Here is a 230,686-nt window from a genome sequence, read left to right as displayed (position 1 = left end):
AAGGACGTTTACCTTAGGCATAAATTCCGGTATGGATATCGAAGAGTGACCGCTACTCTTCGAAAAATGGGACTGTGTGTCAATCATAAAAAAGTATTACGAATCATGAGACAAAATCACATTCTTTCAAAAGTACGTCGAAAGAAAAAGAAATATATCAATGGTGCGGAGCCAATGGTAGCCCCTCATCGATTGGAGCGCCAATTCGATGCATCCAGACCAAATGAAAAGTGGTTTACGGATGTGACGTATCTCTTATTTGGAGAGCGTACCTTGTATTTATCAACGATTATGGATGCCTTTAATCGTGAAATTATTAGTTGTGTCATCAGCGAATCACAAACACTGACATTAGCGATGAAGACATTAAAACAAGCAATGAGAGGGCGAAAAGTAAAAGATGTCCTTCTTCACTCAGATCAAGGAAGTATTTATACAGCAAAAGAATTTCAAGCGTATGCCAAAGAAAACGGCATGATCACCAGCATGTCCCGGAGAGCAAATTGCCATGATAATGCCGTCATGGAAAGCTTCTTTGGTCATTTAAAAAGTGAAGCTTTCTATTCACAAAAGATAACAAAAGTATCCAACACAACTGTGCGAAAGATTGTGCTAGAATACATTCATTACTACAATTGTGTGCGAATTCAAGAAAAATTAAACCACCTATCCCCTAAAGAATTTAGGGAACAAGTGGTTTAGGTGTTTTGATTGGTGTCCCCATTTCGGGGGGGCACTTCAATTTTGTCGGCTTTTCATATTTTAGTAATAACCATACTGCTCTTTTTCGTCTCTTTTATCGTTTAAAACGACTCCAAGTATTTTTCCTGATGCTTTATCTAATATTTGTTTCGCTTTTACGATTTTATCTTTTTCCGTCTTTTCACTTCGTACAACGAGTACGATTCCATCACATTTATTCGCAAGTATTTGTGCATCCGTAACCGCAAGGACAGGTGGTGTGTCAATTAATATAATATCAAACATGTTATATGCTTTTAGCAACACTTCGTCCATTATCCGGCTCCCTAATAGTTCTGCTGGGTTTGGCGGGATTGGACCTGCTGCCATTAAGTATACGTTCTCTATATCTGTTTTTTGAATGCATTGCACGAGTTTCGCTTGTCCTGATAATAGGTTCGTTAACCCATTTGAACTATGAATAGCAAATAAGCTTTGTATCGTCGGCTTACGCAAGTCAGCTCCAATTAATAAAACTTTCTTTCCTTGTTGTCCGAAAACAACTGCTAAATTTGCGATTGTTGTTGTTTTCCCATCACCTGGATCTGCTGAAGTAACAATAATAGAACGAACATGATTATCTACAGATGTAAACTCAATGTTTGTACGAATGTTACGGTATTGTTCTGTAATACGCGATTTAGGCTCTTTATGTGTAATTAATTGTCGTAATGGTTTTCTTTTCTTTCTCCCGAACATATTCATAATCTCCTTTTGTGAAATGCGACATTTCCCTTTTCTCTCTTATGCTCGATTTCATACGTCTAATTAATATTCTTGCTGAGTTCCCCACATTTCATCATAATCAATAACCTTCTACTTTGTCTTATTTAAGTACCTTAACAATATGACAATGCCCTTATTTCTTTATTACCTTTATCACTTATCCTATTCTCTAGATAAATAATAAAGTAAGTATATGGTAATTACCATCTATTTACAAGATATTTTCTGATTAGTTTGTAAATTATCGTTTCATCGTTATATAGCAGAAATCAAAAAATCTCCTTGTCTTTTCACAAGGAGATTTTTTAATTTCTATTCTTTTTTATCACCAATCGCAAATGTAATTTCTGCCTCACATGCAACTTCACCATCTACTGTTGCGATTGCTTTTCCTTTTCCAATTGGGCCGCGTACGCGTGTCATTTCTACTTCTAGACGAAGCTGATCACCTGGGCGTACTTGTTTTTTGAAACGGCAATTGTCGATACCTGCAAAGAAAGCAAGTCTTCCGCGGTTTTCTTCTTTCTTTAATACTGCAACTGCTCCGACTTGTGCTAATGCTTCTACAATAAGTACACCAGGCATAACTGCATAGTCAGGGAAGTGTCCGTTAAAGAATTCTTCGTTTGCGGATACATTTTTAATCCCAACCGCTCTTTTGCCTTCATCTACTTCTAATATTTTATCAACAAGTAAAAATGGATAGCGGTGAGGAATGATTTCTTTAATTTGTTCTATATTTAGCATGTAACAATCGCCCCTTTTGTAATATTGGTCTTACCACTTGGACATATTGCTATTATCCCATTTTGTTTATTGTTTGTCATTACAAAGTAACATTTTATATTTAGCACAACTTCCTAAAAAAAAATGCACACACTCTATTCCATTAAAATAGTTGCACATTTTTGCAACTGACACGGAGGTAGAAAAGAGTGTATGCCCAAATTAGGGAAAGGCAATATGTATTGAAACATTATTTGCCTTAATGTCGTATTCGACTCATTATATTATAAACGTTTTCAAATAAGGAAATATTAAATTTAACCATATATATGAATATTTTACCTGTTTCCTTCATATTTCTCTATTTTCCTTCCATTTTCGCAAAAAAACAAAATATAAAAATATAAAAACGAAAAAAGAACTAAGGCATTAGCCTTAGTTCTTTCAAATTATCTCAAAGCACGCTTTGGTAATCTGTCGATATTCTCTAACATAATACCTGTACCAACCGCAACGCAGTGCATTGGGTTTTCAGCAATTAATACCGGTACTTTTAGTTCTTCTGCTAGAAGCATGTCAATACCGTGTAGTAAAGCTCCACCGCCTGTTAGAATAACACCGCGGTCGATGATATCTGCAGATAATTCTGGTGGTGTGCGCTCTAATACGCCTTTTGCAGCTTGTACAATAACAGCTGCATTTTCTTTTAATGCTTCTGTAATTTCTTCAGAGCATACTGTAATTGTACGTGGTAAGCCTGTTACCATGTCACGTCCGCGAATTTCAAGCTCTTCGCTACGTGCACCTGGGAATACTGTACCAACTTTAATTTTAATATCTTCTGAAGTACGTTCTCCAATTAATAGCTTATACTTACGTTTAATATAGTTTAAGATCTCCATATCAAACTTATCGCCAGCCATTTTGATAGAGGAAGAGGTAACAATATCACCCATAGATAGTACAGCGATATCTGTTGTACCTCCACCAATATCAACAACCATGTTACCGCTTGGTTGGAAGATTTCCATACCAGCACCAACTGCGGCTACTTTTGGTTCTTCTTCTAAAAATACTGTTTTACCACCTGAGCGTTCAGCAGCTTCACGAATTGCTTTTTGTTCTACTGATGTAATATTTGTTGGACAACAAATTAAAATACGAGGTTTTGAAAAGAAGCTCTTTACGTCCAATTTGTTAATGAAATACTTTAACATTGCTTCTGTAATTTCGAAATCTGCGATTACACCATCTTTAAGCGGACGAATTGCTACAATATTACCAGGCGTACGTCCCACCATACTTCTCGCTTCTTCACCGACTGCTAATACTTTACCACTATTACGATCAATTGCCACAACAGATGGCTCATTTAATACAATACCCTTACCTTTAACATGAATTAATACGTTAGCCGTACCTAGGTCAATTCCGATATCTCGCGCAAACATTCCCGTTTTTTCCTCCTCGATATTCAAAATCAGGTTACACCCGAATTCTTTTCACCTAATTTCTGATTTTATCATAAATTTAACAGAAACGTAATATTCGCAAAAAGAATTCTTCTGAAAAATATTACCGAATGTGAACGGAATGTTTGCTACTGTAACATTATTGACGTACAGGCTTCTCTACATCTTCTTTTCTATACTTTTGTTTTGTTGCTTCTCCCCCTCTTAAATGACGAATAGACTTATGATAATCAAGAATTTCTTTCACTTCATTTGCGAGCTCTGGATTAATTTCTGGTAGACGTTCTGTTAAATCTTTATGGACTGTACTCTTTGATACCCCAAATTCCTTTGCAATGACACGCACTGTCTTTCTTGTCTCCACGATATACTTACCAATCTTGATAGTTCTCTCTTTGATGTAATCGTGCACACCACTCGCCTCCCTAATTTGGATGTGAGAAGGGTGAAATGAGCCTCGCTGCATACGACTAAGAAGTAAGTGTGAGTGCTGTTTGTAAGCGTTAAACATTCTTGGATTTATAATGAAATGATTCACGATTTCTCACCTCAAACACTCTCTTTGCTTTGGTTTATACCATTGTATTGCCCGCACTACTGATATATGCTACATGTTCACTATTTTTGCGGACTAAGTTAAGAAAAATTACATTTTTTTGTGAGAAATACGTTAACAGTGACTATTTTGGCGAAAAAAAATGACACCTTATATATAAGGCATCATTCTTCTCTTTCAAACTCTTCTTCTAATAATTGATGGTGGGGAACCTCTTTCTTACCGGCAATATAATAATATAAAGTGAATAAAACAAACAATAAAATAATAGCAGTCGACAGAACAAATAAAAATGACACAGTATCCCCTCCCTTTTGTAATATATATTCGAGAATCTCGTCATTTTTCCTTGTTATTGCAACTTTTTTCTCGAAATTGAGTATTTTTATATGGAAATAAAAAAATCAGCTCCCCTAGTGGAAACTGATTTTTTCACTTTCTTATTCTTGTGAAGAAGAATCGTTAGATGATTCTGTAGAACCATTTGTTGATTTTTCTTCTTTCTTCGGTTCTTCTTTTTTGTCACTAGTTGAACCGCTTGTTGATTTCTCTTCTTTTTGAGATTTGTCTTCTGTTTTACTTTCTGGTTTCGTGCTCGTTGACTTTTCTTCTTTTTGAGATTTGTCATCAGCTTTTTTACCAGAAGCGTTCGTTGCCTTTGCAGCACCTGCATCAGCTTTAATTTCTGTTACTGATTTATTTAAGTAACGTTCAGGGTTCACAGCCACATTGTCTTTACGTACTTCAAAGTGAACGTGAGAACCTGCCTCTTTATTCATTGCACTTAGACCGGATGTTCCTAATACTTCACCTTGTGCAACTCTTGCACCTTTTTCTACTTTCACACTGCCTAAGCTTTGATAAGATACCGCTACACCATTTCCACTATCAACTGTTACAACATAACCAAGAAGTGAATCTTTTTCAGCTTTCGTTACTGTACCACTTAAAGCAGCAGCAACATTGAATTCTTTTCCATTCTTCGCAGCAATGTCAATTCCTTTGTTTGGGGAATATGTGTTGTTATAAAAGACAAGTGCTTTTTCTTGTTCCGCCTCAGTTGCTGCATCTTCATAGAATTTCTTCTGTACGACTACTTCCGCATTCGCGGCAGCTGGCATTTTCACTACTTCTGAAGATTTCGTTACTGGTACTGCTGGATCTTCCGATTGTGTATACGGTGTTGCTTGATCGTGGTTTGGAGTCTTCTTCGGATTAGCTCCTTGGAACCATAGCGCAACCATTAAGATTACCGCTGCACAAGCAATGTATAGTGCCGGAAACACCCATCTTTTTTGAAATAAATGTACTACCTTTTGCGACTTTTTATTATTTCTTCCTCGCATTCCATCATCACCTCAGCAATCATTTTGAACAATATTCACGTATCCTATACAACGTATAACTAATTACTTTTCGACAAAATCTGTAAAAATATGTATAAGAATTGCAAAATTTCCGAGGAAATGATAGAAAAAAGAAAAAACTAAGCACTTTTGGCTCAGTTTTTAATCTAATTGTTTCTTTTTATATACGATTAAACATACAAAGAGCGATATAATAAGCCAAACTGCAACATTTAATACATGCCCACTAATACTACTAAATCCCGCCCCACCTACTAAACTGTTAAGTGCTTTCACAATATGAGATGTTGGAAGATATCCAATCATCGTCTTAATTACTTTATTTTCAACCATCGGCTCAAACTGTACAGCCAAATACATCGTCATTAATATCGGCATTCCAATTATTGATGTTTGTGGTACAGATGCAGCTAACAATCCAATCATTGTTCCAATCACAATAAATAGAATTGTTCCACATAAGAAAATAAATCCTAGCAATAATAGATTTCCACTGAATTGATCCAAAATAAATAAGTTCACAATACAAATGCCCAATGTCAAACATACTGTTAATATACTTTTTCCAATTAGAACTTCAACCGAAGATGCCGGTGATAGCATTAATACACGTAATGTATGTTTTTCTTTTTCTTCTGCAATTATCATAGATTGAACAAAGCCTGCGACAAATAGGAAGGCCGTTATAGTAGTAATGCCTAACATTTCCTTTCCCACTCCAAATCTGCTAAACAAAAATGAAAGTATAATTGGTAAAAATGCCATTAACAACACTTGTGAATTTGTCTTAAAATCTTGTACTTCTTTTCTAAAAATAGCTGATACACGTCTCATTGAAAATGTCATTATAATCCCCTCCCAGTAACTTCAATAAAGATATCGCCTAAAGTTGGTTCGTGTGAATGAATGGATAGTAATTCTCCTTTGTTCATCCATTCTGAAATACGTTTTGCACCTAATTCATCTTTTTGTACTGTTTCTTTCTTCTTATCCTTTAACACGACTTGTATTTGATCTTTCGCGTATTGTAAGCGAAGGTTCTCCGGTGTATCAAGTGCTACAATCTCTCCGCCACACAGGAAGGCAATGCGGTGACAAAGCGTTTCTGCTTCGTCCATGTTGTGAGTCGTTAAGAAAATCGTCGTTCCTTCTTTATTTAAGTCGTTTAAGATTTTATGAATGTTTTGTACGTTTACTGGATCAAGTGCAGATGTTGGTTCGTCTAAGAAGAGGATATCTGGTTTATGAAGGATTGCTCTCGCTAGTTTGACGCGTTGCTTCATTCCCTTTGATAATTTTTTTACTGGTGTTTTTTTATCATCTAATAGATTCACTTGCGCTAGTACTTCATCGATTCGTTCTTTTTTGCAATCATATAAGTCACAAAATAATAATAAGTTATCATAAATGCTAAGTCTCTCATATAAACCGCTGTTATCTGTTAAAATACCAATTCGTTTGTAATCGATGCTACTTGGTCCTGTAATATCTTTCCCTAATACTCTTACCGTTCCAATGCTATGAAGCAATTGAGAAGTTAAAATTTTTACTGTTGTCGTCTTACCAGATCCACTCGGTCCGAGGAATCCGAATATCTCTCCTCGCTTCACCTCAATATTTACATTTCGAAGTGCCGTTTTTCCATCGAAACTTTTCATTACATCTTTCATTTCAATTGCCAATGTCATTTCTTCATCCCCTTTGTTTTTCTTCTTTATAGATGAAAGTCGCTTTAGCGCTTTTCGTTCGTTTGTTTCGCTTTTCTTGACTCAATCATATGAAAAACAAAGGGTTTACGCAGTAAAATACCGGTAAAAGGAGTATTTTTACCGGTGAATGAATCGCATGTTAAGCTTATTGAAGCACTTTTTATAGCCCAATCACGCCTTTTAATTCATCCATGCGTCCTTTCGAAAGCGGGATTGAACTTTTTCTTTCGTCATCCAAAATTAAACTAAAACTATTACGAGTCCACGTAATCACTTCTCGTACTCTTTGTAAATTCACAAGATAAGAGCGGTGACATCTAAAGAAACCAAAACCTGTTAATCTTGCTTCTAGTTCACTTAATGTTAAGGCACATACGAAATCACCTTCACGAACGTGAATATGCGTTACTCCGTTTTGCGTTTCAATGAAATGGATTTCCATCGGATCAAGTAAAATGATTTTATCGTTCACTTTCGCAGGTATTCTTTCTAATTTCATTTGCGGAATCATTTGAATGACTTTTTCTTCACCGACTTCTTCCACTTCCTCTTGCTCAATTTCTATCTTTTTCACACCATCGTTGTTTAATATGTATACATCCTCTGTTAACGAAAGGGCATCCGATAGAAATGATGACGTAATAAAGATTGCCTTTCCTTGCTCTTTCATTTTCATAATTGCTTTTCGAATAATAACCGTACTCTCTATATCTACATTTTGCTCCGGTTCTTCCAAAATGATTAAATCCGGGTTATGAATCATCATTCGTCCAATATGAAGACGACGCTTCTCTGAAAATGATAGTTTTTCTATTTTAACGTTTAGCTTATCTAGGAGACCAACAGACTGCACAACTTCTTCTATACTTATCTTTGATTCATAAAGCCCTATTAAAAACTTAAAGTATTCTTTCACCTTCAAACGATCATATGCCTCATCTTTCAAAAAACAAAAACCGATGCGGGAATAATTTTTCTTTCCAATCACTTCTCCTTCAAACAGTACATTGCCAGTCGAAGCTTCTTCTTCACCAATAATAATGCGGTGTAACACTTTAGCTGTATGATTATTGCATTGCAAAACAATACATTGTCCTTTCTCAACCTTTAGCTCAATTGCCGGTAACTGGTTCGTCTTCCCTAATTGTTTCAACTCTAGTAACGCCATTTCATTTCCCCCAAATGCCTTTTTATCCTATTATATCAAACAGTTAATGGAAAATTATGATATTTTAAACAGAAAAAATAGATGCCAGAGTTCTGACACCTATTTCTTCACCATCAATTTTCCTTCATAATCATTCATCGTCTTTATTTCAACGCCTTTATAGTAATGAGCGACGATATCTGTATATTTCTTTCCTTCCGCTGCCATGCCGTTCGCCCCGTATTGACTCATACCAACGCCGTGACCGAAGCCTTTCGTCGTAACGATGATTTTATCTCCCTGTTGTTTCCACGTGAAATCAGACGAACGTAAATCTAACTTTTCACGAACTTCTTTTCCTGTTAATGTTTTCCCTTGAAAAGCTACATCCTTTACGCGCTTTCCTTCCGTAAGGTCTTTAATATTTCCAATCTTCCCGTCTGCTAGCACTTTCACACCGAGACGTTTTTGAAAATCAGCTACTGTAAATGTTTGCTCGCTCGTAAACTTTGGAGAGGCTTGATCCCACGGACTATCTACACTTTTCAAGTACGGATAATCATTTCCCCAATAGTCAGCTGCATTTTCTGTTCGACCATTACTCGTTGAAAAGAAGGATGCTGAAATTGGTTTTCCATCATACGTTAAAACTTGTCCTGCTGTTTTCGAAACGGCTTCTTCGATTTTCTTCAAATTATTTTCGTAGTTATTGCCCCATTGCTTCTTCAATTCATCTTTGCTTTTGTACACTTGATCTTTCACCGTATCTGTCACGTCCGCATTATTTTTCTTCCCTCCGCTTAGCATACGTTGTACTACAAATGTTCTTGCTGCTAATGCCTGTGCCTTTAGTGCCTCTATTTCAAAACTGGCATTCATCTCAGAAGCTACTACACCTGTCACATACTCCTCCATAGGTAATGATTCTACCTTCTTTTGTTTCTCACGATATACAGCAACTTGAACAGCTGTATCTACTTTTCCTGGAGCTGGTATACTTTCTATCGCTGGAGGAGTTTTAGAGGCCGTTTCTTCCCCTACTTTTGCTTTCGCAAATGGAATAACAAGGGCTGCAGGTACAATAATAACGAGCGCTATTAAGAGCGCTACTGTAATAAAAAGTGGCTTTGAAAATTTCATCCTATTTTCCCCCAATATAAAAGCTTTACTCCATTCATTCTTATGGAACAACTCTTTCTTTTAGAACATACTTAAGGGGAAGAGTATAAAACAGAAATTTTCTAAATATTTTTACTGGTACTTGCATAAGTACAGAATTTATTGACTATAACAGTAATAACCCAAAAAAATAGCCCCTATGTCAAAAGACATAGAGACTATTTCAATTAAGCGTGAAGATCAGAAACTTCTTGTTCTTTCACTTCTTCTACTTTTTCGTTTACACGTTCAATAGTTGCACCTAATGCAGCTAATTTCTTATGGAAGTTTACATAGCCACGGTCAAGATGTTTTAACTCAGTTACACGAGTATAACCTTCTGATACTAAACCAGCTAAGATTAATGCAGCTGCAGCACGTAAATCAGTTGCTGCTACTTCAGCACCTTGTAAGCTGTTTGGACCGTTCATAATAACAGAACGACCTTCAATTTTAATATCAGCATTCATACGACGGAATTCTTCAACGTGCATAAAGCGGTTTTCGAATACCGTTTCTGTAATCATGCTTGTTCCATCAGCTTGTAGTAATAATGCCATCATTTGTGATTGCATGTCTGTTGGGAAACCTGGGTGAGGCATAGTTTTAATATCAACCGCTTTTAACTTATCTGGGCCGATAACACGTACACCTTCGTTTTCCTCAATAATTTTAACACCCATTTCTTCCATTTTCGCTGTAATTGAGCGTAAATGTTCAGGTACAGCATTTTCAATTAAGATGTCTCCACCAGTAATTGCTGCTGCAACCATGAATGTTCCCGCTTCAATACGGTCAGGAATAATAGAGTGGTTTGCACCATATAATTTATCAACGCCTTCGATACGAATCGTTCCAGTTCCAGCTCCGCGTACTTTCGCTCCCATCGCATTTAAGAAGTTAGCTAAGTCAACGATTTCTGGTTCTTTCGCTGCGTTTTCAAGAATTGTTGTCCCTTTTGCTAATGTAGCTGCAGACATAATGTTTTCTGTCGCGCCTACGCTTGGGAAGTCTAAGTAGATTTTAGCTCCTTTTAGTTCTCCCTCAACATATGCCTCAACAAAACCGTTACCAACCTGTACTTTTGCTCCCATTGCTTCGAAGCCTTTTAAATGTTGGTCAATTGGACGTGAACCAATTGCACATCCACCAGGAAGTGCAATACGAGCACGACCGTTACGTGCTAATAATGGTCCCATTACTTGAACAGATGCACGCATTTTACGTACATATTCAAATGGTGCTTCAATGTTTAGTTCTTTAGAAGAATCGATTGTTACTTGATTATTTTCAAATACGACTTCAGCATTTAAATGACGTAATACCTCATTAATTGTGTATACATCAGACAAAACTGGTACTTCAGATAGTACATTCTTTCCATCACTCGCTAATAGGGCTGCAGCGATTATAGGTAATACAGCATTTTTTGCGCCCTCAACACGCACTGTGCCGTTTAACCGCTTTCCGCCACGGACGATGATCTTTTCCAAATTATTCCCCTCCGTGTCCTTTTTTCAGTATCTATTCACTCAATACTCAGAAGTTATGATCGGTGTGCCAACCACAATTGTATCTTTGTTGTCTGTAGAACGTATTGCTATTTGCACATTTATTTTCTCTCTATTTGTTGAAAGAGCGTCATCCCACTTTTTATTGTATGCGGAGACTGACACAAATGCTCTTTCTTCTACTTGTTCGATCGCTCTTGCTGAAAGATCTTTCAAAACCTGATTGGTTTTATTTTGCAAAACACCTTCAATCTTATCATTCAGTACACCTTGAACACAAGTGTAAATTATAGGTTTTTCACTAAAAATTTTATTCATGTTTTGAACATACTTCGGGTCCCATTTCGCCCCACTCACTTCAAAGATAATGAAAGTGTTTTCTTTAGTATTTTCTTTACTCCAAGTTACTACTACTCGTTCTTCATGAGAAGCAAACTTTTTATAGGATGTAGCTTTATATCCATCTGGAGATTGCTCTAACTCCCACTTTTGAATATTTGCCTTTTCCTTCACATCGTTTAACAACTTTTGAAACGTATGTATGTTAGAAATTGTTTTTGTTTCTCTCGCTAACCATGACCATTTTTCTACTTTAGCATCATTTTTCTCTAAAGCGTTGATCATGCTCTCCATTTTCTGTTCATCACTTATCGGTTTCATCTCTCTATATCCAACCAAAAATAAAACAACACTAAGTGCAACAATAAGAATGGCTTTAAGCTTCAATTTCATCCCCTCCTATCCCCATTGTTAACGGAGATTTGAGGTTCTATACACTTACTTTACTAAATACGTTAAACTCTTCGAATAGCCTAAATAATCAAGGAAAAAGTTACTTACAGATGTCCCAATTGCAATTGTAATTAAGATGAGTAATACTCGCGTCTGCAGCACTTTTCCGGACTTCATTAAACGCTCAATGTGAATGCCTTGTAAGGCCCACCACGTAATGGTAATAAACAATAAATGCGAAACAATGGCAATCAGTGCTTGTTGCCCTAAAAGTTGTGCCAAAAAATCGACCCCTCTTTACTCAGCTACTACTTATGAAAGAATATAAAAACGATACCATAATAAGTAGGAGCTACACTTTTTCAAATGCACATAGACATCTTACATTTTACATCGTGATTTTCTTTCCAAAAACGTATATCTACATTACAAGTTAACACAAAATAAAAAGCGCAGAGTACTGACTCCACACCTTTTATTTTCACTATTGTACCACGTTCCCTAAGAAGAAGAAATCTTTCATTAATGGAAAATATTCATAAAAGAAATTGTACCCAATCATCGGCATAATCCCTAGTATTACAATCGAAATTGCACAAAGACTCATAACAACCTTTATATTTAACGGTAACCGTATCCTCTCTTCTGTCTCTCCTGTGCGGAAAAACATTTGTTGTAAAATACGGAAATAATATACGAATGAAACAACTGTCGTACCCATCATAATCGAAGCTAGTACGTAATGTGCTGGCTCTACATGAAGTGCACCTAAAAAGATGTTAATCTTTCCAATGAATCCAGCCGTTCCTGGTATCCCAGCCAGCGATAAAATAAAGATTGTCATCATTATCGCTGTAAATGGCGACCTTTTATATAAACCTGTGAAAATCGTTATATTTTCCTCATCATTTTGTAAGATTAAGCCGTGGATGATAGCAAATGCCCCTATATTCATAAGCATGTATGCCAGCATATAAAACCACATGCTATCCATCGTAAATGGTGATAATGCCACAAGTGGAACGAGTAAATATCCTGCATGAGCAATGCCCGAATAAGCAAATAAACGCTTTATATTGTATTGTTTTAACGCGACTACATTCCCAACAATCATCGTAATACTTGCTAGCACCGCAATATATATACTCATATGTCCATATAAAGATTGCATATCTCCTTGTATTAATACACTTGCAAACACCATAAGGAACAAACGAATAATGAGTAGGAACCCGGCAATTTTAGAAATCGTTCCAAGAAAAGCAGTAACAGGTGTAGCCGCTCCTTCATACACATCAGGTGCCCACATATGAAACGGCACTGTGGCAATTTTAAATGAGAGACCAACTAGCAATAAAAGAAATGCGAGAACTAGCAATAACTGAATACCACTAGCAAGCTCCCCAGTGAGTACCTTTTGCATATCTACAATGTTAGTTGAACCTGTAATACCGTATAAATAACTCATTCCGAAGAGCGTGATCGCTGTTCCAATCCCTCCGCTAATGACATATTTCATTGCCGCTTCATTTGATGCACGGCTTTTTTTTCGTATTCCTACTAAAATATAGGAAGAAAGTGAAAGTAACTCCAAACCAACGAAAAGGGTAATAAAATCAACACTAGAAGCCATGAACATCGCGCCAAGAAGTGCCATTAAAAATAAGTAATAATATTCACCCTTATCTTCAATTGGATTCTTCTTATCATCGCTCATTGCGGTGCATAAAATGAGAGCTGAGGCACCTAATAGCAACGTTTTAAACCCTTTTGAAAATCCATCTAACACAAACGATCCATTTAAAATATCTCCCGCTGGTTCGCTATATAGAGTAATTAATGACACGATTGCTAATACGATGGCAGCAATCGCACCAAGAGCTACATATCTATGGTTCAGCTTAAAAAACAAATCACATATGGAAAGAAGGATGGCGGCGCCGAGAATAATAAATTCTGGCACCATTAGATGCCACGATAAGCTAAGTAACGTATTCATATCCATCCTACTTCACCCCCAATGTTTTCAATGTATTTTGAAGCGGATCCCCTAGTATTTCTGGCATAACTCCAATTGCAATAATACAAAAGATAAGTAGTAAAACAGGGACGTACTCCCATCCGTGTATATCAGATTTTGCTTCCCACTCTTTGTTTCCAAATGTCACTTGAAGTGTCGCCCTTAATACATATACAGCGGTTAAAATGATGCCAATCACACCGACTGCAGCAATGACGGGCTCTCCTTGAAATAAACCAAGAAAGGCAAGAAATTCACTAACAAACCCAGACATCCCTGGTAATCCAAGCGAGGCCATTCCTCCTGCTAAAAAGAATCCGCTAAGTATCGGTACACTTTTCGCAAGTCCGCCTAGCACCGTAATATCCGAAGTTCCAAACCGTTGTTCTATAACACCGAGTAGGAAGAAAAGCAAGGCTGCAATTAAACCATGTGATACAACTTGGAATAGTGCTCCTTGTGTACCAGGTGCATTAAGTGAAGCAAGTCCCATTAACACAATTCCCATATGCGAAATACTAGAGTAAGCCAGTACTTTCCTAAAGTCCGTTTGGATGAGCGCTAAAAAGGCACCGTATAATAAATTGATTACGCCTAATATAGCAATTAGCGTTGCAATATCGTGAAAATATTCCGGGAATAGCCCTTTCCCGAAGCGAATAATACCGTACGCTCCAATCTTCAGCAAAACACCCGCATGAAGCATAACTACAGCTGGATGCGCTTCTATGTGTACATTGACCATCCAGCGGTGCAACGGAAAAACAGGTAGTTTAATTGCAAAGGCAATCATTATGGCAATAAATACACTAAGCTGCAAACTACTTGGGATGACGAGTGCTCCCTCTGCGTTTACGCTTCTTAATATCTCTTTCAGCTCCACAATATTTGTTGTACCTGTTTTCGCGAACAAAATTGAGAAAACAATGAGCAAAATAGCTGAGCCAATACCGTTATATATTAAATAACTATACGCAGCCTTTTCACTCGACAATTTTCCCCACTTTCCAATTAATAAGAACATTGGTGGCAACGTAATTTCAAAAAAGATAAAAAACAACATTAAATTTTGAGCAGCAAAGACACCGAGCATTCCTATTTCTAGCATGAGTAACAACATATAAAATGCTTTTAAATTTCTTTTAATAGAAAAGGCTGCAATTGCTGCAAGCATCGCTAGAAGAGCCGTCAGTACCATCATGACAAGTGACAAACCATCAATACCGAGCTCGTAATAAATAGAAAACCACCTTTTATCCACCGCTGTTAAATCTCCGAACTTAATCCATTTCACCTTTTCATCAAATAGTGACAAATTCTTTCCAGAAGCATATGTACAAGCGAGGACTATAGCGATTCCAAATGGAAGTGCCGTCCCAAATAAGCCAAGCGCTCGCACTGTACGCAATTCCTTTTTCGGTGTTAATACAAGCAATAAAATTCCTAAAAGCGGGGAAAAAATGAAGAACGTTAACAACAAATCATTCATCGTAAATCCCCTCCCGTATAGAGCAAAATAATGACGAGTACAGCGAGCGAAACCGCCGTTACAGTACCGTACACTTGTACATTCCCGTTTTGAAGTTTCGAGCCAAGATTACTTGTGCCTTTAACTACACTTCCAATTAAAACTGCAATTCCTTCGACTACATACACTTCAAATAAGCGAAGCACATGAGTGATTCCTTTCGTAATAGAGATCACCGTCATGTTGTATAGTTCATCGACATAATATTTTTCTTTCAAAAGATTATAAAGCGATGTTTCCGTACCCCCAGCCCAATCTCTAGAAATTGATTTCTTGCCATATATGAAATATGCAAGAGCGATTCCCGCAAATGAAACGAGTGTCGCAACAATCATAATCCAAACTGGTCCATGCGCTTCTTCAACCTTAAACCCTACATCTTTCGTCAACCAATCTCCGAGAAACGTCCCAAACCAAGGTGTATTCATATATCCTGCCACTACCGCAAGAACGCCGAGAACAAGCATTGGATACGTCATAACGCGAGGCGATTCATGCACTTCTTCCTTCGTCTTCGCTTCTCCGGTAAAGACAAGAAAGTATAGACGGAACATATAAAACGCTGTTAAAAACGCTGCAATTACTGCTAAAGTAAATAAAACGTAATTGCCATTCATCCAAGTCGCCGCTAAAATTTCATCTTTGCTGAAAAAACCGGAAAGCAGCGGAACACCGCTAATGGCGAGGGTACCTATTAAAAATAGCATACCAGTTACTTTCATCTTCTTCTGTAAACCGCCCATTTTATTAATGTTTTGCGTATGCACAGCATGAATTACACTTCCTGCTGCCAAAAATAGTAGTGCTTTAAAAAAAGCGTGTGTCGTTAAATGGAATATACCAGCTACATAGCCGGCAGAACCTAACGCAAGCATCATATAACCGAGCTGGCTAACTGTCGAATAAGCAAGCACCCTCTTTATATCTGTTTGCACAAGACCGATAGAGGCCGCAAAGATTGCAGTGAAAGCTCCAACGATTGCCACGGTCTGCATCGCCACTGTACTTGCTGAAAATAAAGGGAACATCGTTGCTACTAAATATACGCCAGCTGCGACCATCGTCGCTGCGTGAATAAGTGCCGAAACGGGCGTTGGCCCTTCCATTGCATCTGGCAACCATGTATGAAGCGGGAATTGACCTGATTTCCCCATCGCCCCGATAAAAATTAATATCGCTGTTATTGTAATCATGTAAGGAGGTAGATCACCTGTATAAATCGCCCTAAATATTGCGTCATATTCAAAACTACCTGCGTACCAAAAAATTAAAATCATCCCGATAAATAAACCAACATCACCAATACGTGTCATAATAAAAGCCTTTTTTGCAGCAGCCTTCGCTTCTTCTTTAAAGAAATAAAAACCAATAAGTAAAAATGAACCAAGGCCAACTAATTCCCAAAATATATAAAGCTGTAATAAATTCGTTGATATAACAAGCCCTAACATCGCAAATGTAAAGAGTCCTAAATATGCGTAAAAGGTTGGTAATCGTTCATCACCTTTCATATAACCTTTCGAATACACATGTACAAGCAGACTCACAAGCGTAACGATAAATAACATTAAAGCTCCTAATGCAGTCACTTCAAAGCCGAATGATATATCCACATCTCCAGCTCTAAGCCACACCCACCTATGCTTCACGCTTGCTTCTGAAAACCTTTCTATTAACACAAGTACCGCAAGTATGAAGGAGAGAAAGACGAAAAAAATACTAAGTACGCTGCTTCCTTCTCTAATTTTCTTCCCGAATATAATAAGTAACAAAAACGAAACGAGTGGGAAAAGCGGTATGAGCCATGCATAATCGATCATTGTTTCCTTCCCCCTTTTTCGGTCACAATGCTATCCTTTGAGCGTATCCATTTCATCCACCTGAACTGTCGTACGATTACGATATAAAGCAATTAAAATAGCGAGCCCTACCGCCGCTTCCGCTGCCGCTACAGCCATCGTAAACAGTGAGAAAATTTGACCTGTTAAATTCGGAAATAAGCCTAATTTACTAAACGCCACTAAGTTTAAATTGGCAGCATTCAGCATTAATTCGATACAAACTAATACGATTACTGTATTCCGCTTTGTTAAAGCTCCAAATAGACCGATGCAAAACAAAATAATCGCAAGTGTTAAATATGCAGAAGCTGGAACGCTACTCATTGGATTCCTCCTCTTTCTCGTCCTTTTTCGCAAGTATAATCGCGCCAACGAGTGCTACAAGTAAAATAACTGAAGTTAGTTCAAATGGGATAATATATTTTGAATAGAGAAGCGTACCGATTTGAAGTGTGTTGTTTTCATGGAGAGGTAAACTTCCTTGTGTGCTTTCATTTGCAAAATCAACATTATTAACAGCGAAATACATAACTGCTCCAAATGCTACAACTGCAAAGAAGATAATCCATTTTCGAAGAGTAAGACGCGATTCATTTTCCGCGTTATGTTTCGTTAACATAATGCCGAAAATCATAATAATTGTGATTGCACCAGAGTAAAGTAAAATTTGTGCAACGCCTATAAATTCGGCTGATAAAAGAAAATACAAACCTGCAATGCTGAGGAATGTTAGAACGAGAGCTAGCATCATGTGCATAACTTTCGTTAAGTTCAACATAAGAACACCGCCGATAATTGCAGACAAGGATAGTATAAAGAATGCTACAAACTCGCCATTCATGCCTTATTCTCCTTCCTGACGTTTTCGTCGTTTTCGTCAAGCCACTGCAAATTTTTAAATAAATCATCACGTGAATATTCCGCGAGTTCAAAGTTATTTGTCATGACAATTGCCTCTGTCGGACAAACTTCTGTACATAAGTCACAAAGAATACAAATTTCAAAATTAATATCGTACGTGTCGATAATTTTCCCTTTTTTCGTAGGATCCGGGTGTTTCTTTCCTGTTAACTGAATACAGTCTGTCGGACAAATGTTAGAGCATTGATTACAAACAATACATTTCTCCGGATAAAATTTTTGAATCCCCCGAAAACGGTCTGGCAACGGCAACGGTTGATTTGGATAATCATACGTTACCTTCTTCTTACTCAAATTACTTAATGTATATTTTAACCCTTTAAATAGTCCTTTCATCTCTTACTGGCACCCCCCTCATAGATTAGAAGAATAACTCCTTAATCAATGCCGTTAAGAAAATATTTGCAAGTGCAATCGGCAATAATACTTTCCATCCAAATTCCATTAACTGGTCACCTCTTATACGCGGAAACGTAACGCGGAACCAAATTAATAGAAAGACTACACTGCTAAATTTCAAAGCAAACCATACGGCACCTGGGATAAATCCAAGAAACATGACTGGATTCCATCCTCCTAAAAAGAGCACTGTAATTAACGATGCCATCCCGAAGAAATATACGTACTCTGAAAGCATGAAAAACGCCCAGCGAAACCCTGAGTATTCCGTATGATATCCAGAAACAAGTTCTGACTCCGCTTCTGGCAAATCGAACGGCGTCCTATTTAACTCTGCAACTGCTGCGATTAAGAAAACGACGAAGCCAATTGGCTGTACGAAAATGTACCAAACCTTCTCCTGCGCCGCTACAATCTCATTTAAATTCAGGCTACCAGCTAACAAAACGATACCAATTACACTCATTACGAGCGGAATCTCATAAGAAATCATTTGCGCCGCCGCACGCATCCCTCCTAAAAGGGAATATTTATTATTCGATGCCCATCCCCCAGTTACAACACCTATCGTCGTAATACCGGAAACAGCAATATAATAAAGTAACCCGACTCCAATATCTGCAAATTGAAATTTATCAGTGAACGGGATAACTGCAAGCACCATAAATGCTGGTGCAAATGCAATGACAGGCGCTAATATAAACAGCGGTTTATCTGCTGCTTTCGGAATACTATCTTCTTTCAATAATAGTTTTAAAACATCAGCTACCGTTTGCAGTAAACCGAATCGGCCTCCAACCTGGTTTGGTCCAATCCGCCCTTGCATAAACCCCATCACTTTCCGTTCTGCCAAAATTCCATATGTAACGAAGCCAAGGACTGCAAATAGTAGAAGTACCGCTAATCCGAAAAAAATGAAGAAATTCGTCCAGCTTGAAGGTGATTGTAAGAGCGTCTCAATCATTAGCCATCAACCTCCCCAAGTACAATATCAACTCCACCTAAAATCGTAATTAAATTAGCGATGTTTTCACCTTTTAATAACTTCGGTAAAATTTGCAAGTTATAAAAAGATGGCCTACGAAACTTCAAACGGTACGGCTCTTTCTTTCCGTCACTAGCGATATAACAACCAATCTCTCCGCGCGGTGATTCGATACGTACAAACGCTTCTCCCTTAGGTGCCTTAATAATTTTCGGTACTTTTGCCAGCACAGCTCCATCTTTCGGGAACTGCTGAACCGCTTGCTCAACAATCTTTAAAGACTCCTCGATTTCTTGCATTCGGCAAACGTAGCGATCCCAAGCATCTCCCACGCTTCCAACAGGAATATCAAAATCAAAACGATCATAAATCGAATACGGCTCATCTTTGCGGAGATCCCAGTTTACTCCAGTGCACCGCAAATTTGCTCCGCTTAAAGAATACGAAATCGCTTCTTCCGCGCTATATATACCAACGCCTTTCACACGATTTAAGAAAATCTCATTACCGCTAACAAGATCATGATAACCTGCCAGTTGCTCTCTCATATACGGAACAAACTCTTCCACCTTTTCAATCCAACCATCTGGCGCATCCCACTTCACACCACCAACTCTCATATAGTTAAAAGTAAGCCGTGCCCCGCATAATTCATTTAATAAATTTATAATCATCTCTCGTTCACGAAACGCGTACAGAAACGGGCTGACCGCTCCTATATCAAGAAGATTCGTCCCCCACCAAACGAGATGGCTCGCAATTCTTCCTAGCTCCATCGCAAGTACTCGCAAGTATTCGGCACGCTCCGGAATTTCAAGCCCCATCATCGTCTCTACAGCATGGCAAATGACGTAATTATTCGTCATGGCTGATAAATAGTCCATTCGATCTGTATAAGGGATAATTTGCGTATACTGTAAGCTCTCAGCAATCTTTTCCGTCCCGCGATGCAAATACCCAATAACCGGTGTAGCTTCTTTAATAATTTCCCCGTCAATCTTAATTACGAGCCTGAACACACCATGTGTACTCGGATGCTGAGGTCCTACATTCAAAAGCATCTCTTCCGTGCGGATCATAGCTACACCTCCACATCATACGGTTCATAGTCTTTTCTAAGCGGATATCCTACCCAATCATCTGGCATTAAAATACGCGTTAAATTCGGATGCCCTTTAAATACAATACCGAGCAAATCGTACGCTTCTCTCTCCGGCCAGTCAGCCCCTTTCCAAAGCGCTGTCACAGATTCGACTTGCGGCGCTTCCCGGTCTAGCTTTACCTTCACCGCTACCGATTGTTTCTTACCATATGAAAACAAATGAACATACACTTCCATATGTGTCACAAAATCCGTCGCATGTAGCTCTGACATATAATCAAAAGCAAGTCCCTCATGGAATCGCAGTAACTCCATCACTTCATAATATTTTTCGGGATCCACCACAAGAGTTGGCACATCCTTTGACAGTTTATTAATATAGGAATCTACTAATGCACCCTCTCCTAACTTCTCCCTAATAGCCTCAACATACTGATTTAAATACGGCTGATTTACGGACAGTTCTTCCTGCTTCGGCTCATCCTCTTTCTTACCTTCAGCCCCCTTTGTCTTCGCTCTTGCAGCCGCTGCTGCTTTCGCTTTTGCCGCTGCAATTGCCTTTGCCTTTTCATCTCCCGAATCCCCATCACCTTGCGAGGCTTTCTGCTTCGCCAATGCTGCCGCTTTTGCCTTGGCCGCTGCCGCTGCCTTCGCCTTCGCTTTTTCTTCTTCCGTTACTTCCTCGGTTCCTTCTCTTTTCTGCTTCGCTAACACCGCCGCTTTTGCCTTGGCCGCTGCCGCTGCCTTCGCCTTCGCTTTTTCTTCTTCCGTTACTTCTTCTGTTCCTTCTCTTTTCTGCTTCGCTAACGCTGCCGCTTTTGCTTTGGCAGCTGCTGCACGTCGTTTTGTTTCTTCTATAGTAATATCATTATTTTTTGGTAGCGCTTTCTCTTTTTCTTGACCTTCTTCCTCAAGCTTACTTATTTCCGCCTCGTGTTTCGCTACAAGGCGTTTTCTCGCCTCTTCTTTTGCACGCCTAGCTGCTTCTTTTTTCAACTCCTCTAAATCTTTATTTGGATTACTCATTTATTCGTCACCTGCTTCCCGGTCTTTGCTTCGTAACGAATTTTTTCTTTTAATTTATTAATTCCATAAATTAAAGCAGCTGGATTTGGGGGACAACCAGGAATATACACATCAACTGGTACAATTTGGTCTACACCTTTTACAACAGCATATGAATTTACATACGGACCACCTGCTGTCGCACAAGATCCCATCGCAATAACCCATTTCGGTTCGGGCATTTGATCATATAAGCGCCGAACAATAGGAGCCATCTTCTTCGTTACCGTTCCCGATACAATCATGACGTCCGATTGCCTTGGTGAAGTCCGAAAAAATGACCCAAATCGATCTAAATCATAATGTGATGAGCCTACTCCCATCATTTCAATTGCACAGCACGCCAGTCCGAATGTCATCGGCCATAAAGAATTGCTCCTCGCCCATCCTTTCAACTGTTCCAATGTAGAAAAAAAGATATTTCGTTCTAATTCTGCTCGTTCATTTGGATGTAATTCCTCAAAATTTATAACCATTGTAACACCTTCTTTTTCCAAGCATACGCTAATCCAACTAGCAACATTACAACAAAGATGAGCATTTCAATTAATGCAAATAAACCTAGCTTGTCATACGCAACAGCCCAAGGATATAAAAATAAAGTTTCTACATCAAAGATCACAAACAATAAAGCGAAAATATAATAACGAGCATGAAACCGAATGTTTGCATCATGAAAAGGCTCAATTCCACTCTCATACGTCGTCGCCTTTGCTGCACTTGGTTTATTTGGGCGCAGCATCCTGCCTAATGTAAGAGCCACTACCGGCAGCAATATACCTAATAGCAAGAAAATCAAAACGATCATATAACTATTTTCATATACACTTGCCATTGTGAAACCCTCCCCCCTAAATTAAGAACAAGTTCACATAGTAAACAATATGTCCTAGTTGCAGTAATTATTATTTTTAAATTTTTCTAAATAATGCAACTATTCTAATCATTATAGCAAACTTCAAATTCCTATGTCGATATGTTGGGAGACAGAAACAAGAATTATTAAAATCTATCTTTACAACTTGCTATAATTGTGCAAAATAAATATAAAACTTATATATGCTTTTCAAGAAACCGTAGGTGATATAAATGAAAAAACAAACACATGTAAGTATTCTTATAAGCATTGTATTGCTGTCTATAACGCTTCACTATGTAGCGATGCCTTTTCTGTATGAATACTCATTTCCTTTTCAGCTATTAATCGGAACGAGTACCCTATTAATTGATATTATCGCTTGTAGTTATATACTTTATTTTTCAAACATGAAAGAAGGGCTATCTCGTTTATTTTGGATCATATTATCTGTTGGAGCTCTCTCTTATTTTATCGGTGATATAGTCGTTGCCTATCAGCGTTTAATTGTAAAAGACTTCTATACGTTCGTTGATCCATCTGACTTTTTTTACTTACTTTTTTTAGTTAGCTTTACGTTTGCCTTTCTATACGAAATCATTTACAACCGAGATTTATTAGAAAAACTTTTTATGCTATGTGATATTTGTATTATCGTTACAGCCCAATTTACTTTAAGTTACTACTTACTTATTGAACGAACTATTCACATCTTTACAACATCCTATATCGACATATTTGTTCAACTTACCTATCCAATGGCTGATTTACTCTTTCTCTTAATAGGAATCAACCTTTTATTTAAACCACTATCCTTATTACCTAAAAAGGTCGGTGCACTTCTTGGCAGTGCTTTAATTTTATATGCTACTACAGATGCGATTTATGCTTATATAAAATACTTCATACCAGAGTATTCTATGTTTACAGTTACTCCTTTCTATCAAGTAACCTTAGCACTAGTAGCAATCGCCTGTATTCTCCATACAAAAGAGCCTGAAAAACAAGAACAAGTACTACTAACACCTAAAATTGGTGAATCAATCCGATTATCATTACCGTATATTTCGGTAGTAATGCTTATTGTTTTTATATTAGTTGAATACGTTTTTGCGCCTATTATAGTAATCGGACTTATAATAACTTTCTCTTTCGTTCTCATACGTCATAGTTTAGTTCGAAAACAAAATAAAATATTATTGCTAGCTCAAATGCAATTCAATTCAGAACTCGAGAAACAAATTAAACTACGTACAGAAGATTTAGTAGAACAGAAAAATGAACTTTATCATAATCAACAAATGTTTAAATCTTTATACGAGCATCATCCAGATCCAATCTTCACATTAGATTTGTACGGTAATTTTCTCAAAGTAAATAACGCTGGTACTACTTTACTCGGTTATCAAACGAATGAATTATTAAACCAGCCTTACTACTCACTCATATACGAAGAAGATTTAGAAGAAATGATTAACGCCTTTCATCGTGTGAAAAAGGGATATTCTATCTCTTTAGAAATACGGGCATACCATAAAAACAGAGATATTTACTACTTGCACGTTACCGCCGTACCGATCTTTTTAAAGGAGAAAATTTCTGGGGTTTATTTAATGATTAAAGATATTACGGAAAGCAAACAACAACAAGAACAAATCAACTTCCTAGCATACCATGATACTTTAACAGAGCTTGCAAATCGTCGTGCATTTCATCAACATTTAGAACAAGCAATTGCACGAGCAAAAATATCGAAAAAGCCTTTTGCTGTTATGTTTCTCGACCTAGACCGTTTTAAAGTTATTAATGATACCCTCGGTCATCGAGTAGGAGACCTATTACTCATCGCAGTAGCAAAAAGGCTCGAAAAAATAGCAACATCAAATATGAAACTCGCACGGCTAGCTGGGGATGAGTTCACAATCCTTATCGAGAATTACAAAAAAAAGCCAGATGTCCAAAAAATAGCTGATAGGATTGTGGCGGCCATGAATGAGCCATTTGAAATCGAAAATCAACATTTACAAATCTCACCGAGCATCGGAATTGCAATATATCCTGAAGCAGGTGAAGATCCGCTATCCATTTTGCAGCATGCTGATATGGCCATGTACGAAGCAAAGAATAAAGGAAAAAACGGTAGCTCTCTTTACACGAAAGAACTATATAAAAAAATGGAACGAAAAGCTCGAATCGAAAAAGATTTGCCAATCGCTTTAGTAAACAAAGAATTTTATCTCGTTTATCAACCACAAATTGATACGACAACAAATAAAATTATCGGTGCTGAAGCTTTAATACGTTGGAAACACCCACTATTAGGTGACATTTCACCATGTGAGTTTATTCCAATTGTAGAAGAGACGCCACAAGTAGTCCCACTTGGACATTGGGTATTACAAGAAGCTTGTCTCCAATTAAAAATATGGCATACCTTTGGCTACCAAAATTTAAAAATAAGTGTTAATCTATCCGCAAAAGAGTTCCGGCAAGATCAATTAATCGAAAGCATTTCACAAATATTAAACGACGTGCAAGTCGATCCAAAATATGTAACCCTTGAGTTAACAGAAAGAATTGCAATGATTGACGAGAAAGAAACGTTATTAAGACTGAAGCAATTAAAAGAGTACGGTATCCAAACTTCCATTGATGACTTCGGTACTGGGTATTCTTCTCTTGCTTATTTATCAATTTTTCCAATCGATACATTAAAAGTACCGAGAGAATTTACACAATTAGCTGATCATCGTCCTGAAGAACGAGCCATCGTTTCTACAATACTTTCCCTCGCAAATACTTTAAATCTTTCAGTCGTTGCCGAAGGAATTGAAACCGAAAAACAACTTAAGTTTCTGCAAAAACATAACTGTAAATATATGCAAGGTTACTATTTCAGTAAACCACTTACTAGTAATGAGTTTATAAAGTTTCTACAAAAAACCCCCAGTATGAACAAATAATTCATACCGGGGGTTTTTTAGTGCTAAATATTTTTCTCATAATATTCTTCTGCGATCTCTTCGTAAAAAGCTGCAGATGTTGTATAGAAATATGGAATTAACCATAAGAATCCAATCCCTAATGTAATACAACTTAATATAAACCAGCCAATAAAACTTAAACATAAAATGAAATACTCCATCTTATGTCCATCCATCATACGACGACTTTCTGTAATAGCCTGGTTCAGTGAATACTCAGGATGATCGTTTATAATAAAGTATGTCATCGCATAAGAAAATGATTTAATAATACCTGGAATAATGAACAATAACATCCATAAGAAAAGATAAAGATTTACTAATAAATATAATAAAAATGATTTTAGAAATCTCTTTCCCTCTGAAAACCAAACGAATACATTACCAATACTAGCTTGCTGTTCACGAAGGATATTTAAACCAAGGTAATATCCACCTAAAGTTAACGGTCCAGTAACAAAAAATGTAAGAATATTCGTTGAAAGTGAACCATTTGTTTTTTGCCAACCGAAAATTAAAGAAAATCCCCAATCAACACTAAAACTAAAAGCCGTGATAAGAATTGAAATGAGTAGTGTAGCTCCAACAGCTAATCCCCATTTTCCCTCTAATGAATCTAGTGCTTCTCCTTTTAAATCACTAATCATGCGTAGCCTCGCCTCCTATACACAATAATTCTATTAGTATAGCATGTTCCTATTGAAATTCACCTTTTGAAATATAGCGATAAAAGTGTGCTGTCGTCGTACTCATATACGGACTAAGCCAAAGAAATCCTATTCCAAAAGTAAAAAGCGCTAAAATAGCCCATCCTATGAAGCTCAGCCATAAAAGAAACAAATCTAACTTATGACCCTTCATAAGATTCTTACTTTCCTTCATCGCCTGCGAAACACTATATTCTGGATTTTCAATCATCACATAATACGTCAGTGCATAAGAAAAATACATCACAATCATACCAACAATTGAAATTGCTAATAGTACGAAGAAAGCTATTGCAAATGACGTATTCCCTTCTTCACCTAACAATGCAAATAAGCCTATTAACAGCATCGGAATCCATGTACCTGTATATAACAAAATAGCAAGCATTGCCCACATTGTTTTCATCATTCTTTTAAAGCCACGAAATCCTTCAAATAAGTAATCTACTTTAGCATCTTCTCGTTTACTAATCTGTAAAAATACATTTGTATAACCATATGACGTAATCCCATACGATGCGTTACTCAAAATTATCATAATGAAATAAAAAATCCCAAAGGTAATACCTGCTCCAATTGACATCGTTTCCTCTTCAAATGATCCAGTTAAGCTTGCAACTGAGAGAAATATAATAATTCCTGGAATTAATAGTATAAGCATTGCAGCCATCGAAACGACATAACTTAAAATAAAATATAAAATTGTTGATCCAACACCTAGTCCCCATTTTCCCTTTAAAGAGTACAATGCTTCTCGCTTCATTTCACCAATCATTGATTCATCCCCTTTATGAAATATAAATTGTTGTACACTTCTACTTATACAAGCATCAATATAATTATACCATTTTTGTAAAATTATCCATAAAACAAACAAAAAAAAAATCCGTAAAGGCAAAGCCCTTACGGATTTTTTTACTTCATATCGGAAACGTTTAAACGGTTCACGGCACGTTGTAATGCCATTTCTGCACGTTTAAAGTCAACATGTGCTTGTTTATCTTGCAGACGTTGCTCAGCGCGACGCTTCGCTTCATTTGCGCGATGGATATCGATATGGTTTGCTTCTTCAGCAGATGATGATAATACAGTCACTTTATCTGGACGAACTTCGATAAAGCCACCGCTTACTGCTACATAATCAGTGTGTCCACCATTTTTCAGACGAACTGCACTAATTTTTAATGGTGCAACAGTTGGAATGTGACCTGGTAAGATCCCCATTTCCCCACTCTCTGCTTTTACACTTACCATTTCTACTTCTTTTTCGTAAACCGGTCCATCAGGAGTTACAATACTGACTGGAAATGTCTTCATACTTCGTCCCTCCTAAGGCCTTACGCCATCATTTTCTTCGCGTTTTCAATAACTTCTTCAATGCCACCTACTAAGCGGAATGCATCTTCTGGAAGGTCATCATATTTTCCTTCTAGAATTTCTTTGAAACCACTAACTGTATTTTTTACAGGTACGTAAGAACCTTTTTGACCTGTAAACTGCTCAGCTACGTGGAAGTTTTGAGATAAGAAGAATTGAATACGACGAGCACGATGTACAACTAACTTATCTTCTTCAGATAACTCATCCATACCTAAGATAGCGATGATATCTTGAAGCTCTTTATAACGTTGTAAAGTTTGCTGTACTTGACGAGCTACTTCATAATGTTCTTCTCCTACAATTTCTGGAGAAAGTGCACGAGATGTAGATGCTAATGGATCTACGGCTGGGTAAATACCCATTTGTGTTAAACGACGCTCTAAGTTTGTTGTTGCATCTAAGTGAGCAAACGTTGTAGCTGGTGCTGGGTCAGTATAGTCATCGGCTGGTACATATACCGCTTGGATAGACGTGATAGACCCTTTATTTGTAGATGTAATACGCTCTTGTAATTGACCCATTTCTGTTGCAAGTGTTGGTTGGTAACCTACCGCAGATGGCATACGACCAAGAAGGGCAGATACTTCAGAACCCGCTTGCGTGAAACGGAAGATGTTATCGATGAACAGAAGTACGTCTTGTCCTTGCTCATCACGGAAATGCTCAGCCATTGTTAAACCTGTTAATGCAACACGTTGACGTGCTCCAGGTGGCTCGTTCATTTGTCCGAATACCATCGCAGTTTTCTTGATTACGCCAGAATCGCTCATTTCGTGGTATAAGTCATTACCCTCACGAGTACGCTCACCTACACCAGCGAATACAGAGATACCACCGTGCTCTTGTGCGATGTTGTTAATTAATTCCTGAATTAATACTGTTTTACCTACGCCGGCACCACCGAATAGGCCGATCTTACCACCCTTAATGTAAGGAGCAAGTAAGTCTACTACTTTAATACCAGTTTCAAGAATTTCTACTTTAGTAGATAATTCTTCGAATGCAGGTGCTTGACGGTGAATTGGATCACGATGTACATCTGCAGGAACCTCACCATCTAAGTCAATTGCATCACCTAATACGTTAAATACGCGACCAAGTGTTACATCACCAACTGGTACAGAGATTGGTTTACCAGTATCTTCTACTTCTGTGCCACGAACAAGTCCATCTGTGGAAGACATTGCAACTGTACGAACTGTATCATCACCTAAATGAAGTGCAACTTCAAATGTTAAGTTAATACTTCCGTTTTCGTTGCTTTGTTTTACCGTAAGGGCGTTGTAGATTTCTGGTAGCTTTCCGCCATCAAACTTAACGTCTACAACCGGACCCATGATTTGCGTAACGCGCCCTTTATTCATCGGGTTCCCTCCTAGCTTTCTTTTAATTAGCCAACTTTCTACGAGCAGCTAGCTTTTAATTTTTTATTGGTTTATAGCTTACGCGACTCTTTTGACAGAGCCGCTTCCACTTTTTATTGAATCTAGTTCCAGCGGCTAGAACAGTCGGTCATTTCGCGCCTTCCTGTGAGGCAAACTACGCCTCTTCGTCAGGAGCTCCAATGCCCTCCTGTTCTGGACGAGCCGCTTCCACTTTTTATTACTATTCTAACGCTGCTGCTCCACCAACGATTTCCGTAATTTCTTGCGTAATCGCTGCCTGACGCGCACGGTTGAATGAAAGTGTAAGTGAATCGATAACTTCCATTGCGTTGTCTGTAGCACTCTTCATTGCTGTCATACGCGCTGCGTGTTCACTTGCTTTACCATCTAGTAATGCACCGTACACTAAGCTTTCTGCGTATTGTGGCAATAGTACTTTTAAAATTTCTTCTTCAGAAGGTTCGAATTCATAAGCTGTCGTTGGTTTGTCAGACGCCACATCAGTAAGCGGTAAAATTTTATTTTCCGTTACCTCTTGTGAAATTTTACTTACGTAATGGTTGTAGTAAATGTACAGCTCATCATAAGCACCATCTGCGAACATCGCAATTGCTCGAGAAGCAAGGTCTTTAATATCAGTAAATGATGGATGGTCAGATAATCCAACTACTTCATCAATAATGTTAAAGCCGCGACGTTTTAAATAATCACGTCCTAGTCGTCCAAGCACAATAATAGAATATTGGTTTGAATCCATATTATGACGTTCACGAATTACGTTACTTACTGTACGTAATACGTTACTGTTATAACCACCTGCTAGTCCGCGATCAGACGTAATAACGATGTATCCTGTACGCTTTACAGGACGCGCATTTAGCATTGGATGATTAATCCCTTTGCTTCCTTGCGCAATGCTCGCTACTACTTCTTGAATCTTTTCCATATACGGAACGAAAGATTTAGCATTTTGCTCTGCACGGTTTAACTTAGATGCAGATACCATCTCCATCGCTTTCGTAATTTGACTCGTTTTCTTTGTCGAGTTAATCTTCGCTTTTATATCGCGTAAAGATGCCACAGGTTTTCACCACCTTTTTTCCGGAAGTTGGCACGATTAGTAAGAATCCTCTTCCTAATCTACGTTGCAAGATATTCTTGCTCATGATTGAAGGAAAAGAATAGGTGCACCTACTCTTTTCCTTTACATGACCTTTAGCAATCTCAGAGCCCGAGATGCCTTTTATATATACTATCTAGCTCCAGCGGCTTGAATGCTCGGTGGCTTCACTTCTTCCTACGAGGCAAACACCGCCTCTTCGTCAGAAGCTCCATCCCCCTCACATTCAGAACGAGCCGCTTCCGCTTTTATTAATCTAGTTCCGCCTCCTAGCCCCTTTCGTCTAAGAACCTTCCCCACAAGAAGGTAAAAAGCACCTTCTGTGAGAAAGAACCTTAGCCGATGGGGCTGAACAGTCGGCTTCACTTTTTATTATTATTCAGAAGCTACAAATACTTTTTTAAATCCATTGATTGCTGCTGCAAATTTGTCGTCATCCGCAAGTTTCTTAGTTGTGCGGATTTCTTCTAATAAGTCAGTCGCATTAGAATCTAACCAAGCATGGAATTCTTCTTCAAAACGAGTGATATCTACTACTGGGATATCATCTAGGAATCCACGTGTTAAAGCGTAAAGAATGATAACTTGTTTCTCTACACGTAATGGTTTGTGTAATCCTTGTTTTAATACCTCAACAGTACGAGCACCACGGTTTAATTTCGCTTGAGTTGCTTTATCAAGGTCAGAACCGAACTGAGCGAACGCTTCTAACTCACGGTAAGATGCAAGGTCAAGACGAAGTGTACCTGATACTTTACTCATCGCTTTAATCTGAGCAGATCCACCTACACGAGATACAGAAGTACCCGCATCGATCGCTGGACGTACGCCAGAGAAGAATAGATCAGATTGTAAGAAGATTTGTCCATCCGTAATAGAAATTACGTTTGTTGGGATGTATGCAGATACGTCCCCTGCTTGTGTTTCGATGAAAGGTAGTGCAGTTAAAGAACCGCCGCCTCTTGCATCACTTAATTTTGCTGCACGCTCTAATAAGCGAGAATGTAAGTAGAATACATCCCCTGGGTAAGCTTCACGACCTGGAGGACGACGTAATAGTAATGACAGCTCACGGTAAGCCGCTGCTTGTTTTGATAAGTCATCATATACTACTAATACGTGTTTACCATTGTACATGAACTCTTCACCCATTGTTACACCAGCGTAAGGAGCTAGGTATAATAATGGAGCTGGTTGAGAAGCAGATGCAGTTACAACGATTGTGTACTCTAATGCACCGTGCTTACGTAGTGTTTCTACTACGTTACGTACAGTTGATTCTTTTTGTCCAATTGCTACGTAGATACAAATCATGTCTTCATCTTTTTGGTTAATGATTGTATCAAGTGCAACTGCTGTTTTACCAGTTTGACGGTCACCGATGATTAACTCACGTTGACCACGACCAATTGGTACAAGGGCATCGATCGCTTTAATACCTGTTTGAAGTGGCTCATGAACAGATTTACGATCCATTACACCTGGTGCTGGACTTTCGATTGGACGAGTGTTTGTTGTATTGATTGGGCCTAAACCATCAACTGGTTGACCTAATGGGTTTACAACACGACCAATTAGTTCTTTTCCTACTGGTACTTGCATGATGCGACCAGTACGACGAACTTCGTCACCTTCACGGATTTCTGTGTAAGGTCCTAAAATGATAATACCTACGTTGTTTTCCTCTAAGTTTTGTGCTAGTCCCATAACGCCGTTAGAGAACTCTACAAGTTCACCAGCCATAACGTTATCAAGACCATGAGCACGCGCGATACCGTCACCAACTTGGATAACTGTACCAACATCACTAACTTCGATTTCAGACTGATAGTTCTCGATTTGTTGCTTTATCAGTGCGCTAATTTCTTCAGCTCTGATGCTCATGTGCTTCACCCCTATCTATTCTTCATTAATTCACGCTGAATACGTGCTAATTTTCCTTGTAAACTTCCGTCATAAATGCGATTTCCAATACGTACTTTAATGCCGCCTAGTAAATCTTCATCTACAACATTTTTCACGCGAATTGCATCTTTGCCCGTTCTCTTTGCAAATGCTTCAGCAATGTTAAGCTTCTCTTCTTCTGATAGAAGACGAGTAGAATATACAGTTGCATCCGCTACGTTACGTTCTTCATTAGCAAGAACAACATATTCATCTGCAATTTCAGGTAAGATATCAATGCGTTTGTTATCAATTAAAATATATAACGTATTTAAAATAGATTCAGAAACAGATCCGAATACGTTTGCAAGAAACGTTTTCTTCTGCTCTTTTGAAATGTTCGGTTGCGTTAAAAAGCTATGTAGTTCTCCGTTCTTTACATAAACGTTTTGTACAAGGCGTAATTCCTCTTCAAACATTTCTAATACGTGTTTTTCTTTAGCAATTTTAAAAAGAGCGACAGCATAACGTTTTGCTACAATCCCATTGCTCATCGCGCTTCTCCTACTTCTTTAATATAATCGCGAATTAACTTCACTTGATCTTCTTCTTTTAATTCTTTTTCAATTACTTTAGAAGCAATTTGAACAGATAAAGAAGCGACTTGTTCTTGTAAAGCAGCAATTGCTTGCTCTTTTTCGCGTTGAATTTCTTGTACAGCAGATGCTTTAATTGATTCTGCTTCTTCTTTCGCAGCAGCAACAATAACATCTTTCTGATCTACAGCTTGTTTTTTCGCTCTTTCAATTAACTCTTGTGCTTCAACACGTGATTGTTTTAACATTTCACGTTGTTCTTCTACTAACTTCTTCGCTTCAGCGTTACTTCTTTCTGCAGCGTCGATTTCATTAGTAACATGCTCTTCACGTTCTTTCATAATCCCCATTAAAGGACCCCACGCAAATTTGCGTAGCATCACTAACAGAAGTAAGAAAATGAACAATGTATAAGCAATCGTTCCAAATGGAATGGCAGCCCCTAATAATAAAGTTGGCACAAGGATTCACTCCCTTCAAAATATCTAGATTGATCATATGAAAAAAAAAGACATACGTTTCGTTCATAAAGCAATGGCGAAGAAAGTTCGGAAAAACACTCTTCGCCATCTATGTAAGGGGAGTCTCCCTTATTTGTTCATTACGATGAATGCAATAACTACACCGATGATTGGAAGTGCCTCAACTAAAGCAACCCCGATGAACATAATTGTTTGAAGTGCGCCTTTTAATTCTGGTTGACGAGCAACACCTTCGATTGTACGTGATACGATAAGACCGTTACCAATACCTGCACCTAATGCTGATAAACCAATTGCAATTGCAGCTGCGATTACACCTAAACTCATTTAATTTGTCCTCCTTTGTATTATAAAAAAATAAATTTTTTCTTACTTAAATTATATTAATGGTCATGGCTTACTTTATGAGCCATATAAACCATCGTTAACATAACGAAAATAAATGCTTGGATTGATCCAACGAATACACTGAATCCCATCCATGCTAACATTGGTACAAGCGCACCTACTGCCCCAAGGACTGATGCTCCGCCCAACTTAGCAAGTAATCCTAATAAGATCTCACCTGCATAAATGTTACCAAATAAACGAAGACCTAACGTTAATGTGTTAGCAAACTCCTCAATAACCTTTAATGGGAATAAGAATTTCATAGGTTGGAAATAACCTTTTACGTACTCTTTCGTACCCTTCATCTTAATTCCATAATAATGGGTGAGGGTAACTACCATCACGGCTAATGTTAATGTAACTGCTGGATCAGACGTTGGTGATCTCCACCATGCAATATGTTCGCCAGCTTCAGTTGCTGAATACATGAATGGTAAACCAAGGAAGTTCGATACGATGATAAACATGATAAGCGTAACGCCAAGCGTTAAGAAACGTCCACCTGTTTTCCAGTCCATCGTACTATTGATAATCCCTTTCACGAAGTCAAACACCCATTCCATGAAGTTTTGCATCCCGGTTGGGCGAAGAGCTAAGCTGCGAGTTCCGATAACAGCGATTAAGAAAACAATAACTGCTGCTACAGTAACCATCATAACTGATGACAAATCGAACGTTAAACCTAGAAATTCAACTAATTTACCGTGTTCCACTAGTAATTCACCTCTCTTCCCTGCTCTTATACTCTAAATAAAGAAAATCTATGATCATGACAAGGTATCCTGTCAGCAATCCTACACCTAGGCCCCACATCGCGATTAACTCTTGATATTTGGCTGCAAATAAAATTAATAACCCAATCGTGGCGAATCTTGAATATGTACTTACCGCTGTTGCCTTGAACTTCACGTTTTCTCCATTTGTTACGCGATCTAGCAGCTTGTCTGTTCTACGTGCAATGATGCGCAAACTAAGAAAACTGAAAATCGTACCGATAATCAGTCCAAGAAATACATCCTTGTAAGAGGTAAATCCCCATCCTAGCACTAGAAGCGCAAGCAAGTAGTACATATATTTCTTTTGTCTTTGGACAAGTCCATGTACGTCTATCATCATTGCTCTCCCGAATAGTAATGTCGAATGAGTCGAATCATTGCGTATACCCCTGTTCCTAGTCCGAGTAATAACCCTATAATAAGAAACAACGGAAACGTTCCAACCTTATTATCAATCCACTGCCCACCAAAGATTCCAACAAGAATAGAACCGACTAACTGAGCGAGAATACCTGACATTAAAGCATAAGCTTTTATATGGCTGCGATCGTTTTTTTGCAAGGATTCATCCCTCCAATATGTAACCCTCATTCACGATGTGTTAATAATAACTCATTTTTTTGCATAAATCCTATACAAAACAAAAAGTTTACATTTTCGTCACGGAATAGATGTAATTTTGTCACTGAAAGCCCTACCATCTATCCCCGTTGTTAGCATACAATAGGGTATTAACAGTGTCAACGAGAAATCGTAAAAAATCTAAAAATTTGAGTATTAGGCATTTCCTCCCAAAAATGAAAACGTTCCCCTTCTAAATACTGGTTACATATATGCAATTTCTAACAGTTTTCTCTTTATAATAGAAGAAAATGTTCACAAGTTTGTCACTATTATATTTTCGAGATATAACGCTTTTCTTCCATAATATAGTGTTCCTCAGACGTAAGACTTCTATATTATATGTGAGGTGTATGCAACTTATGTTGTATATACGATGTATATTTATCCTCTCCCCCTCCCCTACTTGCTTACAGCAAAAAAAGACGAGCTGGGGAATCTCCCCTGCTCGTCAGTTGTCTTACTTCGTTCCGAATAAACGGTCACCAGCATCACCAAGACCTGGTACTACATATCCGTGGTCATTTAATTTCTCATCTAATGCTGCTACATAAATATCAACATCAGGATGTTCTTCTTGTACTACTTTTACCCCTTCTGGAGCTGCAACGATACACATTAATTTAATTTGTTTCGCACCGCGCTTTTTCAGAGAGTTAATTGCTTCAGCCGCAGAACCACCTGTTGCTAGCATCGGATCTAGTACGATAAAGTCACGCTCTTCTACATCCGTTGGAAGTTTCACATAGTATTCTACCGGTTGCAATGTTTTAGGGTCACGGTATAAACCAACGTGTCCTACTTTTGCTGCTGGAATTAATTTCAGAATTCCATCAACCATTCCTAAACCTGCACGTAAAATCGGAATTAAACCAAGTTTTTTACCAGCGATCACTTTTGTTGTCGCTTTGCTTACAGGTGTTTCAATTTCAATGTCCTTAAGTGGAAGGTCGCGAGTAATTTCGAAAGCCATTAAGCTTGCTACTTCGTCCACTAATTCACGAAAATCTTTCGTACCTGTATTCTTATCGCGAATATATGTAATCTTATGTTGAATTAACGGGTGATCAAATACATACAGTTTTCCCATGTGAATCTCTCCTTTAGATGATATTCATGCGTTTGCACGCTTTTTTACACTATTTACGATTGTAAAGAAAACGCTACTAATATTCAAGGGCAAATTTGGCAAAATCATGATTTTACGATGAATCTATCTAGTATCTTTACCAATTATGGGAGCCGTATCCTTCATTATATCGCCAAAATTTATTCATCATTTGTATACATACTTTAAAAATAATATATGTCCACAAAAAAGACCGCCAAAACAATTAAGTCTCGGCGGTCTTCTTCAATCTATTATAGATTTGGATACATTGGGAATTTGCTAGTTAACGCTTCTACACGCTTACGTACTTCTTCTAATGCAGCTTCATTTTCATGATTTTTTAATGTATAGGCAATAAGTGACGCAATTTCATCCATTTCTTCTAAACCGAAACCACGAGATGTTACAGCTGCTGTACCGATACGTACACCACTTGTTACAAATGGGCTTGCTGTTTCAAATGGAATTGTATTTTTGTTCACTGTAATACCAACTTCATCTAATACGTGCTCTGCTACTTTACCTGTGATTTCTAAGTTACGAACATCAATCAAGATTAAGTGATTGTCTGTTCCGCCAGAAACAAGTGTAAGTCCTTCTTTTTGGAGACCTTCAGCTAAGCGGTTCGCATTGTTAATGATATTTTGTGCATATGTTTTGAAATCATCTTGAAGTGCCTCACCAAATGCAACAGCTTTCGCAGCGATTACGTGCATAAGTGGACCACCTTGAATACCAGGGAAGATTGATTTATCAATTTGTTTTGCAAATTGCTCTTCACATAAAATCATACCACCACGCGGGCCACGTAACGTTTTATGTGTTGTCGTTGTAACGAAATGTGCATGTGGTACTGGATTTGGATGTAAACCAGCAGCTACTAAACCAGCGATATGTGCCATATCAACCATTAAATAAGCGCCCACTTCATCTGCAATCTCACGGAATCGCTTGAAATCGATAACACGAGGGTATGCACTTGCACCTGCAACGATTAATTTTGGTTTATGTTCTTTCGCTTTTGCTAATACATCATCGTAATTAATACGGTGAGAGTCAGCATCCACGCCATATTCTACGAAATTATATTGTACTCCACTGAAGTTAACAGGGCTTCCGTGTGTTAAGTGACCACCATGAGATAAATTCATACCAAGTACTGTATCGCCTTGCTCTAAAATCGTGAAGTATACTGCCATGTTCGCTTGTGCACCAGAGTGTGGTTGAACATTGACGTGCTCTGCGCCGAAAATTTCTTTCACACGATCACGTGCGATATCTTCTACTACGTCTACGTGTTCACAGCCACCATAGTAACGTTTTCCAGGATATCCTTCAGCATACTTATTCGTTAAAACAGAACCTTGTGCCTCCATTACTGCTTCACTTACGAAGTTTTCCGAAGCAATTAACTCAATCTTTGAACGCTGTCTTCCTAGTTCTGCCTCAATTGCAGCAAATACCTTTTCATCTTGACGTTTTAAATGATCCACCAAAATCCCCCTTTTCTGAACGAATTACATCGATTCCCAATAGTTTTTTCTCATTTATTCAGAAAAAACGAAAATTCAGGTTGTAATTCTTTCGAACCTTCATGTTTTCAACTACATTCTAACATGACTTTCTATATCATAAAAGAAAAAAAAGACCGAAAATCGGTCTTTTCTTTCTTCTATTATAAAGTCAGACAACATACCTTTTATCTTATGATAAACAGTTACTATATGACTTCCTAATTTCTCATATTTAACGGCAAGTGGTAGTCTCTTCCGCTGCCGCATAGACAGCACGTGCCCCACCAATTAGTTTTCCACGTGTTTTGGCCATCGTTACATGCGCACTTCCAATTTCCTTCACACTTGTACGAACCGGAACAGCTACATGCTTTAAATGCATACCGATAAATGTATCACCAATATCCATTCCTGCATCAGCTTTAATAAACTCAACTACTACCGGATCTTTCAAATTGTGATACGCGTATGTCCCCAATGCACCACCTGCTGATCTAACAGGCGTAACTGTTACAATTTCAAATTGATATTTTATCGCTACTTCTCTCTCAACTACTAAAGCACGGTTTAAATGCTCACAACATTGAAACGCTAATTCAATACCTGTTTGCTCTTGAAATTGTTTTAACTCAGAGAAAATCGCCTCTGCTACTTCCATCGTTCCTGATGTTCCAATTCTTTCGCCTAGCACTTCGCTCGTGCTACAACCCACTACAAAAATTTGACCGCTTTGTAATGAAGCTTGTTCTTGGAAATCAGAAAGCAACATTTGTAGCTGTTCTCTTACCTTTACGATTTCTGTCATTACGCCTCTTCCTTTCACAGGTTGGTTCACCAAATTATATTGCACACTACTGATAGTTAGAATCTATTACTTTGTTTCGTATGTTTTAATTTTTCCTACGCGGTTTTCGTGACGACCACCTTCATAGTCAGTTGTTAACCAGATTTTCGCAATATCACGCGCTAGACCAGCACCAATTACACGCTCGCCCATTGCTAGCATGTTAGTGTCATTATGCTCTCTCGTTGCTTTCGCGCTGAAAGTATCATGAACTAACGCACAACGGATACCATTCACTTTGTTTGCTGCGATTGACATACCAATGCCTGTCCCACAAACTAAAATACCACGATCTACTTGACCATTCGCTACCATTTCAGCTGCTGGAAACGCAAAGTCAGGGTAATCAACAGAACCAGCTTCACATTCGCAACCTAAATCAATATATTCAATATTTAACTCTTCTAATAAACTTACAAGTTCTTTGCGGATATTCATACCGCCGTGATCAGATGCTATTACTACTTTCATTTTTACCCCTCCAAAGTTTCAATCCATTATCTTCATTTCTCACTCGATCCTTTAATGGGACGAAGTGATCTCCAATATCGTATTATACACGAAACATCAACCTTCTGAATGGTTTTTCAGTAAAGTTTGTACAAGTTTTTCCATCTCTTCTAACGTTTCTTTATAAATAGAAAGTGATCCGCCAAATGGATCTGAAATATCCTTACTTATTCCCTCAGCTACTCCATATAATGTATCTACTTTCTCTTCGACACTCGGATAATGCCCAAGGACAATTTGCTTATGGTTTTCCGTCATTGTTACTACAATATCTGCCCAACCAATCAAAGTTTCGTTTACCTGCTGCGCGGCATGATCGATTGCAATTCCCTTTTCAGCTAAAGCTTCCTTCGCATGTACCGATGCATCGCTCCCAGGATAGGCGAAAACACCAGCAGATTGCACTTCAAACTTATCTCCTCCGTGATGACGAAGCAACGCCTCAGCCATTGGACTACGACATGTATTGCCAGTACAAACAAATAACACTCGTTTCATTCAAACCCACCCCTATATTCCATTTCTTATCACTCATCATAACTTACATTAGAATAGAACAAAAGAAATGTGAATATACAAAAGGCGCATTTCTCTTATATTTTTTCTAAGAAAAATGCGCCTTATCCACATATATGTGAAGCCCTATTTCCAAGTGCCTAGAGTATTTTAACATACCTGCTGAACATACAACAAAAATAAGGAATCCATTTCATACGAAACGGATTCCTCTTATATAGCAATTATTTCATTGTAACTTTCATTACTTCTGTTGAACCTTTTGTAGCTGCTACGCCTACAGTTGTCTTAATAGACTCAGCTGCATCTGTGTTTGTAATAACAATTGGAGTAATTGTGCTTTTCGCTTTTTCACGGATTAATTCTAGGTCGAATGAGATTAATTTATCTCCAGCTTTTACAGCTTGGCCTTCAGAAACGTGAGCTTCGAAACCTTCGCCTTCCATTTTTACAGTTTCTAATCCAACGTGGATTAAAATTTCTGTACCGTTTTTCGCTTTAATTCCGATAGCATGTTTTGTGTGGAATAATTGTACGATTTCACCATCAACTGGAGATACAACTACACCTTCAGTAGGATCGATTGCAACGCCGTCACCCATCATACGACCAGCAAATACTGGATCTGGTACTTCTTCAATATTTTTCACTGCTCCAGTTAATGGAGCTACGATTGTTTCTTCATTTGTTTTTGAACCAAGACCGAATAATTTTTTAAACATAGGATAGTCCTCCTTATAATTTACCTAAAAGTTTATAGGGCAATCCCTAGTAAAGCTCGGGATACATGTAAGACTTCATACTTCGAATATTATACTGTAAAAACGCTTTCGAAATAAATTACGTCATTACTAATAGACTCTTATTGTAGCGCTTCACAAAATTCCAGTCAATTCTGATTGTCTGAATAACAATTAGAAGTTAACTTCTATTTATATTTTCTCTTTTTTTGCCCAACTTGTCTAGAGGTCTTTACTACATTTTATTTTTTGTTGTTAATTTGTAAAATTTAATTCAAACTTTTTTCAAAATCCACTTGACTAAAGTAAGTAACTATTTTATCATTACTTACGTAAGGTAAGTTGATAACTTTTAGGAGGTTTTGAAAAATGATGGATTTCGGTCTACTTATTATTCGTCTTATTATAGGAATTACATTCATGGGTCATGGTGCTCAAAAATTATTTGGTTGGTTCGGCGGTTACGGTTTAAAAGGAACAGGTGGCTGGATGGAGTCAATCGGTTTACGCCCTGGTGTATTTATGGCATTTATGGCTGGCGCAACTGAATTACTAGGTGGTTTCTTATTCGCATCAGGTATTTTCATTGTAGTTGGTTCATTATTTATCGTTGGAACAATGTTAATGGCTATCTTCACTGTTCACGGAAAAAATGGTTACTGGGTAACACAAAACGGATATGAATATAACTTAATGTTAATCGCTGTCGCTGTTGGTGTAGCTTTAATCGGACCTGGGGCATACGTTTTACTTTAATTTTTATCTCAAATTTGAGATTCTTGAAAAAAGAACTTACTTCATTACAATTGAAGTAAGTTCTTTTTATGAAACAAAATATTATTTCCAGCAGGATTTTCTCATCGTTATCTTGTAAACAAACAATAAGTATTCATATTTAGAAAGGGGATTACAAGCATGTTATCCATTAATCCAGATGAACAAACTGAAAAAGATAATTACAAATTACTTACTGGAAGTATCATCCCTCGTCCTGTAGCATTCGTTACTTCTGTAACAAAAGACGGTGTATTAAACGGAGCGCCATATAGTTATTTCAATATTGTCGCTGCTAATCCACCACTTATCTCAGTATCTGTACAACGAAAAGCTGGAGAAAGAAAGGACACTTCCCGAAACGCAATTGAAAAAGGAGAATTTGTTGTACATATTTCTGACGAATCATATGTAGCAGCAATTAATGAAACAGCAGCTAACCTCCCGCCAAATGAAAGTGAAATTGAACTAGCAAAACTAACACCAATCAAAAGTGAAGTCATCTCTGTTCCAGGTGTAAAAGAAGCAAATATTCGAATGGAATGCGTATTAGAACGTGCAATTCCACTTGGCGGAACGGAAGACTCACCAGCTTGTGATCTACTAATTGGACGCGTCGTTCGTTTCCACATTGCCGAACATCTATATGAAAAAGGGCGCATTCACGCCGAAGGACTCAAACCAATAAGCCGCTTAGCAGGACACAACTATGCAAAATTAGGAGAACAATTTGAATTGGTTAGGCCAGTTTAAAAGTGGAAGTGGCCCGTTTAGCTCTGACCAGCTAAGGTTCTCTCGCACAAAAGGTGCTTTTTACCTTGAGTAGCGGAGGTTCTTAGATGCGAAGAGCTGGCCACTGGAACTGGATAATATCTAAAAGCGGCAGCGGCTCGCTCAGAATGGGAGGAGGATGGAGCTTCTGACGTAGAGGCGCTTTTTGCCTCGCAGGAAGACGCGAAGCTACCGACCATTCTAGCCGCTGAAGCTGGATAATATCTAAAAGCGGCAGCGGCTCGCTCAGAATGGGAGGGGAATGGAGCTTCTGACGTAGAGGCGCTTTTTGCCTCGCAGGAAGACGCGAAGCCACCGACCATTCTAGCCGCTGAAGCTGGATATATTTAAAAGCAAGGCGGCTAGATTCCTCCCATCACTCAAATATAAAATCCCCTGCTTTTTAGCAGGGGGTTTTATCATTGTAATTCTTCCTTCTTTTCCTCTAAAGTAGGCATTTTCTCTTTTTTCGGCTTCCCTAGCTTAATTACGAAGAAGTATAGGGAAAGCAATGTAATAAGAAAAACAATTAAAAACGGGTACGGAGAGTAAAAGGCACGCGCCGCCTCAGTCTTTCCCGCAACAAATTTCAATGACTCAATATCTAAAAACTCAGCAAACATTTGTACACCGAGCATACTAAACCAAAAAACAAAAAAACTAATAATAATACCAAAAACTTGCTTCAATCTCGTCATTCATCTCATCCTTTCTATATCTGTAATTTTTAGCGCAATAAATATAGTACAAACAAAATATTCACAGAAAGGAACTATCTCACCATTCACGAATTAACTTAATCCAACCTAACATCGAAATTTGCAAAATAATACCCCAAATTATAAGTCTTCTTAGCCATCGAGGATAGAAGGTTAAAAATTTAACATACCATTCCAATAGCTTGTTCATAATTCCCTCCTACATAAAATTATATAGGAAAAAGGATATATAATCCAAACCCAACCAAAATGATACCACCTACTACCTCACCATATGTACCGAGCATATCTTTCGCATGTCTCCCAATTAATAAACCCATCCACGCTAATAACATGCTAACAAATCCAAAAAGTAAAATCGTAATAATTGTTTGTGCCCCATAAATACCAAGACTAAGTCCTACTGAGAAACTATCTATACTGACGCCAAATGCAAATACGAATAAACTAATTCCAATAGGGGCTGTTCTAGTCTCTTCATTTTGTAAAATGCTCGAATATACGATATAAAACCCTAGTCCGATTAATAAAATAGCACCCGCAAAATGTGCGATATCTCCATACTTCTCTGATAAAAAACGACCTAGTACCATTCCTATAAACGGCATAATAATATGAAATATCCCTATCGTCATACCAATATACAGGATTTGTCTTAACTTTAGGGGTATCATCCCCATACCAAGACTCACCGAGAACGCATCCATCCCTAAGGCGAATGCCATAATTATTAAAGGTATTAGCTGTTCAAACGTCATTCATGCCCCTCCTTGGACGTGCTACTTCACAATATGCTTATCCAAGGAGAAATATTCTGTTTGCTAATCTTACCTTATCATTCAATAATAATATGATGTCCTGCCGCTTTTGTTAAACGATTCATAATTGCATTCCCTATTCCTTCATTAGGGAATGACTCACTAAAAATAACATCCACTTCACTTGCATCAAATGTTCTAAGTACATCATATAATTTAGTCGCAACACTAGCTAAGTCACTTCTAACACCACAAGATAATATAACATCTGCACTATATACATGCTGATACTCTTCTGTCGTTAATACGCCTACTTTAAATCCTTCTTCCTTTTTCTCATCTACAAGATGCTGAATAAACTCACGTGAACCCTCAACAATACTAAGTGGTGCTTTCGGCGCATAATGTGTGTATTTCATTCCAGGCGATTTCGGTTTTTCCTTCTCATCCTTTAAAGCTGGATCTAAAGAAACAGTACCTATCACCGCTTCTAATTGTTCTTTCGTAATCCCACCTGGACGTAATATTGTTGGAACCGCGCTTGTACAATCAATTACAGTTGATTCAACGCCTACTCCAGTTGCACCACCATCAACAATACCTGCAATCTTCCCATTCAAATCTTCATATACGTGAGAAGCTAATGTTGGACTTGGACGCCCTGAACGATTCGCACTTGGTGCTGCAACAGGTACATTCGCCTCTTCAATAAGAGCAAGTGCAATTGGATGATCAGGCATTCTTACTCCAACCGTATTAAGTCCTGCCGTCACCTTCTCTGAAATCCCTTCTTTTCTCGGCAAAATAATTGTTAATGGTCCTGGCCAAAAATGCGCCATTAACTTCTCTGCAACTGGTGGAATTTCTTTCACAATCCCATCTAACTGAGATTTTGTACCTATATGGACAATGAGTGGATTATCACTCGGTCTTCCTTTCGCTTCGAAAATTTTCGCGATTGCTTCATCATCCATCGCATTTGCACCTAACCCATATACTGTTTCCGTAGGGAAAGCCACCGCCTCATTTTCTCTTAATAATTTTGCTGCTTCTTGTAACTGTGGATAATATTTTTTTCTTTCCACAACATTATCCACAACCCACATGTTTGTATGCATTTTTTTCCACGTCCTTTTCTACCCTTAAATACTTGTATATTTTTAGTTTACTATGAGATTTATCCAAAAGACAAACAAGGTTTATCCACAAAATGTGGATAAACCTTGTTAATCCGTGGATAACTTTGTGAATAGCTGACAATTTAGTATTATTGCATTCTGCTCTTTTATATTTTTACAAAAATGTTCTAGTTGTTGAATTCCCTCTGGAACCTCATCCTTTTCTATAGTAAAAAAGTCAAAAAACTGAAAGATCGGTACAGATTGTGGATGATTTGTTAGTAAGTACAATTGTTGAACACTTTTTTCTTTCATATACTGCAAAAACATTTCAAAAAAATATAAGAAAGTCTGTTTATCCACATGAGGTGTGAATAAACAAGAACGAATAAGCACATCTTCCCCACTTTGTTCATAACCAATTACAGCTCGTATTTCTTCCGCCTCTTCCAAAATCATAAATTGTGCGTACAACTCATTTATTTTATCATCTTTTTTATTAGCTTGTCCGAAAAAAGAATGTAATCTTTCCACATCTGCTTTCGTAGCAAAATACACTTTCTTCATAATAAATCCCTCCTCATTTTTATATATGAAGAGGGATTTATTAATAGTACTATTTAGAGAATAAAGATGTAAAAGCTTCTACAATAAACAATTTAACTTCTGGCTTTTCTTCTTCCTCTTCTACTTTTACATACTCATTTTGCTTTTCTTGTTTTTTCTCCACAGGTTTCTCCACTTTTTCCACAGTTTTCATTTCTTCTTTACTTACAGGCTGCTCTTCGACTTTTGTTTCATTTTTTACTACTTTCTTTTCAGAAGCTGTTACTTTTTTTACTACTTCCTGCTTTACAGCTTTCGTTTCTTTTACCTTATCTACTTTCTTCTCTTCTTTATCTATTACTTCCTCATCTAGTTGTTTCACCTGCTCCTCTTCAGGAGATTCCGCCTTCACAACGTGCTCTTCTTTTCTTACAGCTGTCCCGCTCGAAAAATCTAAGAAACACATTGGTGGAAATAATACACACCACCAGTTCGCCCCTTCACCTTCTCCAATTGTGATTAATACTGCTTCATATTCTCCTGCTGGATAAATAAAATTCCCGTATACCTTTGTAGGAAACTTTACATTCTTACTAAATTTCACTTGAAATGAATCTTTACTTCCTTCTCTTTTTAACGTATTTTCCACCGTTTTCTCGATTTCTGGAATATGACTTTGAATTACTTTGCGTGCCTCTTCAAATGAAGTTAAATCCGCTACCCACCCATCAATTTGTGCTTTTACTTCATCACGCACTTTACGTTTCAATGCCTGGTCTTTATCTGAATCACTATTTGCTAAAATTCGTAATCGAACGGCCTCTTTCGGAATAACTGAAGGCCCTTTCGCATCAGCTTTCATATATCCAAACTGCACAAGTAACTGTGCACCAATTAATAGTATAAGAAGATAAGCAATAACTTGTTTTTTCATTTCCTCCACCGTCCCTTCTACAAACAGTGTGGACAGACTTTCATCTTTCTAAACTATTAAATTCAAAATCTATATGAATTTTTCCACAAAAAAATAGAGTAAGGTGTGAACCTTACTCCATCTCTGCAAATACCATACGATCTTTTCCGTTAATATCGAAAACAACCTCAACATGAGCATGTGGAAAAGCTTGTTGTAACAATCTTTTTACATCCTCACCTTGTCCTACTCCAATTTCAAACGCCACAATCGCTTTCTTCTGCAACACATTCGGCAATTCTTCCATAAAACGGCGATAGAAATCTAATCCGTCTTCACCACCAACAAGTGCTCTCTTCGGCTCATGCTCTTTCACAACAGGAGAAAGACCACGCCAATCCTCTTCCGGTATATATGGAGGATTTGAAACAACAACATCTAGCTTTTGATCCGTTTTATGAAATGGTGACAATAAATCACCGTGATAGAACGTTACTTCTGCACCTAAAGCTTTTGCATTTTCTTTTGCAACTTCAATCGACTCTTGTGCAATATCTACTGTATAAACATGAAGATTTTCATTTTCTAAAGCAAGCGTAATAGAAATCGCTCCACTACCTGTACCTATATCTGCTACATGTAGTTTCTCATCACCAAAATGGCGCTCGATTCTTTCTAATACTCCCACTATAAGCTCTTCTGTTTCCGGCCTTGGTATTAATACTTCTTCATTCACAAAGAAAGACCGTCCATAAAACATTTCATAACCAATCATATATTGAATAGGAATACCTTCTACATGCTTGTGGATAAACTCCGTAAAGCTTTTCTCTTGATCCTCAGTTATTTCTTCACGCATATTCATAAGTAATCCTGTTCTGTTCACCTTTAATACATGACAAAGGACAATTTCTCCCGCATTTTCATCTCGTCCATTTTCCTGTAAAAAAGAAGAAGCCCATTTCAGGGCTTCATAGACACGCATTACTCAGCTGCCTCCATCTTTTGAGCCTGATCTTCCATCACTAAGGCATTGATGAAATCATCTAACTTACCTTGTAAGATTTGATCTAGCTTTTGAATCGTTAAACCGATTCGATGGTCTGTAACACGGTTTTGCGGGAAGTTATACGTACGAATACGCTCTGAACGATCTCCCGTACCAACAGCTTGTTTACGGTTTTGATCATACTCAGCTTGCGCTTCTTGTCTAAACTTATCATAAACACGTGCGCGTAATACTTTCATCGCTTTTTCTTTATTCTTGATCTGTGATTTCTCATCCTGACAAGATACAACTACACCAGTCGGTAAATGTGTTAAACGCACCGCTGACATCGTTGTATTAACGCTCTGTCCACCAGGTCCACTAGAAGCGAATGTATCAACACGAACATCTTTCTCATGAATATCAATTTCTACTTCTTCTGCCTCTGGTAATACAGCTACAGTTGCTGTAGATGTATGAATACGTCCACCAGATTCCGTTTCAGGAACACGTTGTACACGGTGAGCACCATTCTCGAATTTCAGCTTCGCGAAAGCACCTTTACCATTAATCATAAAGATAATCTCTTTATATCCACCTAACTCTGTATAGCTAGCCTCAATAATCTCCGTTTTCCAGCCCTGTACCTCAGCGTAACGGCTATACATACGGTATAAGTCACCAGCAAATAAAGCTGCCTCGTCTCCACCAGCAGCTCCACGAACCTCAACGATAACGTTCTTATCATCATTAGGGTCTTTTGGAACAAGTAAAATTTTCAGACGCTCTGATAATGTTTTATCTTGTGATTCTAACTCAGAAACTTCTTCTTTTACCATTTCACGCATTTCTGCGTCTAACTTATCTTCTAACATTGCTTTCGCATCTTTTAATTGCTCACGAACATCCTTATACTCACGATACACCTCTACCGTTTCCTGTATATCAGACTGTTCCTTTGAATATTCACGAAGCTTATTTGAATCACTAATAATCGCTGGATCACTTAACAATTCATTTAACTTCTCATAACGATTTTCTACAGCTTGCAAACGATCTAACACATCATTCACCTCTACATCCTAGTATCTAATACAAATAGTATATGGTACTTACTCAAAAAAACGCAAATTATATTTAAAAGCGCAAGCGGCTCGCTCAGAATCGCAGGCCACTTTCAACTCTCGACCTTGAAGCGCTTTTTGCTTCGAGCGAGAGAGCGAAATGGCCGGAGATTCTAGCCGCTGGAGCTAGATAATATATTTAAAAGTGGCGGTGGCTCTTTCAGCTCTGACCAGCTAAGGTTCTTTCGACCTAAAGGTGCTTTTTACCTTTTGGGCGGAAGGTTCTTAGATGCGAAGAGCTAGCCACCAGAACTAGATATATTTAAAAGCGTAAGCGGCTCACACCGCTCATTCTTTCTATTTTGAAAAAAACCCGCCTTGCGCAGCGAGTTTTACTTATCTTTGTTTGCAGGTACTGCATGACAATGACGACAACGCGGTTCATACGATTCTGAAGCTCCAACTAAAATAATTGGATCATCAAATGCCGCTGGTTCTCCATCAATTAATCGTTGTGTACGACTTGCTGGAGATCCACATACAGAACATACTGCTTGTAGTTTTGTTACATGTTCAGCAATCGCCATCAGCTGAGGAACTTGTCCAAATGGTAGACCACGGAAATCTTGGTCTAAACCAGCTACAATGACACGATAGCCACGATTTGCCAATACTTGCACCACTTCCACAATGTCCCCATCAAAAAATTGCACCTCATCGATTGCAATAACATCCAGCTCTTCTGTAATATGTTCAAATATATCCTTTGAAGCTGAAACAGGAACTGCTTTTACCTTTAATCCGTTATGTGATACTACATCTTCTTCACTATATCGATTATCAATACATGGTTTAAATACAATTGCATGTTGTTTTGCAAATTGCGTACGGCGCACACGGCGGATTAGCTCTTCTGACTTGCCAGAAAACATACTACCGCAAATCACTTCAATCCAGCCATTTTGATTTATTAAGTACATGAAGCTCTCCTTTCATCTACTTTTCAGTTAAAAGTAGGGTAAAGGTATAATATTTTCGCAAAAAAAACAGACAAGCGAATACATACACTTGCCTGTTTTATGTTTTTATTACTTAAGACCGTATTTCTTATTGAAGCGGTCAACGCGTCCGTCTGCAGTAGCAAACTTCTGACGTCCAGTGTAGAATGGGTGAGAATCAGAACTGATCTCAACTTTTAGTAATGGATAAGTGTTACCATCTTCCCACTCAACAGTTTCGTTAGATCCTTTAGTAGATCCGCTTAAGAATTTGAAGCCTGTGTTTGTGTCCATGAATACAACTTTCTTGTAATCTGGGTGAATTCCTGCTTTCATTCTTTTCATCTCCTTCCGCCCTGAATCATTTTCGAAACAGAGTTTTTCATCTTCAGCTGCATACACAACTATATTGATGAAACACATATGATGAAATTATAACAAGGCTAACTTCATTTTGCAACTACCTGTTTTTGTCTTTTTAATTTTAAAAGCGCAAGCGGCTCGTTCAGAATGGGAGGGGGATGGAGCTTCTGACGTAGAGGCGCTTTTTGCCTCGTAGGAAGACGCGAAGCCACCGACCATTCTAGCCGCTGGAGCTGGATATTAAATTGAAAGTGGAGGTGGCTCGCTCAGCTCTGACCAGCTAAGGTTCTTTCGCCCTAAAGGTGCTTTTTACCTTTCGAGCGGAAGGTTCTTAGATGCGAAAAGCTAGCCACCGGAACTGGATATTATCTTAAAGTGGAGACGGCTCGTTCAGAATCGCAGGGCACTTTAAACTCTCTTGCATGAAGCGCTTTTTGCTTCATGCAAGAGAGCGAAATGACTAAAAATTTTAACTGCTGAAGCGGCTCATCCAGCTCTGACCAACTCAAGTTCTTCCACTTATTTCCCTCTTTAATATCACCTAAACAGCATAAAAAACTCGCTTACTATAAAATAAGCGAGTCCTGATTTTTTCCCTTTACTTAGTTGTTACATACCTTTTCGAGTCTGCAACAATGTTTTGTAAAAACTCTTCATTTGTCTTCGTTTGACGAAGCTTACGTAAGAAACTTTCAACGAAGTCTGGTGTATCACGCATTGTTTTACGAATGCCCCATAACTTGTCTAAATGTTCTTTTGGAATTAATAGATCTTCTTTACGTGTACCAGAACGACGAATATCGATCGCCGGGAAGATACGACGTTCAGCTAATGAACGATCTAAGTGAAGTTCCATATTTCCAGTTCCTTTAAATTCCTCATAAATAACATCGTCCATACGGGATCCTGTATCAACAAGGGCTGTTGCTAAAATTGTTAAGCTACCGCCTTCTTCAATATTACGCGCAGCTCCAAAGAAACGCTTCGGTCTATGGAAGGCAGCTGGATCGATACCGCCTGATAATGTTCTACCACTTGGTGGAATAACGAGGTTGTAAGCTCGAGCTAAACGGGTAATACTATCCATTAAAATGATAACATCTTTCTTGTGCTCTACAAGACGCATCGCACGTTCTAACACAAGCTCAGCTACTTTAATATGATTTTCTGGTACTTCATCAAAAGTAGAACTTACAACATCCCCTTTAACAGAACGTTCAATGTCTGTTACTTCCTCTGGACGCTCATCAATTAAAAGTACAATTAATTCTGCTTCCGGATGATTTGTTGTAACACTGTGCGCGATTTCTTTTAATAGACTTGTTTTACCAGCCTTTGGAGGCGCAACAATTAAACCACGTTGTCCAAATCCAACTGGTGCGATTAAATCCATGATGCGTGTCGGTAACTTTTTCGGTTCCGTTTCCAATTTCATTTGGCGATCTGGGTATAATGGTGTTAATGCAGGGAAATGCACACGCTCTTTTGCTGAATCTGGATCATCTCCATTTACAGCTTCAACTTGTAATAACCCAAAATAGCGTTCATTTTCTTTCGGAGGTCGTACTTTACCAGAAACCTTGTCTCCATTACGTAAATCGAAACGACGAATTTGCGAAGCTGAGATATAAATATCTTCTGAGCTTGGAGAATAGTTGATAGGACGTAGGAATCCAAATCCTTCTGATTGAATAATTTCTAATACACCTTCCATGAAAAAGAAACCTTCTTTTTCTGCTCGAGCTTTCAAAATAGAAAAAATTAACTCTTTTTTCGTTAACTTGCTATAATACGAAATCTTAAATTCTTTCGCAAGCTCGTATAACTCTTTTAATTTCATGTTTTCTAATGCTGCAATTGACAAATTCATTCAGACACCACACTTTAACGTTATTCTCTTTTTTCATGGGTAAAGGGAAAAAATACGGAAGGCAAATAATTAATAATGAAAGGCAATAAGTTCAAGTAGGGTAATATTCACTATTGTAACCCTTTTATCTAGTTTTAATCAATACGTTGGAACACAAATACAAGAAGCGAAGACAAGAAAATTTGTCTTCGCTTCTTATTTAATTTAGTTCCAGCTTCAGCAGCTAGAATGGTCGGTGGCTTCACTCCTTCCTGCGAGGCAAAAAGCGCCTCTACGTCAGAAGCTCCATCCCCCTCCCATTCTGAACAAACTGCTTACGCTTTTTACTTAACCCAGCTCCGGTCATTTCACTCTCTCACTGGAAGCAAAGAGCGCTTCAAGGTCGAGAGTTCCAAATAGCCTGCGATTCTGAACGAACCGCTTGCACTTTTTATTTAATCCAGCTCCGGTGGCTAGAAGGGTCAGTCATTTCACCCCTTCCTGCGAGGCACAAAACGCCTCTTCGTCAGGAGTTCCAATGCCTTCCCCTTCTGAGCAAGCCACCTCCGCTTTTTACTTAATCCAGCTTCAGCAGCTAGAATGGTCGGTGGCTTCACTTCTTCCTGCGAGGCAAAAAGCGCCTCTACGTCAGAAGCTCCATCCCCCTCCCATTCTGAACGAGCTGCTTACGCTTTTTATTTAATAACCAAGTTTGGTTTTTTATTCAAGCTATGACGTCCATCCACGAAGCGTACTGTGCCTGATTTTGCGCGCATAACAAGGGATTGCGTTGTTCCTACGCTACCTTTAAATTGAACACCGCGTAATAGTTCTCCATCTGTTACGCCTGTTGCTGCAAAGATTGCATCGTCACCTTTTACTAAGTCCTCCATACGAAGGATACGATTAATGTCTTCTATGCCCATTTTTTTACAACGTGCTAATTCAGCTTCGTTTTGTGGCAATAGTTTTCCGTGAATTTCTCCACCTAAACATTTTAAAGCAACTGCTGCTAATACACCTTCAGGTGCTCCACCAGATCCAAATAAAATATCTACACCTGTACGATCAAATGCTGTATTAATTGCTCCAGCTACATCTCCATCATTAATTAATTTAATGCGAGCACCAGCTTTACGAATTTCTTCGATAATTTCTTGATGACGTGGACGATTTAAAACTGTCGCTACAACATCTTCAATATCTTTATTTTTTGCTTTCGCAACTGCACGTAAGTTATCAATAATAGGCGCATCAATGTCGACCGCCCCGACTGCTTCTGGGCCAACCGCGATTTTATCCATGTACATGTCAGGGGCATGTAACAAATTACCGTGGTCTGCAATTGCAATAACAGCAAGAGCATTCCAGCCACCAGCTGCTACGATGTTTGTCCCTTCTAAAGGATCAACCGCAACGTCTACACGTGGTCCATATCCTGTACCTAATTTCTCTCCGATATATAGCATTGGTGCTTCATCCATCTCACCTTCACCAATTACAACTGTACCTTTCATCGGAATTGTATCAAATACATCACGCATAGCTGATGTTGCTGCACCATCTGCTTCATCCTTTTTCCCGCGCCCCATCCAACGCGCTGATGATAAAGCTGCAGCCTCTGTTACACGTACTAACTCCATAGATAAACTTCTTTCCACGATAATCCCTCTCCTTTAAGCCTTTATATTTCTGCCGTATTTTGTGAACCGTGTTTTTCTATAAAGTGTACTTCCGCAAGTAGTGATGCTTCGCTTCCCCCTTGCGGAAGTATCACTTATGCGTTCTTCATCTCTTCAATTTCTTGCTTTGTCATTTGTTCTCGCCAAATGTTTGCTCCAAGCCCTTTAAGCTTGTCCACTATATTCTCATAACCTCGATCAATATGCTCAAGTCCTGTTACTTCTGTAATTCCATCTGCCATTAACCCTGCAATAACAAGTGCCGCTCCCGCTCGTAAATCACTCGCCTTCACTTTTGCACCTTGCAGTAACACAGGACCAGTTACAATTGCCGAACGACCCTCTACTTTAATTTGAGCATTCATACGACGTAATTCATCAATGTGCTTGAAACGGGCACCGTAAATTGTATCTGTTACAACTCCCGTCCCGTGCGCCTTTGTTAAAAGCGTCGTAAACGGCTGTTGTAAATCCGTTGGAAAACCTGGATATACAAGCGTTTTGATATCAACTACTTTTAGCTTTCTATTACCGTTCACCGTAATTTGATCATCGTTCGTTTCAACTTGAACACCAGCTTCTCTTAGCTTTGCAGTAACTGATTCTAAATGCTGAGGAATAACATTATCAACCGTTACTTCTCCTCCTGATGCAGCTCCTAGAATCATATACGTACCAGCTTCAATACGATCTGGGATGATAGTATGGTGACAACCATGTAAAGAGTCCACACCATCTATTCGGATTACATCTGTACCAGCACCTTTAATACGTGCTCCCATGCTTGTTAACAATGTAGCTACATCAATGATCTCGGGCTCTTTCGCTGCATTTTCAATAACAGTTCTACCTTTCGCTCGTACAGCTGCTAGCATAATATTAATCGTAGCTCCTACACTAACAACATCTAAATAAATACGTGCCCCACGTAGCTCATCTGCTCTTAAATAGATGGCACCTTGTTCATTCGTAACATGTGCACCTAGCGCTTCAAACCCTTTAATATGCTGATCAATCGGCCTCGGTCCTAAATGACATCCACCCGGAAGCCCAATAACAGCTTTTTTAAAACGGCCAAGCATCGCACCCATTAAATAATAAGAAGCGCGCAATTTTTTCACTTTTCCATTTGGCAAAGGCATTGCAACCATGTTAGAAGGATCGACTACCATCTCCTCCTCCTGTCCATAAGTTACTTTCCCTCCAATTTCCTCTAGTAAGTCTCCTAACATTTTCACGTCCGAAATATTAGGGACACCACCAATAGTTACTGGAGTATCTGCTAAAATTGTCGCTGGAATTAATGCAACGGCACTGTTCTTTGCACCACTTACTCGAATTGTTCCATTTAAAGCTCTTCCGCCTTCAATTAGCAATTTTTCCATATTGAGCTCCCTTCTTGTGAATGTATTTACTTTCTATCTTTTTATAGAAAGCTCCCCTTAAGAATCTCAATTACTCTTTCCATCCCAAAACTCAATAAATAGGAAACCATTATCTTCATTTCTCCTATAGCACGAATAGATAAAGATCAACTATTCATCGAATTCACTTTATCAATTTAGATACGTTATCACATTTATTAATAGGACTATGCACATTATTTTCTATTTAAAAACCAAAAATGATAAAATCTTTAGACTTGTTCACGCTTTCATTATACAACGAAAGGAAACCGTCTAAAAGACTAGACGGTTTCCAAAACGGAATTTTATTCTTACGCTTTACCGTTAGAACCGAATTCGCGAATTTTACCAATAACAGTTGCTTTGATAGCGTCGCGGCCAGGTCCGATAAATTTACGAGGATCGTAAACTTCTTGGTCTTTGTTTAATACTTCACGAACAGCTTTTGTAAACTCGATTTGATTCTCAGTGTTTACGTTGATTTTTGAAGTACCTAAAGAGATAGCTTTTTCGATATCAGCAGTTGGGATACCAGTACCACCATGTAATACTAAAGGTACGCCAGTGAAGTCACGAACTTGTTCCATTTCAGCGAATCCTAAGTTAGGCTCACCTTTGTAAGGACCGTGTACAGAACCTAAAGCTGGAGCTAGGCAATCGATACCTGTTGCTTCAACAAGGTGCTTACACTCTGCTGGGTCAGCGTAAATTACGCCTTCAGCGATTACGTCGTCTTCTTGTCCGCCAACTGTTCCAAGCTCAGCTTCAACAGATACGTTACGAGCGTGTGCGTATTCTACTACTTGTTTAGTAGTTTCAACGTTTTCTTCGAATGGGTGGTGAGAAGCGTCAATCATTACAGATGTGAAACCTGCATCGATTGCTTCTTTACATTTTTCGAAGCTTGAACCATGGTCAAGGTGAATCGCTACAGGAACAGTGATGTTCATTTCTTCGATTAAAGCTTTAACCATAGCTACAACTGTTTTGAAACCAGTCATATGACGAGCTGCACCCTCAGATACACCTAGGATTACAGGAGATTTTTCTTCTTCCGCAGCAACTAAGATAGCTTGAGTCCACTCTAAGTTGTTCATGTTGAATTGACCAACTGCGTATTTTCCTTCTAGTGCTTTGTTTAGCATTTCTTTCATAGAAACTAAAGGCATGGTGAATCCTCCTAAAAAACGTTTTTTGTATCCGATAAGTTCTTATCGCTGGTAGTATGACCAGAATAAGGTAAAATATGTATATCTACATACCGGACTTTTTTCTACACTCAATAGGATAACAACTTGTACTCAAAAACTCAACCGTATTCACCTGCACAATAGTCCATGTAAACGCTTTTTTCCATATTTTTTATAAAAAATTCATTTTTATGCCTCTACAGCGAGCTCATTTCTCACAGCTTGACGAATTTCATCAATATCAAATGGTTTAGCAAAATGCATTAAAGCTCCTAAATCTTTTGCTTCTTGGATCATATCAAGTTCTCCATAAGCAGTCATTAAAATTACTTTAATACTCTCATCAATTTCTTTTACATGCTTTAAAATCTCTATACCATCCATGCCTGGAATTTTCATATCTAACACTACTAAATCTGGATTATCTTTTTTCACGATATCTAAAGCTTGAAATCCATTTGCTGCTTGGAATGTCTGATAACCTTCTTTTTGGAACACTTCATGTAATAACACACGAATCCCATATTGATCATCAACGATTAAAATTTTACCTTCCATAATTCCCAACCTTTCTGTGTAAGTACAAGATTTAAAGCTTCTTATATCTTAACGATTTATTTTCGCTATTCTTTGGCAAATTCCTTCCTATTCTTTCTTATTTTACCGTTTCCTATTTTGTTATGCTACCCTACGATTTCACCTTTCTAAAAAAATAAACTATAATGAAAGCCGGCAAACACGTACGAAGGGAGTAACATTATGTTAAAAATTTTTTCAACTCAATTAAGTGGTTATTTCTCCAGAGTTTCTCAAAAAGAAGAAATGAATATAGAAGATAGCGCTCGTTTACTTGCTCAAGCACTAGTTGGCGATGGTTTCATTTATTTATATGGTACAAATGAGATGGAGGGCGTTATTGCCGAAGCACTATTCGGTGCTGAACCAATGAAGCAAGCAAAACGCTTATTTGAAAATGGTAAAGAAGCAGAAGTAACCTCTGCGGATCGTGTACTTCTTATTAGCCGTTTTTCAACAGATGAAGCGGTTGTAGAAATTGCAAAAAAACTACAAGAAGAGGGACACTCTATTGTCGGCATTTCTGCTCTTCAAGAAGGTACGGAATCACTCGAACGATATACAGACGTACATATTGATATAAAACTGTTAAAAGGTCTTATTCCAGACGATGAAGGTAATCGCTACGGATTCCCAAGTTTAATAGTAGCTTTATTTGCTTATCACGGAATCAAATTTACAATCGATGAAATGTTAAACGAATATTAAAAAAAAGCGCCTTATTTCAGGCGCTTTTTTTATTACTTGCTCTCTTTATTCGTAATAGAAGCTCTTACGAAGTCATGGAACAATGGTTGTGGACGGTTTGGACGAGAAACAAGTTCTGGATGGAACTGTGCTGCCACGAACCAAGGGTGGTCTTTTAATTCAATGATTTCAACTAGACGGCCGTCTGGGCTTGTACCAGAGAATACAAATCCTTCTTTTTCCATATCCGGACGGAACTGGTTGTTGAACTCATAACGATGACGATGACGCTCATATACAACCGGCTCATTATAAGCATTGTAAGCATTTGTTTCTTCAGCAAGCTTACATGGGTATAGACCAAGACGAAGTGTACCACCTAGGTCCTCTACATCTTTTTGTTCTGGTAATAAGTCGATGATTGCATATGGTGTGTCAGGGTTGATTTCAGAAGAGTTAGCACCTTCTAAACCTAATACATTACGCGCGAATTCGATTGATGCAAGTTGCATACCTAAGCAAATTCCTAAGAATGGAACTTTGTTTTCACGAGCATATTGAATCGCAACGATTTTACCTTCTACACCACGATCACCGAAGCCACCTGGTACAAGGATACCATCTGTATCGCCAACTAATTCTTTTACGTTTTCTGCTGTTACGTGCTCAGCATTTACCCATTTCACTTCTACATCTGTGTCGAATGAGTAACCAGCATGACGAAGTGCTTCTACAACAGAAATATAAGCATCTTGAAGTTCTACATATTTACCAACAAGAGCGATTTTTGTTTTCTTAGAAAGATTACGCACTTTGTTAACTAGAGCAGTCCACTCTGTCATATCTGCAGCTGGATTGTCTAATTTTAAGTGGTCACAAACGATTTGGTCCATGTTTTGTTCTTGAAGAGATAATGGAACCGCATATAAAGTATCTGCATCGCGAGCTTCGATAACTGCTTTTGTATCGATGTCACAGAACAATGCAAGCTTGTCTTTCATATCTTGAGAAACAGGCATTTCTGTACGAACAACGATAATGTTTGGTTGAATACCTAAGCTACGAAGTTCTTTAACACTATGTTGTGTTGGTTTTGTCTTCATTTCACCCGCTGCTTTTAAGTACGGGATTAACGTACAGTGAATGTACATTACATTGTCACGACCGATGTCGCTCTTAATTTGACGGATTGCTTCTAAGAATGGTAGAGATTCGATGTCACCAACAGTCCCACCGATTTCTGTAATAACAACATCCGCATTTGTTTCACGACCAGAACGATATACGCGTTCTTTAATTTCGTTAGTAATGTGAGGAATAACTTGAACTGTTCCTCCTAAATATTCACCGCGACGCTCTTTTTGAAGAACTGAAGAGTAAATTTTACCTGTTGTTACGTTGCTGTATTTGTTTAAGTTAATGTCGATAAAACGCTCATAGTGACCAAGGTCTAAGTCAGTTTCTGCGCCATCATCTGTTACGAATACCTCACCGTGTTGATATGGGCTCATAGTCCCTGGGTCTACGTTAATGTATGGATCAAACTTTTGAATCGTTACGTTTAAACCACGATTTTTTAAAAGTCTTCCAAGAGATGCTGCTGTAATACCTTTTCCTAAAGACGATACTACACCGCCTGTTACAAAAATATACTTAGTCATGAAAAAGCTCCCTTCTATTTTGCTGTTATATAATCACCGTTGCAAAGCGCAACGTATGTAGATAACACTGTATCCATCTTATTGTTAGACTCTTTTTATTTTCTAAACAAAAAACAAAAAAGAAAATTGCTCCCCTCATCACAAAAAGTAATAAGTAGGGAGCAATTTTCTTTTATATTTACACTTTAAAAGTATTATCGTCCTTTTTTAAAGAGCCCAAAAATGATTCTACATGGACGATAATGAAAAGTCAAGAACTACAGTTCTTCCTCTTCTTCTTCTTCAGTTTCATCATACTCAAGTTCTTCTTCAGCGAAGTCGTCGTCATCTTCGTCTAAATCATCAAGATCGTCGTCATCTCCGTCTTCTTCTTCAAGAACCTTGTCCAAATCTTCTACATCGTCTTCATCTTCACTTACGTCTGCATCGTCGAAGTCATCTTCATCTTCTTCAATGTAGTCATCAAAACCGTCTTCTTCAACTTTACGTTTCTTCTTCGGTTTTGGTTGAGGCAAGATTTCTTCATCAATTTGCTCGTATGGGTACCAGCTGCGTAGTCCCCAACGATTTTCTCCTAAATTAATGAAACGTCCATCGATGTTTAAGTCTGTATAAAATTGTGCGATTTTCGCATTAACTTGCTCTTGAGATAGTCCCAGCACTTGAGCGATTTCTTGAACCAACTCGTTGAATGTCGTTGCTTGTTTTTTATCCCCTAAAACGCTATGTACAACTTCAATCATTGAACATTCTTTTAGCTCTTCTGGTGAATATTGCTTAAAATCCACTTATGCGGCACTTCCTTTCATCAAATATAACCTTATATATAACGGCCTGCTTAAAAAAATCCATACTATTCATTATAAACAAAAGTCGCACAAATATGCTACAAAAAAAACGGGAAACTTTTATAGGGTAGTAAAATTATAATTTGTCTGTTCCTTATTTCGGAAGCATATGGGCCCCTTGCAATACATACCTAATTTGCATTTCTGTATATTCTTCGAGCGTATACAGTTTTTGCAACGCCCAGCGTCTAAATCCCCACATCTGCCCTTGTATAAAAATATTATGGGCAAGAAGCTGTATTTCTTTTTTATTTAATGTAAATGTTCCATTTTCCGTACACTGTTCTAAAATATCCTCGAACATTCCTACCATTTGAAACTCCTTTTCTAATACATACGGAAGTGATTCTTTCGGTAAAAAGCGTACCTCTTGATACATTATCAATACTTCTTCCTGCAATTCGTCCATCACTTTAAAGTAATTCGTTATTGCTATCTTTAAACTTTCTACACTCCCTTTTTCTGTACACACTACTTCCTCTAATCGTTCTTTTACATGTTCATATATACTATCACAAACTAAATATAAAACATCGTCTTTTGTACGAATGTACTCATAAAGTGTCCCTATACTAAATCCAGCCGCTTTTGCAATTTCTCTCGTTGTTGTACGCGGAAATCCTTTTTGTTTAAACAGTTGCACCGCACCTTTAATCATTTGTTCACGTCTTAACGCAACTAATTTTTCATCTTTCACCGATGCATGTACATTATGTTTAACCATTCCCTTCACCTCTCTCTATTATTTTTTGGAAGGAAAAAGCGTAGGAAAATACCTACGCTTTCGTTCCTACTTCGTTAACATACGAGAAATTACAAGCCTCTGAATCTCTTGTGTTCCTTCATATATTTGTGTAATCTTTGCATCTCTCATATAACGCTCTACTGGATAATCTTTCGTATAGCCGTAACCACCAAATACTTGCACCGCTTCAGTCGTCACCTTCATAGCTGTATCCCCTGCAAATACTTTTGACATCGCTGATTCTTTTCCATACGGAAGCCCTTCTGATTCAAGCCAAGCCGCTTGATATGTTAAAAGGCGTGCCGCTTCTACATCTGTTGCCATATCTGCAAGTTTAAAGCCAATCCCTTGCTGCGCCGCAATTGGTTTTCCAAATTGATGGCGCTCCCTTGCATATTCTACAGAAGCATCTAAAGCCCCTTGTGCAATACCAACAGCTTGCGCCGCAATACCGTTACGACCTCCATCTAATGTTTGCATCGCAACTTTAAACCCTTGCCCCTCTTCTCCAAGTAGATTCTCTACAGGAATACGGCAATCTTCAAACATAATTTCAGTCGTTGGTGAAGAGCGAATCCCTAGCTTGCTCTCCTTCTTCCCAACTGAAAATCCCGGTGTATCACTTTCTACAATAAATGCACTCGTACCGCGCTGCTTCGATTCAGGATCAGTTAGCGCAAAAACAACATAAATATCAGCAATACCGCCATTTGTAATGAAAATTTTTGATCCATTTAAAATATAATGGTCTCCATCTCTCTTTGCAATTGTCTTCATTCCACCAGCATCCGATCCAGATCCTGGCTCCGTTAAGCCGTATGCACCAATTTTCTTCCCTTCAGCCATCGGTCGTAAAAACTTTTGCTTTTGCTCTTCCGTCCCAAATTTAAAAATTGGCCATCCCGCAAGTGAAGTATGCGCGGACAGTGTTACGCCTGTTGAAGCACAAACGCGAGATAATTCTTCAATAGCGATTACGTACGCTAAGTAATCGCTTCCAATTCCGCCGTACTCTTCAGGCCATGGAATACCAGTTAAACCAAGCTCTGCCATTTGATCAAATAATTCTCGATCAAATCGCTCTTCCTCATCACGCTCAGCTGCTGTTGGTGCCACTTCATTTTTAGCAAAATCTCGAACCATTTTTCTTATCATTTCATGTTCTTCTGATAGTTTAAAATGCATCTCCGTCTCCCCCTCGCCCTTTTATAAAGCACGGCTAATAACAAGTTTCTGTATTTCACTTGTTCCTTCATATATTTGCGTGATTTTCGCATCACGGAAAAATCGTTCTACTGGATAGTCTTTCGTATAACCGTAACCACCAAATACTTGCACCGCCTCAATCGCAACTTCAACCGCTGTCTTAGAAGCAAATAATTTCGCAATAGATGCTTCTTTACCGCATGGTAATCCTTGTGCCCTAAGAGATGCTGCTCTATATACGAGTAACCTTGCTGCCTCGACACTTGTTGCCATATCTGCAAGTTTGAAGCCAATCCCTTGCTGCGCCGCAATGGGCTTCCCGAATTGTTCTCGTTCTTTTGCATAATCAATCGCACATGCAAGCGCCGCTTCAGCAATTCCTAACGCCTGTGCACCGATTCCAATTCGCCCAACATCTAAATTCGCCATCGCCACCTTGAATCCTTGTCCTTCTTCCCCAAGTAAATTCTCAGCTGGCACTTTCATATCTTCAAAAGTAAGTTGTACTGTACGAGAACCGAGAAGTCCCATCTTATGTTCATCTTTTCCGATGATTAAACCAGGTGTATCTTTCTCTACTATAAATGCAGAAATACCACTTTTTCCTGCCTCTGGATTTGTAGAAGCGAATACAATGTATGTACTTGCTTCACCACCATTTGTAATAAACACTTTCGATCCATTAATAATATAATGATCGCCTTTTTTCACAGCTCTTGATTTCAAACTCCCTGCATCTGATCCTGCATTTGGCTCTGTTAAAGCAAATGCGCCTAAATATTCCCCGGTTGCAAGTTTAGAAACATATTTTTTCTTCTGTTCTTCTGTTCCGAAATATAAAATCGGATTCATTCCAACTGACGTATGTACAGCTAAAATTACACCAACTGTTGCACTGACCTTTGAGATTTCCTCAATTGCTAGAATGTAAGAAATAAAGTCCATTTCTGCCCCGCCGTATTTTGCAGGCGCTGGAATACCCATTAATCCAAGCTCACCCATCTTTTGCAAAATCTCTTTCGGGAACACCCCTTGTTCCATGCTAGGAACAAAGGGAGCTATTTCCTTCTGTGCAAAGTCCCGAACCATTTTCCTCATCATTTGCTGCTCTTCATTAAAACGAAAGTTCATATATTCCGCCTCCATTTGCTATATATCCTTTAAATAATTTGGTAAGACCACTATGTTGTAACAAAGGGGGCATTTATTCGTAAACGTAGAATCCACGGCCTGTTTTACGCCCTAACCATCCTGCATTCACATACTTACGTAATAACGGACATGGGCGATATTTACTATCTCCTAATCCTTCATGCAACACTTCCATAATGTATAAACACGTATCTAAACCGATAAAATCAGCGAGTGTCAAAGGCCCCATCGGATGGTTCATACCAAGCTTCATGACTTCATCAATTGCTTCTTTCGTCGCTACACCTTCATATAACGTATAAATCGCTTCGTTAATCATCGGTAGCAAAATGCGGTTTGATACAAAACCTGGGAAATCATTCACTTCAACTGGTACTTTCCCAATTTTTTTCGTAATATCTTCAATTGCTTCATATACCGCATCATCGGTAGCCAAACCACGAATAATCTCAACAAGCTTCATAACTGGAACTGGATTCATAAAGTGCATACCGATTACTTTTTCCGGACGCTTCGTTACCGCTGCAATTTCTGTAATTGGCAGAGATGACGTATTCGTCGCTAAAATTGCGTGTTCTGGAGCAATTTCATCTAGATTCGCAAAGATTTTCTTTTTAATATCCATTTTCTCAACAGCTGCTTCAATAATAAGATCCGCTTCTTTCACACAATCTAAATCAAGCGTTACTGTAAGACGATTTAATGTCGCTTCCTTCTCTTCTTCCTTCATGCGTCCTTTTTCTACTTGGCGCGCTAGGTTTTTCGTAATGATAGCCAATCCTCTATCTAATTGCTCTTGTTTTAAATCTTGTACCTTCACGTCATATCCTGCCATTGCACATACTTGTGCAATTCCTGATCCCATTTGCCCTGCACCAATTACAACAATGTTTTGTACACCCATTTTTTCTTCCCCCTTAATTGTTAATAAATTTTATACCCTCGAACTTTAATTAGTGAACTTCAATCATCACTGCGTCCCCTTGACCGCCACCGCTACAAATCGAAGCAATTCCAATTCCGCCGCCGCGCTGCTTAAGTGCATGGATTAGTGTAACGATAATGCGCGCTCCGCTTGCTCCAATCGGATGTCCCATCGCCACTGCGCCGCCATTTACATTCAATTTTTCTGGATTAATTCCTGCGATTTCTGTACTTGCGATTGCTACCGCTGCAAATGCTTCATTAATCTCGAATAAATCGATGTCTTCAATTGTCTTGCCTGTTTTTTCAAGCAATGCGTTAATTGCATAACCTGGCGTTCTTGGGAAATCTTTAGATTCCACTGCAATTGCTGTATGCGCCAAAATTGTCGCTAATGGCTTTCTTCCTTCTTGCTTCGCTCTGTCTTCGCTCATTAATACAAGTGCGGCACCACCATCGTTTAGTCCTGGCGCATTACCAGCTGTCACCGTCGCTGTCTTATCAAATACAGGTTTTAACTTTGCTAACTTTTCAATCGTTGTATCTTCACGTGGCGCCTCATCCTTTGCAACGACAATAGGATCGCCTTTTCTTTGCGGAATCGTTACTGGTACGATTTCCTCTTCAAAACGCCCTTCTTTATGCGCTGAAACCGCACGCTGATGGCTACGATATGCCCATTCATCTTGCGCTTCGCGAGAAATTCCATCTTCCTTTGCAACTTCTCCGCCATAAACGCCCATGTGTGTACCTGAAAATGCGCATGTTAAACCGTCAGCAACGTTTAAATCAATAACTTCGTTGTTGCCCATTCTGTATCCCCATCTTGCTCCACGTAAAATGTAAGGACTGTTACTCATCGACTCCATACCGCCAGCTACAATCAGTGATTGATCGCCAGTACGAATAATCTGATCCGCTAAAGTAACCGCACGAAGCCCTGATGCACAAACTTTATTCACTGTTTCCGTCTGCACTTCCCAAGGGATTCCAGCAGCCCTCGCAGCTTGGCGCGATGGAATTTGTCCCTGCCCACCTTGAATAACCGTTCCAAATATAACTTCTTCAACATCACTAGCCGCAACATTTGCTCTTTCAAGCGCTGCTTTAATTGCAATTCCTCCAAGTTCCGTCGCTTTTACATCTTTTAAAGATCCTCCAAATTTTCCAACTGGTGTTCTTGCAGCACTTAAAATAACTGTTTTACTCATGTTTCTTTCCCCCATTTCATTTTTTAACACTGAGCGCTCGCTCGGTATCCCTACGTTGAGAAGAGGTGCAATCATTGCACCTCTTTCTAAAGTTGTATACATTCTTACAAACTACATCGCTTCTTTTTTCTGTCCGATAACAGATCGTTCTAAAATCTCTGTCACATCAAGAGTTTGAACTTTCTCTTCTACCTCTTTCGCTTTCGTTCCATCACTGATCATCGTTAAGCAATATGGACAACCTGTACCAATAATGGATGGCTGTACAGCTAATGCTTGTTCTGTACGAGCAACGTTAATACGAGAACCTGTTGTTTCTTCCATCCACATTAAGCCACCACCTGCGCCACAGCACATTCCCGTTTCACGATTACGTGCCATTTCTACAAGATTCACTCCAGGAATCGCTTTCAAAATGTCACGTGGCGCTTCGTACACTTCGTTGTATCTTCCTAAATAACAGGAATCATGGTACGTAACTGTTTCTTCAATAGCGTGAACAGGCTTTAAGCGCCCTTCTTTCACCCACTGAGCTAACAATTCTGTATGATGATAGACTTCTGCTTGCAAGCCAAAGTCCGGATACTCATTTTTAAATGTGTTATAAGCATGAGGATCAATCGTAACGATTTTCTTCACTCCTGCCTTTTCAAATTCTTCGATATTCTTTGTCGCCATCTCTTGGAATACAAATTCATTTCCGAGGCGGCGTGGTGTATCTCCAGAATTCTTTTCTTTATTACCGAGAATTGCGAATGAAATGCCTGCTTCGTTCATTAACTTCGCAAACGATATCGCAATCTTCTGACTACGATTGTCGTATGATCCCATTGAACCAACCCAGAATAAATACTCGAATTCCTCCCCAGCTTTTGATTTTTCTTTTACAGTTGGAACTGTTACTTCGTCATCACCTTGGCGCCATGTTTCACGCTCTTTACGGTTCAGCCCCCACGGATTTCCTTGACGCTCGATATTTGTCATCGCGCGTTGTGCTTCCGCGTCCATTTTTCCTTCTGTTAAAACGAGATATCGACGTAAATCAATAATTTTGTCAACATGCTCATTCATAACTGGGCATTGATCTTCACAGTTACGACACGTTGTACATGCCCAAATCTCTTCTTCTGTAATAACATCTCCGATTAAACTCGGATCGTAAGCGAGTGTTGTAGACGCTGATTCTTGTTGTCCTTTTCCAGCTGCCATCATCGCTAACTGATTTCCTTGTGTATTATTGAAGGCAACTACTGGAACCCACGGTGCTTTTGATGTTACCGCAGCTCCTTTATCAGTTAAATGATCGCGAAGTTTTAAAATTAAGTCCATCGGCGATAACATTTTTCCTGTTCCTGTTGCCGGACACATATTTGTACAACGGCCACACTCTACACAAGCGTATAAGTCAATAAGTTGATTTTGTCTAAAGTCTTCAATTTTACCAACACCAAATGTTTCTTGCGTTTCATCTTCAAAATCAATCTTTTCAAGCTTCCCTGGGTTTGAAAGACGACCGAAGAATACATTAGCTGGTCCCGCAATTAAATGCGCATGTTTTGATTGTGGAACATACACTAAAAACGTTAACAAAATTAGTAAATGCACCCACCAAGAAAAATAGAACACTGAAATGGCTACGGTTTCATTTATCCCGCTAAAAACGTAAGCGATTGCAGAAGCAATTGGTTCACTCCATGAAAGCTCCTCGCCATGCCATATAATTCCCATACCGTTACCAAGTAGCACAGAAATCATTAAGCCACCGATAAAGATAAGAACAAGACCTGATTTGAAGTTACGTTTTAAACGAACAAGCTTTTCTACATAACGTCTATGAAAAGCCCAAAATACTGCAATTAAAATAACAAGTGTGACAATTTCCTGGAAGAATGTAAATGCAGGGTATAGTGGTCCAAGTGGAAGATGTGATCCTGGTGCGAGTCCTTTCCAAACGAAGTCAATTGCTCCAAATTGGACAAGAATAAATCCGTAAAAGAACATAACGTGAATGATGCCGCTTTTCTTATCTTTCAGCAGCTTTTTCTGACCGAAAACATTGACCTTAAGGAGATCCCAACGCTCTTTAAAACGACGGTCAAATTCAATTTTTTTCCCTAATTGTATGTAGGCCATTCTCGTCCGTATAAGATATACAAACAAATATCCTGCATAAGCAATAACAGCAATGGCAGACAGCCAATTAATGATCAGTAAGCTATTCATTTTTATGCTACCCCTCTCTTTGTAAGCCCTCTTTCTTTTTTTGAATCTTCAAAAATATATAATTTTCTGAATTATATCCCCTATCCCCATTATATAATGAGTGAGCATTCAGTCAACAGTTTTTTGTTATAGAACAACACATTTTTTCATAAAGCTGTTTATTTCGGTGAAACTATAAAGTGAAACTTTAATCAGTAGGGGTGGTTCATCCCCCGCTGATTATTAGTTGAACCAATCGGGCTTTTACGGGCAGTTGATTTCCAAACTAACTTCTACTTATTCAACAGTTTTGAGTTGAAAGGCTTACTGCCCGTTAAAGCGGGATAAAGTGAAACTTTAATCAGTGCAACATACTATCCTCTAATAAAATTTATAATAAGAGCCATGCTACCCGTATCATTTGTAACACACTGAAGGTGAAAAGAATGCGAAGGAGGGAATTCACTGATGCTCTACTTATCTCTTTTGTTAATATCCGTTGCTCTTTGGATTACAATTGACCTTTCATACGGGCGACTTCTTCATTTAAAACGAGTAAGCCCTCGCACTTTCCCTTTACGTCAAAGTGATTTTCACCTTTATACATACGGGAAAGATTTATATGACGCTTTATTTACTGATATAAAACAAGCACAGCATCACATTCATATTTTATTCTTCATTGTAAAAAACGATAAAATCAGTCGTGAATTTTTAAAATTGCTGATTGATAAGGCTCAGGAAGGAATTGAAGTACGACTTTTACTTGATCGATTTGGCAGCCATTCTTTATCAAACGAAGCTATTCGCTCCCTGCAAAAACATGGTATATCTTTTTCATTTTGTCATAAGGTAAAATTTCCTCTGCCTTTCTTTTCTGCTAATCAAAGAAATCATAGGAAAATTACAGTGATTGATGGGAAAACCGGCTATATCGGGGGATTTAATATCGGCGAAGAGTATCTAGGGCATAATGAATATTTAGGATTATGGCGAGACTATCATTTACGTCTTACAGGAGAAGGGGTTCAAGATTTACAAAAGCAATTTTTGCATGACTGGTTTGATGATACGAAACAGAATTTATTGGATGCTTCTCTTTATTTTCCAAAACAAAACAAAGGTACCATCCTGCATCAATTTATTCCGACTGATGGTGCTTATTTACAACATACTTTTTTACATTTAATTAACGGGGCAAAAAAAGAAATCTGTATCGGTACACCATATTTCATTCCTGGAAAAAAAATTATGAATGCCTTATTAAAAGCAAGAGAAAGAGGGGTTCAAATCACAATTCTTGTTCCAGAAAAAGCTGATCACCCTCTCGTTCGAGAAGCAAAATTCCCGTACTGCCGAAAATTAATACAGGCTGGTTGCAATATTTATGCATTTCAACAAGGATTTTTTCACGCCAAAATTATTATAGTGGACGATGATATTTGTGATATCGGAACGGCAAACTTTGATATGAGAAGTTTATATATTAACCATGAAATAAACTGCCTGTTATATAATAAACATTTCATTCAAACAGTAAAAAATAAATTCCATGAAGATCTAGAGAATGCATCCGTACTTTCCTATAGTGATGTAAACCCGCCTTCTCTTATCGATAGAGGAAAGGAATGGATTGGAACAATGCTTGCTTTCTTTTTATAGGAAAAACAATGAATAAAAGGGGGTATCTCATATGATTATACGGTTTGGATATGTCTCACATGCAATGGCACTCTGGGACTGTTCTCCTGCCAAAACAATGACGTTTACAAGCTTTAAGAAACTCAGCAAGCAAGAACGAGAAGACAAACTGTACCATGTTATAAGGCAAAATTTAGAGCACACAATACGTATCCTTCATTACAATATAGCACATGAAATCCCACTATATCGCCTATCATCTTCCATCGTCCCACTTGCAACACATCCCGAAGTCGAGTTTGACTATATTGGGGTATTCACACCACTTTGGCGTAAAATAGGGGCTTTAATTAAAGAACACAATTTACGAATAAGTTTTCATCCAAATCAATTTACGCTATTTACAAGCGACAAGCCACATATTACTACTAACGCTATTACGGATATGACTTATCATTATAAAATATTAGATGCTATAGGCATTGCAGATTCTTCTTACATTAATATTCATGTAGGTGGAGCCTATGGAAATAAAGAAAAGGCAATTGAGCGCTTCCATGAAAACATAAAAAAACTTCCTACACATATAAAAAAACAAATGACTCTTGAAAACGATGATAAAACATATACAACTGCTGAAACTTTATCAATTTGCCAAAAAGAAAATATCCCATTTGTATTTGATTATCATCATCATATGGCCAATCTTTGCGAAGAACCACTAGAAGAGTTGCTTCCTGCAATTTTTGAAACTTGGTCACATACAAATATTTCTCCTAAAGTTCACATTTCCTCCCCGAGATCGGAAAAAGAATTTAGGGCCCATGCTGAATATATCGATTTAGAGTTTATTAAGCCCTTCTTACACATTGCGAAAAAAAACAATCATAATTTCGATATTATGATTGAAAGTAAACAAAAAGACTTAGCACTATTCCAATTAATAGACGAACTTTCTGCTATAAGAGGAATGAAAAGAATAGGTGGTGCAAAGTTACAGTGGTAAATTGTAACTTTGCACCATTTTTTCAAAAAAGTAATTTTTATAGTAAAAAACATTCTATTTTATATGCTATTATTTAAATTAGCATTTTCTCCCCGAGATTCAACTTTATTGAAACGGAGTCATAATATGATTAATCAAAAAAAGTATATACAATCTGTCATAATATACATATTTATATTTGCTCTTTGGATATTCCTTATACCAAATGAGTTGAATATAAAAGAAACCGGGATTCTTTTCTTATTCTGTTTCGCTGCACTTTTTTCTTGCTATTGCTTATGTAAAGCGATTAGAAAAATGACACATGGTGATAAATTATTTTGGATTTTATTATTATGTACTTGTCTATGCGGGTTAGCTATGGAGATAACTTTATTCCTTCATTCACTTTCCATTCATGAGCAAGTTATATTCTCATATAAAGCATTACCTTTTTTTATCATACAATATGTTTTACTCTTTGTTGGATTTGCTATAAAGTTTATAAAAATTTACTCTATTAAGGGTCTTGCTCAATTTTCATTCGATAGCATATTTATTGTTATTATGAACATTTATTTCACTTTAACTTTTATCTTGGACCTTTCAAGCTTCCGTATGTTAACAAAGGAAACTTGGATTTTAATTGGCTATTTCATTGCACAATCATTAGTAATTTACGCCGTTATTAGTCTATATAGAAGAGAACAATATTCTTCTAGTAGAATCGCATTAATTATCGGTTTCACTATTATACTCGTATACGGTTACATTCATCTGTTTCAATTAAATTTTGGGATGAAAACTTCTGCTGAAATTAATTATTTAATACACACTGCTTCTATTTTATTAATTGGACTTTCTTCCATACTATATATCTTGGATAAACCAATGCAACATGAAACGAAAGCAAAATATTATCGATTCGATTATATACGTTTTATACTACCTTATTTTAGTATTATTATTACTTTTTCCTTTATTATCATTCAACCTTGGGATGATAAATTCATGTTAATTGGCCTCGTATTATCACTTATTTTGTTATTCTTGCGGCAACTTTACATGTGGAAAGATAATCAAATACTAATCCATACATATGAACAGTTGACTACACAACTAGAGGGCGAAGTGGAAGAAGGTGCATTTGCATTATCAAAAAGTGAACAACGCTATAAGTCCTTATTCGAAGATCATCCCGATGCCGTTTTCTCTTTAAATATGAATGGCATTTTTCAACAATCTAATAAGGCTTGCGAAAGCTTATTTACTGCCTATTATTGCGAAGTGGCAAGCTATTCTCTGCTACACTTCATTGATTCAAAAGACCACGAACTACTAAAGAAGGCTTTACAAATTACAAAGGAAGGTAGGCCACAAACGTTAGAAGTTCGTACAAAAGAACAAGAAGGCTATTATTATTATCTCCATATTACACTTATCCCTACTTTTATAAACAAAGAAGTGGTCGGAATGTTTGGGATAGCGCGTGATATTACCACTTTATATGAAAAACAAAAACAAGTAGAGCATTTAGCTTTTCACGATGCACTTACTGGATTACCAAATCGCCGAAAGTTCGAAAAAGATTTAAAAGCCATTTTAAATACAGCTCAAACTAACGCAAATGATGCCGCCGTCATATTCCTTGATTTAGATCGATTTAAAAAAATTAACGATAGACTTGGTCATGACGTCGGAGATTTATTATTAATTGAAGTAGCAAAAAGATTACGCAGTTGCTTGCGTTCAAAAGATATCGTCGCTCGCCAAGGTGGAGATGAGTTTACAATTCTATTACCAGAAATGTACTCAGAAAAAAGTGCAATTTTTATAGCTGAACAGATTTTAACTATTTTAAACAAACCATTCTTCATTCAAGGCGAAGAACTCTCTATTACACCAAGTATCGGAATTGCGATGTACCCTGATTATGGAACTGATGTAAATGAGTTAATGAAAAATGCTGATATGGCTATGTATCGTGCGAAAGCAAATGGAAAAAACAGATTTGTTTTCTTCTCAAAAGAAATGAGTATCGCTCAAAATGAAATTCAATTCTTAGAAGGTGAACTTTCAAAAGCATTACAACAAAATGAATTTTTCCTTGAATACCAGCCACAAGTAAGCACAAAAACAAAACAAATTATCGGTTTTGAAGCATTAATACGTTGGAAGCATCCAAAACTCGGTATCGTATCTCCTGCCCAATTTATCCCTCTAGCAGAGGAAACTGGTTTTATTATTGAACTTGGCAATTGGATTTTACGGACTGCCTGTTTAGAAGCAAAAAGATGGCATAATCAAGGTTTTTCTCACTTAAAAGTTGGTGTGAATTTATCTGTTGTTCAATTTAACCATGCAGATTTAATCCCAACTATTTCAAAGGTGTTGGAAGAGACAGAACTGAAACCAGAAGCACTAGATATTGAAATTACGGAAAGCATCGCAATTAATCAAAATCAATCTGTAGTTGCAAAACTAGAACAACTTCAAAATCTCGGTATTCAAATTTCAATCGACGACTTTGGTACTGGTTATAGTTCTTTAGCTTATTTAACAAAATATCCAATCAACACATTAAAAATCGCTCGAGAGTTTATTTGTGGAATTACAACTAGTCCTTTAGAAGAAGCAATTGTCTCTTCCATTATTACACTATCAAAACAACTAAATTTAAAAGTGATTGCAGAAGGTGTAGAAACAGCAGAAGAATGGGAATTTTTACATAAACAAAATTGTGATCACATTCAAGGATTCTTTATTAGCAAACCTGTTTCTAGTAAAGACGTTTGGATGTTACTCCATAAAAAAACAACCGCCTAAGTAAGACGGTTGTTTTTTAATATTCAAAAGGTAAATCTTTAGCTAATTGTACCTCTTGATCGTTATGAGAAATTATATGACTTTTCTCTAATGCCGTATCGCCTAATGAAATACCCCATGCCATCGCTAACGTCAATAAACTACCAATAAGTAATTTCTTCATATTCCATCACCCACATTTTTTATTTTAATATATCATGAAAATTTATCCCTATTATATGCAATTATGCATACCCATTTTTTGGATATTTATCTACTGATTTTATTTACGAGCGCTTCTTTATATGAATGCATTTCTAATATATCAAAAAAGAAACTTGCCTTTTTATATGCATCTTCAACCTCTGCCCCATCGTACTCCAACTTCCCTAGGCATTCACCTTTTTGATAATATAGCTGTCCAATTAATGCCATACTATTAATTCGGCATGATATTTCAATCGCTTTATTTACTTGATAAAGTGACTCTTCATATTGATTATCTAAATATAATGCTTTTGCATGATTATATCTTACCTTCACTTCAAATTCTTCATTATCATGCAATACCTCTAATTGTTTTAATATATCTTCAAATAACTCAATACTCTTCTTAAAATAGCTATTTTCAGCATAAATATTTGCAATCGCATTTTCTATATAAAGATTTTGGTATACGTCTATTCCAGCTAACTGTTGATTTAACAATTTTTTCAATTCTAAAATACAATATTCGTAATCGATTTTCTTTAATATGTAAGCTGCTACATGATATTGCCATTGAAGAAACTGCTGAAATTCAGGATGATATTCTTCCTTTTTCAGCTCATTCCATACTTTATTATAAATTTCTTTATATCTTTTTTGCTTACAAAGCATAATGATTTGATCTTTAAACTGTTTTTTTCTTTCAATATCAGAATAAATGAGTACCTCATAAAAATGAATAATGGGAACTTGTAATTTTGCTGCGATACCTTGCAATATATCCATACTTGGGTATACCGCACCCGATTCAATCCTGCTCACTTCCGATTGATGACATATATTATCGGATAACTGTTTCTGTGTTAATCCTCTCATCACCCTAATTTTCTTAATTTCACTTCCTAATTTTTCTGCGTGCATACTTACTCACCATCCCATTAGAACAATCTAATTTTTTGAGTTGTCATACCACTACAATAATGTGAATTCGACAATTTTTGATATGAAATAATGCATAATATATATAAAATTCGGCAATTTTTTCATACAATTCATCTCACATACAATAATAGATTAGGAGTGTTATAGATGAATTATAGAAAACTTGCTAGTGCTTTCATTACATTCGGTCTTCTTTGCCCTTTATCAACAGAAGCTATTCATGCTCAAGAATTAGACAAAAGTGCAGTCAAAGTTGAAATTGCTCAGCCTGGTTTAACAATCGGGAAATTAACACAACCTCAAAATGATACGAAAGAAAATATTGCTAAAAAGTATTTAAAAGGTGAGGTAAATGGGGCGAAAGCTCAACAAGAACAAGTCACTACTGAAAAAAATGTAGATTTCCAACCTACAAATAAAGAAACCAAAGAAAATCAAACCGAAGTTCGCCTTGCACAAACATATAAAAACTATAAAGTATATGGCCAAGATCTCATTGTAAAAGTAGATAAAAATGGAGTAATCACAACTGTTAGTGGTAAAGTTGTTCAAAATTTAAATCAACAACCTAATCTTACTATAACAAATTTTTTGTCGAAAAATGAAGTAAAATCTAAATTACGCGATATAGTTCAAATTCCAAGTGATGCAGTTGAGACAGAATTCTCTAGCGAAACCGTTGTTTATAAGAAAAAAGATGGCTATTATACATTCGCAACTGTTATTACATTTACTTATGAAAACAATGAACAAATTATAAACGGCAATGCTATAGTTGATTTAAAAACTGGCGAAGTACTTTTCCAAGAAAAATTCATTAAAAACAAAGAGAATAAGACTATAAATCAAGTAACATCACCTAGATTATCCCCCGCAAGTGAGCAAGGAACTGGGAAAAATGCACTTCAAGAAAACATCTATTTCAATATTGCCAAAGGAACTGATGGAAAATTTTATTTAGCGGATTTATCACGCGGAAATGGTATTTATATTTATAATGCAAACTACGCCGATTCCCTCGGGGGATATAGTCAAGCTGGTTATCCAGGGACACTAATTTCAAGTAGTACTCCTAATTTTGCAGATAAAGAAGCCGCGGGCGCTATGAAGAACATGAGTGATATTTACGATTACTTTAAGAAAGAACATAATCTAAAAAGTTACGACAATAAAGATTCAAAAGTTGTCGCTAGTGTACACGGTTTTGATTCTACTGAAGTTAGTGATGGTGTAAAAGAAGACTATGTAAATGCATTTTGGCATCCCGCTTGGAACCAAATGGTATTTGGTGATGGTTTAGACGGAAAACTAACATCCGCTCTTGATGTAACAGCTCATGAATTTGGACATGCTGTATTCAGTGGCACGACGAAAAATAAAGTCGTGAGATATCCAAGCGCTGAAACATCTGCACTAAACGAGGGATTAGCGGATTTCTGGGGTACACAAATCGAATATTACGTAAAGAAAGATAAAGGAAACTGGATTATGGGCGATACATTAGGTGGCCTAACAATTCGTGATATCCCAAGGGAAATTGGTGACGGCGGTCATAAATTATATACAAATTTACAAGATTTCTATAACGATGGTAATAATCAAGAATCACACGTGAATTCTGGTATTATCAGTCACGTATTATATCAATTAGCTGAAGGTAAAACATATAACGGTGTTGCTGTTCAAAAGCAAGGAAATGAAAAAGTAAGTAAAGTTGTTATGCGTACATTGCAAAATTATGCAACTTCCGCTGAAGACTTTGAATCACTTCAATCTCATATTGTACAAGCTGCAAAAGATTTATATGGCACTGCCGTATCAAATGAATTTGCAAAGGCATTTGAAGCACACGGTTACAAACCGTTACAAAAAATAAATAAAGTAATAGCGGTACAATAATAAAAAAAGAAGTTTACCAATCATAGGTAAACTTCTTTTCATATCCAACCCTTTTCTTCCGCAATTGTAATTGCCTCAATTCTATTTTTCGCATCGAGCTTCGTTAATACTTCAGAAATATAATTACGCACTGTACCCGGCGAAAGATAAAGTGCCTTCGCAATTTCGTTTGCCGTCTTTCCTTCTTTCGCAAGCAACAATACTTCCTTTTCGCGATCTGACAACGGATTTTGCTCCTGCCATAGGCCGAACATTAAATCTTGGGAGACCTCTCGTTTTCCCTTCATTACATTACGAATTGCTGCTGCTAAATCTTCACTTGGGCTATCTTTTAACAAATATCCGTGCACACCAGCTTTCATTGCTCGTTCAAAATAACCAGGTCTTGCAAATGTTGTTAAAATCATTACTTTGCATGATGATTTTTCTTTCTTTAAAGCCTCAGCGACATCCAATCCACTTTGAATCGGCATTTCAATATCCATAATACTTACATCTGGCTTTAACGATTCAATTAATTGTAACGCCGCTTCCCCGTTCGCAGCTTGCCCAATTACTTCGATATCATCTTCTAGGTCAAGCAGGGCCCCTAACGCACCACGAAGCATCCGCTGATCTTCTGCAATAATAATTCGGATCATGCCCTCACCTCATCTTTTCCTGTTCTAATAACAACTGGAACTTTTACTGTTAACAACGTCCCTGGATTGATTGTACCTAGTTCAACAAATCCATCAATAAGAGCAATTCGTTCTTTCATGCCGCGAATACCATTTCCATCATGATTTTGATCTGTTAAACCGATTCCGTTATCTTCTACTTGTAAAATCAGCTCACCTTGCGATTCTAATACAGAAACTGCGCACCGCGTTGCCTTACTATGTTTTACAACATTTGTAACGGCCTCACGTAAACACATCCCGACAATATTTTGTTCAATTGGTGATAACGAGCTCGATCTTGCTTCTTGCCTCACTTCTAATTCAATATTAGCTGCTTGTAAGATCGCTTTTATTTGCTCTAGCTCTTCTTCTACCGTAATCATACGCATATCAGAAATTAATTCCCTCAGCTGTTTTAAGGCTGTACGAGACGTTTGTGTAATTTCCTTCGCTTCCGCACTTGCACGCTCTGGATTTTTCAAAATTAACTTCTCAACGAGCTGGCTTTTTAAAGTAATAAGAGATAGCGTATGTCCTAATGTGTCATGAAGATCTCTTGCAATCCGCTGCCGTTCTTCACGTTTTACTAAGTCTTTAATTTGCTCGTTCGCCTCATCTAATTGATTTCTTAACATCTTTTTCTGATTAAAATTACGCATACCAAATGGCGTAAGAAGCATTAAAATAAACATCGGAACGATATTTACTAAACTTGTAGTTGTTAATTGATTCATATTTACAACTAAAAATGCTCCAAGCATGATAACTAACGAGCATAAAAGCACTCGAAATACTTTCTTATTTGGCGCAAATCCCATCGCACTTGCTGTGAAAAAGCCAAAGAATATCATAAAAGGATTATAAAATAAAGCAAATAAAAAGATGAGTACCATTTGAATACACGCCCAAAAAACAAACGTCCTCTGAACAAAATAAAGCTGACGGTATGTGACGATAAAAATTATCAACATACCGCTTCCTATTACAAGCTTCCATCCTGATGCCTGCGCTAAGTGATAAATTGGAAATAATAGATAAACAAACCACATATACGGGAAGAATCCCATATGTTTCGGAAAAATCTCAATCCTCTTCTTCTCTATCATTTATACCGCTTCCTGTCTTTTTCTTATATATATTGATACTACAACAAATATAAGGAAATAACCTCCTAATACCGCGATATTTTCCCATCCAATTGATTTTCCAGCTACAATATCCCACGCACCACTTCCGAAATGGTATGTCGGTGTCCATTCACCAATCGTTCTTAATATTTTGGGGAATACTTCAATCGGCATCCATAACCCGCCAACTATAGCTAAACTCATATTTAAAATATTTGCTAAGCCAGCAGCTGCGTCCGCCTTCTTAATGGAACCTATTACTGTTCCTAACGCTAAAAATGGTGTTACCCCTAACAATAACCATAACCCCGCACCAATCCATTGCCCTACCGTTAACTCAACATGATTAATCAATATCCCTGCTATAAAAATAACTAAGATTGAAAAAGCATTCACCACTGTTTGTGCAATAATTTTAGCAGTTATATACGCACCCTCTGGAAGTGGTGTGATTTTCAAAAGATGTGTCCATCCTTGCCCTCTTTCCTGAGAAAGTCTCACACCGAAACTAAAGAGTGCAGTCCCTACAATACTGAAAGTTGCCATCGAAATTAAATAGTGTGCTTTCCACGCATCTCCGTTTTGTGGTACTTGAACAACATTTGTAAAAATATAGTAAAAAATAACAGGCATTAATAATGAGAAAAAGATAAATAATTTATTGCGGAATGTACGTAAAATTTCTATTTTGCACTGCATCCATAACGCTCTCATGCGATTTCCTCCTTCTGATTTGCAACGAATTGTTCAAATGCCTCATCAAGACTTCCACGTTCAACTGAAACATCTGTTACAGGTAAACTCCTTTGATAAATGGCTTTTAAAGTTGCATCCGTATCCTCCGTTGTTAAAATGAAGCGGCCTTCGTTTGACTTTACTTCTATTACATTTGGTAATTCCTTTAGTAATTTTGTAGGAATGCTTTCCTTTGAGTAAAATGTGATTGTTTTTCTCGAAATCGTTGCTTTCATTTCGTCTGGTGTACCATCTGAGATAATCTTTCCGTTCGCAAATAATAAGATACGATTTGCTAAAGCATCTGCTTCTTCTAAATAATGCGTCGTTAAAATAATCGTTTTCCCTTCACTTGCTAACTTTCGAATCGTTTCCCAAAACGTTCTTCGAGACGTAATATCCATTCCGACTGTCGGCTCATCTAAAAATAACAAATCTGGATTTCCCGCAAATGCAAGCGCAAAGTTTAACCTTCTTTTTTGCCCACCTGATAACTTCTCACATCTTTGCTTTCGCTCTGATTCTAAATTTGATAACTGCAGTAACGTTTCTTTCGCTATAGGATTCGTATAATAACTACGGAATAACTCAATTGCCTCTTCCACCGTAATACTATCAATGACACTTACTTCTTGCAGCATCGCACCGAGGCTATTACGAACATCTCTATGCTTTGGACTCTTTCCAAATATAAAGACCTTACCTTCTGTTGGGTCCTTTAATCCAAGCATCATCGACATCGTCGTTGTTTTCCCCGCACCATTCGGACCAAGTAACGCTACTATTTCCCCTTTATTTACATGAAATGAAACATTATTTACTGCGTTTTTATGTTTAAATGTTTTAGAAACACCATTTACTTCAATAATCTTTTCCATCTCTCCACCCCCGCTGTTTCTTATATTTACATTGTATTACTTGGAAAACTTAGGAAACAGTATGATGCGTCATGACATCGATATGACAATTGTCATGTATTCTTTATGAGAGGAATCAACCCGCATACCGCAAGCGAGTAGCAGGACGAAAATAAACATGATACAATCGGATAAGATATATATTCGAGGAAGGACAGTGGTTTTCATGATTATTCGTAATGAACAAGATTTAGAAGGCTTACGAAAAATCGGCCGCATCGTTGCGCTTGCACGTGAAGAAATGAAAAAACAAGCGAAGCCAGGTATGACAACGAAAGAGCTTGATTTGATCGGTAAAAAAGTATTAGATGAGCATGGTGCTATTTCTGCACCTGAAAAAGAATATGATTTCCCAGGTGTAACTTGCATTAGTGTAAATGAGGAAGTTGCTCATGGTATTCCAGGAGATCGCGTATTAAAAGAAGGCGACTTAGTAAACGTCGATGTATCTGCTGCACTTGATGGCTATTATGCAGATACAGGTATCTCATTTGTTCTTGGAGAAGACGAAGCAAAAGAAAAGCTTTGCCAAGCAGCGGTTGATGCATTTTGGGCAGCAATGAAAAAGGTTAGAGCTGGCTCAAAACAAAATCAAATTGGTCGTGCTGTTTCAAACTTCGCACATAAAAGTGGATACAATGTTATTCAAAACTTAACTGGTCACGGCATTGGTCTTAGCTTACATGAAGCACCAAATCACATTTTAAGTTACTATGACCCAATGGATAATGCGCTTCTAAAAGACGGTCTTGTTATCGCTGTAGAACCGTTCATCTCTATGAAAGCTGATCATATTATTGAACGTGGTGACGATGGTTGGACATTCGTTACACCAGATAAAAGTCTTGTTGCACAATGTGAACATACCGTTGTCGTAACACGCGGTGAACCAATAATCTTAACAGAAATCTAATACCAAAAACGGCTGTTTTGTAGATTTATTCCACATAAAACAGCCGTTTTTTATTTTTGGGAAAATATGTGAACTAGTGTTGAACTCTTTATCATTTAAGTATATAATCTTTAGCGGAGGTTACTTAAGCTTATCTTTACTAAAAAGATATTGTAACTAAGGAGTAAAACACCTTCTTTCCTATTGTTTAAACAGGCTCAAAAATGACCGTAGTAACGTTTTAGTCGAATATTCTGTAATCCTTATATTTCTCTAACAATGTAAGAAACTATCACCTTTCAACTTCGGTCCACTAATCGCACAACTCTCTTTAGACAAAATAGATGACTATTTTCAAAGTACATATTGTCTTCATTCTGACCAAAACCAACCCTATCTAGATTTTTATTTCCACATAACTTTAAGGCAAAAATAAGCCTTCACAAAGGGATACACTACATTGGTTAGTATGTATCGTAAAACTTACCTTTATAACCATTCTTTTTTACTAGATATACATGAAAACTATCTCACATATAAAGGTCTGATATCATTATTTATATCAGTATTTTTTTCGACATTTTTTGTCGAATTGTGTATATTTCCATAGAACTGTGTAAATATACATTTTGTTTTACGTTAAATAATATTGCTTTGAACATAATTCTGTTTGTCTGAGAACGCGTATAGAAACGGAGGGATAACAAAAATAAATAGCTTATAACAAATACTTTTAATATTCCATTTGTTCATGTGGAATAAGTCCCCAATGGACAAATGAATGTTCAGAGGAGGAAAAATGAAAAAACTTTTTAATGTATGTTTAATTGTATTCGTACTATTTTCGCAACTTGCTAGTTTTCCATACAATCAAGTAAGAGCGGAAACCTTAACAGGAGATTCCTTATTTGACACTGTTGAAATGAAAGATGCGACGAATCATATTATTGACGAATCAAAAAACCCTAACAATTTAATAAAGATAGGATCAACCATTCAAGTAGAATACGCTTGGTCAATAAAGGATCAACAAGTTGCACACGCAAATGATACAGCAGTAGTTCAAATACCACTTGCATTAAAAGTATCTAAAGATTTGCAAGGGGATTTAGTAACAGATCAAAAAAATATTGGTCAATATTTTATAACAGCTAAAGATAATAAATTAAAATTAATATTTAATGATCAAGTAGAAAATTTGAAAGACGCTAAAGGAAAAATTAAATTTGATACTGTGTTTAACTCAACTTTAAAACCTGGGGAAAAATCAGTTCAAATCGCTTTTCCTTTAGGAACAATGGTTCAGCCTATATCAGTTCCTGTTCAAGTAGAAAACTCTAAAGAAGATGGCACCAAACAGGATACTAATAAACAAGCGCAAGATCTAGTAGCTAAACCTGTTACTGACAATCCGGAGCAAGATCCAGCAACTGAAACTGTTACTGATAATCCGGAACAAAACCCAGCAACTAAAACTGTTACCGATAATCCGGAACAAAACCCAGCAGCTAAAACTGCCACTGATAATCTGGAACAAAACCCAGCAGTTAAAATTGCTACTGACAATCCAGAACAAAAGCTATCAAGCGACCCTGCTGAGAATACAAATTCAGGTCCAAAGCAAATAACAACAAACATTTTAACCGGTGTAAAGTTGACGGATAAAGACGGAAAACCATTTACAGAGGATAACCGTCCAAGTACAGATTCCCCTGCCAATATTGAGTTTACATGGGAACTTTTAAAATCAATGAATGTGAAAAATGGAGATTACTATATTTTTGATCTTCCTAAACATTTTAAGATTTACAATACAATTAACAGTCCTTTATATGATAGTGAAAACCATCAAATTGGTAATTTTACTGTTACAAAAGATGGAAAAGTCACGATGACATTCAACGATTATGTTGAAGAGCATCCAGATGTTGCTGGTAACCTACAATTAAAGACAGAATTTAATAAAGCTGAAATTAAAGGTACAACAACACAAGAAATTCCTTTCCCGATTAAAGATAAGGATGTTTCTATTACAGTTGACTTTAAGCCTAATGTACAAACAGCTACGAATAAAAAAGGATTACCTGATAGACCAATTAATACAAATGAAATTAATTGGAAAGTAGAGATGAACAAAACGCAAGACACCCTTAAAAACGCTATTTTTAAAGATAACATTCCACAAGGTACAAACTTAAATAAAGATTCTATTAAAGTTTATTATTTAGAAGTTGATGTTAATGGGAATGTAACGCGTGGTGCAGAAGCTGAGCCAACAGATTACAATATTATTTCATCAGATGGCTCAAAATTGGAGATTGCTTTCAAAGATTCTATCAATAAAGCATATCAAATCGAATATGCCACAAAAATTACTGATGAAAATATTAAAAGTTTCCGAAATAACGTTACGATAACGAGTGATAATCAAAAGCAACAAAACGCAAGCTCTACTGTAACGGTTTCTCGTGGTACACACTTAAATAAAACAAGTAAATATGATCCAAAGACGCAAACAATTGAGTGGACAATTACTTACAATGGTGATCAAAGAGAGATCAAAAAAGCAGATGCGATTTTAAAAGATATTTTTGACGATACACACGAACTAGATGCAAATTCTATTGTTGTAAAAAACGCTTCATATAATGAAAAAGGAACGCTTGTAACAGGAGACGCTGTTAATAATTACACTGTAAGTAACAAGAAGAATGGCTTCGATTTACAGTTTAATGATGATATTAATAGTGCTTATGTGATTACCTATAAAACCAAGCCAACTAATAAAGTTATAGAAGATGGAAAAGTAAAAAATAAAGTTACAGCTGATAATGATTCAAGTAAAGAAAATGAAGCTAGCTTCAAGCAGCAAAATATTATTAAATCTAATAATAAAGCTGAAACAAATTATAAAGACAAAACAACAACTTGGACAATTATAGTAAATAATAACAACTATCCATTAAACAACGCGATTATTACGGACACCTTTGATCATGGTGGATTACAATTAAAAGATAAGAAACTAGAAATTAAAGACGGAAATTATACCCTTCAAGCTGGGACTGACTATGTTTTAGATGTAACAGATAAAGGCTTCAAAATCACTCTTATAGGTACGTATCAGTCTAATATGACAAAGACATTAGTCGTAAAATATACGACAGACTTTGATTATACAAAGCTAGAAAGTGGTAAAACTTCATTTAAAAATACAGGTAACCTTTCTTGGATAGATACGGATTCTAATCCACAATCAAATAAAGTTGAAGCTAATTTCGATCCTGATACTTTCACAAAGGAAAATGGTTATAAATACGGTTCTTATAACGCCCAAACGAAGGAAATTACTTGGATAATAGGCTTTAACTATAATAATGTTGAGATTAAAGATCCTTATGTTATAGACGTCATACAAGATAAACAAAAGTTAGTGCCTGGATCCATTGAAGTGCGCGATATGATTTTAAATGGAAATCCTGATAATGCACAACCTGGTGATGCTGTACCAACTGAGAAATATGAACTTGAAGAACCTACAGAGGAAAATAAAAACACCCTAAAGGTTCATTTCAAACAATCAATTAATTCACCTTACTATATTATCTTTAAAACAAGCCTTGATGGTGAACTTATCCAAGGCACCTACAAAAACGAGGCAGATTTAAAAGATGGCTCTAAAATCGTAAACACCCTTACAGGTGACACTCAAGTAAATAAAGGTGGCAGCTTCGTTACTAAAAAAGCTGTGCAAGACGACAACTATATTAATTGGAGTATCGCAATTAACGAAAGCCAATCAACCATTGCAGATGCCGTTGTAACAGATGACCCAACCGAAAATCAGGTAATTGTGGAAGATTCATTCCACTTATATCCTACAATTGTTGATCCATATGGAAATTTAACAAAAGATACAGTAAACGAATTAAAAGAAGGAACAGACTATAAACTCAAAATAACAACAGACAATAATACCGGAAAGCAACATTTCGAAATTGCCTTCTTGAAAAAAATTGATCGAGCTTATATTTTAGAATATCGCTCACTTATTAATGCAGATGATAAAGAAAAAGTAAGTAATAAAGCGAAAATCACAGGCAATAAGTTGACAGTTAAAAACACAGAAACTACTGAAACGATTGAAGTGAGAATGTCTTCTGGTTCAGGCGGAGGATCTGCTACTAAAGGCCGTGGAAACCTTGAAATTATAAAGGTAGATAACGACAATAAGAACGCACTATTAGCTGGGGCAGAATTTACTTTATACGATCGTACAGGTAAAACTGTTATCCGTAAAATTACAACAGACAAAGACGGTATCGCTAAATTTAATAATTTAAAACGCGATAAATATTTATTAAAAGAAACAAAGGCTCCTGAAGGCTATGTAATTAGCTGGGATTTAAAACAAGGGAAAATTGTTGAACTTGGTACACAAGAGACTACAACATATAAACTTGCAAATAAGAAGTTTGTCGGTAAAGTAGTTTTAACAAAGTCTGATGACCTGAATAAAAACGTCACACTGCAAGGTGCCGTTTTCACACTACTTGATAAAGACAAAAAAATAATTTCAGAACACGAAAAATTAACAACAAATGATAAAGGACAAATTACTGTAGATAATTTAAAACCAGGAACTTACTATTTAAAAGAAATAAAGGCTCCTGAGCATTATCAATTAGATGATCGACTTATTGAATTTAAAATCGAGGAAAATCAAACAACAGTAATTAATAAAACGGCCCAAAACAGCTTAATTAGAGGCTCAGCTATCCTAACAAAAGTTGATAAAGAGGGTAATACTTTAGAAGGTGCTGTATTTAGTGTACGGGACCAAAATAACAAAAGAATTCCTGGTTATACCAAATTAACGACAAATGGTAACGGACAAATCGAAGCGAAAAATTTACTTCCTGGAGAGTACCAATTTGTTGAAGAGAAAGCACCTGAACATTATGAAATAGATAAAAAACCGCTTAAATTTACAATTGATAAAAGCCAACAGAAAGCACTTACTGTTACCGCGACAAATCACCTCATTAAAGGTGGTGTCACTTTAACGAAAGTCGATGATGTCGATGGCACTGCCCTTGAAGGTGCTGTATTTAAAATTGTCGATGCGAATGACGAGAAACAAGTAATTCGTGAAAATATAAAAACAGGTTCAGATGGAAAAGTTACCGTTAAAGATCTAGAGCCTGGTGTTTATAAATTTATCGAAACAGAAGCTCCTAAGGATTATACGTTAAGTACAAACCCTATCGAGTTTACAATTGATAAAAGCCAACAAACTCTTGCTACTGTTACGGCAAATAACAGCTTAAAAACCGGCGAAGTTGAATTATTAAAAGTTGATGAGTTTGGTGAGAAAAAACCACTAGAAGGTGCAGTATTCAAACTTGTCGATACAAATAATAATGACGTTTCCCCTCACACTAACTTAACTACTGATAAACACGGTAAAGTTAAAGTTAGTAACCTACGTCCTGGTACGTATAAATTTATTGAAATAGCCGCTCCTGAACATTACGTTTTACGAGCAGAACCTATTGAATTTACAATCGATAGAAGTCAGAAAGAAACTCTACTTGTGAAAGCTGAAAATGCTTTAAAACCAGGAGATGTTGAATTAACAAAAGTTGATGATATCGATGGTACGGCTCTTGAAGGTGCTGTATTTAAAATTGTTGATGCAAATGATGAAAAGAAAGTCATTCGCGAAAATGTAAAAACTGGTGCGGATGGTAAAGCTATCGCCACTGGCTTACGCCCTGGCGATTATAAATTTATCGAAGTAACAGCACCGAAGTATTACGACAAAAATACAAAACCAATTAAATTTACGATTACAGAAAGTCAAACAACTCAGGCTACTGTTACCGCTAAAAACAGCTTAACAAAAGGCGGTATTGAGTTAACAAAAGTGAATGCTGCAGATGAAAAGGAAACACTTGAAGGTGCAGTATTTAAAATCGTTAATAGAGATACTAATGAAGATGTTCGTACGGACCTTGTTACGAATAGTAACGGAATGCTAGTTGTAGATGACTTGCGTCCCGGTAACTATAAGCTTATCGAAACAAAGGCTCCTACTTATTACGATGTAAATGAAGAACCTATTGAATTTACAATTGAAAAGAGCCAACAAAAACTCATCCCTATTACTTTCAAAAATAGTTTAACGAAAGGAAAAGTTAAACTTATTAAAGAAGATGATGTGGAAAGTAGTAAAGCTCTTGCCGGCGCTGTATTCACATTGCAAGACGCAACTGGCAAAGAAATTATGAAAGATTTAACAACAGATGGTCACGGAGTATTAGTTATTCCTGATTTAGCACCAGGGGATTATCAATTTATCGAAACAAAAGCCCCTGAACATTATAAATTAGACAAAACACCTATTAAGTTCACAATTAAAAAAGGTAGTAAGGAAGATCTTCCTATCCCTGTTACTATAAAAAACAGTTTACTTACAGGTGGCGTCACTTTAACAAAAGTTGATGATGTTGATGGCACTACTCTTGAAGGTGCAGAATTTATAATCGTTGACGCTCATGATACTAAAAAGGTAATTCGCAAAGGTTTAACGACTGATACAAACGGTAAAATTACTGCTTCTGATTTACGTCCTGGAGACTATCAATTTGTTGAAGTGAAAGCTCCAAAAGACTATACCTTAAGCAAAGACCCTATTCCGTTCACTATCGAAAAAAGTCAAAAAGAGAATATTACTGTTACTGCTACTAACAGTTTAAAGAAAGGTGCAGTAACATTAACAAAAATCGATGACATCGATCGTACGATGCTCGAAGGTGCAATCTTTAAGATTGTGGATATGAATGGTAAGGACGTTCATACGAATCTTGTTACAGATAAAAACGGTAAAATTTCTGTTTCTCATTTACGCCCTGGAGACTATCAGTTCATTGAAACAATTGCTCCTGAGCACTATGTATTAGATGAAACAACGATTCCATTTACAATTGAAAGAAGTCAAACGAAAGAGATCAATGTTACAAGCAAAAATGCTTTAAAAAACGGTAGCGTTGAACTAACAAAGATTGACGATATTGATATAAATACAAAACTTGCTAATGCCGTATTTAATTTATTAGATGCAGACGGAGAGTTGGTTGAAGAAGGCTTAAAAACAAATGATGAAGGTAAAATTGTTGTTGAAAATCTACGTCCTGGTACGTATCAATTCGTTGAAACAATTGCTCCTGAACATTACGATTTAGATAAAAAACCTATCGTATTTACAATTAAAAAGAGCCAAACTGAAACTCTTCATGTCACTGCTACAAATGCTTTAACAAAGGGTGCAGTTAAACTTTCTAAAACAGATGATGTTGATGGCACTGTTCTTAAAGATGCAGTATTTAAAATTGTTAATATGAATGGTGATGTAGTTCATAAAGACCTTGTTACAAATGAACAAGGAATAATCGAAATTAACGACCTACGTCCTGGTGATTATCAATTCATCGAAACGAAAGCTCCGAAGCATTACGTTTTAGATGAAACACCAATCAAATTCACTATTGAAAAAGGACAGAAGAAAGCTATTTCTTTAACTGCTACAAATAGCTTAAAACAAGGTAGTATCGAATTACTTAAAGTTGATGATTTAAACAATCAAACAAAACTTGCCGATGCGGTATTTAATTTACTAGATCAAGATGGCAAAGTACTTAAAACAGATTTAAAAACAAACAGTGAAGGTAAAATCGTTATCGAAAACTTACGTCCTGGTACGTATCAATTCGTTGAAATAACGGCTCCTGAACACTATGATTTAGACAAAAAACCAATTATATTTACAATTGAAAAAAGCCAAAAAGATATTGCTACCGTTACTATGAAAAATAGTTTAACAAAAGGCGGCGTGGAACTTTCTAAAATGGATGACGTCGATGGCACTACTCTTGAAGGCGCAGTATTTAAAATTGTGGATATGAATGGCACCGTAATTCACAAAGAGCTTGTTACGAATCAACAAGGTAAAATTAGCGTTTCTGACCTACGTCCTGGTGATTATCAATTCATCGAGACAACGGCTCCGAAACACTATGATTTAAACAAAGAGCCAATTCCATTCACAATCACAAAGAGCCAAGCTGATCCTATCTCCGTTACAGCTACAAATAGCTTAACGAAAGGCGCTGTGGAACTTTCTAAAGTGGATGATGTAGATGGTACCGCTCTTAAAGATGCGATATTTAAAATTACTGATATGAATGGTAACGACATTCGCACTGAGCTTACAACAGATGTAGATGGAAAAATTTCTGTTTCTGATTTACGCCCTGGGGACTATCAGTTTATTGAAACGAAAGCTCCTGAACACTATAAATTAGATAGTAAACCTATTAAGTTTACAATTAAGAAAAGCCAAAAAGAAAAGCTCCAAGTTACTGCTACAAATAGCTTAACTGAGGGTTCTGTAGAATTAATAAAAGTGGATGATATAAATCCAGATACAAAACTTTCTGATGCAGTGTTTAACATCATTGATGCGAATGGTAAAATTGTTCGCACGGATTTAACTACTGATAAAGATGGGAAGATTTCTGTTTCTGATTTACGTCCGGGAGATTATCAGTTCATTGAAACGAAAGCTCCCACTGGCTATGATTTAAACGTTAAACCAATTCCTTTCACAATTACGAAAGGACAATCTCAGATTACCTCTGTTACAGCTTTAAATAGTTTAACAACAGGTTCAATTGAGTTAACTAAAGTTGATATTGATCACCACGGAACACTTGAAGGTGCCATTTTCAATATTTTAGACCAAGATGGAAAAGTAGTACGAGAAGGTTTAAAAACAGATGGGCATGGTAAATTAATCGTAAATGATTTGAAACCTGGTAATTATCAACTAGTGGAAACAAAAGCTCCTGAAGGCTATCAATTAGATGCATCACCAATAAGCTTTACTATTGAAAAAGCCCAAGCTTCACCACTACAAATTACAGTTTCAAATAAAAAAATTGAATCTTCTTCAGGTGGAGATGACAAGCCAGTTACTCCTCCAAATAAAGAAGAAAACAAAGGCAATGAGAAATCTGAGAAACACGAAAACGGAACTTCTGAAGAAACATCGAATAAAACAGATAACAAACAGCAAGATGATCAAAATACGGATAAACACCTTCCAAATACAGGTCATAAAGAAGACCCTACACAAACAGTAGGTATCGTTCTTCTACTAGCTGGATTATTAAGTATTTTAGCTACAAAACTCAAAAAAAATTATTAATAATTTTTTCACATCCAATCAATCTCTCAATTGATTGGATGTTTTTTTATACAAAAAGGACGATACATAAAGTATCGTCCTTTTAACGGGGTGAGGCTGCCCAAAAGTACGGAAAACCTTTGAACAGCCTCTTATTTTCATATGGATGCCTTACATATATCACTGATAATAATTATGAAATGCGGAAACATAATTACCATCAACTGATTCAAACATGAGAAATGAAACCCTACAGTGATTCCATTCCTCTACATAATCTAAAGTTTGGGTACACTAGATTCATGCAATGTAGGAGCTTTCAGAGTAGAAAGCGAACCTTCGTTTAAAATGATAGCATACATATCTCCCTCAAAAATATGCAAATATGCATATATCGTTTTTATTTCTCAATGTCAGAATATTGAAAAACAAAAGGCGCGAAGGTAAAATAAAGTCATTATCCGTCTTCTTTTGTCAGTCAGAGAGAATAGAAGAATAGGAGAGGAAAAAATGAGAAAATCATTGAAACAAAAAATAGTAAGCTCTTTGCTTGCTGTATCACTCGCTGTTAGCTTAGCTCCAATCGGGCAAGCGAAAGCGGATTCCACGTCAGAGGTTACACAAACTCCATCTATTACAAAACAGATTGATCCAAACCGCGCGATTGAACATGTTCGTTTCTTGTCTGAAACAATTGGTCCTCGCCCCGGTGGGACAAAATCTGAAGAATGGGCTTCTCGTTACATTGGTATGCAGCTTAAATCAATGGGCTATGACGTAGAATATCAACCATTTCAGGTGCCCGATCAATACGTTGGATTCATTGAATCACCACTATCAACAAAACGTACTTGGCAAGCTGGTGCTTCTCCTAATGCACTAATTTCTACAGAAGCTGTTACAGCTCCCCTTATCTTTGTTCAAGGTGGGACAAAATTAGAAGATATTCCAAATGAAGTAAACGGTAAAATTGTTTTATTTGAAAGAGGAACGACAGTTACAGACTATAATAAACAAGTTGAAAATGCTATTAGCAAAGGTGCAAAAGGTGTTCTTTTATACAGTTTAATTGGCGGACGCGGAAATTATGGACAAACCTTCAATCCCCGCCTAACGAAAAAGCAATCTATCCCTGTCTTTGGTCTTGCTTATGCACAAGGAAATGCATTTAAAGAAGAAATCGCTAAAAAAGGGACAACAATTCTTTCCCTAAAAGCGAGACATGAATCTAAATTAACATCTCTAAATGTTATCGCCAAAAAGAAACCAAAAAAGAGTACAGGTAATGAAAAAGCAGTCGTTGTAAGCTCGCACTATGATAGTGTTGTCGGAGCACCTGGCGCAAATGATAATGCTTCTGGAACTGGATTAGTATTAGAACTAGCTCGTGCTTTTCAAAATGTAGAAACTGATAAAGAAATTCGCTTTATTACCTTTGGTTCTGAAGAAACTGGATTACTTGGTTCGGATTATTACGTGAATAGTCTATCCCCAAAAGAACGCGACCGTATTTTAGGTGTCTTTAACGCCGACATGGTTGCAACAAATTATGATAAAGCAAAGAATTTATACGCTATGACACCTGATGGCTCTACAAACTTTGTAACAGACGCTGCCTTGCAAGCAGGTAAACAACTAAATAATGAACTCGTCCTACAAGGTAAATTCGGTTCTAGTGATCATGTTCCATTTGCTGAAGCTGGTATTCCTGCTGCTCTATTCATTTGGATGGGTGTCGATAGTTGGAATCCATTAATCTATCATATTGAGAAGGTATACCATACACCTCAAGATAACGTATTAGAAAACATTTCGCCTGAACGAATGAGAATGGCATTAGACGTTATCGGAACAGGAGTTTATAACTCGCTTCAAAAACCTGTTCCTCAAACTGAACAGAAAGCTGCTTAATCATTTAAAAGACCACTGATTTTATCAGTGGTCTTTTATTGAGAAAAAATATATATGCATAAAAGCATATTTTATCCTACCCATTATCGTATACAATATTAATTGTAACAAAAACGATTACAACTAATAAGGAGGCTTTTTCTATTATGAAAAAAATGATTTTAGCAGGTGCATTAACTTTAGCAGGAATTACTGGAGCTACTGCGTTTATCCCTGAAACAAAAGTCGCTGCTGCCGCTCAAGAACAAAGCTTTACAAAATTTTATTCTTTGCAAACTGGAGGTAGTTCTGAACAAGAACCTATTTTCCTTCAAAAAGGACAAGAACTAACAATTCATCCTAACAGCAAAACTCCTAGTTACAGTGTTTATGACTCAAATCATAACCTTATTGGACGTTATTCTGATGGTTACGGCCGAATTTTCACTGCAAAAACAGATGGAAATATGTATGTTCAATTTCATGCACCTTACGTTTACTATAGTCCTGTTAGTTTTTCTGTTACTTATACTATTCAATAGAAAAGAGGTCCTTTATAGGACCCCTTTTATTTCTCTTCCCAATTCACTTTTACAAATCCATCTTTTACTTTTAATCCGCTTATATTCAATACATATTCTTCATTTGCTTTTAAAGTAACTGTAAAAGTACCTTTTTTCGATTCACAAATTTCCTTTAACTCTTTTATACCTTCTCCTTGTCTTTCATACACACTAAAACATAAGTTCCCTCGTTTTGCATCTGTCTCATAAGAAAATGTCACTTCTGTATCCTTTTCATATTGAAATTTAATATCCTTACCGGCAATATCCCATGATGAGAATTTTGCCTCGTAACTTGTTTTCCCTTGCTTCTCATTTTCTAAATATATATCTCCTGCTCTCCACGCATCATCTAACGTTTGTGCAAAAGTAAAACCACTAAGTAATACAAACATTGTACTTGCCAATATCGCAACTAATGTTACTTTCTGTTTTTTAACAAAATTCACCTTACATTCTCCTTCAACCTTCTTTTTACTTCTTCTTACCATATATAATAAAAATCCAATAAAGAATGGCAATATAACTGCTAAAATACTCCATCCTTTGCTCATTTGATGTGCTTTAGCATCTGTATATACCCATGATGCAACACATATTAAAAGTGCTATAAAAGCCAAAAACATTGTAATTCCAGCTATCTCAAATACTACAAATGGATTAGCGAACTCTATCATGTAATTTATACTCCTTCTTTAAAAATGACTGTATTACAACATATATCGGAATGTATACGTGCATCATAATCAAACTTGCTATCAGCATAGGAGTTTTATGATCCAAATGAGTGATAAATTGTTCTATAACAATTGTTAACAAAACAATCCAAATGGCATGAATACTAATTAGCCACCTCTTCTCTAACTTCTGAGCCTTTCGCACACCCTGCTTCGTGTTATTGATTAGCTCTTCGCTTGGAATTATCTCTCCTGCTAAACTGCTCTTTATTTTCTGTTCAAGTTTATCTTCCCTCATGAACGAACCCCTCCAAATGTTCTCGCATTTTCTTTTTCCCATAATTAAGCCGATACTTTACCGTACCAATTGGTATATTTAATATTTCACTCATTTCCTTGTAAGAATATTGTTCATAGTAATAGAGTACGAGTACCGTTTTATATTTTTCATTTAATAACTGTATAACTTCCCGTATCATTTCGGCTTCTACCTTTTGAATGATTTCCTCTGATATATTCACATCATCTACAAACTCTACTTCTCCACCACCTTCTTTATGAAATAAATCTAATACGCGATTTTTCCATCTTTTCTTCTTGCGGTAAAAGTCATAAAATGTACGAACGCAAATTGTAGTAATCCACTTTTTATAATTATCCACATAAGAAAGTTGGTGCCTTGATGAAAAAACCTTTATCCACGTCTCTTGAAAAATATCTTCCGCATCTTCTTTCGTTTTCGCTAATTTATAGCATAAGGAATATATTTGCTTCTTATATATATCAATTAATTCTTCTATCTTTTCTTCCATCATAAGCCTCCTAACATTTACATAAGACGACGCAAATTCCCCTTTTGTTTGATAAAATTTTATTTTTTTTATTATCTCCACATAAAAAGGCAATCACAACATCGTGTGATTGCCTTTTATTTAAAAACGAAAGCCCGCTTCCGCTTTTCTTCATTACATTTTTTCTGGTGCAGATACTCCTACGATTGCTAATGCATTTTGAAGTGTAGTGCGTACTGCTTTCATTAACTCGTAACGAGCTTTACTTAATTCTAAGTTATCTTGGTTTAATACTTTTTCCGCATTGTAGAAGCTGTGTAATGTTGCTGCTAATTCAAATGCATAGTTTGTAATACGGTGTGGCAGACGTTTTTGTGCTGCATCCGCAACTACAGCTGGGAATTCACCAAGTTTTTTCAGTAACTCTACTTCTTTCTCAGAAGTAACAAGTTTATAGTTCACATCTCCATCTGCAGCTAATCCTAATTCTTCGCCTTGACGAAGGATACTGCATACGCGAGCATGAGCATATTGTGCATAGTATACTGGGTTTTCATTAGATTTTGATACCGCTAAGTCCATATCAAAGTCTAAATGAGAGTCACCGCTACGCATTGCGAAGAAGTAACGCATTGCGTCCACGCCTACTTCTTCCATAAGCTCACGAAGTGTAACTGCTTTACCCGTACGCTTACTCATCTTCATTTTTTCACCGTTTTGATACAGTTGTACCATTTGGATGATTTCTACTTCAAGCGTGTCTTTATCGTAACCAAGTGCTTGAATAGCAGCCTTCATACGAGGAATGTAACCGTGGTGGTCAGCACCCCAAATGTTGATTAACTTATCAAAACCACGCTCTAATTTATCACGGTGATAAGCGATATCTGGCGTTAAGTATGTGTAAGAACCGTCGTTTTTAATTAATACACGGTTTTTATCGTCACCGTAAGTCATTGAACGGAACCAAGTTGCTCCATCTTCTTCAAAGATCTCTTCGCGCTCTTTTAATACGGCAAGAGCTTGATCGATTTTTCCGTTTTTGTATAGTGATGTTTCTGAGAACCATACATCAAATTTAACACGGAAGCTTTCTAAGTCTTTTTGAAGTTTTGCTAATTCATATTTTAAACCGTACTCACGGTAGAATTCATAGCTTTCTTTTTCATCAGCTTTCGCATAACGATCGCCGAATTCTTCAGCTAAACGTTTACCGATTCCAATGATATCCGCACCATGGTAACCGTCTTCTGGCATTTCTTTATCTAAGCCTAAAGCTTGCATGTAACGAGCTTCAACAGAAAGAGCTAAGTTATGAATTTGGTTACCAGCATCATTAATGTAGTACTCACGAGATACATCATAGCCTGCTTTTGCTAATAGGTTACATAAAGTGTCACCTACTGCCGCACCACGTGCATGTCCTAAGTGAAGGTCACCTGTTGGATTCGCAGATACGAACTCAACTTGTACTTTTTCACCTTTACCAGTATTCGTTTCACCGTAAGCTTCACCAGCGTTTACGATTGTTGGAATTAAATCTGTTAAATAGCTATTATCCATATAGAAGTTAATAAAACCAGGACCAGCGATTTCGATTTTTTCAATAGAAGCTTTTGCTTTATCAAAGTTTGCAACTAGTTCTTCTGCAATCATTCGAGGTGCTTTTTTTGCAACGCGTGCAAGTTGCATTGCCATATTTGTAGAGAAGTCACCATTTGTTTTATCTTTTGGAGATTCTAATACAACGTTTGGAATCTGTTCTTCTGTCGCTAATTCTGCCTTTAATACAGCAGCCTGAATTTCTTCTTTAATCAATCCTTTTACCTGTTCTAAGGAATTCATTATTTTGCCTCCTTCAAATTAATTGTAATAGTATATCTGCCAGCTTCTTGTTCACTTAGAAGCAATGCGTAAGTTAAGAAGAGTTGTCCTTTTTTCTTTTCATCCGACCATTTAAAAAGAACGTTATCAGTCTTTGTTTGCAATGCAAACGTACCAAGTTCACTCGTATACGTACCAGTTGTCCATTCACCTTTCACATGCGTCTGACGCATAGAAACAGCACCTGAACGCATAATGAGAACTTGTTCATCTTGAATTTTAATAATTGTTTTCACTTCGCCTTGTTCGTTCGGCTCCTGGAATGTTACATATGTACCTTGACCTTTTACATAGTATTGACCATTTGCTTCAAAAGCAACGGTTTCCTTCCTCGCCCCTTCACGGATTTCTGTTACGAAATGAACGTGTACCGGCAAGCCTGCAAGTTGTTTCTCCACGTCTTGCACACCTTTCAAATGTTATAGATATTAAATACTACTTATAATAAATCACTTTTCCTATCATATCAAAAAAAGACTCTGTCTGTCTGCTGAAAAATCAGGAAAACTCCATTTCAAAAAATAATTCACTTATACTTTATTTCATATGATAAAATGTTTTTTAAATCTAAATATTCTTTTAATTATAGAGGTGAATTTAGTGATACCAACAAAATTAATAAAAGGCGATGAAATACGAGTGATTTCCCCATCGTGTAGTTTAAGTATTGTTTCAAATGAAAATAGAAAACTTGCTATAAAAAGATTAACTGACATGGGCTTTCAAGTTACATTCTCAAAATATGCCGATGAGATAGATCGATTTGCTTCCTCTTCTACTTCTTCCCGCATTCAAGACCTCCATGAAGCATTTGGAGATCCTAATGTAAAAGCTATTTTGACTACACTTGGCGGATACAACTCAAATGGTTTATTAAAACATCTCGATTACGATTTAATTCGTGAAAACCCGAAATTTTTCTGTGGTTATTCTGATATTACTGCCTTAAATAATGCAATTTACGCAAAAACAGGACTTGTTACATATTCAGGACCCCATTTCTCTTCATTTGGAATGGAGAAAGGACTCGAGTATACAGCCGATTACTTTTTACAATGCTTAACCGCTAATGAGTCTATTGAAATCGTTCCGGCTGAAACGTGGAGCGATGATTCTTGGTATATAGATCAGGAAAATCGAGAATTTATTAAAAATGAAGGATACGTTTCAATTCATGAAGGAGAAGCTACCGGAGATATTATCGGTGGCAATATGAGCACATTTAACTTACTGCAAGGTACACCATATATACCAAATTTAAAGGACAAAATTTTATTTATTGAAGAAGATAGTTTAACTGGAACATCTACTCTTAAAACTTTTGATCGTTATTTACATTCCCTTATGCAGCAGCAAGATTTTGAATACATAAAGGGAATCGTTATAGGAAAGATGCAAAAAGGTGCAGAATGTACGATAGAAGACATTCAAGAAATGATTGCTTCAAAACCTGAACTTGCACATATTCCTATCATTGCAAACGCAAGTTTCGGGCATACAACTCCGATTTTCACTTTCCCAATTGGTGGAAGTGCAAAAATTATTTCTAACAAAGAAAAGACATCTATCACTATTTTAACGCACTAAAGAAGGAGCGAATGAGTCGCTCCTTTTATGGTTTTTCTATTTTTTCCAACGCTTTTTGCGGTATTGACTCTTTCGTTATTTCAGCCCATCCTTTTCCTTGCATACCTTTTGCATAAATTTTTATAAAAGCACCTGCATGCAATTCACGATTTACCATTCTTTTAATAATTTGTTGCTTTCCGTCCTCTGTATACCCTTTAAATGTATACAAATATTCACCGTCTTTTTTCTCACCTTTATCTACAACCGCATAATAATCTTGTATTTCTTTATTTGAAAAGAAGTTGTCTACAAAAGCATGTACACCTTCTGTTTTTGTGTTTAAATAATACGCTGTTCCACCTAGAATAATGGCGAATACAGCTAAAACTTTAATTACCAATTTCATACATGAACCTCCTGTTTGCACTTCTTTCTCGCTAGTATTATATCTATACTTGTATTATACGGAAAAGAGCATACTATACTCTATCTAAAAGTCTTACACTTTCCTTACATTATTGTAAGGGATTTTTTCTTACAGCAAGTTCCCAAGAAAAAATTTTTCCGTTTCATACACTTTTATATTATTATTGAATGATACGAATTTTTATTACAAAAATCAAAGGAGACAGTTTTCAAATGGCTATCTTGCAAGGTTTAGCACTATTACTCGTTGTACTTTGTCTATTTACACTTTTCAGTTACCGCGCGCCTTACGGAATGAAGGCGATGGGCGCTTTAGCTAATGCAGCAATTGCAAGTTTTCTTATTGAAGCATTTCACCGTTATATAGGTGGAGAAATGTTTCATAATGACTTTTTACAATCAGTAGGAGAAGCTTCCGGTAGTATGAGCGGTGTCGCAGCAGCGATTTTAGTCGCATTAGCAATCGGTGTTTCCCCCGTATACGCTGTTTTAATTGGTATCGCTACTAGTGGATTCGGTATTTTACCAGGATTTTTCGCTGGATACGTTTGTGCCTTCGTCGTGAAATTTCTCGAAAAGAAATTACCAGCTGGTGTGGAATTTTTAGCAATCCTATTTATCGCTGCACCAATCTCACGCGGAATGGCAATGCTTATGGATCCGCTCGTTAACGCAACACTCGGTAAAATCGGTTCTATGATTTCAGTTGCAACTACAGAAAGTCCTATCATTATGGGTATTATGCTTGGTGGATTAATAACAGTTATTTCTACCTCTCCACTGAGTTCTATGGCACTAACTGCAATGCTTGGATTAACAGGTTTACCAATGGCAATTGCTAGTCTGGCCGTTGCAGCCTCAGCCCCGATGAACTTTATTTTCTTTAAACGATTAAAAATTTGTTCAAAGAAAGATACAATTGCTGTAGCAATCGAGCCTTTAACACAAGCCGATGTTGTCTCAGCAAATCCAATTCCAATCTATATGACAAATTTCGTTGGCGGTGCACTTGCTGGTATTATTACATCGCTATTCCAGCTTGTTAATAATGCACCTGGAACAGCATCACCAATTCCAGGTCTTCTTGTCCTATTCGGATTTAATGACGTTATAAAAGTAACGATTGCTGCCGTACTATGCGGAATCGTTACCACTATTGTCGGATACATCGGATCTATTGTTTTCCGTAAATATCCGATCCGCTCTGCTGATGAAATTCGCGGCATTGCTTCAGAAGAGAAAGTTGCATAAGAAAAAGAGCTATTCCCATCATTTGAGAATAGCTCTTTTTTATGTTGCATAACGGTAAATGAAATTATATCGGCGATTTTTTAAATATATCGACTTACCGACACATAACGACAAAATAAAAGCCCTCTAATCATATAGAGGGCTTTTACTTTATCTAGCTGCAGCGGCTAGAATCTCTGGCCATTTCACACTCTCGGCCTGCGCCAAAAGTGCTTCTCGATCGAGCGTTCCAATGACCTGCGATTCTGAGCGAGCTGCCTCCGCTTTTATTACTATCCAGTTACGCCTCCTAGACCATTGCGTCTAAGAACCTTCCCTGCCAAAAGGTAAAAAGCACCTTTTGCAGGAAAGAACCTTAGCCACCGGGTCTAAACAGTCGGCTTCACTTTTATTTCACCCAACCGAGCAGCATTTCCCGCACGAATTTGCTTGCTGCGACTGGTGTTTGATCACTATGGTCGTAGACTGGAGCTACTTCTACTAAGTCTGCTCCAACTACATTTATATTTGAATTTGCAATTGCTACGATGGAATCTAATAATTCTTTAGATGTGATACCGCCAGCTTCTAACGTTCCTGTTCCTGGAGCGTGAGCTGGGTCTAATACATCAATGTCGATTGTGACATAGACTGGGCGTCCTGCAAGTTTCGGTAATACTTCTTTTAACGGTTCTAATACGTCAAACTTGTATAAGTTCATACCTACTTCTTTCGCCCATTCAAATTCTTCCTTCATTCCAGAACGAATTCCGAAAGAATATACGTTTTCCGGACCAATTAAATCACACACTTTACGAATAGGTGTAGAGTGGGATAAAGGCTCCCCTTCATACGATTCACGTAAATCAGTATGAGCATCCATATGGATGATTACTAAATCCGGATATTTTTTTGCCATTGCCTTAAAAATTGGCCAAGACACTAGGTGCTCACCGCCGAGACCTAGTGGAAACTTACCGGCATCTAAAAGTTTTGATACATATTCTTCAATCATGTCTAAGCTGCGTTGTGCATTTCCGAATGGTAATGGGATATCACCCGCATCAAAATATTTTACCTCTTCTAGTTCACGATCTAAATACGGACTATATTCTTCAAGACCGATTGATACTTCACGAATACGTGCAGGGCCAAAGCGAGATCCTGGACGGTAACTTACTGTCCAATCCATAGGCATCCCGTAAATAACTACCTCTGACTCTTCAAAACTTGGATGACTTTTAATAAATACTTTACCTGAATAAGCTTCATCAAAACGCATATTCTTTTCCTCCTTATGTGGAACTTAAGGTATCCCAACCTTTCATTATTTCTCAAATTTGGAGCGAGTTGCTCCTCTTTCTCGATTTACCGGGTCTTCTGTTTCATACAAGAAGACAATTTTCTTTACAGAAGTGTAAATAGCTAGCATGTTCAAGTCTTCTGGACAAACACCTTAAATGAGCTACTTACACTTTATTTGTTCGATACGATTCTCTTACTTAATTAGATCGCCAACAAATTTCGGTAATGCGAATGCTGCATTGTGTAATTCTTTTGTGTAGTATTTCGTTTCGATTTCGTGGAAACGCTCTTCACTTACTTCTAATGGATCATGTTTTTTAGATCCGATTGTGAATGTCCAAAGACCACTTGGATAAGTTGGAATATTCGCTGTGTATAAACGAGTAATTGGGAAAATCTCTTTTACATCTTTAAACACAGTTGTAATTAATTCTGGTGTAAACCAAGGGTTGTCCGTTTGAGCAACGAAAATACCATCTTCTTTTAACGCTTTTGAAATTCCAGCATAGAAGCCTTTTGTAAATAGGTTTACTGCTGGTCCTACTGGCTCAGTAGAATCTACCATAATTACGTCATATTCATTTTCGCTTTCTGCGATATGTAGGAAACCGTCTCCTACTTTCACTTCTACACGCTCATTATCTAATGCACCTGCAATTGATGGTAAGTATTGTTTAGAGTACTCAATTACTTTTCCATCGATTTCAACAAGAGTTGCTTTCTTTACGCTTGGGTGTTTTAACACTTCACGAATAACACCGCCATCACCGCCACCAACAACTAATACGTTTTCAGGGTTTGGATGTGTAAATAAAGGTACGTGCGCTACCATTTCATGGTAAACGAACTCATCTTTTTCTGTCGTCATAACCATGCCATCTAAAATAAGCATGTTTCCGAACTCTTCCGTTTCAACCATATCAAGTTTTTGGAATTCTGTTTGCTCCGTATGTAATGTGCGGTTAATACGCGCCGTAATCCCAAAATGTTTTGTTTGTTTTTCAGTGAACCATAGTTCCATCGTACAATCACGCCTTTCAATGCAAATTTATAATAGGGACATCATTAATGTCCCCTAACAAAAATAAAACAAAACATCCAAAATGTATAGTTAAAAGTACAAAAATACCGAAAATATATTTTAGTCAGAGGGTTCTAACATATGTGCAGAAAGGGTTTGCACCGTAAAAGGAAAGAAAACCCTTTCTTAAGAAAGGGCTTTTGTCTCTATTTCTACTGGTTTACGAATTGGAATTAGGATCATAATACAACCAACTAATACCACAATTCCACCTACTAAAAACGGACTTTGTGGTGAAACAGTATGACCGATAACTCCTGATAAAATCGGAGCAATTGCGCCCCCTAGCCAACGAACGAAGTTATAAACACCTGACGTAACAGATCTTTCATAAGGTGAAATATCCATTACATAACTTGTATATAATGCATTGTTTAAACCAGATGCCAATCCTGATAAAACGATAAGAGTAATTTGTAACCACATAATTTTCACAAAGAATAGTGCAATTAAGAAAATCGCAAATACGAGTAAACTACCCTTCAATAATGTTTTTGGTTCATATTTCCCTTCTAGCTTATGTGCTAAAATTGCAGAACCGTAAGCTAACGCGAGTCCCCATCCGCAAAATACAAAACCTAATTGAATAGCTGATAAATGCATAATAAGTGGTGAATATGCTAACACGACAAAAAATCCGTAGTAGTATAGCATCCCTGAAATGGCACCTTGCATAAATGGTTTATACTTCACCAGGTTAAGTAATTCCCCTACGCCAGCAGCCTTACGCTTCACTTTTCGCTCTGGTTCTTTTACAAAAAAGAATACTAAAATAAATGCTAAGAAAATTAAAATACTCGTCGCGAAAAACGGATAACGCCAAGAATGACCACCTAATATCCCGCCTAATAATGGTCCGCCAGCCATGCCTAAACCGATAGCTGCTTCGTATAATCCTACTGCTTCATGAACTTCTTTACTTAATGTTATTAACAGCGTCATTGCTGTAGCAAAAAACATCGCATTTCCTAATCCCCATCCAGCGCGGAAAAGAGATAATTGAGCAATCGTTTGCGATATACCACATATAAACGCAAATACAGTCACAATCGCAAGGCCGATTGTCATCATCCGTTTATCACCAAATCTCGATGCAAATATACCAGCTGGTAACATCATGATTGCCATCGTTAAAATATAAGCGGTAAATAACATTTCAACTTGCCAATGTGTTGCACCAATTTTCTCTGCAATAATTGGCAAAATTGGGTCGACTACTCCTATACCCGAAAAGGCAAGGAAGGTAGCCACCACTGTAATCAATCTCCCTAGTTTTTGTTTGCTCTCCATTTTGATTACTCTCCTTTTGTGCTCTCTAAAAATGTTACTGCACGATGTAAACTATCTTCGAGTTCTGCCTTTACACGTTGCATTTGCTCCATTTTTTCGTCTAACGTTTGCACTTGTTTTTCAAGCATATCTTTAATTTCTTGAATCACTTCACGATCACGAGGGTTCTCGCTATTTCTCCTTTGCTCCATTCTTTCTTTTAGTGATAAGAAATGCTGCATTTCTTGAAGTGTGATTCCTAGCACTTCTTTCGCTTCTACAATTCTTTTAATTCTGGCAATATCCTCATCAGTATACAGACGAATATTTCCCTCACTACGTTCTGGGGGATGAATTAAACCAATTTCCTCATAATAACGAAGTGTACGTTTTGTTAAACCGACTTGCTTTGTTACTTCATCAATTTTATACATGTTTATTCCTCCCTTCACTTGATTATTACATTTTACGTTAACGTTAACTTTTCTGCAACTGTTAGACTTTTGTAAATGTTTGTCATATTCAATTGTATTTTCCCTAAAGCAGTTTCATAATAAAAGAAATGAGATAATAAGGAGAATTTCACATGATTAAACCACTTATTTTCGCTCATCGCGGAGTAAAAGGAACACATCCCGAAAATACGATGATTGCCTTCCAAGAAGCAGAACGCATTGGCGCTCACGGAATTGAACTCGATGTCCACTTATCAAAAGATGGTGAACTTGTCGTAATTCACGATGAAACCGTCGATCGCACAACAAATGGCGTTGGACTTGTTTCGGAAAAAACGGTGGAGGAACTACAATCATTGGACGCTGGTAGCTATAAAGACCCTTCTTTCCATGAAACAAAAATCCCAACATTGCGCGAGGTTTTCATTTGGCTTTCCACAACGAACTTACAACTAAATATTGAATTAAAGACAGATGTTATTCATTACCCAAATATTGAGGAAAAAGCTGTCGCACTTGTGCGTGAATATCATCTTTCTAATCAAATTGTATTTTCATCATTTAACCATGACTCTGTTTCATTATTAGCAGAAATTGCTCCTGAAATCCCAAGAGCAATTTTATATGATACACCACTTGCTGATCCAATTGCCGAAGCAAAACATAGAGAAGCAAATGGATTACATCCAAACTTCCAGTTATTAACGAAAGAATTTGTGCAGTTAGCACAAGAGCAAGGGTATGTTTTCCGTCCATATACAATTAATGAATACAAAGATTTACAAACTATGATTGATTATGGTGTAGATGTCATCATTACCGATTGGCCAGCACGTGCCTTTGAGCTCCTTTCTTAATGGAAGGGGCTTTTTTATTTTCGAAATTTCATTGTTTAAAATAAACGAAAACCCTCAATACTAATACAATAACGCTTGTATTAATGAGGGGCTGAAAAAAGATGGATCAAACTATGAATCCAAAACTTAAAAAATATAAACGTCTTTTCTTCACCGCAATGTTTTCTTGCGTCCTTTTCTTCGTTTTTTCTTTTTTTGTTATTATTATAGTTGCAAAAATTATGGGACCTCCTCCTGTTGCGGTCCCGCAAACAAGCGTCTTTTACGCAAATGATGACACTGTTATAGGACAAAGTAATGAAATGCAAAAACGTTACAATGTATCTCTTAATGAAATTTCACCTTATGTAAAAGAGGCGACACTATCTATTGAAGATCAACGATTCTACAAACATCATGGCTTTGATATGAAACGTATTGCTGGTGCCATTGTTGCCGATTTAAAAGCGATGGCAAAAGTCCAAGGTGCTAGTACGATTACACAACAGTATGCTCGTAACCTTTACTTAGATCATGATAAAACGTGGAAACGTAAACTATTAGAAGCAATGTACACAATTCGCCTTGAGGTGAATTATAATAAAAATCATATTTTAGAAGGATATTTAAATACAATTTATTACGGACATGGCGCTTATGGCATCGAAGCTGCGTCCCGTCTATATTTCGATAAAACGGCAAAAGAGTTAACATTAGCAGAAGCTAGTATGCTCGCAGGTATCCCGAAAGGGCCAAGTGTCTATTCTCCCTTTTTGAAAGAGGATCGTGCGAAAGGACGACAAGCTCTCATATTAGATGAAATGGTAAAGCAAGGATATATTACGAAGCAACAAGCAGCCTTAGCGAAGAAAGAGCCACTAACTTTTGCCTCATTAGATACGAAAAAAGTAGCAGAGGTCGCACCATATTTCCAAGATGCTGTACAAGCTTCGCTCCTTCGTGATGTTGGATTAGACGAACAAGCTTTACAACGGGGTGGCTTGCGAATTTATACAACGCTAGACCCTAAACTACAAGCTGTAGCAGAACAAGGTGTAAAAGATCACATACCTGACACAACAAACATACAAACTGCTCTCGTCTCTATGAATCCAAAGACAGGTGAAGTGGCTGCTCTTGTTGGTGGAACTGATTATACTACGAGTCAATTTAACAGGGCTACACAAGCCATTCGTCAGCCTGGTTCTACATTTAAGCCATTTCTATATTATGCAGCATTAGAACGAGGATTCACGCCTGCTACACGCTTAAAAAGCGAATATACTGTATTCACCTTAGGTGACGGCGTTTCAAAGTATAAACCGAAGAACTATAAAGATTATTATGCAGATGATTTCGTAACGATGGCACAAGCTCTCGCAGTCTCTGATAACATTTATGCTGTGAAAACAAATTTGTTTTTAGGCGATGACGCGCTTGCAAAAACAGCGAAACAGTTTGGAATTACAAGTGCATTAAAAGATGTGCCTTCTCTAGCTCTCGGTACATCACCAGTAAAACCAATTGAAATGGTTAACGCTTATAGCATGTTCGCAAACGGTGGAAAAGAAGTAAAACCTACTTTCATTCGCCGCATTATGGATCATGAAGGAAATATATTATACGATGCTCATTTAGAGAGTAAACAAGTTCTCGACAAGAGCAAAGCGTTTGTAATGGAAGAAATGATGACTGGTATGTTTAATAAGAAACTAAGCAGCTATGCTGCTGTAACTGGTCAATCGATGTTATCCAAACTATCAAGAACATATGCCGGCAAATCTGGTTCTACTGAAACGGATAGTTGGATGATCGGATTTACTCCGCAAATCGTAACAGGTGTATGGGTCGGATACGATCAACCTAAATCTATTTCAAACGTAGCAGAACAAGGGTATGCGAAGAAAATATGGACTGATACGATGGAGAAGGGCTTAGATGGACAGCCTAAAAAAGAATTTAAACAACCAAGTGACGTCGTAGCGGTTAATATCAATCCAGAGAACGGTAAAATTGCTACAAAAAATTGTCCTATTTCTGTGAAAATGTATTTCGCTAAAGGTACCGAACCGACTGAATATTGTATGGATCACGTCGATGATAAAGAAGAATTTGAAAAAACGACTGAAGAAAAGAAAAAAACAAGTTGGTGGAAAAAATATCTTCCTTGGTAAAAAAAATAGCTGACGGGCACCCGTCAGCTATTTTTTATTCACTTAATAATGCACGGCGCAATTCTTCACTAGATTCGTTCCAAATCGCTTCATTATGTTCTTTTAAGAACGTACCAAGTACCTTTTTAGATGACTCGTCCATATGGTCAACCATAATGTGACGCTTCAATGATTTATCCATTTTATTTACGTGCTCTGGAAGTGATTTATATCCGCGGCGAATCTCACGGTCAACTGTCATTTCACAAGCTGTTACACCTGCGTAATACGCACCCGTTGCAGTTCTTTCAATCGTTACCCAAACAAGCCAAAACGGTTTTCCGTTTGGAACCTCATCTTTATTTGTTAAAAACTTAATACCTTTTTCTACTGTACTACGCGCATGCATCGCACCGATATCAACGAATGCAGTCTTCTCTAGTACATCAACAAATACAGGTGAAATGTTTTCTAAGCTTAATGCTCCAACACCAAATCCACCATGTCCATCTGTTGAATCATTTTTCACGATATTAAAACCGATTTTTTTCTTTTTCTCTGTCATATGTAAAATCCTCCTCACTTAAAAATTATAAAAGGCCAAAAATAGGCGCAATGACGCTATCTAAAAATACAAATACATGCGGAATAACTACCTGAAAAATAGGTTGAATTGTGTAATTACTAAGCGGTGTAATAACGAGAATTAATAACGCAATTGCCCCGTATTTTTCATACTGTGTCATTTTCGCGCGAATATTTGCTGGTGCTAAATCTTCCACTACGCGATACCCATCAAGTGGTGGGATCGGTAATAAGTTAAATACAAGTAAAACGATATTCAGCATAATAAAAATCTGGAAAAATTGAGCTAACGTATCTGCCACTGCAGATGGAATTGAGTATAATACACCAAATTTTAATAAGCTATACCAAATAATTAAACCAATTGCGCTTAAAATTAAGTTACTAATCGGCCCTGCAATTGAAACTAATATACCTGCAAGACGCGGTCTTTTAAAGTTATATGGGTTAACAGGAACCGGTCTTGCCCAACCGAATCCAAGAATTAATACTGCAATCAAACCTATAGGATCTAAGTGTGCCATCGGTGATAAAGTCAAACGGCCTTGTCTCTTTGCTGTATCGTCTCCAAATTTATATGCTACATATGCATGTGCAAATTCATGAACTGATAATGCGATAATAATGGCCATTGCTACCAAAGGAATTTGGTGCAACGGGTATCTAAATAACTGATCCATGCTTCATCTCCTCTTCCATATGTCAAAAAAAGAAATTATTTGTTTTTTCGATTGTTCTTCCCCATAATCCGCTATAATAAGAGTGTAACTTACATAAAAGGAGCGATTGTACATGCCATACGTAACAGTGAAAATGCTAGAAGGACGCACAGAAGAACAAAAGAAAGCTCTTGCTGAGAAAGTAACAGCAGCAGTAAGCGAAACAACTGGTGCTCCTGAAGAAAACATCGTTGTTTTCATCGAAGAAATGTCTAAAAACCATTATGCAGTTGGCGGAAAACGCTTAAGCGACAAATAATTTCAAGTTTTTTCATAAGAAGCAGCCATTAGCTGCTTCTTATTTCTTTCCTTCTAACAACTCAATAATTCTCTCTTTATATTTTCCTTTTCTTCCATCTTCATAGATTAAATCATGTGGATAGAATAGCTTTTGATCCGTTCTTTTCTTACCTGTAATCGCCTCAACAATATCCGACTCACGTGAAAGCTCTCTAAGCTCTCCGTTTGGCATAAGAAGTAGGATTGGTAGACGCTCTTCTTCTTCTCCTGCACGATAAAAGTCATACGGTAAGTCTGATGTTGAATCAACTACTAAATAATACTCCGGATCAAGTCCAATCTTTTTAAATAAACTACTTAATTCCATCCAATTATCTAAACCGTGTTTATCTGTAAACTCTACATATTTAAATAGATTTCGATTCATAAAACGGCGGCATAAATCGCTTAAAATTGGATCTTCTTCTTCCTGCCATACTTGGAAGTAGTAATACATAACGTTCTCGTCTAACTTTAAATAATCCTCTACTGTTACTTCTTCTTCAAATAAAGAATAGAAATGAACAGGATGATTTTTAAATGTATAATACTTCTCGTGCAGTGATTTCGCACGGTGTAAAATCTTCGTTAAAATAACTTCTGCACTTCGCGTTACCGGGTGGAAATATACTTGCCAATACATTTGATAACGACTCATAATGTAATGCTCAACAGCATGCATACCACTATTTTTAATGACTACTTGATTCCCATACGGACGCATTACACGCAGTATACGTTCCATATCGAAGTTTCCGTACTTTACGCCTGTAAAATAAGCATCTCTTAATAAATAATCCATACGATCCGCATCAATTTGGCTCGAAATCATACTAATCGCTAATTTATTAGTAGACGTTTTTGCAATTACATCTGCTACCTTTTGTGGAAACTCCTTATCAACACGACTTAATACATCATTAATCTCCGTATTGCCAACGATAATCTTTTGCGTAAATTTCTCATGATCTAATGAAAATACTTTTTCAAACGAGTGAGAAAATGGGCCGTGGCCGACATCATGAAGTAATGCCGCACATAAACATAACAATCTATCTTCAGCATTCCAATTTGGTCTGCCATCAAACACATCATCAATCATACGACGAATAATTTCGTATACACCTAACGAATGAGTAAAGCGACTATGCTCTGCACCGTGAAATGTAAAAAATGTCGTTCCAAGCTGCTTAATACGGCGCAAGCGTTGAAATTCTTTCGTTCCGATTAAATCCCAAATAACACGATCACGCACGTGCACATATTTATGTACTGGGTCTTTAAACACTTTTGTTTCGCTGAGTTTGTCGTTTAAATATACCACTTTCCGACATCCCCCTTTCTTTACTACATTCTTACTTTATATTATAAACGAAATGAGAAACAGAAAGAAATGAAAGACTATATTAATTCCCTTTATAAAAAGAAAAAATCACCTTTACCGAAGTAAAAGTGATTTCCTTTATACATTATTTACCTAAAACGAATTCAGCAACTTCGTCTAAGATCATATCTTTCCCTAGTGGGAAGTAACCTTTGTTTAAGTCTTCATTTTTAATTGTAAATACGTGGTTATTTTTAACAGCGTTCATGTTTTTCCAAATTGATTCTTCTTGGAATTCTTTTAAGCGCTGAGAACCGTCACCAGTTGTAAATACGAATAAGTAATCTGGGTTGTAATCGATTAAAGCTTCTTTTTGTACTTGTACTAACGGTTTATCAGTTGGTGTACCTTTAACTGCTGGTAGTTTTAAATCATTAAAGATTACGCTACCGTAACCGTAATCACCATATACGCGGAAAGCATTTGGATATGCAGCCATTTTCATAAATGTTGCTTCACCAGTTTTAGCGACGATTTTGTCATGTAATTTGCTTGCTTTTTCATCATACTTTTTGAACCATTCTTTTGTTTCTTTTTCTTTACCGAAGATTTGACCTACTTCTTCGAATTTTGGACGCCATTGATCTAATGGAGTGTTTAACATAACTGTTGGTGCAATTTTAGATAATTGGTCATAAATCTTTTCTTGACGATTATTTACAAGAATTAAATCTGGTTTTGCAGCAGCTACTGCTTCGATGTTAATTTTATCGCCCCAAGCAGAACCAACTGGTTTAACATCTTTTAGTTTCTTTTCAATATGTGCATCAATTTTTTCTTGAGATGTATTAGCAGTAATAACCGGTTTCATACCGAAAATTAATAATTCTTCTGTTGAACCACTAAGGTCAGCAATTTTCTTTGGGTTTGCAGGAATTTTAATTTCCCCTTTTGCATGTTTTACAGTGCGCTCTTCAGTCTTTGCATCTGCTTTCTTTTCTTCTTCTTTGTTAGAACAAGCTGCAAATAGTACAGAAGTCACAACTAGTACCATTGCTAATAGTGCCATTTTAAAATTCTTCATGTTCCCACTCCTTCTAGCTGTATTTATCTTATAAGTTACAATGAACTATAAGAAACAAAGATAACAATTAATCAATATATGTTTATTAATTGTTGTTAATAACCCATTCTAACGGGCGTTCAACTTCCCATTCTTATATAAGAAGCTCAACGTCCATTAGAAGTCCCCCTCTTCACGAGGGGGGTTCTACTTATGCTTTTTTACGCAATTGATTACTAATCATCGCTAAATCATATGTTAAACAAATTGGCTTACAGTTTACTGGGCATGGAACGATTTGAGCTTCAATCTCAAATACGTTACGAAGTGTTTCACTTGTCATAACTTCATCTGGCGTTCCTTGTTTCATTAACTTACCTGCTTTTAATGCAATCATATGATCTGAGAAACGAGAAGCGTGGTTTAAGTCATGGATAACCATAACAATCGTTCTACCTTCTTCTTCATTTAACTTTTTCAATAAGTTTAATACTTCTAATTGATGGGCCATATCTAAGTACGTTGTCGGTTCATCTAATACGAGTAATTCTGTCCCTTGTGCAAGAGCCATTGCGATCCACACACGTTGACGTTGACCACCTGATAGCGCTTCTGCTGGACGATTCGCAAATTCTTTCATTCCTGTCACTTCAAGTGCCCAGTTAATGTAGCGATAATCCTCTTCTTTCAGCGTGCCAAACCCTTTTTGATGAGGGAATCTTCCATATGACACAAGCTCAAATACAGTAAGACCCGTTGGCACTTCTGCAGTTTGTGGTAAAATCGCCATTTTCTTTGCAATTTCTTTCGTTGGCTGTTTCTCAATTGCTTTTCCGTCAAGATAAACAGTACCTTGCTTTGCCTTCAAAATACGAGACGCCGTTTTTAATAATGTGGACTTCCCACAACCATTTGGCCCAATAATTGTTGTAATTTTGCCTTCCGGAATTTCAACTGTTAATCCATCAATAATTAAACCTTCATTATAGCCAACAGATACCGCATCCACCGCTAAAGTTGCCATACGAAAAGCCTCCCTTTATTTTGTCCTCATAAGTAAATAAATGAAATACGGTGCACCAATTACAGAAATAACAAGACCGACTGGTATTTCTGTAGTTGTTAGTACACTTCTTGAAATTACGTCTGCGAATAAAAGTAAAAACGTTCCTATTAGCGCAGCTGTGGGCAACATAATTTGATGTTTACCACCAACAAGGCGCCTTGCTAAATGCGGGGCCATTAAACCGATAAAGCCAATTCCGCCGGCAACAGCAACAGATGCACCTGCTAAACAAACTGCAATAAATAATAATTTACGTCTTTCTTTTTCTACGTTTACACCAAGGCCAACTGCTGTAGAATCGCCTAGGTTCATTACATTTAATATGTGTGCTTTACTTATAGCAAGCGGTAAGAAAATAACCATCCATGGAAGTACACTTAATACAAATTTCCAATCTGTACCCCACAGACTTCCCGCTAGCCAAATCGTAGCAAAACGAAAATCGTTAGATGTCATCTTCATAGAGAAAATTAAACTAACAGCTCCAAATCCAGCTGCAACGGCAATACCGACAAGTATTAATCGAGTCGATGAAACGCCATCTTTCCATGCTAGTAAATAAATAATTACCGCTGCTAATATCGCTCCAACTAGTGCGAAGAATGGAAGAATGAATACAGATAAAAATGTACCAGTCCCTACTTTCCCGAAGAAGAAGTAGACGAATATAACAACTGTTAATCCCGCTCCAGCATTAATACCTATAATACCTGGATCAGCAAGCGGATTTCGCGATAAACCTTGCAAAATCGCACCTGACATAGCTAAGGCAGATCCGACTAGTATAGCAATTACCATACGCGGCATACGGAATTCAAATAAAATAACAGACTGATCTTCAGCCCCTAGTCCAACCAATGACTTTAATACGTCCATTGGCGGGATTTTAAAAGTTCCTGTATTTAAACTAATAAGAAATATAGAAATGATTAGTCCTACTAAAATCGTTAATATAGAAATGTTCTTTTTTGTTAAGACACTCGTCCTCACATCTTTCCTCTCCCTTCATTACGTGCTAAGTAGAGGAAGAATGGAACCCCAATTAGCGCTGTAATTGCTCCAATTGGCGTTTCAAATGGTGGGTTAATAACGCGAGATAACATATCTGCACATTCAATTAACAGCCCGCCTAAGACCGCAGAACATGGAATAACCCATCTATAGTCCGAGCCTACGAGGAAACGAGTCATATGCGGGATTACAAGACCGACAAATCCAACTGATCCTGCCATGGAAACTGCAGAACCCGTTAAAACAAGAACAAGTACTGTTCCGATAAATTTAATCAATGTCGTATTTTGACCAAGTCCAATTGCAATTTCTTCACCGAAGCTCAAAATTGTAATATATCTCGACATCATAATTGCGATAAAAAGACAAACAAGGCCAATTGGTACTAACATATTAATACTTTGCCATTTCACTCCAGCAACTCCGCCTGCATTCCACATGCTCACCTCTTGGGCAAGATTGAAATACAATGCGATTCCAGATGAAATTGCCCCTAATAAAGCACTAATAGCTGCACCTGCTAAAGCTAATTTCACAGGTGTTAATCCACCTGGTGAAGAAGACCCAATTCCATATACAATGCTTGCACCAAACGCAGCTCCAATAAAAGATGCGATTACAAACATTAAATAAGGTGAATTAGGGAAAAATGCATACATAATTGCAATTCCAAATACAGCCCCATCTGTAATCCCCATTAATGATGGTGAAGCAAGTGGATTTCGCGTCATACCTTGCATAATTGCTCCTGATACCGCTAAAAAGGCACCTGCTACTACGCCCCCTATTGCTCTAGGCATGCGAAGCTCTTGAATTACGTTATGATGTGTAATAGATCCATCAAACTGAAATACAGCTTGCCATACAGTCTTTAAACTAATATCTGCAGCCCCAAAAGAAATAGAAACTGCCATGCTTAAAGCTAACAAAATTGTACCCGCTACTAAAATAATAGAAGCGATGAGCGGTCTGCTCTTAATCTCTTTAACATTCTCTTCTTGCTGTTCTATACTGCTTGCACTCGCTTCCATCCCTCAACCATCCTAACCAACAACATATATTTATTAAAATGAAATTTATTCTCAAATAGTAATAAAAAAATTAGGTGAATTGTTATTTTCCTGATAATGATTCTCAGAATCAGACACTTCTATTCTACCTATCGCTTTAAAAGACTGTCAACCATTATTTTGAAATATAAATTTATATAAATTGGAATTTTAATACAAAAATTATGTCCATCCTTTAGAAAACGTTCGTACACACAAGATTACTTTTGCAGAATAAACCATTCCTCTTATGGGCATAAAAAAAGAAGAGTAATCTTTTCACTCTTCTTTTTCTTACTTATTTAACTTTGCTTCAATTTTTACGATTAACTCATCTTCTGTTGGAGCCGCAACTGGACGGTTATTTACAAATGCGAATGATTTTTTACGACCAGGACCACAGTAAGACTGACATCCAACTTCAATCGTTGCACATGAATCTACTTTTTTTAACTTCGGAACTAACGTTTTAACGTTCGTTGCCTGACAGTCATCGCACACGCGAAACTCGTTTCCCATTACATAACACTTCCTCTATTTTAAACTTTTCTCAAGTACATTTAAAAATAAACACTAAATGGTATTTTACCGCTCTTTGAAGCTCGTTGCAAGTTTCCCTACAAAGCCTATTCTCTACATAATGCTACATATTTATATGCTCTCCTACAGAAGCGCTCACCATTCATGGGAAAATTTTTACCTTTCATCGAAATCTACCATATTTTTAAAAGCTTTGTATAAAAGTTTATTTTTTTGCCCATTATAAAAATAGGAAGTTCATAAAAAGAAAGGGAGTTGAATCTATGAAAGTAAGACAAGATGCTTGGACAGATGAGGATGATTTATTACTTGCTGAAACGGTACTTCGTCATGTTAGAGAAGGAAGTACACAATTAAATGCATTTGAGGAAGTAGGGGATCAGTTAAATCGTACATCTGCTGCTTGTGGTTTCCGCTGGAATGCTGTCGTTCGCTATAGCTATGAACAAGCTCTTCAACTAGCAAAAAAACATCGTAAAGATAAAATGCGTGCTGCAAGCGGTGAACAAGCGAAAAAACGTTTACTTTATACACCACCAGTTTCAGATTCGATAACTAATTATGAAGAGTTAGTACAAGAAGATTCAATCGTACAATATAAAGAAGCTATTCCATATCAAGAATCTACTGCTGCAAGAAGCTCTATGACAATGCAAGATGTTATTTATTTTTTACAAACAGTCGGATCTTCAAATATAAAAGTGACAGCTCTTGAAAACGAGAATACGAGATTGAAACAAGAAATTAAAGCACAAATTCTTAGGAATGAGGAACTAGAAAAGAAACTAGAAAAATTAGAAAAGCAATCTCATACTGTACAAGAAGATTACGAAACACTTATGAACATTATGAACCGAGCTCGTAAATTGGCAGTCATGGATGATGAAGAACGTTCTCAAACATCTTTCCGAATGGACCGAAACGGTAATTTAGAAAAAATTGCAGAATAAAAAGGATGCATGTAATGCATCCTTTTTATTATTTCACCTCTAAGCTCCCCTTTATATGTGAGAAAACTCCATTCTTCATTTTTTGCTATAATAGAGATTGTCATTTTAAAGATAAGGGGTTAGTTATATGAGCAATTCCCGTTCCATTTTATCTCAGCCAGAGTGGCGCATTGTAGATCAATCTAGTTTGGGGCCAACATTCCATGCACTTCAGTCATTCGCAATGGATGACACATTATGCACAAGCATTGGAAATGGCAAGTCAGCCGCAACAATGCGTTCTTGGGTTCATCACAATACAATTGTCCTTGGTATTCAAGATTCACGCCTTCCGCATTTAGAAGAAGGTATTTCTTTTTTAAAACAAAACAACTTCAATGTTATTGTTCGTAATTCTGGCGGGCTTGCAGTCGTGCTTGATGAAGGTGTTTTAAACGTATCACTTTTATTCCAAGAAACAGAAAAAGGTATCGATATTGATCTTGGATACGATACGATGTGGCATTTGATTAAGGAGATGTTAAAGGATTACGACGTTACTATCGAAGCAAAAGAAATTGTCGGCTCTTACTGTCCTGGTAGTTATGATTTAAGTATTCGCGATCAAAAATTCGCTGGTATTTCACAACGTCGTATTCGCGGCGGTGTCGCTGTCCAAATTTATCTTTGTGCTACAGGAAGTGGCTCTGAGCGTGCCGCACTCGTTCGTGATTTCTACAACCTAGCAATTCAAGGGGAAGAAACACGCTTTACGTACCCTGAAATTGTACCAAGTACGATGGCCTCACTCTCAGAATTACTTGACGAAACCATTACAGTACAAGATTTAATGATGCGTCTTTTAAAAACATTGCAGCAATTCGCTCCAAAGTTAACTCCATCTCAATTAACAATAGATGAGATTCCTTTATATGAGACGAATTTACAACGTATTATTGATCGTAATAATAAAGCACTTGGCTTAGAAAAATAAAGACCGTCGCTATAATAGCGACGGTCTTTATTTCAATTCATTATAGAATTAAAGTGCTTGAGCTGCTGTAATTAAAGCTAACTTGTACACTTCTTCTTCGTTACATCCACGAGATAGGTCATTTACAGGCATGTTTAAGCCTTGTAAGATTGGTCCTACTGCTTCGAAGTTACCTAAACGTTGAGCGATTTTGTAGCCGATATTACCAGCTTCTAAGCTTGGGAATACGAATACGTTAGCATCACCTTTAATTGTAGAACCTGGAGCTTTTTTCTCAGCTACAGATGGTACGAATGCAGCATCGAATTGGAATTCTCCATCTAAAGTTAACTCAGGAGCCATTTCTTTTGCAATGCGAGTTGCTTCTACAACTTTTTCTGTTTCTGGAGATTTCGCAGAACCTTTTGTAGAGAAGCTTAACATAGCAACGCGTGGATCAATGCCGAATAACTCAGCAGTTTTCGCACTTTCGATACCGATTTCAGCTAAATCTTGGCTGTTTGGTGCAATGTTAATTGCGCAATCAGCGAATACATATTTCTCTTCTTCACGTACCATAATGAATACGCCAGAAGTTTTTGTAACGCCTGGTTTTGTTTTAATAATTTGAAGTGCTGGACGAACTGTATCAGCTGTAGAGTGAGCTGCACCACTTACTAAACCGTGTGCTTTTCCCATGTATACAAGCATTGTACCGAAGTAGTTTTCGTCTTTAAGGATTTTGCGAGCGTCTTCTTCAGTTGCTTTACCTTTACGGCGTTCAACGAAAGATGCTACCATTGCATCCATTTCTTCGTATGTAGCTGGGTCGTAAATATCAACGCCTGCTAATGTTAAATTCATGCTAGCAGCTTTTGCGCTAATTTCTTCCTTATTACCAACTAAGATTGGTTTTACTAACTCTTCTTTTGCTAAACGCTCTGCAGCGCCTAAAATTCTTTCATCAGTTCCTTCAGGAAGTACGATAGAAATGCCTTTTCCTTGAACTTTTTCTTTTACTGTTGTAAATAAGTTGCTCACGAATAAACCCTCCTACATATGTTAAAAATACTCTATCTTTAAGAATACTGCTTTTCTTCTATATTTTAAACTTATAGCTCCCAAAAAATAGATAAAATAAAAATGATTATATTTTCATAAAATTCAGCCGTTAAATTCAACTTGCTTAAACACTTAAATGTGACAATTTTATGCGCCAAGGTTTTATATAGATGATTTTAAAACTATATATGCTATAGTTAACGTGTAAAACTATCATTAACTGAGGTGAATAGAATGAGTGAAGCAACAACAACGTTAGATGGCTGGTATTGTTTACATGATTTACGTTCTATTGATTGGGCTGCATGGAAAACATTATCTAGCGACGAACGCGGACAAGCAGTGTCTGAATTTTTAAATGTCGTTGAAAAATGGAACGAAGTAGCTACTGCGAAAAAAGGTAGTCACGCAATGTATACAGTTGTTGGCCAAAAAGCTGATATTATGCTTATGATTTTACGTCCAACAATGGAAGAGTTAAATGAAATTGAGACAGAATTGAATAAAACAACTTTAGCTGAATATATGGTTCCTGCATATTCTTACGTATCTGTTGTTGAATTAAGCAACTATCTTCCAGCTGATGAGGATCCATACCAAAACCCACAAATTTTAGCTCGCTTATATCCTGAATTGCCGAAAGCAAATCATATTTGCTTCTATCCAATGGATAAGCGTCGCCAAGGTGATGACAACTGGTACATGCTTCCTATGGAAGAGCGTAAAAAAATGATGTACAGTCATAGTAAAATTGGTCGTCAATATGCAGGTAAAGTACGCCAAGTGATTTCAGGATCTGTTGGATTCGACGATTTCGAATGGGGCGTAACATTATTCGCTGACGATGTTCTTCAATTTAAAAAACTTATATATGAAATGCGCTTCGATGAAGTAAGTGCTCGTTATGGTGAATTTGGAACATTCTTCGTTGGAAACATTTTACCAGACGAAAAAGTAGAGAAATTTTTACACATATAAATGGTGAAAAGGAACGAATTTCGTTCCTTTTTTTATTCTTCTCTATATTTATCCTCAAAAATCTCCTTTTTTCTGCACTTTTGAAGAAAAACCGACATTTTTTCAAATTTATTGTAAAATTGTAACCTTTTTATATGTAAAGATATGCTAAAATGATACGAGCTATATGCTAAATAACGATGCGAAGGTGATAATCTATATGAAAAAAATCTTGTCTATTTTACTATTGCTTGTATTGTCAATTTCTTCCTTAAGAGTAACAACATCCCATGCGGAAGAAAAAATACATATTGAGGCGGCGGCTGCACTTTTATTTGATGCAGATACAGGAAAAATACTTCACGAGCAAAATCCAGATGAATTGCTAGCTATTGCTAGTATGTCAAAATTAATTGTTGTTTATGCTGTTTTAGAAGCAATTAAAGAAGGAAAAATCACATGGGATACGAAAGTAAATATTTCTGATTACGCTTATGAAGTCTCTCGTAATAATGAATTCTCTAATGTACCGTTCGAAAAAGGACGTCAATATACTGTAAAAGAATTATATCATTCTATTGTTATATTCTCTGCAAATGGATCTAGTATCGCTTTAGCAGAACTTCTTGCAGGAAGTGAGAAAAACTTCTTAAATCTTGCAAATGAACATGCTAAAAAGCTAGGATTAAAGAAATATAAATTTGTAAACGCTACTGGCTTAAATAACGCTGACTTAAAAGGAAAACATCCTGAGGGAACTGATCTAAATGCAGAAAACTCTATGTCAGCTCGTGATATGGGTATGCTTTCAAAAGCAATGATTACAAAGTATCCAGAAATGCTAGAGGATACAAAACAAAGATTTAGAAACTTCCCAGACAATCATCCAAAACCAATTCGTATGGAAAACTGGAATTGGATGTTACCAGGAGCTGCTTTCGCTTATGAAGGTACTGATGGTTTAAAAACCGGAAGTTCTGATACAGCTGGATACGGATTTACTATTACTGCTAAACGTGGTGATGTACGTCTTATCTCAGTTATTATTAAAACAAAATCAATGGATGAACGTTTCACAGAATCTCGTGAATTAATCGAATATGGATTTAATAACTTTGAAAAACAAAAACTAAAAGTTAATAAGAACAATACAATCTCTGTAGTAAAAGGGAAAGAAGACCAAGTAACTGTTGCACCCGAAAAAGAAATAACAGTAATTGCGAAAAAAGGTAGCAAAGAGCCTTATAAAATTGGGACTGAATTAGATAAATCTCTTGCTGAAGATGGACATTTAGTTGCTCCTACTAAGAAAGATGCCAAAGTAGGCTCAATTACTTTAGAATCAACTGATAAATATGGTTTCTTAGACGGTAGTAAAAGTATGAAAGTTACTGCAAAAACGACAGAGGAAGTTGAAAAAGCAAATTGGTTTGTGTTAACAATGCGCTCTATTGGTGATTTCTTCTCAAACTTATGGTCTAAAGTTTTTTAATAAAAAAGCTGGCTCACGCTAGCTTTTTTATTTTCCACTCTCAATGTAAAACTTCGTTTGGTTGTCATATCTGAGTCCTTTTCCTCATACGTATGAACTAGTAATTGTTACACACTTCATCTAGAGATAAACCTCTTTCCAAAAGGTATTACAAAAAGAGAGGTGACACATAATGGGCGTTATTGCTTATAACGAAGCAGATGTAAAGTTGTTAGCTAGACTGATGCGTGCTGAAGCCGAAGGAGAAGGGCAACAAGGAATGTTAATGGTCGGAAACGTTGGGGTAAATCGTGTCCGCGGAAATTGTTTAGACTTTAAAAGCATTCGTAATTTACGTCAAATGGTTTATCAAAACCCCGGCGGTTTTGAAGCAACGCAAAAAGGATATTTTTATCAACGGGCACGTGAACAAGATATTGCCCTGGCGAGACGGACCATTCAAGGGCAACGTTTTTGGCCTGCCAATTTTGCCTTATGGTTCTTTAGACCTGAGGGTGCATGTCCGCCAACTTGGTATAACCAACAAAACTCTGGTCGCTTCAAAAAACACTGCTTCTTCCAACCATCTGGCGAAGACTGTCCTAGCGTATATTAAGAGATGAAAATGAGGAGGGATTTTTGAATGGCACAGCAACAAAATCCGTACTATGGAACAGGTTTTTATCAACCATCTGGAACTTATGTACAACCGCAACAAATGACTCAACAACAACAGCAAGCAATGCAACAACAATCAGCTCAAGCTGCACAAGCTCAATATGCAATTTCTCAAGGCATGTTACCTCTAGAGCAATCCTATATTGAAAATATCCTTCGCTTAAACAAAGGTAAGCAAGCTACGGTTGTAATGACTTATGAACGTGGCAGTTCCCTTGGTACACAATCTTATACAGGTATTATTGAAGCGGCTGGCCGTGACCATATCGTTATTAGTGAACCACAATCAGGAAAACGCTATTTACTACTAATGATTTACTTAGATTACGTAGAATTTCCAGAGGAAATTACGTATTTACCTAGTCAACAAGCAACTTATGCTCCAAGACCATAAAAAAAGCTGGCATATGCCAGCTTTTGTTTTTTTATAATCCTTTTACAACTGCAGTTCCGACTAAAATCCATGCCACAATAAATGCTACACCACCAAGAGGTGTAATTGGGCCAAAGAACTTAATTCCTGTCGTACTTAATGCATACAAACTACCTGAGAACATAATAATCCCAGCTACCATTAGCCAACCAGCAGTAGTTAAAAGTGATGATTGGACCTTATCCATTAATAAAGCAACTACGAATAGTCCACCTGCATGAAACATTTGATATGTAACGCCTGTTTTCCACACTTCTAACATTTTTGCAGAAATTTTATTTTCTAAACCGTGTGCTCCAAAGGCCCCTAACGCAACAGATAGCCCCGCTGCAATACAACCTAGTAAAAAGAAAATTTTCATCTTAATTCCCCTTTTTTACCTTTATCATAAGCAATTTTTGCATATAAGCCAAACGATTTATCTTCTAAAAATCAAATAAAGAATTACCGTTTGCATCACTTTCTTTTATATATACTGGCTCCCCAGAAACAGGTGCAATTGGTTGCATAGTTGTTACTGGTTGTGATCCAGTTACTTTCGATGGAATTTGTGGTTCTCTATATGTAGATGTTTCAACTTGTTCATCTAATAATAAGTCACATAAAGCGCGCACAACTAATAAATGTTCTTTTGACTTTTGTCCTTCACTACTTTTTGCCTTCGCAATTTCATTCGCCATTTTATTTAAAATCTTGTCGCTAGATATTTGCATTCCTTATCACCTCGTACTTTGTAATTCTTTCTCGAATTGTCCCAGTTTCTCTACTGAACCAAATACTATTATCATATCACGTTCTTTCAATTTTTCCTGCCCCGCTGGATTATGTATAATATTACCATTTCTTAAAATCGCTAATATTGTTACATCAAACTGATTCCTTACATTACTCTCTAGTAACGATTTACCAACTAATATTGAATCTTTTCCAACTAGAATTTCTTCAATGACAAATGACTGTTCCACTCCATACAACACTGTATCAATATAATGAACGGTTAATGGATTGGCAATACCTTTTGCGATATGAATACCTGCCATACTAGATGGATTAATAACCTTATTTGCACCAGCACGCCTTAATTTCTCTTCAGTTTCTGGCTTTTCAGATCTCGCCACAATTTTAATCGTATCGTTTAATCCTCTGGCTGTTAATGTAATAAATACATTTTCGGCATCATTTGCAACAATAGCAACTAAACCAGCTGCTTCTAAAATTCCGGCATTATGTAATACTTGATCTTCCGTTGCATCTCCATGTACAAATAAAAGCTTTTCCTGCCCCGATATACTTTCATCTTTATCAACAACGACAAATGGAATATTCTTTTCTTGCAATTCATGTACAACTTGAAGCCCCACTCTACCGCAACCACATACTATAATATGATTTTTCAACTGCGCTATTTGTTTATCCATCTTCTTCCTCCGTACTGCATGAAATAAATTCCCTTCAATAATCATAGCTGCCACTACCCCAATTGCATACGTAACAATACCTACGCCAACAGGAATAATAAGGAGCGCAAATACTTTCCCCGCTTGCGTTACAGGAACGGCATCCCCGTATCCAACAGTCAATACAGTAATCATCGTCATCCAAAATGCTTGAAACAAACTAATCTCTTCGATCGTCATAAATCCTATCGTTCCTAGAATTACAACAAAAGTCATACATATAACTGCTATCCATAATTGCTTACGTGCATTCATACCTTGTTTCAACTCTTTTCTCTATCTACAATCTTTGCCAGTGGAAATAAAATACGTATATACTAGATACGGAATCTATGAAAGAGGTTGATATAATGAAGACATTTCTTTCCGCCTTACAATGGGCACTATTTATTTTAGCTGGAAGCCTTATTGTACCAATTAGTGTCGCAACTAGTTATGGTCTTGATGGCGCTGAAGCTATCGCATTCGTACAAAGAACGTTATTTGTTCTAGGCTTTGCTGGTCTCTTGCAAGCTATATTTGGGCATAAACTTCCTATTCAAGAAGGTCCTGCTGGCCTTTGGTGGGGAATTTTCTCCCTTTACGCAAGTTTAGGTGTCGTATTATTTGGATCCAGCAATGAGACACTTAAAGTTCTTCAATATGCTTTCTTATTAAGCGGTATTATTTGTATTATTCTTAGCGTTTTTGGACTTATTGATAAACTTGTTCGCTATTTTACACCGACAGTCATTGGAACGTATTTATTTCTTCTTGTCGCGCAGCTTAGTGGCTCCTTCTTAAAGGGAATGTTTGGCCTTGATGGAAAACATACAGAAGTACAACCTAACGTATTTATTCTTTCACTCATTGTTATTTTACTATCCTTTTTCATCATGAAGCTACCTATTATTGGACAATATTCCGTTCTTTTCAGTATCATATGCGGCTGGATATTATTCGCATGCTTCGGATTATCTAATCCAATAACACCAGTGACAGACATAATCCGTTTTCCGTCCTTATTTGTTTTCGGAATGCCTCGTGTTGAATGGAATATGGTAATTACAGTCATTTTCGTTACACTCTTACTTCTAACAAATATGTTAGCAAGTATTCGCGTTGTACAAAAGGTTGTCTCTAAATATGAAGAAAATGCTGCATCAGATCGTTTTAAACAAGCTGGCATTATAACAGGAATCAACCAATTGCTAGGCGGCCTGTTTTCAGCTATTGGGCCTGTCGCTATTTCTGGATCAGCAGGTTTTATTGCAACGACTAATATTTATAAACGTCTCCCGTTTATATTAGGGTCAAGCTTTATTATTGTCGTTAGTATATTTCCAAAGATTACTTCATTCTTTGCAGCAATCCCTGTTGCAGTTGGTTATGCCGCTATTTATCCTGTATTCGCAAGCATGATTGGCCTCGCCTTTCGAGAATACGAAACTGTCCAGGATAAAGAACGATTATTTAAAGTAGCCGGTCTTTCAATCTTTACAGGAGTCGGAGTTATGTTTGTTCCAGCAGGAGCATATTCCACACTTCCACCATTTCTAGCATCGTTTTTAAGTAATGGTCTCGTTCTTGGATCTGTAATGGCAATCTTGCTAGAAATACTATTTTCTCGTTCCACAGCAAAACAAATATCGTAAATTGGAAAACTTCCATTATTGCACTCTACCTTTAGAGTTGTTACGATAAAATCAAACTTTAATCATTGGGGTTTTATTCATCCCCAATGATTATTAACCAATATTATGAGCAACACACTCATAATAATTTATCTACTTCTTTTCAAAGAGGTTTGATGTCTTACTATTATTCCTCAACATCTTCATGAACATGTATTTTGATTTCAATTAAAGAAAGGAATTTTCTATATGACTTATAAAATGATTGTTTTAGATTTAGATGATACTTTATTACGTGATGACCATACTATTTCACCTCGTACGAAAGAAGCGTTAATGACTGCACAAGAGCAAGGGGTAAAGGTTGTACTTGCTTCTGGACGTCCAACGTTTGGTATGCGCAATGTAGCCAAAGAGCTTCGTTTAGAAGAATACGGCAGTTTCATTTTATCTTTTAATGGTGCAAAAATTATTAACTGTAAAACAAACGAAGAAATCTTTAGTAGTACGCTATCTCCTGAAATCGTTCACAACCTATTTGAAATTAGTAAAACTGAAGATGTATGGATTCATACTTATATGGGCGATGATATCGTAACGGAAGAAAATAATCCTTATACTGAAATTGAGGGCGATATTACTGGTATGCCAATTGTTGTAGTAGATGACTTTAAAGCCGCAGTTAAAGAGCCTGTAGTAAAAGTATTAATGAATAAAGAGGCTGAACGCCTTGTTGAAGTTGAAAAGAAACTACAAAAACAACTAGAAGGCCAATTAAGCGTGATGCGTTCGAAACCATTCTTCTTAGAATTTACAGAAGCCGGTGTTACAAAAGGAACGAGCTTAAACAAACTGATTCAAAAGCTTGGCATTAAGCGTGAAGAAGTTATCGCAATGGGCGATAGCTATAACGACCAAGCAATGATTGAATTTGCTGGTCTTGGTGTTGCAATGGGCAATGCACCTGATGATATTAAAGAAATTGCAAACTACGTAACAGATACAAATATGAACGATGGTGTTGCAAAAGTTGTAGAGAAATTCGTTTTAAAAACGGATGTACTTGTTTAATATTTTCATTCACAAAACCTATTTGAAGTCAAATACTTCAAATAGGTTTTTATTTAAATTCTCATGCTTTTGTGACTATATTTTGAACTTTGCACTATTCTCGTAGTGTAAACTTTCTTTTTGTATATAATGAAACAAAATAGACTATTTTATTTTGAAAAAGAATACAAATTTACTATATACAAGCATACGTTAAAGGAGGCTACTTTATGTTATCTACACCAATCGGACGATTAAGAGCAATTGGACTAGTTGAGGGTATTTCTTTCCTATTACTATTATTTGTAGCAATGCCATTAAAATATTTCGCAGGATTTGCAACAGCTGTTAAAATTACAGGCATGGCTCATGGTGTTCTATTTATTCTATTCATCTTTGCAGTAATTCAAGTAACAATCGTACACCGTAAATCAATTTTATGGGCACTTGGAGCATTCGTTTCATCAGTTATCCCATTTGGTACTTTTGTACTAGATGCAAAATTAAAGAACGAGCAACAATGATAATAAAAAGGTAGTTAACGACTGTTAACTACCTTTTCTATTTATAAATTTGGAATTTCCCAATCAATTTCTCTTTCGCCCATATTAGCTAAAATCGTATTTACTTTAGAATATGGCTTACTACCAAAGAAACCACGTCTTGCCGATAATGGGCTTGGATGTACAGATTCGATAATATGATGATTCCGATTCGTAATTAACTTCTTCTTCGCCTGCGCATGGCGCCCCCACAATATGAAAATAACTGGCTTTTCACGTTCGTTCAACAGTTCAATTACACGATCTGTGAAGTGCTCCCATCCTTTTCCCTTATGAGAATTTGCTTCGCCTTCACGAACTGTTAATACGGTATTTAGTAGTAATACTCCTTGTTCCGCCCATTTTACTAAATAACCGTTATTCGGGATTTCATAACCATATTCATCTCGAAGTTCTTTATACATATTTAACAATGATGGTGGTGTTTTAACACCAGGTTGTACAGAAAAGCTTAAACCATGCGCTTGATTCGGTCCATGATATGGATCTTGTCCTAAAATAACAACCTTTGTATTTTCATAACTTGTATACTGAAGAGCGTTAAAGATATCTTCTACCTTCGGATAAACAACATGCATGCTGTATTCTTCTGTCAAAAAACTGGATAGAGTAAGATAGTACTCTTTCTCGAATTCTGGTGCCAATAGTGGCTCCCAATCATTCTTTAAAACATTTTCCATACTGTCACTTCCTGTCTAATTAATTCACCATATCCTGTCTTGTAAATACTACGAACGAAATAACAAGAGAAACAACTGCCCAAACAGTTAAATTCATCAAAGAAAACCCCATCGATAAACCTTGTAATGCAGGTAATTTTCCTGATAAATAATCCGTTAATGATAAATTCACACTAAAAATATACTTGGCGCCTTCCCAAGATGTTGCGAACGAGCTTAAAATACCACCTGCAATTAATGCAGCTAGCATAACGCCCATACCAGCTGGTGTATTACGAATTAAAACAGAGACCATAAATGATATAGTTCCAACAACGATAGCAACAAACCAGGCTAGTCCATACGCCATTAAGATGTATTGCCACTGCGGAATAAGATGTACAAAGTTCGTATTTAACGTTTCCTTATCAATGACGAATCCTGTTAAAACAGGTAAATTCCATCCCGAGTACCCAAATACAAGCCCTGATAATATGTAGGCAAACAAACCTACAAGAAACAGTATGAGCGAAATGAAAAATAACATCGTCACGTATTTACTAAGGAGTATTTTCCAGCGCCGAATCGGCCGCGTAAGTAACATCTTCATCGTCCCATCACTTCGTTCTCCTGAAACGATATCAATGGCGACAATCATTACGAGAAGCGGAATAAATAACGTAATTCCTTGTTCAATAAATGCTCTGACAAAAGTCGGTGCACCCGGTGCCATCGGGTTAATATCATGATCTAAATAATATTGTTGTTGCTCAACTCTTACCTTTAACCAATCACGCCATTCTTCTGGCAACCTAGAATTGTTCAATCGATTTTGAGAATCAACAATTTGCTGTTGTAATGAAACCTTCCAATCAGTTGTACCGAGTCTTTTTTGTGTCATTTCTATTTCACGATACTGCGCGTACACAAAAAGCGGGATCAAGATTGCTAAAATAAGCATGACAACAAAAATACGTTTCTTGCGGTAAATCTTTTCTGATTCATTTAAAACTAGATTCGCAAATTCACGCATGCTGCTCACCCCTTGTGAGTTCAATAAATAAATCTTCTAGCGTAAATATGAGCTCCTTAACGCTATGTACATCTATTTCATTTTCAACAAAGTGTTTATTCCAACTACTTATAGATGCAATATCCATGCGGCATAGTAATCGCTCGCCTTCTACACTCACTTCTCTTATTTCCTCGGCCGCTTCTAGCATATCTTTCGCCTTAGAAATCGGTGTAACAATCCATTCTACACGATCGCTTGCTGTTTTAATTAATTCTTCAACCTTGGCAACTGTTATCATCTTTCCTTTATGAATAATAGCAACGCGATCGCATATCATTTGCACTTCACTTAGCAAGTGACTTGAAATAAACACGCTCATATTTTCTTCTTTTACAAGCTTATGTATAAATTCCCTAAGTTCTCTAATCCCTGCTGGATCTAAACCATTCGTTGGCTCATCTAATATGAGCAATTTTGGATTCCCAAGGAGCGCCTGCGCAATTCCAAGGCGTTGTTTCATACCAAGTGAGTACGTTTTTACCTTGTCATGAATTCTTTCATCTAAATGAACCATTTCAGCAATTTCAATAATACGTTCATCTGATATATCACCTAACATACGAGCAAATTGCTTTAAATTTTCCCATCCTGTTAAATATGTGTACAGTTCTGGGTTTTCAACGATACTCCCAATTTGACGCATCGCTTCTCTGAAATTTTCCTTAATCGAATAACCACCGATAGAAATCGTACCTTCTGTCGCCTTAATCAATCCGACTAACATTCGAATGGTAGTCGTCTTTCCAGCACCATTTGGTCCTAAGAACCCGAACACTTCTCCTTGCTTTACATCAAAGGAAATATTCTCTACAAGAGTCTTCTTTCCAATTATCTTCTTCAAGTCTCGTACAGAAAGTATCGTCGTCATTTTACCCCTCCTTGTTCTAGTTTTAATTTACTTACAACGTTTTGAACTAAACGTTCTGCCATATACGTATAACCTACTTCGTTCGGATGAAAATGATCAGAGTATAATAAATCTTTCCCGCGGTTTTGGAATAAATCAAATGTCGGTGTAATATACACATTTTTATCGTTTAGCGCTAACTTCTCTAAAGATGCATTCCAGTCCACAACAATGTTTGAAGACCCTTTTAAATCTTCTACATCTTCAAAAGGATTGTATAAACCAAGCCAAAAAATCGGACTATCTGTATTTAATTTACGAATTTCTTCTATAATTTTCTTTGCTTCATTTTGAAATGTTTCTGTGTCAGGACGATACGTCTCTAAATCTATTTTCCCAAGCGATTCCCAGCCCGGGAACAAATCATTCCCACCAATCGTTAACACGATTACATCTGCTTGCTTAATTGAATATTTAGCGCCATTACTTTCAATTTGTTTTAATAAATCGGGCATTTTTGCACCACTAACTGCTAAATTTGTTAATGCAATTTTTTGCTTATAATCTTTTTGTAAATCCTCTTTCATTCGCCCAACATAACCAATTCCTTCTTTATCACCAACGCCACGCGTTAATGAATCACCTAAACTAACGATTTGTAATGTTCCCGTTTTCCTTTTCTCTTTTGCTACTACATCGGTCTTTTTAATTAAATTTGAAGCTTTTGGATTTAATACATCATTTACACCTGAAACAAAGCCATATGCAAATAAACAGAAAGATGCAATTGTAATGAGTAGAATTACTTTTACTACTTTTGATCTCATATCAAAACCCCTTTTAGCCCTCATAGATTGTCCATAATTATACCAAACGAAATTTTGAAAAGCGATTCTCACACCTTCTCAATTATGTCGTTTCTCTATCTACTAACTCTGGTAATAACTCTATATGCTTCACATCTAATTTCTCTTCACTAATCTTTTCATATAATAATTCAAACGCTCTCATTCCAACGTTTTTACTAGAATGCGAAATCGTCGTTATACCCAATATATCTGCCACCTCTTGATCATCACACCCGATAATCGTAATATCACCCGGAATACGAATTCCTTGTTTTTTTGCTTCTGTAACCATCCCCGCTGCAATATGGTTACAAGATACAAGGAACGCCGTCGGTTTTACTGACATATGAGCCCATTCTCTAATTACATTGCGTCCATCTTCCACTGTAAAACAACCCTCAAATTTCCAGGTCTCTAACGGTGTTACGGTACTCTGTTGAAGCGAATCTTCATACGCCTTCTTTCGTCTTTGGCTATTAACGCTATTACTTCTTCCAATACAATATCCAATACGTGTATGACCGGTATCTATTAAGCTTTTCATCCCATGTGAAAATACTTTGTAGTAATCGATATGGACACTTGAAATGCATTTTGAATCTATTTCTTCACACATAACAATCGGGCCGAATTTCGTATATTCTTCAAGCTTCTCCTTACTATTTGCCCGAGAACAAATAATAACCCCATCAAGCTTTTTCATTTTTAACATATTTAAAATTTCTAGTTCTCTTTCTTCGCTATAATTCGTCTGGCAAAGCATCATATTATAATTATTCTTTGCTGTTTCCTTCGATATTCCTTCAATAATAGCGCTATAATATTGATCATTTACGTGCGGTAATAAAACGCCAATTACATTCGTTTTTCCCTTCACTAAATGAATTGCATTCACATTTTGCGTATAATTTAATTCTTCTATAATTGCTAAAATTTCTTTTCGTTTCTGTTCATTCACATAAGGATGATTATTTAGTACACGTGAAACAGTTGAAATAGATACCCCAGCAAGTTCAGCAATCTTTCTTATATTTGTCATCTCATTTTCCCCTTCTCACAAAAATTCTCCCTTGACCTGGTAAGCTTTCCACAATATATCCTTTCCTAGCAAATACATTTTGAAAGGATATACAACTATGTTTCGATTCAAATTAGAATATATATTTTTCATTGGCGGTCTACTCATTCTCGCCATCGGTATTAATATGATGACGACCATTACTTCCTTTGGACTTAGCCCTTATGATTCCTTCTTTATTGCACTATATCAAAATTTCGGGATAAGTATAGGTTTTTGGATTTTCATGATTAACTTCGCTTTTACACTTATCGTACTCTTTTGGAATAAAAAACAAATAACAATTGGTACTATCGTAACGATGGTTCTTATTTCTCTTTTTGTTGATTGGATTGGTTCCACTACAACTATTATGGATGCTATCCACTCTCTTCCAAAATATATAACACTTATTTGCGGAAATCTATTTGTTGGAGCTGGAATTGGCCTTTACGTCTCTACGAACCTTTGCCCAGCACCTCAAGAAGCTTTCGTTTTAACGGTTGCTGAGAAGAAAAAATGGACGTTTAGAAGAACAGAGATTTCATTAGCCTTTTTATTTTTAACGCTAAGCTTTTTATTAGATGGACCTATCTATTTTGGAACAATTATCTTATCCTTTACAACAGGCTGGATTATCCAAGCATTTATTCAAGTTGGTACGCAGATTTTAAATAGAAAAGAGCCTATTAAGCAAGCTGCTTAATAGGCTCTTTCTGTTTTATGGTAAGAGATACTACTTAGCATCCCCTTCAATTCGATAGTTCGCTTTCAAACAATCTATTTCTTCATACCCTTGCAACGTATGTAGAATATAATCATAATCAGCAAGAGACGCACGATGCGTTACAATTACAATTTCAGCCTTTCCTTTCTCTTCAAGCGGCATTTGAATAATTTTTTCAAAGCTAACTCCGCGCTCAGAGAATAATGAAGTGACCTTTGCAAATACACCAATTTCATCTTTTACATGAAGTCTTAAAAACTTCTTCACAACAATTTCGTCTGGCTCTTTTAGTACCTTTTGATATTGCGGGACTACAGCACTATTTCCTGTTACCCCTAATCTAATATTTTGCATTACAGCTACTAGGTCGGAAACAACAGCCGTTGCTGTCGGTAAACTTCCTGCACCTGGTCCATAAAACATTGTTTCTCCAACTGCTTCACCATACACATATACAGCGTTATATTCGTTTTGCACGGCCGCAAGAGGATGTGTATTTGGAAGTAAAGTCGGTTCAACTGTAACCTCTAATTTTTCACCATCTCGCTTCGCAAGACCGATTAATTTAATCGTGTATCCTAAACTCTTACTGTATTCAATATCTTCTTCTGTAATAGAAGTAATCCCTTTTACCTTCACATCTCCAAGCTCTACATTTGTAGAGAAACCAAGGGTAGCCAAAATTGTCATTTTTCTTGCTGCATCTAAACCTTCTACATCTGATGTTGGATCCGCTTCTGCAAATCCAAGTTGTTGGGCTTCTTTTAACACGTCGTTATATGCTCTCCCTTCGTCTGACATTTTCGTCAAAATAAAATTAGTCGTTCCATTTACAATTCCCATTACTTTCGTAATAAGATCTGAAGAAAGTCCTTCTACGATACTGCGTAAAATTGGAATTCCCCCTGCCACACTCGCCTCATAGAATAAATCAGCCTTATTATCTTTTGCTGTCGCTAATAATTCAGCTCCATGTAATGCCATTAAGTCTTTATTTGCAGTTACAACATGCTTTCCGCTTTTTAAAGCTTGTAAAATATATGATTTTGCATCATCAATGCCACCCATCACTTCGATGACAACATCAATATTTGGATTATCTAAAATTTCATGTGCATCTTGTGTTAATAGAGTAGAAGGTACCTCTACCTCTCTCTCTTTCTCAATGTTTTGCACTAATACTTTCGTTACCTTCACTGGACAACCTACTTGGTGTATGAGTCGTTCTTGATGATCCGTAATAATACGAACCACACCACTGCCAACCGTCCCAAGACCTAATAACCCAACTTGAATTTCTTTCATAGTACTTTCCACCCCTCAAAAATTGTGTTTAGATGAAATTATATGAGTAAAAAACCTGAAAAACAATGTATTTTGAACATTCGGAAAAATGAAGGTTAATCTTTACAAGGAAAACGTTACCACGTGTTACACAATCTTTCTTTACAATATATAAGGGGTTTCTTGATACACGTAATAATTCAGCCAATTAGAGAATAATAGATTCCCATGGCTCCTCCACCGTACAAGCGGCTTCTCATTTGGATTATTATGCTTAAAATAGTTTTTCGGCACATCAATATTTAACCCTTTTTGGCGGTCCCGGTCGTATTCTTGCTTTAACGTGTCACAACTATATTCACTATGCCCAAGCGCAAACACTTGTCTTCCTCCTTGCCCAATAACAAGGTGAACACCTGCTTCCTCAGAGTTTGCTAACAGTGTTAATTCTGTCACCTCTCTAATATCACTCTCTCGTACTTCTGTATGACGAGAATGCGGGGCAAAAAACAATTCATCAAACCCTTGTAACAGTTTCACATGTTGCTCGCAAACTTCATGTTCAAACACACCGAACATTTTTTCCTTAAGAGGATACTTTGGAACGCCATAATGATAGTACAAACCAGCCTGTGCTCCCCAGCAAATATGAAGCGTAGATGTTACATTCGTTTTTGAATACTCCATAATATGTTTAAGCTCTTCCCAATAATCTACCTCTTCAAAAGCAAGGGTCTCCACTGGCGCTCCTGTAATAATAAGCCCATCAAACTTTTCATTTTCAATATCACGAAACGTTTTATAAAAGCTTGTTAAATGTTCTTGCGTTACATTACGAGATAGATGTGATTCCATATGAAGCAAATGAACATCTAATTGTAACGGTGTGTTTCCAATTAAGCGAAGTAATTGCGCCTCTGTATCTTGCTTCGTTGGCATTAAATTTAATATAGCAATTTTTAAAGCACGTATATCTTGTGTTTCTGCCCGCTCCTTCGTCATTACAAAAATATTTTCTTTTTGCAACACTTTGCGAGCCGGTAAATCTTTATCAATTATGATCGGCATGTGTTTTGCCTCCAACTAGAGCTGCTTCCAAATCTGCAATAATATCAGAAACATCTTCTATACCAACCGATAAACGAATTAAATCAGATGTAACACCAGCTAAACGCTGATCTTCAGCATTTAATTGTCTATGCGTCGTACTAGCAGGATGTATAACGCAAGTTCGTGCATCAGCTACGTGCGTTACGAGAGTTGCTAGTTTTACATTTGCGATAAATTCTTTTGCTGCTTCTAATCCGCCTTTAATACCGAAAGTTAAAACACCACTAGCACCTTTTTTCAAATACTGTTGTGCTAATGAGTAATTTTCATTACTATCTAAGCCCGGATAATTCACCCATTCAATACGTTCATGATTAGCAAGCCAATTAGCAACTGCAAGAGCATTTTCACTATGACGTTCCATTCGTAAATGCAATGTTTCTAAGCCAATATTGCTAATATATGCATTGAATGGGCTCATACAATTTCCATAATCTCTTAATAGCTGAACACGTGCTTTCACAATATACGCTGCTGCACCAAAGTTTTGAACGTAACTTACACCATGATAACTTGGATCTGGTTCAACAAGTTCAGGATACTTCCCATTTGTCCACTCAAAGTTTCCACCGTCAATTACAATACCGCCTAAGGAGCTCGCATGCCCATCGATATATTTAGTCGTAGAATGAACAATAATATTGGCCCCATGTTCAAACGCCTGGCATAAATAAGGAGTTGCTAATGTATTATCAACGATAAAAGGTACCTCTAATTCTTTAGCGGCAGCTGAAAATTCTTTAAAATTTAAAACATTCATCGCTGGATTTCCTAACGATTCTGCATAGATAAGTTTCGTCTTGTCATTAGCAAGCGCCGTAATTTCATCTGCCGTTAAATTTGGATTAAAGAACGTAACATCAATGCCCAGTTTACGCAAACTCACTCCAAATAAATTAAACGTTCCCCCGTAAACCGTTGAAGAACAAAGTAAATGATCCCCACTACTACAAATATTTAAAACGGCGAGCATAATAGCTGCTTGCCCAGAAGCCGTTGCAACAGCTCCTACACCGCCTTCTAAATCTGATAACTTCTGCTCAAATGCGGCTAGAGTAGGGTTTCCAATACGCGTATAAATATATCCTTCTGCCTCTAAGTTAAATAGAGCTGCTAAATCATCCGAAGTATCGTATTTATACGTTGTGCTTTGATAAAGTGGTAAAACACGTGGTTCACCATTCTTTGGCGTATAGCCACCTTGCACACAAATCGTTCCTTTTCCCCATGATTCTCCCATCTCTCATTCTCCTTTCTTTTATACAAAATAAAAAACTGCCCCTTTCCTGAAAACAAGAAAGGAGCAGTTTGAAAACACGCTCTAAAGGCTCTTTCTTATCTCTCAGGATTACTACCTGCAGGATTTGGCACAATTCCGTTATACGGCTGTTGCCAAGGTTTCATCGGGCCTGTCCCTCCACCTTTTCTTGATAAGACTATGCAATTACCGTTGATTTTATAGCAATAATTTCCTAATGTCAAACAGTTTTTCTGAATGTTCTAAAATAAATGTTAACAGTTTCATATAAAGCAACAAAAGAATTATATTCCATACTAACTCGAAAAATACCTTAGAAAAAAATGATTCATGTAAAATAAACCCGAATCATCTATTTTCATTAAACAAACTGTTTTAATAGAGCGTATAATTCTTCAAAATTATGCACTTCATATGTCGGTATAATCCCACTATCATTTAATTTTCTTTCTGGATTAAACCAACAAGTATCAATTCCCGCTACATATCCACCTTTAATATCAGCGCTTAATGAATCCCCAATAATCAGCCCTGCTTCAGGTGCAAAGTTAGGAATCCATTCAAAAACATAATCAAAATACTCTTTCATCGGTTTTTGAAAACCTGTATCTTCCGAAACAAAAACATCTTTAAATAATGAATGTAAACCTGCATTACGCAAACGTTTATCTTGCGTCTTAGAAACACCATTTGTCACTATATACAATTCATACTCTCCTTGAATTTGATTTATAAATTCAAACGCACCTTGCATGAGTTGATTTCCTTCTTCTAAGTAGTTACGATAATTATTTTCGAATAATATTCCATCTACTTCTTCTCCATACTCTTTAAACAACAGAGAAAATCGTGTATTTACAACTTCATTGCGTGATAGTTCTCCTTTTTCAAAAGCATCCCAAAGACCTTTATTTATTTTTTTATAACGAGCCTCTATCTCGTCTGTTAAAGGGATTCCCTTCTCTTCAAAAAGCACCCGTAAAGCCACTTTTTCAGCCCTTTGGAAATCTAGTAATGTATCATCTACATCAAATAACAATGTTTTATATTTTTTCATAAATTCATCACACTCTCTTTTCTACAAAAACAAATTTACATAAATCGTATCATTCCTTCTTGTAAAGATAATAGGAGATATCTCATACTATACATGGGGGGTGAAAATATGAAAATCAGCAAAAATGAGGAAGAAATTTATCAATACATGCGAATCCATCAATTCCATACCCTATTTTCATTTCATGTCTTGCCATATGTAGAGCTGCATTCTTTTCAAACGAAAGAGATGATATGTAGCGAAGGAAATGCTCTCCCTTATCTCTATTACTTAATTTCTGGGAAAGCAAAAATATATATGAGTCATCAAAACGGGAAGGTTTCCTTAATTAACTTTATTCAAGCACCTTCGTTCATTGGGGAATTAGGATTAGTTGGCGTAGAATCCGTCACGAAAACGGTGGAAGTAATCGAAGATTGTATATGCTTAGCGCTTCCTCTTAAAGATTGTCAGCATCTTTTGTTACAAGATGCTACCTTTCTACAGAAACTATGCAAATTTATCGGTGAAAAAACAATTACCCGAACGGAAAGTTATGCTAAAAATAATAGTTATCCATTCGAAAACCGTTTAGCGGCTTTTATTCTATTAACAGAACAAAATAACAGTTATACAGAAAAACATACCGAGGCCTCGGAATATTTAAATGTCAGCTACCGTCATCTTCTATATGTATTAAATCAGTTTTGCCAACAAAATTATTTAAGAAAAGAAGGCCGAACATATTATATACAAGATCGAAATACATTAGAAAAACTTGCTGATGAACTAAAAATATAAAAAAACAGCATTAACATGTAAACATTAATGCTGTTTTTTCGAGTGACGATTATAATTTTAATTAAAATTTACTTGCTACTTTAGCTGCTTCTTCAAGACCTGCAGCAATAATTTCTTCTGCTTTATCTGGGAATTGGTTATGTCCTTCAATAATTACTGTTTCCATGTTTGTTGCGCCGAAGAAGCCCATCATACTTGCTACATATTTAACAGCCATTTCTACCTCAGCTGCTGGACCTTCTGAATATACGCCGCCTCGTGCATTTAATAATGCAATCTTCTTATCTCCGATTAGGCCAACTGGACCCTCTGGCGTATATTTGAATGTTTTACCAGCACGGTTTAAATAATCAATATATGTGTGCAATACTGCTGGAATCGTTAAGTTCCATAATGGGAAGCCGAAAACAACTTTATCAGCTTCTAGAAATTGATTTAAATACTTATCAGCAACTTCTACTGCTTTTGCCTCTTCTTCTGTTAAATCAAATCCTTTACCTACCTTGAATGTACCATTGATCATGTCTACGCCTACATATGGTAATTCTTCTTTATATAAATCAAGTTCTACTACTGTATCATTTGGATGTGCTTCTTTATAGTTTGCTAAAAATGCCTCATATAATTTTACACTAACTGCTTGTTCCGCTGGACGGTTATTTGCTTTAACGAATAAAACTGTTGCCATTATTTATTCCTCCTAGTACTCACTCTTATGTGGTTATATGCTTTCAAAAAGGTATCCCCTGTAATTGTTGTCTTGTTGCTTACCAACATATTTTATCTTTATATCAAGACAATTTCTTCCTCACATAGACGTATTTTTCCATAAAAAAAGTCCACCTTCTAAAGGCGAACTAGGTCTTACGACTTTCGTCTTATACAATTCCATTTTTCACTGCATATAATGCCGCTTGCGTACGATCAGATAAATTCAACTTACTCAAAATGCTACTTACATGCGCCTTAACTGTCTTTTCTGTAATAACTAAAACAGATGCAATTTCCTTATTGCTCATCCCTTTCGCTAATAGCTGCAATACTTCATTTTCTCTCGCTGTTAGCACATCCACTATAGAAGGTTCTTCTTCCTTTTCTTCTACAGGTAATGTTTGAGAGAGAAGAGCATTTGCTATATCCGGATGTAATTGAATATTACCTTTATATGCGCTTCGAATAGCCTCAACAAGCTGATCGGGTTCTACATCTTTTAAAATATACCCACTTGCTCCAGCCCTTAATGCAGGTAACACATGCGCCTGATCAGAAAAACTAGTCAATACAATTACTTTCACATTTGGATACTCTTTTTTAATATATGCCGTCGCCTCAACACCATCCATTTCAGGCATATATAAATCCATTAATATAACATCAGGATTTGTTTCTCCTACTTTCACTAACGCTTCTTTCCCATTATTCGCTTCTCCAACTAACTCTAAATCTTCCTGTGTACTTAAGAAAAATGCTAATCCTTTTAAAACAACTGTATGATCATCAACTAACAATACTTTTATTTTCACGAACTTCCCTCATTTTCACATCATAATGGTACGTTTATTTTTACACTTGTTCTTTTCTTATCACTTACAATTTTAATTGTTCCACCAACTAATTCTACTCTTTCGCGCATCGTAGTCATACCTAGTGATTTTTTTTCTTTTATATTCTTTTCCACAAAGCCCTTTCCTTCATCAACTATTTCTAATGATACATTTTTCTCATTCACTGTAAAATAAATCGTCGCTTCTTTTACACCTGCATGCTTACTTACATTGTTCAGTGCTTCTTGGCCTATGCGCCACAAAGCTTCTTCTACTACACGCGGTAAATCACGAACACCCGTAACTTGCTCCCTTATTTTCAGTCCCAAATTTTGACCGTACTTCTTTAGAGCTGGCAATAATCCTTTTTCTAATCCTGCCGGACGAAGCTGCCAAATTAATGTCCTCATTTCTTTCAAAGCTCCTTGCGCAAGTTCACGCATCTCATGCAAAGATTGATCTACCTTTTCATTTTTACCTTTTAAAACTGCCTCGGCGCCTTTTGTCATGAAGGTTAATGAAAATAATTTTTGCGAAACAGAATCATGTAAATCTCTTGCTAGCCGATTTCTTTCTTCCATTCTTACAAGTTCACGACGCTGTTCGTTTAGCCTTAAATTCTCTATTATTAATGAAACATGGTTCGACAGCGCTTGAATTACATCTATTGTATTAGCATCAAACCCTCCATTATTCAAGCTAACACATAAAACACCAAATATATGGTTTTGAATATGTATTGGTGTAGCAATAACAGCTCGATTTAGATGTACATTATGTCCTATTTGATGTTTTATTAGAACTGGTTGATCTTGCTCTAACGCCTTCTTGGCCGCCTCTTTTACATCCTCTTGTAATTCTTCCTGAACGTAAGACGCTCGCAAAGATAATTCTTTTTCCTCCCTAATAAAAAGCGCCACTTGATTCCATTGAAATACTTCACCTACGTGATTTACCACCTTTTCAGGTAATACATTAAACTTATGAATCGTTTTTAAATCTTGAATGAAACGCTCTAATTTCACATAATAATGTGCTCTTCTTTTTTCATTTTCATATAATTTTGTTCGCTTTAAAGCCGTACCAATTTGGAAAGCAACCGATTGGAGTAATACTAATTCTTCTTCCGAAAAATGTGTTTTACCCGGACTTGCAACATTTAACAACCCAAATTTTTCTCCTCCAGCTTTTAAAGGAACAGTAGCATGATGAAGAATGCCCTCCGTATCTCCCCAATTATATTCAATTGCATTATTAATTCTTTTACATTCAATAATATTAACGGCTCTTTCTAATTTCCCATCTACAAAACCTCGTAAACACCAACACTCACCTTCGCACATCGGGCGTTTATTTTCATATGTAAGTGCCTCTGGTAATTGGTAATCAATCAACTTCGTATACTTCCCATTTTCATCCGCAAGAAAAATCCATCCTGTCGTTAAGCCTGTTACACTTAGTAATTTCTCTAGGACAGCTTGCAATACATGATATGTATCATTTGATGTATTTAATGTTTCTGCAATTTCCTTTAATATAACTAATTCATTTGTACGATTATCTCGAAACATACTCAGTCTCCTGCATACAAGATTTTAAATAGCTCTTAAAATAAATCATCTACTTTTCACTTTGTACTTATTCGTAACATTGATATAATGGTGAGAACATAGTTTTCATTATATCACTCGAGGGGGCTTTCATAATGACATTAAATAAAGCACTTACTATCGCTGGTTCTGACACAAGTGGCGGTGCTGGTATACAAGCAGATTTAAAAACATTCCAAGAACTGGGCGTATACGGAATGACATCTCTTACAACAATCGTAACGATGGATCCACATAACGGTTGGGCACATAACGTATTTCCAATCCCAGCTTCTACATTAAAACCACAATTAGAAACAACAATTGAAGGTGTTGGCGTAGACGCTTTAAAAACAGGTATGCTTGGATCAGTAGAAATTATTGAAATGGTTGCAGAAACAATCGAAAAGCACAATTTCAAAAATGTAGTAGTTGACCCTGTTATGGTATGTAAAGGTGCAGATGAAGCATTACACCCTGAAACGAACGATTGCTTACGTGACGTTCTTGTGCCAAAGGCATTAGTTGTAACGCCAAACTTATTTGAAGCTTACCAATTAAGCGGTGTGAAAATTAATTCTCTTGAGGACATGAAAGAAGCAGCGAAGAAAATCCACGCTTTAGGTGCCAAATACGTACTAATTAAAGGTGGAAGCAAACTTGGTACGGAAACTGCAATCGACGTCCTATATGATGGAGAAACATTCGATCTTTTAGAATCAGAAAAAATTGATACTACAAATACACACGGCGCAGGTTGCACATATTCTGCTGCAATTACAGCAGAACTTGCAAAAGGAAAACCTGTGAAAGAAGCAGTAAAAACTGCTAAAGAATTCATCACAGCTGCTATTCGTTACTCATTCAAAATTAACGAATACGTAGGTCCAACTCACCATGGTGCATATCGTAAATTCGTTGTATCAAAAGAACTTGTCTAATATATAAATAAAAAACACTCACAAAGTTCATACATTGCCTCTGTGAGTGTTTTTTATAAGCTTTATGTCTTCTGGTCATCTTATCTTTAAGATGCAGAGCTGACCTTATTTCTACCATTTCGTTTCGAGTAGTATAACGCATCATCCGCCGCTTGAATAAATTGCTCCGGTGATTCTTCATATTCTGAAACTCCTACCGAAACCGTAATTTTTATTTTCTTTCCATCTAACAATTGAAATGGGTGATTTTCAACAGCTGTACGAATTTGCTCGCCCACACGAACTCCGTAAGCTAATCCCATATTTGGTATCAAAAGCGCAAACTCCTCTCCACCCTTTCGAAAAGCCAAATCCGGAAATTGTGAAGTTTCTCGTAAAATACATCCTACTTGTTTTAACACTTCGTCCCCTGCAGGATGCCCATACATATCATTTACATACTTAAAGTGATCAATATCTATAAGCAATAAACAAAATGGATCATTTTTCATGTTCTTATTACTAATATGACGATTCATCTCTAAATCAAACTGCCTTACGTTTCCTAGTCTTGTCAATGCATCTATCGTCGCGTATTGCTTCATCGTTTGAAATAACTCGTTAGATTGTAAAACATAGTTTGCACTTATGAATGTTATGTAACCTGTAGTAATACTAGAAATGAAATATAATCCTACTACTTGAATGTCTTTAATTAACCATATATATAGCGCTGGAATTAGAATAGATAAAATATATGTGTGTAACCATACCCACTTTTCCCCTAAGGAAAGCCTCATACGCGAAAGAAAGATGCTACCTATTCCTATTGCAATGATTGTATAAAAAGCCACTTGAGAAGCTAATGAATAATCCATAAATAATAGCCTAATTACTAAAATCATACCTACAGTTATAGTACTTGCTATTGGTCCCCCAATTATAACGGCTAAAATGACAGCTAAGTAGCGCAAATCTAATAGGATAGTACCAACATGAACACCGAAATACATTAGCAATATACCTAATATTCCAGTAAAAATACCGACTACACATTTCTGCCAAAAAGAGAATCCTTCTTTTAACGGCTTATCCCTTAAAAGCTGTCCTCCAATAAAAATAAAGGAAAGAATAATTGTTGTATTTACAAATAAGTCTCTTAACATAAAATAATCTCCCTACTTTTCCATCTATCCCCTTCCTCACTTTATTGTATACGAAATACCTTTAATTCCCAAAGTTTTTGTTTATTTTTTGCTGTTCCACGTGAAACAACAAAAAATAAAAAGGGCGAAAACTCGCCCTTTTTTCATTAACAACAGCGTGATATTTTTCCACCCTTTGCGTTAAATCTTGCTTCTTGTGCCTCAGCAAAAAACTGCTTTTGACATAAAACCTCTTCTTCAGGATGATGTTGTTTCATATGCTCTACGTATACTTCATAACTTGGTACCCCAACGAGCAAACTAATAAAGCGTTTTCTTTCACTCCATACTTGCCACAACTTTTTAAGCATAGTTCCTCGACTCACTTTCATCTCTAGGAATATATGGTGCCTCTTTTAACGGCATTGGCTTATTTCTTAATACTATGATCCAAATTCGAAGTGCTGAAATTAACACAGCAATTACAACTATCATAAAAATTCCGCAAAGCGCTGCATCGATATAATCATTGAAAATAATTTGCTTCATTTGAGCGACATTTTTAGCTGGCGCTAACACTTTCCCCTCATCTAATGCTCCCTGAAATACCTTTGCATGCGATAGAAATCCAATTTTAGGATTTTCATGAAATAGCTTTTGATACCCCGCCGTCATCGTTACAATCAGCAACCCGACAGTTGGAATAAGTGTTACCCAAACGTACGCCTTTTTTCCCATTTTGAACAAAATTGTCGTTCCAAGTAATAATGCAATACCTGCTAGCATTTGATTTGCAATACCGAAAAGTGGCCATAATGTATTAATTCCACCGAGCGGATCTATTACCCCTTGGTATAAAAAATATCCCCACCCTAATACACATAATGTTGTAGCGATTACATTCGCTAATGTAGAATCCGTTTTCCCAAATGGCTTATATACATGCCCTAAAATATCTTGAATCATAAATCGGCCGACACGCGTTCCGGCATCAATTGTTGTTAAAATGAATAGAGCTTCAAAGAGAATCGCAAAATGATACCAAAATGCCATCATGGCCGTTCCACCTATTACTTGTGAGAAAATATATGCCATACCTATCGCTAATGTTGGCGCACCACCTGTACGTGATAAAATCGTTTGCTCTCCAACATTTACAGCGAGATCTTTTAGTTCATTTGGTGTAATAGCAAATCCCCATGAGGAAATAACTTGAGCTGCCTGCGAGACATCTGTACCGATAAGTGCTGCGGGACTATTAATTGCAAAATACGTTCCCGGTGTTAATACACAAGCTGCAATCATCGCCATCGCTGCTACAAACGACTCCATTAACATTGCTCCATAACCGATTGGCTGTGCGTGTCCCTCTTGCTCAATCATCTTCGGCGTCGTACCTGATGAAACGAGAGCATGGAATCCAGACACTGCACCACAAGCAATAGTAATAAATAAGAACGGGAATAAGTTTCCAGAGAACACAGGACCAGTTCCATCAATAAATTTTGAAACTGCTGGCATTTGTAAATCTGGTGCTACAATTAAAATACCGATTGCTAAACCTACAATTGTTCCGACTTTTAAAAATGTACTTAAATAATCACGTGGTGCTAATAACATCCAAACTGGTAATGCAGATGCAATAAATCCATATACAATAAGCATAATAGCAATTGTTTCACCACTAAATGTGAACATACTTGCAAGTGTTGGATTTTCTGCTACATACTGTCCTCCAACAAGAGATAAAATAAGTAGGATAATACCAATTACTGATCCTTCTCCAACACGACCAGGCCTAATATACCGCATATAAACTCCCATTAAAATAGCGATAGGAATCGTTGCTGCTATCGTAAACATTCCCCAAGGACTTCCGATTAGTGCCTTTACTACGACTAACGCTAATACTGCTAATAAAATAATCATAATTCCTAAAATACCTATCATTGCAATTAGTCCTGTAACAGGTCCAATCTCATCTTTAATCATTTCTCCTAACGATTTACCATTACGTCTCATCGAAGCAAATAAAATGACAAAATCTTGGACAGCTCCCGCAACAACTACCCCAACAATAATCCAAATGGTCCCTGGTAAATATCCCATTTGTGCTGCTAAAATCGGTCCCACTAAAGGTCCCGCCCCAGCAATCGCTGCAAAGTGATGTCCAAACAATACCCACTTATTTGTTGGAACATAGTCTTTCCCATCGTTTAATGTATGGGCTGGTGTTTGCCGATTATCATCTAAATTAAAAACCTTTCTCGCTATAAATCTACTATAAAAGCGATAAGCAACTGCATATACACATACGGCAGCTACTAAGAGCCATACAGCATTAATGGTTTCACCTTGTGATAAAGCTATTACCCCAAAAGCACCTGCTCCTACTGCTGTAATAACACTCCAAAGTAAGATTGATTTCAATGTCTTCACATACAATTCCCCCAATACTATTTCTTAGTGGAGATTGTACTAAATTTTCTGAATATTTAACTTGAATCCTCCCTATCATGAAGGATTTTCAGTTTATCATGTTAAAATACTCTCATTACCTACTATAATTCAATGTTATTTCGAAGGCGTTTTACATAATTACGACTGACTGGAATCGGTTGCTCATCATACCTATCTAAATACAAATTATACGTTCCATTGTAATAAGGTTTCAGTTCTTTTACATATGACATATTAATTAAATAGCTTTTATGCACACGTAAAAAATCATATACATTTAGCTTATTTTCTAATTCCTGAAGTGTATATGTTGAAATATACTGATTATTCGTTGTGTAAATTGAAACAGTTTTATTTTCTTTATTTTTACTTACATATACGATATCTTCTGGAAGAATGTATCGTATACCCTCTTGACTTTCTATCGGTAGTTTACGCAAATAACTCTTTGCTTTCTCACCTTGTTCTTTACCTATTTTATATAAAAGAAATTGTAAATCTTCTTCACGAAATGGTCGTAATAAATAATAAAATGCTTGGAAACGAAAAGCTGTAATAGATTCTTCTATGTTTTCACCTACAAAAATAAATTTTGTATAGCAATTTATTTCTCGTAATAAACTTGCATATTCAAAACCAGTACCATCTAGTAATTTGGAACTTAAAAAAACAAAGTCTGGTATATGTTTTTTCATCATAAATAAAGATTCTGTTCCTGTCTTTGCTTCAAAACATTCTACATTTCTCATATTTTCAGTGAAATTTTCAGCTAACTCTCTTCTCTCTTCTGCCTCTTCCATGATCAGTAAAATTTTCATTTCTTCAACCACCTAATTCTTTGTCCATATGCCCTGCTGTATACATTCGCTTTTATAAGAAATAATCCCTTTTTCTTACTATACCATTATTTATCTAAAAAAACAGAAAAAAGGAAACCACTTCGGTTTCCTCTCTCCCTTTATCCTACACTAACTACCTATAAAGAGCTGAGTATTGTAGGGTAATAAATGATCAGGGATACGTTTAAAATTTCACTTTATACTAATTCTCGTTGCTTCGTTTCCTGACCAAGTATTATTACAGCAAATACCCCAATTAAAATTGATCCACAGAAAATCGTAAATATTAATGATAGTGAAGCTTCTGAGGCAACTAAATACCCCACTAATAATGGTCCAAGAATACCACCAATACGACCAAATGCTGCTGCCATTCCTGCACCTGTACCACGAATAACCGTTGGATACTGCTCAGGTGTATAGGCATATAATGCTCCCCAAGCACCTAAATTAAAGAAGGATAGTAACATACCTGCAACGATTAATACTGTTAATGAATCCGCAACCCCAAACAAATAGGCACTGCAAGCTGTCCCGATTAAATACGTAACCAAAACAAATTTACGACCGAGACGTTCAATAAACCAAGCAGCGGTGAAATATCCTGGAAGTTGAGCTAATGTCATAATAAGTACATATTGGAAACTTTTTATTAAACTAAATCCTTTTAGCACCATTACACTCGGTAACCAAAGGAACATTCCATAATAGGAAAAGACAACACAAAACCATAGAATCCATAGCATAATTGTTGCTTTACGATATTCCCCAGACCAAACTGATTTTATATTTTCAATAACAGATGGCCTTTTTTCAACTTTTTGGAACCTTGGGGAATCCGGTAAATTCCATCTTAAATATAAAGCATATAGTGCTGGAACTGCACTCAATACCATCGCAACTTCCCAACCATATTTAGGAATAACAAAATACGAGATAAGAGCTGCAATTAGCCATCCACCTGCCCAAAAACTTTCTAATAACACAACAATTTTCCCACGTTCATGCGCTTCAACACTCTCTGATACTAGTGTAGAGGCAACCGGAAGCTCTCCGCCAAGCCCCATGCCAATTAAAAAGCGTAAAACGAGAAACATCGCGAGTGTCGTCGTTAATGCAGTTAAACCACTACCGATAGAAAATAATAATAATGTAATAATAAAGACTGATTTTCGTCCTATTTTATCTGATAGTATTCCAAAAATAAGCGCTCCTACTGCCATACCGATTGAGTTAATACTGCCTATCCAGCCCATTTCCTGGCTCGTTAATCCCCAATCCTTTTGCAAGGCTACCATTACAAATGAAAGCATTCCAACATCCATTGCATCAAATAGCCATCCAAGCCCAGCTATCCCAAGTAGTTTGCGCTTCGAAATTTCTTTTACCTTGCCCACTAGAAGTCCTCCTTACACAGGTGTCTTTACACATCATTTTACATGTGTGAATTGTATAAGTAAAATACTTTTGTGTAAAAAATTCTCCTTCATCATTCCCAAAAAGTAAAACGTCTATCCTGATTGGTGCGGGCTAATAATCAGTGGGGATGCCTCACTGATTAAAGTTTCAATTTATTAAAAATGAACTAATAAAAAAAGCAGCGATATTTCGCTACTTTTTCGAACGCATTACTTCTTTTAAAAATTCCGCTAATACTAACTGACGACGCCAGCGTGTTGGATTACTGCATAATCTATAAAACCACTCTAAATGAATCGCTTGAATCCATTTTGGTGCACGTTTTACCTCTCCAGCCCATACGTCTAAACTTCCACCCACTCCAACAGCCATTTTCGTTTCTAAACGATGCTTATTGTTTTGGATAAAGTTTTCTTGTCTCGGGAAACCAAGTGCAACAAGTAATAAATCTGGTTTTGCTTCTTGAATGCGAGAAATAATATTCTCTTCGTCTTCTTGTTTAAAATAACCATCTTGTATACCAGCAATGGATACAGCTGAATATGTCTTTGTTAAATGCTCTGCTGCAGCTTGCACAACATGCGGCTTTGCACCTAATAAGAAAACAGATACCGGTTTGCTATCTTCTGATAACTTCGCCAGTAAATTACACATTAAATCAAAACCTGCTACACGTTCTTTTAAAGGTGTACCAAGCATACCGCTTGCTTTTACAACACCAATACCATCAGGTGTAATTAAATCTGTATTCAATAATGTTTGATAGAACTTTTCATCCTTTTTTGCACACATAACAATTTCAGGGTTTGCTGTTACTACCTGAAACGTATGAGTTCGCTCCGATTCTAGTTGTTCTTTTAAATATTGGACCGTTTCATCCATTGTCATTGTAGAAAAAGGAACGCCTAGAATATCAACTGTTTGTACTGCCATAGTTAACTATCCTCTCTATCATTACAAGTTTTTTACTATTAATTGCTTATATGTTTCCTTTGTATCTTCATATAGTTTTTGAAGTGAGAAGTTCATAGTAGCATGCTCATAAATATGTTTACCCATTGCTGCTAACTCTCCAGTTTTCCACTTATCATACGCTTCTTCTAAAGCTAATGCCAATGCCTTTCCATCACCTGTCGGTACAATCCATCCGTAAGTTTCATCTACGATTAAGGGTTCAATTTCTCCAGCCCTAGTCACAATTGATGGTACGCGTTGATTTGCCGCTTCTAATAAAACTAGTGGGAACCCTTCACTATGGGAAGTTAATAAATTTACATGTGACGACGCAAATAATTGTTTTACATCTTGACGATGTCCTAAAAACTCTACTTTATCGTTAATCCCTTTTTCAGTAGCTAATGACTTTAGATTTTCTTCTAATGGGCCATCACCAACTAATAATACTTTAATTTTCTCTAATTTTGTTTGTTGTAACGCATCAAATAAAACTTCATGTCCTTTGACAGGATGTAATCGTGCTACTTGGATTGCCGTAAATACATCTTCATCAATATTGAACATTTCTTTTTTATTATAGCCTTCTGCTTTTTCCTTATCGTATTCAATTCCATTATAAATAACATGCATCTTTTCATTTGAAATACCTAATGCTGCCAGGCTTTTTTTCAATCTATTTGTTACAACGAAAAATAAGTCTATATTTTTTAAGGCTTTCAAATTTAATTTCGTAAAAATCCAACCTTTTAAGCCCTGTTTAGTAAAGTCTTGAAATGGATCACTATGAATAGTCGTTACCCATTTTGCCTTTATTCTCTTTTTCATTAAAGAAACATAGAAATTAGCCCTAGGGCCATGCGTATGAACTACATCAAATTTTTCTTTATTAATAAATTTACTTATATTCTTTAAAATGGATAAATCATAGCGCGATTTTTGTGAAAACACATGGACTTTTATCCCTAACTCCCTTGCTTCCTTCGCAACAATTCCATCTTCAAATACTGCTAATTCTACTTCACCAGTTGGAAACTGATCGAGAAGTGAAATAATATGTGTTTTCCCTCCCCCATCTTCTGCTCCTGCATTCATATGCAATATTCTCATATTTTTTCCTCCTTTAAATCCTCGCTACGTTTCCATCTATTTTTATTTTACTGTACTAAAAAATAAAAGCTAACAAAAGTTAGCTTTTATTTTTATCATTCAATTTCTAGGTCTACTATTAGATAAGCTAACACCACTACAAAGTAAATCCCAACTCCTGGTGCTGTTAAAATATGTCCTGCAATATAAGCAATACCTAACGCTAACAATAAGCTTGCTGAAATCATTCCATATTTTATATTAAATATGTCCTTAAATCTCGTAGCAAATGCTAGTAGAATTCTTAGCCCGTAATAAATAAATGGAATCATTAGTAATACAAAGCCAATAATCCCGAAATCATAAAACCAATCATGGAAGTCCATTTCAATTAGTTTTGGATCTGGCTGCTTTTGTTCATTGTATTTAAAGTTACCTGCATAACCCATGCCTAATAACTTTTGTGACACTGGTGCTTCTTTAAAGAACTGCTTATGTCTTTCTTCATATACTTGACGTCCACTGAAAATAAGATTTTCTTGATTTTCTTTCTTTTGCTCTTTCTCAAGCTCTTTCTTAACTTCCTCTTCTATCTTCGCCTTTTCTTCTGGCTTTTCACCTTTATGATGCTTTTCTTCTTTTGCTTTAAGTTCTTGTTCTTTTTTCAGCTTCTCTTTAATTTCTTTTTCTTTTTGACCTTGCTGTGCCACATTTTGCTCTGATAAATAATTATTGTGAATACCCATATTTTGTGCTAATGGCGTTTGTTTAAACGTTCCAACTACACCAGCTAATAGGACAATAGCAATTACTGCATTAAGCGCAAGGGATTTTTTGTTCGGATTTTTTCTATCAAATAATAATTGTAGTAAAATAATCCCGATTGCTGCCGCTAACGTAGCACCAATTGAGCCCATCCCTACTTTTGTACCAACTTGAATTAGCGAATAAATCATTAAAAGTGATGGAATCCAATATAAAATGTGTTTCCAGCTCTTTGTTTTTTGAATAGAATATAGTACTACAATAGGGAAAATAATAGCTAAGATTGAACCTAGTTCATTCCCTGCATAGAACCAACCTCGAGAACCCACCTTCATCCATTCATAACTACCAAAGTCAGTAGATGTTGAAATAGAAATAACCATAATTGCGTTAATGATTAATGTAGAATATACAATACTATTTCGAACCTTATCACTAATATTAACTGTCTTTTTCAATGATTTTAAAGCTAAAATGTATGATCCCAGCATGATATATATATATAATGCTTTCGCAACGAATTTAACTTCTTCACTAAGTACAATAGGATCCTTAACTAGTTTGTTATTAATAAATCCTACTCCTAAAATCCCGGCTAATAATATAAGATAAATTAAAAACTTTCTATTTTCCTTCTCTTTTGCCTGAATTAAAATGTAAATGCCACCAACAGCCATAATAAGGAATCTTACTAAAATTCCAACGGTAGCATTTGACTTTAATAAAGTGATGCTAAGAGACGTTAATAAATCTAAAACAGGCTGTAAAATAATAAAAAAGAGCAAAAAACGCTCAAATCTAACCCTAGCTTGATTTGCTAACATTCCAAGACCTCCATACAAAATCTTAACATTATCTTTTAATCATAATTTTTATCTTCAAAACACACCTAGCAATTATAACATAACTCATATTTAAATTGAGAACTTATTTTTATGCCGAAACTAACCAAATCCAGCGTAAGTAGTACTAGAAAACATTATCCTTTAGCTATCCTTCCCTATCTCTATAAAAACTATCTAACACTCTTCCACTTATTATCAGCATTATAGTAACATTTGTTAATTTGTTTATAAATATATAAAATTTAATAATTACGCACAAACACACACTCGGCTATCCTACAACTAAAGATTAACCTTGCTCCGTTTTCTCCTAAACATTTTCAAACGCTTTCTTTATGTATTTTATCCGTTTTTCTACATGTAGCGAAAAGTAATTGTTATTTCCAATACTTTAGTGTATATTTTTTCTCTGGAACATCTTTAGGAGGAAGGGATTACAGCAATGTTATTAATCGATATATTTACGTTTCTTGGCATTATCGCCGCTGCTATTTCCGGTACATTAGTTGGTTTAAAAAAAGATTTAGATTTATTCGGTGTCCTTTGTTTAGCTGTAGCTACTGCGCTCGGCGGCGGTATTATTCGTGATATTATGATCGGTAACCTGCCTCCCGTCGCATTTGTTAAACCCATTTACTTTTTCGTAAGCGTATTATCAGCATTATTTACTTGTATGTTTTTTGAGCGTATCAATAAACTGCAAGTCGTTATTATGCTTTCTGATGCTGTTGGCTTAGGTGTTTTTACAGCTATTGGTGCAAATGCGGCAATGTCACATCATGTTGACGCCTCATTTTTAGTTGTTTCAATGGGAGTCATTACAGGTATTGGAGGCGGTATTTTGCGTGACATTTGTGCTCAAGATATCCCTTACGTATTCCGAAAAGAGATTTACGCAATCGCTTCTATCTTAGGAGCAATTAGCTTCCTAATCACACACGCTATGGGGGCACACGTATTAGCCTTCTATGTTTGTTTATTAGTAACATTCGTTATTCGTGTCGTCACTGTAATATATAATGTGCATTTCCCTGTTTTCTTTAAAACACATGCTAAAGTTAATAAAGGCCATTAAGAGAATTCTAAGTAGAATTCTCTTAATTTATATACTATTCAACGAACTAATATAGAGTAATTATATATAAGCATATATAATTACTCTATATTAGTTTTAAAATTGAAAACGTTTTATATACAGGGGGAAGAATGATGCTTGGGGTTTTCAAAAAAAATATTAATAAAACAAATGCCAGTATAATCGAATTAAGTAAGGACCAACAAATAACTTTTAATGTACCTACTAATTCTGAATTGAAAATTCAAATGGATATGCTACATATTTCAAAAGAAGATTTACAAGTTGTAAAAGTACTACAGCCTTTTATTTATGCAGAAATTGATTGGATTACCGAAAAATTCTATGCCAACATTACAAAACAACCTAATTTAATTACTATTATTGAACGTTACAGCTCTATTCCAAAACTAAAACAAACTTTAAAAACACATATTAAAGAATTATTCAGCGGTAATATGCATGAAGATTTTATTGAACAGCGTGTTAGGATTGCCAAAAGGCATGTACAAATTGGTTTACATCGAAAATGGTATACTGCTGCTTATCAAGAATTATTCCGCTCTATCATGAAGATTTTACAAACAAAAATAACGACAATCGATGATTTTTCCTATTCTATAAATGTCATAAATAAATTATTTACTCTTGAACAAGAACTTGTTCTTGCAGCTTATGAATCTGAATATGAAAGAATGCAAAAAGAGCATGAAAAAGAAAAAGAATTAACTGCTATGACAATTACACATATTGCAACAGAACTAGCTGCTGTATCTGAAAAAACAAGCTCTTCTATTCAAAAACTAACCGCCAAATCTGAAACTATTGTAGAGATTGCTAAAACAGGTACATCATTAGCTACAACATCTGAAGAAAAAGCGAATAAAGGGAAAGAACAATTAAACCAGCAGAATAAACGAATGGGATCTATTCAAATGAATATGGAAACGATTATTACAGATACTCATGAACTTCTCAATATTTCTAACAAAATTAATGAAATCATAGATATTGTTAAATCGATTGCAGAGCAAACAAATTTACTGGCACTAAATGCTGCTATCGAGTCTGCACGTGCTGGAGAATTTGGGAAGGGGTTTTCTGTTGTTGCTGGTGAAATCCGAAAATTATCAGAGCAAACGAAAGAATCTATATTTAACGTTACAAAGCTCGTCGAAAAAACAAATGAACAAATTACCCGTGTTTCGTCTTCCGTTAAACAAATTAGCTCTCTCGTATCGGAAGGAACGGATAGTATGTCGGCAACAGATCGATACTTCCAAGAAATCGTAAAAGATATGTCTAACTCAAAAGAACAGAATAAGAAAATTGAACACGAGCTACAAGCTATTTCACAAGTAATGAAAGGAATTCAAGATGATTCCTCACAAATGGCTCTAACAGCCGATAATTTACAACTAGAACTAAATCGATAAGATAAAGTGAAACTTTAATCAGTGGGGGGGTTCATCCCCCTTTGATTATCAGCCCTCACCAATCGGACTTTTACGGGCAGCCCGCCCCCCACCTAACTTCTTTGCTTTCGCTGATTTTGAGGTGGGGGTCTTGCTGTCTGGAAAATAGCGGGATAAAATTCAAGTCAGGCATATTTTTCATCTACACTGACTACTAAATTTCATCTTCCCTCAAAAAAAGAATCCAGAATGGATTCTTTTTATTTTCTGAAAAATATTTTTTGACAATACACATAACTCATATAAACACCAAAGCTCTGCAAAATGAACAATGCCGGCATAATTACATTGTAATATGCCATATCTACTTGAAAGAGCTTTAACAATACGTAGCCACTAATTAAAAATAAAAACAACATATATCCCTCATTTTGTTGTTTCTTAATAAGAAAGTGTAATAGAGCTATAGTCATAAACAATGTTACGGCTATATATATCATTTTTTCACATTTGAAAAGAATAGAATTTATTCCCTCATCTGAAAACTGATTTATCATCGGTTCTAAAAGTTTAAATCTTTCTCCCTCAATCTCTTTTAACTTTTGATCAATATGCTCTGTTACACTTTGATTTTTCGATATTTTTTCCTCATGTTGCGTTTTTCCAATTAAAACAGATTGAACATACGTCTCATTCGCAATCGTATATTGTGACATTCCCATTGTCTTAATTCCATAATTCACACTAAAATGGGCACTATAAAATAGAATAAGTATCCCTATCATCTTTAGTAACACCTTTTGTTTCGTTGCTGATTGAAATACTTCGATTAATAATACATATACCGTGATAAAAATAGGAAGAAATAATCCCATTGGGAAAATCATATTACTAAATGCAAATAAAATCGCTGAAAACACCCACATATAAGGATGATCTAATCCTTTATATAAAAGTATGTAACAAGCAAAATAAAATAAAAATATTGCAAGTGACTCAGGAGTTAATACGGAACTCATGAATATATTTGGAATATACAGAGCATAAAATACGGAAGCAATACGACCGCATTCTTCTCCCAAAACCATTGCCGCAATACGATAAATAAAAAATGAGGTTCCTGCGCAAAATAACACATTAACTAGTTGTAAAGCGAATAATGTATCACCAAATATACGAATAATTATTGACTCATATATAATAAAAGGCAAATGAGTTACAGTCCCTATATTATTACCAATTGCAATCTGCTTTGCAGACTCATACATCACTTTCATATCACCAATTATTGGAGCATCTACAAATAACAGCATACTAAGCCTTACAACTATAGTTATACTTATAAGAAAAGTAAGAAATTGTTTATCTGTAAAACGATATTGTAGAATTGATGTCACTAGCAAAATGAGTATGACGAAAATTGCCAATATGATTGTTACACTTGTTGTACTTCCTCCAAAAAATTGCTTACTTGTCTCAAATGCTGCCCAACAACTATAAACAAAAAATGCGAGCATCGCACCGATCATAATTTTATTGAAGAAAGATGAAAAATTTGTTTGTATATGATTCATATGTCCATTGCACCTCTATTTCCATTCATAACAAAACGATTCTACCATGAATGGGTACACGGCTGATAGAGAATTTCTATGACAAATACATAGTCATTACTTTTTACTTGCAATGTAAGCGAATCCTCTTTTACACTACATTTTAGATAAAATAAATTTTCTTTCAGTTACATGAATACAAATACAGAAGTTTAAATAATCCTCTTTTGGAATACACTTTACTTCATTAAATATCTAATATGAGTAATCCACTTACACATATTATTCTGATTGAAAACAGACTATAGGGGCTGAATATATGGAAAAGAAATTCATGCGAGAATCTAAAGCAATTAAGACAACACGTGTTTTTCCTAACGATTTAAATAATCACCAAACACTTTTTGGAGGGAAATTATTAGCAGAAATTGATAGTATTGCTTCGATTGCGGCTGCAAGACATAGTCGTAAACATTGCGTAACAGCATCTATTGATTCAGTTGATTTTTTAACTCCAATTCACCAAGCTGATTCTGTTTGTTATGAAGCATTTGTATGTTATACAGGGAAATCTTCAATGGAAGTTTTCGTAAAAGTAATCGCAGAAAATTTATTAGCAGGCGAGCGTAGAATTGCCGCTACTTGCTTCATTACATTTGTGGCAATAAAAGATGGAAAACCTTCGTCCGTACCACAAGTACTTCCTGAAACTGAGGAAGAACATTGGTTACACACAACCGGTTCAGAACGCGCGGAAAATAGAAAAAAAGGACGTTTAAAAAGTAAAGAAATGGCTGAGGTTTTAACTTTAAATAAACCTTGGAATATTTAATACAATACTCTTCTATATACATGCATGTTTTTTTCTTCCTTGCATGTATTTTTTTATACAAAATATCACCTCTTACCATTTTATTGTCAATCTGTTCTCCTAAATCATGCACCAGCTTTTCCTTTATTTTGTTATACTATTAATGGTATATTAAATAAAGTTCGTTTAAAAATAACCATAATATGATTAAGTATATAAGGGATGGTGCGGTAATGACTATTGAAGTACCAATTTCAATACCAAAAACGTTAATTATTATTCCAGCGTATAACGAGGAAGAAGCAATTGCAGATACATTAACAAGATTATTAAAACTAAAACAGCATTTTACAGGATTAAGCATTTGCGTTATTAATGATGGATCACACGATAAAACAGCTCAAATCGTAAAAGATTTTCCTGTTCACCTTGTGAATTTACCATATAACCTAGGTATTGGCTCAGCTGTACAAACTGGATATAAATACGCATATGAGAACGGATATGATATTGCGATTCAGTTCGATGCTGATGGACAACATAATCCAGATGATTTATATAAAATTATAAAGCCTATCGCTGAAGATGAATGCGATATGGTACTAGGGTCACGTTTTACAGAAAAAACAGCATATAAAGGTAGTATTTCCAGAAGGATCGGTATTTTTTATTTTACTGCCCTATTGAAAGTACTAACAAAACAAACATTTATGGATCCAACTTCTGGATATCGTGCTATCAATCGAGAAGTAATTAAGATTTTTGCACATAATTATCCAAAAGATTATCCAGAACCAGAAGTCCTTATTCATTTAAAAAAGAAAAAACTTCGCATTAATGAAATATCTGTAAATATGCAAGAGCGACAAGGTGGACAATCTTCCATCACACCTTTTAAATCTGCATATTACATGATTAAAGTAAGCCTTGCTATATTGATGCAAAAAATCGTGAAAGGTTGATAATAAATGCCTATAATTACCTTTTCATTCATCTTTATTTTATTATTATTATTATTAATTATTAATTCCATTCGCCGTGGAACTCTAGAAACGAAATATGCTGTTTTATGGATTTTCGTTTGTATTGCAATGGCTATTTTAAGTTCTACCGATAAAATTATAAACTGGATTGGAAAACTATTAAAAGTAGAATATCCCCCTTCCATTTTATTCTTATTTGGACTATTATTCTGTTTCATCTTAATTTTTGACCTAACAAGAAAAATTTCTAAACAACATCATCAACTTGTAACATTAACACAAGATTATGCGTTACTAAAGCAAAAATTAAATGCAACTGAGCCAGACAAAGACTAACCTAATATTTCAAAGCTAATATAAAAAACCTCTTAATCTATTTCAAAAATTAAGAGGTTTTTTTATGCTCAATAATAATTTGTTCGCCTTCATAATCCTTACGATAAATATTATCCTACTTACTAATAAGTTAAAATGGTATGAATAAGAATTTATAAGCAATAGACATGTTAAAGCTGTTTAAAATACGAGAATTAACCATAAGAATCTCATTTCCTGCTACCTTTTTAATAGAAAGTTGATTTACAAAGTTTATATGCGTTAAACTTATACAGATGTTCTTGTAATCTTCTTCCTTTCAAAAGGCTTGTATATATGATGCAAGACATAAAAAACTTGAGGAGATAAAAATTCTATGATGGAACAAAAGCAACTTGTTTCTGTTGTCATACCTCTGTATAACACAGAAAAATATATTGAAGAAACGATGCAGTCAATACTAGATCAAACATATAAAAATATCGAAATTGTAATTGTAGATGATGGAAGTAAAGATCAATCACCTTCTATTGTGAAAAACCTTGCTGAAAAATATCCAGGGCAAGTAAAATACATTCATCAAAAAAACCAAGGTGTTTCGGTAGCCCGTAATACAGGTATCGAAAATGCTAGCGGAGAATATGTCGCTTTCCTTGATAGCGATGACTTATGGCATCCAACTAAAATTGAGAAGCAAGTCGAAAGTATGCATAAAAATGAAATGAACGCGTGCTATTGTGGTTATATGAATTTTTACGAAGAAACAGGCGAGAAGGTTGAACATACAACAAACTTTATTAAAGGTGATATGACAAAAGCATTCCTAACACATCAAGTTGTTGCTCAAACAAGTACTTGGATTTTCAAACGATCCATCGTAATGGATCATAACATTCGTTTTACACCAGGATGTAGTTGGGGCGAAGATTTAGAGTTTTTATTTAAACTAATGAGTGTGACAAATGTATGCTATGTCGATGAATATTTAACATATTATAGAATCTTATCAGAAGGAAATCTTTCTTCTAAGTATAAAGATTATGAATTAAAAACGACAAAAGAGTTGGAAGTATTCAATCGTATGAAGGATTGGGTACATAATAAATCTCAAGATTTCATTACAAAAGACCCTCAGTCACTTATTGAGATTCTTGAGACTTATTTATTCCCTTATACAGTCATCAATAACGCTTGTATATATATTAAGGGAAACTCTCAATTAGATAAATCACAAGTTCAATTAATCAAAAAAGATATAAAGAAATATTGCCGTAAAATCTATTCAAAGAATGGAAAACGTAGTAAAAAACTATATGCAATGCTTTGGTTTGTACGAATTAAATTTCTGTTTTCTTAAACTGAAAATATAACGATACTCTCTCTTTCTGTGAACAAATCAAATTTACCAATAGGACAAGCTAACCGGGTCCTAAAGAATAGAAAGGTCTTTTCTCATGAAAACAAATAAAATTCTAAAAAACGCATCCTACCTCTTTGTAGGAAACATTACTGTCCGTTTTGTACTGGCTATTGCAACAATTTTCTTTGCAAGATATGTTTCTCCAAGTGATTACGGTATGTTTACAACTGCGTTAGCAGTTTCAGCTGTTATTTGTTACTTTACAGATGCAGGTTTGACACATACCTTTATGCGTGAAGGAACGAGAAGCGATGCTAATATTAGCGTACTAATAAGTAGTTATTTACGTATTCGTTTAATATTAGCTATCGTAATTTCTGTACTTTTCGCTATTTTTGCCCAGTTCTTCTATCCCGATGCTTACTTACGGGCGATGGTATATTGGGTTGTTCTACCAACAATGTTCGGAGCAACCTTACAAGGTGTTGGCATGGCTTACTTCCAAGTAACAGAACGCATGCAATTTACAGCTATTATTTCTGTACTACAAGGTGTAACAGCTGCTGCTGCCCTATTACTAGGGATGTCTTTCCAATGGTCACTTATGATGGTTGCTGCCATGTACGGGGTATCTAGTCTTGTAACGGGTGTTATCGCCTTTATAATGACAATACGTTATACGAAAGTACATAAGGGTTGGGATAAAGGCATTTTAGATCAACTACTTATTTTCACAATCAATGGAATCATCATTATGCTCTTACCACAATTGGGCCCTATTATATTAGAAAAGGTTTCAACGTATAATCAAGTTGGATTCTTTGGTGCTGCATCTAAAATACCTGCTGTACTATATCAAATACCTGGGGTAATTGCAGCTGCCTTTTATCCAAGGCTGTTTGCTTTTGGTAATGAGAAAAATATTGAAGAACATAGAAAATTATCAAGTTTTGAATTAAAACTTATGTCTTTTTTAGGAATGGGAATTTCTATCCCCTTTATTGCTGATCCAAGTTTCTGGATTGTTAGTTTATTAGGAGAAAAATACGCTCCCGCTGGTGACGCTCTTGCTATTCTAGCGTTTATGGTTATTTTACAATCAATTAACTATCCACTAGCCGATAATTTAACAACGATTGGCCAGCAATGGAAACGTGCAACAACAATGACTATTGGATTAGTTGTTGCCATCATAGGTTATATTGTATTAGGTAGTAAATATGGAATGATGGGGGCAGCTGTCGCAGCTATCCTTACCGAAATTACACTATTAATCGGATTTATCCTCTTTATTCGTAAAGGTATGCAATTATTAGTTAAAGGAATTATATTTAATTCCTTAGCCTTTATTATTAGTTACGGTATATACCGAATTGCATTAATCAACTTACCGCCACTAATTGCTTTAACTCTTACTGGTATACTATACGGTATGATTGGAATTGTAATTGATCCTCAAATACGTGGATTCGTTTTAGGGTTTATAAAACAAAAATTAGGTAAAAAGGTAGTATAAAGTTAAGTTCCTTTTCAAAATCATGAAAAGGAACTTAACTTCTTTATTTACATCTGTTTTTCATATACATAATTATTTCTTTTAGCCCATCATAATAAGAAGTTTTTGGTAACTCTCCAATACATTTCTCGTATTTCTCTCAACTTAATACAACTGGTTTTTCCGTCAAATATAGCATTTCTACAAATTCTTTCATCTGCTTATCAAACAGACCAATGAACTGGATCATTCCTCTTTTTACAGTTATTATTCGTTTGGTATATCCCGTTAATTCCCGTATGTGTTGAATCATTTCCTCACCTGTAATGACACCATAACCTGGTATGTTCCACTTTTGTCCATAGGCCTCATCATGTGAAGCTAATTCAACCATTGCTTTTACACCATCTGGTGTGAAAATATATTCACGGGCAATCTTTTTATCTCCAACAAAGCTAGACATTTTATTTGCAAGTATTGCCTTTAATGTATGATGGACAAGTATGCTTTCTGCATTTGGACCATAAAGGTCTGGGAAATGAGCAATAAACATTTGTACATTAGCTTGTTTTGAAAATATATACATTTTGAAATGATGGCATTATATGAAAGAATTTAGTATCATGATTCAAGGTACTATTTCAAGTTGGACGGAGGATACTATGAGCTTATTAACAGTTGAAAAATTAGGACATACATTTGGCGATCGTACATTATTTAAAGATGTATCTATGCGATTATTAGCAGGTGAGCACGTTGGATTAGTTGGTGCAAACGGTGTTGGTAAATCAACATTCATGAATATCATTACTGGTCAGCTTATTCATGACCAAGGTCGTGTAGAATGGACACCGGGCACACATTACGGCTACTTAGATCAGCATACTGTTTTAACACCTGGGCGTACAATCCGTGACGTACTAGCGGATGCATTTTTACCGTTATTCGAAAAGGAAAAAGCTTTAAATGAAGTTACAGAAAAAATGGGAACTGCTACACCAGAAGAACTAGAAGAACTTCTTGAGCAAATGGCAGAAATACAAGATGCACTTGAAGCAGGTGGTTTCTACTTACTAGATATGAAAATTGAAGAGGCTGCACGTGGTCTTGGAATTGATGCAATTGGTTTAGATCGTGATGTTTCAGCACTAAGTGGTGGACAACGTACAAAGGTATTGCTTGCAAAGCTATTACTTGAACAGCCAGAAGTGTTATTGCTTGATGAACCTACTAACTATTTAGACGTTGAACATATTCATTGGTTAACAAATTATTTAAAAGAATACCCACATGCATTCTTATTGATTTCTCATGATACGGAATTTATGAACAAATGTGTTGATGTTATTTTCCATCTAGAATTCACAAAAATGACACGCTATACAGCGACATATGAAAAATTCCTAGAACTAGCAGAAATCAATAAAAATCAACATATAAACGCTTATGAAAAGCAGCGTGAGTTTATCAAAAAACAAGAAGACTTCATTGCAAAGAACAAGGCTCGTTATTCAACGACAGGTCGTGCAAAGAGTCGTCAAAAACAACTTGATCGCATGGAACTTATTGATCGCCCAGAAACAGCGATTAAACCTGAATTCTCATTTAAAGAAAGTCGCGCAAGTAGCCGCTTCGTCTTTGAAGGTGAAAATGTAGAAATCGGATATACGCATCCTCTACTACCAAAGCTATCAATGACGATTGAACGTGGTGAAAAAATTGCTATTGTTGGATGTAACGGTGTTGGTAAATCAACGTTACTAAAAACAATCTTAGGTAAAATTAAACCTTTAAGCGGTAAAACAAGCCTTGGTGACTTCTTAGAGCCTGCATACTTTGAACAGGAAGTTAAAGCTGATAATATAACACCAATTGATGATGTATGGAATACATTCCCTGGTTTAGACCAGCATCAAATTCGTGCAATGTTAGCAAAATGCGGATTAAAAAATGAACATATTTCTCGCCCATTAAGTCAATTAAGTGGTGGAGAACAAGCAAAAGTTCGTTTATGTAAGCTAATGGGTGAGGAAAGTAACTGGCTATTATTTGATGAGCCGACAAACCATCTTGATGTTACAGCAAAAGCGGAACTTAAGAAGGCTATGAAAGCATATAAAGGAACAATTCTCCTTGTATGTCACGAACCGGACTTCTATGAAGATTGGATCACAAAAGTTTGGGATGTTGAAGAATGGTCTCAAAACAGTAAGTAGTCTTTAAGAAAAAACTCCTTGTGTAGACAAGGAGTTTTTTACTTATTTTTATTAAGAATTTTTTATATTGTAGTATCCTATAAGGCGTAATTGAAATTCTTTTAATTCCGGATACGCCTCTAAGTTTGCTAACATACCTCTAATTACCGGAATTCTTGGATTAAGCAATCGGATTTCAGCCTCTAAAACATCTAACGTTACTAACAACTCATCATCCTCTAATTGATCAGCTAAATTACGCTTAAATACAATAATTTCTTTTAAAAAATGCTCTTTAACTTGTTCCTTAATGAGCTCGGATTTACAAAGAAATTCTCCAAGCTTTTCTTCATGTAAAATAGGTTCTTCCGAAGATTCTACTAAGCCATCTACTAAATGATCTACTCTTTTTAAAATAAAAGCAGCGACATACGATAAATCGATTTCTGGTGCTTGTAAAATAATTAATTCTAAATACCCACGGCATATGCCTTCTACCATAATTACTAAATCCAATAAATATGGCATAACCTTTTCACCATAAATGGACAATAAACTATTCCGATAAAATGCATGAGACTCTAACTTCATCCGCATCATAAATTCTTCCACTTCTTTATTAAACGGAATTGCATTTTCTCTCGCATGCATAATAATAAATTCTTTATGCTTTTGTATATCATTAAACTGACAATGTAATTGTTTTGCAAATTTTTCACGTGGTAATAAAGACTCTTGTTCAATATCCAGCATTTTCTTTTGGATTTTGTCATAATAATATCGAAGTGTCGCTAATAAAAGCTCATCTTTCGATTTAAAATATAAGTAAAAAGCTCCCTTAGATATACCACTAGCTGTCACAATTTCCTGCACTGATGTCGCATTTACACCCTTAGTAGCAAATAACTTCATAGCCGATTCTATAATTAAACGCTCTTTTTCTTTCATATCTTCTCTCCTAAATTTAATCTCGCATCTTATTATAAATGTATTATACCATCTCTTTTTATTGACGATTGACCGAGCGGTCAGTTATATTATGTATTAGACTGACCAGTTGGTCAATATAATAAAAAGGGAGCGCAAACATGAACAAAATCATCAATTTCTCGTTAAAAAATAAGTTCGCAGTTTGGCTACTAACCATTATTGTTACTATTGCCGGGATCTACTCTGGACTCAATATGAAGCTGGAAACAATTCCTGATATTACAACACCGATTGTAACAGTAACTACGGTCTATCCTGGTGCTACACCAGAAGAAGTAGCTGATAAAGTTTCAAAGCCGATGGAAGAACAACTACAAAATTTAAGCGGTGTTAACGTTGTAAGCTCATCATCTTTTCAAAACGCATCTTCTATTCAAGTAGAATACGATTTTGATAAAAATATGGAAAAAGCAGAAACAGAAATTAAAGAAGCTCTTACGAATGTGAAGCTCCCAGACGGTGTTAAAGACCCTAAAGTTTCACGAGTAAACTTCAATGCTTTTCCTGTTATTTCGTTAAGCGTAGCAAGCAAGAATGAATCTTTAGCTACCTTAACTGAAAATGTAGAAAAAAATGTTGTACCAGGATTAAAAGGACTTGATGGTGTTGCATCTGTTCAAATTGCTGGTCAACAAGTAGACGAAGTACAGCTCGTCTTCAAGAAAGATAAAATGAAAGAACTAGGACTAAGTGAAGATACTGTAAAAAATGTAATTAAGGGATCAGATGTATCTTTACCACTTGGCTTATACACATTTAAAGACACGGAAAAATCAGTTGTTGTAGATGGCAATATTACAACGATTAAAACATTAAAAGAACTCAAAATCCCAGCTATACCTTCCTCACCTAACGGTCAAGGTAGTCAAAATGCTGGCGCTGGTGCACAAACGCCGCAAATGAATCCAGCTGCTATGAACGGGATTCCAACAGTTACATTAGACGAAATTGCTGACATTAAAGAAGTTGGGAAAGCAGAATCCATTTCTCGAACAAATGGAAAAGAAGCAATTGGAATTCAAATTGTGAAGGCCTCTGATGCAAATACAGTTGATGTTGTAAATGCAGTAAAAGATAAAGTAAAAGAACTTGAGAAAAAGTATAAAGACTTAGAGATTATTTCAACATTCGACCAAGGTGCACCTATTGAAAAATCAGTAGAAACAATGCTGAGCAAAGCAATTTTCGGTGCTATCTTTGCGATTGTTATTATTATGCTGTTCCTACGAAATATTCGAACAACGTTAATCTCTGTCGTTTCAATACCACTTTCTTTATTAATTGCTGTTTTAGTCATAAAGCAAATGGATATTACGCTTAACATTATGACACTTGGAGCAATGACAGTTGCTATAGGCCGCGTTGTCGATGACTCAATTGTTGTTATTGAAAATATTTATCGACGTATGTCGTTATCAGAAGAGAAATTGCGCGGAAAAGATTTAATTCGTGAAGCTACGAAAGAAATGTTTATCCCGATTATGTCTTCTACCATTGTAACAATCGCTGTATTCTTACCGCTAGGGCTTGTAAAAGGTATGATTGGTGAAATGTTCTTACCATTCGCCTTAACTATCGTCTTCGCTTTATTAGCGTCGTTACTAGTAGCAGTTACAATCGTACCGATGCTAGCCCATTCCTTATTTAAGAAAGAGAGCATGAGGGAAAAAGAAGTACATCATGAAGAAAAACCAAGTAAATTAGCAAATGGTTATAAACGCATACTTGCATGGGCTTTAAATCACAAAATTATTACATCAAGTATCGCTGTCCTTCTATTAGTTGGTAGTCTTGCACTTGTACCAGTTATCGGTGTAAGTTTCTTACCTTCTGAAGAAGAAAAAATGATCATTGCAACATACAACCCTGAACCAGGTCAAACGTTAGAAGACGTTGAAAAAATTGCAACAAAAGCTGAGAAGCACTTCCAAGATAATAAAGACGTCAAAACAATTCAGTTCTCATTAGGTGGAGAGAATCCAATGAGTCCTGGTCAATCAAACCAAGCAATGTTCTTCGTGCAATATGATAACGACACGAAAAACTTTGAAAAAGAGAAAGAACAAGTCGTTAAAGATTTACAGAAGATGTCTGGCAAAGGCGAATGGAAAAACCAAGACTTCGGAGCAAGTGGCGGTAGTAATGAAATTAAACTATACGTTTACGGAGATAGCTCAGAAGACATTAAGCCTGTCGTAAAAGATATTCAAAATATCATGAAGAAAAATAAAGACTTAAAAGATATAGATTCTAGTATTGCAAAAACATATGCAGAGTACACTTTAGTCGCAGATCAAGAAAAGCTAAGTAAAATGGGCTTAACGGCTGCTCAAATTGGAATGGGACTTTCTAATCAACATGATCGCCCTGTTCTGACAACAATTAAAAAAGACGGTAAAGATATCAATGTATATGTAGAAGCTGAAAAACAAAATTATGAAACAATCGATGACTTAACAAATCGCAAAATTACAACACCACTTGGTAATGAAGTAGCTGTGAAAGATGTTATGACTGTAAAAGAAGGTGAAACATCGAATACAGTAACACACCGAGATGGACGTGTTTATGCAGAGGTTAGTGCCAAATTAACATCTGATGACGTTTCAAAAGCATCTACTGCAGTACAAAAAGAAGTAGATAAAATGGATCTTCCTTCTGGTGTAGATGTTTCTATGGGCGGTGTTACTAAAGATATTCAAGAATCATTCAAGCAACTTGGCCTAGCGATGTTAGCTGCGATTGCCATTGTATACTTCGTTCTTGTCGTTACATTTGGTGGTGCCCTAGCACCATTCGCAATTTTATTCTCGCTACCATTTACAATTATTGGGGCTCTTGTTGCCTTATTAATCTCTGGTGAAACATTAAGTGTATCTGCAATGATTGGTGCGCTTATGTTAATCGGTATCGTTGTAACAAACGCAATCGTGCTTATCGACCGCGTTATTCATAAGGAAAATGAAGGACTATCAACACGTGAAGCTTTATTAGAAGCTGGTGCAACACGCCTTCGTCCAATTTTAATGACTGCAATTGCAACAATCGGTGCTCTTATCCCGCTTGCATTAGGATTTGAAGGTAGTGGCTTAATTTCTAAAGGACTTGGCGTAACGGTAATTGGTGGATTAACAAGTTCAACGTTATTAACACTTCTTATTGTTCCAATCGTTTATGAAGTATTAAGCAAATTTAAAAAGAAAAAAACAAAATAACAAAAAAATAACCTCGCTAACTGCGAGGTTATTTTTTATTTCCAAACAAGATTAGGAAATCGCCATAGCCTTCTTTCTCTAATTCCTCTTTCGGAATAAATCGAAGAGCTGCGGAATTAATACAGTAACGAAGGCCATTTGGTCCTGGACCATCTGGAAATACGTGCCCAAGATGTGAATCTCCTTCTTTACTTCTCACTTCTGTACGTGTCATATTATGACTCACATCCATCTTTTCTTTCACACTTGCTGACATAACTGGTTTTGTAAAACTAGGCCATCCACATCCACTATCAAATTTATCTAGAGAAGTAAACAACGGCTCACCGGAAACGATGTCTACATAAAGACCTTCCTCTTTATGGTTCCAATACTCATTTCGAAATGGTGGTTCTGTACCATTTTCCTGTGTTACATAAAACTGCATCTCATTGAGTTTTTCTTTTAAATGAGCATTATCCTTTGGCCAATGTTGCTTAATAAAAGCATCTCGTCCTGAGCCTTTACGATATAACTCATAGCGGAATGTGTTTTTCTTATGATATCCTTGGTGATATTCTTCAGCTGGATAAAATATAGCTGCTGGTAGTATTTTTGTCGCAATTGGTTTTGAAAAGCGCCCACTCTGCTCAAGCTCTTCTTTTGAGGCCTCTGCTTTTTTATGTTGTTCTTCATTATGATAAAAAATCACTGTTTCGTAAGACTGTCCGCGGTCGTGGAATTGCCCACCTACATCAGTCGGATCAATTTGTCTCCAATATATATTTAATAACTCCTCATACGGCATTTTATTTGCATCAAATGTAATTTGTACCGCTTCATAATGTCCTGTTGTTTCCGAGCACACTTCTTTATACGTTGGGTCCTCTTTATGACCGCCTGTATACCCTGAAACAACCTGTATAATTCCCTCCATCTCTTCAAACGGAGAAACCATACACCAGAAACACCCTCCAGCAAATGTAGCTAATTCTACCTTTTCATTTAAAGCCATTACTTCACCCCTATTCTATATTCTCCTTACAGTATGGCATAAGAAACATAATGTTATAAAAGAAAAAGCATCGAACATCGATGCTTTTTCTTCACTTCACTTTATTTTGTTCCAACATCCTTCTCAATTTCATCACTTGTTACGTCTAAAACATCTAGTAAGAAAATGAAGATTGGAATACCGATAATTAATCCCCATACACCTAAAAAGTGCTCTGAGAAAATTAATACCATAAAAGTATAGAAAATCGGTAAATTTGTTTTTTGCGACATAAACTTCGGATTTAATACGTAACTTTCAAGCGCATGAATCACTGTTACGATAACTAAAATATAAACAACGTACATAATACCGCCAATATTGTAAGCAATCATACAAAGTGGGAATAACGAAATGATAACCCCCGCTACTGGAATTAAGCCAAGCAAGAAAATCATTAACGCTAAACCCAATAATTGCGGGAATCCTAATATCCATAATGCGATAACTGAAAGAACACAGTTAACAACAGCAATTAAAAATTGTGCTTCGATTACCTTTCCAAATGAACGTGCAAATTTCTTTCCGAAGTACTCAATTTCAGTATAGAAAATTGCAAGCCTGCTTTCTTTAAACTTTGCAGTAAAACCAAAAATACGAGATTTTTCTAGTAAGAAAAACAAACTCAAAATTAAAGAAAGTAAAACTTGAAGGCCGAATTTACCAACATTTGTAATCGATTTATACAAAATGTCTACGCCTTGTCCTACATATTTAGAAAGCTCCATATGATTGACAGCATTAACTGCATACTTAATTAGTTCACTATCTGGTGGGTTTCTTAAAAATACATTGAATTGGTAAATCAGTTGTGAAATTTGTATCGTCAATACTGGTAAATATTTAAATAACGTAATAGCAATTCCACCAATTAACATTACATATAGAAATGCTATAATAATTTTTCGATTAATAGGCATGAAATGATCTAATTTGCGGGAAATAAACTTTTGGAATCGATCCATTAAATACGTGAGAATAAACGTAATTAATATTAAATTCAACATACTTTGCAGCCCGTATAACACGAGAGCAAGTATTACTAATACGAGTAACCTCTGAAATCCTTTGCTTTGAAACAGGTTTTTTATTTGCATAATCGACGAATACTCTCTCCTGTCCTATAAACTAAAACGTTAATAAGTAGATTTCTCTCTCTTTTCTACTTTTAATTATTCATTCATATTAAGATTTTTATAAACTCATTATATGCCTACCTTAACAGGTATATAAGTAGCTTACTTCTTATTTTACAATACAATGCCCTAATTCAAAACGTATTCTACATAGTATTAATGAAGATTTAAGGAAACTTCCATTTTTTTAAATAGGTCTTACCACTACTGTAACATAAAAAGCAAGCTATCAGTAGAAATCTGTCCTACAAATAGCTTGCTTTTCTTATTTTTTAAGTCAGTTTTACTATCCAATGAATGGCATAAACATTGGGATGACAACTACTGTTACAACCCCAACTACCGTTACAGCAATACTTGCCATCGCTGCCTCTACCTCACCCATTTCAATTCCTACTGCAACTCCTAATGCATGGCCCGCTGTTCCAAGTGCTAAACCTTTTGCAATCGGATGTTTCACTCTAAATGTTTTTAAGAATAATGCTCCTAATGCATATACGATAACTGCGTTGAAAATAACTGCAAACGATGTAATTGCTGGAATACCACCAATACTTTCTGAAATTGGTAACGCAATTGCTGTTGTTGCTGCTTGTGGTAACATTGAATTCATTACTGCTGTATCTAAACCGATTGCTTTTGCAACAATGAACACGACAATTACTGAGCAAATAGATCCAACCACGATAGCCGATAAGATTTGCCACCAATATTTTTTTAACTTATCTACTTGTTTATATAGTGGGATAGCGAATGCAATTGTTGCTGGTTCTAAGAAGAAACTAATCATTTTTCCGCCAGTATTATATTCTTCAAAAGTAAAGTTACCTACCTTTAGAAAGACAATCCCTAATACCATCGCTACGAATAATGGTGTAAATAAAAAGAATCCTTTTGAATGCTTAAATAATAATGTTCCGATCCCGTATGCGATTAATGAAACGACGATTCCGAAATATGGAGTCATTGTGCTTGCCATGTTTATTACCTCCTAACAATATATAAATGTAGTGGTTACGCAACCTTTCCGTGCTTGCGTCCTTTATTTACTACTTTCAATTCTTTTGTATCTTCTGTTTCTTTCTCATCTTTTCCTAAAATGAATTGTGCAAATAATCCTGTTACAGCGAGTAAAATAACTGTTGCGACAACAATTACAGTTAAAATTTGTACAAAGTACTGCCCCATTACACCAAGAGAATTAATAACTGAAATACCTGATGGGACGAATAAGAATCCAATAATACCTGTTAAAGCTGTTCCAAGTGATTCAACTTGCTCCAATTTAATAACTTTTAAACATAATAGACTAAATAAAATAACTAACCCGATTACCGATGAAGGCATTGGAATTGGTAAATGTGTTGCAATAATATTAGAAATTAACATAATAGCTGAGAATATGAATGCTTGTGATAAGAAACTATATACTTTTTTCGTACTCATTTTGGCCACCTCTTTCGATTTGGTACCTTTATTGTATAGGATGTAAACGAATAAGTAAGCGTTTACATAACAGAACGTCAAATATACAGAATCAGTTACAAATATAAAAGGATGAAATACAAAAGCTGCTTCTTAAATACGAAGCAGCTTCTTGAGTTCTTTTGCATATGTACGGCTAACAGGTACTTTCGATCCTTCTTTCATAATTAAATTATAAGTAGAATTGAACCATGGCTGAATTTCAGTAATATGATTAATATTCGCAATAAAGCTACGGTGTACACGCATGAAGCTTGCTTGTGGTAACTTCTTCTCTAAAATTACAAGTGTATCATGTGTTACATACGTTTCCCTCATTGTTTTTACTGTTACTTTCCCATCTACAAGCCCTACATATATAATATCTTCAATATTCACAAGTACGATTGATTCTTCAATTGGTAATGCTAATTTATGCATCTCTGCTGTTACATCTGTCCCCTTTATTTCGTGCTTCGTTTCTGTTTGCGCTTGTTTTTGTTTTTTATACTTCTTTAATGTCTGCACAATACGCTCTTCATCAAATGGTTTTAAAATGTAGTCTAACGCATCTACTTCAAATGCTTGCAACGCATATTGATCATAGGCCGTAGCAAATACAATTGCAGGTGGATTTTTCATCTTCTTTAATATATTCGCGATTTCAAATCCGTTATCATCGGATAATTGAATATCTAAAAACACAATATCTGGTCTACTTTGCATTAGTTCTTCTAATGCGTCTTCCACACAATCAGCCTCACCAACTATCTCAACTTCTTTCGTCCTCTCTAATAGATACTTTAGTTCATCACGTGCTAACATTTCATCGTCAACTACTAATACTTTTAACACCCGGTTCTTCCTCCCCTACTTTTTTTGGAATAATAAAGGTAATCTCCGTCCCTTTATTTAATTCACTTTCGATATGAAGCATCATTTCTTTCCCAAATAAACCAATAAGACGTTCGTTAATATTATATAAAGCTGTTCCAGTCCCTTTCTTTGACGAAACTACCATCTTTCCTAATTGTTCTAAACGTTCTTCCTCAATTCCCTGTCCATTATCTTTTACTTCAAAGTGAACCATACCCTCTTTTTCAAAAACATGCACTTCCACTTCGCATACTGGTTGCTTCTTCGGAAAAGCGTGTCGCAATGCATTTTCAACCAATAGTTGAAGAACAAATGGTGGTACTAAAATTGTCTTTAGCTCATCCTCAATATACATCTTTACCTCATACTTATTTGGGAACCGTGCTTGTTCTAGTGATAAGTATGCCTGTACATGGTTTAATTCTTGTTCTAGCGGAATCAATAACTGACGTGCTCCTTGCAAATTACAACGGAAATACACGCTGAGCTGTAATAATAACTTCCTTGCTTTTTCTACATCTGTTCGGCATAAAGCTGATACTGTATTAATCGCATTGAATAAAAAGTGCGGGTTAATTTGCGCTTGTAATGCTTTTATCTCCGCATCTTGAAGTAATTTACTTTGCAACTCAGCTTCCCCTAATTCAAGTTGTGTAGAGAATATTTTTGCTAACCCTTCTGCTAATTCCTCTTCCACACGACTTAACTGGTTAGAATTTTTGAAATACAGTTTTAATGTCCCTATCGTATTTCCATGCGAAGTTAGTGGAATAACAATCGCCGCTTGCAAAGGGCATCCTTCATGTTGACAATTAATGACCTCACGTGATTTTGCTTTCATTATTTTCCCTGTATTTAAAACTTCTTTCGACAAACCAGTTATTAAACTATGTGAAGGAATATGATGATCTGATGCTAATCCAACGTGCGCTAATATTTTCTCTGTATCTGTTAAAGATACCGCATCCGTTCCTGTAAAGCGGTGAATAATTTGTGCCACATGCTTACACGATTCTTCTGTTAAGCCTTGACGAAAATACGGTAACGTTTTATCAGCAATACGCAATACTTTATGAGTCTGAAGCGCTTTTGCATTCTCCTCCTGACGCAAAATAGCTTGTATCATAGAAAGTAAAATAAAACTGCCAAAACTATTTACAAGAATCATCGGTATCGCTATTGTTTTCACAACGCTAATTCCATCCTCTATAATTAATAAAATCATAAGCATTTCTAAAGATACGATAAAAATACTTAAAACTGCTGAAAACTTAGGAGTAATTGTACGATTATATTTTTTGAAAATATATCCGATATAACCAGTTATAATCCCAGCTAAAATAGAAGAGATTGCGCAGCTTAACGCTGTCGTACCACCAAGCATATAACGATGAATACCAGCAAAAAATCCTACTCCAACCCCTACAATAGGGCCACCAAGTAAGCCGCTAATACCAACACCCATAATACGCGTATTCGCAATTGTGCTTGACGAAGAAACACCTTGTAACCAGTTTTCATTCATAATCGTATTTCCTGCTATTTCAATCCCAGTGTAATTGCTTACAATTGTAAATACCGAAAAAATACAAATAAGCTTAAGCTTATCTACATAGCCATCCTGTTTATGAAGGAGGCGTCTGAAAGTTTTAATATGAGAGAGTAAAAATCCTAAAATAACTATAAGTCCGACTCGTTCAATCATCATGAGTACTAAATTTAGCATCTTTGATTCATTCCTTTTTATTTAGTTAGTTTTATTATGGGAAAATAATGAAGTCGGCGTCAAGAAGAACGAAATGTTTTTTGAAATATTTTACACATAATAACTTTCTCTTTATTTGACAATACAATAGAAGAGTGCTAAAAATAAAGTAATATAATACAGTCCTTTAACCCAACCCCGTGAGGTTGAGAAGGAAGTCGGAATACAATATACGTATGTTCTTTTTTGGGGATACGTATGCTTTTTTGGCCTTCTCATCATATCAGGTGAGAAGGCCTTTTGTTATTCTTCCATAGCGACTGTAGAAAATAAGGAGGAGTAATAATGAACGTCACTACTGATGTACAACAAACAACAGAGGAGACGAAAGCGAAAAGATATAAAACATTATTTGGTTCTGCGCTAGGATATGCAGCAGAAGGTTTAGATATGTTGTTATTATCTTTCGTACTTGTCTATATTTTAAAAGAGTTTCACTTAAGTCCTGTTGAAGGTGGAAACTTAACATTAGCTACCACAATAGGGATGTTAATTGGTTCTTATTTATTTGGATTTATTGCTGATTTATTTGGCCGTATTCGTACAATGGCCTTCACAATCTTACTGTTTTCACTAGCAACCGCACTCATTTATTTCGCAACAGACTACTGGCAATTATTAATTCTGCGCTTTTTAGTTGGAATGGGAGTTGGTGGTGAATTCGGAATCGGAATGGCCATCGTAACAGAAACATGGTCTAAAGAAATGCGTGCTAAAGCGACATCTGTTGTTGCACTTGGATGGCAATTTGGTGTATTGGTTGCTTCAATCCTTCCAGCATTTATTGTCCCGCACTTTGGATGGAGAGCCGTTTTCTTATTTGGATTAATTCCAGCTTTACTAGCTGTCTATGTCCGCAAAAGTTTAAGTGAACCGAAAATATGGGAGCAAAAACAACGCTACAAAAAGGAACTATTGCAAAAAGAAGCTGCAGGTAAATTAACAACTACTGAAGCAGAACAACTAAAACATATAAAAAAATTCCCACTTCGAAAGTTATTTGCCAATAAAAAAGTAACAATTACAACAATCGGTCTTATTATTATGTCGTTTATCCAGAACTTCGGATATTACGGAATCTTCACATGGATGCCCACTATTTTAGCAAATAAATATAACTATACATTAGCAAAAGCAAGTGGCTGGATGTTCATTTCTACCATCGGTATGCTAATTGGAATTGCAATCTTTGGTATTCTGGCTGATAAAATTGGTCGTCGTAAAACTTTTGCAATCTATTATATTGGTGGTACAGTATACTGTCTCATTTACTTCTTCTTATTCACAGATTCAACATTATTATTATGGGGAAGTGCATTGCTTGGATTCTTTGCAAATGGAATGATGGGAGGATTTGGAGCAATTTTAGCTGAGAACTATCCTGCTGAGGCTCGCTCTACCGCAGAAAACTTTATTTTCGGTACAGGACGTGGATTAGCTGGATTTGGACCTGTTATTATTGGCTTACTTGCTACAGGTGGCAACCTACTTGGAGCATTGTCCTTGATTTTTATCATCTACCCAATCGGGTTAATTACAATGCTACTATGTGTACCAGAAACAAAGGGGAAAGTATTAGATTAAACGTAAAAGAGGAAGCATCTCATTTAAGATGCTTCCTCTTTTACGTGTTTATTTATTTTGATTTACTAGCCTTCTGAAATAAGAATGCAGTTTTATCTTCTTCTTTTACAATACCTTGTTTTAATGCTAATTCTCCCGCAACTTTAGGTGCTAACCATAGCATTGGGAATAATAAAATTGATACCGGAACTGCCGTTACTACGATAAACGATTGTAGAGCATTAATACTTCCTTCACCCATATATAAAAGAATTGCTGCAACTGCCCCCATAATAAGCGACCAAAAAATTCGCAAACTAATTCTAGGATCTCCGTCTCCAGTCACTGCCATTGAAATGGAATAAGCCATTGAATCTCCTGTTGTCACTACAAATAAAATTGTTAATAAAAGAAATGCTGGTCCAATAATATTAGAAAGTGGCAATTGCCCTGTAATTGCAATCATAGCTGCCGGCATACCAGATTCACTTAATGCGTCCGAGATAGACCCAGGATTCATCAACTCATAAAACACGCCTGATCCACCTAATATAGTAAACCAAAACGTTGTAATAATAGGTGCGATAATTCCAATTGCAACGATGATTTCTCGAATCGTTCTCCCTCTTGAAATTCGACTCACTAAAATTGCCATCATTGGTCCGTATCCAATAAACCATCCCCAGAAAAAGATTGTCCAAGATCCTAACCAACTTGTATCACCACGGTATGTGCTCATCGGTATAAACTCATTTACATAAAATCCAAACGAAGAAACAAACGAATCAATAATAAATCCACCTGGCCCAAATAGTAATATGAATGCCATTAATACAATTGCTAATCTAACATTTAAATTACTTATAATTTGAATCCCTTTATCAATACCTGTTACTGCCGATATGGTAGACACGGCCACCACACAAACAATAATTGCTAATTGAGTAGTAAACACATCAGAAATTCCAAATAATTCTTGTAATCCATAACTTGCTTGTAAACCTAAAAATCCAATTGGGCCAATTGTACCTGCAGCTACTGCAATAATTGCAGCTGCATCAATTATCGTTCCAAGCAGGCTCTTTCTTAATTTTTCCCCAAAAATAGGATATAAAAGCGTTCGAGGTTTTAGCGGCATATCTTTATGATAATGTCCATACATCATAACTACCGCACTAATTGTACCTAAAATCGTCCATGCTAAAAATCCCCAATGCATATAACTTTGTGCTAAAGCAGGCATGACTGCTTCTTTCGTTCCAGCAGATATACCATCATGTATTGGTGGCACCGTCATCAAATGATACATTGGCTCTGCTGCTGCCCAAAAAACGCCACCTCCGGCAAGTAATGTAGACATAATAATAGCAAGCCATTTTGCCGTACTAATCTCAGGTTTTTCTAATCCTCCAAGCTTAACTCTCCCATATTTGGAGAACGCCATACACATCGCAACAATAAATGTACCTAATAATAAAACTTGCCAGAAGGCACCGAAATATTTAATTGAAAAAGCGAAACTTTTATTAATCGCACTCTCTACATAATCCTTGTTCAAAAAAACTGCAATTACAAATAATAAAAGTGAACCACCACTAATAATAAATACAGGCCAATCAGTTTTTCGACTCTTCATCCTCATTTACACTTCCTCCTTCCTCAGCAATCTAAAAAAACAACTTTATTATGTTTTATTGTTTAAAACCAAAACACAATAATTATATATGCATAACATTTTATCGACTTCCCACATACTTATGTTGTCCCTAAAAATATGCCAAATCCCTTATTAAAAAGAAAAAATCTCTTCCTCTTACATAAAAAAGCAAAACAAAAGACCTTATATTTCTATAAGGTCTTCGAAACAGAAATTTGATTATAACATAAGGAACTCCTTGGTTCAAAAAGCCTCTTCCAAAAATAACCGAGAGTAAAGGCTTCCATTTGCTACATAACAGTAATTTAAAAAAATTATATTTCACAGAAAAAACCTACACTAAATATCATTTATGAAAGAAATTTGGCTTCAAAATTTCATTCGGATACGGTTTATGATAAATGTGGGTGGTAGCTGGAGATAATGGTGGAATAAGCCATACCCAATTACCTGTTACAACACGACCACAAGCAGCTTCTTGCTTCTCAAATTGCTGAAATTGTTGTACAGCAGTATGGTGATCAACAATACTAACTCCATGTTTTTTAAAGGAGTGTAGTACGGCAATATTCAACTCAATTAACGCCTTATCTTTCCATAACGTACCATTTCTCGAAGTATCTAAATCCATCATCTCCGCAACAGCTGGAAGTAAATTATAACGATCATGATCTGCTAAGTTGCGCGCCCCAATTTCTGTTCCCATATACCATCCATTGAACGGAGCCGCTGTATAAGAAATACCGCCAATTTCTAAGCGCATATCTGAGATCATTGGAACCCCATACCATTTTACTCCAAGTGATGAAATAGGGTATTCTGGGTGTTCAATTGGCACTTCTTTTACTTCTTCTCTCGGAATTTCTTTATATGTAGGCGCCTTCCCGTTTATAGAGAACACAAGTGGCAATACATCGAAATTCGTACCTTCCCCTTGCCAACCAAGCTCCTGACAAAAGTCTGTAAATGTAGCGGAATGAGAGTCACCAATCACTCCCGTCTCTGTTTTATATCCTGCATATCGAATCAATTGGTGATTATAAATTCTTATATTATTTTCCTCACCTTGATATTGCTTAAAAATCGTAATCGTTGGTTTAACTTTCCCGTCGTTCGTTGCATATTTAATATGATGAATTAATGCATTATATACACCCTCTTCATCATTTACTTCGCGCGCATCTAATATGTGCATCTTACTCCAAAATAGTCTTCCAATACATCTATTACTGTTACGCCATGCCATTCGTGAACCATGAACAAGTTCTTCAAATGTATGCTCATATGTCCCTGTCTGCTCTATCTCAATTTGAATTTCTTTTATACGTTCTTCTATCAATTGTTCTTTATGAAGCTCCTTATAACAAGTCGTAATAAAATTACTTGCTTCCTCTATTAATTGTTTCGTTTTACTCATAAACAATCTCCTTCTATTTCAACAAAACCCTGCTACTTTACAGTATAAGCAAAAAGGATAGGAGTCACAAATGAAAGTGAGAGTGTTACTTTTATTGTAATATTTTTCAGAAAATTAATAGACTTACTATTGACTTATATGGAAAATGGGTGTATTTTTGACTCAGGTAAAGTATTTTTACCTAGACCAACTTTTTAAATCGAAAGGAGGTAATGTTATGTCTTCATTTCAATTGCCAAAGCTTTCATATGACTATGATGAACTAGAGCCACATATTGATAGCAATACACTTTCCATTCATCATGGAAAGCACCATGCGACATACGTAAATAATTTAAATGCTACTTTAGAAAATTATACTGAATTACATAATAAATCTTTAGAAGAATTGCTATGTAATTTAGATGCTTTACCGAAGGAAATTGTTACAGCTGTACGAAATAACGGTGGTGGTCACTATTGTCATAGTCTTTTTTGGGAAGTGATGAGCCCACGAGGTGGCGGTGAGCCTAATGGAGACGTTGCAAAAGTAATTGATTATTATTTCAATACCTTTGACAACTTAAAAGATCAACTTTCCAAAGCAGCTATTAGTCGTTTTGGAAGTGGCTATGGATGGCTTGTTCTTGACGGTGAGGAACTCTCTGTTATGAGTACACCAAATCAAGATACACCTTTGAAAGAAGGGAAAATCCCCTTACTCGTAATTGATGTATGGGAACATGCTTATTATTTAAAGTATCAAAATAGGCGCCCAGAGTTTGTTACCAACTGGTGGCATACAGTAAACTGGGACCAAGTAAACGAGAAGTATTTACAAGCAATTCAATCACAAAAACATTAGTCGTACGTATAAGGTAAATTTGGTAATGTAAAATCAGTATTGTCGAAATCCTCCAGAATCCCCCGGATTGCCACCGGGGGATTTATGATTACTTCATTGTATTTATATAATGTTTTAAAATATTTTTTATTTCTAGTTTCAGCTCTCGGAACAAAAATCCAAATTCACGAGCCTTTCCATTATGTAACGTACAGTTAGTTACCTCATTATAAGGAGCTATATTTTCCCCACCTTCCTGAATGAGTGCTTTTATTCCCGTCCTCTCTTCTATAAAATGAATAATTTCTTCCGTAGAAACTACACCATTACTACATGCGTTAATTGGTCCTCTCACATTTTCCATTCCGCACCAAGCTAGAAACTCTCCCGCTTCTTTTTCATGTATAAATGACAAAGTTCCATCTACATGATCCATAGCGATAGGTTTTTGGTTCACGATACATTCAACGTAAAATTGTAACCTTTTCGTATAATCATTTTCTCCAATAACAACTGGAAAACGTACTGCAACGACTGGGAATGTTGCATATTGAAATAAAACCGCTTCGGCTAATCTCTTTCCTTCACTATAATTAAAATCATTCCTATCTCCATATGTAATTGCATATTCATTTGGATTAAAGTCCTCTTCTAACAAGCTTAATGCAGGTTCATAGACAGCCATTGAAGATGTCATAACGTATTTCTTCGTTTTCCCTCGTAACACTTCACATACTATCTTTGCTGCATTCGAGCTATAGCATAAATTATCGTATACAATATCATAACTTTTTCCTTCTAGACGCTCTTCTAGTAGCTTTCCATCTTCTCTATCGACAATTATTCTTTTTACTGCATTACCAAAAAATCTTGTTCCTCCTAGCACCAACACTTTCTTCAATTTCATCACCCCCATTTTCATGATTTATAAGATACCACCTCTTTTATTATAAAACGCTAATATATAAAAAAGCATGAAATCAGTTTAACGATTCCATGCCTTTATGCAGATAATATATTAACGTACTCGATATTTATAAATACAATAACAGAAGTACAAAATAGAAATTACTGATACATAAACCCATAGTTCATATACAAATCCCTCTCCCCACACTCCCATAAAATAAAAGAGTGAAGGTAAAGTCAATGTTACCCATGATTGTACGAAGGCAATCCTTCCAAGATATTGATTAATGTTCTTCTTTTGTGTATTTAATACAAAGAATAAATACCAAAGTAATGCCCACATAAACCACGTTAACGCATTAACAACATCATGGAATTGAACAAATGAAACAACCATATAGAATAAGGCTATAATTGCTACCCAAATACAAAACCATCCTAGACCACTACTATCCATTCCTTTTATAAAAGTAACACCTACATATAAATAAGTTAATCCAAATAAGAAAGTAGCCGCATATGAATACACTGTCCAATTGCTTTGGTCAGAAATCATGATCAAATAAAACGGAATAATAATTTGTAGTGCACCCACAAATAAATTAAAAACACCCGCACTTTTCATCTCTGCTTTCCCTAATATAACAAGACTATTTAAAAATAAAGCTGCCCCTGAAAGTAATAATCCTACATAACCCATATATATTCGTGTGAAAATCTTTACCTTTCACACTTTTAACCTCCCCACACTATAAAGTGATACTTATATTATTTTTCTTCCCATTTAAAACTACATACATAATTTTTCATCCAAATAAGTCAGACCTCCTACCTCAAAAAGGAGCGAACTTAAAACGCTTTCAATAATAAATAATCCTATTAAAACATGAACTAGGATTCCTTGATTATAAACGGACTCTAACAATGATACAAGTGTTGGAATACTTTTCAATAATACGCTTTCAATTTCTATAAAAAATTAATAAAATAATACATTCCTCTATCTCATTCTACTACCTTCTAGCATACGATATTGTAAAATCATATCATTTAAAACAGCGAACGTTCTTTTCTAGGTTCGCTAATAAACTTAATAAAAAATGACCTCTTGCTTTTATGCAAAGGTCATTTTTTTATATTCATCATTAAACTTCTAAATAGCCATTTTTATTATTTGATTGCCATTTCCAAGAATCTGCACACATTTCTTCTAATCCGCGTGTTGCCTCCCAGCCTAATTCACGCTTTGCTTTCGATGCATCAGCAAAACATACTGCCACATCACCTGGGCGACGCTCTGTAATTTTATAAGGAACTTTCTTGCCCGAAACTTTTTCAAACGTTTCAACCATCTCTAGTACACTATAGCCCATGCCTGTGCCCAGGTTATAAGCATCTACTCCTGTTGTACTCAGTACTTTCTCAAGCGCCTTTACATGACCATTTGCTAAGTCCACAACATGGATGTAATCACGGACTCCTGTTCCATCTTTCGTTGGATAGTCATTTCCGAATACGCTTAATTCTTTTAACTTACCTACCGCTACTTGCGTTACATATGGCATTAAGTTATTTGGGATTCCATTTGGATCTTCTCCGATACGCCCACTTTCGTGTGCACCAAATGGATTGAAATAGCGAAGTAATGCGATACTCCATTCTGCATCTGCAAATGCTACATCACGCATAATTTGCTCAATCATTAATTTCGTTTGACCATATGGATTTGTTGCACTTAATGGAAACTCCTCCGTAATCGGTGACGTTTCTGGGATACCATATACAGTTGCAGATGAACTAAAGATCATCTTCTTTACATTATGTTTCTGCATTACTTCACATAGCACTAACGTGCTTGTAATGTTGTTATGATAATATGTTAATGGAATCGCTACTGACTCCCCTACAGCTTTAAATCCTGCAAAGTGAATAACTGCTTCAATTGCATTTTCTTCAAAAATTGCGTCAAGCGCTTCGCGATTTAAAACATCTTCTTTATAAAACTTAAATTGTTTTCCTGTTATTTCTTTCACTCGATTTATAGATTCTACCGAGCTATTCGAAAGATTATCCACTACTATAACTTCGTAACCGCTATTTAGTAATTCTACACATGTATGACTACCAATATATCCTGCTCCACCTGTTACAAGTATTGCCATAATTATAGTCCTCCATATTTCATTCATTATAAACTTCTCAAAGTATATCACATATTTCTTATCCTATGTTTAACATGCGAACACAGAAACTTACATTTTATCCCATAATAATTTTATAACATATACGATTCTAATCAGGTAATAAAAAAACGCCACATAATAAAAATTATGTGGCGTTTTTTTATTAAATTACGTAACAATATACACTTAGAAAATGCGCAAGACTACCTAATAATACAAAAACATGAAAAATTTCATGATGCCCCATATATTTAAACTCTAACCATTTTGGCTTTGTTCCATAAATAAATCCACCAATTGTATAAAAAATGCCCCCAAGTACTAAGAAAATAATGCCTCCTGTACTTAAATTCTCAGCTAACGGTGCAAAAAATAAAACAATTAACCAACCCATCGTAATATAAATTGCTGTCGATAACCATCTTGGACAATTAAACCAAAACATTTTAAATACAATGCCACAAATCGCAGTTGCATAGACTAAACAAAATAATAGTAAACCACTTGCTGAATTTAATGTAATTAAGCAAAAGGGTGCATATGTACCTGCAATTAATATAAAAATCATAGAATGATCTAACTTCCTAAAGAAGTAAATAACACGCTCATTGGCCACAACACTATGATATACAGCTGACGCCGTATAAAGGACCATCATTCCAATACCAAATAAAATAACAGCTGTAATTGCAGCAAATGATGGCATCTTGATAGAAACTTTCACAAGCATAGCTAATAAGGCAATAAATGATAATATCGCTCCACCTAAGTGAGTAAATGCATTAACTGGTTCCCTTACATAAGCATTCATAATAACACCCCTCATATAATTACATGTAGTTTTGATAACTACATGTAATTATATACACATTTCTTTTTAAGGTCAACATTTACAATTCATTTGTTTCGTAATACCATATTTAAAGATATATTAATTAGACATTAAGTTCCGCTAAGTTATAAAAGTGAGGGATTCTACGTGGAAAATATAAATGAATTACTTGAGACATTGCATTTAGAAAAAAATATTAAACTTGAGGATATTCCAAATGTTGACTTATATGTAGATCAAGTTGTCCAACTATTTGAGAATACTTATGCAGATACAACGAGAACTGATGATGAAAAAGTATTAACAAAAACGATGATTAATAATTACGCAAAAGGGAAACTATTCATCCCTATCAAAAATAAAAAGTATTCAAAAGAACATATGATTTTAATTAGCCTAATTTATCAATTAAAGGGAGCTCTCTCCATTAACGACATAAAAAGTTCATTAGAAACTATAAATGACTCCTTATTAAATGATGATTCATTCGAATTAAATACGTTATACAAAAATTATCTTGCTCTTACTGAAAGCAATGTCGAAAGCTTTAAACAAGACGTAAATAACCGTGTTACAGAAGTAAATGAGATTTCTTCCTTAGAAGATACAAAGCTAGAAAAATTTCTACTACTAACATCCTTCGTGACTATGAGTAATATGTATAGACGTTTAGCGGAGCAACTAGTGGATAATTTAAAAGAATCATAAATAAAAAACTATCCACCTATTAAAGTGGATAGTTTTTTATTTACTTAATTGCTTCATGAACTTTTAGTTGTTTCCCTTTAATCGTTGTAGTCTTCATGACTTTCAAGACAAGTGGTCCTTTTCCATTTAATATTTCAACGTAAGAAACGTTATCTTGTATCGTAATAATACCTATATCTTCTGCTGTAACACCTTTAATTTTAGCAATTGTACCGACGAAATCTATCGCCCTAATTTTCTTTTTCTTCCCGCCATTAAAGTACAGCTTCATAATGCCTTTGTTGATGTCTGCATTTTTATCTTTCTTTATAATTGGTTTAGCATGTATCTTTTCTTCAAATGCAGCTTTCTCTTTCATAACTTCTTCTTTTGAGGGTCCAATCGCCTTTGGAATTTCAAATCCAATATACTCCTCAATCTCTTCTAAAAATCTATTTTCATATGGTGTTATAAATGTAATAGCTTTTCCACTATTTCCAGCTCGTCCCGTTCTTCCGGTACGATGTACATAGCTTTCTTTTTCAAGTGGAATATCATAATTAATAACATGTGTAATATTATCAATATCTATTCCTCTCGCAGCTACATCTGTTGCTACTAAATAACGGAATTTTCCTTTTCTAAAATCATCCATGACTTCAAAACGATCTTCTTGTACCATACCACCATGTATTTTGTCACAAGGATAGTTAGCTCGTTTTAATTGTCTATATACATGATCTACATTTTCTTGTGTACGACAGAAAATAATACAGCTATCAGGATTCTCAATCGTTGTTACATCTTTAAGTAGTGAAAGCTTCTCATCTTCTATCACCTCAAAAAGAGTATGTTCAATTTTATCCGTCGTAATCCCAGCTGCTTTAATTTCAATATGAGTTGGTGAATTCATATATGTACGAGACAATTTCTCAACATCTTCTGGAAGTGTTGCTGAAAATAACATTGTCATTCTTTTTGTAGGTAATTCATCAATAATTGCCTCTACTTGATCGATAAAGCCCATATTTAGCATCTCATCTGCTTCATCAATAACTAAATACTTCAAGCACTCTAAAGAAAGGGTACCCTTCTCAATATGATCCAACACACGACCAGGAGTCCCAACTACAATATGTGTCTTTTGCTTTAATTCTAATTTTTGACGTGCAAATGGAGATTTCCCATAAACTGCCGCAGCCTTAATCCTTTTGAATCGACCTATATTTGTAATATCTTCTTTTACCTGTACTGCAAGCTCTCTCGTTGGTGCTAAAACTAATGCTTGTGGTTTATTCTCTTCCCACTCCACCATTTCACAAAGTGGAATACCAAATGAAGCGGTTTTTCCACTTCCAGTCTGGGACTTCACAACAAGATCCTTCTTTTGTAATGCAACTGGAATAACCTCACCTTGTACTTCTGTTGGATGATCATATCCTAACCCAGTAAGTGCCCTTACAATTTCCTTACTTAATTTATAATTAGAAAAACTTTTTTTACTCATATATTAACCTCATTTTATTCTGTATTATTTTCTTTTTTATCTTTTGTATACGTTACTATCACCCTACTTATTATACTTGAAACCTCACATAAAAGGTGAATCATGCCAGATTCATCTTTTTATATAGAAATAAACCTTTTCATTTCATATATTGTTCAACTACTTGATAACATCTTTTGCTCGTATTGTTAGCATTAACCTTTTCATAGTATCCTACATCCAATCAAAAAAATAAAAAGAATACATACAACCTTCTATAATTATCTTAATTTTTCAACCCTTCCCATAAACGAACAATAAAAACAAAAAAATGTTTTAAATTCGTTTTTAACGTTTTTTTTCAGATGTAAAATCTACTTTTTTAAAAAATGTTAAGAAATCCTTTGACTTCTTAATAAAAATAATGTAAATTATCCTATGGACGAACATTTTTGATTAATAAAAATAAAATATTCGTATTTTAGGGGTGTAAATGATGGAAAACGTATTTGACTATGAAGATATTCAATTAATTCCTGCAAAATGTATTGTAAATAGCCGCTCTGAATGTGATACAACTGTCACTTTAGGAAAACATAAATTTAAATTACCTGTCGTGCCTGCAAATATGCAAACGATTATTGATGAAAGAATTGCAACTTATTTAGCTGAGAACAACTACTTTTATATCATGCATCGTTTCCAACCAGAGAAACGAATCTCATTCATTAGAGATATGCAATCACGTGGATTAATCGCTTCTATCAGCGTTGGTGTAAAAGAGGACGAATATGAATTCGTACAACAATTAGCTGCTGAGCAACTTACACCTGAATATATCACGATTGATATCGCACACGGTCATTCTAATGCTGTGATCAACATGATTCAACATATTAAAAAACATTTACCAGAGAGCTTCGTTATCGCTGGAAACGTTGGAACTCCAGAAGCGGTAAGAGAATTAGAAAATGCTGGTGCCGATGCAACAAAAGTTGGTATTGGACCTGGTAAAGTTTGTATTACTAAAATTAAAACAGGCTTCGGAACTGGTGGTTGGCAGCTAGCTGCACTTCGCTGGTGTGCAAAAGCTGCAAGTAAGCCAATTATCGCTGATGGTGGTATTCGTACACACGGCGACGTAGCTAAATCTATTCGCTTTGGGGCAACTATGGTCATGATCGGTTCTCTATTCGCTGGTCACGAAGAGTCTCCAGGGGAAACAATTGAAAGAGATGGAAAACTTTATAAAGAATACTTCGGTTCTGCTTCTGAATTCCAAAAGGGTGAGAAGAAAAACGTTGAAGGTAAGAAAATGTTCGTTGAGCATAAAGGTTCTTTAGAAGATACGTTAATCGAAATGGAACAAGATCTTCAATCTTCTATCTCTTACGCTGGCGGAACAAAATTAGACGCTATTCGTACTGTAGATTATGTTGTCGTGAAAAACTCGATTTTCAATGGTGACAAAGTATATTAATTCTTAAATTAACTCGAAGGACAAGCATTTTCATGCTTGTCCTTCTTTTTTGTATATAAAAATGAAAAATATTTTAATTTAACCGAATTTTCTATCATTATATTTTTAGATAGTCTTAATAAGGAGGATATACGACTTGAAAAATGTAATAGAAAATCGTCTTAATCGCGCAGAGGTACCTGCTGAACTAACATGGAATTTATCCGATTTGTATAATTCTGATGCCGAATGGCATACTGCATTAAACGCATTGGAAAATGATATACAGAAACTTGATTCATTTAAAGGGCATTTACATACTAGCTCCCACACTTTATTAAATTGCCTACTTTTAGAAGAAGAGCTTTTAATGACGTTAACAAAACTGTACTCATATGCAAATTTAAAAGAATCTACTGATCGTACAAATCCAAGTGTTCAAGCGAACTCTTCCAAAATTTCTGCTTTATGGACGAAAGTACATACTGCACTATCCTTTATTCATAATGAAATCCTCATATTCGGCGAAGGAACAATTGAAAAATATTTAACTGAAGAAACAAAACTTGAACCTTTCCGTAAATCGTTACTAGAAATACTACAAAAAAGGCAGCACACACTGCATCCACTGCAGTAGCTCAAATGATTAAAGAGGAAGTACAACCTGCTATTGATCGCTGGTGGTACAATGAAACATGCCGGAGTAGATATGTCAAAACCAGATGCAATCCGTAAAGCTGTTTCTTACGTTGGTTCATTAATTGATAAATTAGAGCATTCTTATCAAGTATAAAAAATAAGCCCTCGCTTTATGAGGGCTTATTTCATATTTACTTCCCAAACCGTTTGCGATATCCACATTTCCTGCAAAGTTCTTCAACCGCAACTCTTTTCGAAAATCCATCGACAATGTTTGTTGCTCTTTCACCTTCGATAATGTTAGAAAATGAATCATTATTAATATTCCCAAGGTTAATAATCCCTTCACCATCTAAACAACAAGGAATAACTGTTCCATTCGCTAAAATACCCGCTTGATTACGAAGTCCATGACAGAATCCTTTCCCATCATCCTCTTCTTCATGTAATGCTGGCCACTGGAATTCATAGTCTTGATTAATAAAGACACGTTCTGCAATTTTTATACCTTTTCCTGGTGTAAGCTTCTCTTCAATTTGATAAGATAGATCAAATTCATTTTCAATTATAGATAATAACTCTCTATTTTTCTGGATTTCAGCATTTGTTTTATTATCCTGAGTTAAATTCCATAACCTTAACGATACAATTAAATCTGATTGACTTGTCGCTTCCCTAATGAAGGAAAGTATACTCCTTACATAGCCCTCTTTATCTTGCGAACCTGGATGTCCATCAAAACTATGCAGTGAAAAATTCATTTGTCTTAACGCAGGTTTATTTAACAGCCTATGTCTTCTCTTATTAATTAACGTTCCGTTCGTTGTAATATTAACTTTAAACCCTTTTTCATGACTTAAGTCTAATAGTTGATCTATTTTCGGGTGGAGCAACGGCTCACCCTTCACGTGCAAATAAATGTAGTCTGTGTGAGGTTTAATTTGGTCTAATCTTTTAGCAAAATCCTCCACAGAAATGAATTGCTTCTGCCTTTCCGTCGGCGGACAAAAGCTACACGCAAGATTACATACACTCGTAATCTCCAAGTAAAACTTCTTAAACTTCTTCACCTTTAATTCCTCACTTCTCTAACTACTTATACTTTTTCCTCTTCATATTACAGCATATTTTTATGGAAATAGAAACATACTTATTTTAGGAAATCTACATACCATCTAATAATATTTAAAAGACCATCGGTAATTTTTGTCCAATGGTCTTTTTATCCTTTTATATGCAAAGAATAAATTTATTTATGATACGGTTCTCCCCTCTTTACTAACTAGTAAAGCGTCATCTTGACCATTATCACAATCAAACCAATAAGTTATTCCCTTTATTTCTTTGCGATTAGGTTGAACCTCTATTTTCTTGATTATCGCTCGCAATAGAGACTTTTTTTGTTCATAAGTAGCATTCTCATATAAATTAGCGAAATTTTCAAGTGCTTTTATAACCCCTTCTTTCGTAATAGGTATTTCCACACTCTCAATTTCCCTATTTAATTTACCTTTTTCGCTTTCTAGTTCATTTATCTCTTCTCTTAAGGGCTCGGACAATTCCGTATATGCTTCTACTCGGATTTTCTCGTCAAAATAATCCTTATTAAGTTTTTTTATAAATTTCTTCTTTCTTTTTAGTTCATCATTTATATATAATAAATCATTTTTTATTCTTTCTATTCCTCTTCCTTTTTTCTCTTGGATACGTTCAAACGTCTTATCAACAATTGAAGGTATTAAAATAATTTTATTAATACATTGCAATACCTTTTCTTCAATATCTTCCTTACGAATAAGATTAGATTTACAAGCCAACTTCCCCTTACTATGAAAAGCTTGGCACATATAGTATAAATGATATCCTGATTTATCTCGTTTTTTTGTTTTACACATTACCATTCCTGCTCCACAAGATGGACAACGTAAAATACCAGATAAAACAAATTCACCATTAAAATTACGATTTTTAGAGATACTTTTCTTATGAGCATAATTCACACCTTGAACTCTTTTCCATAAATCCTCAGATACAATAGGTTCATGTTTACCTTTAACAAATTTATATTCGTCTGTTTTTCCTTTTCTTCTTTCTACGTTCCAATTCTTATGTCGTCCCCATCTACAGTATCCGATATATAGTGGATTCTCTAAAATTGTTTTAATTGTACCTATACTAAATAATCCTCCCCTCTTTGTTTTAAAACCTTGTTGATTTAGAATAATAGCAATCGATTTATAACCTTTTCCTTCGGTTCTTAAATGAAATATTTTCCTAACAATTTCAGCTTCCTCTTTATTAACTTTTAGCTCCTTATTCTTAACATCATACCCAAGCACACGTCCGCCATTCCAGTAGCCTAGTTCTGCCCGCTTACCCATACCAGCTTTCACTCTCTGTACAATCATTGAACGCTCAAGTTGGGCAAACGTAGCTAGCAAGTGAATAATAGCAATTCCCCCGGTTGTAGAACTATCTAAATTCGCATCACTTATTACAATATAGCTATTTCTTGGTACAAGAACATCATCTATTAATTTAGTAACATCACTTAACCTCCTAGATATCCTATCAACAGACTTAACCAAGATACCTTTAAATTTATCTTGAGAAAGGTCTTTAAATAAACGCTGTATTTCAGGACGATTATAATCTTTCCCTGAATAACCCTCATCACTATAAATATCATATACTTCATAACCCTTAGCTTTAGCATATTGTCTTAAATGATCTTCTTGAGCTTGAAGTGAGAAACCTTCATTCGCTTGCTCATCTGTGGATACTCTAGTATAAATTGCAACCTTATCATTATTATAATTCACTGTTTCTTCCCCCAATTAATTAATAGTTTTATTATCTGAATTTTCAGTTATAATAAGACCTAGCATTTCTATAAATTGATTCCAATTTGTTTCTTCTATACTCGGAATAATCATATTTCTTAGTTCTTCCTGACTGCGATTAAACTCCACTTCTTCCTTTTTCAAATTCCTCACCCTCTTGATTTCTAAATAATAGGTTCGTGTTTCCCTTTTACATTTATATTTCTATAGCTATACATTCCCTGATAAAAAGATTTCCTATCCAGAATTCGCTTAACTTGTACTTTCGTAAACTTTTTTCCTTTTGCAGTAGTAAACCCCTCATTGTTTAATGCATCAGCTAAATCTGTTAATGACCACTTAGGATATCTTTCTCTTAAGTTAAATACACGTTGTACAATTTCCGCCTTCTTATCGTCAATCTCAATGTACTTTTGACCTTTCCTAGCTTTATAACCAAAAGCAGCCCTTCCTCCTGCATATCCACCTTCTTGAGCTTTCTTATTGCGACCACGACCTAGCTTAAGTGCAATTTCTAACCTTTGATATTGGTCTAACAATTCCATTAATCCATTAATTAAAAAATCATTTGGGTCTTTCTTATAGATACTATAATTAGGTTGTTCGATACTTTTCACATCGACCTTACGTTTATTAAATTCCCGATGTACCAATACTTTTACGATATCGGAACGCCATAAACGGTTGGTGTTTAGCACAACTACATAGTCTACCTGCTTAGTTTGAAGCATCGAAAGCATATTTTGGAATCCTTCTCTTTCTACTTCCATAGCTTCTTCGTCTACCTTCGCACCACTAATTCCAAGATCACTGTATATATCAATTAAAGTCCAATTATTTTCCTTACAAAACTTTCTTATCTCATCTTGTTGGTATAAAGCACTATAACCTTCCTTCGCCTGACCTTGAGTTGATACCCTAACATAACCAATAACATTCATATAAAATCCCCCTAGTGTAACGATATTTAAAATTAACGTAACGCCTATCTAAAAAAATATAAAATTGTAATTTTTTTACAATAAAATCATATTACTTCTTAATTGCAATTCCAACAAAAATTGACGCTTTTTTAAGTAACTTTATAAAATATCTTTTTAAACCTCTTCAAACTCCAAAATATTTTCTTAAATGTATCGTTATCACAGGGATTATAAGCGCTTTTTAAAAATATAGATTTTAAAACTAAATTTGCTTTTAATTTCTATCCTTTTTTATATATTTGAGTTTCTATACTACCAATAAATTCAACACTACATTTACGTTTATCAATCTGCTCTAAATTAGATTTATCTTTCCTTAAATGCTTCATAACGTTATTGTATTCACCCCTAATTACAGTAGGCTCAATCAGATTTTTACTTTTTATATATAGTCTTTTTCCAAAGGCTCTTTCATCAGCCTTGAATTCCTTTAAATTTTTAACTAAATACTTTAATAAAGGTGAATGAGAATATACAACTCCCAGTTTATAAATTCGTTCAATATAAACTTCTCCAAGCCCCCATATTTTCTCGAAAGTTTTATTTTTTAAATCCTCTTTAGGTAATCTTGGTATATCAACCAAAAGATGATAATGAATAGTTCCACGCTTTTGAAAAGAACGTATAGCTACATATTTAAAGTCACCATACCTCCAACGCATTCGTTTAATCCAATTATCAAAGTCCTTACTCGCTTCATTAATGGTAACCCCTTCTTTTTTATAGGTTAAAGTAATAAACATGTCATTAACCTTGAAGTTTGAAATAACAATATGAATAAATTTATCAATTTCGCTATTTTTTAGTTTTCTTACTTTAGATAAGTTTTTCTCTTGTACATCCAAATATTTCTTCTCGTTAACGCTTCTACTTGTAGCCTTAACTTGAACAGTAAATATTGGTTTTTCATATTTAATTACTTTTACGTAATCTCCCAAATCAATCAATTTACAGTTATAACTCTCCATTCTATTCCTCCTTTTTTAACTTTCACTTAAACAAAGGAGGCAAATAAAAAAATATCCGAAAGGTTAATAAATTTTTTGAAAAAATATCGAAAATGTGAACAAAATGTGAACAAGCCACCTGAATAATAGGTGACTTGTTATTTTTTACTTATTTGATTTTTTCACATTATATACTTCAAATTAATAATCTTCGTCAATCTCTAAAACTCCTGCTAAATTAGCACGTGCCGTATCACTTTTCTTTTCAAAATCCCTTAACTCTAATTCCAACACCCCATTTTGTCCATATTCTACCAAGTTCCCGATATTAACAATCCAACTTCGAAAATTAGCAGATATGTGTTTTTCTTTCTCAGTATAACCTTCAGGACTCTTTGCTATATTTCTTTCCTGTTCAGCAACCCAACTAATTACCTTTTCATCAGGAAGTTTCCTATCTTCCATAGATACATTTAACTCGTGGAAAACTTCGAGGGAATCGTTATAAAATTCTTTTTCAATTCCATCAGGTATATTATTAGACATATCTAGTTTAGAGCTTAAAAATAAAAGTATAATAACACCAATAATCCAAAAACTTCTTTTCTTCCATATCGGTTTCTTTACTTTTTCATCCACTTTATTTAATTCAACCAATTAAAAAACTCCCCTTTATGTATAACCAAGTAAATTTTCATTTATATAATCAAAAACCTTTTCAACCTCTAAAATTCCCCAACTAACTTATTTACAAATAATCTTCATACTTTCTCTCTCCTACGCAGAGGGACTTCGTCCTTACAAAATCAACAACTTGTTAGTTTTTTCATTTTCAACAATTTATCGAGAGAACTATATATACTTATTAAAATAAAGAAGCCTTCAAAAAATAAAAATTAATTAAATTAATAATTAGTTACATATTAAATAGTTACTTTTCCGCTCCATACTCTAATAAATATTTAATAATAACATTCGCTCCTTCTTCTTTTGCAATCATTAAAGGTGTAGTACCATTTGCCGATTTTATATTCGGATTAGCTCCAGCTTCTAATAATATTTTCACTATATTATCTTGGTTAGACCGAGCTGCCCAAATTAAAGGTGGTTCTCCATGTCCTTCGTACAAATTAGGATCAGCACCTTGCTTTAATAATCCTTTAACTCCTTCAATATCCCCCTCACCTGAAACCCGTGCCAATTTAGTTACTCCGTAATCATCTATTTCATTAATACTATCAGAAGAAACTGAAAGAACTGATGAGTTATCTTCTTTCTTAAATTCCTCTTTCACTTCATTCTGCAACTTATTTTCTTCTTCCTTAGCGTCCGAGGAATTAAATGAATTTAACGAATTACTTTTTATTTTATCCTTTATATTAAGACGTTCCGCTACTACCGAACGTATAGACCAATAATTTTTTTCTACGTTTTTAATTGAATCATCATCTAGAACCTCTATACGTTCATTGTGTGACACTATCATAGTCGCAGTACTAAATAAAAGTTGTAAGCCTTTAAGTAGCTCTTTTTCCTCTTTACTAAACTTTGAAGGAGCTTTATCCATATCAATTAGTTGCTCACCTACCCACTGAACTCGCCCATCACTTTTAACGGGTTTATTTTCTTCAACAACATAATTAATCTCATTAAAAGCTTTAAGAGCATTATTATAAAATTCCTTATCCAGTCCTTTTGGCGTATCACTAAAATTTCCTAATTTTAAAATTAAAATTATAATAACTATTACACCAATTAGCCAAATACTTCTTCGTTTCCACATAGGCTTTTTCTCTTTTCCCTCTATAGCTGATAATTCCTGCATTTTTCTCCCTCCTGTCACTTCATTATAATCCATATTTTTACAATATTTTCTTCATATTTATTGTTTACCCTTCTTTAATAAGCATAAATTCGACAAATTTCATATTTTATTAATTACACCTTATCTTTCATTCACAAAAGGAACTTATTCTTACTAAAAACGGTACGCTAATGCGTACCACTTTTCTGAAAATTATATGGTATCTTTCTCCATAAAGTCAACTGATAAAGGCTGGGTGGGGATTAAGATGACTAAAAAAGTTATAGTAAAAATTCATGAAATAACAAAAGAAAAAGGAATATCCTTACGAGAATTATCAAGGTTAACTGATATCCGCCACGCTGCTTTAAGTGAATTAGCTAATCAAAAAAGGAAGAACATTAATTTTTATCATATTGAGAAAATCGCAAACACTCTAGAACTTAATGATATTAGGGATATAATCGACCTTACAGAGAATACAGAAAAATAAATTGTCGCCCGTTTTATTAAGGGGCGACTTCTCTATAATTATGTATTTTAAATTAATAAATCCGAATTTTACGTTTTTATTAATTTATATTCCTATATTAAATATTCATCTCAACGTAAATTTTTTACATTATGCTATAATTTAGTAATTAAGGGGGACTTAAAATGGAAATTGCAAATTCTATGTATGTTTTTAATGGATATAAATTTCTCGATTTTATTGACGTGGAAAATTTTAAAAAGGATGCTTCATCAATATATACTATTCCTGAAGAGATACAAAACATCGATTTTCCACAATATTATACTTATTTAATGGAGAATTTAGCTAAGCAACCTAAAGATGTCGGAAAAATTTTCTTTGAAAATATTCTATATAGTCATCTCAAAAATATTTTTGTTGAAAAGATTTCTTCACACCCAAACCTGGAAGTTAATTCTTTTAAAAAAAATATAAAGCACTTAATAAACGAAATTAATATTAATGGCTCCATACCTAATACATTTAATGACCAAATGAGTGAAACTGGGTTTTATTTAATGGATGTTTTAAATATAACTATCCCAAATAGTACCTTTATCGCAGGGCTTGATTATACCGAAAGTAATGGTATAGTAACTAATGCTAGGTTTTTATTTGTTGAAGTAGTTCCACAAGGTACAAAAGGTCCAGCATATTTTATTGCGGGAATCGAACTTGATTTTCAAAATAAAATTGCTTTAACAATGGTTAGAAATGTTTTAGGTTTAACAAAAGAAGATTCAAATACATCTACGACTATTCACCAAATTCACAAACAAGCTTCTCTTGAACTTCTTAAAACCCTTGGTGTATCCTTACAAAAACCTGTAGTTAAAGATGATCGTCTAGGTATGTATAAGTTTTGCAAAGAACTAGATGACCGTCTATTAAAGGATATACGGGAAAATTTACATTCACAGACAGATAACACTGTTAAAGATAGTGTTAAAAAATTAAACAATGCCTTATTTAACAAAACAGATAACCTTAAGGCAACAGATAAGAGAGATTTAAGAAAGAAGATAAGCTCTTTATTATTATCTTATTATATTGAATATAAAATTGAGCCCCTTGCTTTAGTAAAAAAGGCAAAAAAAGATAAGCTTGTTGGATACCCTACCCGTATTAATTTTACATCTAGTAAATCTGGTAGGAGTTCCACTCAATCTTCTAATGCAAAATACCCAGTTTCAGCATCTGATATGTTTCACAGTCTCTATTTCAATTTTGAACAAGCATTAGGATTAGATAACTGGTCAATTTCCTGGTTTACCGATTATAATTTTATTGATGAAACAGATATAGATGTCATTCAAACGACAATCTATTCTACAAGCAATCAATTTAGAATCGTTTTCCTTGCCGGTAGACCCCTAAATAAGGAGGTAATTCATTATGTTATTAGAACAGTTAATTCATACCGTGAGCAACAAGCTACACATAAGTGAAGATGAGGTACTCGAAAAATTAAACACTTTAGCTGAAGTTGTAAAATCTGAAATTTTCCCAAAAGAGCGTTTGCTACATTATGACTTCGAAATGCCTGAACTTGATATTATTCTAAATGAATTATTACGAACAAGATTTATTTCAAAATATATTTCCTATGATTGTGAAATTACAGATTCAATTGATTTTGCAGTTAGTATTAACGAAACTTGCAAATACTGTGGACAAAGTCTAGCTAATTCAGAAAATCATATAATAAACGAAACCTATATGTTAAATTCTAACTTTTTAGAAGTAATTGGGGAACATAAAAAAGAGAATTTAAAAAAATACCTAATAGATGATTTTAGAGGTAACCTAGATAGATTAAAAAATCGAACTGATAAACTAATTCCTTTTCTTGGTGCAGGAGTATCAATTCCTTTTAATTTACCAAGTTGGGGAGAACTACTTCTTGAATTAGATAAGGGACTTGTAGACGCCAATCAAAAAAAATATAGGGATTTAATAAAACGCGGAGATTACCTCAAGGCTTTAAGTTTTTTAAAACTCTATTCTGTATTATATAAAACCGAACAAGTAATAAAAAAAGATATTAAGGAGATTATCAAATCTCGTTATATTAAGGAAAATAATAGTAACAACCATAACATCTTAGATATTTTAAAGCTAGATACACAATTTATTCTTACCACGAATTACGATAACATAGTATCTGATTATTTGAGGGATTATACTGGTGAGTTTATAATGCCACAAATATTAGGAAATGTTGATGATTTACAAGACTTAATGGATGAAGATTCACAAAAAGTAATTCACCTTCATGGTAATGTAGAAATACCTAATTCAATGATAGTTACAAAAGATGATTATGATAAGCTATATGCAGAGGAGAAAATAAAGTCTGTTCTCAATGGCGTTATGAGTAACAAAACATTATTATTTATTGGTTTTTCATTTGATGATGAATATTTCAAAGACCTTTATGATAAGATTTTTGCACAAATAAAAGGCGAACATTTTATTATAGTTCCAAATTTACATCCTTTTGATTCTGGGGAATTATTAGAAAGAAATTTAATACCTATAGGTATTAATGTAGATAAAACTAAAGAACATGATTTTGTAAAAGCTATAAAAACAGTTTTAGAAGAATTACATTAGAGCGCTTATTATAAGCGCTCTTTATTATTTATTCTCTATAACTCTTTTAATGTAATATATAATACCTATAGCTTTACAATTACAAATTTTAAAAATATGTAATTAAAAATTCAAACTTCTGCTTTACTATCACTTGTGATACGGTTCCCCACGATTAATCCGAAACGCTCTATACACTTGCTCAAGCAACACTAATCGCATTAATTGGTGTGGTAATGTCATCTTTGAAAAAGAAAGTGATTCATTTGAACGCTTCATCACTTCTGAGCTTAGTCCAAGTGAGCCACCAATTACAAATGCGACTTTACTCTTTCCGTATGTAGCAAGGCGATCTAGACTTACCGCAAATTCTTCTGATGATTTTTGCTTTCCTTCTATAGCTAATGCAATCACATGCGTGTCATCAGAAATTTTATCCAGTATACGTATACCTTCTTTTTCTTTTACAATTAACATTTCTGCTTCACTTAAATTTTCTGGCGCCTTTTCATCAGGCAATTCAATTACTTCTACTTTTGCGTATGCAGATAATCGTTTTAAGTATTCTGCTATACCTTGTTTCAAATATTTTTCTTTTAATTTCCCAATTGAAATAATCGAGATATTCACACGCATCCTCCACCTTACAAACATGTTATCCACAAAACTTATCCACATATCCACAAATACTACCCACATATTGTGTGGGAATCTGTGTTCGATACAACATATGTCGCCTCATTTTGACAAAATTCACATGTTTTTTTCTCTTTTTCTGAGTTATCCACATTGTTGATAACTGGCGCAACTTCACACTCATCCACAATAATATCTAACGCTAATTCAACATGTTCTAAACAACAAGGTAAATTCATTTTCTTCGCCTCACTTTTCTACAATAGAAAACAGGAGGTAGGCCCTCCTGTTTTTAATACTTTTGAATGCCTAATTTTACTGTTGTTGTTACTCTTTTTGTACCACGATAAAACGTAAGAGTCATTTTATCATTAATTTCCTTATCATATAAGGCCGTACGGAATCCAATAATATCGCGAATCGGTTTTCCATCTACCGCCACAATAACATCATGTTCTCTTAAACCAGCATCCGCACCTGGCGAAGGACTTTTCACATCCAAAATACAAACTCCCTCTGTTACAGTACCCGGTAAATGTAATGTTTTTGACCAATAATAGTTTGGAATTTCATTTAATGACCTAAGTTCAATCCCAACATACGGTCTTCTTACTTTTCCATACTTCTCAAGTTCATTCATAATCGGAACAGCTCTATTCACCGGAATAGCAAGGCCGATTCCTTCTACTTCTTTTGCAGCAATTTTCATTGAATTAATACCAATTAATTGTCCTGCTGCATTTACAAGTGCACCGCCACTATTACCCGGATTAATCGCTGCGTCTGTTTGTAACACTTCTACTTGCCAATCATAATGTCCATCTTGATCTAAATCTACAGGGACAATACGTTCATTAGCTGAAATAATACCTTGTGTAACTGTTCCAGAAAATTGCAGCCCAAGTGGGTTTCCAATCGCAATGACTGGCTCTCCTCTACGAACAGTATTAGAATCGCCAATTTCAATTATTTTTTTCACATGCTTTGCATCTATTTCTAATACTGCTAAGTCTGTGACTACATCGGTTCCTAATACTTTTCCAGGAACCTTCTTACCGTCACTTAGACTTACTTCAATACGATTCGCTCCAGCTACAACATGATTATTCGTTACAATATAAGCTTGACCATCTGTCTTTTTATAAATTACTCCTGATCCTGTACCGGCCTCTGAATCTGCCTCTGAAAAGTTATCTCGTTGAATGTTAATAACACCCACAACAGCTTCAGATGCACGATCAACAGCATCTACAAAGCTAATCTGTTTAATCCCTTGAGCTTCCGCCATATTACTTCCGCTTGCTTCAGCTTGCGGAAGCGTATCAGCAGAATTTGAAAATAAAGGCGCTCCAAACGCAAATAAAGAAGCTCCTACAATTGTTCCCGCTATACTAGAAAGAACTATACCTTTGTGCTTCTTTTTTCCTGCACGTTTCATACGATAATTTTCTTCATCAATAAAGGACATATTTGTTCACCTATCTTCCTGAAAACAACTATATTCACCTTTATTGTTTACTAAAATGAAGAATTATACGTATTGAATTTTTGTAGGCATTTTTGGATCTGTATCGTGAATTTCAAAGGATTCACCCACCCCAAATCCTTTTTCCTCTAATACTTGTGATACTGACATACGCGCTAGTTCTTTCATGTTATTATCTAAGCTTAAATGGGCTAAATAAATATGCTTTGTCTCATCTGTAATTACATCTGCCATCGCTAATGCAGCATCCTCATTACAAACATGCCCAACGTCACTTAAAATACGTCGTTTAATGCTCCATGGATAACGTCCCATACGAAGCATTTCTACGTCATGATTACTTTCAAATACGAAAGCATTAGCTCCCTTAATAACGCCCTTCATACGGTCGCTTACGTATCCCGTATCTGTAATAAGTGCTAATTTTCTATTATTGTTATGGAAAGCATAAAACATCGGTTCTGCTGCATCATGAGAAACTCCAAATGACTCGACTTCAATATCACCAAATGTTTTCACATCCCCAACTGAGAAAATGAACTTTTGCTCAGTTGGGATATTTCCTATTAAATGTTCCATTGCATTCCATGTTTTCTCATTCGCATAAACAGGTAGATCATATTTACGTGCCAATACACCTAATCCTTTAATATGATCACTATGCTCATGCGTTACAAGAATACCTGATACATCATTTATATTCAGTTCTGCCTGTTTAAATAAAGCCTCTGTTGCCTTACCACTTAAACCTGCGTCGACTAGTAATTTTTTTTCATCGGTTCCTACGTATAGCATATTTCCTGTACTTCCACTTGCAAGTACGCTAAAATGCAACCCCATTCTTTCTCACTCCAGTATGTTCATCCACCACTTGATTTTCCTTTTCCCCTAATTCCATAACTTGTCCTTCAATTGCATTCACAAAGAAGTCCTGCTTCTGCTCCGTTTTTAAATTCCACGTTGGAGCAAGTACTTGGTTATTAGAAGTAGATGCGGTAAGAGTGGCATAACCAATTTGTGCTTCTTTAACATGCGTATTTCCATGAATTTTATTTTTTAAATACAAATTTTCTAAAGCTGTTTGAGCCGTAATAATTTCTTGGTCTTTCGTTTTTTCACCTTCGCCCATTTCTTTTAAATCAGTTAGCATTGTCTGCGTATATGAAACAAGTTCATTTTTTTCATTTAATTCCACAACAATCATCGCCTGATTATTATAGAAAATAGGCTTATCTTTATATTTTTGAAAGAAATAAATTTTAGAGTCTTTCACCGCTCCAAATTCATACTTTTGTCCATCTAATACATAGTTCTTCAAAAATTCATTATACTTATCTTTTGATAATGATTTCGTATTTAAAAAAGGCTCTTTTAGCTTACTTTCTATCTTATACATATTTTGTATATGCACCGTTTGATTTTTCAAAGACTGTATATCTTCTTCTTTAAAGGCTTTATTTTCCGCTCTAATAAACGACTCTTTTTTCGGTTCTTTAGGGATATTCCCCATAGTAATTTTGTTTGCTTTTAATTCTTGATCTATCTTTGTTTCTGCAATAAGCTCCAATTGATTACTATCTTGCTTTTGAATGAATTGAAAAATGAGAAAGAGGTCCAAAACAAAAAAGGTCACAATAAATATGGTTTTAATCCGATCCCAATCCATTTAGTCCTCCCTCACTCCACTCATAGATTTTCTGTTTACCTGTTTCACCTTCAACAAGCTTTACATACCAAATTGGTTGTAGTCGAACTACTTGCCCATCTAGTGATAACTTGTATCCAATGCCAATATCCTTAATTACTTGTTTCTTTATCTCTGGATTATTTTCTAGGGATGCTATTACAACATGCCCTGACGGAAGAGTAACCTTCTGTTCTATACCTTTAGTATTTAAAGACAGCAGCGGTCTTTCATATTCCATTACTTCTTCTGATCCCCATATTTGTCTCAATTCAGCTAATCCATCTTCATTGAATACTGAATATCCATCTTCATTTAAACGAAATACTGTCTCTCCTTTATTCATATAGTCCAAACGATATGAATCCAAACTCCCACTGTGACCACTTACGAATTCAAAGCTTTTTTGTAAAAGCATTAAATTATCTATCGTTTTCTCAGTTAAGACAGAAGAGTTTTTATACTTTAGCATGTGACGATCGTTTTCAATTTCCATGGATCTAATACCATCTGTAAATGTTTCTTTCGACATCTCGGTAATCGGACTTAAATAACGAGGATCACTAAACAGAGCATTTTTAAACGTATCAACTGCTAAATTAGATGAAATATATGTTATATTGTTTAACTCTGTCGTTCCATCTGGTAAAAATAACTTTTTCATATCATTGAGTTGATAATCAAAATAAGGCTTTGCTGATACTATAAATTGATTTTGGGCATTTACAATATCTTTTAAATACACACCACTTAGTTTTGCCTCATATATTTTAAAGTTATCACCATCAGAAACAAAGTTAATTTTAATTTCTTGATCCTTACTTCGAGAAGGATCGAGGAGAATACGATTAAAGTGTTTAGGCTTATCTGTACTCTTCTCTTTCATGTTAAACATGAATTTAACTGCATCAAATGGGATGTCGGTAGGGAAAACCAGTTCAACTTTCCCTTCACCATGCACATATGAAAGGAAATCACCCTTAGTGATTGATATCTCTCTAAAACCATGTAGTTCCCCTACTTCCAGAGGCTTATAGATTGATTCTATATCTGCCTCTCTTCTGCTCCCATAATGATTTTTATCTTTATGCACGATGATAGAAGTAGGACGGACAACATCGGAAATTTTAGTTTGGTTCATTCCTTCATTCCCCTGTACAAATTTCGCGTTTTGCATGGATGTAGAATCTGGCACATACGTCCATAGGTTAAAAGTAAGAAATAGGCTAATTACAACTAGGTTAATTAAAACTATTGTTTTAAAGTTTTCCATACTCATTCCCAATCGTCCTCTTCATCTGCTGCCATTGGTAACGTGAAATAAATAGTTGTCCCTTTTCCTTCTTCACTCTTCGCCCAAATAGAGCCACCATGTGCCTCAATCATTTCTTTTGCAATTGCTAATCCAAGTCCCGTACCACCCATTTGTCTTGAACGAGCTTTATCTACGCGATAAAAACGTTCAAAGATTTTATCAACGTTTTCTTTTGGAATACCCATTCCTTGGTCACTTACGCTAATTTCTAATAAATCACCGCGATCACGTAAACGATATGTTACTGTTCCACCTTCTGGTGAATACTTTAATGCGTTAGAAATAATGTTATACAGCACTTGAGTAATTTTGTCAGTATCCATATCAATAAACCTAGATTTTTTAGAGAAAGATCGTTTGAAACTTACATTTTGCTCTTTAGACATTTCAAAGCGATCAATAACATTATTAAAGAAATCAGTAAAGTCGACCCATTCTTTCATTAAACGATGCTCTGTACTATCAAGTTTAGATAGCTGTAACAACGCATTTACAAGTCTAATCATTCTTTCTGTTTCTTCTTGTGTAACCGTTAAAAATTGTGGTGCAATATTCGGATCCTGCCACGCTCCATCTGTAAGTGCCTCTAAATAACTGCGCATCGTCGTTAATGGCGTCCTTAATTCATGAGAGACATTCGCCACAAACTCACGGCGTTCCCGTTCTATACGCTCCTGCTCTGTTACATCATATAGTACAGCAATTAAGCCATTTGCCTTCCCTGTTTCTTTTTGAATAACAGAGAAGCTAGCACGTAAAATATATGGTTCGTTTCTCGTACTAAAATCTAATAAAACAGAATCTGGCTCTTCATATAAATGATCGAGCGTAAATTCTTCCTGTATCCCTAATACCTCTAAAACAGATTGATCGAGCGCTGTTTCACGAGAAACATTTAACATCTTTTCCGCAGGGTCATTTAGTAAAATAATATCCCCTTTTCGGTCAGTAGCAATTACTCCATCTGTCATATGTGATAAAACAGATGATAATTTACGCCTTTCACTTTCCGTAGAAGAACGAGCTTGTTGTAATTTTTTTGATAAATTATTGAAGGATAATGCCAGTTGTCCAATTTCATCATGGCTATGCACTTTTACTTTTCTCGAATAATTTCCTTTTGCCATTTCGATTGCTTGTCTCCGCATATCTGAAATTGGTCTTGTAATTGTTTGAGCCAATAAAATTCCAAGTACGGCCGTTACTAATAAAGCAATTACTGTTCCAGTAGCAAAAATTTGGTTTATATCCTTCATTTGTTTATATACATCTTCCATAGATGCCACAATGTAAATAACACCAAGCGCATCCTTACCGTTATCATCTAGAATCGGAGTAAGCATAACTTGAACACGATGACCTGTACTACCATCCTTCTCAATTTTCACTTCCGGCTTTTTTTGTACTAACACTCGCTGAACAGCTATATCAGTTGATGTTCGATTCACCTTATTCTGCTTTGATTCATCTGAAATAGCCAGTAACTTTCTATGCGAATCAAATACGCTTACCTCTTGTATAACTTTCTTCTGATCAGAGGCAAATTTTCGAATTGAAGTTTTAATCGTTTCATCTGTTGACTCTGTTTCTGCTTTTGTATAACTTTTTTTAAACTCTTGCTTCAAATTATATGATAATAAGTTTGTTTGCTGCGTTAAAGAATCCCTAAAACCTTGTACTAGGCTCTTCTCTAATTCTCTTACGAAATACACTCCAATAACTTGCATCGCTATTAATATTAATAGCATATATATAAGCACAAATTTTAAATGAATAGATTGAAAAAAACCAACTTTCTTCATATACTATTCCTGCTCTGGGTCACGCAAGTAATACCCTACTCCACGTCTAGTTACAATTAAAGTAGGATGGCTTGGATTATCTTCAATTTTTTCACGCAAACGACGTACTGTTACGTCTACTGTGCGCACATCTCCAAAATAGTCATAACCCCAAACTGTTTGTAATAAATGTTCGCGTGTCATAACTTGTCCCAAATGTTTCGCTAAATAATGTAGCAACTCAAATTCACGGTGCGTAAGCTCGATGTTTTCCTCTCGCTTCGTTACACTATATGCATTTGGATTAATTACAATTGGTCCAATAACCATTTCTGTATTTTCCTCTTTTTCTGCAGCACCACCTTGTTGATGACGGCGTAAATTCGCCTTCACACGAGCAAGTAATTCCCTCGTACTAAATGGCTTCGTTACATAATCATCTGCCCCAAGCTCAAGCCCTAATACTTTATCAATCTCAGAGTCCTTTGCTGTAAGCATAATAATCGGCATTTCTGAACTTTTACGTATTTCACGGCAAACCTCTAAGCCATCTTTACCTGGTAGCATAATATCTAATAAAACCATATCTGGTTGTTCTTCATTAGCCTTTTCAATTGCTTCATCACCATCATGCGCCATTACTATTTCAAAACCTTCTTTTTCTAGGTTAAACTTCAAAATATCTGCAATCGGCTTTTCATCATCAACTACTAAAATTTTCTTTCCCATCATCGTCTATTTCCTCCTTATAAAAATATGGTCAATAATCCCTAAACATATTGATGTTTACATAGTATGTCCTATATGACCGCATCCTTTGTTTAAGTATTTTCTCCTCTATTCTCATAGACTCATGTATGATCCACTTTTACACGGCATCCTATACGATCTATAGAAAAACCTCTAGCTTCAACTGCTAGAGGCTCCTCGTTCTATTTTAAAATAACTACTCAGTTTTGTAAAATTACATAAATAAAAAGGATATTAAGTGGGCCCACTTAATATCCTGAGAGTGGCTCGGGACGGAATCGAACCGCCGACACGAGGATTTTCAGTCCTCTGCTCTACCGACTGAGCTACCGAGCCAAAACTATATATAAAACCACTAATGGTGGTATAAACAAAAGTGGCGGTCCCGACCGGGGTCGAACCGGCGATCTCCTGCGTGACAGGCAGGCATGTTAACCACTACACCACGGGACCAAAAATAAGCAAAAAAAACATGACCCGTACGGGATTCGAACCCGTGTTACCGCCGTGAAAGGGCGGTGTCTTAACCACTTGACCAACGGGCCACGAAAAATAAAATGGTGAGCCATGAAGGACTCGAACCTTCGACCCTCTGATTAAAAGTCAGATGCTCTACCAACTGAGCTAATGGCTCATACTCACCAACGTCATATTTTCGTGACGACAAGATTTATCATAACATGTATTCTGTATTTATTGCAATACTTTTTTTCGTTTTTTATAAAAAAATAAGAAAAAACTCATGCGGACATGAGTTTTTTCTAAAAAATATTAATTAAGCTTCGTATACGTTACGAACAATATTTGTTTGGTTACGATCTGGTCCAACTGAGAACATAGATATTTGAATTCCTGTTAACTCAGAAACACGTTCTACGTATTTTCGTGCATTTTCAGGAAGTTCATCTAATGATTTTACACCAGTAATATCTTCTTCCCAACCTGGAAGCTCTTCATATACAGGCTCACATTTTGCTAAAATGTTTAAGTTAGCTGGAACTTCATCAATAACTTCGCCATTGTATTTGTAAGCAACACAAATTTTAAGAGTTGGAATACCTGTTAAAACGTCGATAGAATTTAATGATAGATCCGTTAAACCACTAACACGACGTGCATGTCTTACAACAACGCTATCGAACCAACCTACGCGGCGTGGACGACCAGTTGTCGTTCCATACTCGCGACCAACTTCACGAATTTGATGACCAATTTCATCATGAAGCTCAGTAGGGAATGGACCATCACCAACGCGGCTTGTATATGCTTTACATACACCTACAACGCGAGTAACTTTCGCAGGACCAACTCCAGTTCCAACTGTTACACCACCAGCAATTGGGTTAGAAGATGTAACGAATGGGTACGTACCATGGTCAATATCAAGCATAACACCTTGTGCACCTTCAAATAATACACGGTGATTATTATCTAATGCATCATTTAATACAACAGACGTATCACATACATATTGCGCGATTTGTTGCCCGTACTCGAAGTACTCTTCGAAAATTTCTTCTACAGTGAAACCTTCTGTATCATACATTTTTTCAAATAAACGATTTTTTTCTACTAAATTGCGCTCAAGCTTCTCTTTAAATGCTTCACGGTCTAAAAGATCAGCCATACGAATACCAATACGAGCAGCTTTATCCATATATGCAGGACCGATACCTTTTTTCGTTGTACCGATTTTGTTATCACCTTTACTTGCTTCTTCTAACTCATCTTGTTTTAAGTGGTAAGGTAAAATAACGTGTGCACGGTTACTTACACGTAAATTATCAGTACTTACACCACGATCGTGTAAGTATTTTAACTCTTCAAGTAATGCTTTTGGATCTACTACTAATCCGTTTCCGATTACACAAATTTTCTCTTTATAGAAAATACCAGATGGAATTAAGTGTAATTTATATTTAACTCCGCCGAAAACAATTGTATGTCCCGCGTTATTTCCACCTTGATATCTTGCAACTACTTCCGCATGCTCAGAAAGAAAATCAGTGATTTTACCTTTTCCTTCGTCGCCCCATTGTGTTCCTACAACTACTACTGAAGACATTATTAAAGCACCTCCGCAATTTTCAAACGATCTATTCAAACAATATAATTGTACCAAAACCGAAAAAGAAGTCAACCGAAAAGCGAACATTTTTTCACAAAAAAACTTTTTCGTTCGTAAGAATTATATATTTAACTTATGAAAGCCTTATCTTTCTTATAAAAAAAAAGAAACACATCTTATTATAAGAAATGTGTTTCTTTTTTATACTGCCTTTATGCCGGTGGAGCATGTCCATCCTCAAAACGACGTTCTAAGTTAACGAACTTATTGAACTCTTTGACGAATGCAAGTTCCACTGAACCTACTGGACCGTTACGCTGTTTTGCAATAATAATTTCAATTGTATTTTTGTTTTCCGTTTCTCGATCATAGTAGTCTTCACGATATAGGAAAGCTACAATATCGGCATCCTGCTCAATACTTCCAGATTCACGAATATCAGACATCATCGGGCGTTTATCTTGACGAGATTCTACACCACGAGATAACTGTGATAAAGCAATAACAGGCACTTGCAATTCACGTGCGATCCCTTTTAAGGTACGAGAAATCTCTGATACTTCCTGCTGACGGTTTTCTCCTGATTTCCCACTTCCTTGAATAAGCTGCAAATAGTCAATCAAAATCATACCAAGACCTTGTTCTTGCTTTAATCTACGACATTTTGCTCGAATCTCATTTACTTTAATACCTGGCGTATCATCAATATATATACCAGCATTCGAGAGACTCCCCATTGCCATTGTTAACTTTGCCCAATCATCAGAAGTTAATGAACCAGTACGAAGTCTTTGTGCATCAATATTCCCTTCTGCACAAAGCATACGCATAACAAGCTGGTCGGCACCCATCTCCAAACTAAAAATCGCTACATTTTCATCCGTTTTCGTCGCTACGTTTTGTGCGATATTTAATGAAAATGCCGTTTTCCCTACTGATGGACGTGCTGCCACGATAATTAAATCATTTCGTTGGAAACCTGCTGTCATCTTATCTAATTCAGTAAACCCAGTTGGTATCCCAGTAACTTCACCCTTTTGATTATGCAAAAGTTCAATTTTGTCATAAGCATCTACAAGAACATCTTTAATGTTTTGGAATGCTTTTGCATTCGTTTGATGGGATACTTCTAATATTTTTTTCTCAGCCTCATTTAAAAGACCATCTACATCATCTTCTCTCTCGTATCCATCCGATACAATATGAGTTGCCGTACGAATTAAACGACGTAAAAGCGCCTTTTCAGCGATGATGCGTGCGTAATATTCTACGTTAGCTGCAGTTGGCACAACTTCTGCTAACTCTGCTAAGTAAGAAACCCCACCAACTTCTTCTAGTAATCCTTGATCAGCCATTGCTGATGTCATCATTACTAAGTCGATCGGCTCTCCCTTATCAGATAACCCAAGCATGACTTCAAAAATCTTTTGATGTTTCGTTCGATAGAACGAATCAGGTACCAATAACTCTGATGCTGAAGTTAACGCATCTTGATCAATCAATATGGCCCCTAAAACCGCCTGCTCAGCCTCTATATTATGCGGAGGGGTACGATCAGCAAGTACATCACTCATACGCAATCCTCCTTGCTTAATTTATTTTTATTGTTCACTAACATGAACTTTTACTGTTGCTGTTACTTGTGGATGCAATTTCACAGTAACGTTTGTATAACCTAACACGCGGATTGCATCGTCCATTTCAAATTTACGTTTATCAAGCTTAATTTTGTGTGATTTTTGCATTGCATCCACGATTTGTTTACTTGTGATAGAACCAAATAAACGGCCACCTTCTCCAGATTTCGCCTTTAATTCTACAGTTAATTTCTCTAAAGTCTCTTTTAACTCTTTTGCATTTTCAAGCTCTGCTGCTGCATCTTTTTCTTCTTTACGCTTTTGAGCTTCTAAAGTTTTCATACTGCTATTTGTTGCTTCAGCAGCTAATCCTTGTTTTAGTAAGAAGTTATTTGCATAGCCATCCGGTACGTTTTTTACTTCTCCTTTTTTACCTTTACCTTTTACGTCTTTTAGAAAAATTACTTTCATGATTGTGTGCCTCCCTGTAAATAGTCATCAATAACAAATCGAAGCTTCTCCTCAGCTTCATCTACTGTAACATTTTTCATTTGTGTGGCTGCATTCGTCAAATGCCCGCCACCGCCTAAGTTTTCCATAATTAGCTGCACATTCACTTCACCTAAAGATCTGCTGCTAATTCCAATGAGATTCTCGCCACGTTTTGCAACAACAAATGATGCAATAATCCCTGTCATCGTTAATAACGTGTCTGCTGATTGCGCAATAAGCACTTGATCGTAGTAATCATCACTATCAACTTTAGCAATCGCAATTCCATTTTTATAAATGTACGCATTTTTTATAGCTTTTGCAACCCGTAAATACTGATCCATATCTTCCTTTAAAAGTTCTTGTACAAGTACAGTATCTGCACCATGTGAGCGCAGATAAGAAGCAGCATCAAATGTACGAGCCCCTGTCCGGAACGTGAAACTTTTCGTGTCGACAATAATACCCGCTAACAATGCCGTCGCTTCTAACATTGTCATCTTTAAATTTTTAGGTTGATACTCAAGTAATTCTGTAACCAATTCTGCCGTTGAAGAAGCATATGGTTCCATATAAACTAGCAATGGGTCTTCAATAAAATCTTCTCCACGGCGATGATGATCAATAACTACTACATTTTCAATTTTATGTAACAGTTTTTGCTCCATCACCATAGAAGGTTTATGCGTATCGACAACAACAAGTAACGACTCATCATTTGCAAATTCCATCGCTTGCTCTGGAGTAATAAAATGAGACCATAACTCCTCATTTTGTTTCACTTTGTCCATCAAGCGCTTAATTCCTTTATCGGAATCATTTTCATCTAACACAATATATCCTTTACGATCATTTAATTGAGCAACTTTTAAAATACCAATCGCAGCACCAATTGCGTCCATATCGGGAGCCCTATGCCCCATAATAATGACATTACTACTTTCTAATACTAAATCCTTTAACGCATGCGAAATGACCCTAGCGCGTACACGGGTACGTTTTTCAACCGGATTTGTCTTACCTCCATAGAACTTAACTTTACCTGTCGCTTGTTTAATAGCTACTTGGTCTCCCCCACGCCCAAGCGCAAGGTCTAAACCAGATTGAGCCATTGCTCCAAGCTCTGATAAAGGTAAATCACCTGATCCGACACCGACACTTAATGTAAGTGGTATATTCCTTTTAGATGTTTCTTCACGCACCTGATCTAAAATACTAAATTTCCCTTTCTCCATCTGCGTCAGAATACTTTCATTTAGCACAACGAAGAATCTTTCTGAAGATGCACGTTTTAAATATGCACCATACTTAAGTGCCCATTCATTTAGTCGTGATGTCACAAGACTTGTTATATTCGTACGTAGTTGATCATCTAATCCTTGTGTAACTTCATCATAATTATCCAAATAGATGACAGCTAAAACAGTCCTTTGATCCTCGTACATCTTTTCGATTTCTGTTTGTTCCGTTACATCAAAGAAATAAATTAACTTTTCTTCTTTCCTTACAAAAACGCGAAACTTTCGATTATTTAAAGAGACTATATCATCAGAAGTTTCTCCTTTAATGAAAAGAAGTAATGTTTCTGATACATCGTAAAGGTGCCATCCAGCTAATGCATGCTGTCCCAGACATGAAGATAAATAAGGATTTGCCCAATCAATCCCATAATCCTTATTGTATAACAAAATACCAATCGGCATTTGGTTAAATGCTTCATTACTTACTTTCTTTACTCTTGTAATCATATCTGTCGTATGCTTTTCGAAATTCCTTTGAAAATTAAGTTCAAATCGTATAACGATAAAGAATACAATACAAAAAATGACAAAAGCAGCTATTCCCATAATTAAATGAAAATAACAGAGAATTGAAATGAGCACAAATACAAAAAATGCCAATACATAAACAGGATATAAAAACCACTGTTTCTTATCAAATTCAGGCATGTATACAACTCCTATAAAGTAAAACTAACTCACCTTCCAGTTAGTTAAACAGATTAAAATAGTATAAGGAATATTATTTTATCCACCTATTTTAGAACGCAATGAAATCCCTAAGTCAATTATACCTAAGATTGTCACAAGAGGAAACAACATCGGAATAAACATGCATGCAATAAAACTAATAATAGGAACCCCTTTAGTAAAACCTTTTCTATACGCTAAAAAGGAGATAAATGTCAGGCCTTGCAGTACAAGCAATAGTGCAAATATTACATTTAGGTTAGAAAATACCATATGTAAATATGATGTTGGTTCTACTTTTATAAAAGTTGCTAATAAAATAAATATAACGTAATACCAAATGATACTCTTTGGTAATTGTATATCTTTAAATTTAGGCCAAGATATAACTTCATATTTTAACTTTTTCAAAACACTACCTGATATTATCACTGTAATCCAAGAAAAACATACTGAAACTAGCACAAGTATACTCGGAAGTAACGATTGTAATATATCATTCATTTGTGCAAGTAACTCTTTTTGTTCCTTACTAATCGGCATACCAGTAGCACTTACTATCTTTTCACTTTTCGCCATACTTTCACTAAACATACTTTGCATTTGCTTCATTATATCTATGTTGAAAAACTTTATACTTGCAACATAAATAAGTACAAAACCAATTAAGTATGCAAGCGTCCCCGCTATTAAGATTTCCACTGGCTTTTTTCTTGTTTTTTACATATATCCTAAAACAATGCCTATCAATCCAAACATAATTGTCTTCACTAAATTCAGCGGTTGACTCACAATAATAGTAACAAAAAGTGCCGCTACAAAAACCAAGAGCACATTAGATAGTTTATGTCTTATTATTAATAGTATAAATGGTAACGGCAACGCAAAAGTTACAACTGTACCCAAAATCGGAACATACATAGATATAAGCAATAACATTGCATATATAGCTAATAATGCTGCACCTTCTGTAATAAACTTTGTTTGTTTCACATTTTAACCTCTCTTTCAAAAAAGAAAAGCATAGCAAAATGCACAGTAGAGTCCGACTCTACTGTGCATTTCATACGCTATTATTCACCAACATATGGTAAAAGTGCCATTTGACGAGCACGTTTAATTGCAACTGTAAGTTTGCGTTGGTATTTTGCGCTTGTTCCTGTTACACGACGAGGTAAAATTTTACCACGCTCAGAAACGAAACGTTTTAATAAATCAACATCTTTATAGTCAATGCGTGTGATGCCGTTAGCTGTGAAGAAACACACCTTACGACGTTTCGCACGTCCACCTTTGCGTCCTGCCATGTCTATTTCCCTCCATTCTTTGTTAAAACTAACAAATTTACTGTATTAGAACGGTAAATCGTCGTCGGAAATGTCGATCGGTTGACCTACATTTGAAAATGGATCGTCATTCTTCGTAAATCCAGAGTTACCTTGGTTACCTGAATTACTAGATTGACCAAATGGGTTAGAGCCTTGGTTACCGAAACCAGCTCCTGATGGTTGCTGATTAAATGAACCACGTTGCTCCCCACCGCCATTACGCGGCTCTAAAAATTGCACGCTTTCCGCAAGAACTTCTGTTACGTATACACGTTTACCATCTTGTCCCTCGTAATTACGAGTTTGAAGACGTCCATCTACGCCTGCTAAGCTACCTTTTTTCAAATAATTTGCTACGTTTTCTGCTTGTTTACGCCATATTACACAATTAATAAAGTCAGCTTCACGCTCACCTTGTTGATTGGCAAATGCGCGATTCACAGCTAACGTAAAAGTAGCTACTGCAACACCATTGGGCGTGTAACGTAAGTCAGGGTCCTTAGTTAAACGACCAACGAGGATAACACGATTCATCAATCGAACCACTCTCCCTTATATATCAATTATTTTTCTTCTTCTTTAACAACGATATGACGAAGGATATCTTCGTTGATCTTAGCTAAACGGTCGAATTCGTTAATCGCTTCTGCGTTAGATTTCACGTTTAAGATCATGTAGAAACCTTCACGTAAGTCGTTGATTTCGTAAGCTAAACGACGCTTACCCCACTCTTTCGTGTTAATGATTTCTGCACCATTGTTTGTTAAAACACCTGCAAAACGTTCAACTAAAGCTTTTTGAGCTTCTTCTTCAACGCCAGGACGAATGATGTACATAATTTCGTACTTTCTCATTACACTTTCACCTCCTTTTGGTCTAAACGGCCCGTAATGGGCAAGGAGCAATTAATTTATAGTAATTACTCACGAGTTTAGATTATATCATAGTAAGTTATATGAATCAACTCACCAATACATAAAAAACTTGGCAAACATATAATATATTTGCCAAGCTCATATCTTTATTTTTCCTAGGAAATATTAAATTAAACGTTAAAACGGAAGTGCATAACATCTCCGTCTTTTACGATATATTCTTTTCCTTCTAAACGTACTTTTCCAGCCTCTTTTGCAGCTGTCATAGAACCGTTTGTCATTAAGTCATCGTAAGAAACTGTTTCTGCACGAATAAATCCACGTTCAAAGTCTGTATGAATAACACCAGCACATTGTGGTGCCTTCATTCCTTGTTTAAATGTCCAAGCACGTACTTCTTGAACGCCAGCCGTGAAGTAAGTAGCAAGTCCTAATAAATTGTATGCAGCACGAATTAATTGATCTAAACCAGATTCTTCAATGCCTAGTTCTTCAAGGAATACTTTTTTCTCTTCCTCGTCTAGTTCAGCGATTTCTTCTTCGATTTTTGCACATACAACGATTACTTGAGAATTTTCATTTGCAGCAAATTCTTTTACCATTTTTACGTATTTGTTTTCAGAAGGATCCATAACATCATCTTCACTTACGTTTGCTACGTATAGCATTTCTTTCGTTGTAAGTAAATGAAGGCCTTTAACAATTTTCATTTGCTCTTCTGTAAATTCAACAGTACGAGCCGGTTTGCCCTCTTCAAAAGCTTCTTTTAAGCGAACTAAAATTTCATGCTCGTATACTGCTTCTTTATCTTTTTGTCTTGCTAATTTTGCAACACGCTCGATACGTTTATCAACAGATTCTAGATCCGCTAAAATTAGCTCTAAGTTGATTGTTTCAATATCATCAATCGGATCTACTTTCCCTGAAACGTGCGTAATATTTTCGTCTTCAAAACAACGAACAACTTGGCAAATTGCATCTACTTGGCGAATGTGCGATAAGAATTTATTTCCTAATCCTTCACCTTTACTAGCACCTTTTACGATACCCGCAATATCAGTAAACTCAAATACAGTCGGAACAGTTTTTTTCGGTTCTACTAATTCCGTTAATTTATTTAAACGCTCATCTGGTACTTCTACAATCCCTACGTTTGGATCAATTGTACAGAATGGATAGTTTGCAGATTCTGCTCCTGCTTGTGTAATTGCATTAAATAAAGTTGACTTCCCTACGTTAGGTAATCCAACAATCCCAGCCGTTAATCCCATATTTTTCACTCCTATGTCTCAATCTTTCATCATTATAGATAGTAACGAAAAAAATGACAAGTTTCCGCCAAACGAAAAAAAGTAACAGTTACCTACTGTAACTGTTACTCTCGCTCTATTCTTCGTGCTTCACAAGTATTTTTTTCACCTTACGATCAAACTCTCTTCGAGGAATCATTACTGAATGGTCACACCCCTCGCACTTAATGCGGATATCCATTCCCATACGAATAATTTTCCAACGATTCTCGCCACATGGATGGGCTTTCTTCATTTCCACAACATCATACAAGTTATATTCCTTTTGCTCCACTCTCCAAACTCCTCTCCATACTAAATTGCTTTTCCACTAACTAATTCTTCACGATTATATAAAACCATACGTGGATATGGAATTTCAATTCCATGTAAATCAAGACGATTTTTAATCTCTTTACGAAGTGCCCTTGCAATAACTGCATGTTGCATCGGCTCTACTTCAGCAATAACACGTAATATAACTTCTGAGGCAGCTAATGTTTGCACACCTAATAATTGAGGTGTTGTTACCATTTTCTCGTACTTTGAAGGTAATTCTACTAATAAATCTTCAATAACTTGCTCTGCTTTCGCAATATCAGCCTCATATGAAATAGATATATCAACAAACGCTACACTATTACTAACTGAGTAGTTAGTAACTTGAATAATACTTCCGTTTGGTAAGGTATGAATTTCACCTGTCCAACTCTTTACTTTCGTTGTACGAAGTCCAATTTCTAAAACGACTCCTTCAAATTGACCGATTTTAACATAATCGCCAACTGAAAACTGATCTTCTAACAAAATAAATAAACCTGTAATAACGTCTTTCACTAAACTTTGAGCGCCAAATCCGACAGCTAAACCAATTACCCCAGCACCGGCTAATAAACCTGATGCATTAATATTAAACACACCTAAAATCGCAATTAACATAATGAACATAACAACGTATGCCACGATATTTTCAAGTAACTTTGCTACTGTAACTGTACGACGTTCTGAAATTTGAATTGGAGAACGACTTCCCATACGAAACGCATTTCGTACAACCGCTCTTGCAATTCTCACTACAATTGCACCAATTGTTAAAATGATACATATTTTTAATGCCGCAATTCCAATATCTGCCCAACGATCAGCATCTAATAAATACTGTTTCGTAGAATTAAACCACTTCGTTAATAAATCCATGTACCTCTACCTCTCCAGCCAAAATTTCTTTTTAGTTATCCTTCCTATTGTATCAGAAGTCTTCTAATTGCTGAAAAATTTTTATGACTTTAATTGTATTTGTTAACTTCTCTACAGGTATAAAATGGAGCGAATATATATATACTAGTACTATTATTTCCGTTTTCGCTTAAGTTTTACAGTAAGTACGCACTTATAGTTTTCCATTTTACTCACCATATAACATATTTTGAAAATTTATTAAAAGGATGGGTGCTTCATGAATATTGGAAGTTTTCGCTTACCTTTTTTCGAAAAAGAAACTCAAAATGTTATGCACCAAGATTTAGAAGCCTCCGAGACAATTAGTAACTTCTTACTTTCCCACATTCCTATTAAAACCCATATACCAATTATTCTCGTTTGTATCGGAACAGATCGTTCTACAGGTGATGCACTCGGTCCGTTAGTCGGTACAAAACTAGAACAAGTAGGAATTACAAACTTCCAAGTGTTCGGCACACTAGATGAGCCAGTCCATGCACTAAATTTAGAAGAGAGGATTCAGAATATACAGAAAGATAATCCTACCTCGTTTATAATTGCGGTTGATGCCTGTTTAGGAAAATCTCAAAGTATCGGTTCTATCACTACCGGAATGGGGCCTAGTAAACCTGGAGCTGCAATGAACAAGAAATTACCTGCAGTTGGTGATTTACATATTCATGGCATCGTAAATCTAAACGGTTTTATGGAGTTTTTCGTCCTGCAAAATACAAGATTAAGTTTAGTCATGAAAATGGCTGATGTAATTGCACAAAGTATAAAAGAAACAGATCAAAAATTATCTGTATTAAAAAAGGCAAACCATCTATAAATAATAAGATGGTTTGCTTTTTAGTTTTTCTGCGCTAATAATTCTAAAATACGATTTAAATCCTCTTTATTGAAAAATTCAATTTCGATTTTACCTTTTTCTTTTTTCGTTTCTTTAATTTTCACATCTGTGCCAAACTTTTCTCTTAAGAACGTTTCACGTTCTACGAAAAATATATTCCGCTCTTTTTTCACTTTTTTTGTTTCACGTGAAACGTGTTGATTAATCTCTTGGACGATTTTCTCTAATTGACGAACATTTAATCCTTCTTTTTCAATGCGTTTCAATAAGGACTTCAATTGTTCTTCATCTTTTATCGTAAGTAAAGTTCTCCCATGAGCCATTGAAAGTTGACCATTTGCAATCATATCTTGTACGAAAGAAGGTAGGCTTAATAACCGAGTATAATTTGCAATGTAAGGTCTGCTTTTACCAAGACGTTTCGCTAATTGTTCTTGCGTTACATTTAGCTCATTCATTAACATCTGGTATGCCATTGCCTCTTCCATAGGATTTAAATCTTCTCGTTGTAAGTTTTCTAACAAAGCAAATTCCATCATTTGCTGTTCAGTTAATTGTCTTACAACCGCAGGTACTTTTTCTAAACCAGCCTCTTTTGCAGCACGAAATCGTCTTTCACCTGCAACAATTTCATATCCTTTAATACTCTTCCTAGCAATTAATGGTTGTAGAATACCGTGTTCCTTAATCGAAATTGCTAATTCCTGAATCGCCTCTTTATTAAAGTGTTTACGCGGTTGATATGGATTCGGCCTTAATTCAGTTACAAGAATCTCCTGAATTGTTTCCTCTTCTTTCACATCTAAATCAGGAAAAAACACATTAATTCCTCTTCCTAATCCTTTAGCCACCTGCAATCACTTCCTCTGCTAAATCTATATATACTTCTGCTCCTCTTGATTTAGCGTCATACTGCATAATAGGTTTCCCATGACTTGGAGCCTCGCTCAAGCGTACATTACGCGGAATAATCGAGCGATATACTTTATCCCTAAAATACTTTTTCACTTCATCTATAACTTGGATCCCTAAATTTGTACGGGCATCCAACATTGTTAACAATACACCTTGAATTGCTAAATTTTTATTTAAATGTTTTTGTACAAGTCGAACTGTATTTAATAGCTGACTTAACCCTTCTAGTGCGTAATATTCACACTGTACAGGAATAATAACAGAATCTGCTGCTGTTAATGCATTAATCGTTAATAACCCTAAAGATGGGGGACAGTCGATAATAATATAGTCATATTCATCACGAACTGGCTGTAATGCTCTTTGCAAACGTACTTCCCGGGAAATAGTCGGTACCAATTCAATTTCAGCACCAGCTAATTGAATTGTAGCGGGTAGAACATCTAAGTTTTCAGTTGCGGTTTTCTGTATAACCCCTTGAACATCTGCATCTTCCACAAGAACGTTGTAAATACATTGATCTAATTCAGATTTTTCAATTCCCACACCAGTCGTTGCATTTCCTTGAGCATCAATATCTACAAGAAGGACTTTTTTACCTACTTGCGCCAATCCAGCCCCTAAATTAACAGATGTTGTTGTTTTTCCAACACCGCCTTTTTGATTAGCAATAGCAATGATTTTTCCCATGATGTCACCTACTTTCAACCTTTCTATCTTATTCTAGTAACAATTACGTTTATTGTAACATGAAATAAAACTTTTTCTTTTACGTCCTTTATTAAACTTCAAAATTTATTTCTAAACTCCTTCTTCATTTAACAAGAAAATATAGTAAAAGAGACCTCTCCAATAGGATAAGGTCTCTAGCACGTCATTATTATTTTTTCTTTGGAATTTTAATTGTAATTTGATAGTACTCATCAAATTCTTCTTCCTCAGAATTAACATTCAAACCACTTTCAGTAACCATTTGTAAAGATTGTCTAATTGTATTCATAGCAATCCTCGTATCTCGACTTACTGCTTTTTGCTTTGCCTTACGCTTCGGTTTCGCTTCCTCTAGTAACTTCGCAATTCGTTCTTCTGTTTGCTTTACATTTAGTTGTTTCTCCACAATTTCCTGTAAAACCTTCAGTTGTAATTCCTCATTTTTTAAAGGAATGAGAGCGCGGGCGTGACGTTCTGTAATACTTTTTTCTAATAATGCATTCTTTATTTCTTCAGGCAACTTTAACAATCGCAACTTATTTGCGATTGTAGATTGTCCTTTTCCAAGTCGTTGTGCCAATGCTTCTTGTGTTAAATTATGTAACTCAATCAGCTTTTGATATGCCACAGCTTCCTCGATTGCTGTTAGTTCCTCACGTTGCAAGTTTTCAATTAAAGCTACAGAAGCTGTCTCTGTATCATTTAAGTTCTTTATAATTGCAGGAACCTTTTCCCAACCTAACTTTGTTGCCGCGCGAAAACGTCTTTCTCCAGCAATAATCTCGTACTTATCATCCTCATATTGCCTTACAACAATCGGCTGAATAAGTCCATGTGTACGAATTGTTAATGCTAGCTCATCAATACGCGCATCATCAAAAACTGTTCTTGGTTGATAACGGTTAGGGGTAATATTTACTATCGGAATTTCTTGTATTTCTTCATATACCTTTTTATCTATCTCTTCATGGCTTTCGTCTTGTAATTCGAATTCGCTCTCTTTATCTCCAAAGCCAAATAAACGAGAAAACGTATTTTTCATACATATTCCACCACCTTTTAGGCCTATTGACTATTCTCCATAAAATGTTTCCTATGAAACATTTACGTTTTCATTTATATAATTTAATCTTACGTCTAATAAGATTTATTTTTCAATAGGTAATTTATTGGGTGTTCCCGGTTTGCGTGGATATTTCTTTGGTGTCTTGCGCTTTTTCTCGATTAATAAAATATTACGTTCACTCTCTTCAAACGGTAATTGGAACGTAGACATCTCTTTTAACTCTCCGCCTAGCACCTCTAAAGCATACTTACCATTTTCAATTTCTTCGTTTGCTGCTGCACCTTTCATTGCAATGAATGTTCCTCTAACTTTTACAAGCGGTAAACATAGCTCACTTAATACAGAAAGACGCGCAACTGCACGTGCCATTACAATATCGTATGATTCACGTACACCTTCTTTTTTCCCAAACGTTTCAGCACGATCGTGACAAAATGCAACATCACTTAATTCTAACTTTTGGGCTAAGTGATTTAAGAAATTAATACGTTTTTGCAACGAATCTACAATTGTTACTTTTAAATGCGGGAAACAAATTTTTAAAGGAATACTTGGGAATCCAGCCCCTGCACCAACATCGCAAATTGAGAATGGTTTTGAAAAATCATAATAAAAAGCAGCTGTAATGGAATCAAAAAAGTGTTTTAAATATACTTCTTCTTTTTCTGTAATAGCCGTTAAGTTCATTTTTTCATTCCACTCTACTAATGTTTCAAAGTAGATTTTGAACTGCTCTAACTGTCTAGAAGAGAGGGTAATTCCCTTCTCTTCTAGCATAGATTGAAATTGTTCTATGTTCATCTAGCAATATCTCCTTACTATTTATTGGTTCGATACGCGTGCAATTTTTCCTTGTTCTATATACACAAGTAAAATGGAAATATCCGCTGGATTTACGCCAGAAATACGTGAAGCCTGCCCCATTGAAAGTGGACGAACATCTTTCAATTTCTGTCTAGCTTCTGAGGCAAGGCTAGAAATCGCATCATAATCAATATCTACAGGGATTTTTTTACTCTCCATTTTCTTCATACGCTCTACTTGCTGTAAAGATTTTTCAATATACCCTTCATACTTAATCTGAATTTCAACTTGTTCTTTAACTTCATCACTTAATTCTACTTCACTTGGTACTAAAAGATGAATATGCTCATATGTCATCTCTGGACGACGTAATAAGTCACTTGCACGTATTCCATCTTTCAATTCACTTCCGCCAATATTGCGAATTAATTCTTGAACTTCAGGACGTGGTTTAATAATAATGCTGCTTAAACGTTCCTTTTCCTGTTCAATTTGTAATTTTTTATTTGTAAATCGCTCATAGCGCTCTTCTTTAATTAATCCAATTTCACGACCAACTTCAGTTAAACGAAGATCAGCATTATCATGGCGTAATAATAGACGGTATTCTGCACGAGACGTTAATAAACGATATGGTTCATTTGTACCTTTCGTTACAAGATCATCAATTAAGACACCAATATAAGCATCCTCGCGACCTAAAACAACTTCTTCTTTACCTAAAGAACGGCATGCTGCATTAATTCCAGCCATAAGCCCTTGTCCGGCCGCCTCTTCGTAACCAGAAGTTCCATTAATTTGTCCTGCTGTATATAAATTTTTAATCTTTTTCGTTTCAAGTGTTGGCCATAGTTGTGTTGGCACAATTGCATCATATTCAATTGCATAACCTGTACGCATCATTTCAACATTTTCTAGGCCTGGAATTGTTCTAAGCATGTCACGTTGTACATCTTCTGGTAAGCTTGTGGATAAACCTTGTACATATACTTCTTGTGTATTACGCCCTTCTGGCTCTAAGAAAATTTGATGACGTGGTTTATCATTAAATCTTACTACTTTGTCTTCAATAGAAGGACAGTATCTAGGACCTGTTCCTTTAATCATACCAGAATACATAGCTGAACGATGTAAATTTTCATCTATTAAACGGTGTGTTTCTGTACTTGTATATGTCAACCAACATGGAATTTGATCCATAATAAATTTCGTTGTTTCAAAAGAGAACGCACGTGGCTTATCATCACCTGGTTGAATTTCTGTTTTACTGTAGTCAATTGTATTACTGTTTACACGCGGAGGTGTCCCTGTTTTAAATCTAACAAGATCAAAACCAAGCTCCTCTAAATGCTCAGATAATGTAATAGACGGTTGCTGATTATTTGGACCGCTTGAATATTTTAAGTCGCCCATGATAATCTCGCCGCGTAAAAATGTTCCAGTTGTAATTACAACGGTTTTTGCTGTATATTCTGCACCCGCTTGTGTAACTACCCCTTTACATACACCTTCTTCAACGATTAAACGCTCTACCATTCCTTGGAACAACGTTAAGTTTGGTGTTTCTTCAATTGTTTTCTTTAATTCATGTTGGTAAGAGAATTTATCAGCTTGTGCTCGAAGTGCACGTACGGCTGGTCCCTTACCTGTATTTAGCATACGCATTTGAATATGAGTTTTATCAATATTACGTCCCATTTCTCCGCCTAATGCATCAATTTCACGAACAACAATCCCTTTTGCTGGTCCACCAACAGAAGGGTTACATGGCATGAATGCTACCATATCCAAGTTAATTGTTAACATTAATGTTTTTGAGCCCATTCGTGCTGCCGCAAGACCAGCTTCACATCCTGCATGACCTGCACCGATTACTATGACATCGTATGAACCGGCATTGTATCCCATTGTTTATTCCTCCTAATAATCTCTATCTTTCTACAACTTCACTATATTATTTTCCTAAACAAAATTGAGAGAACAACTGGTCAATTAAGCTTTCATGCACTGTGTCCCCAGTAATTTCACCAAGTATTTCCCACGTTCTTGTTAAATCAATTTGTACCATATCAATTGGTACACCATTTTCAATCGCCTCAACTGCATCACCGATTGTTTTTCCTGCTTGTGTTAATAATCCAATATGTCTTGCATTAGAAACATATGTCATATCTGCAGAATCGATTGTTCCTTCAAAGAATAAATCAGCTATTGCCTTTTCGAGTTCATCTATTCCTTGTTCCTCAATTAAGGATGTTGTAATAACAAGATTTCCCGCGGCTAACTCTGTAACACGTTCCATATCAATCGCTTGCGGTAAATCCGTCTTATTCACAATAACAATAAAGTCTTTTCCTTGTACCGCACGGAATAGATCTTCATCCTCATTTGTTAAAGCCTCGCTATAGTTGACAACAACTAATACTAAATCCGCTTGGCTCATCATTTCTTTTGAACGTTCCACACCAATTCGTTCAACAACATCTTCCGTCTCCCGAATACCGGCTGTATCTATAAGTTTAAGAGGTACACCACGCACGTTAACGTACTCTTCAATAACATCACGAGTTGTTCCTGCAATATCAGTTACAATTGCCTTTTTCTCCTGAACAAGACTATTTAATAACGATGATTTCCCAACATTAGGTCTACCGATAATTGCTGTAGCAATACCTTCACGTAAAATTTTCCCTTGTTTTGATGTTTCTAATATTTTTTCGATTTCCGAACGAACATGCGTCGCTTTCTCAATTAAAATATTATGTGTCATCTCTTCTACATCATCGTATTCTGGATAATCTATATTTACCTCAACATGAGCTAATGTTTCTAATATTTCTTGACGCAAAAGACCAATTAATTTAGATAATCGCCCTTCCATTTGATTAATTGCTACATTCATTGCACGATCTGTTTTTGCTCGAATCAAATCCATAACCGCTTCTGCTTGTGATAAATCGATACGTCCATTTAAAAAAGCACGTTTTGTAAATTCGCCCGGTTCTGCCAATCGTACTCCTTGTGCTAGAATAAGTTGCAATACTTTATTTACTGAAACAAGTCCACCGTGACAGTTAATTTCCACTATATTTTCACGTGTAAAAGTCCTTGGTGCGCGCATAATAGACACCATAACTTCTTCAATAACTTGATTTGTATCTAAATCAACAATATGACCATAATGAATAGTGTGAGAAGGAACCTCTGTTAAATCCTTCCCCTTAAAAATACGGTCAACTTTCTCAACCGCATCATCCCCACTTACTCGAACAATGGCAATTGCACCCTCTCCAAGCGCTGTGGAAATCGCAGCAATTGTATCAAATTCCATGTCCTTTCACCTCACTTGCTTATTTATCTCTATTTCAACATGATTATTTCTTTCACTAAATTATTAGGATACCATAACGAACCTATCTACAAAAGAAGAATAACTCATTTTATTATATCCCCATGTAAAAAACACTAAACTTATACACAGTGGATAAGTTTAGTGTTTTTTTAGTTATCCACATCTATTTTTCGCTCAAAAAAAACCGGCACTCATTTGAGCAACCGGTCATTTAGGAGATATTACAACATGCCGATGTGGTTCATTTCCTTCAGAAGTTGTATTGATACCTTGATGATTTGATAATGCCTGATGAATAATTTTTCGTTCAAAAGATGGCATCGGTTCTAAAATAACTCTTTTTTTCGTATTAAATACTTGTTTGGCTAATCGATAAGAAAGTGATTCTAAAGTACTTTTTCTTTTACTACGATAATTTTCAGCATCTAGTGTAATACCGATATACTGCTTCGTGTTACGATTCGCGACAAGTTTTGTTAAATACTGTAAAGAGTTCAATGTATTACCTCTTTTCCCAATTAAAACACCTACATCATCACCAGAAATTGTAAATTCGATTTCGCGTCCTTTTACAATTTTACTAATCTCAACTTCCACACCCATATCGTGAATAACATTTCTTAAATATTCTTCACATTCTTGAATTGGATCTTTCTTCAATGCAACTTCTACTACTGCAGGGCGATTCCCAAATAAACCTAAGAATCCCCTTTTACCCTCATCGACAATATTTATATCTACTCGATCTTTTGATGTATTTAATTGCCTTAAAGCATCCTCTACTGCCAGCTCGACTGTTTGTCCTTTAGCAGTAATTACACTCACTTGCTTGAGCCTCCAGCTTTACCAGCCTTACTAGCCTTAATCTCTGGCCCTTTAATAAAGTACATTTGAGCAATACCAAAGATATTACCAACAACCCAGTAAAGTGATAATGCAGCTGGGAAGTTAATTGCAAAGATTAAAATCATAATCGGCATAAGCCAAAGCATCATTGCCATTTGTGGATTTTGACCAGCTGTTCCTGCCATTGCAAGCTTTTGCTGAATAAATGTCGTAATTGCTGCAACGACTGGTAAGATATAGAATGGGTCTGCATGTCCTAAATCGAACCATAAGAAACTATGTTGTTTAATTTCAGCTGTTCTCATAATTGCATGATAAAAAGCGAACAGAATTGGCATTTGAATAAAGATTGGTAAACAACCAGCTAATGGATTTACACCATTCTTTTGGTATAACTGCATCATTTCTTGCTGCAGTTTTTGCTGTGTCGCTTGATCTTTAGAGCTATATTTCTCTTTTAACTTCACCATTTCCGGTTGTAACGCTTGCATCGCTTTCGTACTCTTCGTTTGCTTAATCATTAATGGTAATAACGCAAAACGAATGATAAGAGTCGTAACAACAATTGCTAAACCATAATTACTGTTAAATAAGTTTGCAAAATACGTGATTAACTGAGAAAGCGGGTATACGAAGTATTCATTCCAAATTCCAGTGCTTTTTGGTGTAATTGGCTGATTTACTTCACTACAGCCAGCAGTAATCGCCATTAATGCAATAAGCATGGCTAGTAAACCTAATTTCTTTTTCAAAGCCTACTCCTCCTTGTATCGGTATGTATATAGTGTAATTCATTTCCTTACGCTACTTTTTTATTCTTTTCATACCAGAGCGTTTAAAGACATGAATTAAGCTTTTCTTTACTTCTTCATATGTCATCTCTGCACAAGGCTTCCTTGCTATTATAACAAAATCTTTTCCAGAATCTATCTCATCTTTTAACTCTGTAATAGCCTGACGAATCATGCGCTTAATTCGATTACGAACTACTGCATTTCCTATTTTCTTGCTAACAGAAAGGCCGATGCGAAAGTTTGGCTGTTCTTCTTTATCTAATTGGTATACAACAAACTGACGATTCGCATTTGATTTTCCTTTTTGAAAAACCGCCTGGAATTCATCATTCTTCTTTATACGATGTTTTTTCTTCATATCAATTGACACTCCTGTATTTCATCAGCGGAAATTCACTATTATTAGAAAAAAAGACCACTGAACGATCAGTGGTCTACGCAGATAATACTTTTCTTCCTTTACGACGACGAGCTGCTAGCACTTTACGTCCGTTCGCTGTGCTCATACGGCTGCGGAAACCATGTACTTTGCTGCGCTTACGTTTATTTGGTTGGTAAGTTCTTTTCATTATATGACACCTCCCTGAGGAATATCTGTTAAAGACAGTCCTATAAATTATAGTTAATCAACTAGGAAAATGTCAATGGTTCTAGAAATTTTCATCAAATATTCATTTTGAACCTATTCACATACTTTTTCACAGCACCTATATTTCCTTGTGGATAAATGTTTTTTCATGTTTTTTATATCCACAAACTTTTTTCACACTTTTACACAGTATATCGTGTTGTGGACAAGTTTATTCCACAAGGTATTGATTTTGTGGATAACTTTCTTAAATTCATTGCTATAGCCACTTTTTTTTGATATTATAGTTGTGTTTTCACTTTGAATAAGTTTTCCACATCTTTATTTTATCCACAATTTGTGTATAACATGTGGACAGTTTTAATCACATGTGGGTAAATAGTTGTCCACATTTGCTTTTTTTGTCGAAAACCCTATCTCATATACAAACGACGTTTTTAGGTTTTAAAATACGTTTCGTATAAATATACATTTTATATTTATTGGGTTGTACATTTGTTGCGCAACCTTATTCTTTTACCAACTTAGTAAAGGAGGGACACCTTTGGAAAATATCTCTGATTTATGGAATAGTGCCTTAAAAGAATTAGAAAAAAAGGTAAGCAAGCCTAGTTATGAGACATGGTTAAAATCCACAACGGCTCATAACTTGAAGAAAGACGTATTAACGATTACAGCTCCAAATGAATTTGCTCGTGACTGGCTAGAATCTCATTACTCTGAATTAATTTCAGAAACACTATACGATTTAACAGGGGCAAAATTAGCAATTCGCTTTATTATTCCCCAAAGTCAAGCTGAAGAGGACATTGATCTTCCTCCAGTTAAGCCGAATCCAGCACAAGATGATTCAGCTCATTTACCACAGAGCATGTTAAATCCAAAATATACATTTGATACATTTGTTATTGGCTCTGGTAACCGTTTTGCCCATGCAGCTTCATTAGCTGTAGCTGAGGCGCCAGCTAAAGCGTATAATCCACTCTTTATTTACGGGGGCGTTGGACTTGGAAAGACGCATTTAATGCACGCGATTGGTCATTATGTAATTGAACATAATCCAAATGCAAAAGTTGTATATTTATCATCAGAAAAATTTACAAATGAATTTATTAACTCTATTCGTGATAATAAAGCTGTTGATTTTCGTAATAAATATCGCAACGTAGATGTTTTATTGATAGATGATATTCAATTTCTTGCTGGAAAAGAACAAACTCAAGAAGAGTTTTTCCATACATTTAATGCATTACACGAAGAAAGTAAACAAATTGTAATTTCTAGTGATCGACCACCAAAAGAAATTCCAACTTTAGAAGATCGTCTTCGTTCCCGCTTTGAATGGGGACTCATTACAGATATTACGCCGCCAGATTTAGAAACACGAATTGCGATTTTACGCAAAAAAGCAAAAGCTGAAGGGCTTGATATACCAAATGAAGTTATGCTTTATATCGCAAATCAAATTGATTCAAATATTCGTGAATTAGAAGGTGCACTTATCCGAGTTGTAGCTTATTCATCTTTAATTAATAAAGATATTAATGCTGATTTAGCAGCTGAAGCACTTAAAGATATTATTCCAAATTCTAAGCCGAAAATTATCTCTATTTATGATATTCAAAAAGCTGTCGGGGACGTTTATCAAGTGAAATTAGAAGATTTTAAAGCGAAAAAACGTACAAAATCAGTTGCGTTTCCTCGCCAAATTGCAATGTATTTATCACGCGAGCTTACAGATTCATCTTTACCAAAAATAGGTGAAGAATTTGGTGGACGTGATCATACAACAGTTATCCATGCCCATGAAAAAATCTCTAAACTACTAAAAACCGATACGCAATTACAAAAGCAAGTTGAAGAAATTAATGGTATTTTAAAGTAGTAGCTGAATAGTGTGAATAACTTACCTTGTTTTACGCACAGTCTATCCACATGTAGATAGACTGTTTTTACATCCTTTAGAGGGGTTATCCACATATCCACAAGCCCTATTACTATTACTACTATTTTTTATCCTTATTAATTAAATAAAATCTTATACTTACCGGAGGTTTTTCTTTATGCGTTTTACAATACAAAAAGACTATCTTGTAAGAGGTGTACAAGATGTAATGAAGGCAGTTTCTTCTCGTACAACAATCCCAATCCTTACGGGAATTAAAGTTGTAGCTACTGAAGAAGGGGTTACATTAACAGGAAGCGATGCTGATATTTCTATTGAATCGTTTATTCCAGTCGAAGAAGATGGAAAAGAAATCGTAGAAATAGCTCAATCAGGAAGCATTGTTTTACAAGCAAAATATTTTAGTGAGATTGTAAAAAAACTACCTAAAGACACTGTCGAAATTTCTGTGGAAAATCATTTTATGACAAAAATAAAATCTGGAAAATCAGAGTTTAACTTAAATGGTTTAGATTCTGCAGAATATCCGTTATTGCCACAGATTGAAGAACATCATGTATTTAAGATACCAACAGATTTACTTAAGCATATGATCAGACAAACTGTATTTGCAGTTTCTACTTCTGAAACAAGACCAATCTTGACAGGTGTAAACTGGAAGGTATATAACAGCGAGTTAACTTGTATTGCAACAGATAGTCATAGACTGGCACTTCGAAAAGCAAAAATTGAAGGACATAATATTGCAGATGAGTTCCAAGCTAATGTTGTTATTCCAGGTAAGAGCTTAAATGAATTAAGTAAAATTTTAGATGAGTCTGAAGAAATGGTAGATATCGTTATTACGGAGTATCAAGTATTATTCCGTACAAAACATTTATTATTCTTCTCAAGATTGTTAGAAGGAAATTATCCTGATACGACACGTTTAATTCCGGCAGAGAGTAAAACGGATATTTTTGTGAATACAAAAGAATTCCTACAAGCAATTGATCGTGCTTCACTATTAGCAAGAGATGGCCGCAATAACGTTGTTAAATTATCAACTTTAGAGCAAGAAATGCTAGAGATTTCTTCGAATTCACCAGAAATCGGAAAAGTTGTCGAAGAAGTACAATGTGAAAAAGTAGATGGAGAAGAGTTAAAAATATCTTTTAGTGCAAAATATATGATGGATGCATTGAAAGCTTTGGATAGTACAGAGATTAAAGTTAGCTTTACTGGGGCGATGAGACCGTTCTTAATTCGTACAGTAAATGATGATTCAATTATTCAATTAATTTTACCGGTTCGTACTTACTAGGTAAGGAATAAGGGTTGCTAGTTTAAAGATGCTAGTGGCCCTTATTTGATTTTTGGGTATTACTTTCCTAATGCTAGTTTATTTAGTACAATGAAAGAATGAACACTTTCAGAAAGTGAGCGATTTTATGAAACGTATTAAAATTTCAACAGAGTATATTACACTAGGACAATTTTTAAAGTTAGCTGATGTAATTGATACAGGTGGCGCTGTAAAATGGTTTTTACAAGAATATGAAGTGTACGTGAACAACGAACTTGAAAATAGAAGAGGTCGCAAACTATATGCGAATGATGTTATTGAAATTCCAGGAAGCGGAACTTTCCAAGTTCAGGCATAAAGGGGGAGCCCTTTGTTTATTTCAGAAATACAATTAAAAAACTATCGCAATTATGAAAAATTAGAGCTTTCCTTTGAAGATAAGGTAAATGTAATTATCGGCGAAAATGCACAAGGGAAAACAAACTTGATGGAAGCTATTTATGTTTTAGCGATGGCGAAATCTCATAGAACCTCTAATGATCGCGAACTTATCCGCTGGGATGAAGATTTTGGTCAAATAAAAGGGAAATTACAAAAAAGAAACAGTTCTTTGTCTTTGGAATTAAATATTTCGAAAAAAGGTAAAAAGGCAAAATTAAATCAACTTGAACAACAAAAGTTAAGTCAATATATTGGCGTGATGAACGTTGTCATGTTTGCCCCAGAAGATTTAAATCTTGTAAAAGGAAGCCCTCAAGTAAGAAGACGCTTTTTAGATATGGAATTAGGACAAATAGCTCCTGTATATTTGTATGAATTAAGTCAATATCAAAAGGTGCTCACGCAACGAAATCACTTGTTGAAAAAAATGCAAGGGAATAGTAAGAATGAGGAAACGATGTTGGATGTATTTACACTTCAACTAATTGATCATGGTGCGAGAATACTGCAAAAACGTTTTGAATTTTTGCATTTGCTACAGGAATGGGCAGCTCCAATTCATCGAGGTATAAGCCGTGGATTAGAAGAGTTAGAAATTGTCTATAAACCAAGTGTAGATGTATCAGAATCAATGGATTTGTCGAAAATAAAAGAAGTATACTATGAAAGTTTTCAATCTGTGAAACAACGTGAAATTTTCCGTGGTACGACTTTAATTGGTCCTCATCGTGACGATTTACAATTCTTCGTTAATAGTAAAAATGTTCAAGTCTTTGGTTCGCAAGGACAACAACGAACGACCGCACTATCCCTAAAATTAGCTGAAATTGAATTGATTTATTCAGAGGTTAAAGAATATCCAATCCTTTTGTTGGATGATGTTTTATCAGAATTAGATGATTATCGTCAATCACATCTTTTAAATACAATTCAAGGAAAAGTGCAAACATTTGTTACAACGACGAGTGTCGACGGAATTGAACACGAAACATTAAAAGAAGCGAAAACAATTCATGTAACGAACGGCACTGTAGATTGTGAAATAGATAGGGAATAACCCCTGTTTAAATGGAAAAGTAGGTGATCTTTGTGTCAATGGAACAAAAGCAAATGCAAGAAAATGCATATGATGAAAGTCAGATACAGGTGCTTGAAGGACTAGAGGCAGTTCGGAAACGCCCTGGTATGTATATTGGATCTACAAGTGGAAAAGGGCTTCACCATCTTGTGTGGGAAATCGTAGATAATAGTATTGATGAAGCACTTGCAGGTTATTGTGATGAAATTAATGTTAGTATCGAAGAAGATAATAGTATTCGTGTAACGGATAATGGGCGTGGTATTCCAGTTGGTATACAAGAAAAAATGGGACGTCCAGCTGTAGAAGTTATTATGACTGTTCTCCACGCCGGTGGTAAATTTGGCGGTGGCGGTTATAAAGTTTCCGGTGGTTTACATGGTGTTGGGGCATCGGTTGTAAATGCTCTATCAACAGAACTAGAAGTATTTGTACATCGTGAAGGTAAAATTCATTACCAAAAATACGAAAGAGGTATTCCGGTTGCGGATTTAAAAGTCATTGGTGACACAGATCAAACAGGAACAATAACTCGGTTTAAACCAGATCCGGAAATTTTCCAAGAAACAACAGTATACGATTTTGATACGCTAGCAACTCGTATGCGTGAATTAGCGTTTTTAAATCGTAATATTAAATTAACAATTGAAGATAAACGTGAACATAAGCAAAAGAAAGAATTCCATTACGAAGGTGGAATTAAATCATACGTTGAGCATTTAAATCGCTCAAAACAACCAATTCATGAAGAGCCTGTGTACGTAGAGGGTTCAAAAGATGGTATTCAGGTTGAGGTTTCTCTTCAATATAACGAGGGATACACAAATAATATTTACTCATTTACGAATAACATCCATACGTATGAAGGTGGTACACATGAGGTAGGTTTTAAGACAGCTTTAACTCGTGTAATCAACGACTATGGTCGTAAAAACAGCATTTTAAAAGATGCGGACAGTAATTTAACTGGTGAGGATGTTCGTGAAGGTTTAACAGCAATTGTATCAATTAAGCATCCAAATCCACAATTTGAAGGACAAACGAAGACAAAACTTGGGAATAGTGAAGCAAGAACGATTACAGAGTCTGTATTCTCAGAGGCATTTGAAAAGTTCTTACTAGAGAATCCTAATGTAGCGCGAAAAATTGTAGAAAAAGGTACGATGGCTGCACGTGCACGTGTAGCTGCGAAAAAAGCGCGTGAATTGACACGTCGAAAGAGTGCGTTAGAAGTTTCAAGTTTACCTGGTAAATTAGCTGATTGCTCTTCGAAAGATCCAGCAATTAGTGAAATTTACATCGTAGAGGGTGACTCTGCCGGTGGATCTGCAAAACAAGGACGCGATCGTCATTTCCAAGCAATTTTACCGCTGAAGGGTAAAATTATTAATGTTGAAAAGGCACGCTTAGATAAGATTTTATCAAATGATGAAGTTCGTACAATTATTACGGCGATTGGTACAAATATTGGTGGAGACTTCGATATTGAAAAAGCACGCTATCATAAAGTTATTATTATGACCGATGCCGATGTTGATGGTGCGCATATTCGTACCCTATTATTAACGTTCTTCTATCGTTATATGCGTCAAATAATTGAGTGTGGATATATATATATCGCACAACCACCTTTGTTTAAAATACAACAAGGTAAAAAAATTCAATATGCTTATAATGATAACGAACTTGAAAAAATATTAGCTGAGCTACCGGCCCAGCCAAAACCAGGAATTCAACGTTATAAAGGTCTTGGAGAGATGAATCCAACTCAGCTATGGGAGACGACAATGGATCCAGAAGTACGTTCGTTACTTCAAGTTTCTCTTCAAGATGCAATAGAAGCAGACGAAACGTTTGAAATTTTAATGGGTGATAAAGTGGAACCACGTCGTAACTTTATTCAAGAGAATGCAAAATACGTGAAGAACCTTGATATTTAAATGAGTAATGACAGGAATCTAAGTATTCCTGTCTTCTACATATAAATCAATGTATGTGTAACGGAAATGTAAGAGGAGGTGCTCGTTGATGTCAGACAATCAACAACAAGCACGAATTCGAGAAATTAATATTAGTCATGAAATGCGTACCTCATTTTTAGATTACGCAATGAGTGTTATCGTATCTCGTGCATTACCAGATGTTCGTGATGGGTTAAAACCTGTACATCGCAGGGTTTTATATGCGATGAATGATTTAGGAATTACAGCTGATAAAGCGTATAAGAAATCAGCACGTATTGTCGGTGAAGTAATCGGTAAGTATCACCCTCATGGTGATTCAGCCGTTTATGAAACAATGGTACGTATGGCGCAAGATTTTAGTCAACGTTATATGCTTGTAGATGGGCATGGTAACTTCGGTTCTGTAGATGGAGATTCAGCAGCGGCAATGCGTTATACAGAGGCAAGAATGTCTAAGATTTCTATGGAATTAATACGTGATATTTCAAAAAATACAATTGATTATCAAGATAACTATGATGGTTCCGAAAGAGAACCGATAGTATTACCAGCGCGTTTCCCTAATTTATTAGTAAACGGTACAACAGGTATTGCTGTTGGTATGGCAACAAATATACCGCCGCATCAGCTTGGCGAAGTAATTGATGGTGTGCTGGCATTAAGTCATAATCCTGATATTACTATCGCGGAATTGATGGAATATATTCCCGGTCCAGACTTTCCGACGGCAGGTTTAATTTTAGGAAGAAGTGGAATTCGAAGAGCTTATGAAACAGGTCGCGGTTCCATTATGCTTCGTGCTAAGGTTGAAATTGAAGAGAAGTCAAACGGTAAACAATCTATTATCGTAACTGAACTACCTTATCAAGTTAATAAGGCACGATTAATTGAAAAAATCGCAGAATTAGTTCGCGATAAGAAAATTGAAGGTATTACAGATTTACGTGATGAATCAGATCGTAATGGTATGCGTATTGTCATGGAAGTACGTCGTGATGCTAATGCAAACGTACTATTAAACAATCTATACAAACATACAGCGCTTCAAACGAGTTTCGGTATTAATATGTTGTCTCTTGTAAATGGAGAGCCACAAGTACTAAATTTAAAACAAAATCTATATCATTATTTAGAGCATCAGAAGGTAGTAATTCGTAGACGTACTGCTTATGAATTAGAAAAAGCAGAAGCACGTGCTCATATTTTAGAAGGATTACGAATTGCTTTAGATCATCTTGATGAAGTAATTACGTTAATTCGTAGTTCAAAAACGGCAGATATTGCAAAGCAAGGCTTAATGGAACGTTTCGGTTTAAGTGAAAAACAAGCGCAAGCGATTTTAGATATGCGTCTGCAACGCTTAACTGGATTAGAACGTGAAAAAATTGAGCAAGAATATCAAGACTTAATGAAGTTAATTGCTGAATTAAAAGCGATTTTAGCAGATGAAGAGAAAGTTCTTGAGATTATTCGTGAAGAATTAACAGAAGTAAAAGAACGTTTCAATGATAAGAGACGAACAGAAATTACAATTGGCGGTATGGAATTTATTGAAGATGAAGATTTAATTCCTGAACAAAACATTGCGATTACGTTAACTCATAACGGTTATATTAAGAGGTTACCAGCTTCTACGTACAAAACACAGAACCGTGGGGGACGTGGTGTGCAAGGAATGGGTACGAATGATGATGACTTTGTTGAACATTTATTAACAACGTCTACTCATGATCATATTTTATTCTTTACAAACAAGGGTAAAGTATACCGTACGAAAGGATATGAAATTCCAGAGTATAGTCGTACTGCAAAAGGACTACCAATTATTAACCTATTAGGGGTAGATAAGGGTGAGTGGATTAACGCTATTATTCCGATTCGTGAATTTGGTGACGATCAGTTCTTATTCTTTACGACAAAACAAGGGGTTTCTAAGAGAACGCCACTTTCATCATTTGCAAATATACGTACAAATGGTTTAATTGCAATTTCTCTTCGTGAAGAGGATGAGGTAATATCTGTACGTTTAACATCGGGTGATAAGGATATTATTGTCGGGACAAGTAACGGTATGCTAATTCGTTTCAATGAACAAGATGTTCGTTCTATGGGACGTAATGCTGCAGGTGTTAAAGCTATTACGTTGGGCGATGAAGACCAAGTTGTAGGTATGGAAATTGTCGAAGAGGATGTAAATGTTCTAATTGTAACGAAAAATGGTTACGGAAAGCGTACACCGATTGATGAATACCGTCTGCAAAGTCGCGGTGGTAAAGGTCTGAAAACTTGTAACATTACAGATAAGAACGGTAAATTAGTAGCTGTTAAATCTGTGACAGGTGAAGAAGATATTATGTTAATTACAGCGGCAGGCGTTATTATTCGTATGCCAGTTGATCAAATCTCTCAAATGGGACGTAATACACAAGGTGTTCGTCTAATTCGATTAGAGGAAGACCAAGAGGTAGCGACGGTAGCAAAAGCACAAAAAGATGAAGAGGAAGAAACGAGTGAAGAGGTTTCTTCAGAAGAATAAGAGAGGGGATTTTCCCTCTCTTTATTTTTTTATAATAATACTTGCATAGGGAAAAGAAAGCCTATATAATAGGCAGAGTCAGCAAATGAGAGATATAACTTATCGAAAAAACTTGTTGACGAAAATAATATACTATGATATATTATAAAAGTCGCTGAAACGCGATGTTGAACTTTGAAAACTAAACGAAACAAACAACGTGAAACGTCAATTTTTATTTTAGATGCTAGACAAACTAACTTTATTGGAGAGTTTGATCCTGGCTCAGGATGAACGCTGGCGGCGTGCCTAATAC

The 230,686-nt window shown here is 35.9% G+C and carries 219 protein-coding genes, 4 tRNA genes, 4 pseudogenes and 1 riboswitch (1 of these 228 cut by a window edge); of the genes and pseudogenes, 56 read left to right on the top strand and 171 right to left on the bottom strand.

The features are described from left to right. Positions 1–702 (top strand): IS3 family transposase gene (locus ACTFRH_RS19395; protein WP_202822385.1) (it extends 455 nt beyond the left edge of the window). Within the gene, positions 1–702 belong to an annotated coding region that runs on past the window's edge; the region does not span the whole gene. 60 nt (positions 703–762) lie between these two features. Here the strand turns inward: ACTFRH_RS19395 and ACTFRH_RS19390 are convergent. The 24 genes from ACTFRH_RS19390 to nuoA all read right to left on the bottom strand — a co-directional run bounded on the left by ACTFRH_RS19390 (position 763) and on the right by nuoA (position 22,541). After that, positions 763–1,440: a CpsD/CapB family tyrosine-protein kinase gene (locus ACTFRH_RS19390; protein WP_440048781.1), complete on the bottom strand. Its 678-nt coding sequence runs from the start codon at positions 1,438–1,440 to the stop codon at positions 763–765. 339 nt (positions 1,441–1,779) lie between these two features. Then, positions 1,780–2,214, bottom strand: a complete 435-nt coding sequence (gene fabZ / locus ACTFRH_RS19385) for a 3-hydroxyacyl-ACP dehydratase FabZ (RefSeq protein WP_000931959.1) — start codon at positions 2,212–2,214, stop codon at positions 1,780–1,782. A gap of 428 nt (positions 2,215–2,642) precedes the next feature. Continuing rightward, positions 2,643–3,644, bottom strand: coding sequence for a rod shape-determining protein (locus tag ACTFRH_RS19380; protein WP_000457978.1), 1,002 nt, complete (start codon positions 3,642–3,644; stop codon positions 2,643–2,645). A gap of 160 nt (positions 3,645–3,804) precedes the next feature. Then, positions 3,805–4,077: a sporulation transcriptional regulator SpoIIID gene (gene spoIIID / locus ACTFRH_RS19375; protein WP_000544012.1), complete on the bottom strand. Its 273-nt coding sequence runs from the start codon at positions 4,075–4,077 to the stop codon at positions 3,805–3,807. Positions 4,078–4,385: 308 nt separating this feature from the next. Beyond that, positions 4,386–4,520, bottom strand: coding sequence for a hypothetical protein (locus tag ACTFRH_RS19370; protein ID WP_000008901.1), 135 nt, complete (start codon positions 4,518–4,520; stop codon positions 4,386–4,388). A 141-nt stretch (positions 4,521–4,661) separates the two neighbouring features. Beyond that, positions 4,662–5,567 (bottom strand): M23 family metallopeptidase, encoded by a 906-nt coding sequence (locus ACTFRH_RS19365; RefSeq protein WP_001214926.1) that lies wholly within the window; start codon positions 5,565–5,567, stop codon positions 4,662–4,664. A 162-nt stretch (positions 5,568–5,729) separates the two neighbouring features. Then, positions 5,730–6,434, bottom strand: a complete 705-nt coding sequence (locus ACTFRH_RS19360; protein WP_202822387.1) for an ABC transporter permease — start codon at positions 6,432–6,434, stop codon at positions 5,730–5,732. After that, the gene (locus tag ACTFRH_RS19355; protein WP_000170830.1) at positions 6,434–7,276 is read right to left on the bottom strand and encodes an ABC transporter ATP-binding protein; all 843 of its coding nucleotides are present in this window, start codon (positions 7,274–7,276) and stop codon (positions 6,434–6,436) included. The genes ACTFRH_RS19360 and ACTFRH_RS19355 overlap by 1 nt, the downstream gene beginning before the upstream one ends. Before the next feature lie 181 nt (positions 7,277–7,457). Next, a complete protein-coding gene (locus ACTFRH_RS19350) occupies positions 7,458–8,465 on the bottom strand; it encodes a LytTR family transcriptional regulator DNA-binding domain-containing protein (protein ID WP_001185928.1) in 1,008 nt (335 codons plus the stop codon). 99 nt (positions 8,466–8,564) lie between these two features. After that, a complete protein-coding gene (spoIID, locus tag ACTFRH_RS19345; RefSeq protein ID WP_000672650.1) occupies positions 8,565–9,584 on the bottom strand; it encodes a stage II sporulation protein D in 1,020 nt (339 codons plus the stop codon). A gap of 206 nt (positions 9,585–9,790) precedes the next feature. Beyond that, entirely contained in the window at positions 9,791–11,095 is a 1,305-nt protein-coding gene (murA, locus tag ACTFRH_RS19340; RefSeq protein WP_000411274.1) for a UDP-N-acetylglucosamine 1-carboxyvinyltransferase, read from the bottom strand. Positions 11,096–11,134: 39 nt separating this feature from the next. Further along, entirely contained in the window at positions 11,135–11,839 is a 705-nt protein-coding gene (locus ACTFRH_RS19335; protein WP_000767918.1) for a YwmB family TATA-box binding protein, read from the bottom strand. Between the two features lie 51 nt (positions 11,840–11,890). Further along, complete coding sequence (locus tag ACTFRH_RS19330; RefSeq protein ID WP_000057889.1) at positions 11,891–12,127, bottom strand: DUF1146 family protein; 237 nt, start codon at positions 12,125–12,127, stop codon at positions 11,891–11,893. A 202-nt stretch (positions 12,128–12,329) separates the two neighbouring features. Continuing rightward, positions 12,330–13,844, bottom strand: a complete 1,515-nt coding sequence (gene nuoN / locus ACTFRH_RS19325; RefSeq protein ID WP_033703606.1) for an NADH-quinone oxidoreductase subunit NuoN — start codon at positions 13,842–13,844, stop codon at positions 12,330–12,332. A gap of 7 nt (positions 13,845–13,851) precedes the next feature. Next, positions 13,852–15,354 (bottom strand): NADH-quinone oxidoreductase subunit M, encoded by a 1,503-nt coding sequence (locus ACTFRH_RS19320; protein WP_000998940.1) that lies wholly within the window; start codon positions 15,352–15,354, stop codon positions 13,852–13,854. Next, positions 15,351–17,213: an NADH-quinone oxidoreductase subunit L gene (nuoL, locus tag ACTFRH_RS19315; RefSeq protein ID WP_000568238.1), complete on the bottom strand. Its 1,863-nt coding sequence runs from the start codon at positions 17,211–17,213 to the stop codon at positions 15,351–15,353. The genes ACTFRH_RS19320 and nuoL overlap by 4 nt, the downstream gene beginning before the upstream one ends. A 30-nt stretch (positions 17,214–17,243) precedes the next feature. Beyond that, positions 17,244–17,558, bottom strand: coding sequence for an NADH-quinone oxidoreductase subunit NuoK (gene nuoK, locus ACTFRH_RS19310; protein ID WP_000100079.1), 315 nt, complete (start codon positions 17,556–17,558; stop codon positions 17,244–17,246). Then, entirely contained in the window at positions 17,551–18,075 is a 525-nt protein-coding gene (locus tag ACTFRH_RS19305) for an NADH-quinone oxidoreductase subunit J (protein WP_001012813.1), read from the bottom strand. The genes nuoK and ACTFRH_RS19305 overlap by 8 nt, the downstream gene beginning before the upstream one ends. Then, the gene (gene nuoI, locus ACTFRH_RS19300; RefSeq protein WP_000677191.1) at positions 18,072–18,491 is read right to left on the bottom strand and encodes an NADH-quinone oxidoreductase subunit NuoI; all 420 of its coding nucleotides are present in this window, start codon (positions 18,489–18,491) and stop codon (positions 18,072–18,074) included. Before nuoI ends, ACTFRH_RS19305 begins: the two co-directional genes overlap by 4 nt. Positions 18,492–18,516: 25 nt before the next feature. Continuing rightward, the gene (gene nuoH / locus ACTFRH_RS19295) at positions 18,517–19,518 is read right to left on the bottom strand and encodes an NADH-quinone oxidoreductase subunit NuoH (protein ID WP_000573426.1); all 1,002 of its coding nucleotides are present in this window, start codon (positions 19,516–19,518) and stop codon (positions 18,517–18,519) included. Beyond that, entirely contained in the window at positions 19,518–20,618 is a 1,101-nt protein-coding gene (gene nuoD, locus ACTFRH_RS19290) for an NADH-quinone oxidoreductase subunit NuoD (protein ID WP_000621434.1), read from the bottom strand. Before nuoD ends, nuoH begins: the two co-directional genes overlap by 1 nt. A gap of 2 nt (positions 20,619–20,620) precedes the next feature. Then, positions 20,621–21,667 (bottom strand): NADH-quinone oxidoreductase subunit C, encoded by a 1,047-nt coding sequence (locus ACTFRH_RS19285; RefSeq protein ID WP_000070291.1) that lies wholly within the window; start codon positions 21,665–21,667, stop codon positions 20,621–20,623. Beyond that, a complete protein-coding gene (gene nuoB / locus ACTFRH_RS19280; protein ID WP_000236331.1) occupies positions 21,664–22,182 on the bottom strand; it encodes an NADH-quinone oxidoreductase subunit NuoB in 519 nt (172 codons plus the stop codon). Before nuoB ends, ACTFRH_RS19285 begins: the two co-directional genes overlap by 4 nt. Beyond that, positions 22,173–22,541: an NADH-quinone oxidoreductase subunit NuoA gene (nuoA, locus tag ACTFRH_RS19275; protein ID WP_000179273.1), complete on the bottom strand. Its 369-nt coding sequence runs from the start codon at positions 22,539–22,541 to the stop codon at positions 22,173–22,175. The genes nuoB and nuoA overlap by 10 nt, the downstream gene beginning before the upstream one ends. Positions 22,542–22,795: 254 nt before the next feature. On the opposite strand from nuoA, the gene ACTFRH_RS19270 reads away from it, so the two are divergent. Beyond that, positions 22,796–25,525 (top strand): EAL domain-containing protein, encoded by a 2,730-nt coding sequence (locus tag ACTFRH_RS19270; RefSeq protein ID WP_000744999.1) that lies wholly within the window; start codon positions 22,796–22,798, stop codon positions 25,523–25,525. Between the two features lie 23 nt (positions 25,526–25,548). On the opposite strand, the gene ACTFRH_RS19265 is transcribed toward ACTFRH_RS19270, so the two are convergent. The 20 genes from ACTFRH_RS19265 to ACTFRH_RS19170 all read right to left on the bottom strand — a co-directional run bounded on the left by ACTFRH_RS19265 (position 25,549) and on the right by ACTFRH_RS19170 (position 40,104). Then, positions 25,549–26,193 carry a DUF975 family protein gene (locus ACTFRH_RS19265; protein WP_000622469.1) on the bottom strand — a complete coding sequence of 215 codons (645 nt, stop codon included), beginning with the start codon at positions 26,191–26,193 and terminating at the stop codon, positions 25,549–25,551. A 49-nt stretch (positions 26,194–26,242) separates the two neighbouring features. Then, positions 26,243–27,028 carry a DUF975 family protein gene (locus ACTFRH_RS19260; protein ID WP_000578832.1) on the bottom strand — a complete coding sequence of 262 codons (786 nt, stop codon included), beginning with the start codon at positions 27,026–27,028 and terminating at the stop codon, positions 26,243–26,245. Between the two features lie 140 nt (positions 27,029–27,168). Then, a complete protein-coding gene (atpC, locus tag ACTFRH_RS19255) occupies positions 27,169–27,570 on the bottom strand; it encodes a F0F1 ATP synthase subunit epsilon (protein ID WP_000847211.1) in 402 nt (133 codons plus the stop codon). Between the two features lie 20 nt (positions 27,571–27,590). Then, positions 27,591–28,997, bottom strand: a complete 1,407-nt coding sequence (atpD, locus tag ACTFRH_RS19250; protein WP_001032593.1) for a F0F1 ATP synthase subunit beta — start codon at positions 28,995–28,997, stop codon at positions 27,591–27,593. 241 nt (positions 28,998–29,238) lie between these two features. Next, positions 29,239–30,099, bottom strand: coding sequence for a F0F1 ATP synthase subunit gamma (gene atpG, locus ACTFRH_RS19245; protein WP_000157696.1), 861 nt, complete (start codon positions 30,097–30,099; stop codon positions 29,239–29,241). 216 nt (positions 30,100–30,315) lie between these two features. After that, positions 30,316–30,438 carry a hypothetical protein gene (locus ACTFRH_RS19240; protein WP_000521150.1) on the bottom strand — a complete coding sequence of 41 codons (123 nt, stop codon included), beginning with the start codon at positions 30,436–30,438 and terminating at the stop codon, positions 30,316–30,318. Between the two features lie 75 nt (positions 30,439–30,513). Then, a complete protein-coding gene (gene atpA / locus ACTFRH_RS19235) occupies positions 30,514–32,022 on the bottom strand; it encodes a F0F1 ATP synthase subunit alpha (protein WP_000027521.1) in 1,509 nt (502 codons plus the stop codon). Positions 32,023–32,033: 11 nt separating this feature from the next. Then, positions 32,034–32,576, bottom strand: a complete 543-nt coding sequence (atpH, locus tag ACTFRH_RS19230) for a F0F1 ATP synthase subunit delta (protein ID WP_000064683.1) — start codon at positions 32,574–32,576, stop codon at positions 32,034–32,036. Continuing rightward, positions 32,573–33,079 carry a F0F1 ATP synthase subunit B gene (gene atpF, locus ACTFRH_RS19225; RefSeq protein WP_001142618.1) on the bottom strand — a complete coding sequence of 169 codons (507 nt, stop codon included), beginning with the start codon at positions 33,077–33,079 and terminating at the stop codon, positions 32,573–32,575. The genes atpH and atpF overlap by 4 nt, the downstream gene beginning before the upstream one ends. Positions 33,080–33,208: 129 nt before the next feature. Beyond that, on the bottom strand, positions 33,209–33,427 hold the full coding sequence (gene atpE / locus ACTFRH_RS19220; protein ID WP_000052064.1) for a F0F1 ATP synthase subunit C: 219 nt from the start codon (positions 33,425–33,427) through the stop codon (positions 33,209–33,211). A gap of 56 nt (positions 33,428–33,483) precedes the next feature. Further along, on the bottom strand, positions 33,484–34,203 hold the full coding sequence (gene atpB / locus ACTFRH_RS19215) for a F0F1 ATP synthase subunit A (RefSeq protein ID WP_000399872.1): 720 nt from the start codon (positions 34,201–34,203) through the stop codon (positions 33,484–33,486). Between the two features lie 7 nt (positions 34,204–34,210). Next, positions 34,211–34,603 (bottom strand): ATP synthase subunit I, encoded by a 393-nt coding sequence (locus tag ACTFRH_RS19210; RefSeq protein WP_000567600.1) that lies wholly within the window; start codon positions 34,601–34,603, stop codon positions 34,211–34,213. Continuing rightward, positions 34,603–34,827, bottom strand: a complete 225-nt coding sequence (locus tag ACTFRH_RS19205) for an AtpZ/AtpI family protein (protein ID WP_001171223.1) — start codon at positions 34,825–34,827, stop codon at positions 34,603–34,605. The genes ACTFRH_RS19210 and ACTFRH_RS19205 overlap by 1 nt, the downstream gene beginning before the upstream one ends. Before the next feature lie 26 nt (positions 34,828–34,853). Next, positions 34,854–34,967, bottom strand: a complete 114-nt coding sequence (locus ACTFRH_RS19200) for a DUF4024 domain-containing protein (RefSeq protein WP_000232962.1) — start codon at positions 34,965–34,967, stop codon at positions 34,854–34,856. Between the two features lie 380 nt (positions 34,968–35,347). Next, positions 35,348–35,977, bottom strand: coding sequence for a uracil phosphoribosyltransferase (gene upp, locus ACTFRH_RS19195; RefSeq protein ID WP_000517539.1), 630 nt, complete (start codon positions 35,975–35,977; stop codon positions 35,348–35,350). 272 nt (positions 35,978–36,249) lie between these two features. Next, positions 36,250–37,491, bottom strand: a complete 1,242-nt coding sequence (gene glyA / locus ACTFRH_RS19190) for a serine hydroxymethyltransferase (protein ID WP_000349806.1) — start codon at positions 37,489–37,491, stop codon at positions 36,250–36,252. A 253-nt stretch (positions 37,492–37,744) separates the two neighbouring features. Further along, positions 37,745–38,317 carry a TIGR01440 family protein gene (locus ACTFRH_RS19185; RefSeq protein ID WP_000136371.1) on the bottom strand — a complete coding sequence of 191 codons (573 nt, stop codon included), beginning with the start codon at positions 38,315–38,317 and terminating at the stop codon, positions 37,745–37,747. Between the two features lie 66 nt (positions 38,318–38,383). Next, entirely contained in the window at positions 38,384–38,827 is a 444-nt protein-coding gene (rpiB, locus tag ACTFRH_RS19180; RefSeq protein ID WP_000869545.1) for a ribose 5-phosphate isomerase B, read from the bottom strand. Between the two features lie 96 nt (positions 38,828–38,923). Then, on the bottom strand, positions 38,924–39,364 hold the full coding sequence (locus ACTFRH_RS19175; protein WP_000832367.1) for a low molecular weight protein arginine phosphatase: 441 nt from the start codon (positions 39,362–39,364) through the stop codon (positions 38,924–38,926). 242 nt (positions 39,365–39,606) lie between these two features. Next, positions 39,607–40,104 carry a PTS sugar transporter subunit IIA gene (locus ACTFRH_RS19170; RefSeq protein ID WP_000473665.1) on the bottom strand — a complete coding sequence of 166 codons (498 nt, stop codon included), beginning with the start codon at positions 40,102–40,104 and terminating at the stop codon, positions 39,607–39,609. A gap of 387 nt (positions 40,105–40,491) precedes the next feature. Here ACTFRH_RS19170 and ACTFRH_RS19165 point away from each other — a divergent pair, with 387 nt between their 5' ends. Both ACTFRH_RS19165 and ACTFRH_RS19160 read left to right on the top strand, forming a co-directional pair. Continuing rightward, on the top strand, positions 40,492–40,878 hold the full coding sequence (locus tag ACTFRH_RS19165; RefSeq protein WP_000968616.1) for a DoxX family protein: 387 nt from the start codon (positions 40,492–40,494) through the stop codon (positions 40,876–40,878). A gap of 159 nt (positions 40,879–41,037) precedes the next feature. Next, complete coding sequence (locus ACTFRH_RS19160; RefSeq protein WP_000949038.1) at positions 41,038–41,649, top strand: flavin reductase family protein; 612 nt, start codon at positions 41,038–41,040, stop codon at positions 41,647–41,649. 437 nt (positions 41,650–42,086) lie between these two features. Here the strand turns inward: ACTFRH_RS19160 and ACTFRH_RS19155 are convergent, their stop codons facing one another. The 15 genes from ACTFRH_RS19155 to spo0F form a co-directional block, all read right to left on the bottom strand. Then, entirely contained in the window at positions 42,087–42,365 is a 279-nt protein-coding gene (locus tag ACTFRH_RS19155) for a DUF3935 domain-containing protein (protein WP_000197472.1), read from the bottom strand. A gap of 79 nt (positions 42,366–42,444) precedes the next feature. After that, positions 42,445–42,576, bottom strand: a complete 132-nt coding sequence (locus tag ACTFRH_RS19150) for a hypothetical protein (protein WP_001037636.1) — start codon at positions 42,574–42,576, stop codon at positions 42,445–42,447. 19 nt (positions 42,577–42,595) lie between these two features. Next, positions 42,596–43,144, bottom strand: a complete 549-nt coding sequence (locus tag ACTFRH_RS19145) for a manganese efflux pump MntP (protein ID WP_000142464.1) — start codon at positions 43,142–43,144, stop codon at positions 42,596–42,598. A gap of 77 nt (positions 43,145–43,221) precedes the next feature. Then, positions 43,222–44,262: an L-threonylcarbamoyladenylate synthase gene (locus tag ACTFRH_RS19140; RefSeq protein ID WP_000557351.1), complete on the bottom strand. Its 1,041-nt coding sequence runs from the start codon at positions 44,260–44,262 to the stop codon at positions 43,222–43,224. Positions 44,263–44,370: 108 nt separating this feature from the next. Beyond that, on the bottom strand, positions 44,371–44,829 hold the full coding sequence (locus ACTFRH_RS19135) for a mechanosensitive ion channel protein (RefSeq protein ID WP_000758437.1): 459 nt from the start codon (positions 44,827–44,829) through the stop codon (positions 44,371–44,373). A 49-nt stretch (positions 44,830–44,878) separates the two neighbouring features. Next, positions 44,879–45,742, bottom strand: a complete 864-nt coding sequence (gene spoIIR / locus ACTFRH_RS19130) for a stage II sporulation protein R (RefSeq protein WP_002097913.1) — start codon at positions 45,740–45,742, stop codon at positions 44,879–44,881. 112 nt (positions 45,743–45,854) lie between these two features. Beyond that, the gene (gene prmC / locus ACTFRH_RS19125) at positions 45,855–46,706 is read right to left on the bottom strand and encodes a peptide chain release factor N(5)-glutamine methyltransferase (protein ID WP_001267054.1); all 852 of its coding nucleotides are present in this window, start codon (positions 46,704–46,706) and stop codon (positions 45,855–45,857) included. Continuing rightward, on the bottom strand, positions 46,706–47,773 hold the full coding sequence (gene prfA / locus ACTFRH_RS19120) for a peptide chain release factor 1 (RefSeq protein WP_000887064.1): 1,068 nt from the start codon (positions 47,771–47,773) through the stop codon (positions 46,706–46,708). The genes prmC and prfA overlap by 1 nt, the downstream gene beginning before the upstream one ends. 392 nt (positions 47,774–48,165) lie before the next feature. After that, positions 48,166–48,753, bottom strand: a complete 588-nt coding sequence (locus tag ACTFRH_RS19115; protein WP_000280859.1) for a thymidine kinase — start codon at positions 48,751–48,753, stop codon at positions 48,166–48,168. 108 nt (positions 48,754–48,861) lie between these two features. After that, complete coding sequence (locus ACTFRH_RS19110) at positions 48,862–49,107, bottom strand: type B 50S ribosomal protein L31 (RefSeq protein ID WP_000643433.1); 246 nt, start codon at positions 49,105–49,107, stop codon at positions 48,862–48,864. 625 nt (positions 49,108–49,732) lie between these two features. Beyond that, positions 49,733–51,004, bottom strand: coding sequence for a transcription termination factor Rho (gene rho / locus ACTFRH_RS19105; RefSeq protein WP_001053903.1), 1,272 nt, complete (start codon positions 51,002–51,004; stop codon positions 49,733–49,735). Positions 51,005–51,678: 674 nt separating this feature from the next. Beyond that, positions 51,679–52,644, bottom strand: a complete 966-nt coding sequence (gene glpX, locus ACTFRH_RS19100) for a class II fructose-bisphosphatase (protein ID WP_000442340.1) — start codon at positions 52,642–52,644, stop codon at positions 51,679–51,681. Between the two features lie 116 nt (positions 52,645–52,760). Further along, a complete protein-coding gene (murA, locus tag ACTFRH_RS19095) occupies positions 52,761–54,050 on the bottom strand; it encodes a UDP-N-acetylglucosamine 1-carboxyvinyltransferase (RefSeq protein ID WP_000413254.1) in 1,290 nt (429 codons plus the stop codon). A 332-nt stretch (positions 54,051–54,382) separates the two neighbouring features. Beyond that, positions 54,383–55,240 carry a class II fructose-bisphosphate aldolase gene (locus ACTFRH_RS19090; RefSeq protein ID WP_001131857.1) on the bottom strand — a complete coding sequence of 286 codons (858 nt, stop codon included), beginning with the start codon at positions 55,238–55,240 and terminating at the stop codon, positions 54,383–54,385. 210 nt (positions 55,241–55,450) lie between these two features. Next, positions 55,451–55,819 carry a sporulation initiation phosphotransferase Spo0F gene (gene spo0F, locus ACTFRH_RS19085; protein ID WP_000398594.1) on the bottom strand — a complete coding sequence of 123 codons (369 nt, stop codon included), beginning with the start codon at positions 55,817–55,819 and terminating at the stop codon, positions 55,451–55,453. A 201-nt stretch (positions 55,820–56,020) separates the two neighbouring features. On the opposite strand from spo0F, the gene ACTFRH_RS19080 reads away from it, so the two are divergent. Further along, positions 56,021–56,545 (top strand): DUF2529 domain-containing protein, encoded by a 525-nt coding sequence (locus ACTFRH_RS19080; RefSeq protein ID WP_000912412.1) that lies wholly within the window; start codon positions 56,021–56,023, stop codon positions 56,543–56,545. A gap of 32 nt (positions 56,546–56,577) precedes the next feature. On the opposite strand, the gene pyrG is transcribed toward ACTFRH_RS19080, so the two are convergent. The 8 genes from pyrG to ACTFRH_RS19040 form a co-directional block, all read right to left on the bottom strand. Continuing rightward, a complete protein-coding gene (gene pyrG / locus ACTFRH_RS19075; protein ID WP_000170460.1) occupies positions 56,578–58,185 on the bottom strand; it encodes a CTP synthase in 1,608 nt (535 codons plus the stop codon). A 257-nt stretch (positions 58,186–58,442) separates the two neighbouring features. After that, positions 58,443–58,973 carry a DNA-directed RNA polymerase subunit delta gene (gene rpoE / locus ACTFRH_RS19070; protein ID WP_000346280.1) on the bottom strand — a complete coding sequence of 177 codons (531 nt, stop codon included), beginning with the start codon at positions 58,971–58,973 and terminating at the stop codon, positions 58,443–58,445. A 154-nt stretch (positions 58,974–59,127) separates the two neighbouring features. Beyond that, the gene (locus ACTFRH_RS19065; RefSeq protein WP_000238603.1) at positions 59,128–59,757 is read right to left on the bottom strand and encodes a TetR/AcrR family transcriptional regulator; all 630 of its coding nucleotides are present in this window, start codon (positions 59,755–59,757) and stop codon (positions 59,128–59,130) included. Positions 59,758–59,823: 66 nt separating this feature from the next. Further along, positions 59,824–60,963 (bottom strand): acyl-CoA dehydrogenase AcdA, encoded by a 1,140-nt coding sequence (acdA, locus tag ACTFRH_RS19060; protein WP_000545543.1) that lies wholly within the window; start codon positions 60,961–60,963, stop codon positions 59,824–59,826. A 21-nt stretch (positions 60,964–60,984) separates the two neighbouring features. Then, the gene (locus tag ACTFRH_RS19055) at positions 60,985–62,115 is read right to left on the bottom strand and encodes an acyl-CoA dehydrogenase (RefSeq protein ID WP_001011174.1); all 1,131 of its coding nucleotides are present in this window, start codon (positions 62,113–62,115) and stop codon (positions 60,985–60,987) included. 73 nt (positions 62,116–62,188) lie between these two features. Next, positions 62,189–63,040 carry a 3-hydroxybutyryl-CoA dehydrogenase gene (locus ACTFRH_RS19050; RefSeq protein ID WP_000538874.1) on the bottom strand — a complete coding sequence of 284 codons (852 nt, stop codon included), beginning with the start codon at positions 63,038–63,040 and terminating at the stop codon, positions 62,189–62,191. 49 nt (positions 63,041–63,089) lie between these two features. After that, on the bottom strand, positions 63,090–64,373 hold the full coding sequence (locus ACTFRH_RS19045; RefSeq protein ID WP_003303516.1) for an acetyl-CoA C-acetyltransferase: 1,284 nt from the start codon (positions 64,371–64,373) through the stop codon (positions 63,090–63,092). A gap of 9 nt (positions 64,374–64,382) precedes the next feature. Beyond that, positions 64,383–66,494, bottom strand: a complete 2,112-nt coding sequence (locus ACTFRH_RS19040; protein ID WP_001086783.1) for a heterodisulfide reductase-related iron-sulfur binding cluster — start codon at positions 66,492–66,494, stop codon at positions 64,383–64,385. Between the two features lie 447 nt (positions 66,495–66,941). Here ACTFRH_RS19040 and cls point away from each other — a divergent pair, with 447 nt between their 5' ends. The 3 genes from cls (at position 66,942) to ACTFRH_RS19025 (ending at position 71,925) form a co-directional block, all read left to right on the top strand. Next, positions 66,942–68,135: a cardiolipin synthase gene (cls, locus tag ACTFRH_RS19035; protein WP_000966412.1), complete on the top strand. Its 1,194-nt coding sequence runs from the start codon at positions 66,942–66,944 to the stop codon at positions 68,133–68,135. A 31-nt stretch (positions 68,136–68,166) separates the two neighbouring features. Continuing rightward, positions 68,167–69,120 carry a UV DNA damage repair endonuclease UvsE gene (gene uvsE, locus ACTFRH_RS19030; protein ID WP_000586777.1) on the top strand — a complete coding sequence of 318 codons (954 nt, stop codon included), beginning with the start codon at positions 68,167–68,169 and terminating at the stop codon, positions 69,118–69,120. Between the two features lie 126 nt (positions 69,121–69,246). After that, the gene (locus ACTFRH_RS19025; RefSeq protein WP_000609925.1) at positions 69,247–71,925 is read left to right on the top strand and encodes a DUF4084 domain-containing protein; all 2,679 of its coding nucleotides are present in this window, start codon (positions 69,247–69,249) and stop codon (positions 71,923–71,925) included. 16 nt (positions 71,926–71,941) lie between these two features. On the opposite strand, the gene ACTFRH_RS19020 is transcribed toward ACTFRH_RS19025, so the two are convergent. Next, positions 71,942–72,088, bottom strand: coding sequence for a quorum-sensing peptide PapR (locus ACTFRH_RS19020; RefSeq protein ID WP_000734730.1), 147 nt, complete (start codon positions 72,086–72,088; stop codon positions 71,942–71,944). 86 nt (positions 72,089–72,174) lie between these two features. After that, positions 72,175–73,032, bottom strand: coding sequence for a transcriptional regulator PlcR (plcR, locus tag ACTFRH_RS19015; RefSeq protein WP_000542911.1), 858 nt, complete (start codon positions 73,030–73,032; stop codon positions 72,175–72,177). Positions 73,033–73,200: 168 nt separating this feature from the next. Here plcR and ACTFRH_RS19010 point away from each other — a divergent pair, with 168 nt between their 5' ends. Continuing rightward, positions 73,201–74,952 (top strand): M4 family metallopeptidase, encoded by a 1,752-nt coding sequence (locus ACTFRH_RS19010; protein WP_001109500.1) that lies wholly within the window; start codon positions 73,201–73,203, stop codon positions 74,950–74,952. Positions 74,953–74,990: 38 nt separating this feature from the next. Here ACTFRH_RS19010 and ACTFRH_RS19005 read toward each other — a convergent pair whose 3' ends face one another. From ACTFRH_RS19005 to ACTFRH_RS18990, 4 genes are read right to left on the bottom strand one after another with little or no spacing between them, the layout of a single operon-like run. Further along, entirely contained in the window at positions 74,991–75,593 is a 603-nt protein-coding gene (locus ACTFRH_RS19005) for a response regulator transcription factor (RefSeq protein ID WP_000619236.1), read from the bottom strand. Continuing rightward, positions 75,590–76,720, bottom strand: a complete 1,131-nt coding sequence (locus ACTFRH_RS19000) for a sensor histidine kinase (RefSeq protein ID WP_000570608.1) — start codon at positions 76,718–76,720, stop codon at positions 75,590–75,592. The genes ACTFRH_RS19005 and ACTFRH_RS19000 overlap by 4 nt, the downstream gene beginning before the upstream one ends. Next, complete coding sequence (locus ACTFRH_RS18995) at positions 76,721–77,455, bottom strand: ABC transporter permease (RefSeq protein WP_001202422.1); 735 nt, start codon at positions 77,453–77,455, stop codon at positions 76,721–76,723. Then, positions 77,452–78,354, bottom strand: a complete 903-nt coding sequence (locus ACTFRH_RS18990; RefSeq protein ID WP_000411126.1) for an ABC transporter ATP-binding protein — start codon at positions 78,352–78,354, stop codon at positions 77,452–77,454. Before ACTFRH_RS18990 ends, ACTFRH_RS18995 begins: the two co-directional genes overlap by 4 nt. Before the next feature lie 157 nt (positions 78,355–78,511). On the opposite strand from ACTFRH_RS18990, the gene map reads away from it, so the two are divergent. From map to ACTFRH_RS18970, 4 genes are all read left to right on the top strand, one after another. Beyond that, positions 78,512–79,306, top strand: coding sequence for a type I methionyl aminopeptidase (map, locus tag ACTFRH_RS18985; protein WP_003313889.1), 795 nt, complete (start codon positions 78,512–78,514; stop codon positions 79,304–79,306). A gap of 778 nt (positions 79,307–80,084) precedes the next feature. Next, a complete protein-coding gene (locus tag ACTFRH_RS18980) occupies positions 80,085–88,556 on the top strand; it encodes a SpaA isopeptide-forming pilin-related protein (RefSeq protein ID WP_000732761.1) in 8,472 nt (2,823 codons plus the stop codon). A 489-nt stretch (positions 88,557–89,045) separates the two neighbouring features. Continuing rightward, positions 89,046–90,446 carry a M28 family metallopeptidase gene (locus ACTFRH_RS18975; protein ID WP_001232221.1) on the top strand — a complete coding sequence of 467 codons (1,401 nt, stop codon included), beginning with the start codon at positions 89,046–89,048 and terminating at the stop codon, positions 90,444–90,446. A gap of 146 nt (positions 90,447–90,592) precedes the next feature. Next, the gene (locus tag ACTFRH_RS18970; RefSeq protein ID WP_000738221.1) at positions 90,593–90,967 is read left to right on the top strand and encodes a hypothetical protein; all 375 of its coding nucleotides are present in this window, start codon (positions 90,593–90,595) and stop codon (positions 90,965–90,967) included. A gap of 26 nt (positions 90,968–90,993) precedes the next feature. Here ACTFRH_RS18970 and ACTFRH_RS18965 read toward each other — a convergent pair whose 3' ends face one another. The 5 genes from ACTFRH_RS18965 to ACTFRH_RS18945 all read right to left on the bottom strand — a co-directional run bounded on the left by ACTFRH_RS18965 (position 90,994) and on the right by ACTFRH_RS18945 (position 94,738). Beyond that, positions 90,994–91,665, bottom strand: a complete 672-nt coding sequence (locus ACTFRH_RS18965) for a hypothetical protein (protein WP_000568891.1) — start codon at positions 91,663–91,665, stop codon at positions 90,994–90,996. Continuing rightward, positions 91,649–91,963 (bottom strand): hypothetical protein, encoded by a 315-nt coding sequence (locus ACTFRH_RS18960; RefSeq protein WP_001206382.1) that lies wholly within the window; start codon positions 91,961–91,963, stop codon positions 91,649–91,651. Before ACTFRH_RS18960 ends, ACTFRH_RS18965 begins: the two co-directional genes overlap by 17 nt. Beyond that, on the bottom strand, positions 91,950–92,477 hold the full coding sequence (locus tag ACTFRH_RS18955) for an RNA polymerase sigma factor (protein ID WP_002164261.1): 528 nt from the start codon (positions 92,475–92,477) through the stop codon (positions 91,950–91,952). Before ACTFRH_RS18955 ends, ACTFRH_RS18960 begins: the two co-directional genes overlap by 14 nt. A 153-nt stretch (positions 92,478–92,630) precedes the next feature. After that, a complete protein-coding gene (argS, locus tag ACTFRH_RS18950) occupies positions 92,631–94,301 on the bottom strand; it encodes an arginine--tRNA ligase (RefSeq protein WP_001086444.1) in 1,671 nt (556 codons plus the stop codon). Beyond that, a complete protein-coding gene (locus tag ACTFRH_RS18945) occupies positions 94,301–94,738 on the bottom strand; it encodes a DUF1934 domain-containing protein (protein ID WP_000414867.1) in 438 nt (145 codons plus the stop codon). The genes argS and ACTFRH_RS18945 overlap by 1 nt, the downstream gene beginning before the upstream one ends. A 202-nt stretch (positions 94,739–94,940) precedes the next feature. On the opposite strand from ACTFRH_RS18945, the gene ACTFRH_RS18940 reads away from it, so the two are divergent. Beyond that, the gene (locus ACTFRH_RS18940; RefSeq protein WP_000613222.1) at positions 94,941–95,927 is read left to right on the top strand and encodes a S66 family peptidase; all 987 of its coding nucleotides are present in this window, start codon (positions 94,941–94,943) and stop codon (positions 95,925–95,927) included. Positions 95,928–95,952: 25 nt separating this feature from the next. Here the strand turns inward: ACTFRH_RS18940 and ACTFRH_RS18935 are convergent, their stop codons facing one another. Next, positions 95,953–96,315, bottom strand: coding sequence for a YxeA family protein (locus ACTFRH_RS18935; RefSeq protein ID WP_000779931.1), 363 nt, complete (start codon positions 96,313–96,315; stop codon positions 95,953–95,955). A 233-nt stretch (positions 96,316–96,548) separates the two neighbouring features. On the opposite strand from ACTFRH_RS18935, the gene ACTFRH_RS18930 reads away from it, so the two are divergent. Continuing rightward, positions 96,549–97,586 (top strand): PTS sugar transporter subunit IIC, encoded by a 1,038-nt coding sequence (locus ACTFRH_RS18930; RefSeq protein ID WP_000996307.1) that lies wholly within the window; start codon positions 96,549–96,551, stop codon positions 97,584–97,586. A gap of 388 nt (positions 97,587–97,974) precedes the next feature. Here ACTFRH_RS18930 and speB read toward each other — a convergent pair whose 3' ends face one another. The 4 genes from speB to ACTFRH_RS18910 all read right to left on the bottom strand — a co-directional run bounded on the left by speB (position 97,975) and on the right by ACTFRH_RS18910 (position 101,654). Beyond that, positions 97,975–98,847: an agmatinase gene (gene speB, locus ACTFRH_RS18925; protein WP_001209827.1), complete on the bottom strand. Its 873-nt coding sequence runs from the start codon at positions 98,845–98,847 to the stop codon at positions 97,975–97,977. Positions 98,848–99,063: 216 nt separating this feature from the next. Beyond that, entirely contained in the window at positions 99,064–99,891 is an 828-nt protein-coding gene (gene speE, locus ACTFRH_RS18920) for a polyamine aminopropyltransferase (protein WP_000424696.1), read from the bottom strand. Positions 99,892–100,077: 186 nt separating this feature from the next. Next, entirely contained in the window at positions 100,078–101,241 is a 1,164-nt protein-coding gene (locus ACTFRH_RS18915) for an MFS transporter (protein ID WP_000444240.1), read from the bottom strand. Positions 101,242–101,246: 5 nt separating this feature from the next. Then, on the bottom strand, positions 101,247–101,654 hold the full coding sequence (locus ACTFRH_RS18910; RefSeq protein ID WP_000276560.1) for a MerR family transcriptional regulator: 408 nt from the start codon (positions 101,652–101,654) through the stop codon (positions 101,247–101,249). A 152-nt stretch (positions 101,655–101,806) separates the two neighbouring features. On the opposite strand from ACTFRH_RS18910, the gene ACTFRH_RS18905 reads away from it, so the two are divergent. Next, positions 101,807–102,532 (top strand): glycerophosphodiester phosphodiesterase, encoded by a 726-nt coding sequence (locus ACTFRH_RS18905; RefSeq protein ID WP_440048782.1) that lies wholly within the window; start codon positions 101,807–101,809, stop codon positions 102,530–102,532. Positions 102,533–102,633: 101 nt separating this feature from the next. Continuing rightward, positions 102,634–104,685, top strand: a complete 2,052-nt coding sequence (locus tag ACTFRH_RS18900) for a transglycosylase domain-containing protein (RefSeq protein ID WP_000372969.1) — start codon at positions 102,634–102,636, stop codon at positions 104,683–104,685. 34 nt (positions 104,686–104,719) lie between these two features. Here ACTFRH_RS18900 and ACTFRH_RS18895 read toward each other — a convergent pair whose 3' ends face one another. Further along, positions 104,720–105,229 carry a YwhD family protein gene (locus tag ACTFRH_RS18895; RefSeq protein WP_000136678.1) on the bottom strand — a complete coding sequence of 170 codons (510 nt, stop codon included), beginning with the start codon at positions 105,227–105,229 and terminating at the stop codon, positions 104,720–104,722. 25 nt (positions 105,230–105,254) lie between these two features. Continuing rightward, positions 105,255–105,929, bottom strand: coding sequence for a site-2 protease family protein (locus tag ACTFRH_RS18890; RefSeq protein WP_000372452.1), 675 nt, complete (start codon positions 105,927–105,929; stop codon positions 105,255–105,257). 112 nt (positions 105,930–106,041) lie between these two features. On the opposite strand from ACTFRH_RS18890, the gene ACTFRH_RS18885 reads away from it, so the two are divergent. After that, positions 106,042–106,227, top strand: a complete 186-nt coding sequence (locus tag ACTFRH_RS18885) for a 2-hydroxymuconate tautomerase (RefSeq protein ID WP_001147171.1) — start codon at positions 106,042–106,044, stop codon at positions 106,225–106,227. A 39-nt stretch (positions 106,228–106,266) separates the two neighbouring features. Here ACTFRH_RS18885 and ACTFRH_RS18880 read toward each other — a convergent pair whose 3' ends face one another. The 6 genes from ACTFRH_RS18880 to ACTFRH_RS18855 all read right to left on the bottom strand — a co-directional run bounded on the left by ACTFRH_RS18880 (position 106,267) and on the right by ACTFRH_RS18855 (position 112,279). Continuing rightward, entirely contained in the window at positions 106,267–107,571 is a 1,305-nt protein-coding gene (locus ACTFRH_RS18880) for an HD domain-containing protein (RefSeq protein WP_000262742.1), read from the bottom strand. Positions 107,572–107,716: 145 nt separating this feature from the next. Beyond that, positions 107,717–108,655, bottom strand: a complete 939-nt coding sequence (locus ACTFRH_RS18875) for an ABC transporter substrate-binding protein (protein ID WP_000787724.1) — start codon at positions 108,653–108,655, stop codon at positions 107,717–107,719. 190 nt (positions 108,656–108,845) lie between these two features. Further along, a complete protein-coding gene (locus ACTFRH_RS18870; protein ID WP_000212068.1) occupies positions 108,846–109,658 on the bottom strand; it encodes an ABC transporter ATP-binding protein in 813 nt (270 codons plus the stop codon). 15 nt (positions 109,659–109,673) lie between these two features. Then, positions 109,674–110,690 (bottom strand): FecCD family ABC transporter permease, encoded by a 1,017-nt coding sequence (locus tag ACTFRH_RS18865; protein WP_001260752.1) that lies wholly within the window; start codon positions 110,688–110,690, stop codon positions 109,674–109,676. Beyond that, positions 110,687–111,742 carry a FecCD family ABC transporter permease gene (locus tag ACTFRH_RS18860; RefSeq protein WP_000388294.1) on the bottom strand — a complete coding sequence of 352 codons (1,056 nt, stop codon included), beginning with the start codon at positions 111,740–111,742 and terminating at the stop codon, positions 110,687–110,689. Before ACTFRH_RS18860 ends, ACTFRH_RS18865 begins: the two co-directional genes overlap by 4 nt. A 312-nt stretch (positions 111,743–112,054) precedes the next feature. Beyond that, the gene (locus ACTFRH_RS18855) at positions 112,055–112,279 is read right to left on the bottom strand and encodes a DUF1450 domain-containing protein (RefSeq protein WP_000526079.1); all 225 of its coding nucleotides are present in this window, start codon (positions 112,277–112,279) and stop codon (positions 112,055–112,057) included. 284 nt (positions 112,280–112,563) lie between these two features. On the opposite strand from ACTFRH_RS18855, the gene ACTFRH_RS18850 reads away from it, so the two are divergent. Both ACTFRH_RS18850 and ACTFRH_RS18845 read left to right on the top strand, forming a co-directional pair. Continuing rightward, positions 112,564–113,250, top strand: coding sequence for an RsfA family transcriptional regulator (locus ACTFRH_RS18850; protein ID WP_000868368.1), 687 nt, complete (start codon positions 112,564–112,566; stop codon positions 113,248–113,250). Between the two features lie 127 nt (positions 113,251–113,377). Then, a complete protein-coding gene (locus tag ACTFRH_RS18845; RefSeq protein ID WP_000071947.1) occupies positions 113,378–114,223 on the top strand; it encodes a lipoate--protein ligase family protein in 846 nt (281 codons plus the stop codon). A gap of 48 nt (positions 114,224–114,271) precedes the next feature. Here ACTFRH_RS18845 and pta read toward each other — a convergent pair whose 3' ends face one another. Continuing rightward, positions 114,272–115,243, bottom strand: a complete 972-nt coding sequence (gene pta / locus ACTFRH_RS18840; RefSeq protein ID WP_000067215.1) for a phosphate acetyltransferase — start codon at positions 115,241–115,243, stop codon at positions 114,272–114,274. Between the two features lie 255 nt (positions 115,244–115,498). On the opposite strand from pta, the gene hemQ reads away from it, so the two are divergent. The 4 genes from hemQ (at position 115,499) to gerQ (ending at position 118,764) form a co-directional block, all read left to right on the top strand. Then, the gene (gene hemQ / locus ACTFRH_RS18835) at positions 115,499–116,242 is read left to right on the top strand and encodes a hydrogen peroxide-dependent heme synthase (RefSeq protein WP_001287595.1); all 744 of its coding nucleotides are present in this window, start codon (positions 115,499–115,501) and stop codon (positions 116,240–116,242) included. 199 nt (positions 116,243–116,441) lie between these two features. After that, entirely contained in the window at positions 116,442–117,713 is a 1,272-nt protein-coding gene (locus tag ACTFRH_RS18830; protein ID WP_000722878.1) for a serine hydrolase, read from the top strand. Positions 117,714–117,885: 172 nt separating this feature from the next. Further along, positions 117,886–118,308, top strand: a complete 423-nt coding sequence (gene cwlJ / locus ACTFRH_RS18825) for a cell wall hydrolase CwlJ (RefSeq protein WP_000538154.1) — start codon at positions 117,886–117,888, stop codon at positions 118,306–118,308. Between the two features lie 27 nt (positions 118,309–118,335). Then, positions 118,336–118,764, top strand: coding sequence for a spore coat protein GerQ (gerQ, locus tag ACTFRH_RS18820; protein ID WP_000068651.1), 429 nt, complete (start codon positions 118,336–118,338; stop codon positions 118,762–118,764). A gap of 31 nt (positions 118,765–118,795) precedes the next feature. Here gerQ and ACTFRH_RS18815 read toward each other — a convergent pair whose 3' ends face one another. From ACTFRH_RS18815 to ACTFRH_RS18805, 3 genes are all read right to left on the bottom strand, one after another. Then, entirely contained in the window at positions 118,796–119,164 is a 369-nt protein-coding gene (locus ACTFRH_RS18815; RefSeq protein WP_000688315.1) for a DUF423 domain-containing protein, read from the bottom strand. Positions 119,165–119,228: 64 nt separating this feature from the next. Then, a complete protein-coding gene (locus ACTFRH_RS18810) occupies positions 119,229–119,516 on the bottom strand; it encodes a YwdI family protein (protein WP_001167351.1) in 288 nt (95 codons plus the stop codon). A 6-nt stretch (positions 119,517–119,522) separates the two neighbouring features. Next, positions 119,523–120,515, bottom strand: coding sequence for a potassium channel family protein (locus ACTFRH_RS18805; protein ID WP_002164263.1), 993 nt, complete (start codon positions 120,513–120,515; stop codon positions 119,523–119,525). A 95-nt stretch (positions 120,516–120,610) separates the two neighbouring features. Between ACTFRH_RS18805 and ACTFRH_RS18800 the strand changes: the two genes are divergently transcribed. The 3 genes from ACTFRH_RS18800 (at position 120,611) to ACTFRH_RS18790 (ending at position 123,447) form a co-directional block, all read left to right on the top strand. Next, entirely contained in the window at positions 120,611–121,894 is a 1,284-nt protein-coding gene (locus tag ACTFRH_RS18800; RefSeq protein WP_000847032.1) for a purine/pyrimidine permease, read from the top strand. Between the two features lie 228 nt (positions 121,895–122,122). After that, complete coding sequence (locus tag ACTFRH_RS18795; RefSeq protein WP_000221382.1) at positions 122,123–122,944, top strand: Cof-type HAD-IIB family hydrolase; 822 nt, start codon at positions 122,123–122,125, stop codon at positions 122,942–122,944. A 209-nt stretch (positions 122,945–123,153) separates the two neighbouring features. Then, positions 123,154–123,447, top strand: a complete 294-nt coding sequence (locus tag ACTFRH_RS18790) for a DUF3817 domain-containing protein (protein ID WP_000953396.1) — start codon at positions 123,154–123,156, stop codon at positions 123,445–123,447. Positions 123,448–123,488: 41 nt separating this feature from the next. Here ACTFRH_RS18790 and ACTFRH_RS18785 read toward each other — a convergent pair whose 3' ends face one another. From ACTFRH_RS18785 to ACTFRH_RS18765, 5 genes are read right to left on the bottom strand one after another with little or no spacing between them, the layout of a single operon-like run. Then, a complete protein-coding gene (locus ACTFRH_RS18785; protein WP_000432517.1) occupies positions 123,489–124,166 on the bottom strand; it encodes a uracil-DNA glycosylase in 678 nt (225 codons plus the stop codon). A 19-nt stretch (positions 124,167–124,185) separates the two neighbouring features. Further along, the gene (locus tag ACTFRH_RS18780; RefSeq protein WP_001206469.1) at positions 124,186–125,178 is read right to left on the bottom strand and encodes an ABC transporter permease subunit; all 993 of its coding nucleotides are present in this window, start codon (positions 125,176–125,178) and stop codon (positions 124,186–124,188) included. After that, the gene (locus tag ACTFRH_RS18775; RefSeq protein ID WP_000207704.1) at positions 125,171–126,088 is read right to left on the bottom strand and encodes an ABC transporter ATP-binding protein; all 918 of its coding nucleotides are present in this window, start codon (positions 126,086–126,088) and stop codon (positions 125,171–125,173) included. The genes ACTFRH_RS18780 and ACTFRH_RS18775 overlap by 8 nt, the downstream gene beginning before the upstream one ends. Next, positions 126,085–126,966 (bottom strand): SGNH/GDSL hydrolase family protein, encoded by an 882-nt coding sequence (locus tag ACTFRH_RS18770; protein WP_002164264.1) that lies wholly within the window; start codon positions 126,964–126,966, stop codon positions 126,085–126,087. The genes ACTFRH_RS18775 and ACTFRH_RS18770 overlap by 4 nt, the downstream gene beginning before the upstream one ends. A 10-nt stretch (positions 126,967–126,976) precedes the next feature. After that, positions 126,977–127,954: a LacI family DNA-binding transcriptional regulator gene (locus tag ACTFRH_RS18765; RefSeq protein ID WP_000181946.1), complete on the bottom strand. Its 978-nt coding sequence runs from the start codon at positions 127,952–127,954 to the stop codon at positions 126,977–126,979. 97 nt (positions 127,955–128,051) lie between these two features. On the opposite strand from ACTFRH_RS18765, the gene ACTFRH_RS18760 reads away from it, so the two are divergent. Beyond that, positions 128,052–128,678 carry a YczE/YyaS/YitT family protein gene (locus ACTFRH_RS18760; RefSeq protein ID WP_000488225.1) on the top strand — a complete coding sequence of 209 codons (627 nt, stop codon included), beginning with the start codon at positions 128,052–128,054 and terminating at the stop codon, positions 128,676–128,678. A 30-nt stretch (positions 128,679–128,708) separates the two neighbouring features. Here ACTFRH_RS18760 and ACTFRH_RS18755 read toward each other — a convergent pair whose 3' ends face one another. The 4 genes from ACTFRH_RS18755 to ACTFRH_RS18740 all read right to left on the bottom strand — a co-directional run bounded on the left by ACTFRH_RS18755 (position 128,709) and on the right by ACTFRH_RS18740 (position 133,408). Then, positions 128,709–130,004, bottom strand: coding sequence for a homoserine dehydrogenase (locus ACTFRH_RS18755; RefSeq protein ID WP_000659100.1), 1,296 nt, complete (start codon positions 130,002–130,004; stop codon positions 128,709–128,711). A 141-nt stretch (positions 130,005–130,145) separates the two neighbouring features. After that, positions 130,146–131,051, bottom strand: coding sequence for a homoserine O-acetyltransferase MetA (metA, locus tag ACTFRH_RS18750; protein ID WP_001121539.1), 906 nt, complete (start codon positions 131,049–131,051; stop codon positions 130,146–130,148). Further along, positions 131,035–132,333: a bifunctional O-acetylhomoserine aminocarboxypropyltransferase/cysteine synthase gene (locus tag ACTFRH_RS18745; RefSeq protein ID WP_000504784.1), complete on the bottom strand. Its 1,299-nt coding sequence runs from the start codon at positions 132,331–132,333 to the stop codon at positions 131,035–131,037. The genes metA and ACTFRH_RS18745 overlap by 17 nt, the downstream gene beginning before the upstream one ends. A 92-nt stretch (positions 132,334–132,425) precedes the next feature. Continuing rightward, a riboswitch (SAM riboswitch) is annotated at positions 132,426–132,530 on the bottom strand. A gap of 182 nt (positions 132,531–132,712) precedes the next feature. Beyond that, on the bottom strand, positions 132,713–133,408 hold the full coding sequence (locus ACTFRH_RS18740; protein WP_000760216.1) for a YjjG family noncanonical pyrimidine nucleotidase: 696 nt from the start codon (positions 133,406–133,408) through the stop codon (positions 132,713–132,715). 108 nt (positions 133,409–133,516) lie between these two features. Here ACTFRH_RS18740 and ACTFRH_RS18735 point away from each other — a divergent pair, with 108 nt between their 5' ends. Then, positions 133,517–134,188, top strand: a complete 672-nt coding sequence (locus ACTFRH_RS18735) for a transcriptional regulator YeiL (RefSeq protein ID WP_000703324.1) — start codon at positions 133,517–133,519, stop codon at positions 134,186–134,188. Between the two features lie 61 nt (positions 134,189–134,249). Here the strand turns inward: ACTFRH_RS18735 and ACTFRH_RS18730 are convergent, their stop codons facing one another. From ACTFRH_RS18730 to ACTFRH_RS18720, 3 genes are all read right to left on the bottom strand, one after another. Further along, a complete protein-coding gene (locus tag ACTFRH_RS18730) occupies positions 134,250–134,876 on the bottom strand; it encodes an FMN-dependent NADH-azoreductase (protein WP_000246736.1) in 627 nt (208 codons plus the stop codon). A 190-nt stretch (positions 134,877–135,066) separates the two neighbouring features. Continuing rightward, a complete protein-coding gene (locus ACTFRH_RS18725) occupies positions 135,067–135,711 on the bottom strand; it encodes a response regulator (protein ID WP_000695800.1) in 645 nt (214 codons plus the stop codon). A 20-nt stretch (positions 135,712–135,731) separates the two neighbouring features. Then, entirely contained in the window at positions 135,732–137,303 is a 1,572-nt protein-coding gene (locus ACTFRH_RS18720; protein ID WP_000488130.1) for a GAF domain-containing sensor histidine kinase, read from the bottom strand. A gap of 134 nt (positions 137,304–137,437) precedes the next feature. Between ACTFRH_RS18720 and pdxK the strand changes: the two genes are divergently transcribed. Further along, positions 137,438–138,262, top strand: coding sequence for a pyridoxine/pyridoxal/pyridoxamine kinase (gene pdxK, locus ACTFRH_RS18715; protein ID WP_000174252.1), 825 nt, complete (start codon positions 137,438–137,440; stop codon positions 138,260–138,262). 86 nt (positions 138,263–138,348) lie between these two features. Here the strand turns inward: pdxK and ACTFRH_RS18710 are convergent, their stop codons facing one another. From ACTFRH_RS18710 to ACTFRH_RS18675, 8 genes are all read right to left on the bottom strand, one after another. Beyond that, positions 138,349–139,407, bottom strand: coding sequence for a GGDEF domain-containing protein (locus ACTFRH_RS18710; protein WP_000942903.1), 1,059 nt, complete (start codon positions 139,405–139,407; stop codon positions 138,349–138,351). 146 nt (positions 139,408–139,553) lie between these two features. After that, positions 139,554–139,757, bottom strand: coding sequence for a YbdD/YjiX family protein (locus tag ACTFRH_RS18705; protein WP_000914506.1), 204 nt, complete (start codon positions 139,755–139,757; stop codon positions 139,554–139,556). Further along, the gene (gene cstA / locus ACTFRH_RS18700) at positions 139,750–141,825 is read right to left on the bottom strand and encodes a carbon starvation protein CstA (protein WP_000854320.1); all 2,076 of its coding nucleotides are present in this window, start codon (positions 141,823–141,825) and stop codon (positions 139,750–139,752) included. Before cstA ends, ACTFRH_RS18705 begins: the two co-directional genes overlap by 8 nt. A 122-nt stretch (positions 141,826–141,947) precedes the next feature. After that, positions 141,948–142,664 (bottom strand): LytR/AlgR family response regulator transcription factor, encoded by a 717-nt coding sequence (locus tag ACTFRH_RS18695; protein ID WP_000698257.1) that lies wholly within the window; start codon positions 142,662–142,664, stop codon positions 141,948–141,950. Positions 142,665–142,882: 218 nt separating this feature from the next. Then, entirely contained in the window at positions 142,883–144,082 is a 1,200-nt protein-coding gene (locus ACTFRH_RS18690; RefSeq protein WP_000521103.1) for an MFS transporter, read from the bottom strand. A gap of 214 nt (positions 144,083–144,296) precedes the next feature. Then, positions 144,297–145,037: a WecB/TagA/CpsF family glycosyltransferase gene (locus ACTFRH_RS18685; protein ID WP_000290757.1), complete on the bottom strand. Its 741-nt coding sequence runs from the start codon at positions 145,035–145,037 to the stop codon at positions 144,297–144,299. Positions 145,038–145,058: 21 nt separating this feature from the next. Further along, positions 145,059–146,168 carry a glycosyltransferase family 4 protein gene (locus ACTFRH_RS18680; RefSeq protein ID WP_001221238.1) on the bottom strand — a complete coding sequence of 370 codons (1,110 nt, stop codon included), beginning with the start codon at positions 146,166–146,168 and terminating at the stop codon, positions 145,059–145,061. 95 nt (positions 146,169–146,263) lie between these two features. Continuing rightward, a complete protein-coding gene (locus tag ACTFRH_RS18675) occupies positions 146,264–147,736 on the bottom strand; it encodes an O-antigen ligase family protein (RefSeq protein WP_000880763.1) in 1,473 nt (490 codons plus the stop codon). 463 nt (positions 147,737–148,199) lie between these two features. Here ACTFRH_RS18675 and ACTFRH_RS18670 point away from each other — a divergent pair, with 463 nt between their 5' ends. The 3 genes and pseudogenes from ACTFRH_RS18670 to ACTFRH_RS18660 all read left to right on the top strand — a co-directional run bounded on the left by ACTFRH_RS18670 (position 148,200) and on the right by ACTFRH_RS18660 (position 150,268). Continuing rightward, positions 148,200–148,832: a trimeric intracellular cation channel family protein gene (locus ACTFRH_RS18670; RefSeq protein WP_000924373.1), complete on the top strand. Its 633-nt coding sequence runs from the start codon at positions 148,200–148,202 to the stop codon at positions 148,830–148,832. A gap of 131 nt (positions 148,833–148,963) precedes the next feature. Then, positions 148,964–149,512, top strand: a pseudogene (locus ACTFRH_RS18665) (protoglobin family protein); the annotation flags it as partial. A gap of 15 nt (positions 149,513–149,527) precedes the next feature. Then, the gene (locus tag ACTFRH_RS18660; protein WP_370512974.1) at positions 149,528–150,268 is read left to right on the top strand and encodes a methyl-accepting chemotaxis protein; all 741 of its coding nucleotides are present in this window, start codon (positions 149,528–149,530) and stop codon (positions 150,266–150,268) included. Positions 150,269–150,507: 239 nt separating this feature from the next. On the opposite strand, the gene ACTFRH_RS18655 is transcribed toward ACTFRH_RS18660, so the two are convergent. Continuing rightward, a complete protein-coding gene (locus ACTFRH_RS18655; protein WP_001015621.1) occupies positions 150,508–151,821 on the bottom strand; it encodes a glycosyltransferase family 39 protein in 1,314 nt (437 codons plus the stop codon). Between the two features lie 298 nt (positions 151,822–152,119). Between ACTFRH_RS18655 and ACTFRH_RS18650 the strand changes: the two genes are divergently transcribed. The 5 genes from ACTFRH_RS18650 to ACTFRH_RS18630 all read left to right on the top strand — a co-directional run bounded on the left by ACTFRH_RS18650 (position 152,120) and on the right by ACTFRH_RS18630 (position 156,785). Then, the gene (locus tag ACTFRH_RS18650; protein WP_000412121.1) at positions 152,120–152,632 is read left to right on the top strand and encodes an acyl-CoA thioesterase; all 513 of its coding nucleotides are present in this window, start codon (positions 152,120–152,122) and stop codon (positions 152,630–152,632) included. A 212-nt stretch (positions 152,633–152,844) separates the two neighbouring features. Next, the gene (locus ACTFRH_RS18645; protein ID WP_000151535.1) at positions 152,845–153,573 is read left to right on the top strand and encodes a glycosyltransferase family 2 protein; all 729 of its coding nucleotides are present in this window, start codon (positions 152,845–152,847) and stop codon (positions 153,571–153,573) included. A gap of 6 nt (positions 153,574–153,579) precedes the next feature. Beyond that, entirely contained in the window at positions 153,580–153,930 is a 351-nt protein-coding gene (locus ACTFRH_RS18640) for a DUF2304 domain-containing protein (protein WP_001121774.1), read from the top strand. A gap of 355 nt (positions 153,931–154,285) precedes the next feature. After that, a complete protein-coding gene (locus ACTFRH_RS18635; protein WP_000970517.1) occupies positions 154,286–155,266 on the top strand; it encodes a glycosyltransferase family 2 protein in 981 nt (326 codons plus the stop codon). Between the two features lie 97 nt (positions 155,267–155,363). After that, positions 155,364–156,785 (top strand): oligosaccharide flippase family protein, encoded by a 1,422-nt coding sequence (locus tag ACTFRH_RS18630; RefSeq protein WP_000856135.1) that lies wholly within the window; start codon positions 155,364–155,366, stop codon positions 156,783–156,785. A gap of 43 nt (positions 156,786–156,828) precedes the next feature. On the opposite strand, the pseudogene ACTFRH_RS18625 reads toward ACTFRH_RS18630, so the two are convergent. Then, positions 156,829–157,338 (bottom strand): annotated as a pseudogene (locus tag ACTFRH_RS18625) (short chain dehydrogenase); the annotation flags it as partial. Between the two features lie 88 nt (positions 157,339–157,426). Here ACTFRH_RS18625 and ACTFRH_RS18620 point away from each other — a divergent pair. Then, positions 157,427–158,980: an ABC-F family ATP-binding cassette domain-containing protein gene (locus tag ACTFRH_RS18620; protein WP_000055410.1), complete on the top strand. Its 1,554-nt coding sequence runs from the start codon at positions 157,427–157,429 to the stop codon at positions 158,978–158,980. Between the two features lie 51 nt (positions 158,981–159,031). Here ACTFRH_RS18620 and ACTFRH_RS18615 read toward each other — a convergent pair whose 3' ends face one another. Beyond that, on the bottom strand, positions 159,032–159,907 hold the full coding sequence (locus tag ACTFRH_RS18615; protein WP_000659647.1) for a TetR/AcrR family transcriptional regulator: 876 nt from the start codon (positions 159,905–159,907) through the stop codon (positions 159,032–159,034). Positions 159,908–160,047: 140 nt separating this feature from the next. Between ACTFRH_RS18615 and ACTFRH_RS18610 the strand changes: the two genes are divergently transcribed. Continuing rightward, entirely contained in the window at positions 160,048–163,164 is a 3,117-nt protein-coding gene (locus ACTFRH_RS18610) for an efflux RND transporter permease subunit (RefSeq protein WP_001033482.1), read from the top strand. A 28-nt stretch (positions 163,165–163,192) separates the two neighbouring features. Here the strand turns inward: ACTFRH_RS18610 and msrB are convergent, their stop codons facing one another. The 6 genes from msrB to lytS form a co-directional block, all read right to left on the bottom strand. After that, on the bottom strand, positions 163,193–164,158 hold the full coding sequence (gene msrB, locus ACTFRH_RS18605; RefSeq protein ID WP_001196951.1) for a peptide-methionine (R)-S-oxide reductase MsrB: 966 nt from the start codon (positions 164,156–164,158) through the stop codon (positions 163,193–163,195). A 101-nt stretch (positions 164,159–164,259) separates the two neighbouring features. Continuing rightward, positions 164,260–165,294 carry an AI-2E family transporter gene (locus tag ACTFRH_RS18600; RefSeq protein ID WP_001166007.1) on the bottom strand — a complete coding sequence of 345 codons (1,035 nt, stop codon included), beginning with the start codon at positions 165,292–165,294 and terminating at the stop codon, positions 164,260–164,262. 325 nt (positions 165,295–165,619) lie between these two features. Then, positions 165,620–166,312: an antiholin-like protein LrgB gene (gene lrgB / locus ACTFRH_RS18595; protein WP_000168869.1), complete on the bottom strand. Its 693-nt coding sequence runs from the start codon at positions 166,310–166,312 to the stop codon at positions 165,620–165,622. 35 nt (positions 166,313–166,347) lie between these two features. Then, positions 166,348–166,779, bottom strand: coding sequence for an antiholin-like murein hydrolase modulator LrgA (lrgA, locus tag ACTFRH_RS18590; RefSeq protein ID WP_000104901.1), 432 nt, complete (start codon positions 166,777–166,779; stop codon positions 166,348–166,350). Between the two features lie 132 nt (positions 166,780–166,911). Then, positions 166,912–167,652 carry a LytR/AlgR family response regulator transcription factor gene (locus ACTFRH_RS18585; RefSeq protein ID WP_000921850.1) on the bottom strand — a complete coding sequence of 247 codons (741 nt, stop codon included), beginning with the start codon at positions 167,650–167,652 and terminating at the stop codon, positions 166,912–166,914. Then, positions 167,630–169,399, bottom strand: a complete 1,770-nt coding sequence (gene lytS, locus ACTFRH_RS18580) for a two-component system sensor histidine kinase LytS (protein ID WP_000933585.1) — start codon at positions 169,397–169,399, stop codon at positions 167,630–167,632. Before lytS ends, ACTFRH_RS18585 begins: the two co-directional genes overlap by 23 nt. 324 nt (positions 169,400–169,723) lie before the next feature. Here lytS and ACTFRH_RS18575 point away from each other — a divergent pair, with 324 nt between their 5' ends. Further along, positions 169,724–171,022, top strand: a complete 1,299-nt coding sequence (locus ACTFRH_RS18575) for an MFS transporter (protein ID WP_001103415.1) — start codon at positions 169,724–169,726, stop codon at positions 171,020–171,022. Between the two features lie 52 nt (positions 171,023–171,074). Here ACTFRH_RS18575 and ACTFRH_RS18570 read toward each other — a convergent pair whose 3' ends face one another. Continuing rightward, positions 171,075–172,643, bottom strand: a complete 1,569-nt coding sequence (locus ACTFRH_RS18570) for a BCCT family transporter (protein ID WP_001242442.1) — start codon at positions 172,641–172,643, stop codon at positions 171,075–171,077. 361 nt (positions 172,644–173,004) lie between these two features. Then, the gene (locus tag ACTFRH_RS18565) at positions 173,005–174,075 is read right to left on the bottom strand and encodes a nitric oxide synthase oxygenase (protein ID WP_000047636.1); all 1,071 of its coding nucleotides are present in this window, start codon (positions 174,073–174,075) and stop codon (positions 173,005–173,007) included. A 217-nt stretch (positions 174,076–174,292) separates the two neighbouring features. On the opposite strand from ACTFRH_RS18565, the gene sodA reads away from it, so the two are divergent. Then, complete coding sequence (gene sodA, locus ACTFRH_RS18560; protein WP_000094036.1) at positions 174,293–174,919, top strand: superoxide dismutase [Mn]; 627 nt, start codon at positions 174,293–174,295, stop codon at positions 174,917–174,919. 88 nt (positions 174,920–175,007) lie between these two features. Here the strand turns inward: sodA and ACTFRH_RS18555 are convergent, their stop codons facing one another. From ACTFRH_RS18555 to trhA, 4 genes are all read right to left on the bottom strand, one after another. Then, on the bottom strand, positions 175,008–175,820 hold the full coding sequence (locus tag ACTFRH_RS18555; protein ID WP_000781732.1) for a hypothetical protein: 813 nt from the start codon (positions 175,818–175,820) through the stop codon (positions 175,008–175,010). 96 nt (positions 175,821–175,916) lie between these two features. Continuing rightward, positions 175,917–176,507, bottom strand: a complete 591-nt coding sequence (locus ACTFRH_RS18550; RefSeq protein WP_000542569.1) for an AmiS/UreI family transporter — start codon at positions 176,505–176,507, stop codon at positions 175,917–175,919. Between the two features lie 445 nt (positions 176,508–176,952). Continuing rightward, positions 176,953–177,969: a UDP-glucose 4-epimerase GalE gene (galE, locus tag ACTFRH_RS18545; protein WP_000996543.1), complete on the bottom strand. Its 1,017-nt coding sequence runs from the start codon at positions 177,967–177,969 to the stop codon at positions 176,953–176,955. Positions 177,970–178,153: 184 nt separating this feature from the next. Next, entirely contained in the window at positions 178,154–178,801 is a 648-nt protein-coding gene (trhA, locus tag ACTFRH_RS18540; protein WP_000995363.1) for a PAQR family membrane homeostasis protein TrhA, read from the bottom strand. A 168-nt stretch (positions 178,802–178,969) separates the two neighbouring features. On the opposite strand from trhA, the gene ACTFRH_RS18535 reads away from it, so the two are divergent. After that, positions 178,970–179,530, top strand: coding sequence for a DUF1836 domain-containing protein (locus tag ACTFRH_RS18535; protein ID WP_000427881.1), 561 nt, complete (start codon positions 178,970–178,972; stop codon positions 179,528–179,530). A gap of 40 nt (positions 179,531–179,570) precedes the next feature. Here the strand turns inward: ACTFRH_RS18535 and ACTFRH_RS18530 are convergent, their stop codons facing one another. Beyond that, positions 179,571–181,016, bottom strand: a complete 1,446-nt coding sequence (locus ACTFRH_RS18530; RefSeq protein ID WP_000039366.1) for a DEAD/DEAH box helicase — start codon at positions 181,014–181,016, stop codon at positions 179,571–179,573. A gap of 475 nt (positions 181,017–181,491) precedes the next feature. Here ACTFRH_RS18530 and guaC point away from each other — a divergent pair, with 475 nt between their 5' ends. The 3 genes and pseudogenes from guaC to ACTFRH_RS18515 all read left to right on the top strand — a co-directional run bounded on the left by guaC (position 181,492) and on the right by ACTFRH_RS18515 (position 183,247). Then, positions 181,492–182,475 (top strand): GMP reductase, encoded by a 984-nt coding sequence (gene guaC, locus ACTFRH_RS18525; protein ID WP_000432447.1) that lies wholly within the window; start codon positions 181,492–181,494, stop codon positions 182,473–182,475. Between the two features lie 136 nt (positions 182,476–182,611). After that, positions 182,612–183,082 (top strand): annotated as a pseudogene (locus tag ACTFRH_RS18520) (oligoendopeptidase F); the annotation flags it as partial. 60 nt (positions 183,083–183,142) lie between these two features. Continuing rightward, complete coding sequence (locus tag ACTFRH_RS18515; RefSeq protein ID WP_009327392.1) at positions 183,143–183,247, top strand: oligoendopeptidase F; 105 nt, start codon at positions 183,143–183,145, stop codon at positions 183,245–183,247. A 37-nt stretch (positions 183,248–183,284) separates the two neighbouring features. On the opposite strand, the gene ACTFRH_RS18510 is transcribed toward ACTFRH_RS18515, so the two are convergent. The 7 genes from ACTFRH_RS18510 to ACTFRH_RS18480 all read right to left on the bottom strand — a co-directional run bounded on the left by ACTFRH_RS18510 (position 183,285) and on the right by ACTFRH_RS18480 (position 189,724). After that, positions 183,285–184,163, bottom strand: coding sequence for a radical SAM/SPASM domain-containing protein (locus ACTFRH_RS18510; protein WP_000713633.1), 879 nt, complete (start codon positions 184,161–184,163; stop codon positions 183,285–183,287). 183 nt (positions 184,164–184,346) lie between these two features. Next, positions 184,347–185,915 (bottom strand): recombinase family protein, encoded by a 1,569-nt coding sequence (locus tag ACTFRH_RS18505; protein ID WP_440048783.1) that lies wholly within the window; start codon positions 185,913–185,915, stop codon positions 184,347–184,349. A 15-nt stretch (positions 185,916–185,930) separates the two neighbouring features. Continuing rightward, positions 185,931–186,080, bottom strand: coding sequence for a hypothetical protein (locus ACTFRH_RS18500; RefSeq protein ID WP_440048791.1), 150 nt, complete (start codon positions 186,078–186,080; stop codon positions 185,931–185,933). A gap of 20 nt (positions 186,081–186,100) precedes the next feature. After that, entirely contained in the window at positions 186,101–186,877 is a 777-nt protein-coding gene (locus ACTFRH_RS18495; protein WP_440048784.1) for a recombinase family protein, read from the bottom strand. Between the two features lie 263 nt (positions 186,878–187,140). Further along, positions 187,141–187,887: a rolling circle replication-associated protein gene (locus tag ACTFRH_RS18490; protein WP_440048785.1), complete on the bottom strand. Its 747-nt coding sequence runs from the start codon at positions 187,885–187,887 to the stop codon at positions 187,141–187,143. A gap of 180 nt (positions 187,888–188,067) precedes the next feature. Continuing rightward, positions 188,068–188,523 (bottom strand): hypothetical protein, encoded by a 456-nt coding sequence (locus ACTFRH_RS18485; protein WP_440048786.1) that lies wholly within the window; start codon positions 188,521–188,523, stop codon positions 188,068–188,070. Between the two features lie 274 nt (positions 188,524–188,797). Continuing rightward, complete coding sequence (locus tag ACTFRH_RS18480; RefSeq protein WP_440049325.1) at positions 188,798–189,724, bottom strand: ankyrin repeat domain-containing protein; 927 nt, start codon at positions 189,722–189,724, stop codon at positions 188,798–188,800. A 214-nt stretch (positions 189,725–189,938) separates the two neighbouring features. Between ACTFRH_RS18480 and ACTFRH_RS18475 the strand changes: the two genes are divergently transcribed. The 3 genes from ACTFRH_RS18475 to ACTFRH_RS18465 all read left to right on the top strand — a co-directional run bounded on the left by ACTFRH_RS18475 (position 189,939) and on the right by ACTFRH_RS18465 (position 192,800). After that, positions 189,939–190,163, top strand: a complete 225-nt coding sequence (locus tag ACTFRH_RS18475) for a helix-turn-helix domain-containing protein (RefSeq protein WP_000163334.1) — start codon at positions 189,939–189,941, stop codon at positions 190,161–190,163. A 164-nt stretch (positions 190,164–190,327) separates the two neighbouring features. After that, positions 190,328–191,632 (top strand): hypothetical protein, encoded by a 1,305-nt coding sequence (locus tag ACTFRH_RS18470; protein ID WP_440048788.1) that lies wholly within the window; start codon positions 190,328–190,330, stop codon positions 191,630–191,632. After that, entirely contained in the window at positions 191,580–192,800 is a 1,221-nt protein-coding gene (locus tag ACTFRH_RS18465; protein ID WP_000923739.1) for an SIR2 family protein, read from the top strand. Before ACTFRH_RS18470 ends, ACTFRH_RS18465 begins: the two co-directional genes overlap by 53 nt. 129 nt (positions 192,801–192,929) lie before the next feature. Here the strand turns inward: ACTFRH_RS18465 and rlmH are convergent, their stop codons facing one another. The 23 genes and pseudogenes from rlmH to ACTFRH_RS18350 all read right to left on the bottom strand — a co-directional run bounded on the left by rlmH (position 192,930) and on the right by ACTFRH_RS18350 (position 211,227). Then, positions 192,930–193,409: a 23S rRNA (pseudouridine(1915)-N(3))-methyltransferase RlmH gene (gene rlmH, locus ACTFRH_RS18460; RefSeq protein ID WP_001027003.1), complete on the bottom strand. Its 480-nt coding sequence runs from the start codon at positions 193,407–193,409 to the stop codon at positions 192,930–192,932. Between the two features lie 59 nt (positions 193,410–193,468). Next, on the bottom strand, positions 193,469–193,654 hold the full coding sequence (locus tag ACTFRH_RS18455) for a CxxH/CxxC protein (RefSeq protein WP_001052827.1): 186 nt from the start codon (positions 193,652–193,654) through the stop codon (positions 193,469–193,471). Positions 193,655–193,707: 53 nt separating this feature from the next. Then, positions 193,708–194,883: a S1C family serine protease gene (locus tag ACTFRH_RS18450; protein ID WP_000008030.1), complete on the bottom strand. Its 1,176-nt coding sequence runs from the start codon at positions 194,881–194,883 to the stop codon at positions 193,708–193,710. A 63-nt stretch (positions 194,884–194,946) separates the two neighbouring features. Continuing rightward, positions 194,947–195,741 carry an MBL fold metallo-hydrolase gene (locus ACTFRH_RS18445; protein WP_000522837.1) on the bottom strand — a complete coding sequence of 265 codons (795 nt, stop codon included), beginning with the start codon at positions 195,739–195,741 and terminating at the stop codon, positions 194,947–194,949. Then, positions 195,725–196,567, bottom strand: a complete 843-nt coding sequence (locus tag ACTFRH_RS18440; protein ID WP_000383738.1) for a two-component system regulatory protein YycI — start codon at positions 196,565–196,567, stop codon at positions 195,725–195,727. Before ACTFRH_RS18440 ends, ACTFRH_RS18445 begins: the two co-directional genes overlap by 17 nt. After that, positions 196,548–197,864 (bottom strand): YycH family regulatory protein, encoded by a 1,317-nt coding sequence (locus tag ACTFRH_RS18435; RefSeq protein WP_440048789.1) that lies wholly within the window; start codon positions 197,862–197,864, stop codon positions 196,548–196,550. Before ACTFRH_RS18435 ends, ACTFRH_RS18440 begins: the two co-directional genes overlap by 20 nt. Continuing rightward, positions 197,861–199,702, bottom strand: a complete 1,842-nt coding sequence (walK, locus tag ACTFRH_RS18430; RefSeq protein ID WP_000755369.1) for a cell wall metabolism sensor histidine kinase WalK — start codon at positions 199,700–199,702, stop codon at positions 197,861–197,863. The genes ACTFRH_RS18435 and walK overlap by 4 nt, the downstream gene beginning before the upstream one ends. Before the next feature lie 3 nt (positions 199,703–199,705). Then, positions 199,706–200,413, bottom strand: a complete 708-nt coding sequence (gene walR / locus ACTFRH_RS18425) for a cell wall metabolism DNA-binding response regulator WalR (protein WP_000971865.1) — start codon at positions 200,411–200,413, stop codon at positions 199,706–199,708. Between the two features lie 281 nt (positions 200,414–200,694). Next, positions 200,695–200,767: transfer RNA gene (locus ACTFRH_RS18420), tRNA-Phe, on the bottom strand. Positions 200,768–200,808: 41 nt separating this feature from the next. Beyond that, a tRNA-Asp gene (locus ACTFRH_RS18415) sits at positions 200,809–200,884 on the bottom strand. Between the two features lie 20 nt (positions 200,885–200,904). Further along, positions 200,905–200,976: transfer RNA gene (locus ACTFRH_RS18410), tRNA-Glu, on the bottom strand. A 13-nt stretch (positions 200,977–200,989) separates the two neighbouring features. After that, positions 200,990–201,065 (bottom strand) — tRNA-Lys (locus ACTFRH_RS18405). A gap of 141 nt (positions 201,066–201,206) precedes the next feature. Continuing rightward, positions 201,207–202,496: an adenylosuccinate synthase gene (locus ACTFRH_RS18400; protein WP_000100238.1), complete on the bottom strand. Its 1,290-nt coding sequence runs from the start codon at positions 202,494–202,496 to the stop codon at positions 201,207–201,209. 215 nt (positions 202,497–202,711) lie between these two features. Then, on the bottom strand, positions 202,712–204,073 hold the full coding sequence (dnaB, locus tag ACTFRH_RS18395; RefSeq protein WP_001286148.1) for a replicative DNA helicase: 1,362 nt from the start codon (positions 204,071–204,073) through the stop codon (positions 202,712–202,714). 27 nt (positions 204,074–204,100) lie between these two features. Next, entirely contained in the window at positions 204,101–204,547 is a 447-nt protein-coding gene (gene rplI / locus ACTFRH_RS18390; protein WP_000864229.1) for a 50S ribosomal protein L9, read from the bottom strand. Further along, positions 204,544–206,517, bottom strand: a complete 1,974-nt coding sequence (locus tag ACTFRH_RS18385) for a DHH family phosphoesterase (protein ID WP_001113782.1) — start codon at positions 206,515–206,517, stop codon at positions 204,544–204,546. Before ACTFRH_RS18385 ends, rplI begins: the two co-directional genes overlap by 4 nt. A 78-nt stretch (positions 206,518–206,595) precedes the next feature. Beyond that, positions 206,596–207,531 (bottom strand): annotated as a pseudogene (locus tag ACTFRH_RS18380) (YybS family protein). 80 nt (positions 207,532–207,611) lie between these two features. Beyond that, a complete protein-coding gene (gene rpsR, locus ACTFRH_RS18375; RefSeq protein ID WP_000918873.1) occupies positions 207,612–207,845 on the bottom strand; it encodes a 30S ribosomal protein S18 in 234 nt (77 codons plus the stop codon). Between the two features lie 45 nt (positions 207,846–207,890). Further along, positions 207,891–208,403, bottom strand: a complete 513-nt coding sequence (ssb, locus tag ACTFRH_RS18370) for a single-stranded DNA-binding protein (protein WP_000981966.1) — start codon at positions 208,401–208,403, stop codon at positions 207,891–207,893. Between the two features lie 26 nt (positions 208,404–208,429). Continuing rightward, positions 208,430–208,720, bottom strand: coding sequence for a 30S ribosomal protein S6 (rpsF, locus tag ACTFRH_RS18365; RefSeq protein ID WP_001233778.1), 291 nt, complete (start codon positions 208,718–208,720; stop codon positions 208,430–208,432). A gap of 191 nt (positions 208,721–208,911) precedes the next feature. After that, positions 208,912–210,012: a redox-regulated ATPase YchF gene (gene ychF / locus ACTFRH_RS18360; RefSeq protein ID WP_000524671.1), complete on the bottom strand. Its 1,101-nt coding sequence runs from the start codon at positions 210,010–210,012 to the stop codon at positions 208,912–208,914. Between the two features lie 115 nt (positions 210,013–210,127). Continuing rightward, positions 210,128–210,325: a DUF951 domain-containing protein gene (locus ACTFRH_RS18355; protein ID WP_000435485.1), complete on the bottom strand. Its 198-nt coding sequence runs from the start codon at positions 210,323–210,325 to the stop codon at positions 210,128–210,130. Positions 210,326–210,345: 20 nt separating this feature from the next. Continuing rightward, the gene (locus ACTFRH_RS18350; RefSeq protein ID WP_000365109.1) at positions 210,346–211,227 is read right to left on the bottom strand and encodes a mechanosensitive ion channel family protein; all 882 of its coding nucleotides are present in this window, start codon (positions 211,225–211,227) and stop codon (positions 210,346–210,348) included. Positions 211,228–211,486: 259 nt separating this feature from the next. Here ACTFRH_RS18350 and yyaC point away from each other — a divergent pair, with 259 nt between their 5' ends. Continuing rightward, positions 211,487–212,083, top strand: a complete 597-nt coding sequence (gene yyaC, locus ACTFRH_RS18345) for a spore protease YyaC (protein ID WP_001020731.1) — start codon at positions 211,487–211,489, stop codon at positions 212,081–212,083. Between the two features lie 20 nt (positions 212,084–212,103). Here yyaC and spo0J read toward each other — a convergent pair whose 3' ends face one another. From spo0J to rpmH, 10 genes are all read right to left on the bottom strand, one after another. Beyond that, positions 212,104–212,955: a stage 0 sporulation protein Spo0J gene (gene spo0J / locus ACTFRH_RS18340; RefSeq protein WP_001051832.1), complete on the bottom strand. Its 852-nt coding sequence runs from the start codon at positions 212,953–212,955 to the stop codon at positions 212,104–212,106. After that, positions 212,948–213,709: a sporulation initiation inhibitor protein Soj gene (gene soj, locus ACTFRH_RS18335; protein WP_000516114.1), complete on the bottom strand. Its 762-nt coding sequence runs from the start codon at positions 213,707–213,709 to the stop codon at positions 212,948–212,950. Before soj ends, spo0J begins: the two co-directional genes overlap by 8 nt. A gap of 190 nt (positions 213,710–213,899) precedes the next feature. Then, entirely contained in the window at positions 213,900–214,772 is an 873-nt protein-coding gene (gene noc, locus ACTFRH_RS18330; RefSeq protein WP_000799014.1) for a nucleoid occlusion protein, read from the bottom strand. Positions 214,773–214,877: 105 nt separating this feature from the next. After that, positions 214,878–215,597, bottom strand: coding sequence for a 16S rRNA (guanine(527)-N(7))-methyltransferase RsmG (gene rsmG / locus ACTFRH_RS18325; protein WP_001019630.1), 720 nt, complete (start codon positions 215,595–215,597; stop codon positions 214,878–214,880). Between the two features lie 21 nt (positions 215,598–215,618). Next, entirely contained in the window at positions 215,619–217,508 is a 1,890-nt protein-coding gene (mnmG, locus tag ACTFRH_RS18320) for a tRNA uridine-5-carboxymethylaminomethyl(34) synthesis enzyme MnmG (protein WP_000541054.1), read from the bottom strand. A 46-nt stretch (positions 217,509–217,554) separates the two neighbouring features. After that, positions 217,555–218,931 carry a tRNA uridine-5-carboxymethylaminomethyl(34) synthesis GTPase MnmE gene (mnmE, locus tag ACTFRH_RS18315; RefSeq protein ID WP_440048790.1) on the bottom strand — a complete coding sequence of 459 codons (1,377 nt, stop codon included), beginning with the start codon at positions 218,929–218,931 and terminating at the stop codon, positions 217,555–217,557. A 228-nt stretch (positions 218,932–219,159) separates the two neighbouring features. Then, the gene (gene jag, locus ACTFRH_RS18310) at positions 219,160–219,777 is read right to left on the bottom strand and encodes an RNA-binding cell elongation regulator Jag/EloR (RefSeq protein WP_000111511.1); all 618 of its coding nucleotides are present in this window, start codon (positions 219,775–219,777) and stop codon (positions 219,160–219,162) included. Further along, positions 219,774–220,550: a YidC family membrane integrase SpoIIIJ gene (gene spoIIIJ, locus ACTFRH_RS18305; RefSeq protein WP_000727734.1), complete on the bottom strand. Its 777-nt coding sequence runs from the start codon at positions 220,548–220,550 to the stop codon at positions 219,774–219,776. The genes jag and spoIIIJ overlap by 4 nt, the downstream gene beginning before the upstream one ends. Before the next feature lie 52 nt (positions 220,551–220,602). Next, positions 220,603–220,950, bottom strand: a complete 348-nt coding sequence (gene rnpA / locus ACTFRH_RS18300; protein ID WP_000726618.1) for a ribonuclease P protein component — start codon at positions 220,948–220,950, stop codon at positions 220,603–220,605. Between the two features lie 76 nt (positions 220,951–221,026). Continuing rightward, positions 221,027–221,161, bottom strand: coding sequence for a 50S ribosomal protein L34 (rpmH, locus tag ACTFRH_RS18295; protein ID WP_000831901.1), 135 nt, complete (start codon positions 221,159–221,161; stop codon positions 221,027–221,029). Between the two features lie 564 nt (positions 221,162–221,725). Between rpmH and dnaA the strand changes: the two genes are divergently transcribed. The 6 genes from dnaA to gyrA all read left to right on the top strand — a co-directional run bounded on the left by dnaA (position 221,726) and on the right by gyrA (position 230,391). Next, positions 221,726–223,066, top strand: a complete 1,341-nt coding sequence (dnaA, locus tag ACTFRH_RS18290; RefSeq protein ID WP_000428017.1) for a chromosomal replication initiator protein DnaA — start codon at positions 221,726–221,728, stop codon at positions 223,064–223,066. Between the two features lie 178 nt (positions 223,067–223,244). Then, the gene (gene dnaN / locus ACTFRH_RS18285) at positions 223,245–224,390 is read left to right on the top strand and encodes a DNA polymerase III subunit beta (protein ID WP_001212884.1); all 1,146 of its coding nucleotides are present in this window, start codon (positions 223,245–223,247) and stop codon (positions 224,388–224,390) included. Positions 224,391–224,517: 127 nt separating this feature from the next. Then, positions 224,518–224,730 (top strand): S4 domain-containing protein YaaA, encoded by a 213-nt coding sequence (gene yaaA, locus ACTFRH_RS18280; RefSeq protein ID WP_000821364.1) that lies wholly within the window; start codon positions 224,518–224,520, stop codon positions 224,728–224,730. A 12-nt stretch (positions 224,731–224,742) separates the two neighbouring features. Next, complete coding sequence (gene recF / locus ACTFRH_RS18275) at positions 224,743–225,870, top strand: DNA replication/repair protein RecF (RefSeq protein ID WP_000470744.1); 1,128 nt, start codon at positions 224,743–224,745, stop codon at positions 225,868–225,870. Positions 225,871–225,908: 38 nt separating this feature from the next. Further along, positions 225,909–227,831: a DNA topoisomerase (ATP-hydrolyzing) subunit B gene (gene gyrB, locus ACTFRH_RS18270; RefSeq protein WP_000435983.1), complete on the top strand. Its 1,923-nt coding sequence runs from the start codon at positions 225,909–225,911 to the stop codon at positions 227,829–227,831. An 88-nt stretch (positions 227,832–227,919) separates the two neighbouring features. After that, the gene (gyrA, locus tag ACTFRH_RS18265; RefSeq protein ID WP_001282864.1) at positions 227,920–230,391 is read left to right on the top strand and encodes a DNA gyrase subunit A; all 2,472 of its coding nucleotides are present in this window, start codon (positions 227,920–227,922) and stop codon (positions 230,389–230,391) included. Positions 230,392–230,686 lie beyond the last annotated feature (295 nt).

The sequence above is a fragment of the Bacillus cereus group sp. MYBK216-1 genome (assembly GCF_051916495.1).
Lineage (GTDB): Bacteria > Bacillota > Bacilli > Bacillales > Bacillaceae_G > Bacillus_A > Bacillus_A thuringiensis_K.
The sequence above is the reverse complement of the archived record's forward strand: the minus strand, read 5'-3'. Positions and strand labels throughout refer to the sequence as shown.

What these genes read in the sequence shown, in the direction of transcription:
- ACTFRH_RS19390 (WP_440048781.1), bottom strand. Translation starts at nt 1,440, where the DNA reads ATGTTCGGGAGAAAGAAAAGAAAACCATTACGACAATTAATTACACAT.
- fabZ (WP_000931959.1), bottom strand. Translation starts at nt 2,214, where the DNA reads ATGCTAAATATAGAACAAATTAAAGAAATCATTCCTCACCGCTATCCA.
- ACTFRH_RS19380 (WP_000457978.1), bottom strand. Translation starts at nt 3,644, where the DNA reads ATGTTTGCGCGAGATATCGGAATTGACCTAGGTACGGCTAACGTATTA.
- ACTFRH_RS19365 (WP_001214926.1), bottom strand. Translation starts at nt 5,567, where the DNA reads ATGCGAGGAAGAAATAATAAAAAGTCGCAAAAGGTAGTACATTTATTT.
- ACTFRH_RS19360 (WP_202822387.1), bottom strand. Translation starts at nt 6,434, where the DNA reads ATGACATTTTCAATGAGACGTGTATCAGCTATTTTTAGAAAAGAAGTA.
- ACTFRH_RS19355 (WP_000170830.1), bottom strand. Translation starts at nt 7,276, where the DNA reads ATGACATTGGCAATTGAAATGAAAGATGTAATGAAAAGTTTCGATGGA.
- ACTFRH_RS19350 (WP_001185928.1), bottom strand. Translation starts at nt 8,465, where the DNA reads ATGGCGTTACTAGAGTTGAAACAATTAGGGAAGACGAACCAGTTACCG.
- spoIID (WP_000672650.1), bottom strand. Translation starts at nt 9,584, where the DNA reads ATGAAATTTTCAAAGCCACTTTTTATTACAGTAGCGCTCTTAATAGCG.
- nuoN (WP_033703606.1), bottom strand. Translation starts at nt 13,844, where the DNA reads ATGAATACGTTACTTAGCTTATCGTGGCATCTAATGGTGCCAGAATTT.
- ACTFRH_RS19320 (WP_000998940.1), bottom strand. Translation starts at nt 15,354, where the DNA reads ATGAATGATTTGTTGTTAACGTTCTTCATTTTTTCCCCGCTTTTAGGA.
- nuoL (WP_000568238.1), bottom strand. Translation starts at nt 17,213, where the DNA reads ATGATCGATTATGCATGGCTCATACCGCTTTTCCCACTCGTTTCGTTT.
- nuoK (WP_000100079.1), bottom strand. Translation starts at nt 17,558, where the DNA reads ATGAGTAGCGTTCCAGCTTCTGCATATTTAACACTTGCGATTATTTTG.
- ACTFRH_RS19305 (WP_001012813.1), bottom strand. Translation starts at nt 18,075, where the DNA reads ATGAATGGCGAGTTTGTAGCATTCTTTATACTATCCTTGTCTGCAATT.
- nuoI (WP_000677191.1), bottom strand. Translation starts at nt 18,491, where the DNA reads ATGAAAGGACTATTTAAAGGGTTAAAATATACATTAAGTAATTTGAGT.
- nuoH (WP_000573426.1), bottom strand. Translation starts at nt 19,518, where the DNA reads ATGATTGAGACGCTCTTACAATCACCTTCAAGCTGGACGAATTTCTTC.
- nuoD (WP_000621434.1), bottom strand. Translation starts at nt 20,618, where the DNA reads ATGATCCGCACGGAAGAGATGCTTTTGAATGTAGGACCTCAGCATCCG.
- ACTFRH_RS19285 (WP_000070291.1), bottom strand. Translation starts at nt 21,667, where the DNA reads ATGAGTAATCCAAATAAAGATTTAGAGGAGTTGAAAAAAGAAGCAGCT.
- nuoB (WP_000236331.1), bottom strand. Translation starts at nt 22,182, where the DNA reads ATGGTTATAAATTTTGAGGAATTACATCCAAATGAACGAGCAGAATTA.
- nuoA (WP_000179273.1), bottom strand. Translation starts at nt 22,541, where the DNA reads ATGGCAAGTGTATATGAAAATAGTTATATGATCGTTTTGATTTTCTTG.
- ACTFRH_RS19270 (WP_000744999.1), top strand. Translation starts at nt 22,796, where the DNA reads ATGAAAAAACAAACACATGTAAGTATTCTTATAAGCATTGTATTGCTG.
- ACTFRH_RS19265 (WP_000622469.1), bottom strand. Translation starts at nt 26,193, where the DNA reads ATGATTAGTGATTTAAAAGGAGAAGCACTAGATTCATTAGAGGGAAAA.
- ACTFRH_RS19260 (WP_000578832.1), bottom strand. Translation starts at nt 27,028, where the DNA reads ATGATTGGTGAAATGAAGCGAGAAGCATTGTACTCTTTAAAGGGAAAA.
- atpC (WP_000847211.1), bottom strand. Translation starts at nt 27,570, where the DNA reads ATGAAGACATTTCCAGTCAGTATTGTAACTCCTGATGGACCGGTTTAC.
- atpD (WP_001032593.1), bottom strand. Translation starts at nt 28,997, where the DNA reads ATGAATAAAGGGCGCGTTACGCAAATCATGGGTCCGGTTGTAGACGTT.
- atpA (WP_000027521.1), bottom strand. Translation starts at nt 32,022, where the DNA reads ATGAGCATCAGAGCTGAAGAAATTAGCGCACTGATAAAGCAACAAATC.
- atpH (WP_000064683.1), bottom strand. Translation starts at nt 32,576, where the DNA reads ATGAGCAATGGGATTGTAGCAAAACGTTATGCTGTCGCTCTTTTTAAA.
- atpE (WP_000052064.1), bottom strand. Translation starts at nt 33,427, where the DNA reads ATGAGTTTAGGTGTAATCGCAGCTGCAATTGCAATTGGTTTATCAGCA.
- ACTFRH_RS19210 (WP_000567600.1), bottom strand. Translation starts at nt 34,603, where the DNA reads ATGATAGACGTACATGGACTTGTCCAAAGACAAAAGAAATATATGTAC.
- ACTFRH_RS19200 (WP_000232962.1), bottom strand. Translation starts at nt 34,967, where the DNA reads ATGGTAGGGCTTTCAGTGACAAAATTACATCTATTCCGTGACGAAAAT.
- upp (WP_000517539.1), bottom strand. Translation starts at nt 35,977, where the DNA reads ATGGGAAAACTGTATGTATTTGATCACCCGTTAATTCAACATAAGATT.
- ACTFRH_RS19185 (WP_000136371.1), bottom strand. Translation starts at nt 38,317, where the DNA reads ATGACAGAAATCGTAAAGGTAAGAGAACAGCTACAAATGTTGCTTTCT.
- rpiB (WP_000869545.1), bottom strand. Translation starts at nt 38,827, where the DNA reads ATGAAAGTAGTAATAGCATCTGATCACGGCGGTATGAATATCCGCAAA.
- ACTFRH_RS19175 (WP_000832367.1), bottom strand. Translation starts at nt 39,364, where the DNA reads ATGAAACGAGTGTTATTTGTTTGTACTGGCAATACATGTCGTAGTCCA.
- ACTFRH_RS19170 (WP_000473665.1), bottom strand. Translation starts at nt 40,104, where the DNA reads ATGTTTAAAAAATTATTCGGTCTTGGTTCAAAAACAAATGAAGAAACA.
- ACTFRH_RS19165 (WP_000968616.1), top strand. Translation starts at nt 40,492, where the DNA reads ATGATGGATTTCGGTCTACTTATTATTCGTCTTATTATAGGAATTACA.
- ACTFRH_RS19160 (WP_000949038.1), top strand. Translation starts at nt 41,038, where the DNA reads ATGTTATCCATTAATCCAGATGAACAAACTGAAAAAGATAATTACAAA.
- ACTFRH_RS19155 (WP_000197472.1), bottom strand. Translation starts at nt 42,365, where the DNA reads ATGACGAGATTGAAGCAAGTTTTTGGTATTATTATTAGTTTTTTTGTT.
- ACTFRH_RS19150 (WP_001037636.1), bottom strand. Translation starts at nt 42,576, where the DNA reads ATGAACAAGCTATTGGAATGGTATGTTAAATTTTTAACCTTCTATCCT.
- ACTFRH_RS19145 (WP_000142464.1), bottom strand. Translation starts at nt 43,144, where the DNA reads ATGACGTTTGAACAGCTAATACCTTTAATAATTATGGCATTCGCCTTA.
- ACTFRH_RS19140 (WP_000557351.1), bottom strand. Translation starts at nt 44,262, where the DNA reads ATGCATACAAACATGTGGGTTGTGGATAATGTTGTGGAAAGAAAAAAA.
- ACTFRH_RS19135 (WP_000758437.1), bottom strand. Translation starts at nt 44,829, where the DNA reads ATGAAGAAAGTGTATTTTGCTACGAAAGCAGATGTGGAAAGATTACAT.
- spoIIR (WP_002097913.1), bottom strand. Translation starts at nt 45,742, where the DNA reads ATGAAAAAACAAGTTATTGCTTATCTTCTTATACTATTAATTGGTGCA.
- prmC (WP_001267054.1), bottom strand. Translation starts at nt 46,706, where the DNA reads ATGCGTGTCTATGAAGCCCTGAAATGGGCTTCTTCTTTTTTACAGGAA.
- ACTFRH_RS19115 (WP_000280859.1), bottom strand. Translation starts at nt 48,753, where the DNA reads ATGTACTTAATAAATCAAAATGGCTGGATTGAAGTGATTTGCGGTAGT.
- ACTFRH_RS19110 (WP_000643433.1), bottom strand. Translation starts at nt 49,107, where the DNA reads ATGAAAGCAGGAATTCACCCAGATTACAAGAAAGTTGTATTCATGGAC.
- rho (WP_001053903.1), bottom strand. Translation starts at nt 51,004, where the DNA reads ATGAATTTGTCAATTGCAGCATTAGAAAACATGAAATTAAAAGAGTTA.
- murA (WP_000413254.1), bottom strand. Translation starts at nt 54,050, where the DNA reads ATGGAAAAATTGCTAATTGAAGGCGGAAGAGCTTTAAATGGAACAATT.
- ACTFRH_RS19090 (WP_001131857.1), bottom strand. Translation starts at nt 55,240, where the DNA reads ATGCCTTTAGTTTCTATGAAAGAAATGCTAAACAAAGCACTAGAAGGA.
- spo0F (WP_000398594.1), bottom strand. Translation starts at nt 55,819, where the DNA reads ATGGAAGGTAAAATTTTAATCGTTGATGATCAATATGGGATTCGTGTG.
- ACTFRH_RS19080 (WP_000912412.1), top strand. Translation starts at nt 56,021, where the DNA reads ATGTTAAAAATTTTTTCAACTCAATTAAGTGGTTATTTCTCCAGAGTT.
- pyrG (WP_000170460.1), bottom strand. Translation starts at nt 58,185, where the DNA reads ATGACTAAGTATATTTTTGTAACAGGCGGTGTAGTATCGTCTTTAGGA.
- ACTFRH_RS19065 (WP_000238603.1), bottom strand. Translation starts at nt 59,757, where the DNA reads ATGGTTAAACATAATGTACATGCATCGGTGAAAGATGAAAAATTAGTT.
- acdA (WP_000545543.1), bottom strand. Translation starts at nt 60,963, where the DNA reads ATGCATTTTAAACTATCAGAAGAACATGAAATGATAAGAAAAATGGTT.
- ACTFRH_RS19055 (WP_001011174.1), bottom strand. Translation starts at nt 62,115, where the DNA reads ATGAACTTTCGTTTTAATGAAGAGCAGCAAATGATGAGGAAAATGGTT.
- ACTFRH_RS19050 (WP_000538874.1), bottom strand. Translation starts at nt 63,040, where the DNA reads ATGGGTGTACAAAACATTGTTGTAATTGGTGCAGGGCAAATGGGATCA.
- ACTFRH_RS19045 (WP_003303516.1), bottom strand. Translation starts at nt 64,373, where the DNA reads ATGTATACAACTTTAGAAAGAGGTGCAATGATTGCACCTCTTCTCAAC.
- ACTFRH_RS19040 (WP_001086783.1), bottom strand. Translation starts at nt 66,494, where the DNA reads ATGAATAGCTTACTGATCATTAATTGGCTGTCTGCCATTGCTGTTATT.
- cls (WP_000966412.1), top strand. Translation starts at nt 66,942, where the DNA reads ATGCTCTACTTATCTCTTTTGTTAATATCCGTTGCTCTTTGGATTACA.
- uvsE (WP_000586777.1), top strand. Translation starts at nt 68,167, where the DNA reads ATGATTATACGGTTTGGATATGTCTCACATGCAATGGCACTCTGGGAC.
- ACTFRH_RS19025 (WP_000609925.1), top strand. Translation starts at nt 69,247, where the DNA reads ATGATTAATCAAAAAAAGTATATACAATCTGTCATAATATACATATTT.
- ACTFRH_RS19020 (WP_000734730.1), bottom strand. Translation starts at nt 72,088, where the DNA reads ATGAAGAAATTACTTATTGGTAGTTTATTGACGTTAGCGATGGCATGG.
- plcR (WP_000542911.1), bottom strand. Translation starts at nt 73,032, where the DNA reads ATGCACGCAGAAAAATTAGGAAGTGAAATTAAGAAAATTAGGGTGATG.
- ACTFRH_RS19010 (WP_001109500.1), top strand. Translation starts at nt 73,201, where the DNA reads ATGAATTATAGAAAACTTGCTAGTGCTTTCATTACATTCGGTCTTCTT.
- ACTFRH_RS19005 (WP_000619236.1), bottom strand. Translation starts at nt 75,593, where the DNA reads ATGATCCGAATTATTATTGCAGAAGATCAGCGGATGCTTCGTGGTGCG.
- ACTFRH_RS19000 (WP_000570608.1), bottom strand. Translation starts at nt 76,720, where the DNA reads ATGATAGAGAAGAAGAGGATTGAGATTTTTCCGAAACATATGGGATTC.
- ACTFRH_RS18995 (WP_001202422.1), bottom strand. Translation starts at nt 77,455, where the DNA reads ATGAGAGCGTTATGGATGCAGTGCAAAATAGAAATTTTACGTACATTC.
- ACTFRH_RS18990 (WP_000411126.1), bottom strand. Translation starts at nt 78,354, where the DNA reads ATGGAAAAGATTATTGAAGTAAATGGTGTTTCTAAAACATTTAAACAT.
- map (WP_003313889.1), top strand. Translation starts at nt 78,512, where the DNA reads ATGATACAATCGGATAAGATATATATTCGAGGAAGGACAGTGGTTTTC.
- ACTFRH_RS18980 (WP_000732761.1), top strand. Translation starts at nt 80,085, where the DNA reads ATGAAAAAACTTTTTAATGTATGTTTAATTGTATTCGTACTATTTTCG.
- ACTFRH_RS18975 (WP_001232221.1), top strand. Translation starts at nt 89,046, where the DNA reads ATGAGAAAATCATTGAAACAAAAAATAGTAAGCTCTTTGCTTGCTGTA.
- ACTFRH_RS18970 (WP_000738221.1), top strand. Translation starts at nt 90,593, where the DNA reads ATGAAAAAAATGATTTTAGCAGGTGCATTAACTTTAGCAGGAATTACT.
- ACTFRH_RS18965 (WP_000568891.1), bottom strand. Translation starts at nt 91,665, where the DNA reads ATGATAGAGTTCGCTAATCCATTTGTAGTATTTGAGATAGCTGGAATT.
- ACTFRH_RS18960 (WP_001206382.1), bottom strand. Translation starts at nt 91,963, where the DNA reads ATGAGGGAAGATAAACTTGAACAGAAAATAAAGAGCAGTTTAGCAGGA.
- ACTFRH_RS18955 (WP_002164261.1), bottom strand. Translation starts at nt 92,477, where the DNA reads ATGGAAGAAAAGATAGAAGAATTAATTGATATATATAAGAAGCAAATA.
- argS (WP_001086444.1), bottom strand. Translation starts at nt 94,301, where the DNA reads ATGAATTCCTTAGAACAGGTAAAAGGATTGATTAAAGAAGAAATTCAG.
- ACTFRH_RS18935 (WP_000779931.1), bottom strand. Translation starts at nt 96,315, where the DNA reads ATGAAATTGGTAATTAAAGTTTTAGCTGTATTCGCCATTATTCTAGGT.
- ACTFRH_RS18930 (WP_000996307.1), top strand. Translation starts at nt 96,549, where the DNA reads ATGGCTATCTTGCAAGGTTTAGCACTATTACTCGTTGTACTTTGTCTA.
- speB (WP_001209827.1), bottom strand. Translation starts at nt 98,847, where the DNA reads ATGCGTTTTGATGAAGCTTATTCAGGTAAAGTATTTATTAAAAGTCAT.
- speE (WP_000424696.1), bottom strand. Translation starts at nt 99,891, where the DNA reads ATGGAACTATGGTTCACTGAAAAACAAACAAAACATTTTGGGATTACG.
- ACTFRH_RS18915 (WP_000444240.1), bottom strand. Translation starts at nt 101,241, where the DNA reads ATGGAGAGCAAACAAAAACTAGGGAGATTGATTACAGTGGTGGCTACC.
- ACTFRH_RS18910 (WP_000276560.1), bottom strand. Translation starts at nt 101,654, where the DNA reads ATGTATAAAATTGATGAAGTAACAAAGCAAGTCGGTTTAACAAAACGT.
- ACTFRH_RS18905 (WP_440048782.1), top strand. Translation starts at nt 101,807, where the DNA reads ATGATTAAACCACTTATTTTCGCTCATCGCGGAGTAAAAGGAACACAT.
- ACTFRH_RS18900 (WP_000372969.1), top strand. Translation starts at nt 102,634, where the DNA reads ATGGATCAAACTATGAATCCAAAACTTAAAAAATATAAACGTCTTTTC.
- ACTFRH_RS18895 (WP_000136678.1), bottom strand. Translation starts at nt 105,229, where the DNA reads ATGACAGAGAAAAAGAAAAAAATCGGTTTTAATATCGTGAAAAATGAT.
- ACTFRH_RS18890 (WP_000372452.1), bottom strand. Translation starts at nt 105,929, where the DNA reads ATGGATCAGTTATTTAGATACCCGTTGCACCAAATTCCTTTGGTAGCA.
- ACTFRH_RS18885 (WP_001147171.1), top strand. Translation starts at nt 106,042, where the DNA reads ATGCCATACGTAACAGTGAAAATGCTAGAAGGACGCACAGAAGAACAA.
- ACTFRH_RS18875 (WP_000787724.1), bottom strand. Translation starts at nt 108,655, where the DNA reads ATGAAGAATTTTAAAATGGCACTATTAGCAATGGTACTAGTTGTGACT.
- ACTFRH_RS18870 (WP_000212068.1), bottom strand. Translation starts at nt 109,658, where the DNA reads ATGGCAACTTTAGCGGTGGATGCGGTATCTGTTGGCTATAATGAAGGT.
- ACTFRH_RS18860 (WP_000388294.1), bottom strand. Translation starts at nt 111,742, where the DNA reads ATGGAAGCGAGTGCAAGCAGTATAGAACAGCAAGAAGAGAATGTTAAA.
- ACTFRH_RS18855 (WP_000526079.1), bottom strand. Translation starts at nt 112,279, where the DNA reads ATGGGAAACGAGTTTCGCGTGTGCGATGACTGTCAGGCAACGAACGTT.
- ACTFRH_RS18850 (WP_000868368.1), top strand. Translation starts at nt 112,564, where the DNA reads ATGAAAGTAAGACAAGATGCTTGGACAGATGAGGATGATTTATTACTT.
- ACTFRH_RS18845 (WP_000071947.1), top strand. Translation starts at nt 113,378, where the DNA reads ATGAGCAATTCCCGTTCCATTTTATCTCAGCCAGAGTGGCGCATTGTA.
- hemQ (WP_001287595.1), top strand. Translation starts at nt 115,499, where the DNA reads ATGAGTGAAGCAACAACAACGTTAGATGGCTGGTATTGTTTACATGAT.
- ACTFRH_RS18830 (WP_000722878.1), top strand. Translation starts at nt 116,442, where the DNA reads ATGAAAAAAATCTTGTCTATTTTACTATTGCTTGTATTGTCAATTTCT.
- cwlJ (WP_000538154.1), top strand. Translation starts at nt 117,886, where the DNA reads ATGGGCGTTATTGCTTATAACGAAGCAGATGTAAAGTTGTTAGCTAGA.
- gerQ (WP_000068651.1), top strand. Translation starts at nt 118,336, where the DNA reads ATGGCACAGCAACAAAATCCGTACTATGGAACAGGTTTTTATCAACCA.
- ACTFRH_RS18815 (WP_000688315.1), bottom strand. Translation starts at nt 119,164, where the DNA reads ATGAAAATTTTCTTTTTACTAGGTTGTATTGCAGCGGGGCTATCTGTT.
- ACTFRH_RS18810 (WP_001167351.1), bottom strand. Translation starts at nt 119,516, where the DNA reads ATGCAAATATCTAGCGACAAGATTTTAAATAAAATGGCGAATGAAATT.
- ACTFRH_RS18805 (WP_002164263.1), bottom strand. Translation starts at nt 120,515, where the DNA reads ATGAATGCACGTAAGCAATTATGGATAGCAGTTATATGTATGACTTTT.
- ACTFRH_RS18800 (WP_000847032.1), top strand. Translation starts at nt 120,611, where the DNA reads ATGAAGACATTTCTTTCCGCCTTACAATGGGCACTATTTATTTTAGCT.
- ACTFRH_RS18795 (WP_000221382.1), top strand. Translation starts at nt 122,123, where the DNA reads ATGACTTATAAAATGATTGTTTTAGATTTAGATGATACTTTATTACGT.
- ACTFRH_RS18790 (WP_000953396.1), top strand. Translation starts at nt 123,154, where the DNA reads ATGTTATCTACACCAATCGGACGATTAAGAGCAATTGGACTAGTTGAG.
- ACTFRH_RS18785 (WP_000432517.1), bottom strand. Translation starts at nt 124,166, where the DNA reads ATGGAAAATGTTTTAAAGAATGATTGGGAGCCACTATTGGCACCAGAA.
- ACTFRH_RS18780 (WP_001206469.1), bottom strand. Translation starts at nt 125,178, where the DNA reads ATGCGTGAATTTGCGAATCTAGTTTTAAATGAATCAGAAAAGATTTAC.
- ACTFRH_RS18775 (WP_000207704.1), bottom strand. Translation starts at nt 126,088, where the DNA reads ATGACGACGATACTTTCTGTACGAGACTTGAAGAAGATAATTGGAAAG.
- ACTFRH_RS18765 (WP_000181946.1), bottom strand. Translation starts at nt 127,954, where the DNA reads ATGACAAATATAAGAAAGATTGCTGAACTTGCTGGGGTATCTATTTCA.
- ACTFRH_RS18760 (WP_000488225.1), top strand. Translation starts at nt 128,052, where the DNA reads ATGTTTCGATTCAAATTAGAATATATATTTTTCATTGGCGGTCTACTC.
- ACTFRH_RS18755 (WP_000659100.1), bottom strand. Translation starts at nt 130,004, where the DNA reads ATGAAAGAAATTCAAGTTGGGTTATTAGGTCTTGGGACGGTTGGCAGT.
- metA (WP_001121539.1), bottom strand. Translation starts at nt 131,051, where the DNA reads ATGCCGATCATAATTGATAAAGATTTACCGGCTCGCAAAGTGTTGCAA.
- ACTFRH_RS18745 (WP_000504784.1), bottom strand. Translation starts at nt 132,333, where the DNA reads ATGGGAGAATCATGGGGAAAAGGAACGATTTGTGTGCAAGGTGGCTAT.
- ACTFRH_RS18740 (WP_000760216.1), bottom strand. Translation starts at nt 133,408, where the DNA reads ATGAAAAAATATAAAACATTGTTATTTGATGTAGATGATACATTACTA.
- ACTFRH_RS18735 (WP_000703324.1), top strand. Translation starts at nt 133,517, where the DNA reads ATGAAAATCAGCAAAAATGAGGAAGAAATTTATCAATACATGCGAATC.
- ACTFRH_RS18730 (WP_000246736.1), bottom strand. Translation starts at nt 134,876, where the DNA reads ATGGCAACAGTTTTATTCGTTAAAGCAAATAACCGTCCAGCGGAACAA.
- ACTFRH_RS18720 (WP_000488130.1), bottom strand. Translation starts at nt 137,303, where the DNA reads ATGTTTCGAGATAATCGTACAAATGAATTAGTTATATTAAAGGAAATT.
- pdxK (WP_000174252.1), top strand. Translation starts at nt 137,438, where the DNA reads ATGACATTAAATAAAGCACTTACTATCGCTGGTTCTGACACAAGTGGC.
- ACTFRH_RS18710 (WP_000942903.1), bottom strand. Translation starts at nt 139,407, where the DNA reads ATGTTAAGAGACTTATTTGTAAATACAACAATTATTCTTTCCTTTATT.
- ACTFRH_RS18705 (WP_000914506.1), bottom strand. Translation starts at nt 139,757, where the DNA reads ATGCTTAAAAAGTTGTGGCAAGTATGGAGTGAAAGAAAACGCTTTATT.
- ACTFRH_RS18695 (WP_000698257.1), bottom strand. Translation starts at nt 142,664, where the DNA reads ATGAAAATTTTACTGATCATGGAAGAGGCAGAAGAGAGAAGAGAGTTA.
- ACTFRH_RS18685 (WP_000290757.1), bottom strand. Translation starts at nt 145,037, where the DNA reads ATGGCAGTACAAACAGTTGATATTCTAGGCGTTCCTTTTTCTACAATG.
- ACTFRH_RS18680 (WP_001221238.1), bottom strand. Translation starts at nt 146,168, where the DNA reads ATGAGAATATTGCATATGAATGCAGGAGCAGAAGATGGGGGAGGGAAA.
- ACTFRH_RS18675 (WP_000880763.1), bottom strand. Translation starts at nt 147,736, where the DNA reads ATGTTAGCAAATCAAGCTAGGGTTAGATTTGAGCGTTTTTTGCTCTTT.
- ACTFRH_RS18670 (WP_000924373.1), top strand. Translation starts at nt 148,200, where the DNA reads ATGTTATTAATCGATATATTTACGTTTCTTGGCATTATCGCCGCTGCT.
- ACTFRH_RS18660 (WP_370512974.1), top strand. Translation starts at nt 149,528, where the DNA reads ATGCAAAAAGAGCATGAAAAAGAAAAAGAATTAACTGCTATGACAATT.
- ACTFRH_RS18655 (WP_001015621.1), bottom strand. Translation starts at nt 151,821, where the DNA reads ATGAATCATATACAAACAAATTTTTCATCTTTCTTCAATAAAATTATG.
- ACTFRH_RS18650 (WP_000412121.1), top strand. Translation starts at nt 152,120, where the DNA reads ATGGAAAAGAAATTCATGCGAGAATCTAAAGCAATTAAGACAACACGT.
- ACTFRH_RS18645 (WP_000151535.1), top strand. Translation starts at nt 152,845, where the DNA reads ATGACTATTGAAGTACCAATTTCAATACCAAAAACGTTAATTATTATT.
- ACTFRH_RS18640 (WP_001121774.1), top strand. Translation starts at nt 153,580, where the DNA reads ATGCCTATAATTACCTTTTCATTCATCTTTATTTTATTATTATTATTA.
- ACTFRH_RS18635 (WP_000970517.1), top strand. Translation starts at nt 154,286, where the DNA reads ATGATGGAACAAAAGCAACTTGTTTCTGTTGTCATACCTCTGTATAAC.
- ACTFRH_RS18630 (WP_000856135.1), top strand. Translation starts at nt 155,364, where the DNA reads ATGAAAACAAATAAAATTCTAAAAAACGCATCCTACCTCTTTGTAGGA.
- ACTFRH_RS18620 (WP_000055410.1), top strand. Translation starts at nt 157,427, where the DNA reads ATGAGCTTATTAACAGTTGAAAAATTAGGACATACATTTGGCGATCGT.
- ACTFRH_RS18615 (WP_000659647.1), bottom strand. Translation starts at nt 159,907, where the DNA reads ATGAAAGAAAAAGAGCGTTTAATTATAGAATCGGCTATGAAGTTATTT.
- ACTFRH_RS18610 (WP_001033482.1), top strand. Translation starts at nt 160,048, where the DNA reads ATGAACAAAATCATCAATTTCTCGTTAAAAAATAAGTTCGCAGTTTGG.
- msrB (WP_001196951.1), bottom strand. Translation starts at nt 164,158, where the DNA reads ATGGCTTTAAATGAAAAGGTAGAATTAGCTACATTTGCTGGAGGGTGT.
- ACTFRH_RS18600 (WP_001166007.1), bottom strand. Translation starts at nt 165,294, where the DNA reads ATGCAAATAAAAAACCTGTTTCAAAGCAAAGGATTTCAGAGGTTACTC.
- lrgB (WP_000168869.1), bottom strand. Translation starts at nt 166,312, where the DNA reads ATGGCAAGCACAATGACTCCATATTTCGGAATCGTCGTTTCATTAATC.
- lrgA (WP_000104901.1), bottom strand. Translation starts at nt 166,779, where the DNA reads ATGAGTACGAAAAAAGTATATAGTTTCTTATCACAAGCATTCATATTC.
- lytS (WP_000933585.1), bottom strand. Translation starts at nt 169,399, where the DNA reads ATGCTAAATTTAGTACTCATGATGATTGAACGAGTCGGACTTATAGTT.
- ACTFRH_RS18575 (WP_001103415.1), top strand. Translation starts at nt 169,724, where the DNA reads ATGAACGTCACTACTGATGTACAACAAACAACAGAGGAGACGAAAGCG.
- ACTFRH_RS18570 (WP_001242442.1), bottom strand. Translation starts at nt 172,643, where the DNA reads ATGAGGATGAAGAGTCGAAAAACTGATTGGCCTGTATTTATTATTAGT.
- ACTFRH_RS18565 (WP_000047636.1), bottom strand. Translation starts at nt 174,075, where the DNA reads ATGAGTAAAACGAAACAATTAATAGAGGAAGCAAGTAATTTTATTACG.
- sodA (WP_000094036.1), top strand. Translation starts at nt 174,293, where the DNA reads ATGTCTTCATTTCAATTGCCAAAGCTTTCATATGACTATGATGAACTA.
- ACTFRH_RS18555 (WP_000781732.1), bottom strand. Translation starts at nt 175,820, where the DNA reads ATGAAAATGGGGGTGATGAAATTGAAGAAAGTGTTGGTGCTAGGAGGA.
- ACTFRH_RS18550 (WP_000542569.1), bottom strand. Translation starts at nt 176,507, where the DNA reads ATGGGTTATGTAGGATTATTACTTTCAGGGGCAGCTTTATTTTTAAAT.
- galE (WP_000996543.1), bottom strand. Translation starts at nt 177,969, where the DNA reads ATGGCAATACTTGTAACAGGTGGAGCAGGATATATTGGTAGTCATACA.
- trhA (WP_000995363.1), bottom strand. Translation starts at nt 178,801, where the DNA reads ATGAATGCTTATGTAAGGGAACCAGTTAATGCATTTACTCACTTAGGT.
- ACTFRH_RS18530 (WP_000039366.1), bottom strand. Translation starts at nt 181,016, where the DNA reads ATGAGTAAAAAAAGTTTTTCTAATTATAAATTAAGTAAGGAAATTGTA.
- guaC (WP_000432447.1), top strand. Translation starts at nt 181,492, where the DNA reads ATGGAAAACGTATTTGACTATGAAGATATTCAATTAATTCCTGCAAAA.
- ACTFRH_RS18515 (WP_009327392.1), top strand. Translation starts at nt 183,143, where the DNA reads ATGAAACATGCCGGAGTAGATATGTCAAAACCAGATGCAATCCGTAAA.
- ACTFRH_RS18495 (WP_440048784.1), bottom strand. Translation starts at nt 186,877, where the DNA reads ATGAATGTTATTGGTTATGTTAGGGTATCAACTCAAGGTCAGGCGAAG.
- ACTFRH_RS18490 (WP_440048785.1), bottom strand. Translation starts at nt 187,887, where the DNA reads ATGGAGAGTTATAACTGTAAATTGATTGATTTGGGAGATTACGTAAAA.
- ACTFRH_RS18480 (WP_440049325.1), bottom strand. Translation starts at nt 189,724, where the DNA reads ATGGATTATAATGAAGTGACAGGAGGGAGAAAAATGCAGGAATTATCA.
- ACTFRH_RS18475 (WP_000163334.1), top strand. Translation starts at nt 189,939, where the DNA reads ATGACTAAAAAAGTTATAGTAAAAATTCATGAAATAACAAAAGAAAAA.
- ACTFRH_RS18470 (WP_440048788.1), top strand. Translation starts at nt 190,328, where the DNA reads ATGGAAATTGCAAATTCTATGTATGTTTTTAATGGATATAAATTTCTC.
- ACTFRH_RS18465 (WP_000923739.1), top strand. Translation starts at nt 191,580, where the DNA reads ATGTTATTAGAACAGTTAATTCATACCGTGAGCAACAAGCTACACATA.
- ACTFRH_RS18455 (WP_001052827.1), bottom strand. Translation starts at nt 193,654, where the DNA reads ATGAATTTACCTTGTTGTTTAGAACATGTTGAATTAGCGTTAGATATT.
- ACTFRH_RS18450 (WP_000008030.1), bottom strand. Translation starts at nt 194,883, where the DNA reads ATGTCCTTTATTGATGAAGAAAATTATCGTATGAAACGTGCAGGAAAA.
- ACTFRH_RS18445 (WP_000522837.1), bottom strand. Translation starts at nt 195,741, where the DNA reads ATGGGGTTGCATTTTAGCGTACTTGCAAGTGGAAGTACAGGAAATATG.
- ACTFRH_RS18440 (WP_000383738.1), bottom strand. Translation starts at nt 196,567, where the DNA reads ATGGATTGGGATCGGATTAAAACCATATTTATTGTGACCTTTTTTGTT.
- ACTFRH_RS18435 (WP_440048789.1), bottom strand. Translation starts at nt 197,864, where the DNA reads ATGAGTATGGAAAACTTTAAAACAATAGTTTTAATTAACCTAGTTGTA.
- walK (WP_000755369.1), bottom strand. Translation starts at nt 199,702, where the DNA reads ATGAAGAAAGTTGGTTTTTTTCAATCTATTCATTTAAAATTTGTGCTT.
- walR (WP_000971865.1), bottom strand. Translation starts at nt 200,413, where the DNA reads ATGATGGGAAAGAAAATTTTAGTAGTTGATGATGAAAAGCCGATTGCA.
- ACTFRH_RS18400 (WP_000100238.1), bottom strand. Translation starts at nt 202,496, where the DNA reads ATGTCTTCAGTAGTAGTTGTAGGAACACAATGGGGCGACGAAGGAAAA.
- dnaB (WP_001286148.1), bottom strand. Translation starts at nt 204,073, where the DNA reads ATGAGTGATGTACTTGCTGATCGTACCCCTCCGCATAATATAGAGGCT.
- rplI (WP_000864229.1), bottom strand. Translation starts at nt 204,547, where the DNA reads ATGAAAGTAATTTTTCTAAAAGACGTAAAAGGTAAAGGTAAAAAAGGA.
- ACTFRH_RS18385 (WP_001113782.1), bottom strand. Translation starts at nt 206,517, where the DNA reads ATGCCTGAATTTGATAAGAAACAGTGGTTTTTATATCCTGTTTATGTA.
- rpsR (WP_000918873.1), bottom strand. Translation starts at nt 207,845, where the DNA reads ATGGCAGGACGCAAAGGTGGACGTGCGAAACGTCGTAAGGTGTGTTTC.
- rpsF (WP_001233778.1), bottom strand. Translation starts at nt 208,720, where the DNA reads ATGAGAAAGTACGAAATTATGTACATCATTCGTCCTGGCGTTGAAGAA.
- ychF (WP_000524671.1), bottom strand. Translation starts at nt 210,012, where the DNA reads ATGGGATTAACGGCTGGGATTGTTGGATTACCTAACGTAGGGAAGTCA.
- ACTFRH_RS18350 (WP_000365109.1), bottom strand. Translation starts at nt 211,227, where the DNA reads ATGGATTTATTAACGAAGTGGTTTAATTCTACGAAACAGTATTTATTA.
- yyaC (WP_001020731.1), top strand. Translation starts at nt 211,487, where the DNA reads ATGAATATTGGAAGTTTTCGCTTACCTTTTTTCGAAAAAGAAACTCAA.
- soj (WP_000516114.1), bottom strand. Translation starts at nt 213,709, where the DNA reads ATGGGAAAAATCATTGCTATTGCTAATCAAAAAGGCGGTGTTGGAAAA.
- noc (WP_000799014.1), bottom strand. Translation starts at nt 214,772, where the DNA reads ATGAAAAATACGTTTTCTCGTTTATTTGGCTTTGGAGATAAAGAGAGC.
- rsmG (WP_001019630.1), bottom strand. Translation starts at nt 215,597, where the DNA reads ATGAACATAGAACAATTTCAATCTATGCTAGAAGAGAAGGGAATTACC.
- mnmG (WP_000541054.1), bottom strand. Translation starts at nt 217,508, where the DNA reads ATGGGATACAATGCCGGTTCATACGATGTCATAGTAATCGGTGCAGGT.
- mnmE (WP_440048790.1), bottom strand. Translation starts at nt 218,931, where the DNA reads ATGGAATTTGATACAATTGCTGCGATTTCCACAGCGCTTGGAGAGGGT.
- rnpA (WP_000726618.1), bottom strand. Translation starts at nt 220,950, where the DNA reads ATGAAGAAAAAACATCGTATAAAGAAGAATGATGAATTCCAGGCGGTT.
- rpmH (WP_000831901.1), bottom strand. Translation starts at nt 221,161, where the DNA reads ATGAAAAGAACTTACCAACCAAATAAACGTAAGCGCAGCAAAGTACAT.
- dnaN (WP_001212884.1), top strand. Translation starts at nt 223,245, where the DNA reads ATGCGTTTTACAATACAAAAAGACTATCTTGTAAGAGGTGTACAAGAT.
- yaaA (WP_000821364.1), top strand. Translation starts at nt 224,518, where the DNA reads ATGAAACGTATTAAAATTTCAACAGAGTATATTACACTAGGACAATTT.
- gyrB (WP_000435983.1), top strand. Translation starts at nt 225,909, where the DNA reads ATGGAACAAAAGCAAATGCAAGAAAATGCATATGATGAAAGTCAGATA.
- gyrA (WP_001282864.1), top strand. Translation starts at nt 227,920, where the DNA reads ATGTCAGACAATCAACAACAAGCACGAATTCGAGAAATTAATATTAGT.